The organism is Hymenobacter terrenus, assembly GCF_000972495.1.
Taxonomy (GTDB): Bacteria; Bacteroidota; Bacteroidia; order Cytophagales; family Hymenobacteraceae; genus Hymenobacter; species Hymenobacter terrenus.
The window spans coordinates 1-230,686 of the sequence record NZ_LATM01000002.1 but is presented as its reverse complement, the minus strand read 5'-3'; the positions used below and the strand labels follow the sequence as shown (position 1 = coordinate 230,686).

Genomic DNA, 230,686 nt, shown 5'->3' with positions numbered 1-230,686 from the left:
GCCCGCTGCGGGCTATCCCGAGCGACTTCAGGTACTGGTGCAGGGCACCGCGTTTCAGGTCAAAGTCTGGGAAGCGTTGGTTGACATTCCCTTCGGCAGCGTGCGTTCTTACCAGCAAGTGGCCGACGACATTGGTCAGCCCACCGCCACCCGGGCGGTGGGCATGGCGGCGGCGCGCAACCCGCTGCTGTACCTGATTCCCTGCCACCGCATCATTTGTCAAGATGGCACGGTAGGGAATTTTCATTGGGGACAGGCTCGCAAAAAGGCCATGATTGGCTACGAAATGAGCACCCGGGTCCGAGCGCAAGAATCGGGTTGCCGCTAGCCTGGGGGCGGGGGAATTTTGTCGCATCGGTTCGCCATCCAGCCGATGTTCACCTAACCCCTTCGTTTTTATGAAACCCCAAGGCCAGTTGATTACCCGCGAATTTTACCAGCGCGCCGAAAGCCCCGTGGTGCACCTGCCCGGCACGCTCGCGCACCATGACGTCGAGCAAGCCGACGCCGAATTCACCGCCGGGCGCCCCACCTTTTTCATCGTGGACGTACCGGCCAAGACCATGTGCATGACCATCGGCTCACTGCAGCCGGGCCAGCGCAGCGGCAGCCATCGCCACAGCTACGAGACCATCATGTACATCACCCACGGGCAGGGCTACACCATGATTGAGGACCAGCGCGTGGACTGGCAGGCCGGCGACGCGGTGTACGTGCCGGTCTGGGCCTGGCACCACAACGTGAACCTGAGCCCCGACACCGCGGCCCGCTACGTGAGCTGCGACAACGCCCCGCAACTGCACCACGCCGGCGTGGCCATGTTTGAGCCCGCCCAGTAGCGGCACGTGTTATGCCAGCCCGAACTAGGGCTGGTGAGAGCAGCCCCAGTCCGGGCCGGCACAATTCCGAGCGACTTCCGCTAGGAAAAGCTTTCGGCGAGGAAAACCAGAGCCAGCACGATGGTGAACACCGGCTGCAAGGCCCCGGCAGTGGCCGTCACCTTCGAGGCTTTGTTGCGCTACCTCGGTTGCCGCTCGGGCAGTATGACCTAACTCCACCTAGCGTTACCTGCAACCCACCCCTAGTTCCTTTCGGCGCTAAACGCTTGCCTCATAGAGATTTTATAGAGCAGACTGCCTTTCATAAGACAAGGTGAGGGCGCCCACAATTGCAAGTAGGATTCCGAGCGACTCCAACAGGGAAAAGCTTTCGGAAAGGAAAACCAGGGCCAGCACAATCGTGAATACGGGCTGCAAGGCCCCGGCAATGGTTGTCACCTTTGAGGCTTTGCCTTCGGCGCTGTAGGCGGCAAAGCTAGCCAGCACGCCCAGCCCGTTGAGCATGCCCGCTAACAAGCCGAGTCCCAGCGTTTGGGTGGGCAGGGCCAGGCTGGTCCAGCCCAAGCCGGCAAACACCAGCGCCACCAGCCCCGACGACACAATGAAGCTGACGTACGACCATTCGGCCGAAATGTAGTTGGTGGTTTCTTTCTGCGCGGCGCTGAAAACGCCCCAGAAAACTAAAGCCACCATGGAATACAACAGCCAGGAATTGGGCCCAATAGATTGAAAGAAAGCCATCGGATTTTCGAACAGCAACGACTCCCCCGACAGCATGATAACCGCCGGAACCGCCAGCAGAATGCCAATGCCATTAATCCAGTTTAGCTTTTCCTTGAACACCAGTAGTGCAATGACAATGGTGACGAGCGGATAAAGGTTGGTAACCGGAATAACGATGGCCGCCAGCCCGCCCGTGCTAAAGGCCTTGTACACGGCCACGTTGCCCGTCACGGCCAGCACGCCCGCCACCAAGCCCCAAAGCAAGCCCTTGCGGTTCGGCTTCTGCTTCTTGACGCGCCCCAGCACCAGCGGCAGCGTCAGCAGCATGCCCCCGCTAAATAAAAGATGGTTGGTGAACGGGTTGACATCTGCGGAAATAAACTTGGCCACCACGCCCCAAGTGCCCCAGAAAAAGGCGGCGGCTACAGAGTACAGTATCCAGGCTTCGGGTTTGCGGGTCATGCGAGTGAAGGTGTCTAACGGCGTTTGTGCTGAACCCCGGCTACTGCGCGCTCGATGTCGGGCTGGCCGCCCGCTGGCGCGAGCCAACCGGAGTTGGGCTAACTGATTTCAACAACTTAATTAAAGCTGCCCAGAAGCTTAAAGTATAAGTTTCTCTTTGGCAAAAAAGAATTAGCGAAGAAAAAACGAATCATGTAGCTACATCGTATACGGGTGTCTGGTTACTCATAAGCCGGGTTAATTCACAAAGACAAGCCCTGAGCCCAAATTTCCTCTAAGTTTAAGCGCTTCGCCGCCATTAAGGAGAGTCTTTTTTTCGTTTTATACGCTTCACTCTTCCACGGCCTTCCAGTTATTTCCTCTGCTTATGCCTATTCTCCACCTCTTCCCGACTCCGCAAAGAGGCTGCACCCAACAGTAAACTGGTCAACAGCACCGTTGAAAAATTGGGAGCGATGCACCCCGGCAGCTCAATTCCTGCTTGACGGCTCATGTCAAGCCGCTGGGCTTGTAGTAAGTAAGCAACGACCGAAGCACATTGCTTGTCTTCTTGGCCTACCGGTGAGCAAGCAGTAAATCTTCCCCCTTAACTCACTTTTTTAACTTACCACGCATGGACACGCAAAACAGAGAAACGCAAGGTTTGGGAATGGAATGGGAAGCGCAATACGGCTACGCCCAGGCCCTGAAGCAGGATGGAACCGTGTGGGTGGCCGGGCAATTCGGCCACGACGAGCAAGGCACCCTTGCCAGCGGCATGGAAGCCCAGATGCGCCAGACGTACCGCAACATCCAGTACCTGCTGGAAGGCTTTGGCATGACGATGGCCGACGTAGTAGACGAGGTTATCTACGTCCTCGATACCAAGGAAGCATTTGCTGCCCGGCAAAAGCTGGGAAAAGAGGTGTACCCGGACCCGATGCAAGTACCCAGCACCATGGTTGGCGTGTCTGGTTTGGCCCAACCAAAGCAGGTAGTGGAAATCAAGGTTGTAGCCAAAAAATCAAACGCTACATCGCAATAAAAGGTGTTTAGCGGGCACCTAGTAGAGGCAATTGCCGCAGGGCTCTATTTCATTTCCGCCTTACTCCGGCTCCGCTATTTGTCTGCCCCGCCTAGTCCGTTAGTCCTACTGCGAGAAGTAGCGGCACCAACCGCGGCCCGCCCTCCTCTCTGGTACTAGTAGCTTTCCAAGCTGTCTATTTCTGGGTGGCGGCCCGCTCAAGCGCGGTTCGGTCCCAGTGGGCCAGATTGGCCGCGGCCTCGTACGTGCTTTGCAGGAAATCCAACACCATACCGCGGGGGTCGGCGGCCAAGAGCACTTGGGCATAGGGCAACAAAAATTCGCCCCGCTCTGCGTCGAAACGAGCTGCCGCCGGCTGTACGTCCGCCTCCGCAAAGCCCGCCGGCGCCGGATAAGCGTAGGAATAAAATGCGGCTTCCGCGCCGTCGCCACCGGGCCACCAGCCGGCGCTGCTCAACTCGGCGGAGTACGATTCCCGGGTTACCCAATCGGCTAGATTGGGTATCCCGCCGGGGTGCTCGGGCGCGGGCCGTCCCGAAAAGCGCGTAACCGCTAAGTCGAAGCTTCCCCAGAAGAAATGCACCGGACTCGCTTTTCCCGCAAAGCGGCTTCGGAACTCCCGCAGCACTTGGTCGGCCAGCAGTAAGGCCTGCCAGAAGCGTCGCACGGCATCAGCATCGTAGGCCTTATGCTGGTGGTCCTCCGCAAACGGCGTCCTATCGTCGACCTCCACCGGCACCGGCCATAGCTTGACCTGAATGCCGGCTTCGCGCAGCAAGGCCTGGTAGCGGCCGTAGAACTCGGCCACCGATTGCGGCTCTAGCTTTAGCGTCCGGGCCTGCCCGTCGCTGGTGTAGAGGACCAGTTGGTGGGCGTGAAAGTCAAACAAGACCTCAAAGGCGCCATCGGGGTACGGAATGGAACGCGTAGACAACCCGCGAGGCGTGACGTAGAGGGGCACTTGCCACCAATGATTTAGCAGGGGGCTGAGCGCCAGCCGGGTTTTGCCTACAATTTGGGTCCAGCGGTGCAGGGTCTCGCGGGTAGCGGTCCAAGAATCGGCCGGCAAGGCGGGCCAGCGCATAGCGGGTGCGGGAATAGGCATTGCAGTCAAGTATAGGCGCCGCCCCATCAAAACGCAGTACAAGCCAGGGCGCTGGTAAAGTTATAGGATTGGAGAACATCCAAAAGGGTGGGGCAGCTTGAATTTTAGTTGAGCAGCTAGTTGCTCCGTTTCTGCGTAAGCCGAAGCCGATTGAGTAACCCGACGGCCCCACTCTGTTCGATACTCTTCCATTATTTAAAGATGGTGACGGCGCTAACGGCAGCACGGCCGTAGCTCAAAAGTCGCGGTTAGGGGGGCGTTTTGCAACTTCTTCGTTCAAGCATAAGTAACGCCCTAGCCTCGGCGGATGGGTCATTGGCCCGGCCAGACCGGCCTCAGTAGGGCCTGGTGGGCGCGGCGTGGGTGGCATTCCGCTGGCCGAGCGACTGACGGCAGTTCACCGCTGCCGAAGCCGCAGTTGCGTAAGGCGCTTTAGCCTCGGCCAGCTGCTTCGATGGGGTAATGAATGCTAGCAGCCCTTACAGGGGTTCTTCTTCCAAACGGGCGGATTTACATGCTAAGCCAGTTGCCAAACCAGAGCTAGGCGCGCAGTTCTTCGCCCTTGTGGCACGGCCTATAACTACGCCCAGAGGCTAAAAAGCGTGTGGCGAGTAATTCCGTTTTTGAGCAGCAGAATTTCCTTGTTCAATGCATACGCAGTAAAAAAACGTCAGGATAAACCTGCCGTTTTTTGCATTAACTACCTAAAGTACAACTTTTTGCGCCCTTAGCATTACACTACTGGTAGGGCGCCGCCATTAACGTGGAAGTTGGACCCAGTAAGGTAGTGGGCTTGCGCCGATACCAGAAATCCCACCAAGTCCGCCACTTCTTCTGGTTCGGCCATTCGGCCTAATGGAACAGTCCCTACTTTGGCCATCAGGGTAGTGAACGCCTCCTCTACGCTACTGTTGGCAGCAGCGGCCATCTGCTCAATAAATTCTTGCATCAACGGCGTTTTAACGGCGCCGGGAGAAACGGTATTCACCCGAACGCCTTGCGGGCCGACTTCGCTGGCCAACGCCTTGCTGTACGCATTCAAGGCCGCTTTAGCCGCCGAATACGCCATCGTAATATCCCAAATAGGCTGGACGGCCGCCCCCGTGGAGATATTAATGATGACCCCACTTTTTTGCGTCAGCATCGTGGGCAACAAGGCTTTATTGATACGTACGGCGGCTAGCAAATTCAATTGTAGCTCATGCAGCCAGTTTTCGTCCGTGAGCGTGCTGTAGCCCCCACTCGGACTGGTATTCGCGCCGGCATTGTTGACAATAATATCAATCCGGCCGTAGGTAGCCAGGATTTCACTAGCCACCGCTGCGGCACTGGTCGCCTGCACGAGGTCAGCGGCAATGAAGTGGTAGCCACTACTGTCTTGGGGTACTGTGCGAGCCGTTACGACCACCTGGGCCCCAGCCTCGAGTAGCTTGTTTACGATTGCTTTGCCGATGCCTTTCGTGCCACCGGTTACCAAGGCTACCTGCCCGGTCAGAGAGTTGTTCATATTGCGTGAAATGAGGGTAAAAAAGAAAACCGTTTCTAAAGCAGATGCTTTAGAATCGAGCAAAAAAATTATGCTTTCAGTTGCTGAAGCATGAAATCCGCGATGTCCTGAATTTTTTTCCGGTCGCCGTGCAGCAGGTAGGCATTATACCAGCCAGCAAATGCGCTATTGATATAATCCGCAATGGTCGCGGCATCCGTGTGACGAGCGATTTCCTGGTGGGCTTGCGCACGTTCTAGCAGCTTCTTTAAAAAATGATAAGCGAACTCGTCATACGCCGTGATAACCGCTTGTATTTCGGGGTCATCCCCTTCAATCTCAAAGGCTGTCCGAACGCACATACAGCTGTTGGGCTCCGTCGTAAGGGTATGAACGGCATCGTTGATAAAAGTGGCCAAGGTGCGAAAGGGCGACTCCGCTGTGGTATCATACCGCTCGAAAGCCTGCATCCGTAGGCGCGTATACTGCTGGAGGGCTTTAATAAAAAGCTGACGCTTGTCCCCCAGTGTATTGTAGAGACTGCTGATATTAATCTGCATGGCTTCCGTCAAGTCCCGCACCGACGTAGCCGTATAGCCCTTCTCCCAGAAAACGTGCATCGCTTTCTGGACGGCTTGTGCTTCATCAAATTCTACTGCTCTGGCCATTGCCCCACAAAGCTACGATAAAATCTAAAGCAATTGCTTTAGATAGGTGAAATCTTTCCGAGCTGCCTGCGTGGTCCGGCAGTAGGAAGCAGTGCTGTGCCCCGGTCGTATGCTACGGCACGGTGAAACCTCGCGCTTGGCAGCCAAACTACCTCGTTCAACGGTCACTAGCTGTAGGTTGGGAACTAGCCGGTCAAGGACACTCACTTTCAATACCTCTCATCCAGCCGCTACCAACCCCTTAACTGACTCAGCAATAGCTACTTCCTCACCCACCTTGACCTACTATACTACCGACCATTCCGTCAACCCAGCGACCAAATAGCTTAACGTGTAAATCCGCCCGTTTGGAAGAAGACCCCCTTGTACCATAATCACTGCCCCAAGGCGGCGCTGCCTAGAATGCCGGCGTGCTCGGCCAGTTCCGACACCACCACCCGCGTACGGTAGCTCTTGAACGGATTCAGCAAGGCCGGATTGTGGAGGTGAGGCGTTAGCTCCCGCAGCCCCTGCGCGATGCCCCCGCCCAGCACCACCAGGTCGGGGGCGTAGAGGTTGACGTAGTTGTCGATGCCGGTGCGCAGATAGCCCACGTACTCCTCCACCACAGATTCGGCCACCGGGTCGCCGGCTTGCTGGGCGCGGAAAATGGCTTCGGCTGTAAGCGGTTGGCCGGCGGGCGGCGTCCAGTGGCGGCGGGCTAGTTGCAGGACGCCGCCCGCCGACACCAACGATTCCAGGCAGCCGGTTTTGCCGCAGTAGCAAGCGGTGTCGTTGGTCGTGATGGTGAGGTGGCCGGCCATGTGGGCGTAGGGCAGCGCCCCTTCCAGACGGCCCGCCACGGTGAACCCCACGCCCAAGCCGGTGCCCAGCGTGAGGGTCAGCACCCGGCCATGGCCCCGGCCTTGCCCGTACAACGCCTCACCCAGCGCCACCGCCCGGGCGTCATTATCCAGCCAGCAAGGCAAGTGGTGCTCTTCTTGCAGCAGCGCGGCCAGCGGGTAGTCTTCCATGAATTCCAGGAAGCCGTAGGTGGTATCCACGCGGCCATCGGCCCACACAAAGCCCGACACGCCCACACCCACCCCCATCAATTCCGCCGACTGGTCGGCCGCCTGCGTTTTCAGCTCCCGTATGGCCTGGCCGATACCCTGCAAAAAGCGCGTGCCATCCTTGGTTTCGGTGGGCAAGATGCGCAGGTCTTCCACCTTTCCAGCGGCCAAATCCACTAGCCCCAACTTGGTGCGGGTGCCTCCAATATCAATGCCGATGGCGAGCTTTTTCACGAGACCGGAAGGTTAGAACTGCAACCGATACGTGTTGAGTTGATGGGGCGCAAACCGCACGCGCAATTGTTTAGCCGCGGGCTGCAACGGCCGCTCGTTGGTTTCGAGGTGGGTGGTTTGCCAGGCTCGCCGAATAGGCCGCACCAGGGTCAGCGTGGGCCGGGCCGATTGTGGGTTGAAGTTCCATAACCGGGCTACCAGCCCTTCTTTGATGCCGTCTTCGCTAGGTTTCAGGCTCCAGAGCAGCACGTTCGGGTCGTCGGTGGTGAGCAGCGAGAAAGTGGGGCTGGGGTGCTGGTCGCGGGTGCCGGTCACGGCGCCGGCCACAAGTGGGTTCTGGTGTTCCAGCGCAAACTTCATGGCCGCTACCGGGTTGAAAGCGGCTTGGTGCGTGGTGAGTGAATACGCGTAGCGAAAGTTGGTTTGGCCGTTTTGACCGAAGATGCCGAGCGCACCCTTGTCTTCCACCTTGCGGTCCACTTGCCCGCCCGCCAAGGCGTGGAGCTGCGGCGACTGCTCCCACAACGAATCGACGGTGCTTTGGCCGAGCTTGAAGAAGCTGCAATCCACGTTCGAGAGCGTCACGCCGTAGGTAGCCTCGCTTAGGTCGGCGAAGTGGTTGAAGGTTTGCCAGTCGAGGCGGGCATTCTGGGCGGCGTAGTGTCCGCCCCGCGTTTCCTTTTTGGCAGTCAGAATGGCGCCTAGCTCCTCGTGGTGGGTGGTGGGCCTGTTCAGATTAAACGAAAAAGCCCAGGTTTTCACATCCTTGAAATTGACTTGAATGCTGTCTTCGATATCAATCCGGGGACTGTTGGCAAACAAGGTCACTCGTACCGTATGGGGTACCGGCTCGTTGGAAACGGCTTTCAGCGTGACGGACACCGGTCCCGCATTTTCGAGCACGACTGGCTGACCGGCTTCCTTGTTTTTGCCTCCCAAGTCATTTATATACAATCCATTCAGTGGCTGTACCACTTGCCGATTGCCGGCCTGCTTGTCGTAAATTTCGGTGAGCACACCCGAGGCACTGAGGCGCAGGCGGTAGCGGGCATTGCTCAGGTAGTTGCTATCCAACGTGGCCGCAGCCGGCAACTGCGCCGGCGCGCCCGGTTGTAGCTCGAACACCTTGTACCCTACTGACGGAATGTTTTCAGCATAAATCCGCAGAAACTTGCCGCCCGCCTTCGTTATCAGCTGACTAGGCACTTCTTGCTTGGTAGTGAGGTCGAGCACGCGCACCGGATAAGGCCCAGCGTAGGCGAAATCAGCCACGTCGTTGCGGCTCCAACTTAGGGGGTTGAACACGTAGAAATGGGGCGCGGCGGCTCGCTTGAGTTGGCTGCCGAGGGTGCGAGCGGCCAGCGCGTGGAGCGAATCCACGTAGCTGCTGATGTTGCGCTGGATTTTGTCTTGCCACTGAGCCCGCACCGGCTGCTTCACCGGCCCGTCGCCGGTCCAGTTGTGTTCCCAATACATGCCGAAGCCTTCCCAGGCCAAGTCCCGCGCGGTGGTCAGCGGCTTGGCAAACGTGGGAGCCCGCAACGCCGCCACGGAAGCCAAGGCTTCGGCCGCCCGCAATTTCTCGGTCGAGCGCCGCACCCGGCCGGTGGTTTCGTTCATCGAGGCGCAGTAGATGTCCCACTCGTTGCCGTAGCTCACCGACTCCGTAGGCAGCTTCGGGTAGGTTTTGGCCACGTCCCGGAAAAAATCCTCCTCGTTGGAAACCCGCACCTTCCGGGTAGGAGTGCTACCATTGCGGGCCGCGTCAATGAACGGCGGCGAAAGGTAGGTGTCCAGGTCGTCGTGCCCGTAGCCAAAAGCACCGGCCACGTTGTACGGGTAAATCGACTGTGCCGAAACTGTATCGCAAAACGCATCCAGCATATTGATGACCTGTCCTATTTCTTTGGTAGGTTCCTTGGACTTTACCACCAAACGGCATTCGGCGTAGCCACCCAGTGGTGCGGTCTTTTTCTCTTTGTAAGCATACCATTTCATTAGCACGCTGCTCGAATCCAGGCCGGTGTAGTGATAGAGCTGATGGCGGCGGTGGTCCCGGCTCTCGTACGTCATCTGGCTGCCGTAGCCCCCAATGCCCTTCCAACTATAAAGGGCGCCTGAACCGGCCCACAATGAGCTAAGCCCCATCGGCAACGTATTGTTTTCCATAGCCTCAGCCAGCCGAAACCGCAGCTTGTGGGTCCGCTCCAATTGTCCAGCGTAGTACATGCCCCGCAGCACGGCCTCCGTCGGCTGGGCCCCATAGGTACTCACCAGCGTGTTCAACGGGCTACCAATGTGCCCCGACCGAATGGCCGCCATCAGCCGCTTGAATTGGGCTGGCGAGCGGGCCTGCTGGTAGGCCCGGAGCCAATAACTGCCATCACAATTGAAGCGGGCCTGAAAATCGTCGGGGTTTTTCCGGGTCGCATCAATCTGGTCGAGGTAGTAATCGAGCATGCGCACAAATGCACTGTCGTACTTCGCCTCGTTGGCCGTCCACATGTAGTCGGTATGGTCGTCGTTGGCGATGTAGAGGCGCTTGATGGGCTGAGCAGTTGCCGTGGGCAAGCCTAGTCCCATTACCAGGCCAAGGAGGAGGCAGAACTGTTTCATGAAGAGTTATTTCACCATTCGAGTGTATGACTCAACCCCAACGACTTGCCTGGCGAAAGAGGGCAAGCCGGTGGGTTCTATACATAGCCATGCTGAAACTTAGCGGCTATTTAGCCACCACCTCGTAAGCGTCAATTTATTATCAGGCAGTCAGCTTTAGCGCGTTCATGTCCTCGCGCACTGTTGACGATAATACCAATCCGCTCGTTGTACCCATGCGAAGACCAAAATCACAAGTAGGCACCATCATCATACAAAGACAGAAGTACTTGGATAATAATCAATGTAATCAGGCCTGTCACCAAGCAGAGCATCGAACCGGAACGAGGTGCTTTGGCGGCTCCTAGGCAGCCAACTGCTGGTTTATCTGCCTCGATGCTTGGCGCAGGGCTTGAATGATTTCTTTTTTACGCGTGGCTGAGCAGCGTATCTGCGGCAGAAAAACACTAAGACTGGCCACTACTTGGTCATTCTGCCAAATAGGCACGGCAAACCCAATAATGTGACTTTTAGAAACCGTGACCGATAGCTCATCGGCGCGCATTTGGGCCAACTCGGCCAACAGGCTCTCAGCCGTATCAGCTTCAGGCCATACCTCCGCCGAAGGAAGCCCCAGAGAAGCCACAAAATTGGCGTACTCCTTGGGATTCATGTAGGCCAGTAGTAGCCGTCCGGTGGCTGTTTCGTACACGCTACGCTCGGTGTGGCTACGAACCTGCAAATCCTGGTCGCTATTTACCAAGTGCACAATAAAGCGCTTTTGGTTGCGAATCACCCCCAGCAGCGACGTTTCGTTGAGGCTATGGGTTAGGTTTTCCATCACCGTTTTGGCAGCTGTTATCAGGTTCAAGCTGTACGACTGGTTGTTGGTTAGGCTAAAGGCCATCGGACCAAGCCGATAGCCTTTCTTACGCCCCAAATGTTCCAGGTAGCTTTTCTCCACCAGCGTCTGCAGGATGTTCACACAAGTAGCTTGATTCATATTCAAGCCTGCTGCAATTTCCGTGAGCGAGAAGGACCGCCCGGAATCCCGCGCAACATACTCCAGAATATCGAGCGCTTTGATAACTACTAGGACCATAGCATATTACTCAAAAAAAATTAACGCCCCATCCATCCCCCGTCGACGGTAACGATGGTGCCATGAACATAGCGGGATGCTTCAGATGCCAGAAATACGGTAATGCCCTTAAAATCCTCGGGCTCACCCCAGCGACCAGCCGGAATACGGGAAAGAATGCTTTGACTACGGTCGGCGTCCTGGCGGAGCGCGGAAGTGTTATCGGTGGCAATGTAGCCTGGCGCGATGGCGTTCACATTAACCCCTTTCGAGGCCCACTCATTAGCCAGCGCCTTTACCAGACTGCCGATGGCGCCTTTGCTGGCTGCGTAGCCTGGCACCGTAATGCCGCCCTGAAAAGTGAGTAGGGAAGCCGTAAAAATTACCTTGCCGTGCCCACGCTCAATCATGCCTTGCCCCAGTTCGCGCGCTAGGATAAAGGGCGCCGACAGATTGGTATCCAGCACTTCGTCCCAGTACTCATCTGGATGTTCGGCTGCGGGCTTGCGTAGGATAGTACCAGCGTTGTTAACCAAGATATCAATCACAGGGTTGTCCTGTTTAAGCTGAGTCAGGAAGGCGTAAATCGCCTCGCGCTTGCTCAAATCGCACTGGTAAGCCCGGAACGAGCGGCCGGTAGCAAGCACGTCCTGCTCTACGTCGCTGCCTGAAGTTTCGAGGGAGGCCGATACCCCGATGATATCTGCGCCGGCTTCGGCCAAAGCCACGGCCATGGCCCGGCCAATACCGCGTTTGCAGCCAGTTACGAGGGCCGTCCGGCCGGTAAGGTCAAATAAGGAGGTTTTCATGATACTGTATCAGTGCTGAATTTGAGACAATATTAGAGCATTACCACTGGAAATAAAAATGATAAATCGGCAACTCACAAACAAGTCATGTGCACTAAGTAAAAATATTTCAAAAGGTGAGTAAGCACAAACTTACCCTTAGATCAGAAGCAGCTATCACACGCAGTAGAGGCTAAAATACTCACGATCCTACTCTTAACAGCTTCATATTCACTGAAAATTGGTTTATCAACACAAATTTGGAGGAAGTTCTTGCAAGAGTATTCTCCGCAAAATGTAATGACTCACTGATAATCTACAAAAAAGCTTTGGCGTGATAAATTTACTGCGTACTATTGCAATACAAAACACTAATTCCACCATGCTAAACTTAAACTCCCACCCATATGAGCAGTACACTCAGCAGAGTCTGGATGATAGGCTTCCTATTTTGGAGCCTAATACTTCCATTCGCGTCAGTTATGGCGCAAACCCCACAAACGATTTCAGGGCGGGTTGTTGATGACAAGAATCAGCCGCTGCCCGGGGTTACAGTCCTGGTAAAAAGCACTACTAACGGCACCTCTACGGGCGTTGATGGCACGTTCAGCCTGACCATAACCACCGAAAATCCGGTGCTGGCTCTCTCCTACATCGGCTATAAAAGCCAGGAAGTCCCGGTGAATGGCCGCTCGCAAATCGAAGTGACTCTGGCTGGCGACCAGCAGGCCCTGAAAGAAGTAGTGGTAGTGGGCTATGGCACCCAGCAGAAAAAAGACCTAACGGGCGCCATTGCTACCGTTTCGGGCCAGGATGTGACTAAGGTACCAGTGTCTGGTTTCGACCAAGCTCTGCAAGGTCAGGTAGCCGGCCTCCAGATTTCCAGCTCTTCGGGCGCGCCCGGCGGCAACACTAACATCCTGATTCGGGGCGTGGGCTCGGCTTCAAGCGGCACCAGCAACGAGCCGCTATTCGTCATTGATGGCTTCCCGGTATCGGGCTCGGGGGTGGGCAACCCGCTGAACACCATCAACCCCAACGACATCGAAAGCATTGACGTGCTCAAGGACGCTTCGGCCACGGCCATCTACGGCTCGCGCGGCTCCAACGGGGTTATTATCGTAACCACCAAGCGCGGCAAGGCCAACAAGTCGCAGGTTGGGCTCGATGTGTACGCGGGTTACCAGGAAGTTGCCAAGAGAATAGACATGATGAACGCGCAGGAGTTTGCGCTGTTCACCATCGACGCGCGCAACAACGGCTACCTCGACAACGTGCCCACCGGTAAAATAACAGACCCGAACAGCGTACGGCCCACCAATTTTCGCATCCCAACGGCGCTGTTAGACCCGGCCTCGCTAGGCGAAGGCACTGACTGGCAGGACGCTATTTTTCGCAAGGCTCGAATTCAGAGCTACCAAGTGTCAGCCTCCGGCGGCAGCGACAACGTGCGCTATTCGGTGTCGGCGGGCTATTTCGACCAGGAAGGCATCATCCTCAATACGGGGCTGAAGCGCTACAGCTTCCGGGCCAACGTGGATGCCAAAGCCTCGAAGCGCCTGAACGTGGGCATCAGCCTGCTGCCGAGCTACACCACCCAAACCGACCTGCCCTACTCGGGCCACTACGGCTCCCTGGGCATCATTCAATCGGCGCTGGCGCAGCCGCCAAATGTGCCGGTGTACAACCCCGATGGCTCGTACGGCACCACCGTGCCGACGCCCGAACCGCAGGCCGTTTCGGTGCAAAACGCCGTGAAGATTGCTAACGAGTACAAGAGCCCGTCGTCGCAGTTCCGCCTGCTGGGCAACACCTACGCCGAATACGCCATTCTGTCGGACCTGAAATTCCGTGCTACCATCGGCGCCGACTTGAACTATTCTCGCAACGAGGTCTGGAACCCTTCGACCTTGAGCACCGCGGCGGCTACGGGCCCAGCATCGGCCTTTGCACGGCGCTTTGAAAGCATCAACTTACTGAACGAGAACACGCTTACTTATCAGAGAACGTTTGGCCGGCACGCCATCAATTTTGTAGGCGGCTTCACGGCCCAGCGCGAAACCAGCGACGTGATAGCCATCACGGCGAACGGTTTCACCGATGACCTGGTGCCCAACATCAACGGGGGTATCATCACGGGCGGGGTAAACGGAGGTACCGTGCCGGGCGCTACGGGATTCACCCAGCCCAACAGCATCCAGGAATACACCATCCTGTCGATACTGGCGCGGGCCAACTACGTGTTCAACGAAAAGTACTTGCTGACGGCCACCGTCCGCCGCGACGGCTCGTCGCGCTTTGGCGAAGACAACTTGTGGGGTACGTTCCCGTCGGCTTCGGTGGGCTGGCGCGTGTCCGACGAAGCCTTTATGAAAAGCCAGCGCGTGGTCAACGACCTCAAGCTGCGGGCCAGCTATGGCTTGACCGGCAACAACAACATCGGCAACTACCGGGCCATCGGGCAGTTGGGCGGCAGCAACTACATCCTCGGCGATGCACTTGCGCTGGGCCAGGTGCGCACCTCAATTGCAAACTCTAAGCTCGGCTGGGAAACCACGAAGCAGCTGGACCTGGGCCTGGACCTGTCGTTGTTTGACAGCCGCATCAGCCTCACGGCCGACGTGTATGACCGGCGCAACACCAACATGCTGCTCACCGTCCAGGTGGCGGGCGTCACGGGCATTGGCCCGAACGGCATAACCAACCCCACTGCCCTGGTGAACCTGGGCGAGGTGCAAAACAAGGGCCTGGAACTGGCCCTGACCACTCGCAACCTGGTGGGTGATTTTAAGTGGACGACTAATTCCAACATCACTTTCAACCGCAACGAAGTGCTGGCCCTGCAAAGCGACCGTGACCAAATTTTCGGCGCTAACACCAACGTGACGCAGGTGGGCCAGCCGATAGGCATGTTCTTCGGCCGGCGGCAGTTGGGCATTTTCCAGAGCGACGACGAAGCCCGTGCCTATCGCACGCTGCCCACCCAAGCCGCTCCGAACCAGCCGGCGGCCCGCGCCGGCGACGTGAAATGGAAGGATGTGAACAACGACGGCGTGGTCAACGACAACGACCGCGAAATCATCGGCAACCCCAATCCCAAGTATTTCTTTGGGTTCAACAACTCCTTTGCTTACAAGGCCTTCAGCCTCGACGTGCTGACCAACGGCATGGTGGGCTTCGACATCTACAACTCCTCGTTCTTCCTGAACAACTCCGGGGTGCAGAACGGCGCGAAGTACGTGTACGACAACCGCTGGATTTCGCCATCTCAGCCCGGCGACGGCCGCTTCGGTCGCAGCATCCGCGGGGGCGTCAACAACAACGGCCAGTATAGCTCGCAGTACCTCTTCGACGGCTCGTACCTGCGCATTCGCACCGTGACGCTGGCTTACACCGTGCCGCGCGAGGTGGCCCAGCGCATTGGCCTGCAGGGCGCCCGCATCTTCGCCACGGGCGCCAACCTGTACACCTTCACAAAGTACATCGGCTACGACCCGGAAGTGAGCAACGGCAGCGGCAGCCAAGGCGGCGACAACCAGCTGGCGCCGCGCACGGACTTCGGCACCTACCCCATTTCCCGCTCCTACACCGCTGGCGTGAGCGTTTCTTTCTAAATTCCACCCGCAACTCATCATGAAAAAAACGTTTTTAGGCCTGGCAGTCCTGACTCTTGGGCTGAGCTCCTGCAAAGATTTTCTGACGGTGGTGCCGAAGACCGAGCGGACCACGGCTAACTTTTACAACACCGCCGCCGACTTCAACACGGCCCTGGTGGGCGCCTATTCCACCTTCAAGCACGCTGGCCTGTACGGCAGCGGCGCGGGCTCGCTCATCTGGCTCGGCGAGGTGTCGACCGATAACACCGATTACGGCTTCCCGCGCACCGGCAGCTCGGTTAACCAGTTTCAGATAGAAGACCTCACGTACCAGGTGGGAAATGACCTCTTCCGGGATGCTTGGCTGGGACACTACCAGGGCATCAGCCGGACCAATGCCGTTCTCGACCGCTTGCCCGCGGTAAGCTTCGACGACGCCCTCAAAAGTCAGTACGAAGGCGAGGCTCGCTTCCTGCGGGCGATGTTCTACTTCAACCTGGTGCGCCTGTTCGGGCCCGTGCAGCTGAGCACGACCGAAATTAATGACCCCTTCGCGGGCAACACCCTAGGCCGCGCACCGGTGAACGAGGTATACACGCTCATTGAAAACGACCTGATAGTGGCCGAAAACATACTGCCGACTACCATCACGGCCGCCAACGCGGGCCGGGCTTCGAAATGGGCCGCGAAAGCTTTGCTGGGCAAAGTGTACCTGACCCAGAAAAAGTACGGCTTGGCCGCCGACAAGCTCAAGGAGATTATCGACGCCAACGTGAACAGCCTGATGCCGAATTATGCCGACGTCTTCCTGTCCACCACCACCTTCGCCAACAACCGGGAGGTGATGCTGGCCGCGCAGTACAAAGGCGGGCAAATTAGCCAAGGCGGCGGCTTCTACACGCAGTGGACGCCGTTTTCGGCCCTCTCGCCGGACTTTGGCTTCACAAACGGGGCCGGCGACGGCGTGAACCGCCCCACCCCCAATCTCATTGCGGCCTACCCCGCCGGCGACGTGCGGAAGACGGTTTCCATCGCCTTGTCGTATACGAGCACCACCGGCACGACGGTGAACGAGCCCTACCCCACCAAATTCCTCCAGAAGGGCATCATCCGGGGCGAGTCGGACGTAGAATTCCCCATCTTGCGCTACGCCGACGTATTGCTGATGTACGCCGAAGCCGTGAACGAGCAAAGTGGCCCCAATGCCGCGGCCCTCGACGCCGTGAACCGCATCATCCGCCGCTCGCGCAACCTGCCCGTTAACACCCCCAACGCTACCGTGGACTTGGCCGCTAGCACCAGCACGGCCACCCTGCGCACCCGCCTGGAATTGGAGCGCCGCCTGGAGTTGGCCTTCGAAAGCCAGCGCTGGTTTGACCTCGTGCGCACCGACCGTTTCGTGGACGTGATGAAGGCCCAGGGCAAGGCTGCCCAGCCGTTCCACGTGCTGTACCCCATTCCGCAACGGGAAACGACCTTGAACCCAAACCTCGGCCAGAATACTGGCTACTAAGCAACTTGTTTTACAGTAAGTGGTGTCGAAAGGCCGGCAAGATTCCTGCCGGCCTTTTTCGCATAGTCTTGTGAAACGAAGTGAGCTAGCAGTTTAATCAGCGGGCTTTTGCAGACCCTAATCGATTACTATTCAGCTTTTATTAATAACAGCCAAGAATTGGTGACGGTTGTAAAAGCCAGTTCAACTCACCACATGAGAAATCTACTACTATTGCTTGTGGCCTTTCCATTCAGCATTTATGCCCAAAAAATTGATACCACGCCGACCAACTTGGCGAGTGGTGCGCCGGCTTATCTTGCCAATCATCCATTATTAGATGAAGGCTCGCTTTTAAGAGAATATGACGTTCGGTTTGCGCAGGCAATGCTGAATAAACCGGTTCTTCTACCCTGGAAGGCAACCGATAAAGCGGAAATCGTAGCAACGGTAAAGCAAGCATTGGCCTTCAAGGAAGAGTGGGTGCCTGAAATTGTAACCAAGGTGAGCGGCTCGACAAAAAACGAGTTATTTACCGTGCAGTCGCTACAAGTAAGCTCATGGAAGAATTGCGCCGGCGCCGCTCACCTGTACCTGCCTAAGGAGGCTAAGCCGGGGGCCAAACTGCCCGTCACCTTACTCGCCTGCGGGCACGGAGACGGTGGCAAACTGTACCCTTCGTATCGGCTGATGGCCGAAAACCTCGCCTCCAATGGAATTGCCGTTTTAGTACCCGATAACATCGGTCAGGGCGAAAGAACCGCGATGGGGCACTGGAACCCCGTAGGGGTGTTTGGCAGTGGGCTCACTATGCAGGGCTTAATTGTGCTGGAAACCGTGGGCTGGCTTAACTGGATACATCAGCAGAAACAGTTTGATACCGCCCGGATTGCCGTCTGCGGCAACTCGGGCGGCGGCACGCTGGGTCTGTTTCTGAGTGCGGTGGCTTCCGATAAGTTTTCTCTACTGGTAAGCACGGGCTATCCCAGCTCTTTCGAATCAATAGCAAAAAAGGTGAAAACGCATTGCCGCTGCAACCTTATACCAGGCATCGTGGGCAAAGTCGAAATGTGGCAGGTATTGGGCTGCTTTGCACCGAAACCCACATTCCTCGCCCAAGGAAAATACGATGAGTTCTTCGCAGTCGATATTTTCCATGAGAATGCCCTGCGACTAGGGGAAGTTTACAGCCAGCTAAAGCACCCCGAAAACCTAAAGGCGGAAGTGTTCGAAGGATTGCACGGCTGGGATGAGGGACGGATAAAGAACATAACTAACTACGTCTGCAACACCTTCGGCTTGCCTTTTAACAGTTCACTGGTCATCGATGCGAAGCGCAACGTGCCGGCAGCTAGTTGCTATGCCGTATGGCCCAAGCAGGCGTTGAACGCGGACGAAGTGGCATCTGCTATTTCCGGGAAGAAGACCGAGGCTAAATCACTATGGGAAGTATTCCGACCCCAACCGGCCTCGGTGGAATGGTTGAATCATGACCACCCCACTCCCCGGGGTGACCTCAGGGATGTTTTCGCGCAATTTGAGCTGTTTCTCGGGGCACCCGCAAATAATAACGCCAAGGTTGCTAAATAAACAGAGTTTTCAAACGGGTCTCACCATTTTTCATGATAACGAACCGAATAACAGCATTAATTATCGCCGGGCTGGCATACTCAGCCAACATCCTGGCGCAGAAAGCTGCGCCAGCATCATTTCCAGCTTTCAATGGCCAGGCGCTAGTGCCTGTGGTGAAAGTGAGTTCGGGCGGGACCATTCACCGCTTTTTCGACACCTCGCCCCTAAGTCCCTCAGGACGCTACCTGGCCCTGTTTCGCTTCCCGGAGGAAACCCGCTCGCCCAAACCCGGTGAAGTGGGACAGGTCATTCTAGTAGATCGGCAGTCGGGCAAGGAACGGGTGGTGGCTCAGTCGCGGGGCTGGGAAATGCAACTGGGCGCCAATGTGCAATGGGGCCGCACCGACAAAGACTTGTACTTCAACGACGTGGATACCACTACTTGGCAAGCCTTCGCCGTGCGCCTGAACCCATTCACGGGCAAGTCACACCGCATGGGTGGCACTATCTTCATGGCGTCGAATGATGGGAAATACCTGGCTTCTTACAACCTAATTTCTTCGCGCTGGGCGCAGGTAGGCTATGGCGTAATAGTGCCAGAAGCTAAGGCGCCCCATAATATCGGCCCGGTAGCCACTGATGGCATCGACATTACCACTACCGCCACAGGAGCCAGCCGACGCATCGTGAGCATCCGCGACATGTACGAAAAAACGGTGCCCAGCATTGCGGTGCCTAACCCACAGGACTTCGAATACTACTGCTTCCAGGTGAAGTGGAACCCGCAGGGCACCCGTCTGCTTACCACCGTGCAGTGGTCGCCGCGGGGGGGCGGGCCGCGCCAACGGTCGGTGATTACGATGCGGCCCGACGGCTCGGACCTACGCACGGCTATCACTCCCGAGCAATGGGCTAAAGGCGGGCACCACGTCAACTGGACCCCCGACGGGGAACATCTTTCCATGAACTTGGAGGTCGACGGCAAGCCGGGCCTGGAAATCATCACCGTCCGCTATGATGGCACCAACTTGAAAACGGCATTCAGCCCCGGCTCGGGTCATCCCTCCTTCAACCCTACCAAGGTACCCCTTATGGTGACCGATGCCTATCCGGGTGAGCTTGGATATACCGAAGGCACGGTGCCGATTCGACTGATGAACATGCAGACGGGCCAGGAAGAACCCGTTGTTAAAATCTTTGTCTCGAACGCGGGAGGAGAGCTGCGCATCGACCCACACCCCGCCTGGGACCGCACCGGCCGCTACGTCATCTTTAACGGCTTTCAGGAGGGCACCCGGAATGTATTCATGGCCGACTTGACAGGCAAGCTAGAAGAGACGAAAAGGAAACCTTCGTCCGCCAAACCGGCAGCGCACTAGCTTTCAATTCTACGCCAGCAGTCACAAGCGACTCACGTTGCTTTATTCAATCTAACCGCCCAGTCTTGGACTGGTAACTAAGGCGGCCGGCATACTATTCATGGTGAACAACGGACAGCCCAGAAGCAGATTGCTTCTGGGCTGTCCGTTGCTGTTATTATGGACTACCGCAGCGTCCGTAACTAAGTAGCAGTTCCCTGGCGTAGCCTGTAGTCCGCTCGTATGCTCTTTGGCAACTCTTGCAGGGCCTACAGTTGCATAGGAGTTTTATGATACTATCTCAATACTGAATTTGAGCTTATAGCAAGAGGGCGAACTGACGATTAGACGGGAAATGCTCAATTGACAGCATTTATCTCTAGACTCCGTGGAAATATCTCAAAAAGTGAGTGAGTGCAGACTCAAGTAGGTCCTAATGGATATAGACAATCGACGAAAACCGCCTATTCAGGCAGTAGAAGCAGTTATTTAGCCCTTTAGAGATGATAATAGGTCTCTGAAATAAGTGACTGAATAAGCCTCCCGGAACCCTAACGAAGCGGTCAAACCTTGAGGAGTGTAATCGCTCACTAATAATCTCCAAAAAATAATTTGGCAAGGTAGATTTAATTCGTAGTATTGTAATGCCAAATACAAGTTTTACATTGTCAAACTAACATCCCACCTGAATGAGCATCCCACTTACCAAGGCTTGGAGAATAGCTCTCCTTCTATGGAGCCTAATGCTTCCATTTGCGCCGACGATGGCGCAGTCAACTCAAGCGGTATCGGGCCGCGTGGTTGATGAGAAGGGCCAAGCCTTGCCGGGCGTGACAGTGCTGGTAAAAAACACCAGCAACGGCACTACCACCGGTGCCGATGGTTCCTATACTTTGTCGATTACCAGTGGTAATCCCACATTAGTTATCTCGTATATCGGCTACTTGAGCCAGGAAATTCCAGTTAATGGCCGAACGGAAATCAACGTCAACCTAGCCGTGGGCGACCAGGCCCTGGAGGAAGTTGTGGTGGTGGGCTATGGCACCCAGCAACGTAAAGACCTGACGGGGGCGGTTTCATCAGTAAAAAGCGAGGAAATCGCCAGAGTGCCCGTCTCCAGTGCGGACCAAGCCTTGCAAGGCCAAGTAGCTGGGGTTCAAATTGCGAATACGTCGGGCGAGCCGGGTGGTAGCCCCAACATTCGCATTCGCGGGGTTAGCTCTATCAGTGGTGGTGTGCAGCCACTGGTAGTAATCGACGGATTTCCGGTGAACAACGCCGACGGCACCAATCCGCTGAATGCCATTGACCCGCGGGATATTGAGTCGATAGATGTGCTGAAGGATGCTTCGGCTACGGCAATTTACGGCTCTCGGGGGTCCAACGGGGTTATCATCGTGACTACTAAACGCGGTAAGCTCGGCAAGACCAAGGTGAACGTTGACGTGTACGGTGGCGTGCAGCAAGTGGCTAAAACCATCGACATGATGAACCCGGAGCAATTCGCGCAGTTTACCATCGATGCCCGCAACAATGGATATTTGGATAACTTCCCGACTGCGAATATCAACGACACCAATGCGATGCGTAGGACCCGGGCTGGCAACGACAACTACGCTATTCCACCGGTATACGCCAACCCATCAGCCTTGAGGGGGAGTGGTACTGACTGGCAGAAAGAAATCTTTCGGGTCGCCCCTATCACCAACTACAAGGTTACGCTGGGAGGTGGCACCGATGCCCTGAAATACAGCGTCAGTGCCGGCTACTTCGACCAGCAAGGAGTAGTGCTGAACACCTACCTGCGCCGCTTTAACTTCAAAGCCAACCTCGACTCCCGGGTCTCGGATAAGGTAAAAATTGGGATTAGCCTAATTCCTACGTATTCGGAACAAAAGCGCCTGAATACCGCCGACCACTACGCCAGCTACGGCATCATTCAGGCGGCTATGGCGTACTCGCCGGCAGCCGTGCCCCGCGACTCTGTGGGTAATTTCGGCTACAATATCGGCGACCTGGACGTGAAGAACCCGCTGCGGATTGCCGATGAATATAAGAATACCAACGATAACTTTCGGATACTGGCCAACTCGTACTTGGAATACGACATCACCAGCGACCTAAAGCTGCGTACCACTATTGGCGGCGATTATTTCAATAACCAATCCCGACTCTGGATTCCTTCATCGCTGGCCGGCGGCAGCAACTATACGGCGCCCGCTTCAGCTAGAGCCAACAACCAAATCAACACCAGCTGGCTGAACGAGAACACCCTTTCCTATCGCCGGGCATTCTCCGAAGATCACCGGATTGATGCAGTAATAGGGGCAACATTCCAAAGGTTCTATACCAACCAATTGTCGACTAGTGCTGCTAATTTTGCTAATGACCAAGTTCAAAACGTTAACGGCGGCAACGTTAACGCAGGCGGTGAAATTATCAACCGGGATGCACTCACGTCATTCCTAGCGCGTGTCAATTACACGCTGTTCCGCCGGTTCCTGTTCACTGGCACGGTACGCACCGATGGGTCGTCCAAATTCAGCCCAGAGGGAACATACCAGTGGGGTACGTTTCCGTCCGGGTCGTTTGCTTACCGTCTTACGGAAGAATCATTCATGAAAGCGCTGCCGGCTATTACCGACCTCAAATTTCGGGTAGGCTACGGCCTAACGGGGAATAACAGCATCGGGAACTACCGCTTCCTGGCACTGCTGGCGCCTAGCAACTACATCTTTGGAGAGGAAAATGTACGGGGTTTGAGTCCTAGCACCTTTCAGAACGACCGTCTGAGCTGGGAGTCCTTGGAGCAGGTCAATCTGGGGCTCGACGTGGCCTTATTTAAAAACCGGGTGACACTCACAGCCGATTATTATAATCGGGTGAACAAGGACATGCTGTTCAACATTCAAACGCCTGCGGCCACGGGGCTTACGACAGCAACCCTTAACTTGGGATCGGTGCGCAACCGCGGCGTAGAACTTACCGTGGCGACCCAGAATGTGGTCAGCAAAAGCTTCACCTGGAACTCAAACTTCAACATCTCCTACAACGAGAACAAGGTGCTCTCGATGAGCACCGACGCCGAAAAGATTTTTGCCAACGGCAGCCGGGGCATTACCAACGTGACGCAGGTAGGCGGGCCCGTTGGCGGGTTTTATGGCCGCCGGGCACTTGGAGTATTTCAGACGGATCAAGAAGCGGCCGAATACGGCAAGCAACCCTTTGCCCGCGCTGGTGACGTGAAATGGGCTGACGTAAACGAAAATGGCATCGTGGACGACGACGACCGGGTAGCGCTTGGCAATCCCCTGCCCAAATACACCCTGGGTATTAACAACACCTTTACTTATCAAGCTTTTTCGCTGGACATCTTCACCAACGCGGTGTTGGGCAATAAGCTGTACAACGGGTTATTTGCCTTTAACAACTCAGGTGTACAGAACAATGCCACTTACATAGAAGAGCGCCGGTGGCGTAGCCCCGAGGAGCCGGGCGACGGCCGCTGGGGCCGGGCTATCCGAGCTGGAAGAAACAACAATACGGCATTTAGCGACCTCTATCTTTTCGACGCTTCCTTCTGGCGTATCCGCAACGTGTCGCTGAACTATTCGGTGCCGAACAGCTTCGCCAAACGCTTCGGCATGCAGGCCGTACGCATTAACGTGACGGGCACCAACCTGTACACGTTTTCCGACTACCCCGGCTACGACCCCGAAGTGGGTGCTACCGGCAACAACCAGCGCGCCGCGGGCACTGACAATGGCACCTTCCCCATCGCCCGCACCGTCACCGTGGGCCTGAACGCCACCTTTTAATCTCTTCCACCCATGAATAAGAAATTATATCTCGCCTTTGCCCTGACGCTGGGACTAGGCCTGAATTCGTGCAAAAGCTTCCTGGACGAGACCCCTGAATCGGACCAGGCTGTCGTTAATTTTTATCAAACCCAACCTGATTTCTATAACGCCATTACCGGTGGCTATGCGGCTCTTAAGCTGGAAGGCGTGTACGCCAACGGGTCGGGTTCAATGATGACATTGATGGAACTGGCGTCGGATAATACGGCACCTACTGGCATACGCAGTAACACCACCTCTTTGTATGAAATTGAAGAGTTCACGTTTCCCAAAATCAACCAAGCTATTCAGTTTGCCTGGGTCGACCACTACCGCGGCATTGGGCGGGTAAACGAGATTATTGCTAGGCTGCCGGGCGCGTTGTCGGGCGCGACGTTTCCACAGGATGTAAAGAATCGGTTTGATGCTGAAGCTCGCTTCCTGCGCGCCTTGTATTACTTCAATCTGGTCCGGCTCTTCGGCGACCTGCAACTTATCACCGAGCCAGTGGCGGGTCCCTTTGCTACGGCCAACGTGGGCCGCTCACCGAAGGAGCAAATCTATGATCTTATTATCAGCGATTTAAACATAGCAGCCAATGGGCTCCCGGCCACTATTCCGGCCAGCGAAGCCGGCCGGGCGTCGCGGTGGGCGGCCCTCGCTCTGCTTGGGAAAGTGTACCTCACGCTGGGGAAGTTTGCCGACGCACTACCGATACTGAAAGATGTGAACGATAAGTCCGGGCGCTCCCTGATGAAGAGCTATGCTGACATCTTTTCGCCTACTACTTCCTACGCGGCTAATACCGAGTACATTTTTGCCGTGCAGTACAAGTCCGGCTTGCTACCTCAGGGGTCCAATACGGTGGGCAACCAAGGCGCCGTTGGCCAAACGCAGGGCAGTGACATGTGGTCGAACTGGGCTCCTCTAGGGGCCGGCTCGCTGCTGGGCCGTAATGGAGGCAATGGGGGCGGCTTCAATACGCCCACAGTCGACCTGATTAACGCCTATGAAGCTGGCGATGCCCGGAAAAATGCTTCCCTGCTTACTACTTTCATGTCTGGCCCAACAGTTGTCAACTCGGCCTATTGTGTGAAGTTTCGGCAACAAGGTGCTGTATCTGGCGACGCAGATTCCGACTTTCCAGTCCTTCGCTTTGGCGATGTAGTGCTCATGTACGCCGAGGCCCTTAACGAGCAGGGTCAGATTCCTGAAGCTGTTATCCAACTCAACCGCATCCGGACCCGAGCCGGACTGCCCAGCAAGTTTGTGGCACCGGCAGCGCCAGCTACGCAGGATGCCCTGCGCACAGCTATTGAACAGGAACGCCGGGTAGAACTAGCGTTTGAAAACCATCGCTGGCCGGACCTTATCCGCACCAACAAGTATGTGCCAGTGATGCAGGCCCGAGGAATTCCGGTGAAAGATTATCATCGGTATTACCCAATTCCGCAGCGCGAAACCGACTTGAATAGCAACCTTGGACAGAACCCCGGCTATTAAATCAAGCTGACAGCCAGGCCTACTCATCTGGACTGCGCTTGTCGAAGCATCTTTACCGCACGAGTAACTATTCGCTGCACCGAATAACGAGTTGGATGGTGCTGGCCTGTGGTGGGATAACCAGCATTGCCCAACCAAGCGGTAAGGGTGCTTCGACAAGCACAATCCAGATGAGCAGCTTGGTCTGATTACATAGCAGTTGGCCCAAACAGCCTGCTATTACATTCTTTCTCTCGCCCACCCTTCCAGCATCAAAATCATGGTCTATAAAGTGCTTTTGACGGGGCTAATAGCCGCAGCCTGTTCAGCTAACGCTCCAACGCCGCTGCCTGCCCCAGGCTGGAAGGAAGTAGGCCAGCTCAAAACGCACTCGGCGCTGGAAATCAAGTCGTCCAGTTGGTCGATTGGTGGAGAAACCCTGGACCGAGACTACACCGACTACCAATCCTATAAAACATATCTGGGGCCACTGGGAGCCAAGCGTATCCGTTTGCAGGGCGGCTGGTCAAAGTGCGAGAAGGTGAAAGGACAGTATGATTTTGCCTGGTTGGATGCCGTCATTCCCGATGCGGCAGCGCGCGGGGTGGCGCCCTGGGTGCAACTCTCCTATGGCAACCCGCTGTATCCAGGCGGTGGCGAGGCCAAGTTGGCGGGCCATATCCCGACCTCGCCGGAAGCCCTCGCAGCCTGGGACAATTGGGTGAGGGCGATAGTGACCCGCTATAAAAACCAAGTGCCCGAATGGGAAATTTGGAATGAGCCCGACCTCAACCCCGCGCATACGGGGGCAATGGTCGGGCAGTTCTACATTCGGACGGCCCGGATTGTAAAGTCGGTACAGCCTAACGCCCGACTCATTGCCCTGGGCATGGCCAGCGTGGGTGCCGTGGGGTTTGTTCGGGACTTTTATGAGGAGCTAAAGCGGGAAAACGCGCTGGACTTAGTAGACGTGCAGACCTACCACGGCTATGCTTACAACCCCGATGAGTCGTACCTAGGCATTGAAAACCTACGCAAGCTGGTGTGGGGCTACAATCCGAAAGTGGTGTTCATGCAGGGCGAAAACGGCGCGCCTTCCACACCCAAAGCTGTTACGATTGGGGCCTTGCGCGACCAGGACTGGTCGGAGCTGACCCAGGCCAAGTGGGACCTGCGCCGGATGCTCGGCGACCACGGCCGGGGCATTGCCACCAACCTATTTACCATCAGTGACATTCACTATGCCCCGGGCGACCACATGGTGGGGGTGAACACCAAAGGACTGCTCCAAACCAACCCAGACAAAACCATTAAGCGCCCCAAAATGGCGTATCGGGCTGCTCAACACGTATTCTCACTTTTTGATGAAAAGTTGGAGCTTACGGCAGATGCCAAACCCACGACGGATGTGCCAACTGTAGCAGCGTTTGCCTACCGCCACAAAGCGAGCGGCGGCAGCTTGGTCACCCTTTGGAGCGCCGAGGCCCGACCGGCCGAAGAATATCCCTCAAACCCCACTACGCTAACCGTCACCGGACAATTTACTCGGCCGGTTTTCGTAGACTTACTGACCGGGAAGGTCTACGACATCCCGAAAGAAAACTGGAAAAAAACAGGTACGGGCTACACGTTTACGGCCGTGCCGGTGCCAGATTATCCGGTGGTTATTGCTGAGAAAGCAGCCCTTGCTACGATACTGTAACACTTGATAAACACTGTATGGCTTTACTAGCTCTCTTCTAATGTTCGAACTGCTTTATCTAGTTGAAACCCGTCTGCCCCGAATGAAGAATACGTTGCCGAAAAGGAGCTTAGTGATGGTAGCAGCACTGTCAATCTGTGCTGCTAACTCGCTTGCGCAAAAAATTGACACTAGTCCGGACCGGGTGAAAACAGACTTCGAAGTTTCCTTTCCCCGGCTGGGTACGGTCATGCCGCGCAACACGGCCGAAATTACGGACTCGAACTGGCTGATTGGCTGTGAAACGCTGGACCGGGACTTCACCGACTACGAGCAGTATAAAACCTATATCGCCCCACTGGGCATTAAGCGTCTTCGGATGCAGGCCGGCTGGGACAAAACCGAAAAAATCAAGGGCCAATACGACTGGGCCTGGCTCGACCGAATTATCAACGATGCTACCAAGCGAGGTCTGAAGCCCTGGCTGCAGATATCCTACGGCAACCATAACTACCCCGGTGGCGGCGGCTCTAATCTGGGAGCCGGGGTCCCTGCATCGCCGGAGGCTCTAGCGGCCTGGGATAAATGGGTAGAGGCACTGGTGAAGCGCTACAAAACGAAGGTGACCGAGTGGGAAATCTGGAACGAGCCCAATTTCAGTGACAATCTTGAAAATACCCCTGAAAAAGCCGCGGCCCTGCATATCCGCACTATTGACATCCTCAAGCGCATTCAGCCCGAAGCCAAAGTTTCAGGTTTGGCCTTGGGCCATATTGGCTTGGAGTACGCCGATGCTTTTTTCAAAAGCCTGGCTGATAAAGGTAAGCTGAAGCTGTTCGACAACATCACCTACCACGACTACACCTACAATCCCGACTCACACTACCCCAAGGTGATGGAGTTGCAAGCTATTCTGCATAAGTACGCGCCCAACATGCCGCTGCGGCAGGGTGAGAATGGGGCGCCCTCGGGCAGTGGCGACGGGCGAGGGGCCTTGGGCGAGTACGAGTGGTCGGAGCTGACCCAAGCTAAGTGGGATACACGCCGTATGCTCGGCGACTTGGGCCACGACATCGAATCGAGCGTGTTCAGCATCATTGAAATGGCCTACACCAATGGTCCGATTAACCGACTCAACTACAAGGGCATCATCAAGTCGGACTCTACTAAAAAGATTATTCGGCCTAAAATCGCCTACTACTCCATTCAAAACGTAACCTCGATTTTTGACCGCTCCCTGGAACGAATCAAGCGAGTAGAGCCCACTCATAACCAGAACGCGGTGCCGAAGAACCCAACTGAAGTAGCCTATACCAAGGGTACCGACCGGAGCCTAGCCGTGTATGGCTACCAACATGCCACGACCAAAAAGCAGCTGTTCACCATCTGGTCTGACGACTACATTCCGGTCGAATCGAACAAGACTCGTAACCTGACTTTCACTTTCGCTAATTCCAATTTCGACCAGCCGGTCTACGTTGATATCATCAGTGGGCGAGTGTACGAAATCCCGGCTTCGCAATGGAAAAAGACTGGTAATGTATACACATTCACCGACATCCCGGTGTATGACGCTCCCATTCTAATTGCTGATAAAAGCCTGGTCAAGCTGATGTAGTTTGTGTAAACCTTGCATTTCAGTCAGCGTCCCTTCCCGTCGTCCTACCTTCCCTTTCTTCCTTCCACTCCTACTCCACCCGATGCAGACTCTCAAATTATTAGACTACTGGGCCATTGCCATTTACATGGCGCTGATGGCAGGCATTGGCTTGTTCCTGGGCAAGTTCATCAAGAATATCGGCGACTACTTCAAGGGCGGCAACGCCATTCCTTGGGTGTCGGGAGCCATCAGTAACTTCATGACGAAGTTCAGCACCTTTATGTTTGTGGCTTATGCAGGCATTGCTTATCAGCATGGTTTCGTGGCCCTCACACTCATCTGGAGCACGGTGCTGCCGGCCTTAGTGGGTGTAGCCATCTTTGCCAAGCGCTGGCGCCGAGCAGGCGTTATGACCCCAATGGAGCTGCTCGAAAAGCGCTTCAATGCGCCGGTACGGCAGGTATTCGCCTGGGGCGGCGTGTTTTTCAAGATTCTCGACAACATGGTGCGGCTCTACGCGCTCGGTTTATTTGTGAAAACGGCCGCTGGCTTGAGCCTAGAGCAAGCCATTCTGGGCTGCGGCATCATCGTGGCGCTCTACACCATCGCGGGCGGTCTGTGGGCAGTAGTCGTTACCGATGTGGTGCAGTTCATCATTCTGATGGTGGCGACCCTAATTCTGGTGCCGCTCACCATTCAGGCCTCGGGGGGACTAACCAAGCTAATGACCACAATTCCAGCCCACTTCGACCCCTTCAACGGACCCAAGGGCATGCCTTTCTACGTGGGCGTGTACTACCTCATGATATTGGTGAAGTACAGCGGCAACTGGACGTTTATTCAGCGCTTCTACAGCGTGCGCGACGAGCGGGCTAGCCAGAAGCAAGGCTTGTTAACAGCCGTGTTCTTCTTCCTGTTCCCGGTCATCTTCCTGTTCCCTTCCATCGCGGCGCGCGCCATTTTGCCAGACTTGGCTAACCCTGAGATGGCCTACGTCAGCGTGTGTCTCAAGCTACTGCCCGAAGGCATTATGGGCCTGATGGTGGCGGCCATGTTCGCGGCCACCATGTCGGTGCTCAGCGGCGAGTACAACGTGACGGCAGGCGTGCTGACGCGCGACATCTACCAGCGCCTTTTCAACCAAAATGCTACCGACAAGCAAACCCTATGGGTGGGCCGGCTGATGACTCTGGCGCTGGGCGGCGTGGTTACATTTGGGGCCCTCACCGTGGGCGGATTCGGCGGGGCTTTCGAAGCTAATAAGCTGTTTACCGGCCTCTTCGCCATCCCAATGACGCTACCCCTGGTACTGGGTGTCGTGCTGAAGCGGCCCCGGCCGGCTGGGGCGCTGGCCACGGTACTCATTGGGATGATTATTGGTCTGGTGCTGAATGCCACGCCTTCGGTTTCCTGGGAAATGGCGACATTCATCGAAATTGTAGTCTGCGTAGCTGTATTCCTGGGCTCGGGTTTGGTGGAGTCGTCAGACCCCGCCTACCGCGAGCGGGTCGACAAGTTCTTCCGGCGCATAGCCACTCCTCTCACCGAAGCTGAAAAGCCTGTGGAGGACCCCGTGTTCATGCGTTCCATGAATCGCCTCTACGCCGTAGCTCTCGCCGTGACGGGGGGCTTGTTCATGGTCATGAGCGGTCCTTCGCTGGGCCAGACCAGCGGCAAGTTCGCCTTCGGCGCGGGCGTCATATGCCTGGTTCTATCAGGTGTTCTGTGGTACTGGACGCGAAATTCCGCGTCCTCGCCCTCCCCTACTATTCCTCAAGTTCCGGAGGAAGCCATGGCTACGCACTAAGTGAGAGCTGCGCCCCTCTTGCAGAGAGGAGGACAAAAGTTCTTAAATAGTAAAGCATTAGAAATGAATTGTTTTGCCCCTTGCCTCCCGCTTCACTCAATTCTTATCCAAAATTTCCCCTTTTGGGCTTCGCGTTCCAAGCAGACTGGGGTCGGAGCGAGAGGACCTTTCCACATTCCCTAACTTACACCAAACTACCCGCTAACCAAAACACATGAGTAATTTAGAAAACAAGGTCATCTTCATCACCGGAGCTTCTTCGGGCATCGGGCGGGCTACGGCGCGCCAGCTGCTCGACCAGGGTGCCAAGGTATTCGACTTCAGCCGGAAGAACCGCTTGGTCGATGAGTTGCCTAATCCTGCCCTTACGTCTTTCCTCGGCGATGTCGGCAACGAAGCCGACGTGCAAGCTGCCTTCCGCCTCTGCGTGGAAACCTACGGCACCGTCGACGTCCTCATCAACAACGCCGGCCTGGGCCTGCCTACTCCCGACCTGGCCGAAACCGACCTCGAAACATATGAGCGCATGGTGAACACCAACATGCGCGGCGTATTCCTCTGCAACCGCGAAGCGCTGCGGCTGATGAAGCCCCGCCAGCAGGGCCATATTCTCTCCGTAGTATCGATGGCCGGGCAGCGCACCAATCCCGGCGCGCCGCTCTACTGCGCCTCTAAGTTCGGGGCCCGCGGCCTGAGCAGCGGCCTAGCCGACCAAGTGCTCAAGCACGGTATCAAAGTGACCGACGTGAACCCCGGCCCCACCGACAGCAATTACTGGGGCGACCGCCAGGTGGCTCGCGAAAAATTCTTACAAGCCGACGACGTAGCCCGCGTCATCACCTTCGTACTCAGTCAGCCCGAGTATGTAGTGATTCGGGAAATCAATTTTGACAACATGAAATTCTTAGCCGGATGATTACTACCCCTGCCCCCTCTATTCAGGCCAATGGCTTACACGAGCCCGCCTCCCTCTTCCCAATCTCGGTAGCCGAAATGCGGGAACGTTACCTCGCCCTTTACACGGGCGCGGTCAACGATGTGCTGCGTTTCAATTACAACATGCACGCTACCAGCTTGCCCTCTGAATTTGCGCCCCTGCGCGAAGAGATGAAGATGGCGGGCTTGGCCTTCACCGTCAAAGGTGGGCCGGACATCACCACCGAAGGCGAGTTTGAGATGCGCGCGCAGATGCTCGAAGACTTGCACCCCGATTCGGTGGTGGTATGGGACTGCAGCGGCGACACCGTGACCTCGCAGTGGGGTGAGGTGATGACGCTGGCTGCCCTCAAACTCAAATGCCGCGGCGCCATCGTCAACGGTATCCGCGACACCATGGCGATTCTGGAGCTGGGCTTCCCGGTGTTCCACAAGTACAAGGCTAACACCGGCATGCTGGGCCGATTCCGCATGTATCACTACCAAAAGCCTGTGCTCATGGGCGAGGTGAAAGTGCAACCCGGCGACTGGATTTTTGGTGATGTTGACGGCGTCATTTCCATCCCACAGGCCATTGCCTACGACGTGCTGATTGCCGCCGAAAGCATTCTGCACAAGGAGGAAGACATCCGGCAGATGGTCGAGAGCGGCATGAAGCCGACGGACGTCGTGAAAAACGGCGGCTACTTCTAATGGAGGCCGTTCAAACCCGCCGCATCTTCCTGACCGAAACCGAGAAGGAAGCCATTTTGAATAGCTCTGATGCGGTTGTTGGTCAGTTTCGGGAGGCCCTGGCGCAGCGCGTGGCCTCCCGACTAGCCGCGCCCGCCCTGGCCACCGAGCCCGACGGCACCGACCGGGGCCGGCTGGGCTGGTGGTATCCGGCCGCCGAATACCTGTCGGATGCGGCAATGGAACATGCCTTGGCCCCCACCGAGGAGCTAGGGCAGTGGCTACGCGAGGAAACAATGCGTACTGCCCGGCGGCCCGTCGCCGACTGGGTTGGCCCGTGGTTTCGCAGCCACACCGAGCCGTTCACAGGTCACCTTGAAACCGCTCACCTCTGCTGGGGGGTCGCGGCCGTGCTGGACTTGGCTCCCGAGGTGCTGAGTGAGGATGAGCAAGAGGAAGCAAAGCAGGCGCTCTACGAAAAGGGCATCGTGCTGTGCCGCCGCTGGCTCCAGCAAAACACCCACTTGGCCAACTGGCGCGGCATCATGACTTCGGGCGCTACCGTGGCCGCCGCCGCCCTGGGCGACGAAGAGCTGTTGGACGAACTGCTGCCTGACTTGGCCCGCATGGCCCAGGCCTTCCAGCCCGACGGTTCCTACGGGGAGTCGCTGCAATACGGTAACTACCTGGCCAACGCGCTGATGCTGGCCCACGAGGCCCTGATTCGCAAGTACCCAACGCGGGCCGAGGCTCTGGATGTGGCCGCTTACGGGCGCGGCATGGGCTGGATGGCCCAGAGCATGCTCTACCGCCGCCCCTTGAGCGGCTGGGGACCCGACGACCGCGCCCGGGCCGTCAATTTCAACGACTCCGCCGCCCTGTTCCGCCCTTCTGGCGACTTGCTACTGCACGTGGCGGCCCGCTACGACGACCCCGTGCAGGCCGGCCTGGCCCGGGGTTTATTCCAGACCTACTACGAGCCCTGCCCCACACAGGGGCCGCACTTCCTGGCCACCTTCGGCATGGTCAACGATTGGGGCTTTCTGACCCTGCCACTGCTGACTCGCCAACCGGCGGCACTCTTTCCAGATGAAGCCAAACTGCCCCTGACAGCTGCCTACGCCAACGGCAACACCTTCGTACGGGACGGCTGGGATGGCAAATCTGTGGTGGCCATTCAGGGCGGCATGAACGAGGGCTGCTTCGCGCCTGGTCACTTGCAGGGCGATTTGAATAGCTTCCTGCTGGCATATGGCCGTGAGCGGCTCCTAGCCGACCCTGGCCACAGCTGCTATCGCAACCTGATTCATGGGGTGGAAAGCGCTACCCAAACGCACAACTCCTGCACGTTTCTCATCGAACAGGACGGGCTGGGCTTGCAGGAGGATTTAGCTAAAATCAAGCTCCTCGAACAACGCAATGTCCTTTCCCGACGAGTAATTAAAGCCGATGGCACCGTAGGCCCACCCGTGGAGCGGGGCGGGCGGTTACGGGCCACGCAGCGCGTGGGCAATGTTTCCCTGGTGGTGTCGGAAGTAGCCGCTTCGTATGACCGCCCGATAGAGGAATTCACCCGGCTCTGGCTGCAATGCGGTTCGAATGTCACCTTTGTACTCGACCGAATCAGGGCTGCGGAGCCCGTTACTACGGTCTGGAACTGGCTGATTAATAACCGGGACGACGCAACGCAGATATACGCCACGCCCGGCGAGGTGCAGGCCACCCGGCACGGCGTCGGGCTGCGACTCTGGCACACCGGCACCCCAACGGGGAAGCTAGCAGCCCCGGCCGGGCCAGTGTACGCATACATGCACGACGCGTATCATCCCGAACCGGCGCAATTGGGCGAGGGACTGCCCGGCAGCGGGCTGCTGTTCCGTTTCACCGACACAGCCCCGGCGCGTGCCACCCACCGCCTTCACATCATTGTTGCTGATGAAGCAGCCGAGCTAGCCAACTGGCAGTTGGAAAGCAGTCCGGAATCCTGGACCATTCGCAACGCCGACCAAGCTTTCACGTTATTCCTACCTCAACTAACGCCCCTGCGCCTGCAATTGCAAACCACGCAAGGCGAGTGGCAGGTAGAGGAGACCAACGAAACTGATTACCACCTTACCACTAGTGGTGGCTCGCGCCTCACCTCATAACCACCTTAGGAATGAATGAACTGACTTTTACGGGGGTGGACCACCCCGGCCTGGCAGCGGAGGACGTCGAAGCGCTGACCGAGTGGTACTGCACCGTGTTGGGCTACACCCGCTGGTTTCGGCACCAAACTGCCGGCTCACCCAAAGTGGTGTGGATGCTGCGGGCTCCCGATAATACGCTCCTTGAAATCATGCCCCGCGACGAAACAGTGCGGCCCGAGCGCACGACTTGGACGCCCGGCTGGTCGCACGTAGCCCTCCGGATTATCGACCTCGAGCAGGCCATCCGTCACCTCGACCAACACGGCGTGCGCTGGGGCGGCGAGCCAACCAACGCCATCGGCGGCGGGCGTGTCCGCAATTTCTACGACCCCGAAGGCAATATGCTGCAACTTCTCGAGCGCGGCCCTCTCTCCGCCTGATCTACTTTTCCCGGCTTATTTGCTAACTCACTATTTTTCATGAACGCGCTTCATTTTACTGGTAATCAATCTTTCAGCCTAGAGCCTGCTGTTGCCGTAGCACCCCAGCCGGGCGAGGTCCAGCTGCAGGTGGCCTACTGTGGCGTCTGCGGCACGGATGTTCACATCTACCACGGGGCCATGCCGCACCGCTTGTCGTTGCCGCAAGTCATTGGCCACGAAGTATCGGCCGAAATCACTGCCTTGGGCGAGGGCGTGACCGGCTGGCAAGTGGGCGACCGGGTGACCGTGCGGCCCTTGCAGCCTGGCACCGAGGACCCGTCCGACAACGGACAGCACCACATCGGCAAAAACCTAAAATTTATTGGCATCGATACGCCTGGTGGTATGCAGACGCATTGGAATGTGCCAGCTCACACCCTGCACCGCCTCCCCGACAACCTGCCCCTGACCTTGGGCGCCATGATTGAGCCCTTGGCCGTAGCCTGCCACGACGTTCGCCTGGGCCAGGTGCAGGCCGAGGAGCACGTCGTCGTCATCGGCGGCGGCCCCATCGGGATACTCATCGCGCTGGTAGCCCGGCAGAAGGGCGCTCATGTCCTCATTTCAGAAGTAAATGCCGCCCGTTTGGAGATGGCCGAATCCTTGGGTTTGGCGGTGGTTAATCCGAGCACGACGGACTTGCTGGCGGAGGTGGAGCGCTTCACCAAAGGAGCCATGGCCGACGTGGTGTTCGAGGTTTCGGGTGTGGCCGCCGGCGTGGCCGCCATGACGCAGCTGCCCCGCGCACGGGGCCGAATGGTGATGGTAGCTATTCACGCCGACCCCAAGCCGCTGGACTTATTCCGGGTATTCTGGCGCGAGCTGCAGCTCATCGGCGTGCGCGTATACGAGCCGCAGGATTTTGAAGAAGCCATTGCCTTAGCCGAAAGCGGCACCCTGCCGCTGGAAAAACTCATCACGCAAATTGCGCCCCTGGCCGATGCGCAGTCGATTTTCACGGCCATCGACAACAACCCGGCGGGCATGAAATACTTACTGCAATGCTCGTAACAGTTGTCTGCTGAAGCAAACTTCTAAACGAGGTAGAAACGCGAACTATCTTCGCGTCTCGGCGTCCACATCGCCGGGAGCGTTCGGCTTTCACCGTTCAATGACAAGACACGGAGTATCGCGTCTCTACACCCCACGGATTCTTTTCATGAAACCCACCCCTTTCATCACTTTCCTCCTGCTCCTCACCCAAACAGCTTTTGCCGAAACGTGGTATGTGACCGGAACCGGCAACGATGCTAACAACGGCAAAACGCTGAAAACGGCCTTCCGTAGCCTGCAAAAGGCTGCCAACTTGGTGAATCCCGGCGACGTGGTGCTGGTGGGCAAGGGCATTTATACCAACGACAATACCGGCGACGGCGGCGCCGTAGTGTCCGTCGAGCGCTCGGGCAAGCCCAATGCCTGGATTACCTGGAAAGCTCTGCCCGGTCAGCGTCCCGAGATTCATCCTATCGGCTGGACTGGCATTCAAATTCGGGCCTCCTACCAAGTGTTTGAAGGCCTGACCGTACTGGGCAACAACGATTCCATTAAGCTAGAGGATGCCATCGCCGACTCTAAAATCGCCAAGGCCAACCCCTACTTCAATACCAATGGCATCTGCTTCGACGGCCGTAAAGCAAAGCCCGACGCCAAGCCCCACCACGTCGTCATTCGCAAGTGCGTGGTGGGCAAATGCGCCGGCGGCGGCATTACGGGCCTGCAGATTGACTACCTCACGGTGGAAGACTGTCAGGTCTTCAACAACGCCTGGTTCATGCGCTACGCCGGCTCGGGCATCACTTTGCTCGACAACTGGGCCTTCGACGATGCTCCTGGCTACCACGTCGTCATCCAGCGCAACCTGGTGTGGAACAACAAGACGCAGGTGCCGTGGGACCGCACCGGCAAGCTTAGCGACGGCAACGGCATCCTGCTTGATGTAACTGACCAGCCCACGGCCACCCCTGGCGCCACCAACCCCAACGGTGACCCTGTAGTGACCCCTGGTGCCACCAATCCCAACGGTGATCCTATCGTGACCCCTCCCGCCGCCCCGAAGCCGGAAGAGTTGAAACGGCCGGAGTGGAAAGGCCGGGCCCTGATTGCCAACAATGTGAGCGCCTACAACGGCGGCTCAGGCATCCACACCTTCCGTACCAAGCACGTCGACATCATCAACAACACTACGTACTGGAACGGACAGGTGGTGGGCTATGAAGAGTTGTTTGCCAACCGCTCCGAGGATGTGGTTATCCTTAACAATATCATGGTGCCCAAGCCCGGCGGCAAAGTGACCAGCAACAACCGCAACACCAACGTGCGCTGGGACTACAACCTCTACCCCGAAGCCCAGCAAGTAGTGACGGGCCCCCACGACTTGGTGGCCGACCCACAGTTTGTGGCGGCGCAAACCGACCTAAGCAAGGGCAATTTTCGGTTAGCCAAAGGCAGCAAGGCCCGTGATTCGGGCTGTGATGAAATACCCCAGCCGACGGATATCGTCGGCAAAACCCGGCCGCAGCAAGGGGCACGCGACCGGGGTGCTTTTGAGCAATAAACAGCCCTGATTCAGATACAGCCAAGGCAAAGAGTGAGCCTTGGCTGGGCGGCCGCTTTTCGGATGAAAGGCGGCCGCTGTTGTACCTAATATTTCTCTTTTTTAATTTTTCATCTTGAAAGCACTTCTCCTAACTGCGTTCCTAGGCATTGGCGTCTCAGCCAAGGTTGCCGCCACCACTTACTATGTCTCCTCGGGAGCAAACTCGCTCGTCACGGGCGTCAACGCCACGGGCGGTGGCCGGGGGCTGAGCCCAGGCCGGCCTTTTGCAACCATTCAGTACGCAGCCGACCGGACCAATCCCGGTGACACCGTCTTCGTGCGCCAAGGCACTTACGTCAACCAATATTCCTACAGCCCCGGCGTTGAAATCACGCGCTCAGGAGCACCCGGACAGTGGATAGTGTACCACAATTACCCCGGCGACACCCAGAAGCCCCTGCTCCAATTCAACACCTGGGAGGGCTTCAAGCTCGTTGGCAACATCTCCTACATCGAAATCAACGGTTTCCGCGTTCAGGGCAACAACCGCAATGTGAACTTGGCTGATGCCACTAACCAGCCCCGGAGCTGCGCCCTAAACGGCGCGGGCACGCCCGAGGGCCGCTACAACGGCAACGGGATTCTGTCCCGCGGCACCACCACCGTGGGTTCGCAAAATCCGCATCACCTGCGCTTCCTCAACAACGAGATATTTGAGTGTGGAGGCGCAGGCATTGGGGTCTTGCAGTCGGATTATGTGACTGTCGAGAACAACCTCATCTACGACACTTCCTGGTACACTATCTACGCCACCAGCGGCATCTCCATCTACCAAGCCTGGAACTACGATACCGCTCCCGGCTACCACATCATTGTGCGCAACAACCGCTGCTTTGGCAACCGCCTGTTTGTGCCGTGGTGGCGCGGGGGCACGTTCGGCTGCATGGGCATCACCGACGGCAACGGCATCATCATCGACGACAGCAAGAATACGCAGAATAGCTCCAAGCTCGGCGCCTACACCAGCCGCACTCTGGTCGCTAATAACTTGGTGGTGAACAACGGCGGTACGGGCATGCACTCCTTCATCAGCGAGCACGTCGATTTCATCAATAACACGTCCTACCACAACTCGCAGAGCCCAGAAATCAATGATGGCGAGATGTACGCCAACCGGTCGAACGACGTGCTGTTTCAAAACAACATCCTCTCGGCCGACGCCGGGCAAGTCGTTAACAGCAACGGCAGCAGCAACACCAATATCCGGTTCGTCAACAACCTGTACTTCGGCGGCACCACTGTAGCTGTCGCGGGCACCAACACCGTACGGGCCAACCCGCAGTTCGTGAACCCAACCACCAACTGGGCCACGGCCGATTTCCGCCTCGCCTCCACTAGCCCGGCCATCAATGCGGGTGTCAACAACCTGCTCTCAACCGTTGATTTGGCTGGTAACCCCCGCTTGGTGGGCGCTAACGTCGATTTAGGCGCTTATGAAAGTACCCTGCCCTTGTCCACGGCTGCTGCCCGCGCCAGCATGCCGCTGCAGATTTTTCCCAACCCGACCCACGGCACCGTGGAACTGTCGTTGCCGCGAATCGCGCTGGGTAGCAGCATACGAGTATTCGATGCAGTAGGGCGGCTTTGCCTCAGCCAGCCGGTGGCCGGCGAAAAGATGACTTTGTCGGTAGCAAACCTCCCTGCCGGGGTCTACAGTGTCCAAGTACAAACTCCAACCGGCCGCCTCACCCAGCGCCTGTCCGTCGACTAAAACCGGGCATTATTGCTCATCACAGCTCACTCGCTACTATCACCTCCTGCTTCTCTAAAAACAGCTGTCACTGAATGGATTTTTCGTTTTCTTTTTTTTCATCAAACCCTATCCATCCCAAAAACCCACCATGAAGAAATCACTTTTACTCCTTCTCCTAGCCATGGGCGGCTTCTCCAGCGCCCGAGCTACGAACTACTACGTGTCCAGCGGCGCCAACGCCCTGGTAGCGGGCGTCGACGACAACGCCGCTGGGCGCGGGCTCAGCCCCGGTATGCCCTTCGCCACCATCCAGTTCGCGGCCGACAAGACCTTGCCCGGCGACACGGTGTTCGTGCGCCAGGGCACTTACCAGGGCATATTCTCCACCAGTCAAACCCTCAACGTGACCCGGCCCGGCGCTGCCGGCGCCTGGATAGTGTATCGCAACTACCCGGCCGACGCGCAAAGGCCCTTGCTGCGAATCCGCAACAACGTCTTCCAAGGCATTCGCGTCGCCAACGCGGCGGCGTACATCGAAATCAACGGCCTACGCGTGCAGGGTAATAACCGCAGCGTGAAGCTGGCCGACGCCCTCAACCAGCCCAACAGCTGCGCCAATCCCAGTCCCACGGGCGGCACCCAGGGCATCTTCAACGCCAACGGCATCTCGACCGAAGGCAGTGCCGCCAACGGCTACCCCCACCACCTACGCTTCGTCAACAACGAGGTGTTTGAGTGCGGCGGGGCGGGCATCGGCACGGGCAGTTCCGACTATGTGACCATCGATAACAACTTGGTCTACAACAACTGCTGGTACACCAAGTTTGGCACCAGCGGAATCTCGATGAACGCCAGCGTGGCCTTCGACAACGCGCCGGGCTACCACATGGTCATTACCCGCAACCGCAGCTTCGGCAACCGCCTCTATGTGCCTTGGCGCAGCGGCACTAATTGCCGGGGCATCACCGACGGCAACGGCATCATCCTCGACGTGAACCTCGGCTACACTGGCCGGTTTTTGGTGGCCAACAACCTAGTCGCCAACAACGGCGGCAGCGGTTTTCAGTCCCTGCGCACGTCGAACATCGACCTCATCAACAACACATTTTACCAGAACTCGCGCAGCCCCGACCGCGCCAGCCCCGGCGACCGGACCGAAGTATTCACCAACCAGTCCAGCAACGTGCTGGTGCAAAACAACATTCTGGTCACCGACAACGAAACCAGGATTAACGCCAACTTCTCCACGCCGGGCCTGGTATACAACAACAACCTCTTTTTTGGCGGCATCGGCACCGGGGTGGCCGGCAACAACACGGTGACGGCCGACCCGCAGTTCATCAACGCCAGCGTGGACCCTTTCACGGCCGACTTCCGCCTCTTGCCCGGCAGCCCGGCCATCGACGCGGGCGTCAACAATCTGCTTTCCGCCACCGATTTGGCCGGTAACCCGCGCGTGGTAGGCGCCACCGTGGACATTGGCACTTACGAGTACGACGCGGCGCTCAGCCCGGTCTTTACGACCTGGGTAGGTGGCGGCACTGCCGACTGGAACACGGCGGCCAACTGGTCGGCGGGCGTGCCGTCGAGCACCCTGAACGGCTACATTCCGGCCAACGCGGCGCCCTACCCGGTCATCATCGCCAACACCACCATTCGGGACCTGGCCATCGGCAGCGGCGCTTCGCTAACCCTCAACGGCGGCGTGCTCGACGTGAAAGGCACACTCAACAACGGCGGCACCTTCACTGCCGCCCCCAGCGCCGCCATTGCCCTGACGGGCACTGCGCCGCAGGGCTTGGGCGGCTCCGGCACCATTGAGGTGTCGACGCTCACGTTGAACAACACGGCCGGAGCCGGCCTGGGCGGCCGGGTGCGCGTGCGCGGGGTGCTGACGCTGACGACGGGCACGCTCACGGCCAACGACCGGCTGACGCTGGTTTCGGACGCCGCGGGCACGGCGTTGATTGACAACGCGGGCGGCGTCGTGAATGGCAACGCCACCGTGCAGCGCTACGTCGACCCGAGCCAGAACCCCGGTTTGGGCTACCGCCACTACAGCTCGCCGGTGGCGGGCACCACCGTCGCGGACTTGACCACTGCCGGCTTTGTCCCCAACGTGAGCCAGGCCGCAGCTTACAACACGTCGGCCACGCCCGGCACCGTCACGCCCTTCCCCAACGTGTTTGGCTACGACCAAAGCCGGGTAACGCTCGCCAACAGCTACACGCCGTTTGACCGCGGTTTTGAGGTGCCGGCTAGCCTCACCACGGTCCTGGCCGTGGGCCGTGGCTACGCCGTGAACATCGACGCCGGACAGCGTGTGGACTTCGTGGGCGTGCCCACCACCGGCGACCAAACGGTGGCCCTGGCGCGCAATGCCGTAGGCACGGCCAACGAAGCTGACGCTGGCTGGCAATTGCTGGGCAATCCCTACCCCGCGCCCCTGGATTACAGCTTGGTGGCCCCCGTCGACCGCGCCAACCTCGACGCGGCCATCTACGTGAACGTGAGCACCAGCCAGTACAGCGGCACCTACCGCAGCTACGTCAACGGCATCGGCAACCCCGTGCTGCCGCTGGGCCAAGGCTTCTTTGCTCGCGTGGCCAGTGGCCAGACCAGCGCTTCGCTCACTTTCCGCAACAGCCAGCGCCTGACCGCGCCCAACAGCACCACCTTCCAGCGTGCCGCTGCCGATACACGGCCTTTGGTACACTTGGAGCTCCAAGGCGCGACGGGTGCTGCCGACGCCTTCTACACCTACGCCGAAACCGGCACGACCACGGACTTCGACGCCCAATACGACGCCCGCAAGCTGCCCAACTCCAGTGGTCTGAACCTGGCCTCGCAGGCCGGCAGCGGTGAGTCGCTCTCCATTGACGGCCGCCCGGTTTTCACCACCAGCACGGTGCTGGCGCTGACGGTGAGTGTGCCCGCCGCTGGCCCCTATACTCTGACGGCCGCGGCGCTCAACAACGTGCCCGCCACGCTCGACGCCCTGCTTACCGACGCCCTAACGGGCCAGACCGTGAACCTGCGCCAGCAGCCGGCCTACGCCTTCAGCGTGAGTCCAGCCGAAGCCACTGCCCTCATCAGCGGCCGCTTCCGCCTACGTTTCGCCGCACGTACGCCTCTGGCTAGCAAAGGCGCCCTGACGGCCGCTGCCGTAACCCTGTACCCCAACCCAGCTTACAGCACCTTCACAGTGGTGGTGCCTGCCGTAGCCGGCACCACGCAGCTGCGCGCCGATCTGCTCAACGCCCTGGGCCAGGTAGTGCGCCACCAAGAAGCAGCCCTGCCCGCCACCGGCGCCCGCCTCGCGGTAGATGCCAATGGCCTCGCCGCCGGCATCTATACTTTACGCCTGCAAGTGGGCGCTACTACGCTAGCCAAGCGCGTGGTCCTACAATAAGTGAAAGGCCCGCTTCAAAATGGAGCGGGCCATTTTCTCCATTAAGCCTCTTTGATTTTATGAAAAATATCTATTCTTCAGGTACGCTGCTCGTGGCCGTTTGGGCCCTCACCAGCATTTCGGCCTTGGCCCAACCGAGTTCAACTGGCCCCGGTCCCACAGTAACCACGGCCACCGAAACGCCGCTCGACGGCGGTGCTTCGCTACTTCTGGCGGGTGGTGTGGCCTACGGCCTGCGCAAGCTGCGGGCCCGTCGGCAAACACGCCCGTCTGACCTAAGTCGCTAAGTAATCAGCTACGTCCGCCTTGCTGCAGGAGGCACTTCCTTAGCTAAGGCGGACGTAGTTTTGATTAGCAATACTTTCTTCCTAAATACTATGAATTTCAAAACGATAGCCATCACAGTATTTTCTCAGCTACTACTTCTCAGTCATTCGGCTTATAGTCAAAAGACGCCGCCGCTCCCCGCTGCTTTAGCGCAGCTGAAACCCGTGAACATTTTTCCGGCCAACGCTGCTACCCAGTATACCTTCAGCGACGGCAACAAGGACAGCACGCCCAGCTCGTTTAGTGTAAAAACGCTCAATGATTCCCCGGTCTTCACTACGGAAGTACTAACCGCCAAACCCAGCCACTACAATGTGCAGTCAAGCTGGAAAAGCAGCTTGCCAGTGAAAAAAGGCGATGTGATGCTGGCCCGGCTGGCCATACACGCTGTTTACGCCAAGCAGGAGTCGGGCGAAGCGGTGGTGAATTTCTTTGTGCAGCAGGCCCAGCCACCGCACGATAAAAGCGTCATTATCGAGCTTAGCATCGGCCCCGAGTGGAAAACCATCGAGATTCCGTTTGTAGCCGCTGGCGATATGCCGGCCGGGGAGTCCGCCATTTGTATCTCCTATGGTTCCCTGGCTCAAAAAGTAGAAGTAGCCGACCTCCAGGTGCTGGATTTTGGCCAAAGCATTCCGCTGGCTCAACTGCCCACCACCCGCTTCAGCTACATGGGCCGCGAAGCCAACGCCGAATGGCGCACCAAAGCGCTGAAGCGAATAGCGGAAATTCGAACCGCCCCGCTCAACATTCAGGTAACCGATGCCAAGGGCCGGCCCGTGCCGGGCGCCAAAGTGAGCGCCCGTCTCGTGCAGCCCGATTTTGTATTCGGCACAGCCGTTTCGGTTAGAGAAATTAACGGCACTGGCCCGAGCGCGGAAACCTATAGAAAGACTTTACTGGAGCTGTTCAACACAGTCACCATCGACAATAATTTGAAATGGCAACCTTGGATAGATACCGCCAGCCGGCGCAAAACCAAGCTCGCTATGGGCTGGATTAGCGGCCACGGCTTGCGCCTGCGGGGCCACAACCTAATCTGGCCCAGTAAGAAATTTTCGCCCGATTTTGTCAAGCGGCAGCCCACCTTCGGCCTCGGATTGACCGATTCTATCCATAACCACATCCAGAACATAGTCTCCTACACCAAAGGAAAAGTCATTGCCTGGGATGTCATCAATGAGATGATGCACGAAAACGACTATTTTCAGGTGATGCCGCGTACGCAGGCTGCAGAGTGGTTTAAGGAAGCGAAGCAGCTTGACCCCAAGGCCCAGCTGTTTCTCAACGAGTATGGCATGCTCAACAGCGTGGCCAGCCCGCAGAACATCAAGTCCTTTCTCGCACTGGTGGAGGAATTGCGCGGCTACGGCGCGCCAATAGATGCCCTTGGCGTTCAGGGCCACGTGGGCCGACAGCCTCGCAACCCGGCGCAGGTCATTACCGATTTGGATATGTTTAAGGCCACTGGGCTGCCCGTTCAAATTACGGAGTTCGACATCAATATGCCCGATGAGCAGTTGCAGGCCGACTACACCCGCGACTTTTTAATTGCTTGCTACAGCCACCCGCTCGTGACGGGTTTTACCATGTGGGGCTTTTGGGAGGGCGCCCATTGGAAACCCGACGCGGCCATGTTCCGCAAAGACTGGACCCCGAAACCCAATGCCGCAGTTTGGCAGGATTTAGTAAAAAAACAGTGGAGCACTTCCATCAGCCAGACCACCGCACAGAGCGGCCAGGTAAAAGCCCGTGGGCATTTGGGCCGCTACGAAATAACAGTTACAAAAGGCGGCTCCGTCGTTAAAATATCCCATCAGCTTACCAAAGCGGGACTACCAGCTAAAATAAAAATTTAGCTTATTCAACTCCGGCTGTAGTCTACTGATTGACTACCTGAGTGTAGTTGTTCACCGGCTTGCAGCTCGGGTGTTTTAATTAAACCCAACATGATAAAAAGAAGAGATTTCCTGAGGAATACGGGAGTGCTGTGCGCTGGCTTATCACTTAGCCCTTTTGCAAGCTACGCTCAGCTTCTGAGTGACGACCCGAAATTTGTGTCGCAACGTCCGGCGCTAAAAGACCGGCGATTTACCAGCAAGGCAATTGAAGAGCAAATAATTAAGGTCAAGAAGAAAATAAAAGACCCGGAACTGGCCTGGATGTTTGAGAATTGCTTTCCAAATACTCTGGACACCACCGTGACGGTGGGTGAGCTGAATGGCAAGCCCGATACATATGTAATAACCGGCGACATCGACGCCATGTGGCTGCGCGATTCGTCGGCACAAGTCTGGCCGTATCTGCCCTTTATGAAGAAGGATAAGGCGCTGGAAAAATTAATTACTGGGGTAATTAATCGCCATGCGCGTTATGTGATGATTGACCCGTATGCGAATGCTTTTTATCAGGATGCGAGCCGTACCGCAGAGTGGCGGAAAGAGGAAACGGAAATGAAGCCGGGTGTGCACGAACGGAAGTGGGAAGTAGACTCGCTTTGCTATGTAATACGGCTGGCGCACGGGTATTGGAAAGCGGGCGGCACGCCTTCTTGCTTCGACCAGGAGTGGCTGGCCGCGATGAAGGTGATTGTGAAAACGTTTAAAGAGCAGCAGCGCAAGGACAATATTGGTCCGTATCGTTTTAGAAGGAAAACTGACCGGCCCACCGATACTGCTGCTGCTTCCGGCTACGGCAATCTGAGTAAGCCTAATGGATTAATCTGTTCGGTTTTCCGGCCTTCGGATGACGGCACGGTGTTTCCGTACTTGATACCCTCTAATTTTTTCGCGGTTAAGTCTTTGCGACAGTTAGCCGAAATGGCAGAGGCTATTTTGCAACAGAAAGAATTTGCTGCAGAATGCACAAACTTGGCCGATGAGGTACATACTGCTTTAAAAGAATACGCGGTAGTTGACCACAAAAAATTCGGCAAAATGCTGGCCTATGAGATTGATGGCTTTGGCTCCTTTTATTTGATTGATGACGCCAATGTTCCCAGCCTGCTGTCACTGCCCTATTTAGATGCTATCGGGGCCGACGACCAGACGCTGTATCAGAATACCCGCAAGTTCTTACTGTCTTACGGCGACAATCCATATTATGCCAAGGGCAAAATTGCCGAAGGAATATCTGGGCCCCACGCTGGAAAAGATAATATCTGGCCCATGAGCATTATCATCCGGGCGATGACTTCCAATCAGGATGAAGACATTTTAAATAGTCTGAAAACGCTTAAAGCCACTCACGCTAATACTGGCTTTATGCACGAGTCATTCTATAAGGATGATGCCAGCCGCTTTACGCGCAAATGGTTTGCCTGGGCTAACACGCTTTTTGGTGAATTCATCGTTAAGGTAGCAGACGAAAAACCTTATTTATTAAGCAAACCGGTTTAGTGAATTGTGGTCCGCAATTATTGAAGCTTAATTAGCGTGGCCCTGTTTGCCTCCCCCGGCCCCTTTCTCGCGGAAAGAGGGGCCGGGGGAGGCAAACAGGGCCACGCGTTATCCGGTGCGGTACTTTTTGCTTGGGGCGGCGGATACCGTACCATTGCGAAGGGAAGACTTGCGGACAACAAGGGCAGGAGACAGTACGACCTGCTGCATAGAGAGCGGCGTCACCTTGCCCCGGGGTTTCAGCTCTTCCAGTAAAATGTCGATGACGTGCTGAGCGATGCGCTCAACAGGCTGCGCAATCACGGTAATAGCTGGTTCATAGAGTCGGAACAGGTCATGGTCGTCGTAGGATATGACGCCCAAAGCGGTAGGAATGGACAATTCCAAACGAGAAATGGCTTCCAGACCGTAAATCCCTAAGTAATTGGTGGAAAAAATGATGGCATCGCACTGCCGGTTGGCTTGGATAAACGCGGTAATATCGGCAATGGCTTTAGCGGCATCCTTCGTCTCGGCCACTCGCTTCACAGTTTGCAGAAGGCTATGTTCTTCCAATACCCGGGCATAACCGTGCAGACGCTCCTCCATCTGGGTTTGGGTAGAGTCGGTGGTAACGAAGGCGATATTCGTAAATCCTTCGTCCAGCAGGTGTTGGGTAGCGGCGGAGGTTCCCGCGGCCCCATCTACTACAACGTAGTTGGTGAGCAGTTCCGGCAGAAAACGGTCGAACAGCACGGTAGGAATTTGCTCGCGCAAGATGGTGCGCAGATCTTCCTCGATGCCTTTGGCCGGCACGATGATGTAGCCATCCACATGCCGTTCCTGAAACATGGAAATGAGTTCTTTGGTCTTTTCAGTGTTATTATCGGTGCTACAATAAATAATTCGATATCCGCGCTCAAAGGCTTGCTTCTCAATAAGCCAAGCTACCATAGCAAAGAACGGATTGGAAATATCCTCCACGACCAAGCCGATGACCTGCGTTTTACCCGTTCGCAGGCTTTTGGCCAGTTGGTTGGGCTTGTAGCCCACCTCATCCACGTATGCCCGCACCCGCTGCGCTACGGCGTCGCTGATGCGGCTCTGCTTGGCTTTGCCATTCAGAACGAGCGATACCGTCGCGGTAGATACTTTCAGGTGCTTGGCAATGTCGCTTATCAGCGTCCGCTTTTTCAATTTATGGCTCCTCTCGGATTTGCAGTTGTGAATTCTCTTAAACAGTGTTGAATTGCCGCCTTACTTTCAAGTGAGGTTTGGATCATTCAAAATCTGCTAAAACGTATTTGCAAGCGGAATATGGGACTTTTTATTGAATTGACTTTTGATACGGGCTCGTCTTGAAAAATCGTATAGAATCCTCCAGACCTCCCGAACTGTTCTATGCCTTGCTTTATACCTAATTGAAAGCCTCAGACAAACAACACGTTATGCACCAACAATATCGTTGTTAGTATGCCAACCTACTTTATAACAAAGCTTTAGACACGTCGAAACGAATTGCTACAAATGTTCGAAATTGCTAAAACCTTTTAGCTTTGCATGAGGGCTCTACGCACTCTTGTTAGTACTTCTCTAAGAAGACCATGAGGGTGCTGCAATCCTTACTTTAGCAGCCGCTCGTGCTACCCTACTGCGCTGCCTAAGACTAGTTTATTTTCCATGCTTCCACCTGCTTACCATTACTCCGTGGTAGCTATGTTTCACTGCTCACCAACCCAATACTTGCTCACGGCTCCACAATGAGTAACAAACTCATGAGGCTTTTGACATCCGGTTGGCGGGTGCAGCAATTGAACAAAAACCATTGGTAACAAGACGGTGAGGCCTCTGCCCGCTAGTCATCAAACAAATCCAGCTTCCACTCTACCACAACACCAAAAACAAGCTGCCCTAAGCTGCAAAGCCACTTGGTAATATGGAGGGGGTTTATCCGTTTACTTTGACCAGATACTTAATACTTGCTTAACATACGTCCATTTATTAGGCCATTTGCCCGCTTCATAGCTGAGCACTAGCCACCTGTCTGGTCTCATCTTCTCGTCCATCTTTTTACAAACTTCCTTTCTCATGGCGTCCATCTCTCCTACTCTAACCAATGCACCTGCTGGCACTGATACGCAGCAGCGCTACACCACAGCGCTGAGCGCAGTTACCACCTTGTTTTTCCTATGGGGCTTCATCACCTGTCTCAACGACATTCTGATACCCTACCTGAAGGCCATTTTTCAGCTAAGTTTCGCGCAGGCCAACCTGATTAACCTGTGCTTTTTTGGGGCCTATTTTATGGTCAGCATTCCGGCTGGCCGGCTGGTGGCACAGGTAGGCTATAAGCGCGGCATGCTCATCGGGTTTGCAGTGGCCGCACTGGGTGCCTACCTGTTTTACCCAGCGGCTGCGCAGCGGGTGTATGGGTTGTTTCTGGGCGCGCTGTTTGTGCTGGCGTCTGGCATCACCATCCTGCAGGTAGCGGCCAATCCCTACGTGTCCATTCTGGGGCCAGCGAAGTCGGCCGCGGCGCGGCTCACGCTCACGCAGGCGTTCAATTCCTTGGGTACCTTCTTGGCGCCGCTGTTGGGCAGCGCCCTTATCCTGAGTCGCCTACCCAAGCTCAACACCGCCGACAGTGCTGCCACCATCGACGTGACGGCCGTGCAAATTCCCTACCTGGTTATTGGCACGGTGCTGCTGCTCATCAGCCTGATGCTGAGCCGGGTTAGCCTGCCGCAGATTGAACAGGCCACCGAAGAAGTAAATGCCGTTGACGCGGGCTCGACCCGGGCCTGGCACTACCGGCATCTGGTGCTCGGGGTAGTGGGAATTTTCGCCTACGTAGGGGCTGAAGTAGCTATTGGCTCCCACCTTGTCAACTACCTAGCCTTGCCCGACGTGATGGCGCTTGACCCTGAGGCAGCGGGTAAGCGAGTTTCCCTATATTGGGGCGCGGCCATGGTTGGCCGCTTCATGGGTGCGTACTTGCTCAACAAATTTTCACCGGCCAAGCTGTTAGCTTTCAACGCCGTATGCGCAGCGGCTCTGGTACTTATCTCCATCAATACTTCGGGCGAAATAGCCATGTGGAGCCTACTGGCCGTGGGTCTGATGAATTCCATTATGTGGCCCGTGATTTTCCCGCTGGCTCTGGCCGGGCTGGGGCGGCACACCGAAGCAGGCTCGGGCCTACTGTGCACAGCCGTGGTAGGCGGGGCGCTCGTCCCAATGCTGTTTGGGGTGGTGGCCGACAATAGCGGGCTGCGCATTGCCCTGCTGCTGCCGGTGCTGTGCTACCTCTACATTATGTGGTATGGCTTGCGCGGCAGCCGCCATACTGCGCCGGTCACTGCCACTGCGCACGCCTAAGCTAAAAAATAGGTAAGCCCGAGCGGAGTTCTGACCGGCTTAACACCAGTGTTGCGCAAAGCTTCAACTTCTAGCGAAACATCTCGCGTGTTGTCACTAACCCTTTTTTGATGATTGGATTAGGGACAGCACGCGAGATGTTTCAACTCCGCTCAGCCTGACGGGCTTTTCAAAAGGACGTCCCGGTTAGGTGGATAAGCTTCCTAGTCGCTGATTTTGTCTTTTACTTTTCGGGCGCCGCGCAGGGTGTGAAACTCGCCCTGGAAGGAGCGGATGCGCAGCCGTTCTTCGAGGGGCAGCTCGGTGCGCACTTGCTCGTAGCGCTCGTTGAGACGGGCGAGCACCTGCCCGGCATTGTCCCAGTCTTGGTAGCTCCATTTGCGGCGCTCGTCACGGGTCGTTGTCATGAAGCGGTCGTAGAGGTCGGGGAGCTGGCTGGCGCTGGCCTGGGCCAGGTTTATATCGGTTTGCAGCAGGTGCTGCTGTACCGGTTCGGAGGCGGTGGTGCGCTGGGTGGCGGCGCGGGCCCGGGGCTTGGCCAGCAGGTCGCCGGAGGGGCGCGCTCCGGTTAGCTCGCCGCGCCGACGCAGGCTATCGGTGGTGGATTGGGCGCGGAGACTGCCAGACAGGCCGGTCAGCAGCAGAAAAAAGAAGGTTGCAGATTTCATGAGAACGCAAAAAGAAAACGATAATGGGGCCTTTAACGCAATCAGCGGGCCAAGCGTATTTAACTGGGTGGCCTAGTTTCAGTTTTTTCGCCGCAATTTCGTGTTTTGCCGCTTATGACTTCTGACGCCCCTGCCGCGCCGCCGCGCATTGAGCCTGCTACGCTCAAAGACATTCCGACCATTATTCAACTCGCCGAGGCTACTTGGGAGCCCACGTACCGATTCATTATTTCGGGCGACCAACTAGAGTACATGTACCGGGTCATTTATTCGCCGGCGTCGCTCAAGCGGCAGATGGTGGAGCAGCACCACTCGTTTTTGCTGGCGTACGTGGCCGGCGAGCCCGCCGGATTTGCGTCCTTTAGCCCGCTGCCGGCCGAAACAGAAGGCGGCGGGGCGGGCCATAAGCTGCACAAGATTTACGTGCTACCCACCCGGCAGGGCCAGGGCCTGGGCGTATACCTGATTGAGGCTGTAGAAAACGCTGCCCGCCAGGCCGGGGGCCGCTTCCTCGACCTCAACGTGAACCGCTACAACCCCGCCATTGCCTTCTACGAGCGGCGAGGCTTTGTGCGGCAGCGCGAAATCGACGTGCCCATCGGGCCATATTTTATGAACGACTACATTATGCGGAAACGCCTCGCTTGATGAGCGCTGAAGTATGAGAAACCTTTGCTCTTCCTGCTTCTACCTTACCAAATGCCGTTCGTAAACGCTTCATTCCTCACTCTCCATTCTCCACTAAGCAAAACATCTCATGGCCACCAAACTCACCGTTCTTTCCAATGGCTCCCTCCGCGTAGAGGGCGAAGACATCGAGCTAGTTGACGCCCAGGGCCAGCCGTACGGGCTGGGCGGTCGCCAGCGCATCAGCATCTGTCGCTGCGGACTCTCGAAGCAAAAACCATTCTGCGACGGCTCGCACAAAGGGCATTTCGAACATGACGCTACGGCGTTTGACCTGCCCGCTCCGAAACCGGCCGTGTAACTCTCGTACTACAGCGAAAAAGCCCGCTGACCGTTGGTCAGCGGGCTTTTTCGCTTCAGAAAGCTGGCTCCTACTCCACCAAGCGCTGAGTAAGCTGGCCGCAACGCACTACATAGGTGCCAGCGGGCAGGCCGCTTAGCAGCCTCGGCAGTGGCTGGGGCGGAGTAGCGGCGTACGGTACGGCCCACAACTCGGGTGATTTACACGTACGGCTGATGGCACTGAATTTTGACCCCCCCGAAAATGTGTGCCAAGAGGATGGCACACATTTTCAGGGGGGGTCAAAATTCAGTGCCATGTTTGGCGCGTACCTTACCGAACTAGTAGGCACGACGCATTCCCCCCCAGCCGGCCTCCATACGAAACCCAAGGCGAAGAGAAGAGTGCTCGAGATGACCCGCTAGATCCAGGCCGAAGCCAACGCCCTAGTCACTTCTATTGGAGCCCACTAGGCTATGCTGCCCAACTAGTGTCCCCTCGTAACGGACGAAAACGCCTCCGTTGTTGCTACGCCGGAGGCGTTTTCGTTCGGCAGAGCAGAGCATTTTACATAGCAGAACGGGCTAAGTCGACCCGGATTGCGTGGGTGTAACTATCGAGGAAGGCTGTGAAAGATGGTGCTACATAGGCCGTGGGCCCACCCAACTGCCAGTTCCAGCCGTCAGAGCGGAGTCAGAGAGGGTGAGGTGGCACACGTAGGAACCCAGGTGTGTCGCCCGACTCGAACACTTCGTCGTAGCTCATGCAGTAAGCGGCTGTGCAGGCTAGCGTCTCATCGGCCGTCAGTTGAGCGGAATATAGGACACTTTTGCCAGGACCCAACCTCGCTCATTGGTGGCCTACCCCACCCTGTAGGTGGGGAGCGGAATGGAATCACGTGGCCCGCCACGTGGAGGTCGGCATAGATAGACGCCATAGAGACAGTGGGTAGCAGTGGAAACGCCGGCAAGCTAACTACTCGGACATCAACTCGGCACGCAGCTGACAGGCCGGGCTGAGAGGCTGCTTCTTGGAAGGTTAGAACCATTATGGGGCATCTTCCCAGTAGGGCGTGGTGCGGGCCGCCAGCTGCGGGCCCATTTTCTCGAACGTACTGCGTTTGAGATAGTGCACCAGCGGCTGGTATTGTTTGAGCAGCCCGCTTTGGTTGTTACGGCCCACCAGGTTCTGGTTCCAGCGGGTAGAGAGCCACGACGCCTCGCCGTAGGAGATATTGCTGGCATCGGGCACCAAAGCGGCATCGCGCCACTCGCTGTGCACGCTCAGCCACCGCACCACCAGACCACCCGAGCCGGTAGGTCCTGAATTCTGCCAGGAAATACCGGCGGCGTTCCAGTTAGCGGGGCGCGTGGCCTCGTCGCTGTACACCAGCGTGTAGTACCCTTGCTGGTTAAGACGCATCTCCTCGTCCATGATGGAAGCATGCGGAATGCCCGCGTCGTCGGCCTTGAAAATATCCAGCGCGGGGTAGAATGTGAATGACAGGTAACGTACCTGCCCGCCTGCCATCACGGGCTCGCCCTGAATCGTTTTGGGGTATTTCGGCAACTTCCCAGTAATCACCAGCACGTGGTCCTTGTCCATGTTCAAGCCCCTGGACAAATACGAGATGTACGGCACCCGGCTGTTGGAGCTCATGGCGTTGCCGGGCGCGGGCACGTCCTCGCCAGTGGAAGTGATGCCCTTGACCAGGGCCCGGCCCTCGGCCTTTTCCGCCGCCGTGGTTTTGCCCACCAGCTGGTAAATACTGCCAATCAGGCCGTGGTAGATGTCCAGATCCCGCATCCAACCAAAGTCGCTGGTAGTAGAGAATGCTTTGGGCGGCACAAAAGCGCCGGCCTTGGCGGGAAAGGTCTTGTTGAACTGCGCATCTTCGGCGGCGCGGTTTTTAGAAACGACATAGTATTTGTCACCGGCCGGGGTTTGGTAATAGAGCCTGGGCAGGGCCACGCCGCCGAGCGAACCTTTGGCTTTATCCGGGGCGTAGTAGCGCAGCCACAGCGTGCCATCGTCCCACTTCCCGCGCTTGTGCGACAGCAATATGTCCTGGTAGCCCAGCGGGCCTTGGTACTGGATGGCGCTGGCGTAGCGCAGGTTGCCTTTTTTGCGATACAACGGCTCGCGGTAGGCAGGCTCCAGTGCCACGCCGTTGCCGAGCTTCATCTCGAATGTTACCCGGTAGCTGCGCTTGCTGGCATTGCGGTTGGCACCGACCAGAAACGGGTTGGTGTGGCCGGGCAGCGGCTCGATGTCGGCGTCGACGAGGGGCACTTCGGACACGCCAAACTTTTTGTCGACGTAGTAGAAGTTCGGGTCCAGGGGAGGCGACATTTGCAGGTCGAAAAACCGGGCGTGGGGGAACTCGCCTTCTACGATTAGCTTGTGTCCGAAAGGCAGAATAACGGCCGCTGGCACGATGTACGTGCAGTGCGGGTCGGGGTACAAGCCACTCAGGGCGTTAAAATTCAGTTGATAAGTGGCTTTACGAATTAGCCACTGCTCTTCCGGCCGTACGTTTTCGGCCCGCACCAACTCAAAAGGGGCGTCGAGCAGGCTCATGCCTTTGGGCAACAGCTCCGCAGGAATTTCGGCGGACGCCTTTCCACTCAGCCAGGCGCTGATATGTTTTTCCAACCCATCGGAAATAGCCTGCGCTTCGGCTACAATTGCCTGTTTATCGGTAAAATCGGGGTAAGCAGGCGCTTTGGGCAGCACGAAGTTGGCAATTGCTTTGGGCGAGCAACCGGCGAGGGCTGAGCAAAGCAGCAGCGATAAAAAGGTCCATTGCTTACTCATAAATCGAGGTTTAGAAGGGTGGCCGGATAGTGCTTAAATCAGAACAGGACGGTATTTGACATCCAGCAATGCGCGGACGAGTAGCCAAGCCCAATGGCCGCATCGAAAAACCGGTCATGCTGAGCGGCTTATACGTCTCATCACAGATTTCGATGGTGCTGCTAGCCAGCCGCCCGAAAAGCGCCGCCCGCCCCGAGCATGAGCCAGAGGTTCTGGCGCACGATGTCGCCCATCGAGTCGCAGCGGTTGAAGGCTTCGGTGTGGTGGTAGCGGTTGAGCTCGGTTTTGAGTTGTTCCACTTTATCGGCCGGGGCCAAGTCGTGCTCGCGCATCACATCGAGCAGGGCTTTGAGGCGGTGGCGCTCGGCGCGGGCGCGGCCGGCCATGAGGGCGCGCTCCTCGGTTTGGTACTGGCGCACGGTTTCGGGCTTGAGGAGACGGGCGCACATCTCGACCACGACGGCGTTGTCTTTGAAAGCGCGGGGCAGGTACATGCTGCGGCGGCCCTCGTAGCTCTGCTGGTCGAAGTCGATGGCCCGCACGCGATACTGCTCGTCCTCAAAATCAGGCGTCACGGCTACCACGTAGTTGTAGGCGCGCATGTCGCCGAGCAGCCGCACGAAGCAGCGCTCATTAAACTTGACGAACTCCTTGGCAATGCGCACCTGGTTGAGGTGCGGCTGGCTGAGGTGCTTCCGAATGAAATCATCGCCCGGAATGCCCACGATGTGCTCCTCCACCAGGGTGTCGCCGCTCACCAGGAAGTTGATGGAATTGGGCGACAGCAGGTGCTCCAGCTCCAGGCCGTAGAGGCGCGAGGCGTCGGCCTGCTTCACGTAGAAGTAGTCGTAGTTGTCGTTGAACTGGTTGACGATGCGCACCCGAAACGGCTGGGAATTGCCGAACTCGCAGTAGTCGATGCGGTCGGCCACCAGGTGCTGGGTGAAGGATAAGTCGCCGGCCGTTTTCAGCTGGGCGTACACTTCGGTGAGGCCGGCGCTCAGCTCCAGCATCTCGGGGCCTTCGAAATACACGGTTTGCCAGAGCGTGTCCTTGCCGGTACGGTCGAGCAGCGGGAATGACTTGCTGAAACGCCGCAAATCGGCGTAGGTCACGGGCAGGGCCACGTCGCGGTCATAGTCGCGCAGGTACTCACGCAGGGCGGACGTGAGCGGGTACGAGGGCTTTTTGCGGGAGATGTCCATGAAAGCAATGAGTGAATGAGTGCCGGAGCGACGAAGTAAATGATTTACGGTTGAGCACTCTCTCAGTCGCTCCGGCACTCGTTCACTCATCGAATCAACCGGCCAGGCTGGTTACCAGCTCTACGTACTGCTGGCGGGCGGCGTCTTTACTGGTGCCGCGCAGCTGGGTCCAGGCGTCGTACTTGGCAATGGCTTTGAAGTCGAAGCCGCCGGGGCGGTCGCCGGCTACGTCGCCTTCGGTGGCTTGCTTGTAGAGGGCATAAAGCTGAAGCAGCACCGTGTTGGAGGGCTTGCTGGGTAGTTGCTGGGCGCGCTGGGCGGCTTGTTCAAATTCTTCTTGGGTTGTCATAAACAAAAAAGCAAGTGGGCCCGCAACATACGCGCAAAACCGGGCTCCTACCGCTGCCGCCTAGCGAATGATAACCGCGGGGGCTTTAAAACGGCAGATAACGTCCTTGGTGTAGAATAGACTTTCAGCTGGTTATGCAAGAAGGGCGTCGTAGCAAATCGCAGCATGCGGCATTACCGAAACCGGTAAACTTGCCGACATCATTGCCCTTGATGACGACCCGCTCCGGGACGGCTTGGCTCTCATGCACTCTAGTTGTATGATGCAGGGCGGGGTGGCTCATCGGCCGGCGCAGGCCGCCGACGGGCGCATGGTGAAGGCAATTAAGCTAAGCTCGGCCGCAACCCGGCAGCTGGGCAATGGCGTATGCAATAGCCCAGCTTAGCTATTCTACTCCATGAAAACGCCCGACCTAGACGCGCTTGTTCAGCAATTTCTCGAGCACAAGCTCACCCTGGCGTTGGCCGAAAGCTGCACGTGCGGGCTAGTGGCGGCGCAGCTGGCACCCGCCACGGGGGTGAGTGAAGTGCTGCTGGGCTCGGTGGTGACCTACCACGTGGAGGCCAAACAGAAGCTGCTGGGCGTGAAGAAAGAAACCCTGGCCACCTACTCAGCCGAAAGCCAGCAAACCACCAACGAAATGGCCCAGGGCCTGCACCGGCACCTGCCCGCCGCCGACGTGTGCGTAGCCGTCACCGGCCTATGTGGTCCCGGCGGCGCCGAAACGCCCGACAAGCCTGTGGGTACGGTGTTCGTCACCATTCTGATAGAGGGCCATGCCTACGAGTACCGCGAACAGTTCAGCGGCACCGGCGACAAGCTGCGCACCCAGGCGGCCCAGTTTATTTACGACAAGCTGGCCGAACTGCTTGACCGCCGCAAAGAGCTGGCTGGTGCCGTGCAGCCCAGCACCAAGCACTTGGCCGACCAGAACCGCACCCGCGCCGCCTAGGGTGTGGCCGTTTTCCGGTAGATGGTGGTGACGCGGTAGAGCCCGGTTTTGCGGTCGAAGTCGGCCAGGCTTTGGTCGAAGCGCAACTCGCCCAGGGCAGCCGCGAAAGCCGGGTTGCTGGCCGCGTAGGCTTCGCGCAGGTAGCGCGTGGTAAGCGGAAAAATCAGGCCCGCAAGGCCCCGGCTGAAAAAGTAGCGCGGGGCACTCAGGGGCTGGCTGACCCGCTGACCATCAACCACCATAGTGGTACTGGAGTACACGCAGAGCGTATCGGCGAATTCGAGACGGTACTCCTCGCCGCGGTGGAGCCGATACGTGCGGTCCTTCCCCGTGACATAGCCCCACACGCTGTCGGGGGCCACGCGTAGCTTCAGGTTTTGCGAGCCCCGCCGCACCACTACCACCACCTGGCCCCGCTTGTCGGGATAAAAGGCGTCGGTACCAGCGGGCTGAGGCTGGCGCCGGTGGTAGGCCGCCCCGGTACGGTAGGCCCCCGGTGGGATGCTGTACAGTTGGGCCATGGCCGTCCCGGCCACTAGCAGCAGGCAGCCCGCGAATAAGGTTCGAACAGCAGTCATAATAATGCAGTGCCAATAGTAGTTTCGAGGTCAGGGTACTGTAGCGTGAACCGTACACGAAGGCCGAAGCCGTGTTGAGAAGGCGGAAAACTCACGAACAGTACCCCAAAGAAAAGGCAGCTCTCGCTTTAGCGCGTTTCGGCATCCGTGTACGGCGAGCCGTAGCGCAAACGCTGTAGTCCGCGTGCCTGAACGAGACACGAACGGCGCAAGGATGCGAACTACGGAGTTTGCGCTACGGAGGACAGAACCGCGCTAGGAACCTCCCCACCTAGTCGGGATGCCTACTCGAACGACCGAGTGCCTATCCCGACTAGGTGGGGATGCTTACTCGAACAACCGAGTGCCCATCCCGACTAGGTGGGGATGGGCACTCGGTTGTTCGAGTAAGCATCCCGACTAGGTGGGGGTACCTACTTGGCCAGCCGAGTGCCTATCCCGACTAGGTGGGGATGCCTACTCGAATGACCGAGTGCCCATCCCACGGTGGGGCTGCTGCCCAAACAGCTTCCGGAGAATAAGCTGCCGCTAACCAGGCCGAGGACCCGAACCGCGGTTCATGGTAGACGGGCGAAAGGCCAAGCCTACGAATGTGGCAGCCATTGCCGAACTTTGGGCTGGGCAACTATTCTTTTCCCGGTAATCATTCCCGCACTCATGAAAAAAAAAGTGTTGCCGCTGCTGCTCGCGGCTCTCATCCTGGCTCATGGCACTGCTGGTGCCTGGGGCTTCTTCGGCCATCGCATCATCACGCAAGTAGCGGTGTATGAGCTGCCTGCTTCGATGCAGGCCTTTTATTATCGCAACATGGCCGAGCTCGTGCGGTTGAGCACCGCCCCCGACGAGCGCCGCAACGACGACCCCACCGAAGCGCCCAAGCACTTCATCGACATGGACCACTACTCCGAAACCGACCCCTTCGGCAAGGTGCCCCAGCAGTACGACAAGGCGGTGCAGAAATTCACGGCCGACACGCTCAAGAAGTACGGCACCGTGCCGTGGGTCATCCTGGAAGTGAAAAACAACCTGACCGAAGCCTTCCGGCAGCGCGACACCATCAACATCGTCAAGCTCTCGGCCGAGCTGAGCCACTACGTGGGCGATGCGTTCGTGCCGCTGCATACCACCATCAACTACGACGGCCAGCTCACCGACCAGAAGGGCTTGCACAGCCTCTGGGAAAGCCAGTTGCCCGAGCGCTTCATCAACGATTATAAGCTGGATGGCGAGCCGGCCAAGTACCTGAAAGACCCGCTGGCGGCCGTGTGGGGCGAGGTTCAGCGGAGCTACGGCTTTCTGGGCGAAACCTTCGACCGGGCCAGCAAGATTGAAAAGGTGATGAAACCCGATGTGCGCTACACCTTCTCGCACAAGTACGGCAAGACCACGCGCCGCTACTCCGACGCCTTTGCCGATGCCTACGAAAAATCGGTGGGCGGCATGGTCGACTACCGCCTCAAAGGCGCCCCGACCATGGTGTCGTCGCTCTGGCTCACGGCCTGGCAGGATGCGGGCAAGCCCGACCTCAACGCCATGATGCACCCCAGCAAACCTACCAAGGAGGAAAAAGAAAAGCTCAACACCGAGCTGGCCTCCTGGAAGAAGAATACCCTGCCCCAGGACCAGCTGCTACTAGCCCAGCAAAAGGCGAAAAAGGTGGAAGTCGCCGACGAAATCAAGTCGGCCAAGGACATGGAAATGCCGCCCGCCGAATCGACCGAAGCCGCCCCGGCCGCCCCCGCACCCGACCCAGCCGCGCCCGCCGAACCCGCTATCGACAAACTCAAGGTGAAAACCAAAGGCAAGAACGGCACCGAAAAAGTTAAGCAGAAGGGCGACGCGCCGCAGTAAGCAATTAACGTGAGCATTAGGCAGTAAAGCGCCTTTATCTACGGCTGAGGCAACATATTTGGTAATGGTCGCGGTTAGTAAACGACCGTATAGAAAGCCGGCTCCGCTCGTCGTGGGGTCGGCTTTCTTTTTCCACTTCATTCCTTTCCGCTTATGATACTGCGCCTCGACGAGCTGGCCCTCGACCTACCCAAGCCCAAAAACCCTTCTGCCAACGATGCCGCCGCCATACAGGAACTGCTGGGCGGCAAGTATGGAGAGATGAGTACGCTGATGAACTACACGTTCCAGTCGTTCAACTTCCGGGGTCGCGACCGGCTCCGGCCCTTCTACTCCCTCACGGCGGCCATCGCGGCCGAGGAATACTCTCATATCGAAGCCGTCAGCTACGCCATCAACCTGCTGCTGACCGGCGTGAGCAAGCGCGGCACCGACCCCGTGCCCGGCCCGCTGGCCGGCGCCGCCGACGCCCGCAACACCCACCACTTCATTGCCAGCGGCCAGGCCGCACTGCCGCAGGACTCGATGGGCCGCCCCTGGACCGGCGACAACGTGTTCAGCTCCGGCAACCTGCGACTCGACCTGCTGCACAATTTCTTCCTGGAGTGCGGCGCCCGCGCCAACAAAATGCGGGTGTATCAAATGGTGACCGACCCCTGCGCTCGCACCATGGTGGGCTACCTGCTGGTGCGCGGCGGCCTGCACGTATACGCCTACGCCTTGGCCCTGGAAAAACTTACCGGCGTAGATGTGAAAAAGCTCATGCCCGTGCCCAACCTCTCGAATAAGATGTTCCCCGAGGCCCGCGAGTTTATGAAGCACGGCCTGCACCGCGAGCTCTACACCTTCTCGCCCAACGCCTATAAGGAAGCCGGCTTCATCTGGAACGGCAAGCACCCCGAAGACGGCTCGGAATTGGTAGTAATTGAGGGGGCCAAAAAAGGCGTCCCCTACCCCGTGCTCGAAGAAGAACCCCAGCTCAACTCGCCCGGCGAGGACGATTTCGACCCCGAGATGTTCGCCGACATCGCCAAGAAACTGGGTTTGAGCAAGGACCTACAATCGTACCGGCCCAGCTAGCCCGCTGCCAAGCGCAATGCAATAGCCCGGCTCCGCTAAAGTGCGGGGCCGGGTTTATTTTGTGACATGAACCGCTTCCTATTCGCCGGGCTGGTACTGCTGGCCGCCTGCAACCAGACGCCTCCCCCCACGGCCGGGCCCGCCAAGCCAGCCGCCATCCCCGGCCCCGACCTCGCCACCCTCACCGACAGCGCCGCCCCTAGTGCCCTGCTAGCCTACGGCCACCAATATCCCGGCTCCGAAGTGCTGGTGAAAACCCGCCTGGGCAACATCCGGGTGAAGCTGTACGACGACACGCCCATTCACAAGGCCAACTTCCTACTGCTGGCCCGCAAAGGCGTGTTCGATGAGACGATGTTCAACCGCGTCGTGAAGGACTTTGCCGTGCAGGGCGGCCAAACCTACAACGCCCGCACCATCCGGCTGAAGCGCTACCGCCTACCACCCGAAATCCGGCCCGCGCATTTTCACCGGAAAGGCGCCTTGGGCATGGCCCGCTACGACGACGAGCAAAACCCCGGCCGCTTGTCGTCCAACACGGATTTCTACTTCGTGGTGGGCGAAAAGCTGGCACCCAACCAATCGCAGGCCATGGCCGGCCGCAAGCTGACGCCCGCCCAGGTGCGCGCCTACGCCACGGTGGGTGGCGTGCCCTCGCTCGACGGCCAGTACACCGTTTTCGGCGAAGTAATCGAAGGCCAAGACGTGGTTGATAAAATTGCCAACGAGCCCGTGGAGTCCGACAAATGGCCCGTCAAGGACATTACCATAAAAGTAGAAGTGGTGAAGTAGGCCCGCCAATCTCGCAAATCATTAGTCATGATTCTTTTACACCAGGCAAGTTATCAGACAAAGACGCCGGATTGTGGTGGTGGTCAGAAGCGAAGACAGGCGGGACAGGTCACCGAAAATCGCTCGTCTCCACGCTGCGAAATCGCAAAGGCGCGACAGACTTGGGTGTCGGGCATCCGCCGCAATGATACATATAAACGGCGCTAGTGGAGCCTTTCTTAGCTCTCAAGCAGCAAAAAGGCCCGCCTCCAGCGGAGACGAGCCTCTTCATATCGGGCGGGAGAATTGTTTCTCACGTTCGATTCACAGAGTCCTATGCAAATAGCTTACCAAATTTTGGAGCGTTCGGCAGCGGCACGCATCATTTTATCACCTTCCTGGCAGCCGAAGGCTTTGTAGAACTCCGGCATATTCATCAGCGGGCCGTTGGTGCGGAACTGGGCCGGTGAGTGTGGGTCGGTTTGTACCTGCTGGCGCAGGTATTCGGGCCGCGCATTGGTACGCCAGATTTGGGCGTAGGCCAGGAAGAAGCGCTGCTCAGGCGTGAAACCGTCAATTTTTGCCTTGGCTTTGGCCTGCGGCGTTTTCTGAAATGCCTGATAGGCGATAGTGAGGCCGCCGAGGTCGGCGAGGTTTTCGCCCATGGTCAGTTTGCCATTCACGTGCATCGAATCGAGCGGGGTGAAAGCGTCATACTGCTTGCCAACTACCGCGGCTTTAGCGTTGAATTTGTCGGCGTCTTCCTTCGTCCACCAGTCTTTCAGGTTGCCTTCGGAGTTGTACTGACGGCCCTGGTCGTCGAAGCCGTGGGTCATTTCGTGGCCAATCACGGCACCAATGCCGCCGTAGTTCACCGCGTCATCCGCCTTGGGGTCGTAGAACGGCGGCTGCAAAATGCCGGCCGGGAATACAATCTCGTTCATCGGCGGGTTGTAGTAGGCGTTCACCGTGGGCGGAGTCATGCCCCACTCATTGCGGTCAATTGGCTTGCCAAAATGTTTGATTTCCTCATTGTTGGCCCAAATGCGGGCGGCCAGCACGTTGTTGAGGTACGATTCGCGGGTGATGGTCAGGTCGGAATAGTCTTTCCACTTGTCAGGATACCCGATTTTAACCGTGAAAGCGTTCAGTTTCTTCAGGGCTTCGGTCTTGGTGGCGGCGCTCATCCAATCAGTCGCCTTAATGCGCTCGGCGTAGGCTATGCGCAGGTTTTCAATCATTTGCTTGGCACGAGCCTTAGCAGCGGGCGAGAAAGCCTTATCAACGTAGAGCTGGCCGAAGGCCTCGCCCAGGGCGCGGTCGGTAGAGCCCAGCATGCGCTTCCAACGCGGCTGCTGCTTCTTAGCGCCGGTCAGCGTTTGCGCAAACCGGAAGGCTTCATCACCAAAGGCTTTGGGCAGAGCGGCCGTCACGCTGGCCACCAGGTGAAAGCGCAGGTACTGTTTCTGGTCGGCAATGGGTTCTTCCTTCAGCATGGCACTCACCTCCTTGAGGAAATCAGGCTGGCCCACAATGACCTCCTTGGCCGCACCCAGCCCAGTCTCCTTGAGCATAAGCGGCAGGGCCATGTTCGGGAAAGCGGCATCAGCCTCAGCTACGGTCATCTTATTATAGTTGGCGTAGGGGTCGCGCAGGTCTACGCGGGATTTGCTGGCTTTGGCCAACCGAGTCTCAATACGCTGCACGGTAGCGGCATTGGCTTTGGCCGTAGCCTCGTTATCGCCGAGCAGCTTGAAAGTGCTTACCAAATAAGTTTCGTAAGCGGTGCGAATTGCTTTCGAGCGGGCATCATCCTTCAGATAATAGTCCCGGTCGGGCAGCGAAAGGCCGCCCTGGCCAAATTGCACGGCGTATTGAGTGCTGATTTTTTCGTCGGGCTGCACCCCAAAACCATACCATACGCTACCAGCATGGGCCTTGGGGTCGGCCAGGAAGCGTTGCATCTCGCCGAGGTCCTTGATGGCAGTGATGCGGTTCAGGTGCGGCTGGAGATATTTCAGGCCGGCTGCCTCAATAGCAGCCGAGTCCATGGCGGCGGCGTAGAAGTCGCCCACTTTCTGCGCATTCGAGCCCTTGGGGGCTTTAGCGGCGTTTTTAGCGGCATCGTTCAGGATGGCGCGCAGGGTGGCATTGTTGTGGTCGGCAAGCTCATTGAAAGAGCCCCAACGGGATTCGGCGGGTGGAATGGGATTGTTCTTGAGCCAGTTGCCCGAGGCATAGTGGAAGAAATCTTCGCAAGGCTTCACCGAGGGGTCGATGTTGGCAATATTAATGCCGACACCTTTCTGAGGGGGCGTCGGCGTCGGCTTGGAGGTGGACTGACCAGCCGCTACGGTGGCCGCTAGGCTACTCAGGCCGAGCACGGCCAAGCTGAGCCGCCGTGCAATAGAAGTTGCAATCATGTAATTAAATGTTGTTTGGGAAATGATGCCGTGAACTTACAGACAGGCTGCCGGCACAACGGTTGCACGAACCTAGTACATATTAGTGATTCAGACAGATGACTGCGCCCCTGGAGTGCTACCAGCTTCGCGATGTTCGACACGTCGGCAGAACGATTTTGAGGTAAGCACAAGTTCAGGTAACGCCTGAGGTTCAGCAGCACACCACCACCCGGCCCCAGCTACCGCTCAACCGCGTAAGGCACCCGCCGTAACTTGCATCAATGCCGCTCTACAACCGCCGTCCCGAGCTTCCCCCGATTCTGGCCCCCGCGCCGCTCGGCCTGACCGAACTACTCAGCCGCATTCGCCAAGCTTTGCAGCAGCAGCTTGCCGATGCCTACTGGGTAGTGGCCGAAGTGGCAGAAATCACCCTCCCCCGCTTTGCCGGCGCGCACTGCTACCTCGCCCTCACCGAGCAAACCACTGATGGCCGCGGCACACCTTTAAAAGCACAGGCCCGGGCCACGCTCTGGAGCCAGCGCTACCAGCAGCTGGCGCCGGCCTTCGAGCGGCAAACCGGCCAGCCCCTGCGCCCCGGCCTGAAGCTGCTGCTGCGGGTGCAAGTGCGTTTCCACGAGCAGTACGGCCTGAGCCTCGACGTGGTGGCCATCGACCCGAGCTATACTGTGGGCGAGCTGGCCTTGCTACGGCTGCGTACCCTGCGCCTGCTGGAAGAAAAAGGCCTGTTGGAACGCCAAAAGCTGCTCACGCTGCCGCTGGCCCCGCAACGACTGGCCATTATTTCGTCGCCCACGGCGGCGGGATTCCAGGACTTCGTGCAGCAGCTCGACGAAGCGCCGTACGATTTCGCGCTTACCCTTTTCCCGGCCATGATGCAGGGCGATGAATCCCCGGCCAGCATTCGGGCGGCGCTGGATGGGGTGCGAGCCCGGCGGGCGCAGTTCGATGCCGTGGTGATTATTCGGGGTGGGGGCAGCCGCACCGACTTGCTGGCGTTTGATGAATATGGCTTGGCAGCGGCGGTGGGGGCCTTTCCGCTGCCCGTCCTAACAGGTATTGGTCACGAGCGCGACGAAGCGGTGGTCGACCTCACTGCCCACCGCGCCCTGAAAACTCCCACTGCCGTAGCCGCTTTCCTGGTTGAGCGCCTGGCCCGGCTCGAAGCGACGCTGCTGGGCTACGGCGAACAGGTAGCCGTACTGGCCCGGCGCCAACTCAGCCAGCGCCACGCCCGCCTCGACCAGCTGAGCGGCCGCAGCCGCTATGCCGCCCACCGCCAGCTCGACGCCGCCCGCGACGCCCTGCGCGAGCGTACCCGCCAAGCAGCCCAGGGCCCACGCGAGCAGCTGCGACAGCTGGCTCAGGGACTCCTTCGGTTTCGGCACCAGCTGCCAAGAGCCGCGCGCCGCACCCTGGCGCGGGAGCAGCGCGGCCTGCGCCAGCGCGGTCGGGCGCTGCTCAGTCGTTTTATTCGCCACCACCGGCGGCGGCGCGAAGACGTGCTGCGTCGCCGTTTCCGCCTGCAGCTGGCACTAGAACGCCACCTGCACCGTAAGGAATTGCAACTGGCAGCGCTCCACCATAAGCTGGCCATCAGGAGCTAGCAGCGTGCTAGCAGCTTTCCCTAGTTGGCCTATTACAGCTAACCGCCCGGAACTACATCATTAGAAATCAACCATTAGTATGACCTACCGCGAAGCCATTGAGGAGTTAGAAACAATTCTCCGCGCGCTAGAAACCGATGCTGTGGACGTGGACGACCTCACAACCCGCGTCGAGCGCTCAGCGGAGTTAATCCGCCTGTGCCGACACAAGCTGCGCCATGCCGAAGCCTCCCTCGACCGGGTATTTGATACCCTGGACAATGAAGACGAAGCCGACGAAGAAGAGGAAGATGGCGAAGCCGACGAGGAACACGATGACCTGCCCGGTGGCCCTGGCCGGGCCTGGTAGATAATTTAATAGACTAATTATTAATTTTTGCTTAAATTACTATATTTTCCAGCTCTATCCTATGCAAACTTATTTTTTAACTATTCATGGCATTTAATGGTACCGAAGGTCGTCCTATTGACCAACTTAAAGCTGGAGAATGGACAAAAAGATACCGCAAATCAGAGCAACCTGTTCTATGTCATTTTTTGGCCGTGATACTTTGCTCAAGCTTTTAAGTCAGGCAGACTACCAAGGGATTCATTTTTATTACGGCTTTGATGGTGAGGCGCAACAACTAGTTGCAGTAGGCGCTGACGCAAGGAAAATGACCAATTGGGCAAAGATTTTCATGTAGCCGATGATACTATAGTGGGCCAACCGCATTGCGGGGAGGCGAATATTCTGAATAGTTAGGTAGCCCTCCCCTTTATGCAGCTATCACTCGACAATCTAAACAGTATCATGCTCCTGATCTTGACCATCATGCAGGTAAGCATGATGGTGCCGATGGTAGTAATGTGGTGGCGAAAGCGGCATTTCTCCAAGCCGGTACAGCTACTTAGCTGGTATGGGTATCTGTCGGCTGGCTCGGTAGCCCTGGCGGGGCTCTACCCGATGTATCTACCTAATAATTACGGCGTCATTGTCGGGTTTAACCTAGGTAAAATTGCGCTATTTGGACTAGTCTATTATTATGGCATCGGCGCGCGCTGGGCCCGCCGCCTAGTGTTGGTAGCCTCGGTTATTACAGTAGCTGGTGCAATTGGCGTTATTGGCTACGATATAAAAACGACGATAAGCATCAGCCGGGTTGCGCAATGTGCCGTGCTGGCGGGCGTCGCGCTCCTTTATTTGGAGCAGACGCTGGGGCGCTCCGGGGTTGCTCCTATTTCTATAAGCCGCGACCCTCTTTCGCTGCTGAGTGTGGGGCAATTGTTGTACTCAGCAAGCTCTGTCACAGCTTTCAGCCTAGAACATTTATCCAAGACCATCTACGACCAGACGTTTAAGTAGATGGTCGTGGCCGTAGCCGGTCTTATATTTAACTACTTTCTAACCCTGACTTTTTTACGAGCCCAACCTATTCCGCCTCTAACCACGCCACTATCTCAGTTGGTGTGACCATTGCAAGGTCACCTTACTCACTATTGATTAGCTGATTTTACGGCGTCAGCACTTCATTGCGAACGCATTTTATCGATTCCTTACCTGGTCCGAAAACTTAATCCTCGGGCCAGTGCTACTAGTCTTATCTGTTAAATTGCTGAACCGATTGCCTGGGCGGTTCTTTTTCTCCTTTTTTGCGCTGCCTTCCCGTCAGGAGCCTTCATGTGACCGATATTTTACCATTGATACTGCTCACTCCTACCTTACTCGTGCTCGTGCTCGGGCTGGTATGGTTTGTAGTGCGCTACCAACGGATACAGATGCGGCAACAGCAGGAGCTGGCACAGTTGCAGGATGCTGCCCAGCAGCAAGCGCTGGCCGCGGCGCTGGTGGCCCAGGAAGACGAGCGGCAGCGCATTGCCGGGGAGTTGCATGACGGGGTCGGTACCATTCTGGCCCTGGCCAAGCTGCACTTGTATGCGCCGGGCAGCACCGCCTCACCCGAAGCCAGCGCCCTGATTGACCAGGCGGTAGCGGAAGTCCGCCGGATTTCGCGCAACCTGCAGCCCGCCACGCTCCAGCAGCTCGGTCTGACCCAGGCCCTGCGCGCCCTGATACAAGCCGTGCCCATTGATGTGGGTCCGGAAGTGCGCCTGGAGCAAGAGGGCTCGCTCGGGCGGCTCATTCCGCCGCACGAGCTAATGGTGTACCGCATTGCCCAGGAGTTGCTTACTAATGGCTTGGTACACGCCGCGGCACCGCACATTGTGTTGCGGGTGAGTGCCGTACCTGGCCTACTCACCCTTACATACTCCGATGACGGCCAGGGTTTTGACTTAGCCGCGCTGGAAGAGTTGCCCCCACCCGGCCCGCACGGGCAACCCGTGGGGATGGGCCTCATCAACTTGCGCAGCCGCGTGGCCGTGCTCGGGGGCCAGCTACACTATCACTCCGAGCCCGGCGTTGGAACCCGCGTCGAGGCCATCTTACCTGTTACACTGCTGCCCTCTGGCACGCCAAACCCAACTTTTTCGCTTAACTCATGACTCTTAACTCCGCTTCCGCGGCCGTGCCAGTGCGCCTGGCCATCGTCGATGACCATATATTATTCCGCAAAGGGTTGCGCGCGCTGCTCAGCGGCTACGAGGGCATTGAAGTAGTATGCGAAGCTGGCAATGGCCAGGAACTCCTCGAGCTACTAGACCAAGGCATCAGCCCAAACGTGATACTCATGGATATGCAAATGCCCATCCTCGACGGCCTCCAGACTACCCGGCTGCTACGCACGCAGTTTCCCGGAGTGCGCGTAGTCATCATTTCCATGCACGACGACCCCTCCTTGGTGAGCACCGTGCTGGCCGAAGGCGCCCATAGCTACTTGGTCAAGAACACGTCGCCGGAGGAAATGCGCAGTGCCGTGCTAGCCGCGGCCGCGGCTGGAAGGCAATAACAGGCTCTGCCCAATCTTGTACCCGTTGCATAGCAACTGTGCAACAGGGCAGCGGCGTAGCCCCCTATTTCAATAGAACAAGTAAGCCCGTTTTCTGACCAGGAAACGGGCTTACTTGTTTGGATAAACCAATTTTAATGAGCCAGCCAGCCGGATTTATATGGCTTCGATTGGATAGGCATTGAGACGAACGCACATAATGTGCGGCCTTGTTAACATTTCATTTCTAAATCTTAGCGAAAACGCGCATATTAGCATTTTGTTCCTATCAGCTTATATGACGCATTCTTTACTTAATTACATCAACTTATCACGTTTGTTGCCGGGGCTACTATTTGCTTTCGCAAGCATGAAACCGGCTGAGGCCCAGGTGAGCCTCCAGATGGGCAAACCGTATTACCTGGACCTAAGCAAACAGAGGCTGAACGTGCCGGACCGCAACGTGTATGTGGAGCAGGTTGTCGACGGTCGGCTGGGCCAGCCGACCATCGGTATCGTCCACCGGGGCTTACAAAACCAGCAAGTGCCCATGCTTTTCCAGCAAGGCCTGGTGCCTGAACTCACCGCTTTCCTGCAGCAGAAGCTGCCCCAGCGAACCAACAATCACTCAGTGGCGCTGTGTGTGCGGCAGTTGCGCGTGAATGAAACGCTGAGCGGCTTCTCTGAGTTGGCCAGTGCCGATTTGGCCGCCGATGTATACCTGCACTTGTCTGACGGCTACCACTTCGTGCACAGCGTGGCCGCCCACGTCGACGACCGCGCCCTGGAAACCACCCTCCTGCACGCGCCCCACGTGGCGCTGTTGCTGCAAAACTGCCTGCTACAATTAACCAACGCCAATTGGGAACTGCCTCTACGGCGGCCCGCCCGCACCCTGGCCCAACTAGCTACCGACCGACCGCCGACGCCAAGCCGGCCCGCCGTACTACGGGCGGCCGCGCCGCGCCGCGGTGCATACTACAGCTTTGAACAATTTTTGACCAACCGGCCCGACACCACGGCCCGGGTGCGGCCCGATACGTTGCGCTCCAACACGCTGGGCTGGGAAGGCACCCTAGTGCTTCACGCGCGGGTGCGCACCGCCGACGGCGCCCGGGTGCCAACGCGTAAAATATGGGGCTTTTCAGATGGTCGTCAGGCCTACGTGCGCCAGCGTAACACCTACCGGCCCCTGACCCGACAGGGCGATTTTTACACCTTTGTTGGGTCAGCACCCCTCGATATAGCTGCCGCCAACCAACGGGCCTGGGGCTACGGTGTGCGGCGCGGCGGGGCGGCCGGTGCACCCATTACCGGGTACCCCTTTGATGGTCCGGAAGACAATACGGGTCAACCCATGGTTTTTAGTCTCGATACGCGGACTGGCCAGGTGGCACCGTATCCGCCGCTTGGCCAGCCCCAGCAGGCCGATACCGCCTTTGTTTACGTTTACCGGCCCATTGGTAGCGCGCCGGGGGCCCAGCGCCTGCTGCTCAACGACCGCGAAGTTGGACGGCTACAGCCGGGGCAGTACCTGGAACTGGCCTGGCCTCATTTTGGGCAAGCCATGCGCCTGAGTATTGAGTCGGCCAGTGGCCCTACCCTGCTAATGGTCCCCAATGCTTCGACCGCCAACTACGTGAAAGTGCGGTCCTGTTCCGGCTACACGCCCTGGCAGTGGATGCCCGTCCGCCAAGGCGAGGCAGAAGTGGATGCGCTCGAAAAGCAACAGTAATAACTTGGCACCGGAACGTGCGTCACCCCAGCTCCACGCTCGGGTCCCAGAACAGCTCACTGAAGGCTACCACCCGGTCCTCCACCACGCGGATGCCTTCGGCTTCGAGGGCCTCCTGCATGGCGAAGGGCGTGGCATAGTGCAACCGGCCGGTGAGGTGGCCAAGACGATTGAGCACGCGGTGGGCGGGCACGTACTGGTCAGCGGTGTGGGCGGCCATCATGGCGTAGCCCACGGTGCGGGCGCCGTGCCGGGCGCCGAGATAGTGCGCAATGGCGCCATAAGTGGTGACGCGGCCAGCCGGAACTAGGCGCACGACTTCGTGCACATCCTGAAAAAAGTTGCGTGGTTCGGGAGCAGGAGCGGTGATTGGCTTCATCGGGGCGAAGATAGTTTCGGTCAGCTTGATACCCGTCTACGTCTATTTTTCGCCTAATCGCGCAACCTTTCAAGCGAAATTTGCACTATACGGGCTCTATACCCAACCATTCTGCTACTGTATTTCCCTAGCGATGAGCTGGGTGCCGAACATCCGCCGCCGCTCGTGCGTTCTTGCCAGCTATGTCATTGGAAACCCCCACCACTGCTGCTCCCAAAAACTGGGATACCACCACGACACCCGCGCCTACGGCTGCCCCGCCCCCGGCCGACCCAACCCCGGGCACGCCCCCAAAGCGCAAGCGTGGCTGGCTGGGCTGGCTGATTGCGGCAGTAGTAATAGCTGGCATGACATGGGCCAAAATAACATATTTCCCCAGCAACACCGCCGGCAAAGAAGGTGGCGGCAAGGGCGGAGCCAGCACCGGCAGAGGCGGTAAAGGCGGCCCGGGGGCCAAGGTGCCCGTGCAGGTGTACGTGGTAGCGGCCACCAAACTCTCTGATGAAGTATCCTCGACTGGTTCGATTATCGCCGACGAATCGGTGACTATCCAGAGTGAGATTGCGGGTAAGATTACCAGCCTTAATATCCGGGAAGGCCAGCCAGTGCGCAAGGGGCAGTTGCTGTTTACCATCAACGCGGCCGACGTGCAGGCTCAGCTTCGCAAGCAGGAATACAACATCAAGCTCTACCAGGACCAGGAACGTCGCGAGCGCACACTGCTCGAAAAGGAGTACATCAGTCGCCAGGAATATGAGCAGAGCAATAACGCGCTGCTCACCGCCCAGGCCGATTTGCAGGCCCTGCGCGTGAATTTGGCCAAGGCCTACGTACGAGCGCCATTCGATGGCATTCTGGGGCTGCGCAATACGTCGGTAGGTGCGTACGTGTCGCCGGGTACCACCATCACGACCCTGTCGCGGGTGAAGCCGGTGAAGATTGATTTCAACGTTCCGAGCCGGTTCGCCCAATCGGTGCGCGTGGGCGACGTAGTGCTGGTGACCGATGAGGCCACGACCCGAAAAATCAAGGCCAAAGTCTACGCCATCAATCCGCAGATTGACCCGGTTTCGCGCACATTACCGGTGCGGGCTATTTATGCCAACAAGAACATGGAACTGCGCCCCGGCGGCTTTGCGAAAGTAAACCTGGAATTGGGCGAACCTGCTGAGGCGCTGCAAATTCCTACCGAAGCGGTGGTGCCGGTGGCCAGTGGCTACACGGTTTACACGGTTAAGAAGGGCAAAGCGACGATGCAGCCCGTGAACATTGGGGTTCGGTCGAACCAAGTCATTCAAATCACTAAGGGCCTAGCCGTGGGTGATACGGTTATCCGCACGGGCATTTTGCAGGTGAAGCCCGGCGACCGGGTAACCATTCAGAAATAAGCAGTAATGAGTGTTCCAGAGCATCAGGTCGAGCGCAGCCGAAGCAACTCGCGGGTAGTTTGTAATTCAACCGTGAGTACGATTGACGCCAGATGCCTCGGCTGCGCTTAGCCTGACGTTCCATTAGCCCCAACCAAGACATGAGTTTATCATCCGTAAGCATCAATCGTCCGGTGCTGGCTATTGTGATGAGCTTGCTCATCGTGATTTTCGGCGCCATCGGGTTTCAGTCGCTCGCCATCCGGGAGTATCCGAGCGTGGACCCACCCATCATCACGGTGCAAACCAGCTACACGGGCGCCTCGGCCGACGTTATTCAGTCGCAAATTACCGAGCCGCTTGAGGAAGGCATCAACGGCATTGCGGGCATCCGCAACCTGTCGTCGACGAGCCGCGACGGCGCCTCCACCATTACCGTCGAGTTTGACCTGGCCGTGGACCTGGAAGCAGCAGCCAACGACGTACGCGACAAAGTTTCGAGCGCGCAGGGTCGCCTCCCGCGCGACGTGGACCCGCCCATCGTGAGCAAGGCTAATGCCGACTCCTCTCCTATCATTCTGAGCTACTTAAGCAGCTCGTCGCGCACGTTGCTGGAATTGACTGACTACGCTAACAACGTGCTCAAGGAACGCCTCCAGACCATTCCTGGCGTGAGCGAAATTCGGGTGTGGGGCGAGCGGAAATACTCAATGCGCCTCTGGCTCGACCCCGCGAAGATGGCGGCGCTTGGCATTTCGCCGGTGGACGTGCAACAGGCCCTGGCCCGCGAAAACGTGGAGCTACCCAGCGGCGCCGTGCAGGGCCAAAGCACCCAGCTCTCGCTACGGACCATGGGCCGCCTGGCCACCGTAGAGGATTTTAATAACCTGATTCTGCGCGACGACCCGGCTTCGCTGGTGCGGCTAACTGATGTGGGCTACGCTGAGCTGTACCCCGAGAACGATCAAACCATCCTGCGCCGAAACGGCATTCCAATGGTGGGCGTGATGGCCATTCCGCAGCCGGGCTCCAACCAGATTGCCATTACCGATGAGTTCAACAAGCGCATCAAGCAATATGCCAACGACCTACCCAAGGACCTGACCCTGAGCACGGGCTTTGACAACTCGGTGTTTATTCGGGCTTCTATTTCGGAGGTGGAGCACACCATCATTGAGGCATTCGTGCTGGTGGTAGTGGTGATTTTTCTGTTCCTGCGCGACTGGCGCTCTACGCTCATCCCAGTGGTAGCTATTCCGGTGTCGCTGATTGGTATTTTCTTCGTGATGTACCTGATGAACTTCACCATCAATGTGCTGACACTGCTAGCCATCGTACTGGCCATCAGCCTCGTGGTTGATGACGCGATTGTGGTACTGGAGAATATTTACAGCCGGATTGAGGAAGGCGAAACGCCGCTTGAGGCCGCCAAAAATGGCTCCCAGGAAATCCTGATGGCGGTGGTATCGACTACGGTGGTGCTGGCGGCGGTATTTCTGCCGGTGGTGTTCCTATCGGGGATTACGGGCCGGCTATTTCGCGAATTTGGGATTGTGCTGGCCGGCTCGGTGCTGATTTCGGCCTTTGTATCGCTCACGCTGACGCCGATGATGTGCGCGCGGCTGCTGAAAAAGGAGGAGACGCACAACTGGTTTTACCGCAAAACCGAGCCCTTCTTTGAGAAGATGACTAGCGGCTACCGCAGCGCCTTGGAGGGCTTCCTGCAAAACCGCATCTGGGCCTGGGGCATGGTGCTGGCCACGGGCGTTAGCATCTGGTTTTTCATGAAAAGCCTGCCGTCAGAGCTGGCGCCAATTGAGGACCGCAACCGCATCAGCATCAATGCCACAGCCCCGGAAGGTGCCTCGTTTGAGTACATGGACGACTACATGAATCAGCTTATCAAGGTGTTGCAGGATAGTACCACCCGCGACGCTGACAACATCCTGACCGTAACTTCGCCCAGCGGCGGCAGCAGTGGCGGCGCGGTCAACTCTGCCATCGCACGCGTGCTGCTGAAAGACTCTGAGCAGCGCCCGCACTCGCAGCAAGAGCTAGCCGATATCCTGACGACCACCGTGAAAAAATATACCGGCGCGCGGGTATCGGTGGCACAGGACCAGAGCATCAGTTCGGGCGGGCGTGGGGGCGGCCTGCCGGTGCAGTTTGTGGTGCAAACCCAGGACTTTGAGAAGCTCACGGCCGCCGTGCCCAAGTTTCTGGATGCTGCTCAGGCCGACAAAACCTTCAGCTTTGTTGACGTGAACCTGAAGTTCAACAAGCCCGAGCTACGCGTGGTAATTGACCGCGAGAAAGCCCAAAGCTTGGGCGTGAGCGTGCAGGACATTTCGCAGACGCTGCAGGCCGGCCTCAGCGGGCAGCGTTACGGCTACTTCATCCGCAACGGCAAGCAGTACCAGATTATCGGCCAGGTAGCCCGCGAAGACCGCAACCAGCCGCTCGACGTGCGCACGCTCAACGTGAAGAGCCGCGACGGCAAGCTCGTGCAGCTCGACAACGTCATTACCCTGGTCGAGAAAAGCACCCCGCCCCAGCTCTACCGCTTCAACCGGTACAACGCGGCTACCTTCTCGGCGGCGCTGGCCAAGGGCAAAACCCTGGGCGACGGCATCGCGGCCATGCAGGCCATTGCTGATAAAACTTTGGACGAGTCGTTCTCCACGGCGCTTTCGGGCCAATCGCGCGACTTCGCCGAAAGCTCTTCGTCCATCTTCTTCGCCTTCGGCCTAGCCCTGGTGCTGATTTACCTGATTCTGGCCGCGCAGTTTGAGAGCTTCCGCGACCCCGGCATCATCATGGTGACGGTGCCACTGGCTTTGTCGGGCGCCTTATTCAGTCTCTGGTACTTCAACCAAACCCTCAACCTGTTCTCGCAAATCGGCATCATCATGCTGGTCGGGTTGGTGACGAAAAATGGTATCCTCATCGTAGAATTCGCCAACCAGAGCGTGGAAAAAGGCGCTGATTACATGACAGGACTAATTGAGGGCGCTACGGCCCGCTTCCGCCCCATTTTGATGACCAGCCTATGCGCCGTGCTCGGCATTCTGCCCATTGCCATGGCGCAAGGGGCGGGCGCGCTGGGGCGGCGGGCCATGGGCATTGGCGTGGTGGGCGGCCTGCTGTTTGCCACCGGTCTCACGCTGTTTGTAGTACCAGTCATGTATTCCTACTTCGCCTCAGCCAAGAACCACAAGCCGAAAGTAGCCGCTGAGAAGCAGCCCGTGACGGCGTAAGCCAAGGCTGAATGAACAACCAACTCCCCTCCTTACCAAGGAGGGGATATTTCAGCAAAGCTGAGATTGGGGTGGTTGAGTCGTTGCACGATGAACGAACGATGTCCGAATGACTGGTGAGGTTTCGCTCGCTCATCCTCCACTACCGGGCAACGCCCGCAAACGAAGTTCAGCGAAGCTAACCACCCCCGTTCAGCCTGACGGCTGAACATCCCCTCCTTGGTAAGGAGGGGAGTTTATCGACCTGATTTTCCTACATGAAATTCTTCCGCTTTCTTCTTTTCTTCCTTCTCCCGCTCACCAACCTTGCACAGGTGCCCACGGCGCGGCCCAGGCAGTTGGCGCGACCGGCGTCGGTGGCGACGGCGCCGGCGCTCTCACTTCAACAGGCCATTGCAGAAGCGTTGCAGCACAACTATGGCATCCTGATTTCACGGAAGGATGAACAGGTTGCCGCCAATAACGTGACCCGCGGCAATGCCGGCCAGCTACCGGTTGTGAATGGCAACTTCACTCGCACTTTCACTATCAACAACGTGCGGCAGGAATCATCTGCCCGGCCCGAGCCTAGCACGGCCACCGCGGCGCGGTCTAACCTTCTGAACACGAACGTGGCGGCGACGTGGACGATTTTCGACGGCTTCGGTATGTTCATCGCATACGACCGGCTGAAAACCCTGCGCAGCCAACAGCAGGCCATCACCCGGACCGCCCTGGAAGAAACCGTCGAAGCCGTCACCAACGCTTATTATGACGTGGTGCGGCAGGCCGGAAAAATCACTTCCCTCGAAGAAGCCCTTAAAATTGGCCAAGCCCGCATCGACCTGACCCAGGCGCAAGTGAAGGTGGGCGTGAGTGCCAAAGTAGAAGTGCTGACAGCGCAGGTGGATTACAATGCCGACCGCAGCCTCTTCCTACAACAGCAGCAAGCACTTTCGGCAGCCAAAATCACTCTGAATAACTTATTAGGCCGGGCCCCGCGCATTGATTTTGAGCCTTCTGATAGCTTGACGGTGACGCGCGACCTGCGCGAGGACGCCATCACGGCGGGCATTAAGACTAATAACCCCCGCCTGCTCCAGGCCAAGCTAGGCGTCGACGTAGCCAGCTATGACCGCCGGCTGGTGCGGGCGTCGCGCTTCCCGCAGGTGGGACTGACGACCGGCTACGGCCTCAATCGCAACGTGAACGGCGCGGCATTCTTCGGTAGCCAGCTTGTGACCAACACCGGCCGCACCTATGGGTTGAACTATGGCATCACCGCGACGGTACCCATTTTCGACGGCTTCAACATCCGCCGCCAGGAGCAAAACGCCCGCGTGGTGGAAGAGCAAAGCAAGCTTAGCCTGGATCAAACCAACCTGCAGCTCGACGCCAATGCAGCCACCGCCTTTGCCCAATATCAGAATTTCCTCCAGCTGCTCGACCTTGAAGAAGCCAACATCCGCCTGGCCCGTCAGAACGTGGACATTGCCCTGGAGCGCTACCGCCTGGGCCTGCTCACGCCCCTGGCCCTGCGTGAAGCCCAGCGCAACCAGCTCGACGCCGAGACGCGCCTGCTGGATATTCGCTACTCGGCTAAGCAGGCAGAAATTGCGCTGCGCCGGCTCAGCGGCGGCCTGGTACAGGAATAGAACTTTTCAATAATGACTTGCGGCATGGTATCCGGGGGCGCGTCACAACTAAAATTTCCTTGTGCTTCATTCATTCCGAAGGTTAATCGTTCACAAACGAATTCGCACCCGCGCTTCGTGGTGATTTTATAGAAATACCCGCCCGGTGGCAGGTTGCGTAAAGCAAGCTGTCGGGCGCCCGCCTTTTTTCTCATCAGAGACTGCCGCACGAGCCGAGTTTCGGCTACCGCTGCGCCTTAGCGCAGAGCGCGTAACTGCTCCACGGCCACTTGCGTTTCGTACTGCTTGTTGCCTTCTTTTTCTTCTTCCGAGGCCGTGCCTTTGGGCTGGGTGGCGTAGAAAGCCAGGATGTTCTGACGAGCCTTGGGGCTGAGATTCTGAAACTTCTTAGCGGCCAGTTTGCGCACCCATTCGCCGTAGGTTTCATCGGCCAGGGCATACTCCCCGGCGCGGGTAATATGGCCGGTGTCGAAGTCGGAATTAACCAAGCTAAGGGGCGCGGCGGCCGTGTCGGCGGGCTGGCGGGCAATACTGGCGCAGTAGCTGGCCATCACCTTCTGGAAACTGCTGTGAAATAGCCGTTGGGCCTCGGGTGTGGGCAGCTTGAAAGCAAACGGCTTCAGCGGCCCAATCTTGGGCAGCACCCGAATGAAGTAGGAGATGATGCGCGCTCCGAAGCCGGGTCTCTGGTATTCGTTGCCATACTCTTTCCGAAATTTCTTGGGCTTGTTGCGCTGCAGGTAGTCGCGCCGCCGGGCGCCGGGGCTCATCTTCATAATGTCTTTGCGCTTGTAGTGCCAGGCAGCACGCGCGGCCGTCGGAATCAACTCGCTCACGGCGAAGCGGAAGCTAGCAATGCTCAGGTCCACGTTGGCAATCACCTGCCCCAGCTCCAGGCCGTAGGTTTGGTAGAAGGCGCGCTCCAGCATCGCCTTGCTCACTTTGAAACCAATGTTTTTGTGGTAGTCCTGCGAGTGGTATTTGCCGCTAGCCAGTTGCATCACGTCGAAGGCAAACTCGATTTGGCTGTGCTGTTTGGGGGCTTCTTCGTAGGTGATGATGGGGCCGAACTTGGCAGCCAGTTCAGGGTACACACTAGCCATGGCCCGATTGGTACCCTCGGAGTGCCCGTTGATGTCGGCAACGTAATGGGCCAGGGCCCCCAGCGCGAAGGCGTAGTCGCTGCGGTTACGCGCCTGGCTTATCAGGCTCCGCACGAAGTCGCCTGAGCGCACGTAGTGAGTCAGGTTGGTGAACAGTACGTTGCCGAACGGGTAATAGCCCATGTCCTGGATAATGGCTCCGCCGTAGGCGTACGCTTTGGCATCGAGCAGTTCCTGGGGCGTCGAGCCGGGGTAGCGCTTCAGAATAGCGGGCACCAGGCACCGCTCCCAAGTCGAGTCGATGTTGGCCTGGTGGCTGAGCACGGCGTAGCCTGCCGCCGGGCGAGCTGCGAAGGCTAAGAAAACGGTCAGCAGCAAAGAGTAAAAGCGAAGCATGGGCATGGATAAGCACGACTTTAAGTGCCTGCAACGCTAAACAACACGCCACCGTTGTCATCGGCCTGACAGCCGCCCTCGTCGATGCAAAAATCACGCTTGCTGAGCCACTTATGCTACCGTAAAAAAACCCTTGCTACCCCGTAGCAGCCGCCAATAGGCAACCAATAGAGGCTGCGAAATAATGACACTCACTAAGGTGGTCGCGGCTTCAAAAGAGCATGAAATACCCTCGGCCCGCCACCCGGTCACACGGCTCGGAAGCGTTACAATTCGGAGACGCTACCCGACTTCGGCACCACACCACCACGATGGTCGTGCAACTGAACACTGGCCCGCTCGCCGATGCGGAAGGGGGCGCCCGCCGCCAACACAATTTCCAGAGGCGCATCAGCCGGAGCACCTGCGGCCACCGACCCGACCACCGCACTTACGACACGGGCAGGACGAGACGCCACCCAGACGCGCACCGAATCGCCGGGCCGCATGCTGTCGCGGGAACGCGATGCCAGCGTCACCACTAAATGACCGAGGGCGGAAATAGTCGTGACCGGCGTGCGCACGGGCAGGTACTGGCCGATGGTCACCAGATTAGCCCCCAGAAAGCCGTCGTGGGGCGCGGTCACATAGTCTTGGCTGGAGAGCTTCACCAGCAGCTGCCCGCGATGCACATATTCACCGCTCATGAAAAATACGTCCAACACCCGGCCGGCGGCGGGTGTAGTCAGGGGCTGGCTGGGCCCAGCCCCAATCAGCCCCGTCGCAGTTCCAATAGTGGAGTCTAGCGGCGCGGTGAACCCGACGCGTGTTATGGGTAATTTATCGGCAGTGGCCGGGGCATTAGTGGTAGATTTCAACCATATCCCGCTCACTGTCAACAGCACCGACAGGCCCAAGACAACCCTAGTAAGTAGTTTTTTCATCACTAGCTAATTCTTTTAATCGTTGAGCGAAAGCCGCTTTTATAACATTTTGGGTTGGTCATCGCCGCTCGGCTGATGACCCGGCCTTTAGACGGTTATCAGAGAAGTTTACCTTATTGAACGGTCGGCACGCCTCGCCCTTCACCCCCTGTACCGCCCCGGCCACGCCGCCCGCGTGTACGGCCGCTTGGTGGTGGGCGAGCACCGCCGCGACATGGCACCGCTGGTTGCCCCAGACGCACGTCAATGGCGCCCATTCGGCTACTCGCCACCATATACGCCCCGGTGCCGCTAAGGTACGGCCGCCGGGGATGCTAACGTTTTAAAATAAAAATCAAAACGTTAGCATCCCCGGCTCGCCCAACCCAAAAAAGCCCGCCAGCCCTGACGGGTGGTCAGCTCTGGGGCCATTTGAGCAGGGGCGCGTTACGCTACCAACAGGCGCAGGTCCGGGCTGGGCCCGCGCAGCAAGTAGAGGCCGGCGAGCAGGCCCCGCAGACCGAGGGCGATGAGAGGGGTAGTCCATTAGTGAATCGGAAGTGAAATTCAGGCATGGATAGCCCGGCGAGAATAGCGGCCAAGCGCTAAGAAGCAGGTTGCCCTACTACAGACGGTCCTGCTTCGACCAGCTTCAGCAGGACCATTTCAAATGAATTCCCAACTAACTCCAACAGTTTTTAACCCAAGTTGATGGGACTTCGCCGCAACCGGACGAGCCCATCAGGCGGCGCAAAAAGCCCGGTCACTGCATGGCCGTAACCCGGAACTCGACCCGGCGGTTGAGCTGGCGCGTCGCTTCCTGGTTGTTGCTAGCAATGGGTTGAGCACCACCGAACCCGATGCCAGCGATGCGGGCGCGAGCCAGCCCGCGGCTCACCAGGTAGGCCCGGACTGCTTCGACCCGCTGCTCGCTGAGCACGACGTTTTTCTCGGGTGGCCCCACGTTGTCGGTATGGCCGCGCAGCTCGATGGTCATGCGCGGATTTTCAAGCATGAGGCTTACCAGCTTGTCGAGGGCCGGGAAGGAGGTAGGAAGCAGCACCGCCTGGCCCTGCTCAAACTGCACGTTGGATAGTGGCAGCGTGGTGCCCACCGTGAGGGGCTGGAGCAGAATATCGCGCATAGCGGAACCGGGCGCGGCCGTCCAGGCGCTGTCGCTGGTGACGTAGCCGGACAGATAGGCCCGATAGGCATAGGTGCGGCCAGGCACGGTGGTGTAAGAAAAGCTGCCCTGCGCCGTGAGCAGCACGGCCGTGCCAGCTTGGGCCTGCTCAAGGCGCAGGTTGGCCTGAGGCAGGGGCTGATACGTGACGGCATCGAGCACGCGCCCGCGCCAGGTGGCGGTGGTGGGCGGCGGCGGCACGGGCACCGGCGTCGGCGGGGGCACCACATTAAACAGGTTGCAGCCGGCCAGGTCGGTGTAGGTGCCCCGGCGCACGAGGCGGGCCTGGTGCCGGGCCAGGTCTACTTTATACAGCGAGTGCGGCCCGGCCAAGTAGAGCCGCCGCCGACCAGCTTCGTCGTTCTGCATAAGCAAGTCGCTGTAGCCGCCGCGGGCCGGCAGGCCGGTGAGGGGAATTCGCTCCGGAGCCGCTTTGCCGGTGGTGAGGTTCACTTTCAGAATAGAGCCGTCGGTGCTGTACACGAGGTACATGGTGTTGGCATCATCGAGGCAGAAATTGCCGTGGGTGCCCGCGCCCGGAAACGCGACAATGGGGTAGTAAGGTGCCTGGCGCACGGGGTCAGCGGCCCAGATGACCGTTACGCGGCCGTCGCGAGGACTCACTTTCACCAGTTGGTTGGCGTCGGAAGTGAGGAAGTGAAGGTCGCCATGGTCGTCAGTGGCGGCTGAAATCCAGACATTTTCGGGGCCCTGGGCCGGCAGCTGCCACGGCATGTAGCGGCCCTGGCGCGTGGCGGGGTCGTAGCGATACACGAATTCGGGCGCATCGGTAGGCGCCTTGGTCACCGAATACAAGCAGTTATCGAAGCCCTTGGCCAGCGCGTACGACTGGAAGGGCAGCGCCTGCCGGTGAATGATGGGGGCGGCCTTCAGGTTGTTGCTTGAGAATTCGTGAATTGTACGGCAATCGTCTTCCCACTGCCCGTTGCGGAGGCGCATGGCCGAGATACCATACATTTTATTGTCGCACGTTTGCTCGGCGTAGCGGTTGCGGAGAAATGCCGTCTTGGTAAAAGCAAACGACCCGACCAGCTGCTGGGCCTCGGCCAGGTACTGACCGTCCTGGCTGGCATCGCCCCGGTACTCGGTGCGAAACTCGAACCCACCGCGCCACACCCGCCGCCCAACTACGTGGGTGCGGGCCGGGGCCGTGAGCGAGGGCGCGTAGGTATAGTCGTAGCGAATTTCCTCGTAGCTGCCAGCATCCCGCTGGTCGAAGCGGAGTACCTGAATGCGGGGCAGCCGCTGCACGCCGCGCCACACCGAATCGAGCACGCCGCGCTCCAGTAGCTTGACTTCCTTTTGCTTATCGAGCATCGGCATCACAGTCAACGTTGCCAGGGCGGGCGGGGCGCCGGGGGGGCTGCCGGCGGTAAAGGTTGCCTCCACCGGACCCGCGTTTTTGCGCATCTGCCACGTGCGTGGGTACGTGAGCTGGTAGCGGGCCTGGGCATCGGTGTAGATGGCGGGGGCCGGGCTTTCCTGCGCACACAGCGGCACCTGGGCCAGCAGCAACAGCAAAAAAACCTTTATAAACAACGAAGGCAGACGCATTAGATATTCGGGCACATCGGATAATTCTATCAAATGTAAAGAAGCCCGCCGCGCCTTCAATTTATCGCGTCCGGTAAAAAAGTCGCCCGTTGAGTCCGCTCTCACGTTCATTCTCCTGCTTTCCCCATGAAGCAAACTCGCTCCTACCGGTTTCCGGACCGGCTGGCCGCTCCCGAAGCTTACGGAAACCCCTGATTTTTTGGCCGCGCTTTTTCCCCCCCTATCTTGGGTAAAGATACTCTGACTAAAGATACTGACTTGCCGCTTTGCCATGCCCCCGCCCGATAACGCCCCCGTCCTGAAAAAAGCGCTGACGCCGCTACACCTGTGGGCTATTGCCGTGGGCTTGGTCATTTCGGGCGAATACTTCGGCTGGAACTACGGCTGGGCCGTGGCCGGGCCGGTGGGTTTTCTGATGGCCACGCTCCTGATTACGGTGCTGTACGTCACGTTCATTTTTAGCTTCACAGAGCTGACAACGGCCATTCCGCAGGCGGGCGGGCCTTTCGCCTACTCTTACCGGGCATTGGGGCCAGTGGGCGGGTTCGTGGCTGGCTATGCCACGCTGGTAGAGTTTCTGTTTGCGCCCCCGGCCATTGCCTTTGCGCTGGGCAGCTACGTGCATTTTCTGTGGCCGGCCGTGCCGGTACTCTACACGGCGCTGGGGTGCTACGTCCTTTTCACTCTCATCAATCTATTGGGCATCAAAGAATCGGCTAATTTCTCGTTGGTGGTCACGGTGCTGGCGGTGGGAGAACTGCTACTGTTTATGGGTCTGGTGGCGCCGCATTTCAAAGTCGATAACTTCCTGGCCCACCCGGTGCCGGTGAGCGCGGCGGGCATTTTCGCCGCGCTGCCGTTTGCCATCTGGTTTTATCTGGCCATTGAGGGCGTGGCCATGGTGGCCGAAGAAGTTGAGAACCCACGGCGGACCATTCCCAAAGGCTACGGCTACGGACTGCTCACGCTGGTGCTGCTGGCCCTGGGTGTGATGGTGCTCACCGGCGGCGTGGGCGACTGGCGGCAGCTCAGCCACCTCGACTATCCTCTACCCGAAGCCCTGAGCGTAGTGCTCGGCAAAGACAGTCGCTGGACCAGCTTTTTTGCCAGTATTGGCTTATTCGGACTGGTCGCGTCGTTTCATGGCACCATCATCGGCTACTCCCGGCAGCTGTTTGCCCTGGCCCGGGGCGGCTACCTGCCTGGCTTCCTGGCGAAATTAAATCGGCACCAAACGCCTCACTGGGCCCTGGTGGCGGGCGGCGCGGTGGGCTGCCTGGCACTTTGCACCGGCACTACCGACCAAGTCATTATCCTGTCGGTGCTAGGGGCGGTGGTTATGTACATCATGAGTCTGCTCAGCCTCTTTGTCCTGCGCCGCAAGGAGCCGGAGCTGGCGCGGCCGTTTGCCGTGCCGGGCTATCCGTATGTCCCCTTGGTGGCGCTGGGGCTGTCGCTCGTGAGCCTGGGAGCCATGGTGTATTACAATCTGTTATTAAGCGTACTCTTTTTCGCGGGCATGCTGGTGCTGCTAAGCTTGTATTTGCTGCTCGCAGGAAAATCTCACCCCCTAGCCCCCTCTCCAAAAAGAGGAGAAGCCAGCTCTGGCATCCATCCATAACGAGCTAGGCTTTAGATGTTTTTTAGATTTAAAACTAGTTCCCCCGCATTTTTGGAGAGGGGGCTAGAGGTGAGGTTCCTCCGTCCGAAGCAATACCATTATGCCCTACCGCCACGTCATCCGCCACCAGACGTACACGTTTGCCGACCTGAAAACGCTACTGGCGCGGGCCTCACCCCTGCGCTCCGGCGACGTGCTGGCCGGTGTAGCCGCCACTACCTACGAAGAGCGGGTGGCCGCCCAACTGGCCCTGGCCGATGTGCCCCTGCGCGACTTCCTCAACGAGGCGCTCATTCCCTACGAGCAGGACGAAGTAACCCGCCTGATTCTGGATACCCACGATGCGGCGGCCTTCACTCACATCGGCCATTTCACCGTTGGGCAGTTGCGCGACTGGCTCCTCTCCGACGCCGCTGATACGGCAATGCTGCAAGCCGTAGCGCCCAGCCTGACGCCCGAAATGGCCGCCGCCGTGTCGAAGCTGATGCGCAACCAGGAATTGATTGCCGTAGCGCGCCGCTGCGAGGTTATCACCCGCTTCCGCAATACGCTGGGGCTACGCGGGCACCTGGCCACCCGCTTGCAACCCAACCATCCCACCGACGACCTGCGCGGCATCGCCGCCAGCCTCGTCGACGGCCTGCTCTATGGTAGCGGCGATGCCGTCATTGGTATCAACCCGGCCACCGACAACCCGCAGGCGGTGCACCAGCTGCTGCAAATGCTGGACGCAGTGCGCGAGCAATACGCCATCCCAACGCAGTCCTGCGTGCTCTGCCACGTCACGACTACGCTGGAGCTCATTGAGCGGGGCGCGCCCGTAGACCTCACCTTTCAATCCATCGGCGGCACCGAGGCTACCAATACCAGCTTTGGCATCAGTCTGGCCTTGTTGCAGGAAGCCTGGGAGGCCACGAGCGCGCTGCGGCGGGGCACCGTGGGCCAGAACAATATGTATTTCGAAACCGGCCAGGGCAGTGCTTTATCGGCCAATGCTCATCATGGCCTCGACCAGCAAACCTGCGAGGCCCGTGCCTACGCCGTGGCGCGGCAGTTCAAGCCCCTGCTGGTGAATTCGGTGGTCGGATTTATTGGCCCCGAATACCTCTACGACGGCAAGCAAATTATCCGGGCGGCCCTGGAAGACCATTTCTGCGGCAAGCTCCTGGGCCTGCCCATGGGTATGGATGTGTGCTACACCAACCACGCCGAAGCCGACCAGGACGATATGGATACCTTGCTCACTGTGCTGGGTGTGGCCGGCTGCAACTTCATTATGGGTGTACCCGGAGCCGACGACATCATGCTCAATTACCAGTCCACCTCCTTCCACGATGCGCTGTATGTGCGGCAGGTATTGGGCCTGCGCCCGGCACCCGAATTTGCAGCCTGGCTGCATCAGCAGGGCATTTTCGACGCGCAGGGACAGTTGCTGGCCGGCGCGGCCGCGTCGCAACTATTGGGGAAGTGGCTGCACAAGCTGGGGTAAGACCGGAGTGGATTAGAGCCTTCCGGCAAGTCCCCATACGGCTTCGATAAAAATAGAATCCCTATTCAAGTAAAGCATTTGGTGTTTCCATTTCCGTCATTATTTTTGTGTAAGTGCTTACATAAATTCAAGATGGACTTTTTGCAACAACTGGGTCCCGCCGCTTTAGGGAGCCGCCTGCGCCGTTTGAGCGAACAATTGACCGGCGAAGCCGTGGCTATCTATGGCCAATATGGCCTGGATTTTCAACCCCGGTGGTTCCCGGTATTTTACCTGGTTGCCAACCGCCCAAATATCTCCAGCAACGAAATCGCCGAACAAATTGGCCATACGCATGCTTCCGTCAGTCAGATTGTCAAAGAGTTAATCCGGCACGGGCTGCTTACGATGACGACCGACCCGCAGGACCAGCGGCGGCGCCTGATGACCCTCACGCCGCGGGGCCAAGAGGTGCTGCCCCAGCTGCGAATGCAGACCGAAGACGTGCGCCAAAGCATGCAGACCCTGCTGGCCGACATCGACTCCAATCTGTGGCTGGCGCTGGAGGAGTTCGAGCATCAGCTGCGGCAGCAGAGCCTTCGGAGTCGGGTAACCATGGCCCGGCAGCAGCGCGAAGCGGCACCTGTCCGCATTCGCGACTTCCGGCCCGAAGACCAGCCCGCATTCCGGCAGTTGAACGTGGAATGGATAACCCGTTACTTCACGCTCGAACCATCCGACTTAAAAGCTCTCGACAAGCCCCTGGAATATATTCTAGCACCCGGCGGCTGCATCCTGCTCGCTGAAGTGGCCCAGGAATTAGTGGGCACCTGCGCCCTCATAAAAATGGCCGATGGTGGCTATGAGCTGGCTAAGATGGCTGTCTCACCAGCACACCAGGGGAAAAATATCGGTTACCTGCTGGGCCAGGCCGCCGTGCAGCGCGTGCGCGACCTGGGCGGCCAGCGGGTCTATCTGGAAAGCAACTCGGTGCTAAAGGCGGCCCTTGGCCTGTACCACAAACTAGGGTTCCGCTCACTGGCGCAGCCCGTCCCCTCGCCCTACGTCCGGGCCGACGTACAGTTGGAATTACTTCTGTGAGCCCCAGCAGCTACGTAGCAGACAACAACCTCCGTCATGTAGAAACCTATCATACTTGAAACCCGAGTCGGAGGCTGATTGGGCTTACCCTATATAATCCGTGTATTTGGCTCAAGGTTTCCAGCAAAAATCACTCAGCAAGCTCGCGAATGCCCATGACCAACCTGCCCGACTCCTCCACTGGCGCCCCCGACCCTTGGGCTTCGCTCAAAGCCTTCACTGCCGCACGCATCGCGCTGGGTCGCACCGGCATCAGCGTACCGCTGCGGGAGTCACTAGCGCTTAAGCTGGCCCATGCTCACGCCCGCGATGCCGTGTACTCGACCCTGGCAACGGAGCAGCTGCTGGGCGACCTGGCCACCCTACAACTGCCCGTGTGCCAGGTGCGCAGCCGGGCCCAAAATCGCCAAGAATACCTCCAGCGCCCCGATTGGGGCCGGCAACTGGCTGATGAATCCAAGGCGCTGCTGGCCGAACACGTTGGTGAAGAATCCGATATTATCATCATTCTGGCCGATGGGTTGTCGGCCACGGCCATCAACGAGCACGCTGGGCCGCTACTGCGCCTGCTGCTGCCGCAGTTGCAGCTGGCTGGCTTTCGCCTGGGTCCACTGGTGCTGGCCGAACAGGCCCGGGTGGCCCTCGGCGACGAGATTGGCCAGCTGCTCCGGGCCCGGCTCGTCCTGTTGCTGATTGGCGAGCGGCCGGGCCTTAGCTCACCCAATAGCTTGGGCGCCTACTTCACCTACGGCCCTCGGCCCGGCCTCACCGATGAGGCGCGCAACTGCGTTTCCAACATCCGGCCGGAAGGGCTGGCATACCCGGCAGCGGCCGCTAAGCTGTTTTTTCTGCTGCAAGAAGCCCTACGGCGGCAGCTTTCCGGAGTCGGCCTGAAAGACCAGTCCGATTTGCTTTCGGCGTGAGGCGGTGACTATAGCACCTTCGTAGAGAAAGCCTATCTAATTCATTTCAAACATTTTCAGCCGGACTAGCGAGGGCCAGCTACGGCCTTACTTACTTTTTGGCTGGCGTACCCGCGCTCCCTCACGTCGACGCACCGCGGGAGTAGTACGAGTCGATTTACGCCCCGCCGCTGGAGCCCGGCCAACAGAACTGCCTGACGAGCCCCCGCGCTGGTAGGTAAATTCAATAATGCAGCCCTTGCAGCTGGTACCCTTTGGGTCTTCCTTCGACGGACCCGAGGTGACGGAGGCGCTATCCGTAGCCAGATACAGGTGCCTGCCATCGGGCGCAAGCGCCAGGTCGCGGTAGCGAACGGGGGCTTTAAAATAGGTGAGTGTATCCCCCGTGATGCCCGTGCCGGCCGCGTTCAACTGGAGGCGGATGAGCTTGCCGTGTTTGAGCGTGGGTATCAGCAGGGAATTTCGCCAGTGCGGGATGGCTGCAGAGGTGTAAACGGCCAGACTGCTGGGGGCCTCCGAGGGCCACTCGGGCTCTTCGGAACCAGGGCTGGCAACTTGGGCGAAAACATTGGCCAAAAGGCGCTTGGAATTGGGATACAGGGTTTTGATGGGGTCCCGATACAGCGGCCCGATGGCCGCGGCATTGGCAGCCTCGCTTTCAATGAATGGGTAGGTTGAGTGCCAGCGGCCGGGCAGACTGGCGTGGTCGGTTGCGCCCGCCGCCAAGCCGTTGTAATTGTTATCGTTGTAGCCAATTACCAACGGGTGACCGTAGTTCTGACCCCGCTCCAGCACGTTGATTTCATCGTCGGAATACGGCCCGTGCTCGGTCTCGTACAAGTGGCCAGCGGCCCCCACTACAGCGTAGGCCAAGCCTTGTGGATTGCGGTGGCCGTAGCTCCATACGGCACTTTGGCGGCCGCTCGTGGCAAATGGATTATCGTTGGGCAGCCACTGGTCGGCGGGACGGGCATCGGCATCAGGCTCCAGGTTGAAGCGGAGGATTTTGCCCTCGTACCGGGTCGGAGCCTGCGCGTGGTTGGGCCGACCAGCATTATCAAACTGGCCGGCCCCCAAGTCACCAACACTGTAAAAAAGGTAGTCCTGCTCCCCGACGGGCGCAATGAGCAGGCGGCCCCCATTGTGGTCGCTGCTTCCGGGAATGGTGTCGCACAGCGTGACCGGATTCGTGAGGCGTTGCGTCTGTGGCTGATATTCGTAGCGCACCAGGCGCGTCGTGAAGAAGTTGCCGCCGTAGTTCACAGTCCCACCTTTGCCCGGCTGCCCGACGCCAGCAAAGCGGTAGATGTAAGCTAGATAGACGTAGGACTTACCATGCAAAAGCTGCGGGTGCAAGGCCAGCCCCATCAGGCCGCCCTGCGGCCAGGGCTTGCCACCGTCCACTTGGTCGGGTGTCTTGTCGTAGCGCGGAAACTTCCGTTCCTGGCTGAGGTCCAACACCACCGCTTTCACTCCCGTGGCGGGGCTGAGGCGGCTGACCCGGTAGCCTTTGGCCTCCGTCACCCACAAGTAGTTATCCGGCCCGTAAGTCACTGCCCAAGGGTCGCTGAGCTGCCGGGCTACCACGCGCCTGGCAAAGACTTCGCCCCGCGGCCCGATGACCGTTTGAGCAGCGGCAGAGCGTAAAAACAATGGGAGCAAAATGCCGCCCAGCATACCAATTAGACGCATAATGAAAGGAGCCGGGCCGTACGAGTGACTACCCCAATAGCTTGTGAGCTCCGAGGTTTACCCCAAACTTGCCAGGCATGTTACTACACTCCCGCTTGGGGTCAGCTACCAAACAACGACTATGAGAGGCAACCACCTGTCATCAAATTGTTTACACCTCGGCATCAAACAAAATCCTGCCTGAATGACGCGAATGACGAGGTACAACTGGGATTAGAACTCCAACCGAAAAATCGTCCCCTCCTCATCCGCTGATTCCACCCTGATGCTGCCCTGATGCAAGTGCATTATCTGCTTGGCCAAACTCAGGCCAATGCCGGTGCCACCTTTTCGGGTGGTGAAAAAGGGAATAAAGATGCTGTCCAGCACGTCGGCGGGGATGCCGTTGCCGTTGTCAATTACTTCAATTACCACACCTCCCGTTTCCGGCTGGTAGGCCCGCAGCTCAATGCGGGGCTGCGCACTCAGGCGCACGGCGTAGGCGGCGTTGAGGACCAAGTTGATGAGCACCTGCTCCATCAAGCGACAATCGGCTTGCAGGCATAAGCTGAGAGGCTCCACCAAAGTTTGCAGTTCGATTCCGGCTTCGGCCAGCTGTGCGGTCATTAGGCCGCGGATGCTATTGAAAAGTTCCTGCACGTACACGGTGGTGAGCACCGGGGCGCTGATGGTACTAAAGTCGCGGTATACCTGCGCAAAGCGGAGCAGGCCCTCGCTGCGGTGCTGGATGATGCCGATGCCCTCGGCCACGTCGGCGAGCAAACTGTGGGCGGGCGGGGATAGCGCCGCGACCTGCTCGAGCTCCCGATGTAAGTCGCGGCGCAGCGTATCGGCCAGCGAGGCGATGGGCGCCACTGAGTTCATAATTTCGTGAGTCATCACGCGCAGCAATTTCTGCCAGGCCTCGGTTTCGGTTTCGTCCAGCGTGTGGCTCACGTTTTTAAAGGCTACCAACGTGAACGCGCGACCTTGCAGCCGAAAGGTGGTGGCTGAGAGCAGCAGTTGCATGTTTTTGCGACTTACGGTTAGCTTCACCACTGTGGAAGTACCGGGCTGCAACTGGCTGATGGCCTCGTAGAGCACCGGGAGGCGTTTTTGCAGCGTGGTCATGCTTTTCAAATAGGGCAGCCCCAGCGTCCGCTTAAATGACTCGTTGATGGATTCGACTTGCCCAGCAGCATCGTAGGAAATAATGCCCGTGTCAATAAGTTGCAGCACCGTTTGCAGGTACACGAATTGCGCTTCCCGCTCAGCTCCCAATTGCCGAAAAGTGGCACTGAGTTGGTTGAACGCCACGTGCAACGGCCGCAGCGCCCGGTTGGGGTGGGCCTCGTTGTAGTGCTGCGAAAAGTCGCGGTACTGCACGGCTAGCAGGAAATCGGCCAGGGCCCGGGTGCCGCGCGTGACGTGCCGGCCCAGCTCCCACACCGCCAGCCCGAGCAGCAGCACCGCCAAGCTCAGCAGCCCGTAGGTGCCGTGCTCGAAGGCCCGCTCGGCCGCCAACAGCAGCCCCAGCAGGACGAGCAGCCGCAGCACCACGCCAAATTCCAGCCGACTAAAGGTCATGTTTTTCGAGGCGGCGGTAGAGGGCGGTGCGGGTGAGGCCGAGCTCCTTGGCGGCCTTGGTGATGTTGCCGTTGTGGCGCTCAATCACGCGCAAAATGGTGTTTTTTTCCACTTCGCTCAGCTGCAACGGGCCCTCGTCGGGCACGGCGTTTGGCACCGGCGCTTCCATGGCCGAGAAGTGAAAATCCTGCGGGCGCAGCGTGTCGCTCTCGGCCAGAATAACGGCTCGCTCGACGGTGTGCTGCAATTCGCGCACGTTGCCCGGCCAGCTGTGTTGGCGGAGCTTTTGTAAGGTATCCGGAGCAAAATCGGGCGTGGGCTTGCGGTTGCGAGCGGCGTATATATCGGCAAAGTGGCGGGCCAGGAGCAGCACGTCGTCGCCACGCGCCCGCAGGGGTGGCAGCGTGATTTCAACTGTATTGAGGCGGTAGATAAGGTCTTTGCGAAACCGCTGCTGAGCGGCGAGCTCGTACAGCGGCGCGTTGGTGGCCGAAATCAGCCGAATATCGATGGCAACCGGCGCGTTACTGCCCACCGGAATCACCTGCCGGTTTTGCAAGGCCGTGAGCAGCTTGGCCTGCTGCGCCAGCGAGATGTTGCCGATTTCGTCCAGAAACAAGGTGCCGCCCGAGGCCGCCGCAAATCGGCCCACCCGGTCCTCGCGGGCATCAGTGAAGGCGCCTTTCTTGTGGCCGAACAGCTCGCTTTCGAAGATGCCTTCGCTCATGGCAGCCAAGTCGGCCGTGACAAAGGGCTTGGCCGCGCGGAAGGAGCGTTGGTGCAGGGCTTTCGCTACCAATTCCTTGCCCGTGCCGTTCTCGCCGAGCAGCAGAATGTTGGCTTCGGTGGGCGCTACTTTTTCGATTTTGTGGAAGACTTCCTGCATGGCTTCGGACTCGCCGAGCAACGAAAACTCGGCGAACGAGGCCGGGCGGCGGGGCGCGGCGGGCGTCGCGGCCGTTTTGCCGGCTTCCTTGGGCTCTAGGGCGGCGGCCAGGGTTTCGAGCAGCTGCGCGTTGTGCCAGGGCTTCACAATGAAGTCGGTGGCGCCGGCTTTGAGCGAGCGCACGGCCGTGCTGATTTCGCCGTGGGCGGTAATCATAATGACGGTGGCGCTCGGGTCTTTTTCGCGGATTTTCCCGAGCCAGTAAAGGCCTTCGTTGCCGGTGCCGAGGGTGCTCTTGTAGTTCATGTCCAGGAAGATGGCGTCGAAGCGCTGCTTGCTCAGGAGCGAGAGCAGCAACTCGGGGTTTTTCTCGGTCACCACCTCCTGCACCTCGGGTTTGAGCAGCATGCGCACGGCAAACAACACGTCCGTGTCGTCGTCGACCACCAAAATGCGGGCTTTCTTTAAAATCATGAACGCAGTAAAACTAATCGAGTGAAAGCTTGCTGCCCGGCGCAGCACGAACTTTACAGTTCGCGTTCCCGCGCCGTTTAAGCCGTTTGGATATCGTTCCGGGACGCGAACTACAAAGTTCGCGCTACTTCCAACGGCGCTAGCCACAATTGTACTGGTTTCTAAAAACCGCTTCTGCGGCTTCTACTGGCTGCTTTTGGCTCAGGGACCGTTGCGGCGCTGTATCGAAAGCGGACGGGTGGTGTATCAAAAACGTACGGTTTTGGTGCGTTCTGGAATGAGGTTGAAATTAATGCGCTACAAAACAATGGGTTACTAAAATGGCATCGTTCTTCGTGGGTTTTGGCAGGGGCCGTTCTATTAGGCCCCGCAAACGCAGGCAAGGACATGGACATACTCATTGAAAAGAAGACCTGGACCCCGGCTCGGCTGATGCTGTTGGGCGCCTTGCTGCTGCTGGTAGTGGCGGCAGTGGCCGCCCTGCTGACGTCGGCCAGTCCAGCCAAGCTGAATGTGGACCCCGAGCGGCTCACCATCAGCCCGGTCACCCGCGGGCCGTTTCAGGAATTTGTGCCGGTTGACGGCATCGTGATGCCCATCAAAACCATCTACCTCGACGCGCCGGAAGGCGGCACGGTGCAGCACATTCTGGTGGAAGACGGCGCGGCGCTCGCCCCCGGCCAACCCATCATTCAGCTGGCCAACACCGACTTGCAGCTGGAAATGGTGAACCGCGAAACGGCGGTGTTCGACCTGATGAACAACCTGCAAAACACGCGCAACCTGCTCCAGCAAAACCGCATTCAGCAGCTCAACCAGCAGGCCGAAATCGAGAATCAGCTGCGCGAGGCCAAGCGGCTGTTCGACCTCAACAAAAACCTCTACGACCAGAAGGTCATTGCCCGGCAGGAATACCAACAAACCAAGAATGCCTACGATTACCAATTGCGCCGCAAGCAGCTGAGCAAGCAGGCTTTGCGACAGGATTCGACGGCCATGCGCGCGCAAATCAACCAGATGCAGCAGTCCGTGGACCGCATGCAGAACAACCTGGCCCTGATGCGCCGCAAGCTCGATGACCTCACCATCAAGGCGCCCGCGGCGGGCCGCATCACCTCGCTCAATGCCGAAATTGGGGAGCTGAAAACCCGGGGCCAGCGCATCGGCCAGCTCGACATGCTGACCGGCCTGAAAGTGCGCGCCACGCTGGACCAATACTACATCTCGCGCATTTTCCCCGGCCAGAAAGGACAAATTGCGGTGAACGGCAAGCCTTACGAGCTGAGCGTGAAGAAGATTTTTACGCAGGTGACGCAGGGCGTGCAAGTCGACCTGGAGTTCACCGGGGCCGTGCCCTCTGACCTGCGCCGCGGCCAGACCGTGCCCGTCCGCCTGGCCCTGAGCGACCAAACCACGGCCCTGCGCGTGCCCAAAGGCGGCTTCAACCAGAAAACCGGCGGCAACTGGATTTTCAAGGTGAGCGCTGACGGGTCCAGGGCCTACAAAACCGACATCCGCCTCGGCCGCCAAAATCCCGATTACTACGAAGTGCTCGAAGGCCTCAAGCCTGGCGACCAGGTGATTACCTCCAGCTACGAAGGCTACGAGAAGATGGGCGAGCTGGAATTGCGCGCCAAGAAAGAGTAGTTCAAAAAATGAAATAAAGCCAAATGGCGCGGCCGGGGAACCTCACCCCCGGCCCCTCTCCAAAAGAGAGGGGAGCCGGACGCCAACGCATTTCCGGTGCCCCCTCTCTTTTGGAGAGGGGCCGTGCCCGGCAGGGGTCAGGGGGTGAGATTCCCCGGCCGCGCAACACACCGTTTTTCTCACTCCCTTTTTCTGCAAAAAAGTACCTCCCATTCTCAACCCGCTCACACCTTACGCCATGATTAAAATCGAAAACCTGGAAAAGATTTACCGCACGGAAGAAGTGCAGACCAAGGCCCTGAACAACGTGTCGCTGGCCGTGAAGGAAGGCGAGTTTGTGGCCATCATGGGGCCGTCGGGTTGCGGCAAATCCACGCTGCTCAACATCCTCGGGCTGCTTGATGAGCCCGATGGCGGCAGCTTCGCCTTCGCTGGCACCGAAGTGGCCCACGCGCCGGAGCGCCGCCGCGCCGAGCTGCGCAAAAAGCACATCGGCTTCGTGTTCCAGAGCTTCAACCTGATTGAGGAATTGACGGTGGCCGAAAACGTGGAACTGCCGCTGATTTACCTGGGCGTGGGCGCAACCGAGCGCAAGGAGAAAGTGGCCAAGGTGCTAGAGAAAATGCAGATTATGCACCGCCGTAACCACTTCCCGCAGCAGCTCTCGGGCGGGCAGCAGCAGCGCGTGGCCGTGGCCCGCGCCGTGGTCAACAGCCCGAGTTTGATACTGGCAGACGAACCCACCGGCAACCTCGATTCCAGCAACGGCAACGAGGTGATGGAGCTGCTCACGGAGCTGAATGAAGCCGGCACCACCATCATCATGGTAACGCACTCGGAGCACGACGCCCGCTACGCCCACCGCGTCATCCGCCTGCTCGATGGGCAGGTAGTGCTCGAACACGCGCACGTGTAGCGCTGCTTGCCTCGACTTTTTCTGATGCACTCACGCCTAATTCACCGGACCCATGCTTCAGCATTCCCTCCTTCTGATTTACCGGAACTTCAAGCGGTTCAAAACAACCTTTTTCATCAATTTGGTGGGTTTGTCCGTGGGCTTGGCGGGGGCGCTCACCATTTATCTGTGGGTGCACGATGAATGGAGTTTCGACCGATACCACGCCACTACCGGGCGGCTGTTTCAGGTGCTGGAAAACCAGCGCACGGCCGAGGGCATCAATACTAAGTATGGCACCGCACCGCTGCTAGCCGAGGCGCTGGCCGAGGAAATGCCGGAAATCAAGTACGCGGCCGCGGCCACCCCGCCCAAGTTCTTCCCCAAGTTCCTGCTGGTGGCCAAGGAAAAAATTGTGCGGGCCGATGCCAAATTTGCCGGCAAAGACTTCTTCCACATCTTTTCCTACAACCTGCTGCAGGGCGACGCCAGCCAGGTTTTGGCCAACAAAACGGCCGTGGTGCTCTCGCAGGAAATGGCCGCGGCGTTGTTCGGCACGGCAGCCAATGCCGTGGGCAAAACGGTGGAATGGCAAATGGGGATGGCTGACCTCAAGCAAACCTGCATCGTGACGGGCGTGTTCGGGCCCATCCCCGCCAATTCCACCGAGCAATTCGACTTTGTGCTCAGCTTCGATGCCTTCAAGGACATCATGAAGATGGGCGAGTCGATGAACTGGGCCGAAGACGGGCCTTTCAACACCTTCGTGGTGCTGCACGAGGGCGCCGAGGAAGCGCAGTTTCGAACCAAGATTTCGGGCCTGCTCCAGCGCAAGCTCACCACGAACAAGGAGCGCGCCCTGCTCGTGCAGCCCTACGCCGACAAGTACCTCCACGGCGAGTACACCAACGGCGTGCCGTCGGGCGGGCGAATTGAGTACGTGCAGCTGTTTTCGGCCATTGCGGTGTTCATTCTGGTCATTGCCTGCATCAACTTCATGAACCTGGCCACGGCCAAAGCCTCGCGCCGGCTGAAGGAAATCGGGGTGAAGAAAACGCTGGGCGCCGGCCGCTTTTCGCTGGTTGCGCAATACCTGGCCGAATCGGTGCTCATGAGCTTCATCGCGCTGCTCATTGCACTGGCGCTGGTGGAGTTGCTGCTGCCTCAGTTCAACGCCATCACCGGCAAGCAGCTTGCGCTGGCTTTCAAGCCGCACTTGGTGCTTTCGGCGCTCGGCATTACGTTGATTACGGGATTGTTGGCAGGCAGCTATCCGGCCTTTTACCTGTCGGGATTGCGGCCGGTGGAGGTGCTCAAAGGCCGGCTCGCCGGCTCGGTTGCCGACCTGTGGACGCGCAAAGGCTTGGTGGTTTTCCAGTTCATGCTCTCCGTCCTGTTCATCGTTTGCGTGTGGGTCGTTCAGCGGCAGATTGCCTTCGTGCAAAGCAAAGACTTGGGGTACGACCGCAACGGCATCGTCTACTTCGAAGCGGCGGGCAATGCGGCGCAGCAGCCCAAAACATTTCTGGCCGAGCTGAAGCGGCTGCCGGGCGTGGTGAACGCCTCCGGCATGTGGGGCTCATTTGTGGCCACGAACGCCTCGGGGGTTCCGATGGAGTGGCAAGGCCGAAAGATTCCCGTCAACCATCTGGGCGTGAACTACGACATGCTCGAAACCCTGGGCATTACGCTGAAAGAAGGCCGCAACTTTTCCCCGCAGTTCCGCACCGACAGCGTGCAGATTATCGTCAACGAAGCCTTCGTAGCCAGCTTGGGCCTGCAAAACCCCGTGGGCCAGCTGCTCGAAAATCGGCGAATTGTGGGCGTGGCCAAAGACTTTCACTACGAGTCGCTGCACGAGAAGGTGAAGCCCTTCATTTTCCGGCTGGAGCCGCTGGCGGCCGGCACCATCCTGGTGCGGCTGGCGCCGGGCCGGGAACAGGAGACCATCGGCCGGCTTCAACGATTCTACTCTGCTTTCAACCCCGGCCAGACGCTCACCTACCACTTTCTCGACGAGGACTACCAGGCTCAATACGCCGCCGAGCGGCGTGTCGGGGTGCTGGCGCAGTACTTCGCCGGCTTGGCCATTCTGATTTCGTGCCTCGGCCTGTTCGGCCTGACGGCCTTCACCGCCGAACGGCGGCGCAAGGAAATCGGCATCCGCAAGGTGCTAGGAGCTAGCGAATTCAGCATCGTTTACCTGCTCTCGAGCGACCTCACCAAGCTCGTCGGCGTAGCCATTCTGCTCGCCTTGCCGGTCAGCTACGTGGTGGTGAAGCGGTGGCTGGAAAGCTTCGAGTACCGCATCGCCCTGGAGGCTTGGTATTTTCTGGGGGCTGGCCTCGTGGCCGTGTCCGTGGCCTGGCTCACCATCGGCGCGCAGGCCTGGAAAGCCTCCCGAGCTAACCCCACGCTTTCCTTACGCGACGAATAACCGGCTCTCTCCTCGGCCGCGAGCCTTTGGCTGAAGGGCATCAACACTCTTTTTTCTGCAGGCCGCCAACCGGCCACCCCAACCTTTTTCCGCCATGTTCAAGAATTATCTCCTCGTTGCCTACCGGAACCTCATCCGGCACAAAGGTTTTTCCTTTCTCAACATCGCCGGCCTGGCCCTGGGCCTCACGGCCTGCTTGCTGATTGGCCTGTTCGTGTACGACGAACTGCAGTTCGACAAATTCGTGCCCGAAGGCGACCGGGTGTACCGCGTCTACACCGAGCAGACGGATAAGGAAGCGCCCGAAACCATCACCCCGGTGTCGCCCATGTACGGCACCACGCTCAAGCAGGAGTTTCCGGAAGTGGAGCAAACCATGCGCATTCTGATGCAATCGGCTACCAACTTATTGGAAGTGGGCGAGAAGAAAATTTACGTCGAAGACGGCTTGATTGCGGACTCTACTTTCTTCGCGGTTTTCCCGCTGGAGTTCAAGTACGGCGCGGCAGCTCAGGCGCTGGACGCGCCCACTTCGATTGTCTTGACGGAAGACGTAGCCAAGAATTTTTTCGGCGCCGAAAATCCCGTGGGCAAGGAAATCAAGGTGAACAAGTCGAGCATGGTGGTGAAAGGCGTGCTGCGCAATGGCTTGTCGAAATTCCACCTAAAAGTCAATTACGTCATTCCGCTGTCGGCGGCGCAGCTGCCCCCGGCCCGCATGAAACGCTGGGGCTGGCACCAGTTCTTCACCTACGTGAAGCTGAAACCCGGTGCCGACCACCAGCAAACCGAAACCAAGCTGCAGAACTACATCGTGCAAAAGGTGGCGCCAGCGCAGGTGGAGGAAAAGATAACCGACAAGCCGTTTTTGCAGCCTTTGCAAGCCATTCACCTGTATTCGTCCACTTTCAAGTACGACTTATCGGTCAAGGGCAACATCACCTACGTGAAGGCCCTGAGCTTTATCGCGGCGTTCATTCTGCTCATTGCGGGCTTCAACTTCGTGAACCTGGCCACGGCCAAATCCATGCAGCGGGCCAAGGAAGTGGGCATCCGCAAAACCATCGGAGCCAGCCGCCAGCAACTGATGCTGCAGTTCCTAAGCGAAACCGTGCTGCTCACGCTGGTGAGCGTGGTGCTGGCGGTGCTGCTCACGGCGCTGCTATTGCCGTCGCTGAATGCCTTCACGGGCAAAACCATGACGTTTGATTTGCTGCGGAACCCGGCGCTGCTGGGCTTGCTGGCGGCGCTCACGGTGGTGGTGGGGCTGGTGGCGGGCTTCTACCCGGCGCTGGTGCTGTCGAGTTTCCAGCCGGTGAAAGTGCTGAAAAGCGCCGTGGTCACGGACGGCATTTTTGGCCGAGTGCAGTGGCTGCGCCACGGGTTGATTGTGGTGCAGTTTGCGCTGTCGGTGTTCCTGATTATCTGCGCCATCGTGGTGTTCCGGCAGGTGAGCTACCTGCACAACAAGGACTTGGGATTCAACCGCGACCAAATCATGTTCTTTCCCATGCGCGGCCAAAACATGAACACACACTACGACACTTTTAAAAACGAGTTGGCGCAAGTGCCCGGCGTGGTATCGGCCAGCATCGGCTACGGCTTCCCCGGCGACCAAGTGGCCGGCGACGGCCTCATCGTGCCCACCAACGGCGAGCAGAAGCGCTACAGCGCCACGCAGCTGATGGTGGACTACGACTACATCAAAACTCTGGGCCTGGAGCTAGTGGCAGGCCGCGACTTCTCCAAAGACCGGAAAACCGACAAAGACCAAGCCTTCATCATCAACGAAACGGCTGTGAAAGAATACGGCTTCGGCACGCCGGAAAAAGCCTTGGGCCAAACCGTGCAGTGGCAGGTGTGGAGCGACCAAAACCCCGATTCCCTGAAAACCGGCAAGATTATCGGCGTGGTGAAGGACTTCCACTACAAGAGTCTTTACGACAAGCTGGAGCCCGCCGTACTGCAAATTTTCCCCGGCGCCTACTGGAAAGTGGCCGTGAAACTCAAGGGCGAAAACATCGGCAGTTCCGTGGACGGCGTGAAGCAAGTGTGGGCTAAGTTCAGCCCCGAAAGCCCCATTGAGTACAAATTTCTGGACCAGAATTTTGACGACATGTACAAGTCGGAGGACAAACTGAAGTCCCTGCTCTGGATTTTTACCGGCATTGCCATTTTTGTGGGCTGCCTGGGGCTGTTTGGCCTGGCTACCTACGCGGCCGAGCGCCGCAAAAAGGAAATTGGCATCCGGAAGGTGTTGGGTGCCAGCGTGAGTAACATCGTGGCGCTCTTATCAAAAGAGTTTCTGGTGCTGGTGCTGGTGGCGGCCGTCATTGCCTTCCCCGCCGCCTGGCTGGCCATGAGTACCTGGCTGCAAGACTTCGCCTACCGCATCGATATGCCGCTGTGGGCGTTCCTGGCCGCGGGGTTGACGGCGGCCGTGGTGGCCTTCCTCACGGTGGGCTACCAGGCGGTGCGCGCCGCTACAGCCAACCCGGTGAACAACCTGCGGGCTAATTAAGGTCTGCCGTAACCTATCCCCGGAAAAGTAAAAGCCCCGTTTCCAGGCTGGAAACGGGGCTTTTGTAGAGAGCGAGGGATTCGAACCCCCGGAGGTTTAACCCTCAACGGTTTTCAAGACCGCCGCAATCGACCACTCTGCCAGCTCTCTGGGTCATTTGACAATTACATATCACCACTTAACAAACTGTTTTATTACGCTCTTGCGTCGTTAATCAGCAGGTTAAATAATGAATTACTAACTGTCAAATGAAACGTAGAGAAGGGGGGATTCGAACCCCCGATACCGTTGCCGGTATAACGGTTTTCGAAACCGTCGCATTCGACCACTCTGCCACCTCTCTAACTGTTTCCCCGAGTGATTGGGGAGTGCAAAAGTAGAAAAAAATGAGGAATGAAGAATGAGGAACGAGAAATTTCTAGCAAAATTTCTTCTAACAACCTATAAATCAATCATCCATTCCTTATGGAGCGAAGCGTCTCCTGCATCATCTGCCGGCGGCGGCCCGTGATGGCATCCATGCTTACGTTCACTTCAAACCCGATAATCAGCGTCATACACACAAATTCGAGCCAGACCATGAAGCCCACCAGCGCGCCAATAGAGCCATAAAAGTGGTTATACGAGTCGAATATCCGGACGTAGAGCGTGAACAGGAACGATACCAGAAAGATGAGCAGCGTAGCCACCACGGCCCCGGCCGACAGCAGCGGCCACTTGTCGTGCACGGGGGGCACGAAGTAATAAATAACGCAAGTCGTGCTCAAAAATAGGCCTACAAGCGACCCATAGCGAATGAGGGTGAGTACCAAATCGGTAAATCGCTCGGGCACGATTTCATAGAATACTAATCCATCAATCAGGTACGTGCCGAAGAAAATGCCGGCAATAGCCAATACCAGAATCAACGACAACACAAAGGTTAGCGCCGTAGCAATGAGGCGCTTGCGGATATAGCTCCGATGCTTGAACCACGGATACTTCTTCTCAAAAGCGTCGAGGAGAGCCATGATGCCATTGGAACTGAGCACCAGTGCAGTACCGAAACCGAAGGAGAGCAGGCCCCCGTGCGGAATGTTCACAATGTCCTCGATGGTGGAGGCGGTGGCCGCGTACAGTTCCCGCGGCATGAAGTCGCTCAAAAACTGCAAAATATCCACGTTCAGATTCGGCACGGGGATGTACGGAATGAGCGTGAACAGGAAGATAATGGTTGGGAATAGGGCCACCGTGAGGTTAAAGGCCATGTAGGCGGCTCGCTTTTCCAGGCTGTCGAGGCGCAGCTCGTGCAGGATGCGGTCGAGTACGTCGTAGACCGAAGCGTAGCCACCGGGCAGGCGTAGGCGCTTTAGCCCGACAATCAGCCGCCGGTAGGGCCGCTGCTGGCGCACATCGGGGAAGCGGGCACGACGGATAGCGGGAGCTTTCAAGAAGATTTGACTTTTAAGGGTTAAGTCTTAAAATGAAGTTTTTGATTTCAAAACTCAATGCTCAACATTTAAAACTCAAAATTCCTTCACTTCCGAAATGCGGCTGGCGCGGGCGCATCTGGTGGAATGGCGCCGGGTGCGGGGAGCACCGGACTGTCATACTCGTCGTCGCTAAAATACGAGGCTAATCGTTCCTGAATGCTGCCCGGCATCGGTACGGGCCGGCCCGTGCTGGTTTTCACAAATACCATCAGCGTGTGTCCTTCTGTCAGTAGTTGGCCGACCTCATTATAAATCTCATACTCAAACAGCACCCTCGCGCCTTCCGGCGGCTGGCGCAGCAAGAGCCGCACCGTTAGCAGGTCGTCATAGCGGGCAGGACGGCGGAACCGGGTGCGAATCTCCCCCACTGGCATACCTACTCCATCGGCCTCCATTTCCTTGTAGCTAATGCCCAGCTTCCGAAAGGCCTCGGTGCGGGCTACCTCAAAATACGCCGCGTAATTGCCATGATAAACGTAGCCCATCTGGTCGGTTTCGGCATATCGCACGCGGATTTGAATATCGGAAATATACATAGATATCTGTGAATAGCCGACTTTGCTGCGCGGGTCGTCGCTTAGCGGCGAATGAAGTGCTTCATACTATTTGGTGCCCCGCACCGATACGCACAGCGAAGGCGGCGCACCACACAGAACAACGACTACCGGATGCCAGCCCGGTTCAGCGCGGCCTGGTAGCGCCGCGCATTCAGGATGTGCTCCGTCTCATTGGTAGCGAAGGCATGGTAGCCGCTAAAATCCTCCTTAGCGCAAAAATACAGGTAGTTATTGCTTTCCGGTTTCAGCACAGCGTCGATGCTGGCGATGCTGGGCAGGTTGATGGGGCCGGGCGGCAGGCCGGCGTACTTGTAGGTGTTGTAGGGCGAGTCTTTTTGCAAGTGTACGTTGAGCACACGCTTGATGCTGAAGTCGCGGTTGGCGTAAACCACGGTGGGGTCGGCTTGTAGCTTCATCCCTTTTTTCAATCGGTTCAGGTATACGCCCGCGATGCGGGGGCGCTCATCGGCGTGCTGCTGCTGCTCGGCTTCCACAATACTGGCCAGGGTACTCACCTGGGCGCGGGTGAGGCGCAGCTTTTCGCGCTCGGCGTCGCGGGCCGGGGTCCAAAACTTTTCATACTCCTTCTTCATCCGCTGCATCAGATTGGTAGCGGACGTATTCCAATACAGCTCGTAGGTATTGGGAATGAACATACTGAGCACGGTAGTGGTATCGAACCCCAGGCTGCGGGTATAGCTGGAGCTACTCAGCAACGAGTCGATTTCAGTGGGTTGGGCGTCAATCTGAGTCGAGAGCTTGTCGGCCAGCTCGCGCCGCAGCCGCACGTTGGTGAACGTGAGCTTGAGCGGCGACTGAGTTCCGGCCTTCAACACGTTGATGAGCTGCCGGTTGGTGTAGCCCTCTTTTAGCTCGTAGCGGCCGGGCTTCACGTGCTCCGGGTACTTCATGAGCTTAGCCACGAAGTGCAGTGAGAGCTTATCAACCACCACACCAGTAGCGTCGATAGTGCTCAATGCCTTTTTCCAATCATCGCCACGGTGCACGATGACGAAGGTCGGCTTCCCTTTGGTTTCGATATTGGCCGTGAAAAAAACCTGGTAGAAATAATAGGAGAAGCAAACCAGCATGAGCGTGAAGATGACGCTGACAGTGGCCCAGCGCCGGCGGCGCTTCAGAGCTTGGTCACGGTATTCAATGGCCGACTTTTTGGCAGGCTGGGACATGAGAAGTAGTAAGGAAATCGAGAGGGCGACATCAAAAGTACGAAGGACCGCAACCGCGAAGCGCAAGCCATGCCGTAGTTGTTTCATTTCGGCTGGGCGTAGTACCTTGCCCGCGCCTTCGGCCCGGCCGGCAACCCAATGCCCCTGCCAGCCGTCAATAGCCGGCCCTCGCACGCCGTCACTTATTTATTTCTCACCTCTTCGTATGCCCGCCACGCTTCTCCGCATTCACCCCGAAAACCCGCCTCATAGCCGTATCCAGCAAGCTGTTGACGTATTGCGCAAAGGCGGGGTCATCATTTATCCCACCGATACCGTCTATGGTATCGGCTGCGACGTGACCAATGCTAAAGCTGTAGAAAAAGTATGCCGCATCAAAGGCATTCACCCTGATAAAGCCAACCTCAGCTTTATTTGCTCCGACCTTTCGCATATCTCCGACTATGCCCACGGTATCACCACGGCTACTTATAAGGTCATTAAAAAAGCTCTGCCGGGCCCCTTTACTTTCCTATTCGAAGCTAGCCCCAAGGCTCCGCGCTTCGGTGGCGTGAAGCGCAAAACCGTCGGCATCCGGGTGCCCGACAACCAGATTATCCTGCAACTGGTGAAAGAACTCGGTAACCCCATCGTGAGTACCTCGGTGCGCGAGGACGAGAATACCTTGGAGGAATACGTAACTGACCCTGACCTGATTTTCGAAAAATACCGCCTGCTGGTCGACCTTGTCATCGATGGCGGTTTTGGCGGCAACACCCCCAGCACCATCGTTGACTGTACCAATGACGATTTTGAACTCATTCGCCAAGGCGCTGGCGACATCGAGCAATACCTGTAAGAAGCCGTCCGCTTTATTCAAATTAAGCAGCGCATCTTGCCCCATAAAAAAAGAACGTCCTGCTTTGCTCAGCAGGACGTTCTTTTTTATGGGGCACCTGACTGTCAGCAATTAGGTTCTCTTATGCTTCCAGCGGCGATGCGTCCACAGGTATTGCTCGGGGGCCCGTCGAATATCCTGCTCCAAATGCCGTACAAAAGCATCCGTAATCGGAAACTCTTCCGCTGGCAGCGGCGAATCGCCGTCGTAGAGCTGCGTGAGCACCATTTCGTAGTAGCCGCGGCGTAAGCGCCGGATGCTTACGTATACCACTGGGCACTTGAACTTAGCTGCCAGCCGGTCGGCGCTGGTGTAAAACCCTGAGTCCTGGTTCATGAAGGTGGTCCAGTAGGGCCGGTCTTCCGGCCCGGCCGCCTGATCCGAGAGCAGGCTCACCACCCGTTTCTGGCCACGGCTTTGCACCATGTGCCGCAGGGTATCGCGCATTGGGACCAGACTGGCGCCGGTCCGGGTGCGCAGATAAGTCATGAAATACTCAAAAAAGGGGTTACTAAGCGGCTTATACACACCACTTACTTCCGCCGAGAGCCACAGCTTGCCAGCCGTGAGCACCCATTCCCAATTGCCAGCGTGCGAGGAAAGGCCCAAAGCTAAACGGCCCGCCTGAAAGTGACGCTCCAACACCTCTGGGTTGCGGACAATAACGCGCTGCCTCAACTCGGCATTGGGCATCACGGCCAACTTGAGAGTTTCCACCATCACCTGCGCGAAATGCCGGTAGAAGGCTTTGCCAATGCGCTCAATTTCGTCCGGCGACTTTTCAGGAAACGATTTGCTCAGGTTGGTGACAACCACTTTCCAGCGGTAGCGCACCACGTAAGCCAGCAGAAAATAAATGCACTCTGACACCACATATAATAGCGGCATCGGCAGACAGGCCATACCCATCAACAGCCAGCGCAGTGGCTCATAATACCAAGGATACATGCGGGAGGCCACGGGTGCTCTGCCTGCTTCGGTTATGGAACTGCTCATCGGGGCACTACGGCGCCAGCGGGCGCATATTCACTCTGAGTGTGCTGGCCAATGGCGCGGTGCCCGGCCAGCAGCGTTTTATTACCCAGCCCACCATACACCTCAATAAATAGGGTGAACGGCCCCTCCGGCAGCGGCCCCATCGGAAGTTGGCCTACTACGGTTGTGGGCCGGCCGCTCTCGGGCGTGAGGTCCGCATCAGCATCAGCGGCCGAGCCGTCGGGAGTAGTCAGATGGTAGTGGACGCGCAAGGCTTGGCCCATCGGGGCATTGTGCAGCTCAGTATAAAAGAACACATTGTCAGCCCCCCGGCCATAATTTCCGCCGGGCGTGCGGGTGAGCCGGTAGCCCCCACGAGAGAAATTATCCGCACCCCCACTACGAACGGCGGGCCCGGAGAGGAGGACTACATCCGTCAGAAAAGGACCGGTGGGCGCTTCCAAAACCAAGGGCTTCTCCACTGTAGTTTCGCCGCCAGTACTGCGGTATTGGTCGCGCACGGTGCCGCGCAGGGTGTATTTACCGTCGGGCAGCAAAATCCTTTTCAGGAAGCTCTGCGGGTTCTTGATGGCAATGGTAGTATCATTCAGCACCGGGGGCTTCAGCGTGACTACCTCATGATAGGCAGCTTGGCCGTCTGCCTTCAGAATATCCAGCGTGACGGTAGCTGCCGACTGAAACGCCTTGGGTGCCCGCTGCCGGTAGATGAGCGACTGGGTGGGCACCGTGACGTAGATTTCCACCTCCGCCCCTTTCTGCACCTTATTCAGGTTGCGGAAGCGGGCCACGTCCAGCAGAAGTTGAGGAGGACCAGCCTGGGCCGCCGAAGCAAAAGCCAGCGAAAGAGCCGAAGCAGCAAAGAGCAGAAAGAAACGCATAATACAAAAGTAGACAAAGTAGCGGCGGGCCCTGAACGAACCCCGTTATTTACCTAAAATCCGTGCCATCCGCCCCATTCGCTTATATCCGTGATACTGTTAACTGAGTTGCACTACCACCCCCCCGCTGCCCTATTCGCCGAGTTGCTGCGCGCCGATGGCATCCTGATCGAAGCCCACGAGCACTACCGCAAGCAAACTTACCGCAACCGCTGCCTCATTCGCACGGCGCAAGGGGTGCAGCCGCTCACAGTGCCTGTTATCGACGGTAACCGGGCAGAAAAGGTCAGTATTTCGGCCATCGAAATTGACTACCGCCAGAATTGGATTCATCGCCACTGGCGCACTTTACAAACTGCCTATGGAAACAGCCCATATTTTGAGTATTATGCCGACTACTTGCACGATATTTACGTACGTAAGCCTATCTTGCTGTTCGACCTGAATCTGCAATTTCTCCGGTTATTGCTGCGCTGTTTTCGACTGACTCTGCCTCTCCACCTCACCGCCGAATACCTTCCTACCTACTCCGCGCAACCTTCTTCCGAAAAATCTGGTCTTCCTGATACCCAGTTGCCCATCACCGACCGACGCGACTGGCTGACACCCAAAACCGTTTCCAAATCGTCAGAACCTGACAGTCCGGCAGCCTACACCCTGGTGCGGCCCTATCCGCAGGTATTTGGCCCAGGTTTTGAGCCGGGCTTGAGTGTTCTGGACCTGTTGTTTTCGCAAGGCCCCGCGGCTGGCGCTTATTTGCAGTAATACTGTAGCTTTTGCAGTAAGTAACCTGTAATTTTTCGCCGACGTTAGAATAACTGCTTACGGACTCGTTCCGGCCCGAACCTTCGCCCGAACCAGCTTGTTTTCAAGCTACCTCGGCCCAACCCGTCATTCGTGTATTCGCCCGACGCGGGGCTATCTGATTTTTCACTACGTTTATTGGCATGGAAGCTAAATTCTCAAACCGCGTCAAAGAGGTTATTTCCCTCAGTCGGGAAGAGGCCATTCGTCTCGGCCACGACTACATCGGCACCGAGCACCTGCTGCTTGGTATGATTCGGGAGGCCGAAGGCACTGCACTTGGCCTCTTGCGTAAGCTGGGCGTCTCCATTGATGAGCTGAAGTTCTCGCTGGAGCAGGCTACTCGCAACACCGCTACCCAGGGCACCAGCATCACCGGCTCGATTCCGCTCACCAAGCAGACCGAGAAGGTGTTGAAAATAACCTATTTGGAAGCCAAAATTTTCAAGTCCGAAATCATCGGCACCGAACACCTGCTGTTGTCCATCCTGCGGGATGAAGACAATATTTCCTCCCAAATTCTCAGCAAATTCAACGTGAACTACGAAACTGTGCGCGACTCGCTGGACTACCACGGCAACGCCTCGCCGAGCCCCAAAGCCGGCCCTGATACCGACGACGACGATAACGATAAGCTGTTCGGCTCGTCGGGCCCCGGTGGCCGCGGCAGCTCCGGCAGCACGGCAGCTAAGAAGCCTGGCGAAAAGTCCCGCACTCCGGTGCTCGACAATTTCGGCCGCGACCTCACCAAACTGGCCGAAGAAGATAAGCTCGACCCCATAGTAGGTCGTGAAAAAGAAATTGAGCGTGTGGCCCAAATCCTGAGCCGCCGCAAAAAGAACAACCCGATTCTCATCGGTGAGCCCGGCGTGGGTAAAACCGCCATCGCCGAAGGTCTGGCCCTGCGCATCATCCAGAAAAAGGTAAGCCGCGTGCTCTTCAACAAGCGCGTCGTGACCCTCGACCTGGCTTCGCTGGTGGCCGGTACCAAGTACCGCGGCCAGTTCGAAGAGCGCATGAAGGCCGTGATGAACGAGCTGGAGAAGTCGCCCGACGTGATTCTGTTCATCGACGAGCTGCACACCATCGTGGGCGCCGGCGGTGCTTCGGGCTCGCTCGACGCTTCCAACATGTTCAAGCCGGCTTTGGCCCGCGGCGAGATTCAATGCATCGGCGCTACTACGCTGGACGAGTACCGTCAGTACATCGAGAAGGACGGCGCCTTGGCCCGTCGTTTCCAGATGGTGATGGTGGACCCCACCACACCCGAGGAAACCATCGAAATCCTGCACAACATCAAGGACAAGTATCAGGACCACCATCACGTGGTGTACACCGACAAGGCCATTGAGCAGTGCGTGATGCTGTCGGACCGCTACATGAGCGACCGTTTCCTGCCGGACAAGGCCATCGACATTCTCGATGAGGCCGGTGCTCGCGTGCATATCAATAACATCGTGGTGCCTGAAGACATTCTCACGCTCGAAGAGCAGATTGAGAACATCAAAGGCGAGAAAAACCGCGTGGTGAAATCGCAGAAGTACGAGGAAGCCGCCAAGCTTCGCGACACCGAGAAGAAACTGCTAGACCAACTCGAAACCGCTAAAAAGAGCTGGGAAGAGGAGACCAAAAAGAAGCGTTATACGGTAAAAGAGGAAAACGTGGCCGAGGTTATCGCCATGATGACCGGCATCCCCGTTTCGCGCGTGGCTCAGAACGAAAGCCAGAAACTCCTCAACATGAACGAGGAGCTCCAAGGCAAAGTAATCGGTCAGGACAAAGCCATCAAGCAGTTGGTGAAAGCTATCCAGCGCACCCGCGTGGGCTTGAAGGACCCCAAAAAGCCCATTGGTTCGTTCGTATTCCTCGGCCCGACGGGCGTGGGTAAGACGGAACTGGCCAAGGTACTGGCTACCTACCTGTTCGACAAGGAAGATGCACTAGTACGCGTCGATATGTCGGAGTACATGGAGAAGTTCAGCGTATCGCGCCTGGTGGGCGCACCTCCCGGCTACGTGGGCTACGAAGAGGGTGGCCAGCTGACGGAGAAAATCCGCCGCAAGCCGTACTCTGTGATTCTGCTTGACGAGATTGAGAAGGCGCACCCGGACGTATACAACTTGCTCCTACAAGTGCTGGACGACGGTATTCTGACCGATGGCCTGGGCCGTAAGGTGGACTTCCGGAACACCATCATCATCATGACCTCGAACATCGGGGCGCGTGACTTGCAGGACTTCGGCGCCGGCATCGGCTTTGGCACTAAGGCCCGCCAAGAGAACATGGACGAGATTACGAAGGGCACCATCACTAACGCCCTGAAGAAAACCTTCTCGCCCGAGTTTCTGAACCGTTTGGATGATGTCATTGTCTTCAACTCCCTAGAGAAGAAAGACATTCACAAAATCATCGACATCAGCCTTAGCAAGCTCCTCTCGCGGGTACAAGCTCTGGGCTACCGTGTCGAGCTGACCGAGAAGGCAAAGGATTTTGTGGCAGAGAAAGGCTACGACCCGAAATACGGTGCTCGCCCACTGAACCGTGCCATTCAGAAGTACATCGAAGACCCGATTGCCGAGGAAATCCTCAAAGCCCAAGTGGTGCACGGCGACGTCATCACAGCTGACTACGAGGACGGCAAGGACGAGTTGATTTTTGCCGTGAGCAAGAGCGGCGAAGACCAGAACCTTGCGAGCGACGAGCGCCCGGCTGAAACTCCGGAAGCCCCCGACGCGGATGCGAAGAAGTAATAAGCAGCAGGTAACACTGCAACTATGATTAGAAAGTCGGCTTCAGCAATGGAGCCGGCTTTTTTGTTGCTTACCTATTACCTTGTCGATTGATTTTGACCAACATTACCGAATTTAAAATAATAGTAACCTTCTCCCATGAATTTTCTGCAGAGAGCAGCCCTTGCGGGGGCTGGCGCGGCCATCGCCAGCAGTGCCATGGCGCAAGCTCCAGTGGCCCCCATCAAGCCCAAGGTATTTACCGATTTTGGTATTACTCGTACAGATAATTACTACTGGCTGAATCAGCCCACCGAACCAGAGGTGCTTAGCTACCTCAACGCCGAAAATGCTTACTATGACAAGCAGATGACCGCTGCGAAAGCCACACAGCAGAAGCTGGTGGCTGAAATTAAAAGCCGCATCAAGCAAGACGATGCTTCAGTACCGTACCGCGACAACGGATACTATTATTATTCCCGCTTCGAGGTCGGAGGTGAATATCCAATTTATTGCCGCAAAAAGGGCAGCACTATTTCGCCGGAGGAGGTGCTGATTGATGCCAATCAGCTAGGTGCTGGCCAAGCCTATTTTCAGATTGGCGACTGGGCTGTGAGCGACAACAACCAGTTGCTGGCCTACTCTGCTGATACCGTAAGCCGGCGCCTCTACACGTTGCGTTTCGTGAACCTGGCCACTGGCACCCCCTACCCGGAGCGCATTGCCAATACCGGTGGTGAAGTGGTGTGGGCCGCCGACAATAAGAGTGTGTTTTACACCAAGAAAGATGTTACAACCCTTCTCCCCTACCAAGTGTACCGGCACACGCTGGGCACCGACCCCAAGGGCGACGCGCTGGTGTATGAGGAGCGCGACAATACTTTTCACGTCGGAGTGAACCGCTCCAAGTCGAAGAAGTTTGTTGGTATTGTGCTCGAAAGCTCCCTCTCATCAGAATACCGCTACCTCGACGCAAGCACGCCCACAGGGCAATTTAAGTTGTTTGCCCGCCGCGAGAAGGACCACCTCTACGAAGTAGAGCACTTGGGCGATAAGTTCTACATCCGCACCAACTGGCAGGCGCCCAACTACCGCCTGATGGTGACGCCCGCAACCAATACAGCCAAAGCTACTTGGCAGGACGCCCTAACCCGTCACCCCGAGATTTTCCTCGACAAGGTTGAGTTGTTCCGCGAGTACTTCGTGCTGAATGAGCGCAAAGGCGGCCTCCGTCAGTTGCGCGTGGTGAGCGTGAAAGACAAGCAGGAACACTACCTCAAGTTCGACGAAGCGGCTTATACGGCCACTATTGGCATCAACGCGGACTTGGACACGCCTTTGCTGCGCTACAATTACACCTCACTGGCCACGCCGCCCTCGGTCTTTGAATATGACATGAGCACGCGCACCGAAACGTTGTTGAAGGAGCAGCCGGTGCAAGGTGGCTTCAACAAGCATGACTATGTGACGGAGCGGATATTCGTTAAGTCGCGCGACCAGAAATTTATTCCCATGTCCATCGTGTATAAAAAAGGCACGAAGCTGGACGGCAGCGCCCCACTACTGCAATACGCCTACGGCTCCTACGGCTTTTCGCAGGACCCTACCTTTAGCGCGGCCCGGTTGAGCTTGCTCAACCGCGGCTTCATTTATGCGCTGTGCAACATTCGCGGCGGCCAGGAAATGGGGCGGCAATGGTTTGAAGATGGCCGAATGATGCATAAAATCAATAGCTTTAATGATTTTATCGACTGTTCAGAATATCTCACCAAACCGCACGATTCGCAGGTGGCCGGCGATAAAAGCAAGCCGCAATACACGGCCCCCGACAAGCTGTTTGCGATGGGTGGCAGCGCCGGTGGCTTGCTCATGGGCGCCGTGCTCAACATGCGCCCCGAGCTATACAAAGGAGTAATTGCTGCCGTGCCCTTTGTCGACGTTGTTACTACGATGTCGGACCCCAGCATTCCGCTTACCACCAGCGAGTACGACCAATGGGGCAATCCCGCTGATGAGGAGTCTTTTAAATACATGCTGTCTTACTCGCCCTACGACAACGTGAAGCGCCAGGCCTACCCCAATATTCTCGTCACCACCGGCCTACACGATTCGCAGGTGCAGTATTACGAACCTGCCAAATGGGTAGCCAAGCTGCGCGCTTTGAAAACCGACAAAAACCTACTCCTGCTGCACACCGATATGAGCGCGGGGCACGGTGGGGCTTCCGGCCGTTTTAAGTCTATTGAGGATACTGCGCGGCAATATGCTTTTATGATGCAGTTGCTTGGCAAGAATTTGTAGGGTTCAGCACCCGTTCCCAAACAGCTATAAATATCCTGCTGCGCGTGGCGTGGCAGGATATTTTGCTTTTTCCGGCCTTCTCTCTCATCAATTCTTAGACTGGTAACGCTGCCATAATTCGCCTGTAACCTACCTTTGGCATCCCACTCGCGCGCCCCGTTTCTGGCGGCGCCTCACCATTGCCCATGCCCGACCCGCACGCCCACGCTCACCTATCCAAAACCGAACTGCTGGCCCGCAAAAACGAAGAAGCTCTCCTCGGAGGTGGCCAGGCCCGCATCGACGCCCAACACCAAAAAAGCAAGCTCACCGCCCGCGAACGAATTGACTTGCTGATGGATGAAGGTTCCTTTGAGGAAATTGGCAAATTTGTGATGCACCGAGCCAAGGACTTTGGCCTCGACAAAGAATATTATCTCGGCGACGGCGTAGTGACGGGCTACGGCACCATCAACGGCCGTTTGGTATATGTTTTCTCGCAGGATTTCACGGTTTTCGGCGGCTCCCTGAGCGAAACGCACGCCGAGAAAATCGTCAAAATCATGGACCTCGCCATGAAAAACGGAGCCCCGGTTATTGGGCTAAACGACTCCGGCGGCGCCCGCATTCAGGAAGGCGTGGTGAGCCTCGGTGGCTACGCTGACATTTTCTATAAGAATACGCTGGCCTCGGGCGTGGTGCCGCAACTGTCGGCCATTATGGGGCCGTGTGCGGGGGGTGCGGTATACTCGCCGGCCATCACCGACTTCATCCTGATGGTCGAAAACACGAGTTATATGTTCGTGACTGGTCCGAATGTGGTGAAAACCGTGACCCATGAGGAAGTAACCAGTGAAGAGCTTGGCGGCGCCAGCACGCACTCGGCCAAAAGCGGTGTCACGCACTTCAGCTGTGCCAATGAGGTAGCCTGCATCACGCATCTTAAGCAGTTACTGAGCTACATGCCACAAAACTGCGAAGAAACCGCGCCCGCACAGCCCTATGAGCCCAGCGGCGACGAAAGCCGACCCGTCCTCGACCAGCTAATCCCTGACAACGCGAACCAGCCTTACGACATGCGCGAGGTGATTGAGGGCATCATCGACACTAATTCATTTCTCGAAGTCCATCAGAATTTCGCAGAGAATATTGTCGTTGGCTTTGCCCGCTTGGCGGGCCGCAGCATCGGCATTGTGGGCAACCAGCCGGCCGTGCTGGCCGGCGTGCTCGACATCAACGCCAGTACCAAAGCCGCCCGCTTCGTGCGCTTCTGCAACTCATTCAACATTCCGCTGCTGGTGCTCGAAGACGTGCCCGGCTTCCTGCCCGGCACCGACCAGGAATGGCGCGGTATCATCACCAACGGCGCCAAACTGCTCTACGCTTTCTGCGAAGCTACCGTGCCGCGCATCACCGTCATCACCCGCAAGGCGTATGGCGGAGCCTACGATGTGATGAATTCCAAGCACATCGGGGCCGACATGAATTACGCCTGGCCCACCGCCGAAATCGCGGTGATGGGTGCCAAGGGGGCCGCCGAAATCATCTTCAAGCGGGAAATTGCCGCCGCCGCCGACCCCGCCGCCAAGCTACAGGAAAAGGTGGACGAGTATCAGGAGAAATTCGCCACTCCCTACCGTGCCGCACACCGCGGCTTCGTCGATGAAGTGATTTTGCCCTCACAAACCCGGCAAAAGCTCATTCGGGCGTTCAAGATGCTGGAGAATAAAGTGGCCGTGCTGCCGCGTAAGAAGCACGGCAATATTCCGTTGTAATGTCGGCTGCTTCGTTTATCAACATCCGGCCATCCTCGCCACAAGATGCCTTAGCGGTGCGCGCCCTTTATCAGCGGGTGGCAGCCGAAAGCGGCGGCCTGGCTCGACAAGCCGATGAAGTAAGCGAAGAGTATGTGCGGCACTTTCTGAGCCGAAGCCACACGCAGGGAGTAGGATTGGTTGCGGAGCAGGACGAGCAGATAGTAGCCGAAATACATGCCTATGCTGCGGGCTTACGAATTTTCGCTCATGTCCTCGGCGACCTCACGGTGGTCGTTGATGCCTCCGTACAGGGCCTGGGCCTGGGGCGACGGCTATTTGAGGCGCTGCTAACGGAGGTGCGGGCGCGGTTTCCGCAAGTGCGCCGGGTGGAACTGTTGGTACGCGAGAGCAACGCCCGCGCCATTATCTTATACGAGAAGTTGGGGTTTCGACCGGAGGGTCGGTTCGAAGGCCGGGTGGCGAGTGAGCACGGTTTCGAGGCCGATATTCCGATGGCTTGGCACGTGCCGTAGCCAACGGAAATGGTTCAAACATCGTAGCTTATCAATTACATTTTCTTTCTTGCACTAGCTGTTCCAATGCGTCCCGAATCATTCAAATTCCTCCAAACCTACCTCAATAATCCGTCTCCTACGGGATTCGAGAAAGAAGGCCAAAAGTTGTGGCTGGAGTACATCAAGCCGTATATCGACGAGTATTTCGTGGATACGTACGGCACGGTGGTAGGCGTAATCAACCCCGAGGCGAAATACAAAGTCGTCATCGAAGCCCATGCCGATGAGATTTCCTACTTCGTGAACTACATCACCAAAGAGGGCTACATCTACCTGCGCCGCAATGGTGGTTCCGACCCTTTAGTGGCACCTAGCAAACGTGTGAACATCTTCGGCGAAAAAGGCATTGTGAAAGCCGTGTTTGGCTGGCCTGCCATCCACGTGCGCAAGACGGAGCAGGATAAGGCTCCCACCATCGAAACCGTGTTTCTGGACTGCGGCGCGAGCAGCGCCGAAGAAGTGGAGGAAATGGGCGTGCACGTGGGCTCCGTTGTCACGTTCGAGGACGAGTTTACGGTGCTGAACGACAAGTTCTACGTGGGCCGCGCCCTCGACAACCGTGTGGGCGGCTTCATGATTGCCGAGGTGGCCCGCCTGCTGAAGGAGAACGACAAAAAGCTGCCCTTTGGCCTCTACATCGTAAATGCGGTACAGGAGGAAATCGGCCTGCGCGGCGCCGAAATGGTGGCCCACCGCATCAATCCCGATGTGGCCATCATCACCGACGTGACGCACGACAGTCAGTCACCGATGTATGAAAAAAAGACCTCGGGCGACATTTCCTGCGGCAAAGGCCCGGTCATTACCTACGGCCCCGCCGTGCAAAACAACCTGCGCGACTTGATTATTGATACGGCCAAGCAGCACAATATTGCCTTCCAGCGCGCGGCTGCCACCCGCGCTACCGGCACCGATACCGATGCCTTCGCTTACTCGGGCTCAGGTGTGGCCTCGGCCCTGATTTCCTTACCGTTAAAGTACATGCACACCACCGTGGAAACTGTACATAAGGACGACGTGGACAGCGTGACCCGCCTGATTTACGAAACGCTGCTCCGCATCGAAGACGGCCACGATTTCCGATATTTCACCTAAATCACGGATTTGTAATTGATTGGCTTGCTTAAAAATGGCCGCTCAGACAGAGCGGCCATTTTAGTTGTTTTTTGATTACAACATACACTTGTTGGCCAATGGAAATCTTTCCGCAAAATCCGCGACATTCGTCAAGTCCGCTCGAATCCACCGTCCCACTAAACTTCACCGACCAGATGGGCCGGCGGGTGGCGGTGCCGTTTCCGCCCCGGCGCATTATTTCCCTGGTTCCGTCCCAAACTGAGTTGCTGTTTGATTTGGGACTTGCGGACAAGGTCGTCGGCGTTACGAAATTTTGCATTCACCCGGCCACGGCCCGCACGAACGCCGCCGTGATTGGCGGCACCAAGAAGTTCGATTTTGAAAAAATTGAGAGGTTGAAACCCGATTTAATAATTGGCAATAAGGAGGAAAACTACCAGTCGTGCATCGACCAATTGGCTGCTAAATACCCCGTGTGGCTGAGCGACATTAGCACCTTGCCGGAAGCACTGGACATGATTCGGCGCATAGGCTTTATTGCCGGGGCCAAAGACCCAGCCCAGGTACTGGCCGATGAAATTGCTGCCTCATTCGCAACACTGCCCGGCACTCAGCCACTAATACCAGCCGCTTACCTCATCTGGCGAAAGCCTTACATGGTAGCCGCCAGCGGCACTTTTATCAATGACATGATGCACCGGGCCGGCTTCACCAACGTCTTTGCCGACCGAAACCGCTATCCGGAAATAAGTGCTGAGCAATTGGCGGCTGCCGTACCTCAACGCATTTTATTATCCTCCGAGCCTTACCCCTTCGGCGCAAAGCACGTAGGTGAATTTCAAGCAATATGCCCCGCGGCAACCATCGACATCGTCGATGGTGAGTTGTTCAGCTGGTACGGCAGCCGGTTGCAGAAGTCGGCGGCGTATTTCACTCAGCTTCGCTAATGATGAAACCACTTTGGGCTAATTCTTTCCAGAATTGCGGGTAGGATTTCTTCACCACTGTTGGGCCTTCAATAACCAAGGGGCCGCGCAGGGCGAGTGGCGCAAAAGCCATGGCCATGCGGTGGTCGTGGTAAGTAGCCACCGACTGATTAGCCACAGCAAATCCGGTTGACTCGGCCCGAAAGCGGCCGTCGGCCACTTCCCGCAGGTTGCCGCCGCATTTCGCGAGTTCGGTTTGCAGAGCCGCAATCCGGTCGGTTTCTTTAATGCGCAGGCTTTCCAGCCCCGTCATTTCAACCGGAATGTTTAGCGCGGCCGCCACTACGGCCACCGTTTGCGCCAAGTCTGGGCAATCTGTAAAATCCAACCACAAGGGCTCCGCCGATGCAGCGACAGGCTGTTGCCGAAGGTGAATACCGTGGGGCAAAAAAGTGGTTTCTACTCCAAAACGCGTCATCATGCCCGCAATGGCTTGGTCACCTTGCAATGACTCCTGCCACAGTCCGGTCAATGTAATTTCCGAACCCACTGGCCCTAATGCCACCAGCGAATACCAGTAGCTGGCGGCCGACCAGTCGGCTTCCACGGTGTAATCGGTGGGTTGGTATTGGCCGGGGCGCACCAGCAGCGTGTCATCTTGGGCGGAGTACTCGGCCCCGAATAGCTGCATGAGCGCGACCGTCATGTTGATGTAGGGGCGCGAGCCGATGTGGCCGGTGAGTTGCAGCCGCAAGCCACCGGGCAGATGCGGGCCTACCATCAGCAGTGCCGAAATGTACTGACTGCTGATGTCGCCACGCACCGTCAGGGTAGTGGGCTCTGTGGCAGCACCAGCTGCAAAACCGGCCAGTTCCAGGGGCGGAAACCCTTCGTTACTCAGGTAAGTAATGTTGGCCCCAGCTTGCCGGAGGGCATCAACAAGCACGGCAATGGGCCGCTCCTGCATCCGGGCGGTGCCGGTCAGGCGGCCACGCCAGCCCGTCACGGCCAGATAGGCAGTGAGGAAGCGCATGACGGTGCCGGCGTCTTCCGCATCGAGTACATCGGTGCTCGACGCGGTAGTCAGCAGGCGGCGCATGAGCTGCGTATCGTGGGCATCTGACAGGTTACCTATCGTGCCGCCGCCAGCTAGGGCTTGCAGGATGAGCGTGCGGTTGGCTTCGCTTTTGGAAGCTGGAAGTTGGGCAGTGCCGCGGAGCGGGCCACCAGGCCAGGATAAATGCATGGTTATTACGACGCCCGCTTCAGCGCGCGCCTGAATTATTTGGCGTTTAGGAAAGTCGCAAGGCTACAGCGCACGCTAGAGCCGGTGGTAATAACGCAACGATTCGGCGATTTCGGTTAAGGTCACAGCTTGGTCGAATACGCCATTACCAATACCCTGAAGTAAAGTGCAGTTGATGGTGGCGCCCACATTTTTCTTGTCTTGCAGCGCGAAGTCGGCAATGGCCGCTGTTTCCAGCAGCACGAAAGACAATTTATCGAACACCGAAAACACGAAGGTTTCTATTTTATCTAATTCTTCGGGGCTCAGAAGGCCGCGCTGCACCGAAAGCCAACTTTCGCACACCAACCCAGCGGCGACGGCCTCGCCGTGCAGCGCCTCGCGACCGGGCTGCGTGAGCAGGTAGCTTTCGATGGCGTGACCCACGGTATGGCCAAAATTAAGCAGCTTGCGCAGACCGCTTTCCAGCGGGTCCTGAACTACGATGCGTTGCTTCAGCGCAACTGATTCCCGAATGATGGGCGTCCAATCGTCGGTGAGCCAACCCAGGCGGCGGTGTTGGTTGAAGGCGGCCCCATCGGCAATGAGCCAGTGCTTCAGCACTTCGGCGTAGCCGGACTTTAGCTGGCGGACGTCGAGCGTCTGTAAAAACTGTGGGTCGACAAACACCGCTGCCGGAGCCTGGAATACCCCCAAATGATTTTTAAAGCCCTGAAAATCGACCCCGGTCTTGCCGCCCACGCTGGCATCGACCTGCGCCAGCAGCGTGGTGGGCACTTGCGCAAATCGAATGCCCCGCTTGTATAGTGCCGCCACGAAGCCACCCAAATCCGTAACGACGCCCCCGCCCAGATTCACGAGTACCGCAAACCGGTCGGCGCGCTGCTCGGTGAGCTGGCTCCACACCGCTTCGCAACTGGCCAGGGTTTTGTATTCCTCACCCGCAGGAATTTCAATCAATTGATAATTGGTGGGAAGGTGCTTTTCCAGCAGCGGCAGGCACAGACGGGCCGTGTTGCTATCGGTCAGCACAAACACCCGGCTCACGGCGGGCCGGTGCAGCAATTCGGCCAGAGCCGGTAGGGCCTCGGGCCCAATGAAAACGGAACTATCCATGGCGCAAAAGTCAGCACAAAAAATGGCTGGCCGGCTATCGCACCACGCAACCCTTGGGCGAGGGCACTGGTCAGGCAAGTATGAATCATACTTTCATTATCTCACTCCCATAACTCATGCTCCAAATAACTCGCTCATTCCTAACTGGCTGCTCTCTCATCACCCTCGTAAGCGTGACGGGCTGCAAGAAAGAATCTGTTTCCCCGGAAGCTGCCGCCACTACCACAACACTTCTGCTCGGCCGCTGGGAACTCACGAAGTCGTCGGGTGGAATTGCTGGCGGCACGTATCCGGCCGACTCGGCCCGCAAACAGGAAATCATTTTCACCACTAATGGACAAACCCAGTCTCTGCTGAATGGCGTCGTCACCAATACGGCTTCCTATTCCTTAATCAAGGCTCCTTCCTATGCTACGGGTAAGACGGAAAGATTTTTATTTGTAAACCAGGGTTCTAATAACATTTCAAGCCAGCTTATTGAGCAGGTTTCCGCCACAGACCTCGTACTCGCTGATGACTATGCTGATGGAATGGCCCGACACTACACCAAACGTTAGTTAACCAGTCCCCCAGTTCGTCTAATGATTTCTTAACTATCAGCTTGAGTACTTCTTTTCCAATGAAACATCTTCGCCCCACCCTATTCTTACTGTTTGTAGCTGCCCTTAGCCTGACTAACTGCAAAAAAGACGCGGAACCGACCGCCCAGACTGACGGCCTAATCGGCACCTGGGAACTTGTGGACCGTCAGTACTCCTGTCTCCCTGGGCCTACACCCAACGAAACAGCCGTATTTACCGCCACGGGCTTTAGTTTTTACGAAAATGGCCAGCTAAAATCCAGTGGTACGTACACTTTTGGTACGGCTACGCCATGCCAGTCCACTCCAGTTCCGGGCTTACGGTTTGTGTATACCAGTGGCAGCATAGAGCCGCTCAATGTTGCCTATACGCTCACAGAAGATGAGTTAGTCCTAGATCAGGGCATTCCCTGCGATGCTCCGCGCACTACTTATCAGCGGCTACCATAGTACCGTGCCTACAGCTATAGCCCCGGCCCCAGATTCACCACGCCATCAAACGGCCGGCCATTCAGCACCTCTGTCTGCTTGCGGATGCTTTCGATGTGAATCAGCTTGTAGAGTTCGGCTACAAATTTGTCATTCACCTTCAATTTGGTCGCCCAATCGGTGCGGGTGTTGAAGATTTCCTGCCAGCGGTCGAACTGCAGGATTTTGACGTTGTTTTCCTTTTTGTACTCAGCCAGTTCCTCCACCAAGGCCATGCGGCGAGCCAGCGCCTCCACGATTTCGCGGTCGGCCACATCCATTTTCTGGCGCAACTCCTCGGCTTTGTTGAGGTAGTCGGCGTTGTTGGAGGAGCGGTAGCGGTACTGTAGCTCATTCAGGATTTCGCCCAGGCGCTCGGGTGTCACTTGCTGTTCGGCGTCGCTCAAGGCGTGGTCCGGGTCGGGATGGGTTTCGATAATTAGGCCATCATAATCCAAATCCAAGGCTTTCTGGGCGATGGGTAGCAGCAGGTCGCGGCGCCCGCCAATGTGGCTGGGGTCGCAGATGAGGGGAATATGCGGGAAGCGTGTTTTTAGCTCAATGGGCAGTATCCAGGTGGGCGCGTTGCGGTAACGACTAGGCGCAAACGTACTGAATCCCCGGTGAATAGCCGCCAAATCGGTGATACCGGCTCGTTCCAGACGCTCCAGCGCGCCGGCCCAGAGGGCCACGTCCGGATTCACCGGGTTTTTCACCATGACAGGTACGCCGGTGCCAGCCAGAGCATCGGCCAATTCCTGCACCGCAAAGGGGTTCACAGTGGTCCGGGCACCAATCCACAGCACATCAATGCTGTGGCGTAAGGCATCTTCCACGTGCCGCGGCGTGGCCACCTCAATGGCGGTCGGGATGCCGGTTTCGGCTTTCACCCGTTGCAGCCAGGGCAGCGCCACCGCGCCCATACCCTCAAAAGAGCCCGGTCGGGTGCGGGGCTTCCAGATGCCCGCCCGAAACAAATCAATTTTCCCTAATGTCTTCAAGCCGTGGGCCGTGGCCATTACCTGCGCCTCGGTTTCGGCTGAGCAAGGACCGGCAATGAGCAAGGGCTGGCCTTTTTGGGCTAGTATTCGGGTGAAGAAAGTAATGGTGGGGGGTAGCATTATAATAGCAGGCAAATGAATATATTGTCCCGGCCAACGCCGATAAAGCTCAACAAACGTAACTCGTTTCCGTGGAACGTTGTTTACCGGTTACCTTCGTTTGCTTTCTGCTCTCTACCCTCATTCCCACCCCTTAGTAGCTGATTATGTCCATCTCCGCCCCCACCCAGGCCCCGCCGATTTCCTTCGAGGACACTCGTGTGGCCTTTGCATCCAAGTCCGACGCCCAATTGCGCAAAGTCTACGCCTTGTTCGCGGCCATGAACAGTGGCAGCTTGGTAAAAACCGGTAGCGGACTCATGAAAACCGCGCTGAAATTGGGCCTACCTGGTACGAAATATCTCATCAAACATTCCATTTTTGAGCAATTCTGCGGCGGCGAAACCATTGCCGAATGCCGTTCTGTAACATCGGAATTAGGTAAATACAACATTGGTACTATCCTCGATTATTCGGTAGAAGGCGAAGGCAACGACCGGAGCTACGACCACACCCGCGACGAAATCCTGGCCACCATTGACGAGGCCCACCGCTCGGCGCACATCCCTTTTTCAGTTTTTAAAGTAACGGGCGTGGCCAACGTGGCCATTCTGGAGAAAATTCAGGCCGGGCATTTGCTTACCGGTGCCGAAGAAGCCGCCCACGCCCGTGCCGTAGCCCGTGTGGAAGCACTCTGCGCTCGCGCGCACCAACACGGCGTGCGGCTGTTTGTCGATGCCGAAGAAAGCTGGTTTCAGCACACCATCGACCTGTTGGCCTACGACATGATGGCTAAGTATAACCGCGAAACCGCCATTGTCTGGAACACTTATCAACTCTACCGTCACGACCGGCTAGATGCCCTGGAAGCCGCCCACGACACCGCCGCCGAAGCTGGCTACTACGTAGGAGCCAAGCTAGTCCGGGGTGCTTACATGGAAAAGGAGGCCCGCGTGGCCAAACAGCGCGGCTACCCCAACCCTATTAACCCCACCAAGCAGGAAACCGACGCCCTCTACGATGAGGCCCTGCGCTACTGCGTGCAGCACATCGACCGCATCAGCATCTGCGCCGGCACGCACAACGAGGCTAGTTCATTGCTGCTCACCCAACTCATGCAGGAAGCCGGCCTGGCTCCCAACGACCCACGCGTGTGGTTCGCGCAGCTCTACGGCATGAGCGACAACCTCACCTATAACCTCGCCAATGCCGGCTATAACACGGCCAAGTACCTCCCCTACGGCCCCGTAGCTGCCGTGATGCCCTATCTGCTACGTCGGGCTGACGAAAACACGGCCATCGCGGGCCAAAGCAGCCGCGAATTTTTGCTTGTTCAGAAAGAAATTCGGCGCCGTCAGCGGCGGTCTTAGTCAGCCGAAAGAGCGTGATTGATCGAGCAGAAAGGTCCGTTTCTGCTCAATCAACCACGCCCCATTGAGCTATAGCATGGGGTTGTTTTAGAATTTAGGAACAATTGTGGTAATGGATGAGCCCCAACAGGCTGAAAATATTATCTACGAGGCAAGAAATTAGCAGCGCCGCGCAGCCAAAATTCACTAATTTTCAGCCCCCAAAACGGTTTTTCGTTCATTTGAAGCCCTGCCATGATTGGTCGTATTCGCACTTACTTAATTCAATATTCCCGGCTACAAACTGGCACCGTAAGCTACCTCACTCTAGTGCAGGAAGCTGAATTGGGGCTAAATCTGGAAATTTCTCACGAAAAATCCCGGCTCAACGAAATGCTGGCCGAGATTTCCATGAGTGAACATGAGAGTGGCCGCCCGCCTCTCAGCTGCCTCGTGAAGGTGCAAGGCTCGAAGGGACAAGGAGACAATTTTTACAAGCTGTGCGAGAAGATGGGTTTGGGCGAATGGCGCAGCTTAAAGCAGAACGAGGACTTTTTGAAAGACCTCGTCCGCGACTGTCGGGATTTCTGGCGCAATGAAGCCAACTTTCAGCAGTTTGCTTGAAAACACCACACCAACGAAGTAAGATCAGTAGTAGTCTGATAGGGACAGATGGTGCAGCAGCGGGAAAAGATGGAAAATTAACGGGATGTAACCTCTACCGAGGTGGTACCGTTAAAATCTCAGGCAGCCACTGAGCTAGTCATCTTTTCCACATTTCCACTCCCTTCATCATGAATACTAACGATTCGAACAACCCGCAGAATATGGGTACTGGCTCAGGTGCTAACTACGGCACCACTAACACCGGTACTGGCGTAGGCAACAGCACTGGCTTGAGCAACGAAAGCACCAGCTACAATGCTGGCACGGGTGCCAACAGCGGTACCGGCGTTACATCGAACTCAGGTGCTTCTCTAGGCAACTCCGGCCACGTAACTGATGGCGACGACTATAGCGCAACTGCCAAGGGTGGCGCTCTGGCTGGCACCGCTGGCGCAGCAGTAGGCCGCGGCATTGATGCCGTACAAAATACCGCCGACCGCACTGCACATTCCGTGACGGGCGAACCTTACCGTGCCGGTGGCAGCATGACCGGGATATTCCGCGACCGGAATAGCGCCGAGCAAGCTTACCAGTCGCTCTCCTCGCGTGGCTATGGCAAAGAAGATGTCAACCTATTGATGTCGGACGAAACCCGCAAAACCCACTTTGGTAGTGAGACGGCTCATACCGACCTCGGCGATAAAGCCATGGAAGGTGCAGGCGTAGGCTCGGCCATTGGTGGCACGGCTGGTGCAGTTATCGGCGCCATTGCGGCTATCGGTACTTCGGTAGCACTGCCGGGCTTGGGGCTGATTATTGCTGGTCCGCTGGCCGCAGCTTTAGCCGGTGCGGGTGCCGGTGGCCTCACGGGTGGCTTGGTAGGCGCCTTGGTCGGCTCGGGCATTCCCGAAGAGCACGCTGCTGAGTACGAGCACGGCATCAAGAATGGCGGCATCGTGATGGGTGTGAAACCCCGCAATGAAGAAGACGCCCGCTACTTCGAAGAGGAGTTCCGCCGCAACAACGGCGATAAGATTTATAAGTACTAATCTTACCCCTAGGCTTCAGTCCTAGTTTGGCAAAAAAGCCTTTCCCTAGCTGGAAAGGCTTTTTTGTTGCAACCTCTGGCTTGTCCGGCTGTTCTGTGGAATAGCCCATGGGCAGGCTCCCCCAATCAGGCACTTATTTCACCTGCGGAGGCGTTTTCGACGTAAGCAACGGGGCTCAATAGAGCCTCGTGCTCTACGTACATTTGATTTTCATCTCCGCTTTATTTTTCCGCTAATGTCTTTCCCTCGCTTGAAGGTCGGGCTGTACGCCTTTTTGGTGGCAGCCGTATTTGTTTTGGCCTCTTATCGGTTGTTCCGTCGGGCCGACTCGGCGGTGCCGAGCAAGGACCAGGTGCTGATTGGCATCATGTTGCAAGGCCTTACCTCGGCCCACTACCAGCCCGAAAAAGTTGACGACGCCTTCTCCAAGCGCGTGTTTGACCTTTATTTGAAGAATCTCGACTATCGCAAGCAATTCTTGCTCGCTTCGGATGTGGAGCAGTTGCGTCGCTATCAGACTCAGATTGACGACGAAGTGAAACGAGGCTCACATGAATTCTTGGACCTCAGTACTAAGTTGATAACTGAGCGCACGAAGGAAATGCAGGGCCTCTATCGCGAGATTCTGGCTAAGCCTTTCGACTTCACGGTTGAAGAATACTTCCAGACAGACTTTGAAAAAGCAGCTTTCCCGGCTGATAAGGCTGCCCAACGAGAAATGTGGCGCAAACTATTGAAGTACGAGACCCTGAGCCGGGTATCGGAAATGATGGAGGCCCAGGAGAAAATGAAAGCTGCCAAGACCACTGCTGCTACCGCTCCGGCTGCCACCACGCCGGCTACGGCTAGTACTACGGCCCCTTCATCCGCCCCGGCTGTCCCCACTGCTCCACCGGTGGCAGCTAACCCCGCTGCTCCTACCGCCGCCGAGCCTATCCGCACACCTGCCCAGATGGAGAGCGAAGCCCGCAAGCGCGTGCTGAAGTATTACGACGAGCAGTTTTCGGAAATCAACGAAACCGACACTAACGAGCGACTGGCCACTTATGCCAACACCATCGCCAACACCTACGACCCGCACACCGAGTACTTCGCCCCCAAAGCCAAAGAGGATTTCGACTATGAAATGACAGGTCGGTTCGAGGGAATTGGAGCAACGCTGCGGGAGAAGGAAGGCCTGATTTACGTAGACGACATCATGCCCGGCTCGGCTTCGGCCCGGCAGGGTGATTTGAAGAAAGGAGATGCTATCCTGCGAGTAGCCCAAGGCGCGGCCGAGCCGGTAAGCATCGAAGGCTGGCGTACGGCCAAGGCTGTGACACTGATTCGGGGCAAGAAAGGCTCGGAAGTACGGCTCACGGTGCGGAAGCCCGATGGTAGCACCAAAATCATCCCCATCATCCGCGATGTAGTGGTGGTAGAAGAGAAGTACGCGCAATCATCCATCATCACCGATAAAGGTCAAAAGATTGGCTACTTGCGCCTGCCCGGTTTCTACGCCGACTTCACTGATAACGGCGGGCGCAGTTCTTCAGACGATGTGAAGAAGGAACTGGCCAAGCTCAATGCTGAGGGTGCCAAAGGCCTGATTATGGACCTGCGCTTCAACGGGGGCGGCTCGCTTACCGATGCGGTATCAATGGCTGGCCTGTTTATGGAAAGCGGCCCCATGGTGCAGGTGCGCGACGGCCAGGGCCACACGCAAGTTCTCACCGACAACGACCCCCGGGTGCAGTACAGCGGCCCACTAGTGATACTGGTAAATAAATACAGCGCCTCGGCTTCGGAAATTCTGGCTGCTGCTGTTCAGGACTATCGCCGCGGCGTGGTCATGGGCTCGACCAGCACCTATGGCAAGGGTACGGTACAGCGCATCTTCGACCTCGATGAAGCCCTCCCAGCTGAGTTGAATAGCGTTAAGCCCATCGGCTCGCTGAAACTTACGACCCAAAAATTCTACCGCGTAAATGGTGGCTCGACCCAGTTTAAGGGCGTGGCTTCGGATATTGTGGTGCCCGACTTATATTCTTACCTCGACGAAGGCGAGAAAGAGTCGGACTACCCGCTGAAGTGGGACGAAATCCAACCAGCCCGCTATCGCCCCTGGAACGCGGCTCCGGCCCTCGACAAGCTACGGGCCAACAGCAAAGTCCGCATAGCAAGCAATCCAAGCTTTAAGGTAATGGATGAGATGGTGAAGAGCATGCGGAAGCGCAAGGATGAAACTATGGTTCCCCTTAAACTCAGTGCTTACCGGGCTGAGCAGCAGGAATCGAAGGCGATTTCTGACCGTTATGAGGCGGCACAGAAAACGACTACTGCCTTGGTGTTTTCGCCTCTGACGGCCGATGTGCGGGCCTTAGGGGGCGACACGGTGAAAGTTAACCGCGCCGCCCGTTTCACCAAGAACCTGAAGAAGGACATCACCATCGGAGAGGCTGTCGCGGTGATTCAGGATGAGATTGATAAGAAGTAAGCTCTCTTTGCGCTAAAGAAAAGCCCCGGTGCCAGTAGGCGTCGGGGCTTTTCTTTTAGTAATCGGAGTCATGACAAATCCATTAGTAAATAGCCAGCTGAAAATTATTTCCAATAGATTTTCTACATTGGTACTAAATTTCTGATTTACAGACAAATGATTCAGTAAAAATTAGACAATAAAATTAGCAATCAGGCAACTAAAATGGTCTCGATAGCTGTTTATCCAGCATGAAGACTATAGAGGACACCCGCATTATTCCGCTCAACCCGCAGGTGGAAGCCATCAGCGACGAGCAACAGCAGAAGCTAGCCGACGAAACCTGGCGCAAATCCATTCCGGCGCAGGTTTTCCTCAACTACTTCTTCGCTATCAACTATCACATCCAAGAGAACGACGACCTACTCGGCGGTCTGCAGAATCTCCCCTTTTTCCGCAGCCACTCGGCTGAGTTGAATGATGCCGACGTGGCAACGCTCACTAAGCTGCTGCACACGAGCTGGAGCACGGAGTATGCACTGAGGGCCACGGCCGAGTTGGGCGATGACAATTTCCTGCGTAACGCCCTACACTGGACGTTCCCGCAGGCCTATCACGCCATCCTGTCGGGCTTGCAGGCATTCCTATACACCACCGGCGTGCGCAGCAACAACGGCCAGCTTATCCGCCGCGAGGTAGGCCGGCTGGTGGTGAAGAATGCCTATCCGCGCCCGGTGTCGTTCTACGCGGCCGGCGCTTACGGCGACTTCAGCATTCACCGCTTGCCGCTAGCCGGCTACAAGGCTGGGCTGCACATTGCCAGCAAGGAAATTGACGCCCAAGCTCAGATTGGCCAGTTTTTGCGTACTACGCGCAAAATGAAGGCGCAGTGGACCCGCGCGCAAGTGCAAGCCAACCCCAACACGGCCATCCGCAGCCAGAAAACGGGGCGCCCACTCGATAAGTGGACGGCTGCGCACTGGCAGCAAATTACCTGGCGCCTGGGCTACACCACCATCTTCGATCTGCTGGGCCGCCTGCGCATCTCGCAGACCAGCCGCGAGATTGAGCGCTACGTGGAAGCCGACATCGACTTCCGCCTGTTTCACGCCTCCCTGCTGAACATCGTGAGCTACCTCAATGGCATTCACGAGACGTATGTGGCTAAGGCATTGGGACTGGAACGCTACCGCCATTTGGTAGCCGAGTTGCCAGCGCACCTGCAAGCTGGGTTCGTGCAGGAGCGGTTGCGTACCCGCGTCGAGCCGGTGCTGGCACCCACGCCGCCTACGGCCCCGGCCATTGCCGCTGAGGCACCGCAATACCGCATGGCCGCCTAGACCACAGATTTCAACGGATGAAACGGGTTTTTGTGGTTTCGCCTTCACTATTCAGCCGTTAATTTAGATACAAAGCCGCTTCGGTTTCGGAGCGGCTTTTTTCATGCCGTACTTTTGCGCAGTCAGCAAGCTTTACTTGCTGCCTTTTGGTTCTAAGGAGCAACGCTCAACACCGCCACTTAAGGGCGCGGAACCACAAAAATCAGTTTCATCCGTTAAAATCCGTTAAATCTGTGGTCCATTTAAGCGAACAGGAACAACAGCGCCGTAATAAACTCGAAGAGCTGGAAAAGCTGGGCATTGAAGCATATCCGTCGGAGTTGTTCGATGTGACGTTTTACGCCAAGGAAATTCACGATAACTACCACCCGGAGCTTAATAACTTCCAAGAGGTTTCGCTGGCTGGCCGGTTGATGTCGTCGCGGGTGATGGGCAAGGCTTCCTTTGCGGAGCTGATGGATATGTCGGGCCGCATTCAGCTCTATGTGAACCGCGATGAAATATGCCCTGGCGAAGACAAGACCCTATATAATGTGCTGTTTAAGAAGTTGCTTGACCTGGGCGACTTTATTGGTGTGAAAGGCCACGTGTTCAAAACGCAGGTGGGCGAAACGTCCATTCACGTCACGGAATTGAAGTTGCTGGCTAAGGCATTACGTCCGCTACCGGTGGTAAAGGAAAAAGTAGACGAGGTCACCGGCGAGAAAACCACTTATGATGCCTTCACCGACCCTGAGCAGCGCTACCGCCAGCGCTACGTAGACCTAGCTGTGAATCCGCAGGTACGCGACACGTTCATCAAGCGCACGCAGCTGGTGCAGTCGATGCGGAATTTCCTCAACGACAAAGGCTACCTAGAGGTGGAGACGCCCATTCTGCAGCCACTGTACGGCGGCGCGGCAGCGCGCCCCTTCACCACGCACCACAATACGCTGGACATGACGCTGTACCTGCGCATTGCCAACGAATTGTACCTGAAGCGCCTCATTGTGGGCGGTTTCGATGGCGTGTATGAGTTCAGCAAGGACTTCCGCAACGAGGGCATGTCGCGCTTTCACAACCCGGAGTTTACTCAGATGGAGCTCTACGTGGCCTACAAGGACTACGCGTGGATGATGGACCTGGTAGAAGAAATGGTGGAGCGCGTGGCCATGACGCTGCATGGCCAAACTGAGGTGCAAGTGGGCAACAACCTCATCAACTTCCAGCGGCCCTGGCAGCGCTACACCATGTTCGAAGCCATTGAGAAGTACACCGGCAAGGCCATTGGGGAAATGGATGAGGCGGCCTTGCGCGAAACTGCCCATGAACTGAATGTGCATCTGGACCCAAGCATGGGCAAGGCTAAAATTATCGACGAGATTTTCGGGGAACACGTGGAGCCCAAGCTCATCCAGCCCACGTTCATTACCGACTACCCGGTAGAAATGTCGCCGCTGGCCAAAAAGCACCGCGACCGTCCCGGCCTGGTGGAGCGGTTCGAAGCCATCTGTAACGGCAAGGAAATCTGCAATGCCTTCTCGGAACTCAACGACCCCATCGACCAGCGCAAGCGCTTCGAAGACCAGCTGGAACTGGGCAAGCGAGGCGACACCGAGGCCATGGTGCTCGACGATGACTTCCTGCGGGCCCTGGAGTATGGCATGCCACCCACAGCGGGCTTGGGCATTGGCATCGACCGCCTGAGCATGATTATGACCAACTCGCACTCCATTCAGGACGTGCTGTTCTTCCCGCAGATGAAGCCGGAGAACGTGCAGAAAGAGAAGGCCGAGAAAGAGGAGAAGTAAATTTCTTCTTTTGTCATCCTGAGCGCAGCGAAGGACCTTATCACGCCAGAGCCTGGTGTTCAGCGGTGATAACGTCCTTCACTACGCTCAGGATGACAGGCGGATGGCTAAAAATCGAAAAGCCCCACACGAAATGTCGTGCGGGGCTTTTCTTTTTTACAACCTTCTTACCCTTCAAACCGCTGTTCTTATTAGAAGCTTGCGATGAACCGTCTGATTTTACTACTGAGCTGTTTGACCAATTTCAGTAGAAGCTCCTACGGCCAGCAATTTTACTAATAATACGTTTCGGCCTTCTTTCAAGTCGGTTGTGAGGTGTTTTACGGGACGAATAAACAAGAGGTTACAATTCTGTTAAAAAATTTCTTGCAGCACACCGGCGACGAAGCTGTTTAGCAGCTCAAGCATCTTCACTTAATCAACCCAGCTTTCCACAACGGTTTGCCGGGCGCAAAAGCGCCATAATAAGTAATTGCTTCGGGATTGGCTTCTGTATTGATCAAGCGCGGCAAGGACTTCGGTGTAAGGCGGTAATCGCCCGCAATTTCATCTATAAACTCAGGACGCGCAACGATTTCATCTTTCCCTACGGCGTCGCCAAGCATGGTAGGAATGTCGCCGTTTGGACTGAAATACAGATTCTTTTGACGGCGCACGGGCTTGATGCCAAGCTTGTGTTCTTCGCTTTTATAGAGACGCTGTAAACCATCAAGATAAAACACGTTGCCAGAAACAATAAACTCGTCTGTACCCTTGCTATTAAATGTCCAGAATACGGTACCTAACGGGAAAAAGTCTGATTTGGGGAAACTGGGCAAACGCATACGCAGCACAGTATTATTCAAAATCTTAACACCTTTAACGTTGGTGCCACCGACAAATTTATCCACATCGTCGCTGACATTATGGTCGATTAATACATCTTGAGATGCGCCGGCGATTTCTAAAAATCCGCCTTTTACATTACGTGAAACGTTGTGATGAACATGAATATCGTGGGCGCTGTAGGCCGCGTCTTCCCCATCGAGTTCTACCGCAGCACCATCGTTGACATAAATACCACCATAAAAGCCATAGTTTTCTACCAAGTTGTAGGCAACTTCATTATACGGCCCAACAATCGCGACTGCCACTGCACCCCATTGCTCCGTGATTTTGGCAGCGTCGTGCAAATAATTATTCGTCACTAAAGAATGGCTGCCCCGTACGCGCACGCCCACGACAGCATTGACGAATTCGTTGTTGCGCACGGTTACATGCGATGCGCCTTTATCGACAAAAATTGCAGCGAGATTGGTTACGTTTTTATGCTGCTGGCTATCCTGCCAGCGCACCGGTGGGTTATCCGGCGGTGGCGTTGGGATGTCGTGCAAAAACAGGTTTTCAACAACGACGTAATTGCCAACTATCTCAATAATATGCCCCATCGAAATAGAAAAGAAGGGGTTTGATAATTGAGGTGCTGCGCCTTTGCCGTAGGCGCTCACGGTAATCGGTGCAGTCTCGGTGCCGGATTGCGAAATTTTCAGCGAGCCAACATAACGAGTGCCACGGGCAAAATTCAAACGGTCTCCGGGCTGAAATTCCTGCTGGTTCGCCCGCTCCAATGTTTTCCAGGGTTTAGCTTCCGTACCTGGGTTTGCATCAGCGCCGCTTGTGGAATTCAAAAAATACTGCTGCGCCGCAGATGCGGATAGTGCGGTCAGGCAGGATACGCCGAGCACTACTGCAGCGACTAGGTAAGGTGTCTTCGGTGGGGTAAACATTACAATGCTTCTCTTGCTGTGGATGAGATTGATAGTGAATCGCACAGGCATTTGAGCGATATGCTAATCAATCTTGGGAGTAATTACTGAAGCTGTCTGGAAACTCAAAAGAACTCCTGAAAGCGAGCGGAATTCAGGTGCCTCACCTTTCCCCTCCCCAATAGAAGTTCTGATCAAAGATATAGCTCGCGAATGGATGCTGCTCTCGCATCTCATCTACTACCTACTAGAGCCGACCAACAGCGGCCTCATACCTGTGCGCCGCCTGCTTATCAAAACCAACTTTGACCGGCCCTCACAGCACGCGTTGGCGCATTCGATGACGGCGGCGTTGTATCGCCGCCGTCATCGAATGCGCCAACGCGTGGTTAGACAGCTTCACCTCTTTGCTCAAAACAGCGTGGAAAACCCGGAGCTTTTCATGGCCTTCTGTTTTGACGAAAACTGGCTTCTCCCTTAAATACTCAATTACAAGGAGCCACGATGACGAGCGTCATCGCCGAAACCATCGTAATCGGGGTTGTCGTCATGGTAGTGCGTGTGGGCCGTCGACACGGTGCCGTTAAGGCCTTGCAGAAGGCGGTCGGCGGCTTCTTTGTCTTCGCTCACGGCGGCGTCGGGGTTGGTATGACCGTGAGCGTCGCCCTGCACTTTGGCCAAGGTACCTTTTACCAGCTTGCTGAAGTCGTCGCTCCACTTTGAAGCGGAGCGGCGCAGGTTAGAACGGGCTTCGTCGCCGGTTTCGGGGGCTAGTAGTAGGCCAGCCACGATGCCAACGGTAGCGCCGGCCAGCAGTGAGAGAATGACTTTGCCTTTGTCGTCTTTCATGATATGAAGAAATAGGAGAGAATTAGTATCTAAGTAACCAACGAAAAATAGCGGCGGTTGTTAGTCCAAGGCACAAAAAGCTATTGCCAATCACCCGCTAAACCGTGATAAATAAAGCCCCGCACCTTGCGGCACGGGGCTTTAGTAAAAGCGGCAGAGGGCTAACTTACAAGTCGTTCAGGATTTTGGTAACTTCACCTTTGTCTTTGCCGAGCTTGTCTTGCAGACGACCTACCAGCTCGTCGCCTTTGCCTTCGGTATAGACCAAGTCTTCGTCGGTGAGCTGGGCATATTGCTGCTTCAGCTTACCTTTCAGCTCGTCCCAGTTGCCTTTGAGCTTGAGGCTGCCACCGGCACCAGTCAGGCCGAGGTCTTCCAGTTTACCAGCGTACTCTTTAAATTTGGCTTCGAGGTCGGAACCAAGCTTGGTAGCCTGCTCACCGAGCTGGCCGCTATATTTGGAGGCAACGCCTTTCCAGCTTTCGCGGGTGGTCGAGCCCTTGTCGGGGGCTAACAGCATACCGGCAATGATGCCAGCGCCGGCACCGGCGAGGGCAGCTAATAGAATTTTACCGGCGTTGTTGTCTTCTTCGTGGTACGACATGGTAATGGTAATGAAGGGTGAATGAGGGTACAAAGGTATCTAAGAGGAAGCGCGGAGCCGAATATAGAGCTTATGTTTTGCTTTGCGGCAGCGTTTGGTCTGGCTGCCTATACGAAGGGCGAGGCTCGGGGTTGAGCTTATTTGTAAAATTTCCTGTGGAACTAAGGCCGTAGTATTTGCTGAGTTTTAGATGGACCCGAATCCCGATGCTCCGGCGTAGATTCGCCCCTGCCTCCACTGCCTTATGAAAATATCCCGGGTTTTATTTGCAGCCCTCCTGCTCGCCACAGGCTGCCAACACAGGGCCGTGCCTACCGCGGCGACAGCGTGCATCGACCCTAGCAAGGTAAACCCACAGGGCATCTGCACGATGGAATATACCCCCGTGTGCGGCTGCGACGGTAAAACCTACTCTAACCCCTGTGCCGCCCGCAACGCGGGTGTCCGCAGTTTCACGGCTGGCTCCTGCGCGGAGCCGGCAGCTAAATAAACTTTTCGCGTTGATGTCCGCCAAAGCACAGTACCGTGACTTCTGCCAGACGGCACCCGATGTGCCCGTGTTTGCCCAAGCGTGGTACCTGGACGCGTGCAGCGAGGGCGGCGACTGGGACGTAGCGCTGGCGTATGAGGCCGACCGCCTAGTGGCCACGCTGCCGTATTTCCACAAGCAGAAGGGGCCTTTTCGCTACGCTACGATGCCGCCTTTTGTGAAGTGGCTAGGCCCCTACGTATTGCCAGAGTTTCGGGGCGTATTGAAAAAGGAGCACGGACTGCTGGAGGAATTAATCGGGCAGCTGCCCGTTTTTGCCGCCTTCAAGCAGAACTTTTATCCTACCGCAGCCAACTGGCTGCCGTTTTACTGGCGGCAATTTCGCCAAAGTACTTACTATACCTACCGCCTCAACGGCCTGCACCAATTGCCCCTGGTTGAAGCTGGCATAAACCGCAACATTCGGCGCAATATTCAGAAGGCGCGACAGCAGGTGCGGGTAGTGCACCACTTCTCGCCCAAGCAATTTTACGAGGTCAACAAAAAGAGTTTTGACCGCCAGGGCCTGGCCATGCCGTATTCGTGGGCGCAGTTTGAGCGACACGATGCGGCACTGGCTGCCAATGGGGCCCGCCAGATGTTCTTCGCCGTGGATGCGCAGGAGCAGGTTCATTCGGCGGCGTACCTGATTTGGGATAAGCAGGCGGCCTATTATCACCTCTCCGGCGACGACCCGGCACTGCGAGACAGCGGGGCAGGCATTCTGCTCATCTGGGAAGCTATTAAGTACGCCAGCGAGGTACTGGGGCTGGCCTGCTTCGATTTCGAAGGCAGCATGTTGCCAGCCGTGGAACGCATTCGGGTGCAGTTTGGAGCAGTCCAAACGCCGTACTTCTTTGTCTGGAAATACAATTCCCGCGCCTTCGAGTTACTAGAGAAGCTGAGGAGCTAACCGAACGACCAACTCCCCTCCTTGCCAAGGAGGGGATGTTCGAGCCATTGGCTCAAACGGGGGTGGTTGACATCGTTGAACGATACCCGAACATCACGACGAGACGTGGCAAACGCATGTTGTTCAACGATTCAACCACCCCAGCCGCCGCTGTAGCGGCGGCGTCCCCTCCTTGGTAAGGAGGGGAGTTTTTGTTCTTGCGTTCCTAAATTCCCCGGTCTTTCATTACTTCATCATCCGCAACATGTCTAAAAAACGCTACGTTCTCAACCCCTCCCCTTTCGTTGTTCCTACTACTGATGGCAAGCTCATTGAGGAGCACGTGGGCGGGGCCAGTACTGGCACTTCGGCCTATAGCTTGGCGCACATGGTGGCGCCGCCCTACTGGAGTGAGCCGCACCAAACGCCCACTTTCGATGAAATCACCATCGTGGTGCGGGGCCGCAAGCGGTTTGAAATTGATGGCGACGTGGTAGAGCTACAGGCCGGGCAGGCCCTGCTGATTAAGGGTGGGGCTCGGGTGCGATATTCCAACCCGTTTGATGCCGAGTGCGAGTACTGGTCGATTTGCGTGCCGGCATTCAGCCCTGATACCGCAAACCGGGAAGCAGAATAGCGGCTATGGCGGGCGAAACCAACCTAACGCGCCTCCTGGGCAGCATGCAGCCAGCGCTTAACCCTGGCGAATACGTCTTTTGCACTGTTGCTTCGGCCACGGCGGTTCCGGCGGAGCTGGTGCTAGGCTCGTTTCGAGAGCCCGAAGGCCTCACCCTGATTATGGCCCGCGAAACGGCCGATGCCTACGGGTTGGCTTACCAGTACGTATCGGCTTGGCTGACCCTGACTGTGCATTCTTCGCTAGCCGCCGTGGGGTTGACAGCGGCCGTGGCGGCGGCCCTCAGCCGAGAAAACATCAGCTGCAATGTCGTGGCGGCCTATTACCACGACCATCTATTCGTAGCGCAGGCTGATGCCGAGCGGGCCCTGGCGACGTTGCGCGGTTTGTCGGCAGCAGCGGCAAGCACAACCGACTAAGAACAATGCGCTGGGCAGAGGCGGCTGGCCCTATTTAGCGCCTGACTACTACATTTAGCCCCATGGACCAGCGCATCATCAACCTTTTTGACGAATACACCCACGCCCCGCTCACGCGCAAAGAGTTTATGGAGCGGCTGGTGAAGCTGGCGGGCGGCACCGCCCTGGCCATAGCCGCGCTTTCGGTGCTGGAACCTGGCTACGCGGCAGCTGCTACGGTAGCCCCCACGGCCGACGACCTGCAAACCGAAGACGTGAGCTGGCCCGGCGATGGTGCTACCGTCAAGGGCTACCTCGTGCATCCAAAGGGCAAGAAAAAGCGCGGGGCCGTAGTGGTAATTCATGAAAACCGCGGCCTCACGCCGCATATTAAGGACGTGACGCGGCGGGTGACGCAGGCGGGCTACCTGGCGTTGGGCGTGGATGCGCTGTCGGTATTGGGTGGCACGCCGGCTGATGAAGACAAGGGCCGGGAGCTTATTGGCCAGCTCGACGCTACCAAAAACCTCAATAACTACCTGGCCGCATTCGCCTACCTGCGCGCCCGCCCCGATTGCAATGGCCACATTGGTGCCGTGGGCTTCTGCTGGGGCGGCGGGCTGGTCAACCAGTTAGCAGTGCACGACCCTAAGCTGGATGCCGCCGTGGCGTATTATGGCCAACAGGCTAAGGCCGAAGACGTGCCGCAAATAAAAGCGACCTTGATGCTGCACTACGGCGGCCTCGACCAGCGCATTAATGCCGGCATTCCAGCCTACGAAGCGGCCCTGAAAGCGGCCGGCACCAAGCACGAGCTATACGTGTATGAGGGCGTGAACCACGCCTTCAACAATGATACTTCTTCCGCCCGCTACAACCCCGAAGCTGCCAAGCTGGCTTGGGAGCGCACGCTGCGGCTTTTTAAGGAAAAACTAAACTAGGTGGGCAACTCAGGGGCAACAGTAAGCATCTTGGTAGCATCATCCGCTGTTTATGTCGCGTAAGAAGCTCGCCGGTTTGCTAGGTGCATTGCTGCTCAACGCCTCCAGTGGCTTGGCGCAGAGCCAGCCAGCGCCACCAGCAGCCGACCCTAACTATCAGCAGGTGAGTATTCCGGTACCCCGGGCCGTATCGCTCATCGCGGATGTGGCCAAGGTGTTGTTTTCGCGGGATGAAGCGGGCAAGGACAAAATCCAGGCGCTGATAGACCGACGGCGGGCACGGTCGGCGAAAGGTGACCAGAACCTCAACCTTAGTATTCCGAAGAATAAAGTCACCCGAACGCTGGGGCTAGTAGAGGGTACTGCCAAGGAGGCAGATTGATGAGTGGTACCGTTGCTCTGAATGGCGTAGTGCGTGGTAGGGCAACGGGGCTACCTAGGCCGGGCTCCCCAACTTAATCGGCAACTTTCCAATCTGGTGGCTACTGCAGCTAACCTATATACCGAGCCGCGCTCTTGAGCGGGAGGAATGATGATGAATTTTTGAGCGACGCTTGAAAAGCGTAAAGGTGCCGTTTTTCCGGCTGCTGTGGTTGCGGTATAGTTTGTAAACCGGGCGGTAATTGCCCGCCATTGGCTTGCGCCGGTGAAGCGGGCCAGTGGCGGCTTCGGCGTGTACTTCGGAGGCCAGGAACCCCAGCATGCAGAAAAACAACAGGGCGATACGCAACATAAAAAGAGGAATGGTGGCACTTACAAATGGCATTTTCTGCCATCGGTAGCGTTTGCTACTGGGGTAGTAACTCTGTAAACAGCCAGATTATTGCGCGCTGGCCTCTTTTCGGCGGCTCAACTCTCGTGATAAACCCAGTTTAGGGCAGCAATCCATAAAAATAGGTTAGTCATGAGATGGCCTGGAAACATTCGAAAAAGCTGCGTCTACGTCCTACTTTTGAGATAAGCGCTGCTTTCTGAAGCTTGACGGCGCATGTTTTTTTACCTCCTGCCATGGCTGCCCTTTCAGAAACTCAACTCCTTATCAATGAGCACCTGCGGCGACGGCTGGAAACGGCAGGCTGCGTGCGTGGCCGCTTCGCGGTTAATGGCCCTTCAGCCCAATTTACCCTCACGGGTGAGAAAGCCAATGGCCAATCGGTTCTCTTCTGGGATTTCGACGACCGTGCCTTTAACCGCTTGGTGGGCGACTACCTCGATGTTCATTACTCCGACGGTAGCGCTCGCCTCACCATCGACTTAGAAGTAGCCACTGGTCGGGGCACTTATGCGCGTACCACCCAGACCCAACAGGCAGCCGCCGCCCGCGCCGAGAAGCAGCAGGAAGTTGCCAACAAAAAACAGCAGCTCCGTGACCGCACAGCCTACGGCCCCGCCCTCGCCGAAAAAGTAGCCATTACCCTCAGTCGGGGCCAGACGCTGGGCTATAGTCACCGCGACTACTGCGGCATGGGCTTCGACTACTACCAGGGCCACTTCCGCTATGGTGAAGTGTGGGAATACGAATTGAAGCCATTGCGCTCTTTCGCCCGCCGTCCGGAATTTGAGGCTTGGCTGGCCAACCAATCGGATGCGTCGCTGGCGCGCACGGAGGAAAAGGACCCTTTTTATTGGGATAACCAGACCATTACCCGACAGCGGCTGGAGGAATTTATACAGCAATAAGTAGCTGGAACCTTCAAGCTCGAATTGAAGAAGCGGAGGGCCAAGTTAGAAAAAAGAGCAACGTTCTTTCGGACTACAACTCCGAAAGCGCAACCAACTAAGCCTACTGAAAAGAACGGCCCGTCGCGCTGAGCACGACGGGCCGTTCTTTTCAAGAATCCGAGGCGGCCTCTGGAATCCTATCTTACTTCACGAGGATTACCTTTTTAGAGGAGGCCCCGCTTTCGTCCTGAATGCGGAGGAAATAAAGGCCACTGCCGAAGCGCTCCAGATTGATGTCAGCGCTGTTCGGGTTGGCCACCGATTGGTCTAACACGATGGTGCCATGGGCGTTCTGGACGGTGATGTGGGTAGGCTGATGAGCCGGGGCCCAATCGAGGTGAACAACGCCCTGGGTCGGGTTCGGATAGGCCGTTACTTCCTCCTCGGCGGCCTGCGATACGGCTGCTACTCTGCTTGCGGTGCCCGTAAACTCCCAGCGTCCAATGTCGGGCAGGCCTACGAAGGGCGTGCCTACGTCGACGCCTTTGTTGACCACTAGGCTACTGGCCGTGGCGGGCTGGTAGTAGGTTCCCCACCGGGTACCAGTGTTGGTGAAGCCCGGGCTGCCGAGGATGTTGGTGGCGGCCACGGTGCCCCCGGTGCGGAAACCGGCCTGCGCGGAATTGGTGTGATACTTCAGGTTATTGGCAAATGTGACGCTGCTACCGCCCTCGACATCGGCGCCGGCCGTGTTTAGGAACGCGTTGTTCTTGACATCGACCCCGTTGGCGGCGGTTAGCTGTAAGGCGTTGCCCAGCCGGTCAAACACGTTGTTGTAGATTTTGAGGTTGTAGGCGGCGTCGGGCACAAACACGGCGGCACTGCTCCCAAAACCGAAAGCGGGCGTCCGGGCAACGTTGGCGAAGATGTTGTTGTGAATGAACACGTCGTGGTTGGCCACGCTGCCGCCCCAGGCGGTGCCGCCCCACACGGCGATGCCGAACCCTTTGTCCTGGAAGTAGCACTCGGAAATTTCCACTCCGCTCAGCGCCGACTCAACCGCTTCTTTGCCGCTGCTGCCGTCCAGGTCCACCATCCTCACGTTGCGCACTTTCAAGTTGCTCGGGCGAGCCGTGGTGGGTTGGTAGTCGTTAAAGCCAACGTGATTCACCAGCGAAAGCCAAGTGTTGCAATCGATGTTATAGATTTCGTTGCCGTAGCTAAAATTCCACAGCTCAATGGAAATGTCCTCGCCCCACGATGGGTCATACTCGGGCACGCGGATAAAACAGTCGTGAATCTTCACGTTGCGGAAGTGGCCGACGTGGATGAATTTGATGCCGTAGCCCTGATTCTCATTCACGGTGATGTTGTAGATAGACGCGCCATCGAGGCCGCCTAAGCAGAGGTTGCCCAGGCTCTCGCCGCTGATATCGGCCCCGGAATTGGTGAACGTACAGTTATAGATTGTCGTGTTTTTCATCCACTTGCCCTCGGGCAGCGGCACCTGCCACCACATGTCGCCGCGGGTGAAGACGGCGCCACGCTGCTGGAAATTCTTGAACGTGACGTGGTGCATCGTCACGTTGTTGCGGTTGAGCACCCAAACGCCTGCCTTGATGGTTTTGTTGTTGCCATCGAGGGTGAATCCACTCAGCGTCTGGTTACCGTTGGCGGCGGCAATCATGTCGGCGGGGGCCCCGTAGGCCGGGCTGCTGCCCGAGTAAATCGGCGAAACCAATTGAATCAGGCTGCCATCGTGCCGGAGCTTCCAGTCGCTGGCGGTCTGGTTAACGCCGGGAGCCGGAATGGCGCCGGCCGATGTGATGAAGGTGCTGGCCTCGCCCGCCCCCTGAATGTTGACCCCCAGCGGCAGGACGGTCGCGACCGTTTCCCGGTACGTTCCGGGATTGAGGTAGATGGTGTTGTTCTGCCCCGCCGGTACGCGGGTCGCGGCATACGCCAGCGTTTGGTACGGGTTGTCCGACGTCCCTCGTCCCGGCGCGTCGGAGCCGGAAGGAGATACATAGTACGTGGTTCCGGTCGTCGCGGCCCCCGCCGTGCTAAACGACAGCCCGGCGTTGGTAGCCACCGTTGAGCCTCCAGCGTTGGTGGCCGTCACTTTCCAGTAGTAAGTAGTGTTGGCGGCCAGGGCCACGGCAGGCGAATAGCTGGCCGTGGTCAGGTTACTCACATTGATAACGGGGTTGGCGTAGCTGCTGCTGGTCGAAACAACCAGGGCGTAGCTGCTGGCATTGGCCGCCGCGCCCCAGGTGAACGCGGGCGTCAGCGAAACGCCCGTTGCGGCCGAGGTGGGCGCGGTCTGCGCAAAGGTGCCCGGTGCCGAAACCGAAGCGGGCAGTACCGACGAAAGAGCGCTGCCGGGAATCACCTCGCGGCTACCACCCGGCACTTGCCAGGCCACCGAAAGGTTGTCGCCCCCGTCATTTTCCTTGTGCAGTGCTTCGATGTAATACCATTTGCCTGCTTCCAGGCTGATGCCAGTTGAGGCCTGCGACCCGTATTTGTTCCATTCCAGGGGATTGGTCCATCCATTGACGGAAGCAATTTTTACCCTGCCCGCCCTAGTCCCGTTGGTACTCAGCCACAGCTCGCTGCCATCGTCGCTGGCAATCCAGAATTGGTAGGTTCCGGTGGCGGGGGCTTTTAAGTAGCCCCGCAGCCGCTGCCCGTAGTTGTCGGCCACATCCCGGGGAGCGTCGAAATTCGTCAGGACGCCGGTCGAGGTTGGAGCATTGGGGTAGCTGGCGCTGTTCGTCAGCACGCTGACGGCCGTGCCTGGCAAGCCTGCCCAGTACTCGCGGATAATCTTGCCATCGCCCGCCGCCGTCACCGCGGACGTAGCCGTAGTTCTCAGCGGCGATTTGGCCTTTATTGTGGCGGCTGCCTTCGCGCCGAAGCTGTTACTGGCGTGCGCCGGCGGCCCTCCCATCAAACCGGCCAGGGCAATAACCGCTGGGGCAAGGAGCTTACTCAATTGGGTTCTTGTGTTCATAGCTTTTCTGTGGGTAAATGGATTTGTCGCCCGCATGAGCCGTTATACTTTTTACCTAAATCGTTACGTCTCAAACAGTACTTATACCAAATATAAGCCCGTCAACGACCACATAATGCTCCACAGCCCCAAGACTCACGGCTGTTTCAGAATTGCACCCCGAAAGACCATCAGACAGCATTGGAATTCTACCTTACCAACCCAGAGAAATGAAAAAAAACGGCCAGTGGTGGCGCTAAAAACACCCAGGGGCAACACCTGAGCATTTTTACCGCCGCCACTGGCCATTGGCTGGAGACTTACCTGTGGGTTAGTCTATGGCAAGCATATGCGTCCCAGATTCCCCATTGGCCTGCACGCGCAATTGATAGGGGCCCGATACCAAACCCGCCAGGGATAATTGTGCCGTCGTGGGCTCAGTGGCCGACAACTTTACGTTCTGGACACGAACCACCCGGCCCATTGCATTGGTCAGAACGAGTCTGGCTTGCGAGCCGGCTGGCAGCGTCACTGCGGTAGCACCCTGCGCCGGATTCGGGTGCGGGGCCACGTCCACCAGCAGCGCGGTGGTAGCCTGAGTAGACGCTACGTCGGTGAGCGCCGCCAAAAAGCCCGACCCATCGGTGGAGGAGGCACTGGTTTTGGTCAGAACGGTGCTGCCGAAGGCAATTTTAGAACCGGCAAAGCTGCCTGTTACATATACAGTACCCCCGCTCAAAGTCAAGGCCTCGGCCGCGTCGGCACCGGCATCACCAGCACGCTGGGCCCAGGCGAAGCTGCCGCTCGCGCCCGCATCCGTTAGCTTGGCCACGAACACATCGTCACCACCGAAGATGGACGTGTTACCGCCGAAGCTCGCCAGTTTGGTACGGCCGAAGTCCGCCGCGCTGCCGGAGAAAGCCCCGGCCACGTACACGTCGGCACCCCGCACGGCCAGCGCACGGGCTACGTTAGCGCCCGCACCGCCCGCGCGCTGCGCCCAGGTGAAGTTGCCGCTCGCGCCCACATCGGTGAGCTTGGCCACAAATGCATTCGAGCTGCCGGTGCTGATCAGGGAAGTGCCCCCAAAGGCAGCAGTCGGGCTCGCAATTTCGCCGGCGATGTAGACGTTCGTACCGCTCACGGCCAACGCCTTAGCGGCGTCGTACCCCGTGCCGCCAGCCCGCTGGGCCCAGGCGAAGCTGCCGCTGGCCCCAGCGTCCGTCAGCTTGGCCACGAACACGTCGTTGTTGGTGTTGGCGCTGGCCAGAATAGTGCCGCCGAAGCCGGCCTCATTCCCGTTGAACTGACCAGCCACGTAAATGCTCGTTCCGTTCACCGCCAGGGCGGCGGGGGTATCGGGGCCGGTGCCGCCGGCGCGCTGGGCCCAGGCGAAACTCGCGCTGGTGCCCGCATCCGTCAGCTTGGCGATAAATACATCATTGAGCAAGTTGCGGTTGCTGTTGGGGCCACTGTTAGCCAGCGTGGTGCTGCCGAAGTCAGCGGCAATGCTTGAAAATCCGCCCGTCACGTACACATTCGTTCCGTTCACCGCTACTGCGGTGGCATTGTCGATGCTGCTGCCACCGGCCCGCTGGGCCCAGGCAAAGCTCGCGCTGCTACCGGCGTCCGTCAGCTTGAACACGAATGCATCGCTGATGCCCAAGCTGGCCAGGCGCGTGGTGCCAAACTCGGTCGTGCCGAAGAAAGTACCCGCCACATACACGCTGGCCCCGCTCACAGCCACCGCATTGGCCGATGCGCCGCTGATGCTCTTAGCCCACAGGAAGCCGTTGGCGGGGCTCCATTTAGCCACGAATGAGTTGCCGGTGCTGCTGGTGCTGGTCACGGTGATATTGCCGAAAGTGGCCGTACCGCTGAAACTACCCACCAGGTACACGTTGCCGCTGGCATCAGCCGCCGTGGCGGTCACGCCCTCAGTACCAGCGTAAAAATTGTTGTTAACGGCCACCGAAACAGCCTTTTGCCAAGCCGGAGCCTGGGCTTGCACCGCCAGCGGCGCTAGCGGCAAGGCCACTAGTAGAGCGAGGGTGCGTTTCCCCTTGCGAGTAGAGCGCAAGCAGGATTTTAGTGTGTAAGCTTTCATAAAAAAGGAAAGGGGTTTTAGATAGCCGCCCAATTATCAGGACGACTTAATTAGAGATACAGAACCATACTCGGCCGGGTATTGCGAAAGGTTGTTTTGCCTGATTAGGAAAATCTATGGCACTCGGCAATAATTATGTCAACCCATTGACAACAAGGGTAAATTATTTATAAAAAATAATTTCAACCATTTCCATGGCTAATTATTAAATTGTCGGTTTCATTATTTATTAATGAAAAATTATACCCTAACTGAATCAAGAAAATAAATTCTATCTCTTTATTTTAATCGACTTTCAGAAATATAAGATTGATTTTTACTTATTCCCTCGTAATCCTCAAGTCAAGGAGCATGCTAGCAGATAATTTATAGGCTAAACTCTGTCTAAATATTTTTCCAAAGAGTAGTAATAAGAGCAAATTCATATTCACAATAGCGTGAACAAGACTACTAGAGCGGTTTCGGAATGGGTGTACCGTAGCGTGAACTTTTAGTCCGCGCGTCAGCTGGTCCGGCGAACTCGCGGACTAAAGGGCGGCGTCGGGCAAGCAGTTTTTATAGCAACTATTCCATTCGAGGCACAGCTTCGCCCGAAAGCAGGGCACGAGTTACGCTGCGCTAAACTCGCGCCAGGGGCAGAACTATGGGAAAGTCTATTGGAACCTGCACGCACTCTCCCGACCACCGCGATTTCGAGGCCTGACCGGCCTAGCAGTCGGAATTCAGTCCAGCAGCCCTATTGGAGAAGACGCCACGCCCTGGCACAGCTAAACCGTGCCCCGTGCCAGGCTCTTGGAACCGCTGTCCCAACCAGCTGGGGTCCAGCCAGCCGGCTCAACTCGGCTTATGCAGGTAGACATTTTCAGCAAAATTAAAAATATATACTATATTGTATACTTATTTTCAATTCTGTTGAAAATGTCTACCTCATTTTGTCTTGCTTATGGCTCGCCGATTTATTTCCACCGATACCCCCATTGGGGCCGTGCGCCGCTATTTCGGGCTTAAGCAGCACGAGCTGTCCCTGTTTCTGGATGTGGGCAAGGCCATTATTGGCCACATTGAGGCCGGCCGCCGCGACCTCAGCTTCACTTTGCGTCATCGGCTGTGGCCCCTGACCCGGCACTTGCCCGCCACGCCGATCCTCCCTCCCGATGACGAGCCGCTGCCCGCCACGGCCCCCGCACCGGAGGCCGCACCGCTGGCAGCGCGCCGCAACTACTGCCGGGCCAAAGCCACTGTGCTGCGCTTCGAGCTTGGCAAACTCACGGCCCGGGCGGTGTACGCCAGCCGCTGGCAGCAGGTCATGCCGGCGGTGGTGGCCGACCTAGCTGCCCCCGCCAGCCCGGAAGACGAGGATATGAACGCCGCCATCAGTCGCTGGGTGCAAACCTTGGCCCGCCGGTTCAAGCCCAGCCACGCCGCCCGCTACCACCTGCTCCGCCTCCAAGCCGAAGCCTACGAAACGGAGGCTGCCGCGCTGGATGCGCTGCTGTTTTCGACGCCTCGGCACGGAGTTTAGATATTGAGAAGCTGGCGAAGACGATGGCCGACGATGGAGATGAGGTGCTGGATACAGCTTCGTAAAAATTTTAAACTAACTCCCACAAGTATGCTCTGTCTCTTTTGTAACCTAAGTAACCAGTTCAATACGATTGAGCATATAATACCTGAATCACTCGGCAATAATGATTTAATTCTGCGCAAAGAAGTGTGTGACAGTTGCCAAAAGCACTTCAGCCATGTTGAGAACTATGTATTGAGCAAGACTCCTATAGGCTTTTGGAGAACAATACTTGGCATAAAGTCAAAGCATCACAAACTGCCTAAAATAGACTTCGCAAAGCCGACCAAGAACAAGGGAAGATTTCCAGATAGCCACGCGGCTAACGATAATATCAGTTTTGAATCCCAGGAAGACTTCTCAACAGCAATTTTTATTCCTGATGATAAAACAATCTCTGATTATAAAGGCAGATTCAAGTATGTGCTGACCCCCAGAGTTCTGAACGAGTTGGGACGGTTTTTAGGCAAGATAGGCGTAGAGCTTATATGTCTACATGATGCGCAAATGGCTAGAAGTGGATTGTTCGATGAAATCAGGAAATATGCTCGTTATGGTTCTTTAAAAGAAATTTGGCCGATTTTCCACTTCTCAAGAGGCAGTATCGAAGACTTAATTAGTTATGATGCGTCAGGTAATGAAGTCAAGGAAAAAGTGAATTGCTACTCCTACTCTATCAATCAAATTTCCTCATATACTATATTGAGGCTTACTGTAGGCACAGACAATTGGTGCATCTGCTTGAATGATATGTTCCCTACCCCAGAAATTAGAAACTTATTTTTACCTCACAACTTGAATTTGATATGGTATTTCGAAAGAAGAATGGCAAGCAGAACAAGGTAAATAATTTTGGCGCCATGCATATTATATAACTCTCTGAATGACCATCGCAGCCCTCCAAGCCCGGCCCCGCACAATAGGAGCGCTACCTCCGGCATACTACGCAACCGTGGTAGCCAAGCTGCCGCGCAAAGTAGCGCGAACTTTGTAGTTCGCGTGGCAGAACGATTTGGGCGAACGGCGCGGGGATGGTCGTGCTGGCACGCGAACTACAAAGTTCGCGCTACTGCGAGCTACACCTCCGGCCAATAAGTGTACGGCCATTCTTCCCAACTTTCTACCAGGCCTGCTTTCACTGGATTATTTACTACGTAGGCGATGATGCGTGTCATCTCTTCCGCGCTGCGGATGATGTGGTCGTAGGTTTCACGCTGCCAGAATTGCCCGGTGCGAGCGAGCAGTTTATTGGCTTGCAAGGCCGTGTAGCCCTTCAGACGTTGCAAAGTTTCGGCCAAGGGCGCGGCTTCCTCAAGCAACAAAACTACCGCGTGGACGTGGTTAGGCATGAGGCAGTAACACACCAGTTGGTAGGCGCTAGCGTGAAAGTAGCGCAGGGATGCGCCTACCAGTTCCGCCACCAACGGCTGTTGGAGCCACGTCGGGCCGTGGGCAGCCCCGTCCAGCAGCTCATCGAAACGGCCGAAATAGCGACGTTGCTGAGCATAACCGCTTTCGGCGTTTTCGGTCTCTTTGACGCTGAATTGCATCTGCAAACGCGTCAATACATGGCCCGGCAGGGAGCCGGCTAATCGAAACGTGAGGAAAATAGCCGCCCCTGCCGGCAGGCGATGCGGCAGGTTGCGCTCGTAGTAAATCAGGTTTCCCATGCCGGAAAGTAGCACGATAGTAGCGCGAACTTTGTAGTTCGCGTCCCCGCGCCGCTTCTAACGATAGTCGTGCTGCCACGCGAACTACAAAGTTCGCGCTACTACCCAGCTACTTTCCGAACCCCCAATAATCCTGGCCCACCTGCTTCACCAGCGTCTCCAGCACCTGCCGGGTGCGGGCCAGCGTGGTGGTCGCCGCCTGCTGCACGCGGGCGCGGTCGGTGTGGCAGGCCGTGTGCACCTTGCCGTCTTCGTCGCCTTCCACGAAATACACCTTGTCGGCCGTGGCGTAGGCGCCGCCGGTCCAGCCCTGGTCCATGTCGCTGTAAAGGAGCCCCTCGGGCTTCGGGTCGAGCAGACTCTTGAGCAAAGAGGCGTTTTCGGGAAACGTGTCGTACCACGGAAACGAGAGCTGCACCTCGCCGCGGCTCAGCAGCACGGGCCGCATCCAGAAGTAGTGGGCTTGCTCGCGAAGCTGCTTGCGGTGCTTGGCAGCGGCCTGCACCACCGAGGTATAGTAGCGCGCCAACTCGCTTTCGTGGCCCTGCGCGGCGGCGCTGAGCACCATCTGCCCGCTGCGCGTCTGCCGGGGCTGGTACAGCTTCTCCACTTTGTTGCGCAGGTCGTTGGGCTCCGGCTTATTGAACGAGCCGTAGAAAAAATCCGGCTTTATCAGAAACGCCACCTCGGGCGCCAAATCGGGCAGGTACTTGGACGCCCGGGCAAACTCGGCCAGGTTCTCGAACAGCATAAGGACTGAGCCGCCGGCCGCGAGTGGCCGACCACACGACCAATATAGTCCTCAGCCACACGTAGTGCGAACCTTGTACTCCGCGTCCCCGCGCCATGTGGCCGTCATTCGGCTATCCGGCGGGGACACGGACTACAACGTTCGCGCTACGCTCGTGCTACACCTCGCAAACCCGTTCCTGCATCCCACAAATCCCTTCCTGCACCCCGCGAAACCCCAATCGGACCCCGCAAATCACCGCATGGCACCCGCAAACCTGCTCGTGGCACCCGCAAATCCCTTCATGCACCCTGCAAATCGGCACATGTAAGCCGCGAACCCACTCAGGGAGGCCGCAAATCCCTTCATGGGCCCCGCAAATCGGCGCATGCACCCCGCAAACCGCCGCAAGTGCCCTGTTTCTACCAAAACACCCTGCATGGACCAAAACACGATGTTTTACTCAAACACGATGTTTCTGCTTAAACACGATGTTTTGGTCCGCACTGCCCCGCCCGGCCCCTAATGATGAAACGGGCACCCGGCCACCGCCGCAACCGGCGCTTCCCGCTCCGGCGCCAGCAACTGCACGTTCCGCATGATGAAGCCGCTCTGGGGCAGCGTGGGCATCCGCGTCAGGTCGTAGCTGAGGTCCTGCGGAGGCACCTCGTAGCGCAGGCGGCGGGCCAGAAAATTCATGGCTTGCTTAATGACCGACAGCGTAATCCATTCCCCCGCGCAGCGGTGGCCGCTCAGGTAGTCGCCGCCCCCCTGGGGCAGCATGTCGAAGGGCGTGGGCTCACGGTTGGCAAACCGCTCGGGCCAGAACGTGTCCGGGTCCTCCCACAGGCGCGGGTCGTGGTTGGTGCCGTAAATGTCAATCAGCGTGAGCGTGCCTTTGGGAAAGCGGTAGCCCTGCCAGGTAAAATCCTCCTTCACCCGCGCCCCCGTGAAGGGCCCGAAGGGAAAATCGCGGCGCACCTCCTGGGCAAACAGGTGGGCGTAGTGGTCGTCGCGTTGCAGCAGTTGCCGGTACGGCGGGTGCTCGGCCAGCGCCTTGGCCCCGAACGTGATGTAGGTGGCAATGGCCACGATAGGCCGAAGCAGGTTAATCAGCTCCACGGCCACCATCTGGGGGCTGAGCAGCTCATCCTCCCCGTCTTCAAACCAGATAAAAGCCTCCGCCGGCGACCCGGCCGGCACCTCGGCCCGGCCGCTGCGCACGTCTTTCACGTGGGCGCGCACCCAGGCCTCCGCGCGCCGCCGGGCGCGTTTGCCCCGGTTGTGCCGGGCCCCCACGCCCCCAAAAGCATCCACCATACGGCCAAAATCGCGGGCCCGCTCGCGCACCTCGTCCTCCCCCAGCGGCATGCCAACCCAGGCACACGCCGCCCGGCACAGCATGTCCTGCGCGGCCGGGAACAGCTCCACTTCCTCCTGCTGCTCCCACTCGCGGGCCGACAGCTCCCAGTCCTCGGCCAGCAGGTCGAGCAGGTAGCCCACCCGCTCGGGCGTCATCAGGTCCATAAACAGGCGCTTGCGGCGCTGGTGCTGGCCCTCATCGAGCGTCTGAATGGCATCCTGCCCCATAAGCGTGGTTTGAATGCGGCGCGGCACGGCCCCGGCGCGGATGAAGCGGTCGGGGTCGTAGAAAAGCCGGGCCGCTTCGGTGCCGTGCAGGCAAATGGTTTTCTGGCCCATCAGGCGGGTCTGAAAGACGTCGCTCTGGTGGCGCTGGCAGCGGTTCCAGATGAAGGGAAAGCCTTCGCGCAGCACCGCCAAAGTGCTGTCGAAACCAGGCTCGCGGGGAATAGTCGGCATGGGTAATTGGTAACAGTGAGGCCGTTTCTACGCAAGCTAACGCCCTGGGATACTACCGTCCAGCCACAGAAATCATCAACCCCAACCATAACCAGCCCCCGATAGCCTACGTTAGAAAACGTTCATCCTTCCTAAACATTTCCATCGTTATGGCAACCCAAACCGCCCTCATCACCGGCGCTACCAACGGCATTGGCCGCGAGCTGGCCAACTGCTTCGCCCAGGACAAGTACAACCTCGTCATCGTCGCCCGCGACGAGCAGGAGCTCGAACAAACTGCCGCCGAGCTGCGGCAGCAATACGGCATCGACGTGCTCCCCATTTCCGCCGACTTATTCCAGCGCGAAGCCCCTTTCCAGGTCTACGACCAGGTGAAAGCCCAGGGCATCCAGATTGATGCGCTGGTGAATAACGCCGGCCAGGGCCAATACGGCCTGTTCACCACCACCGACCTCAACCGCGAGCTCGACATCATCCAGCTCAACATCGGAACCTACGTCATTTTCACCAAGCTCTACCTCCAGGAAATGGTGGCCCGCAACGAAGGCAAAATCCTGCAAGTATCCAGCATCGGCGGCGAGCTGCCCGGCCCGCTCCAGGCCGTCTACCACGGCACCAAGGCGTTTGTCACCTCCTTCACCGAAGCCATCCGCGAAGAAGTCAAAGGCAGCAACATCCTTATAACCGCCCTGGAACCCGGCGTAACCGACACCGATTTCTTCAATAAAGCCGACATGGAGCGCTCCAAACTCGTGCAGGGCAGCAGAGCCGACCCCGCCCAAGTGGCCAAAGACGGCTACGAAGCCCTGCTCGCCGGCAAAGACAAAGTCATCTCCGGCTTTATGAACAAGGTGCAAGTGGAACTAAGCAACGTCGTGCCCGACTCCCTGGTGGCCGCCGGCATGCACAAGATGGGCGAGCCCGTCGACGGCGACGAAAGCGCCCACCAGTCGCGCTAAGCCCCCTCCCGAATGCCTACTCCAAAGCCCGGCCCCGCAATGGCCGGGCTTTTTGCGTAGCGCAACGCCTTACTTTGCGCCATGATGCGCCGTTGGCTTGCCTTGTTTACGACCCGCCGGGTTTGCGTTTACGGCTTTTTTGGGTTGCTGCTCCTGCTGGGGCTGGGCATTTATCCGGACTACGGCATTTCCTGGGACGAAGACCTCAGCCGCGCCACGGGCATGGTATCGCTCCGGTACGTCGCCGAAAAGATTTTCCCAGCGCTCGTGGCCCATCACCAGGATGGCACCTACCCACCTCTGTCCGACTGGGCCAACCGTGATTACGGCGTCGTTTTCGAAATGCCGGCTTGCCTGCTCGAGCGGGTGCTGCGCATCGACGACCTGGGCGCCCGCTACCGGCTGCGGCACCTGCTCACGTTCCTTGTCTGCTTCGGCGGCGTTATTGCCGTGTATCAGCTCGGTCGGCAACGCTTTAGCGACTGGCGCCTGGGGTTGCTGGGGGCCGCCTGGCTGGTGCTCAGCCCGCGCCTGTTTGCCGAGTCTTTTTATAATAGCAAAGATGCCGTCTTCATGGCCCTCATGGCCATTGCCACCGTTACAGCGGTCCGGCTAGTGCTACGGCCCACGACCGGCCGGGCCATTTGGCATGCCCTCGCGTGCGCCGCCGCAATCGATGTCCGGGTGATGGGAATAGTGCTGCCCGGCGCCACGCTCGGGCTGCTGGTGGTGCGGGCCCTGGGTGGTCGGGTCGCGTGGCGCACCCTTGGTAGGGTGGCGGGGCTTTATGCTGTGCTGCTGGCGGTATTCGTAGTGGCCGGCTGGCCCTACCTCTGGGCAGCCCCCTGGACCAACCTGAAATCGGCATTCCAGCACATGAGCGTATACTATTGGGACAACACCGTGCTCTACCGTGGGGAGTTGGTGCGGGCCCTGGCGCTGCCCTGGCACTACGCCCCGGTCTGGATTGGCATCACCACACCGGTCTTTTACCTGGTTTGGCTGCTGGTGGGGCTGGTGGCGGTTGGGGGCTCGTTTCGGCCCGTGCGGTGGCGGCTTTGGGCCGATGATGACCACGTGCAGGACTTGCTTTTTGCCCTGCTGCTGCTCGGCCCGCTACTCGCCGTCATCGTGCTACACTCGGCGCTGTACGACGGCTGGCGGCATCTCTACTTCGTGTATCCGGCCTTGTTGCTACTGGCCTTGCGCGGCTGGGCGCTCGCATGGCACTGGCTGTCGTCGCGCCAGCACTGGCGCCTGGCTGCCCCCGCCCTACTCGCAGTCACCGGCCTGAGCATGCTGCACCTGACCATATTCATAGTAAAAGCTCACCCCAACCAACAAGTGTATTTCAACCCGTTGGCTGGCCAGCAGGTGGCCACCTCCTATGAGCTTGACTACTGGGGCCTGAGTTTCCGCCAAGGCCTGAACTATATTGTATCGCACGACGCTCGGCCCCGCATCATCATCCAGGCCAATGCCGAGGTGGCGCCCGTGGCCAGGCTCAACCTCTGCATGCTGCCCGCGGCCGACCGCCAGCGCGTAGTCTTCACCGAATCGAAACAGGCGGCGGACTACTTCATCACCAACTACCGCTGGCACCCGCGGCCCTACCCCTACCCGCACGAAGTACACCGCGTAATGGCCGGCGAAGTGCGCATTTTATCAGTTTTCAAGCTGAAATAGCCCCCAGTGCAATTCTTAGGTCCAGGCCGTGGCCTTACAGCAGCTTCTGCACCCAGCGCAGCGGCAGCCACTTCATGGCGCGGGCCAGCAGCCCCCACGGCCAGCCGGGCACGAACGCCTGCACGGGCTCCCGCTCATCCCGTTGAACGGTTTCCAGCAAGGCGCGAACGCGACGCAGCAAAGGCTGCGCCCTACAATCATCAAACGATTTTCGGAACAGTGCGAACGACACGCAGCAAAGGCTGCGCTCTACGAAATCACGCCGCTGTCAATCACCAGCTGAGTGCCGTTGGTGTAACTCGAATCATCCGATGCGAGGTAGATAAATGCTTTGGCTACTTCCTCCGCCCTACCAAGGCGCTTCATGGGGCTCGCCGCAATCATCTGTTGGCGCTGGTCAGGGTGAGCATCCTTGATGAGCGGGGTATCGATGTAATACGGACAAATGGCATTCACGCGCACGTTGCGGCGGGCAAATTCCAGTGCTGCCGTTTTGGTGAGGCCCAGCACGCCATGCTTGGAGGCCACGTAGGCACTCAGGCCCGCCGCGCCCCGCACACCAGCCAGCGACGACATATTCACAATCACGCCGCCACCTTGCTGCACGAACTGCGCCAGCTCGTATTTCATGCAGGTAAACACGCCCGTCAGGTTCACGCCGATGATGCGTTGAAACGACTCCTCACTGGTCTCTAGGAAGCTGGCAAAACCCTCCCCTATTCCGGCGTTATTCAAGGCAACATCAAGCCGGCCAAACTTCTGCACGGTAGCAGCAATAGCTTCCTGCACATTAGCGGAGTTGGTAACGTCGAGCGGAACAAACAAGGACTCCCCACCCACCGCACCGACTTCCGCCAGCGCAGCCTGATGGTCGGAGTTGGACAGGTCGGCGATGACGACTTTGGCACCTTCTTCAGCGGCAGCCAGCGCAGCGGCCCGACCCAGCCCCGAAGCTCCACCAGTTATAAAGACAACCTTATTTTCAAGTTTTTTCATTGGTAGAAATTATTGTGATGCCATCTCATCCCTCACCTTCCGTTTGAGAGGAGCGCGGGAGCCTGAAGATTAGGACAGCGAAGTGTAAAGCGAAAGTAAGTATTTGCCTCCCTCCCCTTACAAACCAGCAGGCCCACGTTGGCCTGAATACCGTATAAATACCTCTCGTTAATCGTTTGCTGCCTTGCCAGCGGGCCCCTTATGCGTCTTTTCGTTTATTCTCCCTTGAGTGCGCCGGCTCGCTTACACTTGCAGCGGCAACTACCAGCCGGGCTAACGGTCACCTTCAGCCAGGATGTGCCAGCGGAACAGCAACAGGCTGCTATTCAAGCTGCCGAGGTCTTGCTGGGCAACCCGCCGCCCGCGTGGCTGACTGACGGCCCACTGCGCAACCTGCGCTTTTGGCAGATCGACTCGGCCGGCTTTGAGCGCTACCGCGATGTCCATATGGCCATTCCGGTGGCTAACATGGGCGACTTTTTCGCCTGGCCCTGCGCCGAAACTATGGTAGCCGGCCTGCTCGCGCTCTATCGCCACATTCCAGCGCTGGCAGTACTCCAAACACAGCGGAAATGGGTCGGCGGGGCCTTCGTGCGCAATCGCGCTCAACTGCTGCGGGGCCGGCATGTCGTTATCCTCGGGGCCGGGGCCATTGCGCTGGCATTACGGCAGCAGCTCACCGGGTTCGAGTGCGAGGTGCAACTCCTGGCCCGCACCGACCCACAGGCCCAATTACATTCCAAAGCAGAGCTACAAGCTGCCTTGCCCACCACCGACATCGTCGTAAACTGCCTTCCCGGCAGTGCCGAGGGCTTTTTCTCCGCCGAGCTAGTGGCAGCCATGCGCCCCGGTAGCATCTACGCCAGCGTGGGCCGCGGCAATACCACCGACGAACCGGCTCTCCTCGCAGCCCTGCAAACAAACCACCTCGGCGGCGCCGTGCTCGATGTAACCGCCACCGAGCCCCTACCCGCCGGCCACCCGCTGTGGACCCTGCCCAACGTGCTCCTCACTCAGCACACCGGCGGCGACCAGCCCTTCGAAGACGAAGCCAAAGTTGACATGATGCTCCACAACTTGGAGCTGCTTCGCACCGGCCAACCATTGAAGAATCTGGTAGACCTTAGTCGTGGGTATTGAGTGCTTTTTTTGGCGAGAGCCAGAGGCACCACCGCTTTCGCCTGCCTGCGCGCGCCCTTAGCTCCCACCCGCTGAACCGCAAACCAGAGGAGTCGGCCCGGCTTGTCTGGGCTCAATTCTCGAACTTGCGCCCCCATGAAACAGCTAATTGACTTTGCTACCTGGCCCCGCCATGAGCACTTCACGTTTTTTTCGGCATTTGATGAGCCATTTTTCGGGCTGGTAGCAGAAGTAGATTGTACCCGGGCTTATGCGGAAGCCCAGCAGTTGGGCGTTTCATTCTTTTTGTATTACCTCCACTGTTCGCTGCAAGCTGCGCACGAAGTGGAGGAGTTTCGGTGTCGCATCGAACAGGGACAGGTGTACCGCTACGACCGGATTCACGCGTCAGCCACCATCGGCCGCCCCGACCGCACGTTTGGCTTTTCTTTTATCGAACAGCATAATAATCTAGCTGATTTCATCGTCGCCGCTAATGCGGAAATCGACGCGGTGCAGCACAGCACCGGCCTGCGCCTCAACGAGAGTACGGCCCGCCCCGATGTCATCCATTATTCAGCCGTGCCATGGGTGCGGTTCACGGGCCTGAGCCACGCCCGCAGCTTTCACCGCCCCGATAGTGCCCCAAAAATCTCGTTTGGCCAGACCTATCAGGAAGGCGGTACCATGCGGATGGCAGTGTCCGTAAATGTGCACCACGCCTTAGCCGATGGTTATCATGTGGGATTGTTTTTAGAGGCCTTCCAACGCCGCCTTGATGGTGTTGGTGGTGCTTAGAAAAGGTTTGTGGTAGTCTTTTGAGCCACCAGCGTGCCCCTCATACCACAAAAAAGCCCGGCCAATTGGCCGGGCTTTGGTACGATATAAAAAGCAGCGCCTACTCGCCAGCTGCCTTCGTCAGCAATTCTACTACTTCGGCCGAGATGCCGGTGGTGCTGAAGCCACCGTCATGCATCAGGTTTTGCATGGTCACGTAGCGGGTCAGGTCCGAAAACAGCGAAATACAGTAGTCGGCACAGGCTTCGGCGGGGGCGTTGCCGAGGGGCGACATCATATCCGCAAAGTTGAAAAAGGCATCAAAGCCGCTAATGCCGGTGCCGGCGGTAGTCTTGGTGGGCGACTGCGAGATGGTATTCACCCTCACTTTTTTCAGCTTGCCGAGGCGCTGGCCGTAGCTGCGGGCAATGCTTTCGAGCATGGCTTTGGCCTGGGTCATGTCGGTGTAGTCGAGGAAAGCGCGCTGCGAGGCAATGTAGCTCAGCGCCACGATGCTGCCCCACTCGTTGAGGGCATCCTGCTTCTCAGCCACAGCTAGCATCTTGTGCAGCGACAGGGCCGAGACGTCAATCGTCTGCTGGAAGAACTTGTAGTCCAGCTCACCGTAGTGCTTTTTCTTACGAATGTTGGCGCTCATGCCAATGCTATGTAGCACGAAATCGAGCTTACCGCCCAGCTTCTCCTGCGCCCCGGCAAACAGCGCTTCCAGCTCCTCCGTCGACGTAGCATCGGCCGGAATGATGGGCGCGTTACATTCCTCGCTCAGCTTGTTGATTTCGCCCATGCGCATGGCCAGCGGCGCGTTGGTGAGCACGAAGCGGGCGCCTTCGGCATGTGCTTTCTGCGCTACTTTCCAGGCGATGGATTGGTCATTGAGCGCGCCGGAAATGATGCCGACTTTGCCGGCGAGAAGGTTATTAGGCATGGTGGGTTAGTGGAGTAAGTAGTAATGAAAATAGCCCGTCATTGCCAGTGGAATGCCGCGGAATGCGGCAAACGAAGTTCAGCATAGCAAGGCTGTTCTTCCCGAGCGACACCGGATAAAGTGACAAGCCAAACCATTTGGTTTAGGTCGGCAAGTTAGCGGGCTTAGCCGAATTGGCTTGTCGTTAGCCCAGCATAGTCGCCAAGAAAGGCTAGGTTGCGTGGCCTTCACTTGGTGATGACCGATAACTATGCCGCCACTTCCCCCCGCAACGCCAAGAGCTCACGTGCACTTTGAAAAGCATTCTCACTCGGCTTAGCCCCCGCAATCATGTGAGCAATTTCCTTAATACGGTCATCCTGGTTCAGCTCGCGGATACGGCTCACCGTGCGGTCGGCACGGTCCTCCTTATACACAAAGTAGTGTGCGTCGCCGGCCGCGGCCATTTGGGGCAAGTGAGAAATAGCCACCAGTTGGTGTTTCTGGGCCATTTGCTGCATCATGCGGCCCACTTTCACGGCAATCTCGCCGGAAATACCGGTGTCAATTTCGTCGAACACTATCGTGGGCAGCGCCGTTTTATCGGCCAACATATACTTGATACAGAGCATCAGGCGCGAGAATTCCCCGCCCGACGCGGCCTTGCTCAAGGTCTGGGGCTGGGCACCTTTGTTGGCAGTGAAAAGGATGTTCACCACATCAATACCGCTGGTGGCAGGCGCCCCGGTATTATGCTGCACCACAATGCGGGCGTGCGGCATACCGAGGTCAGCCAGCAGCAACCCCAGCTGCTTCTCAAACGTGGGAAACGACTTGCGACGGCTCTCCGAAAGCTTGGTACCCTGCTTGGTTACGGCAGCCAGCGCCGCGCCCGAGTCCTTGCGCAAGCGGCTTATTTCCTTATCCAGATTCAGCACCGAACTTACTTTCTGCCGCAGGCCATCACGAACGGCAATTAGGGCGGGCAGGTCGCGGGCTTGGTGCTTGCGCTGCAGCGTATAGAGCACATTGAGGCGGTCTTGCAGCTCCTCGGCGCGCGCGGGGTCGCCCTCGGTGCGGCGCTCGGCCGTTTCCACTTCATCGGCGATGTCGTGCAGCTCAATCAAGCAGCTGTCGAGACGCTGGCGCAGTTCCTTGAAATTATCGGCATAGCTGGCCACCTGGCCCAGCAGCGTCACGGCTTCTTTCATGCTGCCGGTGGCGCAGATTTCGCTGTCGCGCAGCCCGTGCAGGGCCTGACTCAGCTTGTACTTGATTTCCTCAGCGTGCTCCAGCTGCTTTACCTCCTGCTCCAGGGCGTCTTGGTCTTCAGTGTCGAGGCGGGCTTCTTCCAGTTCATTCAGCAAGAAGCTATTGTAATCCAGTTCCTTACTGGCCTGGGCCGCTTGACTTTCCAGGGTTTGCAAGTCGGTTTCCAGCTTGCGGTACTGGCGGAAGGCGTTGCTGTACTGCGTGCGCTGCGGCACCAGTCCGGCAAATAAGTCCAGTAGGTTGAGTTGAAAAACAGCATCGCCCAGCAGCAGCGTATCGTGCTGGGAGTGAATATCCATCAGATTGGCGCCAATTTTCCGCAGCGCTTCCAGTGTTACAGGTGTGTCGTTCACGAAAGCGCGCGACTTGCCGTTGGGACTGATTTCGCGCCGCAGAATGCAGTGCGTGTCATAGTCTAAATCTTCCGCCTCGAAAATATCTTGCAACTGGTAGTTAGCAATGTTAAACTGTCCTTCAATCACGCATTTGCGCTCGGTATCAAACAGCATCCGCGAATCGGCACGGTTGCCCAGCAACAGGCCAATGGCACCCAGCATAATGGACTTGCCAGCCCCCGTTTCCCCCGTAATAATATTCAGCAGCGGCGACGGGCGCAGCTCCAGTTGCTCGATAAGAGCGTAATTTTTAATACGTAAATCGACTAACATTATGAGAATTATGAGTTTTGAATTATGAGTTATGAGTTATTAAAATAGGAACAGCCGTAGTAGCCTGTTGCTAATTCATAACTCATAACCCATAACCCATAATTTATTTAAGTATAGTCTGGTACTTGGCCGAATTTGTCGGGTCCACTTCCGTGAGCATGCTCACTACTTGCTGCTTCTGTTGCTGATTTTGACTGGTCCGAAAAATATTAGATATTTCGTCAGCTTTCGCGTCAAAAAAAGCACGGGCAAACAAGGTTCCCGGGCGCGTAACGGCCACTTTTTGTATCCCCGTCAAAGCCGCCATTACTGAAGTACGAGCTTCCTCCGGCTTCTCTATGAAGACGTCCATTCCCTGCCGATAATAGCCGTACAAACCCGTGCGGAAAGCTTCGAGCTGCGGGTCCGTAATATTATCGAGCAGCCAGTGGCGTTCGCGGGACCCGCTGCCACGCCATCCTTCGTCGGGCTCGTTGGTCGAGGTTTGATTGGCTGTATAGTTGACCACGTTACGGGCCAGCTCATAATACGGCGTGCCACCGAGCCGGCCAAACGTGTCGCGGTCGACGCCAATGACGAGGTAAGCATAGTACCCCAGCAGCGACGAGAGGTTAGACACGAAGCTGTTGGGCGAGAAATCCAACGGATTTTGAGGCGAGTAGTTAAAGTTAAAGCTCCGGTCGTTAATGCTGATGACGTTGGTGTCGTAGCCACTGCCGTACACCGGGCGCGTCGAAATCAGGCGCATGGTGGAATTGTAAGTTCCATTTTGCGGGATGGCTGTGATGCCGATAAATATTCTCAGCCGAATCCGCTCCTCGGGCCGGTAGGCCTGAGTGGTCCAGGCGCGGTTGTTGAGGAACGTCCGGATGTCGTTCTGCATCTGCGTGACAATGGTGGGGTCGGTGATAGTGACGTTTTGAGTCGTCACCTGAACTTCGGCCAGCAGTTCCTGGGCGCGGGCGGCGGGGCTTGTCACGAGGAGCAGCCCGAACATGGAGAGGGCTGCGAGAAACTTTTGCATCATAGAGGTAAGGTCAGGCGGGCCAGAATCAGGCTTACCAGTCCGCGGGCCACGTCGGCTTTGGACTGCAGTTCAAAATTAACGATTTGGCCGGCGCCATCCAGCACGGTCACCTTGTTGGTATCGTGGCCGAAGCCCGCGCCCGCATCGCGCAGGGAATTCAGCACAATGAGGTCGAAATGCTTACGGCGGAGCTTGTCCTGGGCGTGCGCCAACTCGTTCTCTGTCTCCAACGCAAAACCCACCGCAAATTGTTCAGGCCGCTTACTTTGGCCGAGGGTGGCGGCGATATCCACGTTCTTCACCAGCTCTAGGGTAAGCGTTTCGCCCGTTTTTTTTATTTTTTCCGCCGCTACATGTGCCGGCCGATAGTCAGCCACGGCCGCCGCAAACACCCAGACATCGGCCTCAACAGCAGCTTCGGCTGCCGCTGCAAACATCTGCTCCGCGGTTTCGACCCGCACGGTCCGAATGCGCGAACTGGCCGGATCAGGCAGATGGCTGGGGCCGCTCACCAGCGTTACCTCCGTCCCTTGGGCCGCGAAGGCCTCAGCCAAGGCGTACCCCATTTTGCCCGTCGAGCGGTTGCCGAGGAAACGAACGGGGTCAAGAGGCTCGTAAGTAGGACCAGCGGTGAGGAGAACACGCATCTAATTTGATTTAAGTGCCGACTAGCCGCCATAAGGTTAGCTCACCACTCGGATTGGTTCACTAAAACGTCATAGTCTAATACGTTAAGCATGACGCAGCTTCTGGCATTATGGATTGAAAAACTGCTCCAGCTTTGCCACAATATCCTCGGGCTCCAGCATGCGCCCGTGCCCGCTCAACCCGCTGGCCAACTCACCGCTGGGCGAATCGAAAACATGGTTGCCGAATGAGCGGAGCCGCACTAAGTTTTGCGTCACGGCGGGGTGAGCAAACATGTCGACATCCATAGCAGGAGCCAAAAATATTGGGCAGCGAGCCGACAGATACACTGCACAGAGCAAATTAGGACACAAGCCGTTGGCCAGTTGCCCAATGGTATTGGCACTGGCGGGCGCAATCAGCAACGCATCGGCCCAAAGGCCTAGCTCCACGTGATTGTGCCATTCACCAGCGGCCGCATTACGCAAAAAGCCCGTTAAAACGGGCTTTTTTGAGAGCGTGCCCAGCGTGAGGGGCGTAACAAAAGCAACAGCCGCTTCGGTGAGAATGACTTGTACTTCGGCACCGGCTTTGATGAGCAAACGCGTGAGCGGGGCGGCTTTGTAGGCCGCGATGCTGCCGCTCACCCCTAGCAAAATGCGCCGGCCATACAGGACTCCTGATTGCGGGTTACTAGGCTCTGGCATCACCTTTTATCGTTAGCTGTCAGTTATTATTAAGCAATAAAAGAACGTCACGGTGTACTGGCCGAAATATCTCTACGGTGTATCGATAGAGATGCTTTGACCAACACACCGTGACGTTCTCATGTAAAAGCTGACAACGACCAACGGTCAGTTAAAACAACTCGCGGGGCACCGGAATTTCTTCGGGCTCGGGCGTGATGTACTGGATTTTGCCTTGCAGAAACTCCTCGATGGCGAGGCTGGTAGGCTTGGGCATGCGTTCGTACTGCTTGGAAACCTCGATTTGCTCGCGGTTTTCGAACACTTCTTCCAGGTTATCAACCGTAGAGGCGAACTCGGCCAGACGGTCGTTCAGCTCTTCTTTCAGTTTCACCGACAGTTGGTTGGCGCGCTTCGAAATCACGGCAATGGCCTCGTACACGTTGCCGTTTTCGCCGGTGATATCGGCCACGTTGCGCGTGATAATGGAGCTCGACGGGGTGTTGGGATTAGGTTTCATGGGCTGAATTTAAATATAAATTAGTTGGATGCCGCCGCCGCTGGCGCCGCCTTTAGCTTAGCAATCTGGGCCTGACTGACGTCGTACATATTCTGAGCGGCTTTCAGGTTTTTGCTCTGCGGATACGTGTCAATAAATTGCTGATAGAAGTTCACAGCTTCCTGAAACCGCTCGCGCTGCTTCGATTCGATACTTTCCTGGGCCCAGTCATACTGGGCGGTCAGGCGCAGAAACGCCGCCTGCTCGGCATAGGCCGAGGCCGGGTATTGCAGCTGAAAGTTAGTGAGCGCTACGACGGCCGCCTGGTTGTAACGGAGCTGATAATACAGCTTGGCGCTTTCGAAGGCTTTGTTCTCCAGCTTTTTCTGCAGCTCCTGGGCCATGCTCTCGGTCTCGCTCTTGAACTTGCTTTCAGGGTAGCGGTTCAGGAAATCCTGGATGGATTCGAGCGCGGATACCGTGTTGGTCTGGTCCAGCTCAAAACCCGGCGAATCGAGAAACAATGATTTGGAGTGCAGGAAAGAAGCTTCCTCAGCGTACTGCGAGTTGGGGTACGTATCGGTGAACGACTTGAAATAGAAGGCGCTCAGCACATAGTTGCGCTGCTTGTAGTTCGTATTGGCAAAGTAGAACTGGGCTTTTTCGGCCTCGGGCCGGCCTTTTAACAGCGGAATCAGGTCTTCGAGCAACGTGCCTGCCCGGAAGAAGTCGCCCTTGTCGTAATATTTAACGGCGGCTTCGTACTTTTTATTAACATCGGTGCTTTTCAGCAGGCGCTGGTAACCACTGGCGCAGGAGCCCAGAATGAGCGTACTAACGAGCAGAAACAGAACCGTAAGGCGGGAAATCGGCATAAGGGGTGCAAAGGTAACGATTTGAGCCGGCGAAGGCAAACGGGACGCCGCATCAGGCTAGTCCATCGGGAGCAAGAGTGCCTAACGAGGCCCAAAGGTTGCAGCTAGCGCCGCGTACTCGGCGCTCCGGCTGACGGCTTAGGAGAAATTACAGAAGCAGCCGGCTTGGTAGTTTGGGGTGCCGTTTTGGGCTTCGGCACCGGCTGAGGCGTGGTTTTAGTGGGTGTTTTTTTAGGAGTAGCTTTCGCCTTGATAGTGCGTTTGGATGTCGGTTTGGCTTTTTTCTTGGGCGCGGGGCGCTTTCTAGGCCGGTCGTCGAACTGCTTGCCTAACACCTGCCGACGAGTGGGCCGTTCCTTGGCTCGCCACGCAAAGCCCTTGAGGCGCTCGTCGTCGGGCTTGAGCTCGTGGGGCGGAATAAACTTGGCCTCGGGATTGGCCAGAACGGTTATTTTGTTGAGTTTGCTCTCGACAAAAAGCAGCCGCATGTTGGCCGACAGCACGCGGTTCATCCCGGTGGTGGCCGTGTCGCCATCCAAGGCGTAGAAGATGCTTTCCGCGTTGCCAAGCACATCTACGCGCCGCATTTTATTGTCGCGGAAATAGGCCATCATGTTGCGGCCTTTGGTCTGGTTGAAGTTGAGCAACGTATCCTGGCTGACGGCGAATGCATTGGCATAGAGACGCATCTCGTCTACTTTGCCCCGCTTCGAGCGAATCTGCATTGAGTCGGCGGTGAGCTGGTTTTTGGCCTGCCACAGTACCGGGTCCTGGTTCAGGTAGATGATGCTGTCCTGCCGGTCGTAGGTCAGCGAGTCGCAGATACCCTGCATATTACCCCGGAAAATCTGCACCTTCGGGTAGGCGTAGATTACAGTTCGCGTGGTGGTTTGGCCGGGGCGTGCTTCCAGACTTATTAGCGTATCGGCGGCCATGTACAAGGTGTCCTTCTGGCTGATGTTGCGCACTACCGGCCGGCCACCGTATAATTTGGTACGGCCGAGGCCGCGCCAGTACCTACCAGCGTCGCCGCGCAGGGTCAGGTTATCTTTTTTGGAAATCAACGACACGTGGCCGTTGGCCACGCCGTAGAGCTTCACCTCGTCGTACACCAGCCGGTCGCCACCCAACAGGTAATTGGGCGTGTCGATTTTGGCATTTTTCTGAAAGTCCGAAACCCGGGTGCGAGTATTGTAATTGCCCGCCTCGGCATACAGGTTTCCCTGCTTGCCCTTGATGCGCGTGGGGCCGTTGAAGTAGGCAATTTTGCTGACGGTATTGTAGCGCAGCGTGTCATTGTTTAACTCGGAATCGGGCGTCACCAAGTGGACATCACGCTTGAAAACGAAGACTTTGGAAACGGTGTCGTAAAAGCCTTGTTGACTGTCGAGGGTGTTTTGCGGGTCGGTGAGGTGGCCGGTTTCGGTGTAGGCGGCCGTTTTGCGGTTCAGGTCGTAGTCCAGCGAGGGCGTGGTCAGGGTCATGCGTGGGTCGCGCATCACCACGTTGCCAATCATGCGGGCCGTGCGCTTGTCGCCATCGTAATACCCCCGGTCGCCGGTAATGGTCACGGTATCATTCTGGAGCACGCGCACATTGCTGAAGGCCTCCACCTGGTTCCGGTCGAGGTATTGATAGGCTGAGTCGCAGTACAGAAAGGTGTCTTCCTGCTGGAAGCTGACGTTGCCGAGCAGCTTCCGGATTTTTACGCCGTTAAAATCGCCACCTACTAATTCACCCGCGGTCAACAGTTTAATTGGAGAACCTTTGCCTGCAAGCGGCGGCGGGGCCTCTGGAGGCGAGCTGGCCGTAGCGGAGCGCCGGGGCGGGGCGGGCGACGCCGCAGCCGGCACGCCCGGCCTCGGTGGCGGCGTTGAGCGTTGGGCCTGCCCGAGCAGCGGGAGCAGAAATGACAGAAGAAAAAAAACGCGGGAGAGGGACATTCGGTGGTCAAAGGTACGGACGGGGGCCGGGGCTAACGCGCATCTTTGCGTGGTAGTACCCATCCGGGGCACCTCACCCCCGGCCCTTCTCCCAGGAGAGGGGAGCCTGATGGCAACTATGAGGTTATTAGTGAAGAGTTGAAAGGCAGACTGTTTTATCTTTTACCGCTCCACTTTTACCCTCTTCAATTCTGTTCGTTACGCTCTTCGCTTTTAGGTGAGGTGCCTGATACCCCCTTTTATTATGCTCGATACTGTTCGCCAATTTATCGAAGAACATTCCCTATTCTCCATTGAAAACGACCCATTGCTGGTGGCCGTCAGCGGCGGGCTTGATTCGGTGGTATTGTTAGACATTTTGCACCGCCTGGGGGTTCAAGTGGCGGTGGCGCACTGCCATTTTGGGCTGCGCGGCGAAGATGCCGATGCCGATGAGCAGTTTGTGCGCAAGCTGGCTAAGCAGTACGGCCGCCCCTATTTCGCCGAGTTTTTCCAGACCAACGCCTTTGCGGAGCAGGAAGGCATTTCGACCCAAATGGCTGCCCGCCTCCTGCGCTACCGGTGGTTTGAGCAGGTGCGGGCGGCGCAGGACCTGGCCTACATTGCCACGGCTCATCACCAGCGCGACGAGGCCGAAACAATGATTCTGAACCTCACCCACGGCACTGGGCTGGCCGGCCTGCACGGCATTCAGGTGAAAAATGGCTACGTGGTGCGCCCGCTGCTGGGCCTGGGCCGCGACGACCTGCACGACTACCTGGTAGAGCGCGGCCTGAAGTGGCGCGAAGACGACAGCAACGATAGCCCCGTGTACCAACGCAACCTGCTGCGCCACGAGGTGCTGCCGGTGCTGCGCGAAATCAATCCTAACCTCGACCAGACCATGCACGGCACCGCCGAGCGGGTGGGCGGCGCCGAGGAAATTGTGCGCCGCTACGTGGCCGACACTGCCGTCCAGGCTCGCCGCGACGAAGCCGAAGTAACCTACCTCAACATTGCCACCCTGCAAAAAACGACGGCCACCGCCCTGGTGCTGCACGAAATCCTGCGCCCGTTCGGCTTTTCCTGGCTGGTGGTAAAGGACATCGTGGCCGCTTTCCCCGGCGAGTCGGGCCGGCGCTTTGACTCGCCCACGCACCGCTTGGTGAAGGACCGGGAGAACTTGGTTATCACGCCGCGGCGGCTCACGCAGTTCGGTACGTTTCAGCTGGCGGCGGGCCAGACTGATTTGCTGGCCGATGGGATGCGCCTCAAAGCTGAGCTGCACGATGATGCCCGGCACTTCATCATTCCGCGCTCGAAGAGCACGGCCGCACTCGATGCCGACAAGCTGAAATTTCCGCTCACGCTGCGCCGCTGGCAGGAAGGCGACTGGTTTATGCCGCTGGGCATGAAGGGTAAAAAGCTGCTCAGCGACTTCCTCATCGATCAGAAAGTGCCGCTCAACCTCAAAGACGATGTGCGCGTGCTGACCTCGGCCGACGGCAAGATTTGCTGGGTGGTGGGCTGGCGGGTGGACGACCGGTTTAAGGTGAGCGAGGAAACCGTGCGGGTGCTGACCGTGCAGCGGCTCTGATGCCCGGCCGACGGCAGGAAGATTAGGCGCTAAATTCTCCAATCAGAGAGGTTGGAGTTACGGCGTGGGCGTTACTTTTGCGGCCATCCCTACTCCATTTTAACCCCATCCCAATGAAAGTTACCGTAGTCGGAGCCGGCAACGTAGGCGCAACCTGTGCCGACGTGCTCGCCACTCGTGAAATTGCCAACGAAATTGTTCTGGTTGACATCAAGGAAGGTATTGCTGAAGGCAAATCGCTCGATATTTGGCAGAAAGCCCCGATTATTGGCTACGATTCGCGCACCGTGGGCGTCACCAACGACTACGCCCGCACGGCGGGCTCCGATGTAGTGGTCATCACCTCGGGCCTGCCCCGCAAGCCCGGCATGAGCCGCGACGACCTGATTTCGGTGAACGCCGGCATCGTGAAATCGGTGACGGAGCAAGTGGTGGCCCACTCCCCCAACGCCATCATCATCGTGGTGAGCAACCCGCTCGATGTGATGACTTACCAAGCTCACCTTACCGCCAAGCTGCCCCGCGAAAAGGTGTTCGGCATGGCCGGCATTCTGGACACGGCCCGCTACCGCGCCTTCCTGGCCGAGGCGTTGAACGTGAGCCCCAAAGACATTCAGGCCGTGCTGATGGGCGGCCACGGCGACACTATGGTGCCGCTGCCCCGCTACACTACCGTAGGCGGCATTCCCGTTACCGAGCTTATTGGCAAAGCTGAGCTGGACGCCATTGTGCAGCGCACCGCCCAGGGTGGCGGCGAGCTGGTGAAGCTCATGGGTACCTCGGCTTGGTACGCGCCGGGCGCGGCGGCGGCCCAAATGGTGGAGGCCATCGTGCGCGACCAGCGCCGCGTGTTCCCCGTGTGCATCGAGCTGCAAGGGGAGTATGGCATCAACGGTGTGTACCTCGGCGCCCCGGTTATACTGGGCAAAAACGGCGTGGAGCGCGTGATTGAGCTGCAGCTCAACGACGAGGAGAAAGCCTTGCTGGAAACCTCGCGCGGCCACGTGAAAGAGGTGATGGATGCGCTGGATAAACTGGGCCAGACGGCGTAAGCGCTTGGTTTAGTAGTTGAAGCAGCCTTAGAGGCTGCGGCGTGAGGGCCGTTCCGCAGTGGCGGGGCGGCCCTTTTGCATGGGGATGGGCCGGGGTGGGGCTACGCAGCGTGTTTTGGCAGAAACATGGTGTTTCGGCTGAAACATCGTGTTTGGGTCTGTGCAGCGTGTATGAGCCTGTGCAGCCTACATGAAGCGGTTCGCGGGTACCATGTGGCGATTTGCTGCCTACATGAAACGATTTGCGGGTACCATGTGGCGATTTGCTGCCCACGTGAAGCAGTTTGCGGTCTACACGGGCGGATTTGCGGAGTCCATGCAGCAGTTTACGGGGTGCATGTGCGGGTTCGCAGGCCCCATAGGTAAGTTCGCGGGGTGTTACAATGGGTTTGCGGGGTGCATAGGGAAGTAGCGGGTCGCCTCGTTCCTGGCCTCCTCTCCGAGAGAGAGGCCGGCGGCTGCTAAACCGGCTCTCCTCATCAGTAGCTCGTTCTGGCACGCGAACTATAACGTTCGCGCTACTGATGCGCGGTGCGATAGGCTGTAAGAGGGAGAGTACTTACTGCTGGCTAGCGCGGAAGAGCTTCTGTTTTTCTTCCTTGGAAAGGCTCTCGTAGCCCGAGCGCGAGATTTTGTCGAGGATGTTGTCGATTTCGTCTTGCAGCGGCTGGTTGGCCATGGCTGGTTTTTTGCCGCTGCTCGAAGACGTGGCGGCTACCGGCTCGGGGCGGCGGCTGGTGCTGCTTACGCGCATGGCCGGCCGGCTGCTGAACAGGTTGCTGAACCAATTGCCCACGGCTTGTATGGGGCGGCCGAGGTCGCGGCCAGCTTGCAGCTGCTTGATGAACACGAAACCGAGCAGGGCGCCACCCAGGTGAGCAATTTCACCGCCGGGATTGCCACCGTTGACGCCGGCCAGGGAAATAAGCACTACCACGGCCGCAATCCACTTGATTTTGACGGGACCGATGAGAATGAGCATGAACGTGTAGTCGGGCAGCAGCGTGGCGCCGGCCACGATGATGGCCGTGACGGCGGCCGACGCCCCAATCATTGGCGAACCCACGGCGGGCTGAAACACGGGCACCAGGTTGTAGCTCAGGAGGAAAACTGTGGCCCCGGCCAGCGCACCCAGTATGTAGATGCTCACGAGGCGACGGTCGCCCAGGTACTCACGTACCAACTGCCCGAACCAATAAAGATTCAGCAGGTTGAATAGGATATGAAAGAAGCCTTCGTGGGTGAAGGCGTAGGTCAGCACCGTCCAGGGATGCCGGAGGAGGACGGGCAGGGCCGAGGACAACTCGAACTGCCGCAGCACGGGCGGGTAATAGCCACTGGCGCTGCTGATGGTGAGAATGGCGCGCAAGACAATGAGGCCTGCGAATACCAGCACATTCAGCAAGATGAGCTGAATGAGGGCATTATCGCGGCGACTGAAAGCAGTGCGGATATCTTGAACAATGCTCATAGCAGGGATTAAACGGATTCAGCGAATTTTCCGGACCAGCCGGTGAATTAATGATTCATTATTACTTAGTAAAACCTTTCCCGGCCGCTCTCCCAGAACTTGAGCACGATAAACCCAATCAGCAGCCCACCGAGGTGGGCGAAGTGGGCCACGTTGTCGCCGGGCGTGCGGTGAACGCCTGAATAGAGTTCATAGGCCGCATAGAGAAACACAAAATACTTGGCTTTGATTGGAAACGGGAAAAATAACAACATGAGTTCGGTGTTCGGGAACAGATAGGCGAAGGCGAAGAGGATGCCGAACAAAGCCCCGGACGCCCCCAACATGCCGTTACGTGCGTTGTGCACTTCGCTCACTACGCCATCCACGGCGCTGGTAGCGGCGTTGATGTACTCCTGGTTTTGCGGATTGCGCTGCAAGGCGCCAGCCAGCGTCTCATAGCCCGTTGCTTCGGGGAAATAATCACGGAAGAAATTAGCAAAATCCGCCCCGCTGGGCGAGCGGTGAAACTCTTGCCGGGCCTGCTCCATCTTGTTCATCTCATAGGCCCGCACCCCTTCATAGAGCAGCCCGGCCCCGACCCCGCAAATCAGCCAAAACGTGAGAAACCGCGAGGCTCCCCACCGCTGCTCCAGCAGCGGCCCAAATGAAATCAGGCCAAACATATTGGAGATAAGGTGCCCCCAGCCACCGTGCAGAAACATGTAGGTGAAGAACTGCCACGGGTAGAAATACGGCGAACCAATCGGGTAAAGACTACCGACTTGCGTAATGAGGGGAAGCAGGCTGGTTTGGGCCAAAAAAAACACAACGTTCACAATAAGCAGGTTGCGAACGGTAGGGGTGAGATTAAACATGAAGCGAATTTAGAGCGCCGCGGGAGCTTCGCGGCCAAGGCTTACTTACGGAAGAAATCGGCCAGTTGCTGGCCGTCGAGCAGCACCAGGGTTTTGCGGCCATCGGGGGTGTAGCCGGGGGTTTGGCAGGCGAAGAGACGGTCGGCCAGGGCGTTGAGCTCGGCTTCGGGCAGGCGGGTAGCGGACGTGCTCGCGGCTACGCGGCGGGCCAGGGCGCGGGCCAGGCTTTCGCTTTGGTCGAGCTTAAGGGGGCCGGCCGTGGTCCGGAATTGCTCAATCAGGCTTTCCAGAAGGTCCTTTTCGTCCTGCGGGGGCATGCCGGCCGGGATGGCTTCGACGGCAATGGTATTGGGGCCGAACTCGGTGAAGATGAACCCCAGCGCGTGCAGCGGCTCGGTAAGTTCGCGCAGCACGGCGAAATCCTTGGGATTGAACGTGACGGTGCGGGGAAAAAGCAGGGTTTGCGAGCTCCCCACGGCCCGGCTCAACTCCTGCCGATACTGCTCATACAGAATCCGCTCGCGGGCCGCTTCCTGGTCGATGAGCAGCACGCCCGACTTCACGGGCACCAGCACGAAGCGCTGCTGCACCTGCACGGCCCGGCTAACTCCCCCGCCACTCTCCCGGGCCGATGCGGGCCGGGCCGCCTGAGGCTCGGGGCTGGCCAAACCCAAAGAGAAATCGCCGGAGCCGGTGGTCGGGCTGCCGGAGCGAGCCATCTCCGGCTCGCCAATGGCTGGGGCGGCGGAGCGGCGGGCTGGGTCATTGTCAAGCGTCGATTCATCGCGCACGGGCTGGCCCAGCTCGCGGTAAAATGCCTCCAGCTCACGGCGGGCCTGCTCGGTTGGGCGGGGCGGGAGCTGGCGCTCGTAGCCATCGCGGCGGGTGTCGGCGTTAAAATTGGGGAAGCCTGACGGACCCGCGGGCACCCGCGCAGCCGCCGCTAAGGCATCGGGGCGGTGGCCATCGGAGTCGGCCGCCCGGGCAGCCGAGGTGGCGGCGGGCAGGTGGTCGTTGGCCTCCGTGGGTACCCCGCCGGTGCCCTTACCGGCCCGCAGCGGACGGATGGGCGCAAAGTTCACATCGCCGTCGAAATCCAACGACGGCGCGATATTGTGGATACCCAGACTTTGCTTTACAGCCGCGCGCACCACGGCGTAGACGGTTTTCTCGTCCTCAAACTTTATTTCCGTCTTGGTGGGGTGCACATTGATGTCGATGGCCTTCGGGTCCAGTTCCAAAAACAGCACGTAGAACGGGTGAGTGTCGCGCGCCAGAAGGCCCTCGTAGGCCGCCAGCACGGCGTGGTTGAGGTAGGCCGAGCGAATGAAGCGGTTGTTGACAAAGAAGAACTGGTCGCCCCGGCTTTTCTTGGAAGACTCGGGCTTGCCCACGAAGCCGCGCACCGAAATGGAGTGCGTTACTTCCTCGCAGGCGGCCAGCTGTTCCTTGTAGCCATTGCCTAGCAGCGCCACGATGCGCTGGCTCAGCTTGCCGGCCGGCAGGCCGAATACTTCCAGCTCGTTTTGGTACAGCGAAAAGGCAATCTGCGGATTGGCCAGCGCCACGTGCTGAAACTCGTCGAGGATGTGCCGCATTTCCACGGCATTGCTCTTGAGAAAGTTGCGCCGCGCCGGCACGTTGAAGAACAGGTTCTTGACCGAAATACTGGTGCCGTCGGGGCAGGCGGTGGGCTGCTGGCTGGTTACCTGCGAGCCTTCCACGAGCAGCAAGGTGCCGGTATCGTGTTCGCGCTGCTTGGTGCGAATTTCAACCTGAGCCACGGCCGCGATGCTGGCCAGCGCCTCGCCCCGGAAGCCGAGGGTGCGAATGCGGAACAGGTCTTCGGTCGAGCGGATTTTGCTGGTAGCGTGACGCTCCAAGCTCATGCGGGCATCGGTGGGCGACATGCCGGCGCCGTTGTCCACTACCTGCACGAGCTGCTTGCCGGCCTCTTTTACAATAAGTTGAACCTGGGTAGCTCCGGCATCGACGGCGTTTTCCAGCAGCTCTTTCACCACCGAGGCAGGACGCTGCACCACTTCGCCGGCCGCAATTTGGTTGGCGAGGTATTCGGGAAGCAGTTGAATGATATCAGGCATAGAAAGTAACGCATGCTTGAGCTTGCGCCAAGGAAATCGGGTGAGCTAACCGGCACGGCTACAAGTGGAAGCGTGCGCTACAATAACCGTAACCCAGTCGCGTTGTAAACCCGTGACAGGGTTTTTTGCGTACCTTCGCGGCTAAATAGCGGAATTCCAGCATGAAATTTTATGGCAATTACCATAATCATTTCGCGCCGCAACCGGCTTGTATTTGGAACCTCCAAACCTAGCCGGCGGGTTCCGCTGCTACCCACGACAAAAGTACGGCCCCCGCGGTCCGTTTGCCTCTTGAACCAACCCACCAACCCGACGGGGCTGATGCGCATCCCTTTCCAGCTTAGCATTGCGGCATTGTTGCTAGCAGCGGGATTGTTGCTGTCGTTTTCCGAAATAAAAAAACTGCCCGCCGACCCGCTGCCCGCCTCTCCTACCGAGATGGCCTGGGTCGATAGCGTCTTCAATTCGCTCACGCCTCAACAGCGCCTGGGCCAGCTGTTTATGGTGGCTGCATATTCCAATAAAGACCGCAGCCACGTCGACCGCATCGAGCGGCTAGTGCGCAACCAGAGCATCGGCGGGGTCATGTTTTTGCAGGGCGGCCCCAAGCGGCAAGCTCTGATGACCAACCGCTTGCAGGCTGCCGCCAAAGTACCGCTGCTCATTGCCATGGACGCCGAGTGGGGCCTCGACATGCGCCTCGACTCCTCGGCCCACTTCGCCAAGCAGATGACGCTGGGCGCCATGGACGACCCCAAATATGTGTACCAGATGGCGCGCGACATTGCCCGCAAAATGCGGGCCCTGGGCGTACACATCGACTTTGCGCCGGTAATCGACGTGAACTCCAACCCCGGCAACCCGGTGATTGGTAACCGCTCGTTTGGTGAAGACCAGGAGCGGGTGGGCAGGCTCGGCGTACAGTATATCAAGGGCTTGCAGGATAACAATATCATGGCCGTGGCTAAGCACTTTCCCGGCCATGGTGACACGGATACTGATTCGCACGTGGCCCTGCCGGTTATCAATACCGACCTGGCCCGCCTCACAAAAGTGGATTTGGTGCCCTTCCAACAGTCGTTTGAAGCTGGGGTGATGGGCGTAATGGTGGCCCACCTCTACATGCCACTCTTCGACACGACCGATGCCAAAACCACGACCCTGTCGCGTGCGCTGGTAACGGACCTGCTGAAGGATAAGATGGGCTTCAAAGGCCTGGTATTCACCGATGCACTCAATATGAAGAGCGTGAGCAAGCTTTACAAGGATGGTGAACTCGATGCTATGGCGCTGGCCGCCGGCAACGATGTGCTACTGTTCTCGGAGGACGTACCGGCCGCGCTGCTGCGCATTCAGGAAGCCGTGACGGCGGGCAAGCTCAAGCAGGAAGATTTGGACCTGCGCGTCAAGAAGATTTTGCGGGCCAAGTACTGGGCCGGGCTGGCGAAATACCGGCCTACCAACCTTGCTACGCTGCACGACAGCCTAAACTTACCTGGCTCCAAACTGCTGGCTCAGAACATTTTTGAGCACGCCGTGACGGTAGTTAAAAACGACGACAAGCTCCTCCCCTTTCAGCGGCTTGATACGCTCCGGATTGCGGCCATCACCATTGGTACGCAGGCGGAGGGACCGTACGCCACTATTTTCAATAAGTATCAGCCCGGCCCGGTGTACGCCGTGCCCAACCGCTACGCCGACGACAGCACGTTTGCCCGCATTGCCACCCGCCTGCAAGGCTACAACGTGGTGGTAGTGAGCTTGCACAACATGAACAATACCCCCAGCCACAACTATGGCATCGGCGATGGGGCGCTGAAATTCATCAAGCAGCTTCAGGCAAACAGCAGCTTCAAAACGGTGGTGGTAGCCATGGGCAACGCCTACGGCATGAAATACCTGGAAGCCGCCCGCACGCTGGTGTGCGGCTACGAGGACCACTACGCGGCACAGCTGGTGGTACCGCAGGTACTATTTGGAGCTCTACCGGCGCGGGGGAAACTGCCCGTCACGGTATCGCCTACCCTGAAAATTAATACCGGCATTGCCACGGCCGACCTACGCCGCCTGCACTATGCCACGCCCGAAAGCCAGGGGCTAAACTCCCGCGTGCTGGCTCAGATTGACAACATTGCCCTCGAAAGCCAGACCTACGCTGCCGCGCCCGGGTGCCAGGTTTTGGTGGCTAAAAATGGGACCGTGGTATTCGACCAAAGCTACGGCTACTGCACCTATGACCAGTCGCAACCCGTGACGAGCAGCACGTTATACGACCTGGCCTCCGTGACGAAAGTGGCGGGCACGCTGCAAGCCGTAATGTACCTCAAGGACCAGGGCAAGCTTAACCTCGAAGCGAAAGTTGCCACCTACCTGCCCGAACTGGCCCGTACCAACAAGCGCGACATGACCATCCGGGACGTGCTCTTGCACCAGGCCGGCCTCAAGCCAGGCATCCCGACCTGGGAGCGCACCATTAATAGCAACGGCCTCAAACCGACCTTTTACGCCAGCATCCGCTCCGATGCTTTCCCCAACGAGGTGGCGCCCGGCGAGTACAGCACCAAGGCTGCTGATGACTCGGTGTGGGCCTGGACCATGCGCTCCAGCTTGCTCCCAAAAATCAAGGGCAAGTACCCCACTGAGTATTCCGACCTGAGCTTCATTGTGATGAAGCGGGTTTGCGAAAAGATTCTCAAGCAGCCGATTGAGGGCTTTTTGCAGGCTACTTTCTACGGCCCGCTCGGGCTGGGCAGCATGACCTACAATCCCTTGCAGCGCTTTCCTAAAAGCTGCATCGCGCCCACCGAAAAGGATACTTACTACCGCCGCGAGCAGCTGCAAGGCACCGTACACGACCAAACCGCCGCCCTCGTCGGTGGCGTCGGTGGCCACGCCGGCCTATTCGCCACGGCCAACGACCTGGCCGTGCTGATGCAGATGAACCTGCAAAACGGCAACTACGGCGGCACCCGTTACTTCCAGTCGCCGGTAGTTACGGAATTTGCCCGGCCCCAAACGGTTGGCAGCCGCCGCGGCCTGGGCTGGGACCACGGCGACCCCAGCAAGCCCGAAGGCCCCACCAGCAACCTCGCGCCGGCCAGCACCTTCGGCCACACGGGCTTCACCGGCACCTGCGTGTGGATGGACCCTGATAATCAGATTCTCTACATCTTCCTCTCCAACCGCGTGTACCCCGATGCCGGGAACAATAAGCTGCGGCAATACAACATCCGCACCCGGATTCAGGAGGTGATTTATAAGTCGCTGGCGGCGCGAAAGTAGCAAAGCATCCTTCTGTACTAAACCGACTGCCATCTACACAACTCTTTGAGCAGTCGTTGGGGTTAGCTAAAACAGGGTATTTCTCCACTGTTCCAAAGACTTTTTGCTACCGCAAACAGCTTCTTAGACTGTGGCACACCCTAGCAACCTTCTAAAAAGGCAAGGTGAGTCTGTTCAAATCCATCACTTTTGGCGACACTGGCCAAGTCCGGAAGAAGCCATGATCAGCCTGCTCACAGTGGAAATCAAAGCTCTTTATCCCGCTCATGAGGTAATTAGGAACTACGTCGCCTATTACTATTTGTTTAATCCGGATAAGTACTGCCTGAACGAATTCTATTTGGCCTATCCCCACATCAACACCCCGCTCTTCTTTTACAGCAAAACAAGTATCCGAGCTAGTGGGCGCCATATTCGCTACACCGATACCACGGATTCGGAAATACAAGTCGGTATCATTGGCCGGTCTCTTCAGCCCTACCACTGTACCGTAGACGGCTGCTTTAGTAACGTTACCATTGTCTTCAAGCCCCTAGGGATAAGTCAGTTTGTCAACGTCCCGTTCGGCACGATGGCCAAGCGCCCCTTCCAACGTTTTTTCGGTTGGGAGCAGTTTTCCGGTCTCCTCCAGAACTTGCTAGGAGAACAGGATGACGAACTGCTCGTCAGTAAGCTCGACCAATTTTTACTGTCTCGCTATTCTCCTGTTCAGGAGCCGCTGGTCGAACGGGCAGTGGCGTTGCTGACTGCCGAGGAAGCCTCCCATGACGTGGGCGAACTAGAGCACCTGTTAGGGTGCAACCGAAAGACCCTTTTTCGACTGTTTCAGAAGCATTTGGGGTGCTCCCCAACCGGATTCAAGCGGATTGCCCGGTTTCGCAACGCTTTAGAGAAACTTCAAGATAGAAGCCTAACCCTGACGCAAGCTGCCTACGAAGCTCACTTTTACGACCAAGCCCACTTCAGCAAAGAAGTGAAAAAGCTTACCGGAGACGCTCCTCAACACCTGTTGAGTAAAGCGGCTTACGCTAGCAACAGCCCTTTCTTTATACACGTAAAAAAAGGTAGTCATGTCCCCGATGTACAAGGGCAAACCTGCAATAATGCCTAGGTTTGTGGCATGACTTTATTAATCAACACTCCTGACAGCCACCCGGATTTCCCCTCCCGGAAGAGGTGGGTGCCCACAAGGAATGTTTCTCGGCCGGGTCGCTATCTGAAGCCCCTTCTGCTACTGCTGCTGCTGGTAAGCCTTATCGGTGGCACTGCTCCGGTAGCACTAGGGCAAAAAGTTATTGAGAGAAAAGAACCACTCGCGCCCGGCCAACGGGTCGTACTTAACTTGCGGCCGGCCAGCAACATTACGATTCGTCCGGGACGGGGACAGGAAATAACGCTTCGCGCGACGGTTCAAATCAACCAAGGCAAGCTCAACGAGGCGCTGCAAGTCCTGGTAGAACACACGGCCGAGGAGGTTCGACTAACGACGCGTTACGACGAGAACTTGATTCGCAACGGCCAAGCTGCCGATTGTCCGGCCGGGACTCCGGCTACCACGCTGTGTTGCGGCGGGACTGAAAAGGAAGTAAGCTACACGCTGTGCAGCGATATCAACTACGAAATAACGGTGCCTGCTACGGCCGCCTTGCAAGTGCGCACTATCAGGGGTAATATCACGGCGACCGGGCTGACGGGTTCGGTGCAGGCCAAGTCTATCCAAGGTTTTGTTAGCGTGGATTGGGCCCCGGCACAAGCGGCCACCGTCACGCTACGCACTTTCAAAGGGCAGGTGCACAACGACCACGCCCTGGCGGAGGTAGTGCCGCGTAAACCAGCCTCTTCGTCTGCTTTCATTTTGCGGGGCACCCTGCAAGGTGGCGGTCCCGCCGTGCGCCTGGAGTCGAACGAGGGCGACGTGTTTTTTCGCCGACGGAAGTAACTCTCAAAGCAATCAGATAGCCCGAACCAACAGCCACTGCCAGTCGCTGCGAAGCGGCTGATTTTCTTCTCATACCCTTCCATGAAGCTCTCATCACGCACTACAGGGCTCCTTGGGCTCCTGCTGTTTCTGAGCCTGTCGCTACAGGCACAAGACACCACTGCGGTGGTCAACTGGCTGAAGAAGCAAGCCAAGCCTTTGCGCACAGTGGAACCCGGCACGGCCAACCAAGACTTGGCACCCGTCGGCAAGGCGATTGGGCAGTGCCGCATTGTGGCTATGGGAGAAGCTACGCATGGCACGCGCGACTTCTTTCGCATGAAGCACCGCGTGTTCGAATACTTAGTTCAACACAAAGGTTTCACGGTGTTTGGGATGGAAGCACCGTTCACGGAGGGAGTGAAACTAAATGAGTACATCCGCAACGGCACCGGCGACCCGGTGGCTATCATACATACCATGTATTGGTGCTGGGAGACGGAGGAGGTGTTGGACCTGGTGCAGTGGATGCGGGCCTACAACCTAGATTCCAAACACCAGCATAAGCTCTCGTTCTTGGGCTTCGACCCACAGGGGGCAATATCGGAGGGCTTCCCCGAGTTACAAACGTATTTCCGCCGGGTGAACCCCGCTTACGTAGCCTATTGCCAGCAACTGGATACGCTGGTTAATAGTCAGGTTAAGAAACTGCGCAGCGAGCAGGAGCAGCAGAAGCAGGAAGCCCGGCGTAACCGCGACGTGGTGCAACCGCGCCTACAGGCGGTGCTTGATACCTTGCAGCGCAACCGAGTTTCTTACACGGCGCGCTCCTCACGGGAGGAGTGGGAAATCGCCGAGCAAACGATGAAAGGCATCTTGCGGGCTTATACGAACGCCTTCCTGCCCAATCAGGGAGCGCAGGAGCAAGCGCGGGACCTGGGCATGCTCGAGAATGTGCGCTGGATGCTCGAGCAACAGGGGCCGCGCAGCAAAGCTTTGTTATGGGCGCACAACAGCCACGTAAACAGCGACAGTACGTACCGTCCTCCTTTCATACCCGAAGGGTCACCCACTCCCAGACGGCTCGGGACGAACCTGCGAAAAGCGTACCCCAAGGACTGTTACATCATTGGTTTCGAGTTCAACCAGGGGGATTTCCAGATAAATTTTCTCACTCCAGGAAACCGGCCTAGCCTACAAAAACTTACGCTGAATGCGGCTCCGGCGGGCACTTTAGCCCATACGTTGGCCCAGGTGCGCATACCACTCTATTTTGTAGTCTTAGACCAACGGAACAAGCAGCCCGAAGCGGTACGACAATGGCTGACCAGCCCTCAAAAGGCCCATCAGTACGGCGGCGGCATGTCCCCTTCCGCTCCTCGCAGCTTTGAGCAAATTAGACTGACAAACAGCTATGATGCGCTAATTTTTGTGGACACAACTCACCGGGCAGTTCCGTTGCCCGTAACGTCGGCCCGCTGACTAACCATCTAGCAAGCGCCTCTGATTCCTATCCTATCTTGGTAGGTATAACTGATAGCAAGCGGTAAAAACAAATAATCTTTTCTCGTCGATCCAAAGGGGGGCAGTAGCAGTGGAGAGCATCAAAAAGTGTGGGGCAGTAGGGAGGAAACCATCTTACGAGTTAACTTGGTAAGGCGTACTTGTCGGTGAAGGCCATGACCCAACCACTGCTCGTAGAGGTCCGCACCAAGGTGCTCAACGAGGACTGGAAAGATTGTTTTCGCCAGCAGTACCCTGGCTTTCGGCCAGTGCCAGCGGAGTTGTGAGAACCCGACAAGCATACATCGACTTCGTGGAGCACCTGGTGCCCACGGTAGACGCGCTGAATGACTGGCTGCCTACCCTGCGCGACGTGGCCCCGGCCCACCTCGAAAAGCTGCGGGCGCTGGGGCCTCGGGCCAACTGGTCGGCCGAACCCTACGCCGGTGTCTTTCGGCACTACGTCACCGAGCGCCGCCGCGTACTGCTGGAAGACTACATGGCCGAACACCTCTCCGCCGCCGACTTCGCCGAATGGGTGGGCTCCTTTAGTAGGGAGATGCTGCATAGCATGACCAGAAAAACCTAGTTCCCTCCCCCATCGGCGCGGGGCTACTGGCCGAACACCCGCCGCCAACACCCCCTTTTGGCCTCCCCGGCTCAAGCAGGCGCTTTTGCAGCTCACCCAACTGCTCGTTTAAGCTCCGTACCAGTTCCGCAATGCGGCCGAAGCCCGGGAAGAATGGCGCTGCCCCTGGTCCCTGGCCTCACTGGATTCCGCGCCTTGAGGGGCGAAGCGTAGGGTGGGCAGAGCCGCCGAGGGTCGGCTTGTGCATAACGTGGCCTGCATAACAGTACATTATGCAGGCCACGTTATGCACAAGCCGACCCTCGGCGCCTTACTTTTGGCCCCATGCCTGCCTTTGCCCCGCGCCCCCGCCACGGCCTCACCGAAACCGTCCGCGCCCACTTCGGCCTTAGCCAGCAGGCGCTGGCCCGGCTGCTGGGCTGCCACCAAGCCACCGTAGCCCGCGACGAGGCTGGCCAGCTGCCGCTACGGGGCGGGGCGGCGGCCCGGCTCGACGCGTTGGCCGCCCTCGTGCCCGAAGCTCCTGAGCCCGCCCCGCCGCCCGTCCCCGACCCCGGCCCGTTGCGGACCCGGCTGGCCGCCTGCCGCCACGCGCTGGCTGCACTGGCCCGGCCCGTGCCCCCCGGGCGGCAGCGGGCGGCCGCGCAGCCGGCCGCCGCCGCCCGCCGCCTGGCTGCCGCCGCCGCCGTGCCCGCCAGTCTGGCCGCCGCCGCCGTCCGCTACCCACTGCCGCCGGGCCGCGCGGCGCTACAGGCCGGGCAATGGGCCCTGCTGCTGAGCGAGGCCCGCCTAGCACCCAGCGGCCCGGCAGCGGCCGCTGCCGTCCTCCGCGATGCCCGCCACGCCGGCCTGCTGGCCGAAGTCGCGGTTCTGGAAGCGGCCCTGGAAACGGCGGGCAGCGGGTAGCTGCCGGCTACAAGCGCCTAGGGGCAACGCGCCCTGGGAAGTTTGGCGCCCGGGCCCTACATTAGCCTCGGGGCTTCACCATTGGCCCCGCTCTTATCGCATGCCTACTACCTACGAAGAAATTGTGGCCGAGCTGGCTACCCCTGCCGAGTGTGACGACCTGACCGCCTACTTGACTGCCGACCGGGCGGCGGCCATCTTCCTGCAAAGCAGCGCCACGCAGTCGCTCAACAACTACGCCCCGGCCCCGGCCCGCGCCACCGAAATCGCGGACCTAACGACGAGCATCGCCGCCGACCAGGCCGCGCTTCCCAGCATTGCCGACGTCAAGCGCCGCCTGCGGGCCGAGCGCGACATCAACGACCAGGAGTCACGCCTGCTCACCCTGCGCCAGCAGGCCCTTACCCAGGGTGGTGATGACCGCGCCCGCCGCCTCATCGAACGCAACCAGGCCGAGCGCCGCATTGCCGACGCCGACGCCCTGCTGCCCCTCATCGCCGCCCGCAAACCCACCCTGTAGCCGTGCGTCGGTTCACCGCTATTCCAACACGTTCGGCCCCCACGGGCCGAACGTTTTTTTGGGCGCCGGTACGCCCTATTTTGCCTCCGGCGACGGGAAAGGCGAAGGAGTAGCTAGCGTCGCCGGGGCAGCGCCGCCAGTTCAACGTGCAGGTAGGCAACGCATACAAGACCAACCGCTTCTGTCATATTGACTGATAGTCTGCTGCCTGTATCAGCAGTGGCCGATTGGACCTATTACCTCTCAGACGATGACAACCGACCCAACCCAGACGCAAAAAACCGGCTTCGTTTTAGGCGGCCGCTTTTCTATCGCCGCCTTCCCAGCAGGTATTCGGAAGTCTGAGTAAATGCTCCTTTTAATGGCTTTACCAGTTAAGTATATCAACGACTCGCCTTTGGGCGTAGGTGACAATTGTGCTGGGCTTGGGCGTGGCTGCTCTAAATGCGAGCAGCACACGTATGACGGACCCTGAGTGGCATGATGTCTTCGGCCGGAATGCCTGAAGCTACGCGCCGTGCACCATTTGGCCGGCTCATCCGTCATTGCAACAAACCTACGGCTTTGCGGTTGGCTAAGCGCAAACGCATTTCTCTATGAACATTGGTATCGTCTGTTATCCCACTTTTGGCGGCTCGGGCGTAGTAGCCACGGAGTTGGGCAAAGCCCTGGCCCAGCGCGGCCACCGCGTGCACTTCATTACCTACAGCCAGCCGGTGCGGCTTGATTTTTTCAACGAAAATCTCTTCTACCACGAGGTTTACGTGCCAGCGTACCCGCTTTTCCAATTTCCGCCCTACGAGCTGGCGCTGACCAGCAAGATGGTCGACATCGTGCAAAACGAGAAACTGGACGTGTTGCACGTGCACTATGCCATCCCGCACGCCTCGGCTGCCTTCATGGCCAAGCAGATTCTGCGGACGCGTGGCATCCATATTCCGGTGGTAACCACCTTGCACGGCACGGACATCACCCTCGTGGGCAAGGACGCCAGCTTTGAGCCAGTCGTCACGTTCAGCATCAATCAGAGCGACGGTGTGACGTCGGTTTCGGCGGATTTGCGGCGCGAAACCTACGAGTATTTCGCTGTAGAGAAGGATATTACAGTCATCCCCAACTTCATCGATTTGCAGCGCTTTAAGAAGCAGCAAAAGAGCCATTTCCGCGCGGCCATTGCCCCCGATGGCGAAAAATTGCTGGTGCACACCAGCAACTTCCGCACCGTGAAGCGCGTGGAAGACGTGTTGCGCATTTTCGTGGGCGTCCGGGAGCAGATTCCGGCCAAGCTACTGCTGGTGGGCGACGGCCCCGACCGGAACCGCATGGAAAAGCTGGCCCGCGACCTCGACGTGCACCGCGACCTGCGCTTCCTGGGCAAGCTCGAAGCTGTGGAGGAAGTACTCAGCGTGAGTGACTTGTTCCTGATGCCTTCCGAAAATGAAAGCTTCGGCCTCGCCGCGCTCGAAGCCATGGCCTGCGAGGTGCCCGTGATAAGTACTAACGCCGGGGGCATCCCGGAATTGAACGTGCACGGCGTGACGGGCACCATCAGCGAAATCGGCGACGTGCCCGATATGGTCAAAAATGCCCTCTACGTGCTGGCAGACGAGAACCTACCGCGCTTCAAAGCAGCCGCTCGGACGCGCGCCGAGGAGTTTGCCATTGAGAAGATTGTACCACTGTACGAAGAGTGTTACCAGCGGGCAATTGATGCGGTGAGAGTAACAGTATAACCTACACAGCGTTAGCACCACCTCAATTCGCACCAAATACAGTTTACAGTAGGATATCCGCTACTTCGCGCCAGTTGTGTACCCGGCGGAAGCGGGTTTCGTGCACATTGTGGGGTGCGTCGAATAACAACCCTTCGCCCCGAAAACCATCAAAATTGTAAGCGTTGTCGTCGATGAGGTAATCGGCGTTCAGAATGCTTTTGTCGCCGCAAAACACGAAGTTGCGCCACGAGATAAACGGGAAATGCTGCTGTAGCCAGTTGTATTTGTCGAGAAAAGAACCGGGAAACTCCATCGCGGCGGTGGTGATGAACAGCTCGTAGCGCTGCGCCAATTCTGCTAGCACCTCTTGACTGTCCTTGATGACGGGCAAGTCGCGAAAAAAACCTTCTGTGCTTGGGTAAGCGCGCAGGGCGGCTTGGTGCTCCGGCGCTACCGCGTCGACCAAGCGCTTTCCATGCATAGCTTCCCGGGTCAGCTCTAGTTGAAAATCACGGCCATACCATTCCTGAAACCGGGAGATGGCGTCGGCAATTACCTCATCCATATCCACAGCCAGACGTTTCTTATTCACAACATCCATAACTAACCTGTTATTTCCGGTTTGCGGCTGAGCGTTAAAACAGTCCGGCGGCCTCATTTTTCACCACGGCCAACGCCTGCGCCGTCGGCTCGGCCCCGTCCATCATCAGGCCTTCCAGAATGCGCTTGGCTAGCTCGGTGCCGCGCGACTGGGCGGGGTTCGGCAGGCCGTGGAAAGCACGGTTGACCATCGTCAGCACGTTTTCCTTGGCTTCTTTAACCGTCGTCCAGGCATCGGCGGAGATGTAGAGCTGCTGCGAGAGGTTGTGCTCATATTCAGCCCGGATTTCCTGTTGGAGCAGGCGGTGAAACTCGGGCGCGGTGGAGCCCGCGCTGCTCAGGCGGACAAGAATATTATTGGGCGAAATGCGCTCCAGAAATAGAACGATGCGTTCGTAGGCTTGCAAACGCAGGGGCAGCGTGGACTTATTGCTTTCCAAGCGTAGCTCGATGAGGCGGCGCTGCTGCTCCTTTTCCAGAAACTGGCGGAATAAGAGGAAAATGGCGCCGGCGACGATGAGGGCCGGCAGAATAATCTTGAGCAGGTCGAAGAAATAGGTGGTCGAATCCATAATTTAGAATACCAGGCGGCTTGGCGAATTATCATACTACCAGCTGACGACGTCGCGGGTTGCGAGAAATCCAACGATGCCGGTGGAGAAGAATTATAAGCACTGTACTTACCAAGGCGGTGCCTGGTGGGAGCGGCGCAAACTTACGCCGTGAACCGCCGGCCCCCAACTGCTGTTTCTCTCCCAGTGCGACGATGCGGCTACTCCGCCTGCGGCCGTATCTTTGTAATCCACCTGTCTTTAAATCATCTTTCGTTATGGCTGCTGTTGCCACCCTCGCTCCCATTAGCCTCACCGACCGTGCTCTGGTTGAGGTGAAAAATATTATTCAGGAAAAAAACGTGCCCGCTGATTACGGCCTGCGGATTGGCGTGCAGGGCGGCGGCTGCTCGGGGATGAGCTACCTGCTCGGCTTCGATAAGGCCAAGGATGCTGATGAAACCTACGACCTCGACGGCCTAAAGCTCATCATGGATAAGAAGCACGCCATGTACGTGCTCGGCATGGAAGTCGACTTCCAGGATGGTCTCAATGCCCGCGGCTTTGTTTTCAACAACCCCCAGGCCAAGAGCACCTGCGGCTGCGGTTCCTCGTTCTCAGCCTAATAATCAGCTGTTTTCGCGAAGCAGACGTACAGCTTGCTGAGACCTGATTCTGTTATTGAGTGAAGCCCTGGCCAGCTGGCCGGGGCTTTTTCGTTTACTTTCGCGCCGTCGGTTTCACGTATTTTCTGCTCAATGCGCCCATTATTTTTACTACTTGTATTGCTGATGGCCGTCACGGCCCAGGCGCAAAAATTCAGCTCCGCGGAGTTGAGCCGCTGGCAGCAGCAGGCCAAACAAGTTACCATCGTGCGAGATACCTGGGGCGTGCCGCACATCTATGGCAAGACCGATGCCGACGCGGTATTCGGCCTGCTCTACACGCAGTGCGAGGATGATTTCGACCGCGTCGAAATGAACTACCTCGACGCCATCGGCCGCCTGGCCGAAGTACAGGGCGAAACCGCCCTCTACCACGACCTGCGGGCCCGCCTCTTTATGGATAGCACGCAGGCGCTGAGCATCTACAAAAAGAGCCCGCCCGACCTCAAGAAGCTGCTTAACGCCTTCGCTGATGGCACCAACTACTACCTCGCCACCCACCCCACGGTGAAGCCCCGACTGCTGCGCCGCTTCCGACCCTGGATGCCGCTGATGTTCAGCGAAGGCAGTATTGGCGGCAATATCAACGGGGTTTCGATAGAGCGGCTGAAGGCGTTTTACAGTCAGAAGAAGTCCAGCTCGTGGATAGACACGGACATCGAGAAGAAAGACCGCGAACCCGTTGGCTCCAACGGCTTTGCCATTGCGCCCGCCAAAAGCAGCAGCGGCCACGCCCTACTGCTCATCAACCCGCACACCTCGTTCTATTTCCGTTCCGAAGTGCAGATGGTGAGCCAGCAGGGGCTGAATGCCTACGGCGCCGTCACCTGGGGTCAGTTTTTTGTATACCAAGGCTTTAATGAGAATTGCGGCTGGATGCACACTTCCAGTAATGCCGACTCGATGGACGAGTACCTCGAAACCATTGAGCAGAAAGGCAGCAACTTTTACTACAAGTACGGCTCGAAGCTGCGGCCTGTACAGAAGCAAAAAGTGCTGCTGCCTTACAAAGTCAACAATAAGATTCTGCGCAAGGAATTCACGATTTACCGTACGCATCACGGCCCCATCGTGGGGCAGAAGGCGGACCGGCAGTGGGTGGCCGTGCGCATGATGAACGACCCGCTTCACGCGCTGCAGCAGTCTTACCTCCGCACCAAGGCGGCCGACTACGCCAGCTTTCAGGAGGTGATGAAGCTGAACGGCAATGCCAGTAATAACACGGTTTTTGCCGATACCAAGGGCAGTATCGCCTACTGGCATGGCAATTTCATGCCGAAGCGTGACGCCAAATTTGACTGGAGCCAGCCCGTGGACGGCAGCGACCCAGCCACCGAATGGCAGGGCTTCCATCCAGTGAGTGAGCTGGTGCAGGTGTACAACCCCGCCAGCGGCTTCATTCAGAACTGCAATTCCACGCCGTTCACCGCGGCGGGCGCCAGCAGCCCGGAGCCCGCCAAATACCCCAAATACATGGCGCCTGATGCCGAAAACTACCGGGGCCTCAACGCTGTGCGCGTGCTGAACAGCAAATCCATATTCACGCTCGATACCCTGATTGCGGCCGCTAATGACCCGCACCTCACCGCATTCGATGAGTTGATTCCGGCACTGCTGAGCGCCTACAGCACCTATTCCGCGAAAAAGACCAACCCGCAGACGCCCGCTATGACCGAGGCCATTGAGCTGCTCCGCACTTGGAACCGCGGCTACAGCAAAACCTCCGTGGCCCAAACCGTGGCCATATACTGGGCCGAGCGCCTGCTGGCCAAAGCCCGGGCCCGTATTCCATCGGCCCAGCCGCAGCTCGACTACATCAGCTTCACCCAGTATGCTATCAAGCAAGCAACTACTCAGGAACGCATAATCACCCTTACCGAAGCTCTCGACGACCTCACCCGTGACTTTGGCACTTGGAAAATGCCCTGGGGCGAAATAAATCGCTACCAGCGCCTGACCGGCAAAATAGAGGAAGCCTACGACGACCAGCAACCCAGCCTGCCGGTGGCCTTCACGTCTTCGTCCTGGGGTTCGTTGGCGGCCTTTGGAGCCCGAAACTACCCAGGCACCAAAAAGCGCTACGGCAGCGTGGGCAACAGTTTTGTGGCCGTGGTAGAGTTTGGGCCGCGCATCACGGCCCGCTCCGTGGTCACTGGCGGCCAGAGTAGCCAGCCCGGCACCCCGCACTTCACCGATCAAGCTGATTTATTTTGCAATGGCCGCTTCAAGGAGGTCCGTTTTTACCCCGAGGATGTAAAGGCGCACGCCGAAAAGACGTACCATCCGGGCGAATAATCATCCCACCTCACCCCTTCTTCTCCCACATGGACATCAAATATCTCTCCGACGCCAAAGGCAATATCACCGGTGTATTCATTGAAATTGAAGAGTGGAAGCGCCTGCAAAAGCAGTACAATATCAGCGAGCAAACACCCGCCGATTCTGGCGCCCAACTGCAGCAGGAACTAGCCGAAGCATTGAAAAAGGTGAAGCCAGAGGACACCGGCAACTGATTTGCTGGCGAAGCTCCGTTAGAGCTTCGCCCCCTGATTCTGAAGCTATTTAAGTAAAAGAAAAGCCTGCTTTTGAGCAGGCTTTTCTTTTTCACTATCTATATAAAACCGGGGCCTTTTTAGAGACCAATCAAGAGATTAGCGCCCGAAATCATCCTGCACACGCACAATGTCGTCCTCATCCGAAGGCTGGTTGGCATCGGTGTGCTGCCAGATTTCGGCTAGCACGCCCCAGTCTTTCAGGCCCACTAAGCGGTGCCGTTCGCCCTGCTTGAGCACGATACGCTCGCCAACCTGGTAGCTTTTTACCTCGCCCTGCTCATCGGTGTCGCTGGTGGCTACACCCACGGGGCCTTGCACTACTTGCCAGATTTCGGCGCGGCGGTGGTGGTACTGCCACGACAGCCGCTGATGCGGCGCTACAAGCAACACCTTAGGGCTCAGCTTACCGGAAATCCGCAACTGGTCCACTGGCAGGCCATTGAAGTAGGTGTCGGCAAATTGCTGGGCCTGGTCTTCATCGATAACGAAAAAGCCGCCCCAAGGCCGCGTCGGGTCTTCCTTGGCAATAGTAAAGCCTTGCTCCTTGAGCTGCGTGGCCACTTGTTGAAAGAGGGCTTGTTTTTGAGAATTATTGTCTGGCATGAATTCGCGGTAAGAGGTTTGTTCAGTAAGCTTGAGGCTGCAATTTAGCAAGCCGCCCAATGCCAGCTCTGAATGGCAGCTCACCGCATAGTAGAGTGCTTGCTACAACTACATATGATGGATGAGTTACGCCGAAATTTCGAGTTTCTCTAGCTGCATAAAGCTGCTTCTATCTCGAACTTTCGAGTCTCCCATTCAGTCACAATTCCACGTTCTGCTACTCGGAATTGCGGTAAAACTTCTCAGCTTACTTGGTGGGCGCGGCACTCAGCCACATTGTTGCTTCTGCTTGACTGAAATACCAAGCCAATTGATTAGTCAAGCACTGCCGACAGTCAGCCGAAATTGTAGGAATAACCGATAGCCTGTAAGTCTTCCTCCAACTGCGACCAGTCTTCCAGCTCATCCACGATGGCTAAAACCATAGTCTTGGTCAGTGGCTCGCCCCGGTAGATTTGAGCGACGGCACCTACATTGATGGGCGACCGGTCGGTATCCTCCCCATAATACTCATCGGCCCACTCCGCGTAGGTTTCGGGCTGGCCATCAAAAATATAAAGTAGTTCCTCCGAGCCGTCGTCCTCACTTTCCACCACGCCGGTTTGCCAGCCGTGCTCGGCAGTATACCACAGGCAGAACGTGGTGCCAATAGAATTGACAGGCTCCCCAAACATGAAGTCATCAAAATACGCTGGTAGCCCGCGCGTTACCTGCCCTTTGGCGGGCTGGTCATATTCGTGGAGGAAACCATTTATCACGCAGCCTTCGGGGCGGAACAAAATCAGCATTTCGTCCCCTTCACCGTCGCGCATTGTGAGCACTTCTTCGCCTTCGGCCCACTCCGCGTTGTAGGAATAGTAGCGGTATTCCCAGTCCTGCGAATTAATGGCGTCGAGCACGGCCAACGCCTTGCAAAGACTTTTCAAAGCGGCTGCGTCGGGTAGGGCGCTGTAGTCTTGAGTAGAAATCATGAGAAGAATGGTTCAGGATTCGATGCGAGCACGGCTAGGTGTAACGTAAGGACTAAAAGGAAAGATGGCGTAGCGGGCTTCGCTCCCAACCTTTTCTTTGGCCCATCCTCTAATACGACTTGCTCGCATCGGCTGGCACCACTACCACGAAATCAGCCAGGTTCACCTGCTCCTTATCGAGTTGCTGAAGCTGGTCCTGGGTTACCACACTGATGGTTTTGACGCGGAGCTTGGGCGCGTACTGGCGCAGGTAAGCCACAATGCCGTCGTGGTGGTCGGAATGGTAGCTGCCGTTCAGGTGAAGCAGGGTTTGGCCCTCCTGACGGCTCTTGCCGATGAAATGGGCCATCGTGGCATCCTTCAATGCTTGGGCCTGAATAATGTTCTGGGCGCCTCCGCCGTGGGTTTTGCTGTCGCCGCCGAACATAGCGGCCATTTTTTTGTAGCCGGGCAGCTCATAATCCACTTTCAGGGGTAGCGGGGCCAGTAGGGCACGGTCGTTGGCCGGCAGCTTATCGAGTGCCTTGAGGCTGCCCCGCGCTACGGCCTGCGCAAACGGACGCGGGGCATTGGTGCCAACGACGGGAATTTTATTTTCGCGGGCAAACAGCAGCAGCGGGCGGTAGTCGGTGGCGTAGTTGGGCCACGGGCGGCCTTGGCGCTCGAGGGCCGTATCGGCGAGAGTACCGGCGGCATACTGTGCCACCAGCGGCTGCACATCGCGCTCAAACATTTCCATGCCTAGCACGAATTGGCCGGGCTTTTTCAGCTTCTGCAGGTCCTTGGCTACTTGCAGTTCCAGCCAATGGGCCATCACGTCGTTGTGCTGCTCGCCGAAGAGCACCACGTCGGCCTGCGCCAGCTCACTCAGCATCTGGTCATAATCCGCGGGCTGGCCGGCGGCGGTGAAGAGGCGGTAAGCGGGCCGGTCGCCAACGAAGGCGGAACTGGTTAGCGCGAGGCAAAAAATAAGGAGTGCGCGGAATGCTGGAATTTTCATGCTAAAAAGGCGTCCTGCGAAGCTTATCAAAGCACCTTTACTGCAGCAGTAATTACTGTACGCAGTGAAGACACCTTGACAAGCTCAGCATGACGTTTTATGTTCCTTTTTCTATCCTTTATAAAACATCCATTTCGACAATTCTTTATATGATACTTTTTTGCCATACATCAAAATACCAACCCGGTAGATGCGGGCCGCCACCCAGGTTACCCCCACAAAACCGGCAATCAGCAGCGCCCCTGATAGTAGCAACTGCCACCCGGGCACGCCGAAAGGCAACCGCATTACCATGGCGATGGGCGAAGTGAAGGGAATCATCGACAGCCAGAAAGCCAGTGGACCGTTGGGGTCGCCATTGATGATGACGTTGATGCTGACCACATAGCTCAGGATGAGTGGCACGGTGACGGGGAACATGAACTGCTGCGCGTCGGTCTGGTCGTCCACCGCCGAGCCGATGGCGGCAAACAAGGCTGAGTACAGCAAGTACCCGCCTAGGAAAAAGAACAGGAACCCGCCGATGATGCTGCCAATGGGCAGGCCTTCCAGCACGCTCCACAAGCTAAACTGACCGGGCCGGGGGGCGACCGCCTCCGCGGTAGCCGGCGCAGCCGCTGCAGGGGCCTGAGCGGACGGGGCCGAAGCGGGCGCCGTCGACGTAACACCATGGCCGCTAGGGGCAGCGGTGCTTATGGACGGTTTGTCGGATTTGAGCAGCATTGGCACGACTACCGTGCTGATGCTCCACGACAGCGCCATCCACAGCCCGAATTGGGTGAGCACGACGCCGGCAATGCCCAAAATCTTGCCCATCATGAGCTGAAATGGCTTCACCGACGAAATCATTACCTCCATAATACGGCTCGATTTTTCCTCACTCACTCCGCGCATTACCTGCACGCCGTAGATGAAGATGAACATGTACACCAAGATGGAGAGGATGTAAGCCATGGCGGTAGTCACGCCCACATCGTTGCGCTTGCCGCCCAATTCGTCCAAGTTGATGGCCGTGAGCTCTACTCGGGCCTGCAGGTTGCTAATGGTTTCCTGCTTGAGGCCAGAGCGGGCCATTTTCAACTCACTCACGGCCTTGTTCACGGCCTTGCGAATGTTGTTCTGGCGGTTGAGCGACACGTTGCCTTTGCTCAGCACCTGAATGCCCTTGGTGCTATCGAGAGCAAACCCCGCTGGGAAGTTCAGCAGGGCTGCCTGCTTGGGCTTTGCTTTTTCGAACGCGGCCTGGGCCGTGGCCAGCGAACCCGCAGCGGCCGGTACAAAGTGCACGTCTTCGTTGTCCTGCAACTGCCCAAGCAGATTCAGGCCGCTTTCATCGTGCACGGCCACGGTATCGGGGCCGGAGGCAGAATTGAGCTTGCCAATGGCGATGCCCGAACCCACCATCAACAACGGGGCCAGGAGCGAAATGACTAGAAAGCTTTTTTTACGGACGCGGGTGAGGTACTCGCGTTGGATGATAAGCCAGATTTTATCCATGGTTTTGCAAAAGAAAGGATGAGGGGGAAAGCAGAATTCAGCGCGTACCGCGTTACGAAGCTATTTCGACCAGCGACTCCGGCATCGTTTCCCCGACCCGCCGAATGAAAATCTCATTGATGCTCGGAATGCGCTCGCGAAAGGCTTGTATTTCAAGCTGCGTCATAGCGAAGCGCAACAAGTCGTTGGGCGTGGCCCCGGCGTGGATTTGGATGCGGGCGTACACGTACCCGTTTTCACGCTCCTTCTGCTCCAGCACTTCAAAATCGGGGTGCGTGAGCATGAAGCGGCCCCGGCCTTCTAGCTCGTAGGTATTGGTTTTGAATTGGTTTTTGATATCGGTCACCGAGCCATCCAATACCTTTCGCGATTTATTTATCAGGGCAATGCTGTCGCAGAGTTCTTCCACCGATTCCATGCGGTGCGTGGAGAAAATAATGGTCGAGCCTTGGTCGCGCAAGGCCAGAATCTCGTCCTTAATCAGGTTGGCGTTAATCGGGTCGAAGCCTGAGAACGGTTCGTCCAGGATAATCAGGCTGGGCTGGTGCAGCACCGTGGCAATGAACTGCACCTTCTGCTGCATGCCCTTGCTCAGGTCTTCCACGTTCTTGCCCGCCCATTCCTTTATCTCGAACCGCGCCAGCCACTGCTTGATGCGCGCTGTAGCATCGGTCCGGCTCAGGCCGCGCAGCTGGGCCAGGTAGAGCAGCTGCTCGCCCACTTTCATCTTCTTATAAAGCCCCCGCTCTTCGGGCAAGTAGCCGATTTGGGCAATGTGCGAAGGGTTGAGTCGCTCGCCACGAAACCGGATTTCGCCGGAATCAGCCCCCGTAATCTGGGTGATGATGCGGATGAGCGAGGTTTTGCCGGCGCCGTTGGGGCCAAGTAAACCGAAAATGCTGCCCTCCGGAATGACGAGGCTCACACCAGACAGGGCGACGTGGTTGGCGTAAGCCTTGCGCACGTCGATGGCTTCGAGAATGGGGTTCACAGAAAAAGGGGTTAGGTGAGGAATTAAATGTAGAGGAAGGGAACTGAAGTCAGGCGGCAAAGAAATTTAGGCGCTGGGTTCATCATCCAGCTCGCGTAAGGAGCGCTCCAGTTGGTCGAGGTGCTGGCCATAAAGGCGCTGAATGTACCACCGCGTAAACCGGCCCATAATAAAGTAGTTGAACAGCCCTAGTATTCCATAAACGACGAACATAATAGCAATGGCTATTAATAGCTTAGACCTTGACACAGTATGCACGACGTCTGTGCCAGTAAAGAACAACCCTATAACTAGCCCCATATACGAGGACCACATAGTGGCTTGGTAGTATAACTTCACTAGCCCACGCAGGCTACTTAACTGTCGTACCACGTGCTCACGCAAGGCTCCGTTGGCGTCACCCAGGCTATGCAGCACTGCCAACTTACGGCGGTAATAGAACCCGCTGAGCAGGCATATAATAATCATACCCCCAAGCAGCGTTCGTATATGTATATGGGTGTCTCGCGCATAAAGCAACCCTATACTGGTCAGAATCATAATCACCGCCGCAAAGCTGATTTCCAGCCAAACGTTGCGGCGCATCTTGCTTACCGGGCTACGTGAGCCGCGGGCCAGCAACTTGGTCAATGCCACGGCATCGAAGGCCGCTGGTGCTTCGGCCGGCGCGGGCTGCTGCCACTGGCGCCGGAGGTCATCGAGTTCCATCAGACGGCGTGAAGTAAAAAGGAGCGAAGTTTTTCCTGCACGCGGTGCATTTTCACGCGCACATTGTTTTGGGTGATGCCTAGAATTTCGGCCATTTCATCATAAGGCCGGTCTTCGAGGTAGAGCAGAATAAAGGCCTTGTCGATTTCCGACAACCTGCCGATGGCCCGGTAGAGGGCAGCGTGGTCGTCGGCATCGAAACCAGATTCGGGCGCCTGGGCCACGGCCAAGGCTTCGGCATCCAGTTCGCTCGGCGCGGGGCGGCGGGTGCGCTGGCGCAGGTTCGAGATGGCCACGTTCAGCGCAATGCGGTAGAGCCAGGTGCTGAGCTTGGTATTGGGCTGCGGCACGTAGCGCGGCCACGCCCGCCACAGCTGCAACACAATTTCCTGGAACAAGTCCTGGCGGTCGTCGGCATCCTGGCAGTACAGCCGGGCCACCCGCCGCAGCAACGGCTGGTACTCGTTCAGCGCGGCAACAAAATCGGCGGACGGCGCGGCGGGCATTACTAGGTGATGGTTTTGGGGAATGAATCGCCAAAGCTGAGCGGGCATTACAGCCACCGTAAAAAAATCAACAGTAAAAAACGCTAGGTGCTGTAATGCTTGCCTGCCGTGCACGATTAAGCAATCAAATTAAAGGGTTCAAACTATTTCGCCATGAAAAAGCTCAATGTCATCACCGGCCTCATCTTTGGCTTACTGAGTCTTGTTCACACGGTATCCGGCACCTGGCTGGCCGCAGCCACCAGTGGTACTCTGGCTATTGGCTTCGCTCTTTCCGACTTGGCCTACGCTCCGACGCTAGCCTATGGGGCTGCCACCAGCACGCCGTTACCCACTTGGCGTCGCTACGGCTCGATGCTGCTGGTAGGAGCCGCTCTGCTGCTTTTCAGCTTTCAAGTCGGCCACGATTTGAAAGCCAAGGTAGGACGGACCAACACCGAAAGCCCAAGCATCCGCTAATTATTTGCCAGCGCCAAATCAGGGCTCCTCGTCTCATCTGTGTGGCAACGTATTTCCCGGCGCCGACCAGCTGGCACAAGAAAGGTCGGTCCACAATGGAATCTTGTCTATTCAGCTTCCTCACCGGTCCTAATCCGCGGTAGGCTGAGGATTACGAGCTTGCCTGTCGCACTTATTATCATTTCACTCTCACCTTTTTTCTGTAAAAATGCGTTTTCCTCACCTTTTACTAGCCGGTACCTTGCTGCTGGCTTCCCCCCTGGCCCATGCTCAAAAGACGGCCAAAAACACCAGCGCAGTCCCTGCCCAGCCCGTTACGAAGTCGTTGCTCTGGGAAATTTCGGGCAATAAGCTCGCCAAGCCTTCCTATGTATTTGGCACTATTCACCTGCTGTGCGCCGACGACCTGAAAATCAGTCCAACTATTCAGCAGGCCATCGACAACTCGCAGCAAGTGGCCCTTGAGTTAGATATGGATAGCCCTACCATGGCCGAAGAAATGCGCGGCCTCATGACAATGCCGGCCGGCCAAACCGTGCAAGGCTGCATGAGCAAGGAGGACTACACCGCCGTGAGCGACTACTACACCACCCAGCTCAAAATGCCCTTCGCCCAAATGACCACGATGAAACCCTTCATTTTGGCCTCCCTGCTCTACCCCAAAATACTGGGCTGTCCGGTGGGAAGCTATGAAGGGACGCTGGTGGAAATGGCCAAAGCCAAGAAGATGGAAGTCATTGGCCTGGAAACCGTGGCCGAGCAGATGGGTATTTTTGACAACATTCCGTGTGAAAAACAAGCCCACATGCTGTCCGATATCGTGAACAAGCATGCTGAAGCCGAACAGGAATTTCGCAACATGCTCAATCTCTATCAGGCCCAAGATGTCGAAGGCCTCCTGAAAGTAGCTCTGAACAGCAAATTTGGCATGAAGGAATACGAGAACCAAATGCTCAATGACCGCAACAAGCGCTGGATTCCGCTTATAGCACAACAGGCTGCCAGCAAGCCCACCTTTTTCGCGGTGGGAGCTGCCCACCTCGGCGGCCCCAATGGTGTGCTGGCCCTGCTCCGGCAGCAAGGCTATCAGGTAAAACCGCTGCTATAAGTGTTCGAGACAAGCGTTTCACAACTAACCAAGCAGCGCAGCTTTAGCAGCGGCAGCAAATAAAAAGAGCCCGCCTTTCAAATGAGAAAGGCGGGCTCTTTGCGAGAAACCCCTATTAGATTGCTACTGGAAGTACTCCTTCACTTTCTCGAAGAAGCCCTTTTCATTCTTGCCGGGGTGCGGCGTGAAGTTATCCGAGTCGCGGAGCTTTTCCAGCAGCTCTCGCTCCTGGTTGCTCACGTGCTTGGGCGTCCACACATTGAGGTGGATGAGCTGGTCGCCGCGGCCGTAGCCGTTAAGGTCCTTGATACCCTTGCCGCGCAGGCGCAGGATTTTGCCGGGCTGAGTGCCGGGGTCCACCTTGATTTTCACCTTGCCTTCGATAGTTGGTACTTCCAGGCTCGCGCCCAGAGCCGCATCCACGAAGGAGATGTATTGCTCGAACATGATGTTGTTGCCGTCGCGCTTCAGGAATTCGTGCGGCTCCTCCTCAATTTGAATAAGCAGGTCGCCGGGCACACCACCGCGCTCCGGGAAGTTGCCTTTGCCACTCATGCTCAGCTGCATGTCGTTGGCCACGCCGGCAGGAATGTTGATGGGAATCACTTCCTCGTGCAGCTGTCGGCCTTCGCCCTTGCACACGTCGCAGGTAGCAGTCACCGTTTTGCCTTCGCCGTTGCAGGTGGGGCAGGTGCTGCTGCTCACCATTTGGCCGAGCATGGTATTCACCACGCGCTTGGTCTGGCCGGAGCCCTGGCAGGTGGCGCAGGTTTTCAAATCGGTACCGTTTTTGGCGCCGGTGCCGCTGCACGGCTGGCAAGCCACGTAGCGCTTCACCTTGATTTTCTTCTCAACGCCGTTGGCGATTTCCTCCAGGTCGAGCTTCAGCTTGATGCGCAGGTTCGAGCCCTTGCGCTGGCGCCGACCGCCGCCCTGACGGCCGCCGAAGAAGCCTTCGAAGCCGCCCCCGCCGCCAAAAATATCGCCGAACTGCGAGAAGATATCCTCCATGTTGGGCCCGCCGCCGTTGCCGCCGCCCACTCCCTGGTGGCCGTAACGGTCGTAGCGCGCGCGCTTATCGGCGTTGCTAAGCACCTCATAAGCCTCAGCCGCCTCCTTGAACTTATCTTCGGCCGTCGGGTCGTCCGGGTTCTTGTCCGGGTGGTATTTGATGGCCATCTTGCGGTAAGCCGACTTGATTTCGTCGCCCGCCGCATTCTTGGCGATACCTAGTATTTCGTAATAATCGCGCTTGGTTGCCATCTGAGTGGGTGTATCTGAACATCAGTCAACGCCGTCATGCAGAGCGCAGCGAAGCATCTTGCCCGCCACCACTAAGTAGTTGAAGCACGCGAGATGCTTCGCTGCGCTCTGCATGACAGCCTTTGCTGACCGTTTTGCTATTCTATCAAACCTTAAAATTACTGCCCAAGCACCACTTTAGCGTGGCGAATTACTTTATCGCCCAAATAATAGCCCTTTTCCACTTCGTCCACGACTTTTCCCTTTAGGTCGTCGCTGGGCGCGGGGATTTGGGTGATGGCCTCGTGCAGCTCCGCATCAAAGTCGCCGCCCTTGGTTTCCATAGCGGTCAAACCCTTTTGCTGGAGTGTTTTGTTCAGCTTGCTCTGAATAATATCAATGCTTTCGCGCACGGCATTGGCATCGGTCGTTTCGCGGGTGGCGTTGCGGGCGCGCTCAAAGTCGTCGAGCACGGGCAGCAAGGCCGTCATCAGCTCCTGGTTGGCGGTTTTGAACAATTCAATTCGCTCTTTGGTGGTGCGGCGCTTGTAGTTCTCAAACTCGGCAGCCAGGCGCAGGTACTTGTCCTTGAGGTCGGCCAGCTCGGCATCGGTACGAGTGCCTTCGCCCTGGGGCGCACCGGTAGCAGTCATGTTGGGGTCGGTGATTTCACCGTCAACATCGGCCATTTCGCCAGCTACGTTGGTGGGGTCAGCAGTCAGGTTGTCGTCCTGGGGCAGTTTATTATCGTCAGCCATTTTGGGAAAGATTCGTCGGAATGGGTTTTTCACGGGGTTAGCCGGTTAGTCACCCTGCGGGCGCAAGGAACTTGCCAAAGGGACACAGGCTGACAGAGTGACACCCGCGCTAGCTCGTAGCAGCACGCGGTGTTTTCGAAAGAGCGTGAATTCCCGCCAAAATACCAGACTCCCCCTGCTAAGCACAACGATTAGCTGTTTCTAAGGCTTCGGGGACACTTTCTGAGGCTTCGGTGAGGCTTGCCGGAGCTTCGGGAGGGATGGCGGGAGCTTGGGGGTGGGCCGGAGGAAGTTGGTAGACAGGCGGGCCGGTATCGGGAGCCCTGGATGGGGCGTAGCAGGCTCTTTCCAAGGAATAGAGTCCGTTTTGGCATTCGCTTTTCGGGCCGGTCTGCGTCATCGGGTGGCAGTCCGGAGAAGAAGGGTAGATGCTTTTTCTGAATTCCGGCGCCCCCTCCCCTACTCGTGCAGGGCCTTCCAAATCAGGTCCTTCAGTGGCTGAATGTTCTTGTTTGTCAGGCTGGAAATGAAGAGGGACGGCACTTCCGCCGGGAGCGCCTGCCGAATTTCCGCTTCCAACTCCTCGTCAATCATATCGGACTTGGTGATGGCGAGCAGGCGCTTCTTATCCAGTAGTTCGGGGTTGAACTGCTCCAACTCATTAATCAATACCTGGTACTCGGCCGCGATGTCGGGGCTGTCGCAGCTTATCATGAAGAGCAGAATGGAATTGCGCTCGATATGGCGCAGGAAGCGCGTTCCCAGGCCTTTGCCTTCGGCCGCGCCCTCGATGATGCCGGGAATATCGGCCATCACGAAGGACTTGTAGTCACGGTAGGCCACCACGCCCAGGTTGGGCACGAGAGTAGTGAAGGCATAGTCGGCAATTTTGGGCTTGGCCGCCGATACCACCGAGAGCAGCGTGCTCTTGCCCGCGTTGGGGAAGCCCACGAGGCCTACGTCGGCCAGCAGCTTCAGCTCCAGAATGACAATGGCTTCCACGGCGGGCTCGCCGGGCTGGGCGTATTCGGGCGCCTGGTTGATGGAGTTTTTGAAATGGTCGTTGCCCCAGCCGCCGCGTCCGCCGGGCACGAGAATGGCCCGCTGGCCGTGCTCCGTAATTTCAAGCATCTTCTCCCCGGTTTCGGCATCGCGGGCCACCGTGCCGAGGGGCACTTGGAGCACCACGTCGTCGCCTTGGGCGCCGGTACGCAGGTTTTCGCCCCCCCCCTCGCCGTCTTTGGCAAACACGTGCTTCTGGTACTGCAGGTGCAACAGCGTCCAGAGCTGCGAGTTGCCTTCGAGAATGATGTGGCCGCCGCGGCCGCCGTCGCCGCCGTCGGGGCCGCCATTGGGCAGGCCCTTGGCCCGGAAGTAGTGGCGCGAGCCCGCGCCGCCTTTGCCCGAGCGGCAGATGAGCTTGACGTAATCGATGAAGTTATTGGAAGCCACTTTCTTTAATTATGAGTTTTGAATTATGGATTACGAGTTGGCTTAGAGTAACAGCAAAAAGTATGAGTTATGAATTCCCGGCTATGCGCCCGAAACTCATAACTCATACTTTGTAACTCATAATTAACCGCGCTTTGCGCAGCCTAGGCTTTTACCTCGCTCGTGGCCGCCGCTGGGTTTTCGGGAACCGCGGGCTTCTGCTGGTCAATTATCCCGCAGATTTGGGTGAAGATGGTATCGATGGGGCCGATGCCGTTGAGGGAGTGAAATTTCTTCTGGGCGGCATAGTAGCCGGCCACCTGGGCCGTTTCGGTATTGTACACCGTTACGCGGCGGCGGATTTTGCTTTCGTCCTGGTCGTCGGGGCGGCCGCTGGTTTTGCCGCGCTCCAGCAGGCGCGTCACCAACTCTTCTTCCGCTACTTCCAGCGCAATCATGCAATTGATGCCGCTATCATGCTGCGCCAGCAGCTGGTCAAGCCGCTCGGCCTGGGGCACGGTGCGCGGAAAGCCGTCGAAGATGAAGCCGCCAGCGGTTTGTTTGTTGGCCTGCAAGGCGTGGTCTATCATGCCGATTACGACTTCGTCAGGCACGAGCAGGCCCTCGTCCATGAGCTTTTTGGCGGTAAGCCCCAGCTCCGTGCCCTGGGCTATCTGGGCACGCAGGAGGTCGCCGGTGCTCAGGTGCACGAGGTTGTATTGAGCAATGAGTTTTTGGCTCTGGGTTCCTTTACCGGCACCGGGCGGGCCGAACAGCACGATATTCAGCATGTAATAAGCAGCGTTTCGCTAGGGGGAAGGTTAAGTGGTTCGGGCAAGTTAATCAATCCGTAATAAAGGAACGGTTACACGGCCACGTACACATCGGGCAGATTGCGGCCCAGACCGTCGTAGTCAAGGCCGTAGCCGACCACAAAGTCGTTGGGAATTTCCATGGCTACGTAGCGGAGGTCGACCTCATGCTTCAGGCTTTCGGGCTTGAAGAACAGGGTAGCTATTTCGACCGAGGCCGGGCCTTTGGCTAGCAAGGTGGGCAGTAAGTGGTGCATGGTCGTGCCCGTATCAACGATGTCTTCGATGACGATGAGGTGGCGGCCTTGTACGTCTTCACGCAGCCCCAGGATTTCCTGAACCACGCCCGTGCTCCCCGTTCCCTCATACGAAGCCACCCGAATAAAGACGATTTCGCAGAGCCCGGTGAAGTGCTTGAGCAGGTCCGAAGCAAACATGAAGCCGCCCGTGAGCACGACCACGAACAAGGGCTGACGCCCGGCATAATCGGCACTGAGGCGAGCGGCTAGGCCCGTCACGGCCTCATCCAGTTGGGCGGCCGAGAGGTACGGCCGGAAAGCTTTGTTGTGGATGGTAATGTGGGAGTGCCCCATGCGACGCGGAGAGAATTGAGCAGCAAAGCTAATCACGGATTTAGTCGGATTGGCCGGATTTCACGGATTGGGCCCGGTATGGTTGCGCAATGGTTTGCCGCAGAAGCTTGCAAGGTGCTGCTGGAACTTGGGCCTTTTGAACCAATAAAAAGGCCGTTACCTGAGCGGCAACGGCCTTTTGCAATCTTCAGCGACTCATTGGTAATACGGCACACTCCGTAAAATCCGGCTGAATCCGGGTTCCTATTTTACTTCGCGCAGAGCCGTGTAAATAACCCAGGCCGCAGCTGGCGCCAGGGCTTGAGCATAGCGCACGTGGGGCCGGGCCGTGACTTCGGTGTGCTCATTTTGCAGCTGTACCGGGGCCATGCCACGCTCGCCACCTTTTTCGGCAATATGAGGGGCAATAACCAACGATACGATGCTCATCAGCTTGATGAGGATGTTCATGCTCGGGCCGGAAGTGTCCTTAAACGGGTCGCCTACGGTGTCGCCAGTCACAGAGGCTTTGTGAGCATCAGAGCCTTTGTATTCCATCTTGCCATTCACCATTACGCCTTTTTCAAAGGACTTCTTGGCGTTGTCCCAGGCGCCCCCGGCATTGCTCTGGAACATAGCCATGAGCACGCCGCTCACCGTGACGCCGGCCAGCAGGCCGCCCAGCACTTTGGGGCCGAACAGAAAGCCGATGATGATGGGCGTAAGTAGCGCAATTGCGCCGGGCAAAATCATTTCCCGAATGGCGGCCTGCGTGGAAATAGCCACGCACTTCTCATACTCCGGCCGGCCCGTGCCCTCCATAATCCCCGGAATCTCGCGGAACTGCCGGCGGACTTCCTGCACCATAGCCATGGCCGCCCGGCCCACGGCCGCAATGGCCAGGGCCGAGAAGATGAACGGAATCATCGCTCCGACGAAGAGGCCCGCCAATACTTCGGCGTTCGAAATATCAATGGTATCGATGTGGGCTGTGCCCATGAAGGCCGCGAACAAGGCCAGCGAAGTAAGCGCGGCCGAGGCGATGGCAAAGCCCTTGCCCGTAGCCGCCGTGGTGTTGCCCACGGCGTCGAGAATATCGGTCCGCTCGCGCACTTCCTTGGGCAATTCGCTCATCTCGGCAATGCCACCGGCATTGTCCGCAATGGGCCCGAACGCGTCGATGGCCAGCTGCATGGCAGTGGTGGCCATCATGCCCGCAGCCGCTATGGCCACGCCGTAAAGCCCGGCTGCCTTAAAGCTCAGCACGATACCAGCCGCTAAGACCAGAATGGGCAGCACCGTAGATTCCATACCAACGGCCAAGCCACCGATGACGGTAGTGGCGTGACCGGTGCTGCTTTGCTGCACGATGCTGTTCACCGGCCGCTTGCCCATGGCGGTGTAATACTCGGTGATGATGCTCATCAGCGTGCCCACGACCAGGCCTACCAGCACCGCATAAAAGACGTGCATGGCATCGAAGCTGATACCGCGGATGGTAAAGGTTCCGGCAGGCAAAATCCACATAATTAAGCCATAGGAAGCCATCGCTGAAACAATGACAGAAATATAATTGCCCAGGTTGAGGGCTGCCTGCACGTTGCCGCCTTCCTTCACCCGCACGCACAGAATGCCGATGAGCGAGGCGATAATGCCCATGCCCGCAATGGCCATCGGCAGGAAGATGGGCGAAAGGCCACCGAACTGGTCGCCGGTCACGGTTACTTCGCGCCCCAGCACCATGGTAGCCAAAATAGTAGCCACGTAGGAGCCAAACAAGTCGGCGCCCATGCCCGCCACGTCGCCCACGTTGTCGCCCACGTTGTCGGCAATGGTGGCGGGGTTGCGGGGGTCGTCTTCCGGGATACCAGCTTCGACCTTGCCCACGAGGTCGGCTCCCACATCGGCCGCTTTGGTGTAGATGCCGCCCCCTACGCGGGCAAAAAGGGCAATACTTTCAGCCCCGAGCGAAAAGCCAGTAAGGACTTCCAGAGCTTTTTCCATTTCCTGCCCGGTGGCAAGGCCACTGGGCACGAACATCTTATAAAAAACAATAAACAGGGCGCCCAAGCCCAGCACGGCGAGGCCCGCTACCCCCATGCCCATCACCGAGCCACCCGAGAAAGAGACATTCAGGGCAGTGCTGAGACTGGTTTTGGCGGCCTGCGCGGTGCGCACGTTGGCTTTGGTGGCAATTTTCATCCCGATGAAGCCGGCCAAAGCCGAAAACACGGCACCAATCAGAAAGGCAATGACAATAACTGGGCTGGAATTGCCGCTGGTACTGCCCAGATAGAACAGGAAGGCTCCCGCAATCAACCCAAATAGAGCCAACACTTTGTACTCGGCTTTGAGGAAGGCTATGGCCCCATCAGCGATGTAGCCGGCAATGGTAGTCATGCGGGCATCACCAGCGTCTTGCCTGGCTACCCAGCCGGCACGCACCCAGGTGTAGAGCAACGCGAAAAGGCCCAACGCGGGCACAGCGTAGAGGTATGGCGTCATAGGAAGGAAGAATAGTAAGAGAATGAGTGGGTTTTGTTCTGCAAAATAGCTGAATTTGCTAGGTAAACAACCCTTATACTCAATTCATACGAAAAGTAGCCCATGGCCAACGCGGTTGGCACTACCCGACACTAATAATGAAATTGAGAACTCAGTTAGAATGAATACTCAAGCGCATTTTCTTACTATGCCATCCATTCTTGGGATGCCTCCGCATTAATAACACGCTAATCTCAACACTTAGAGCGTGTTAGGAAATTAGACAATCACCATGCGGTTGAGACACATGGTCCTGTTGGCGATTAGCAGCCAGGTTTCGTGCGAACGCGGGGTGAATTCGTAGTCGATGGCCAAGCGCCGGAAGCCCGTCAGCCAGGCAAAGGTTCGCTCCACCACCCAGCGTTTGGCCACGGGCACAAAGCCGCGGGCGCTCGGGGGCCGGCTACCGACTTGATGCGCGAGGCCGAGCCGGCGCACGTGCCCGGCAAAGCGCCCGCGATACCCCTTGTCGGTCACGACCGTGACGAGCCGCTGGCCCCACCCGGGCCGAGCGGGTAGCAACGCCACGGCTTCGGCCCCATCGTGGCCGTTGGCCGCGTGGACCCGGCAGGCCAGGATTCGGCCTTGCACGTCGGTTATAATCTGGCGTTTGCGCCCGTTCACATGCTTGCCTCCGTCCAGTCCCCGGTGTTCGAAAATACGGGGCGCCAACCGCACGCTTTGGCTGTCGAGGCAGACGAGCGTGGGCGTTGCGTGCCAGCCGGCGGCCAGGCGGTCAGCTTGATTGACGAGGTCGGTCAGCCGCTGCCACAGGCCCGTGAGTTGCCAGCGCCGGAAGTAGTACTACACGGCGGACCAAGGCGGAAAGCAACCCGGCAAACTGCGCCACTGGCAGCCGGTGCGGCAGCGGTAGCGCAGGGCATCGAGCACGCGGCGCAAGTAATGGCGACGTTTGCGTTGTACAGGTAAGAGCAGGGCCATAACTTGCCACTGCGAGTCAGTAAGGGGTTGATAGCCGTCAACCATAAGGCGAAGCGGAGCCTAGGAACTCCTCCCGCAACTTACTGGCTCGTTTTCTTTTACACCACTTCTATTTCCTAACACTCTCTTAGTTGCTGAATCTACAACTCCTTAAGTATGACTTGGTAGAGAGCCAGCATGCTAGCGATGTCGCGCTTATCGACTAACTCATCGGGTGAGTGCACATGGTCTTCGGGCGCACCTATAAAACACCAGTCCCAAGGAGCGGCAGCATGCTGCAACTCTTTCGCATCGGAGCCACCGCTACCCTCCACCTCAAGCTGGTGCGGGATGCCCGAGGTAGCGGCAATGGTCCGAATACGGTCGACATATGCCCGGCGTGGAATAAGCGAATCACGCAGCGAGATGGCACAGCCCTGGCCCGCGTGTACGCCTTCGGTTACCCAGGTGATGTCAGAAATCAGGGCCTGGCGCACGTTGTATGTTTCATAAATAAACTTGGCTAGGTAGGCTACGGAACCACCGCCGTGCTCCTCCCAGCATGAAAAGGCAATAATGCCGTGTTCCAGTGTCTCGCACAGACGGAGGGCGTTCCACACGCCGAGGCGATTATCGAGATAGCAGCTTTGGACGGTGGTATCAGTTTCGCGGAAATCGCAGTAGAACGTAAGCTCCGTGCCACGGTCAATATCGCGGTGGAACGCATAGCCTAGTTCACCGGTTTCTTCGTCGATGGTCAGCGTGCAGTCTATTTCCCCTTGCGAATCGTGTCCTACCAAGCGGTAACCGGCTTCAGCTTGGGGCCCGCCAATACGCACCAGCTGCCGCCCGTAACGCACCATGAAGCCGATGCTGTCGAGGTGGGCAAACACGGCCGTACGCGGCTGCCCAAACACCAGCAGTACGCAGTCTTGGAACCGCTCATCGGCGATAATTTGGGGTTGGTACTGCCAGGTAGCCTGCTGCTGGCTCACATAGTCAAGTATAAATCGAGTAAGAGCGGCTTCGTTGCCAGCGGGGGCCGCGATGCGGCAAAGGGAGTGGAGCAACTGCATGGGCAAGGGGAATTCTGGTCAAAGCTAGGCCAAAGTCCGTACTTTAGCAGGCGCGTTGGCCCGGCCCAAACTTTGGTTGGGAAGTGGCTTAGGCTCGCTTTCGACTCTCTTCTTATGCCGCGTTCGCTGTTTTGTATCTGCTTGGGGTTGCTTTTGCTGTCGCTGCCAAGCAGAGCACAAACCCCTGATACAATCCGTCGTCCGCCGCCCATCGAAACAGTAGCCCTCGACAGCGTGGGCGTATTGCCATCGGCCATTGATACCAAAGGCTGGCTGCTGCTTGATAAAGATATTCAATTGGAGCTGGACGGTGCGGTGCATAACCTCTACAATTTTAAGTATGACCGGGCGGAGAAACAGTTCCGCTCCTTGCGGCGGCGGTATCCCAACCATCCCATGTCGTACTTCCTGCTCGGGCTGAGCACTTGGTGGAAAATCATGCCCACCAACTTCCAATCCATGCAGTACGACAAGCCCTTCTTCGCGTACATGGACACGGCCATCACCAAAGCCCAGGCGCTGTACGAGACCGACAACAACAACTACGAAGCCTGCTTTTTTCTCTCGGCATCCTATGGATTTGATGCCCGACTGCACGCTGAGCGCCACGATTGGCGCAAAGCCACGGTAGGAGCCCGGCGCGCGCTGAACTTTCTGAAAAAGAGCCAGCAAGCAAATGGGCTGAGCCCAGAATTCCAGTTCGGGCAAGCCTTATTCAACTATTACGCCGTCTGGATTCCAGATAACTACCCCCTACTGAAACCCGTGTTGTTGTTTTTCCCCAAGGGCGACAAGAAATTGGGTATGCAACAGTTGCGGAATGTAGCCACCAACGGCTTCTATACCGCTACGGAGGCTCGCGTTTTCCTCATGCGCATCCTTAAAAACGAGGAAAATAACGCTGAGGAAGCCATGCCGGTAGCGCGCTACCTAGCTACTAACTTTCCCGACAATGGTTATTTTCAGCGCTTTTACGCCTTACTCGCCTACGACCAAGGCGAATTTGCCGATTGTGAACGGGTGAGCCGGGAAATCCTCGACAAGATAAATAAAGGCATGCCTGGCTACGAGGGCATCAGCGGGCGCTACGCCAGCTACTTTCTGGGCTACCTCATGCAGAACCGCTACCGTGACTTGGCCAAAGCCAAGGACTATTACCAGCGGTGCATCGTATTTGCCGAGAGCACTGGTGACACTTTCGGCGGCTTCTATTTGTTCGCGAATGTGAGTCTTGCTCGCCTAGCAGTGAAAGAGAAGGATATGGCCGCCGCCAAACGGTACTACGACGTAGTACAGGATAAGGCAGACCGAAAATCGGAGCAGTATAAGGAGGCGAAAGCTTGGCTGAAAAAGAACGGGAAAATTTAACAGCCATGGTAATTTCAGATTTTTTCCTTACTCCCCTTTTCCTGGCCATATTTTATGGATTGGCATATCTGATACGACCGGCTGTTACCAACCAGTTTACCAAGCCATATTTTATACGTGCTCTGTCATTCAAATTCCTTGGATGCATTGCATTGGGGTTAATCTATCAGTTTTACTACAAAGGCGGCGATACGTTCAATTACTTTCATCACGCCACCCTGATTCATTCGGCTTTCGACCACTCCTTTACTACCGGTTGGAAGCTGCTGATGGATAATGGTGGTTCTAAGGACCCAGTCATTGCGCCTTATGTAGCGGGCATGTTCTGGCATGAACCCAATTCTGCTGAGTTTCTGGTGTCGCGCATCGCAGCCTTTTTTGGGCTTTTGTGTTTCAACAGCTATGCCGTTATCTCTTTGTTTTTTACGGTTGCCAGCTTCAGTGGCGTGTGGGCGATGTACATTGCCTTCGCTAAGATCCGGCCGCACGTGTACAAACAGTTAGCCTGGACTTTATTCTATATTCCATCATTGTTCTTCTGGGGGTCCGGGCTGCTTAAGGACTCTCTATGCCTTGGGGCCTTGGGCTGGCTGTTCTATGCACTATACCGCGGGGCCATCCAACGGCAGGTATTACTCAAATGCTCATTAATTGGAATTATAGCGGCTTATACTCTTATATCAATTAAAGTTTATATTCTGCTGTGCTTCCTACCGGCAGCCTTGCTGTGGGTATTCAACGAGACCCACGCTCAGATTAAAAATAAGACGGCCAGGCTGCTAGCCAAGCCTTTATTTATAGGGCTTGGTGCAGTTATCGGATTCTACGCCGCGTTGAATATCACCAAAGGCGACGCCAAGTACGACGTAGACAGAATAGGAGAGCGCAGCAAAATCACAGCTGACTACATCTATCAGCAGAGCGTGCAACAGGAAGGCTCCGCTTATCATTTGGGAGAGTTGGATGGTACCATTGGAGGCATGATTAAGCTTGCTCCCATGGCAATTGTCACCTCGCTCTACCGACCCTTCTTATGGGAAGCCAAAAACCCAGTAATGGTATTATCGGCCTTAGAGGCATTCTTTTTTCTGGTTTTCACTCTCCGAATATTCTATCGGGTAGGTGTGTTCAGAACACTGTCTATTATCACTAGCACCCCTATTCTTTTGCTCTGCTTTATTTTCTCACTGACTTTTGCAGCCTCAGTTGGAGTGTCTACCTCTAATTTCGGTACTCTGGTCCGTTATAAGATACCGCTAATTCCCTTCTATTTGTCAGCGCTTTATATTCTGGACGATATCACCAAGGCTAATGTACGAATGCGCAAAGCGGTTCAGCGGTCCCTCCAACCGGCGTAGCAGCAGGCCGCTTGTTTACCGAGTGCCGGTAAGCCGCCGATTCGCTCGATATTCAGCCAAGGTAGGATGCGACCACAGCCGCGATATCCCTTCTGGAGCGGGACGAAGCTGGATGCTTGCAGTAAGAGCTGCACGTACCGCATCTTTTAGCAACGGCAGCCCGGCAATGAGCTGTAATAGCGGATAGGTGGCGAACGTGTCTTCCGGGCTGGGATGAATCAGCGCCTGGGCAATGATACCGCCCGTATCGATACCGGCATCGACTAAGTGTACAGATACGCCGCAGTGAGCCGCGTCGTTGTTAGCTAAGGCCCAGTAGCCGCCATGTACGCCCCGATACAAAGGTGTAATACCCGCGTGAGTGTTGATGAATGGGCAAGGCACGCTGGTGAGCACCCGCTTAGCGATGATGCGGGTACCATTTACTACCACTACGTCGGGGGTGAGAGTTTGCAGAGTGGCAATGCACTCGGGGTCGTTCACGGAAGCTACCCGAATGGTCCGGTCGGACGGCAAAGGCTGGTCGTTGAGGCGATAGGTTTGTTTGAGGGCTTGCAAACGCGGCTGTGCGGCACGGCCTAGTGGTCCGGCTACCAGCAGCTTAAATGCAATCTGGCCCAGTACGGTACGCCAACCCAGTTTCTCGGCGCGGCGCTTTAGTAGCTGCTTCTGACTCACGGGTGTTTCAACGATGATGCGGTGTACGCCGAACTCAGCATCGAGGGCGTGAAACAGAATATCCGTCGATTCGCCGGGACCGGCTAGCATTACGATTTTCTTACCAGCAAACTCAAAGGCAGCACTCATATAACAGAGGGAACAGACAGGTTTTCAAGACGCGTGGCTACTTCAGCCATGCTGAGGCTCTGCATGCCGTAGCGGGCCTGGAGGTGCCGAAAATGCTCAGCAATCTGGCGCAGAACAGCCATGTTTTCGGCTAGGTTTGCGCCAAAATTATGTGGGTGCCACCATAAGTGAAACACTTCCCTATGGCGCGCGGCATGCTCCATACCGTTGAGAATGCGACGCAGCCGCAGGCCCTCTAAAACACTAAGCCGCCTCGACCAAGGCCGCAAAAACCGGCTAGCGGGGACGTTGTAGGGAAAGCTGCGGGCCATGTCGGTCCAGCGGGCCGTGTGCTGTCCCGAGAGGTTCAGGTAGGCATCCAACAGGCGTGCTCCACGCTTATAAAGTGCTTGTTGCTCCTCACTACGCTCCTTGTATATCCACGACTGCTCGTTGCCACGGTAGCTGCTGATACCGACCTCTCGGCAGGTAACCAGATAGTCAGCATTATACTGATTTCGAGGAAATACGAGGCTTCTGAGCGTCATCCCTTGTTCAGCGGCTACCCGCACGGCAGCTTGCAGGTCGTGCCGAAAGGTCTCGACGGTTTGTCCGCGCTCCAGGCAGTAGTAGTGGCAGAACGTGTGAGACGCCATTTCCTGCCCCGGCGTAGCACGGATTTGCTTGATCAGCGAAAGGCCGAAATGGTAGGGGTCGCGGACTTCGTCTTCACCTACCTGGTCGAGCGCGAGATAGGGCGAGAGGTTGGGGTCGGCATATTGCGGGCGCACGGTGGGCAGGTGGGCTAACATCTCGGCTTTGGTTTCGAAAAACAGTAGCCCAACGGTGGCCCACGTCACATGCAGATTATACTCGGCAAAGAGGGACAGCATGGCCGGAATGGCCTGGCGCACGCCCAGCAGGTTAGAGCCATACTGCGCGAGCGTCTGCTGGTCACGCACCCCCCAGTTAATCTCAAAATCCAGCGAAATAACCAGAGCGCCGGGCAAAGCGGCTGCCGTATCGGAAGGGTTGGACATGGCGCGGGCAAAGCAATACCGAGGCAGCCGTAACTGCATCAACAGCTTGTTCTATTGAAATAAACGCAAAAAATTATCAGTATTAGAAGCCACAGAATAGCGCTCCACAATGGTGCGGCGGGCGGCTGCACCCTGCCGGGCTCGCTCCTGCTGGTTGGCCAGCAACTGGCGCAGGGCGCGGTACCACTCATCGTCGGTGGCGCACACAAAGCCATTGGTTCCATCCTGCACCACCTCCGTATTCATGCCCACTGGCGACACCAAGGCGGGCATACCCAAGGCCATGTATTGCAAGGCTTTGAAGGCACACTTGCCCCGCGCCCACGGGTCGTCGACCAACGGCATCAGGCCGAGGTTGAACTGAAGCAGATCCGGAATTTCGGTTTGCTTATGCCATAGAGAGTAGCGCAGGCTGCGCAGACCGGTATAAATGGGCGGCTCGTTGGAAATGACATGAAATACAAACTGCTGGCCTTCTTGTTCTAAGCGCTCTAGCACCGGCCATACCAAGTCTAGGTGACGCAGGGTGGTATGGGTACCGGTCCAGCCAATCACGGGCGGGCCGTCCTGATTCTGGTCGCGCACTTGGTTGTGGAGCAGGTCAGTATCGAGGGTCGTTGGATTAACGACAACGTTGCGGTTGAACTGGCGGGCATAGTCGGCCAAGTATTCGTTGCCGCAGCTCACCTTGTAGGCCCAGCGGCAGATAGAGCCTACTTTCTGCTGCCATTTCAGGCGTCCAATGATGCCTGGCTCCCCGGCGGGGTCCTTCATCCAAATTGCATCATCAAAGTCGTAAACAATCTTCTTGCGCAGTACCTTGGTAATAAGCCACTCGAATACCGGCGGCCCGATGGGCGCGGCCTCGCGATGAATGAACACAAAATCATAAGCTGACATGCTGAACAACAGCGCCAACCGACGGAGGAAGCCACCCAGGATGCCCAGAATCTTAGCTACCGTCTGGCCAGGCTTGTAGAGAATGTCCCAGGTTGCGACCGATAGAAAGGGAGCTAGGCGGTACTGGTGCCCGTGGGCCGCCAGGGCATCGAGGTACTGCTCGAAGCGGAACCGCTGCGATGGGGCGCGGCCGGGCGGATAGGGGATAAGGAATAAAATGCGCACAATCAAAAATCAATAAGTCCGGTAAAAGCCCAGCACCGCGTCGGTAATGCGGGCCTGGTCGTTGGGAGTCAGCTCGTAGAACAGTGGCAAGCGCACGAGGTGGTCGGCGTAATGATCGGTCCACGGCAGGTCGCGGCCGTCGTGCTGAGCGGCGTAGTACGGGCTTTTGTGTAATGATAGGTAATGAAATACCGCCCAGATGCCTAATTGCTTGAGGTGCGCAATGAGGGCCGTACGCTCAGCTAAGCTGCGGCACACGAGGTAAAATAGGTGGCCGTTGTTGGTGGCATATTCCGGCAGCATAGGCAGCCCGAGCCCCAACTGAGCCAACGACTCCAGGGCAGAATAGTAGCGCTGCCAAATTGCCCGGCGCTGGCGCTGGATATCATCAAGGTTCTCAATCTGAGCCCACAAGTACGCCGCAATGATATCCGATGGTAAGAATGAAGAGCCGACGTCCACCCAACCATACTTATCTACTTCGCCGCGAAAAAAAGCTGAACGGGTTGTGCCTTTTTCCCGGATGACTTCGGCACGGGGACCGAAGCGTAGGTCGTTGATGGCCAGCATGCCACCCTCACCTGAGATAATATTCTTGGTTTCGTGAAATGAAAAAGCCGCCAGTGTGCCCAAACTGCCCAGTGCCCGGCCGCGGTGGTAACTGTCGATGGCATGGGCCGCGTCTTCCACCACGGCCAAACCGTGCCGGTCAGCTACGGCTTGGATAGTATCCATGTCGCAGGCAATGCCAGCGTAGTGTACCGGCACAATAGCGCGAGTTCGGGGCGTAATCAGGCTTTCGAGGGCAGCCGCGTCGATGTTGGGATTAAGGGCGGTGCTGTCGACAAATACTACCTTGGCACCGCGCAGCACGAAAGCATTGGCGGCACTCACGAAAGTGAAGGATGGCATCAGCACTTCATCACCCGGCTGAATGTTGAGCAGCAGCGCGGCCATTTCCAAGGCATCGGTGCACGACGTGGTCAGCAGTACTTTTTGAAAACCCAGCTGCTGCTCAAAAAACCCATGTACCCGTTGGGTAAACAGCCCATCGCCGGAAATTTTGCCGCAGCGCACCGCTTGCTCGATGTAGCGGGTTTCGTTGCCGGAGAAATACGGTTTATTGAAGGGAATGAGGGGGTACATGCGCGGGGAGAAAGCCCGCAAAGGTACGGCTGGGGTTCCAAGGGTCAGTTACTCCCGCACCGGGGTCTTAAAGCCAAACGTGGTAAATGCGCTCTTCCCTGCTAAGCTCAAAGCCACAGCGGGTATAAAAATGGCAAGCGGCCTCATTGTCGCGCTGCGTAACGACTTGTAGCCGGGTACAGCCCCACGCCCGCGCTTGCAACTGCGCGGTTTCTACCAATTGATGTGCAATACCATGCCCGCGAGCTTCAGCAGCCACCGCCAGCAGCCCAATAGTGGCATCGTTTCCTTGCTGATCGAGCGTGAGTAAGCCTGTTTCCCGGCCTTCGGGCGTTAAGGATGCGAAAACGACCCGCGCCATTTCTCCTGCCAGAGATGCCCGCAGCCATTGGCTATACAAGTCGGTAAAAACGTGGCGCTCAAATCTCGCATCGCGCCGAAAGCGGGAAAATTCACCGCTCTGCCACGCAAGGCATTCGAGTTGCGGAGTGAATACGGAAACAGGAACTATCTGCGCGGCATGCAACCCAATTGGGTGGGCAACGGGCAATGCGGCAATTTCTTGGGTGAAGGTCATCTTCCGGTCCGCCAGCCAGCCCCCCGCTTGCCGAGCGACAACTGCTGTTTCAGCAGCAGCTGGATCCGCTATCAGGTAGATGAGGCGGATCCCGGCGGCGCGGCTTTGGTGTAGCAGGGCGGTCAAGGCAGCCGCACTCAACTCCTGGGCCACAAGCCGAGCCACGGGGAAGCCCAGGAAGCCGCTATCCCAGGCTAATCGCTGCAACGGACTCATAGAGCGGAGCTGGTTTGCTCATCTACCAGGTAAAGGGGCCGATTTTTCACCTGCTCAAAGGTCTTACCGATGTACAGCCCCACCATGCCCAGCACGGCCAGCAGCAAGCCAGAGAAAAACCAGATGGAAATTATCAGGCTGGTGTAGCCGGGCTGCGAAATCTGGCCAATCCAGTAGCGCAATAATGTAATAGGCACGAGCAAAAACGCTCCTCCCGATAGGAATAGGCCAAACTTTATGGTGAGGCGCAAAGGCTTATCGGAATTAGCCAGCAAGATGTCGAGCCCCAAGTTGAGCCGCTGGCTGAAGCCGTAACTGCTGGAACCTACGGTGCGCTCGGCGTGCATCACATCGAGATAGCTAGTCCGGAAACCTACCCAGCGTACCATGGTTGGGAAATAGCGAATGCTTTCCCGCATGGCCAGCACTGCCGCAATTACTTTGCGGTGGTAAATGCCAAAATTGGCCACTGCGGGGTCCTGTGGTGTTTCAGTAAGGTACGAAAGCACTCGATAGAACAGTCGCGACATCAATTTCTGGCTGCGCGAATCCTGCCGGTTGGCTCGGCGGGCCAGTACCAGGTCAAAGCCTTGCTGGGCTTTGGCAAATAGGGCGGGTATTTCCTCGGGCCGATCTTGCAGGTCGCAATCCAGCACCACCACCCATTGGCCCCGGCAGCGGTCGAGGCCTGCAGTGATGGCGCGGTGCTGGCCAAAATTGCGGCTCAATAGCAGCCCCTGCACGCGCGGGTCTCGCGCCGCGTGGACCTGAATGCGCGCCCATGAGCCGTCGGGGCTACGGTCATCAACCAAGATGATTTCGTAATCTTCCGTAATTGATGCCAAGCTGATCTGAATGCGGCGCATCAACTCGTCCACCAGCGTCTCGGCCCGGTACACCGGACTGACAACAGAAAAAAGCGGACGATAAACTCCTGACACCACGTAAGAACTAAGGCAGCGTTGCCACCGGAACGCGGCTAAATTACGCAGCCGCCGCGCTCTTTTTTCTCTCTCCTACTGGTAATAAGGCATCATAAGCCATGCGCGTGCGGTCGAGGCTACGGTGACGCAACGCTAGTTGATGAATACGAGTCCGATAATTGGGCTCCTGCATGAGGGCAGCTAAACGAGCTAATGCCGCAGGCACGCTGCCCAGCTGGGTCAGGTCAAACACTGCGCCGCCTCTTTCGGCTTCCATAATGGCCGAGTCGTCGCCTACGCCGGGGGTCACCAGCACGGGTAGGCCGCTGGCCCAATATTCACCGATCTTTATCGCCGAGCAAAACAACCGGCAGGGCGCGGGCCGGATGGGCGAGAACGCAAAATCAGCGGCCGAGAGGTAGTCTGGCACTTCCGCGTGTGGGGCCTTGGTCACGAAGGCTCGGTCAGGGCCGAGCCCCACGGCGGCCAGCTTGCGGCGTACATCGGTCTCGGCATTAGGAGAGAGGATAATGAGGCGAAAGTCGGATCCAAAATAATCGGCAGCGGCTCGGAACAACTCAAACGCCTCTTGGTCATAGTAGATGTCGCCGAACTTACCTACGTAGATGCCTACTGTAGCGGTAGTGATAAAGCCCAGGCGTTGCCGCACGCGCTGTCCCGCTGCCACGTCAGGGGCAAAAGCCGCAGCGTCGACCGAACACGGCACCGTAACGATGCGACTGGCCGGCACCCCTTCGCGGATGAGTTGCTGGCGGTAGTTTTCGGCCACGGGCATCAGGCCTATGGCCAGCTGCTTCTGGCGCTTTTCCCAATGCCGCTGAAACAGGTAGCGAGGGTCATAAGCCCGCCACACGCCTGATTCGAGCATATAGTCGGCATGAGGCTCAAAGGATTCGACGTAAAATGGCAGCTTAGTTTTTTGCCAGACCAAATAAGCCAGGGCCCCAGCCGGGGCACCTCGCGCCAAAATAAAATCGGGCTTAAATGTCTCAACTTGCCTGAGCAATTCCTTCGGGAAGCGGGTAAAATCCTCAATTTTGTTGAGGATGACATTCCGGCCGGGGCGGGAGCGCAGGGGCTCAAAGGAAATTTTACCGGCCCGAAAATCGGTTTTAAATGTCAGCTCTGCTTGGGCATCAGGGCCGCGCTCAATCGTGACGAGGCGCACGGCTGCTACATCGGGCCGCTCCTGTAACAAGCGCAAGTGTGGGAATACTGTGGAAGTCGTCAGGCCGTCGTTCAGCCCCCAGTAACTTAGGAATAGGATGCGCATAAAAAGTTAGAGCAAGTTGGTTGCACTTGGGCCCATTATTAGAGGCAGCCCTAACCAACTATTGTTTTCATATGGCAGTTATCCTCGTTTTGAGAGAAGGAAGATGCTCAGTTTACGGCAAAGACAGTGGCCTTTACGGGAAAAATTAGTCAAATCAAAAGCCTCTTAGCCTTGATTAATCATAATATCGGCGGGTGAGTAGCCGAATTTGGCAAACTCCTGAGCCCAAAAATCGTTCCGATGCCGGTCCCAGGCATGAAAGCCCATTGGCAAACGGCCTTCATTTAGCTTCAGCATGATGCTAGGGTGATGATCGAAACCAAACATGAGTGCTTCAGTAGCTGAGGGCACCGTGTACCATCCAAACCGGTCTTGACAAATAATGCTCCAGAAAACATCTTCCTGTGAGGGGTAGTCATTGAGCCGGTGGTGAGTATTATTGCCTAATAGCATCCGCTTGGCATACGTTGGTAGCTGAACCAGCCCAGCGACAAACCCCTTGGAAAAACATTCCCTAACCAAGGTAGTCCAATCAAAGACAAAGCGAAATGAATGGAGTACCCGAAGGCTATCTGCTACCTTCCGGAGGGAAAATCCGCCGTTACCCACTCGCCACAATTCGGCTTGGTCAGGCTCAGGAATAAAGCCCTTAAACCAAGGCGGGCCAACGTAAGAATAGTTTTTAGCGCACCACTCTGGCAATGCATTATAAAACACGAATACATCCAGTTGACACACCAACATGAATTCGTATGCCGCAAACCGCTGAAAGAAATCCAGCGAGAGCATCAGCTTATTATAAGAACTGGTACTAGTGAAATATGAATCCGCAAACCGCTCTATTTGCACGGGCCGAGCCAATGACTCGCTTACATACCCACTAGTATTCAGCGACATTGGGCACGCCAGCACAAAGTCATACTGATGGTAAACCTTCGTTGATTGCCACCAGGAAATTTGCTCGCTTTCGGTCAGATTGGCAAATTCCTTATAAGCCGGCACAACTATCGCTACCCTCTTCTCCATTGCTATCCTAAATAAAGCCCAATCTGACGCATAAAACCCACTATCTGGCACTATTAACTAAGCGGCACTCATCGTTTCAGAATACCTACTATCCTGGGGCCGACTAAGCTTCGCAACAGTAATACCAACGTTGTTTTGATGCTCAAGCCGGAAGCGGCACGTCGGGCAAAGCGCAATGCTTGGCTACGATGACCATCAGCATAAGCATGAATGGCACAAAGGTAATAGACTCGTCCCAAGAGACGGCGGCGCTGGTCAGCAGTCAGAGTCAGATGCCGCCCCATCCAATCACCAGCCAAGTCAAGTCGACAAATAAGACCTTGGTTGTCAGACCGCATAGAGCGTTGGTCGTGGTCGTTCATAGTGAGCGTCACGGCATCCACGAGTTGCACCACTGCTCCATATTGGGTGTTTTGGAGCATAAACATCCAGTCCTCAACAGCGGCGTAGCGGCGGTCTTCCTCAAACTGATGGAGCGCAGGATTTTCGCGGCGTACACAGATATTGCAGGCCAATGCATTACCTCCGATAAAAGACTCAAAGTCCAGTGCCCCGGCAGGCAGCGAAGCCAAGTCGCTAGGCCGACGTTGTCCGTCGCGGTCAAAGTCGTACTTGGTTGCGATGAACTCGGGCCGTTGAGGCGCAGCCCCAATCGCAGCGTGCAGTGTGGCTAGGTGATTGGTGTGCAGCAAGTCGTCCGAATCCAGAAACAACACGTACTCGCCACGGGCCCGAGCAAGGCCATAGTTACGGGCGGCCCCACGCTCGGCATTTTCTTTGGGCAGATATTGCAGGCGCGGGTCCTGATAGCGGCCAACGACTTCGGCGGTGTTGTCGCGGCTACCGTCGTCCACCACTAATAACTCAAAATTAGTGAACTCCTGCGCCATTATCGACTCCAGAGTCAAGCCAATGAGGTCGGCTCGGTTATAGGTTGGAACAATGATGCTGAAGAACGGAGAAGCCATTGATAGTAGCGTTACGGCAATAATTTGTAACGGAGCTTAAGGTAATTCTTGCGCAATTTGTTTGGAAAGATCTGGTCATCAATAATCTTCAATAGATTGGGATGGCGGTCATACTGGTGAATGATGTTAGCACGACGATTGCGTCCATCTAGCAAATAGCCCTCCGCATCGTGCTGAAACGCAAACTCATGTCCCACGGTCAGAATAGGAGTATCATCGTTGAACAACTGTCGCACTGGTTGGATTGCCCCCGCATACAACAATTTATTATGAACTGCCTGGTCGGCACAATCGTAGGCATCATTCAGTGTGATGATGTCAGTGAGCAGAGTGTGTAGATAGCGTTTGATATGCGCTATCGGTCCTAAGGTTGTGCCGGCGCAACTTACGATTTTATCACCTAGTTCATCAAGTTTGGGCTGACCATAGCCGTTTCTCATCCAAGTGCTGTTGTAATGGCATTGGCCGATGATCTTTTCACGACTTTCCATTGCCACGTGCAACGCATCGGTAATGGGGAAATCGAAGGGGTCTTTCTGAAACACGACGTCGCGTGTGTCTGTCAGCAGCACATTGACAAACTTTGCTTCTTCCTTCAGAATGTAATCGTAATACAGAAAGTGGCGAAAGTTGTAGATATGTATCGGATTCGGCAGGGCTTTAAAGTTGTCTGGATGCGGGTCTGAGATATATGTGAATTGGTTTTGGTAGCGAATAACCTCTATCCCGAGGCTGCGCAGTTTGCTTAGCGTATTCGGGCCGGTATTGGGCCCCGCAAATAATACAACTTTACCGGTAAAGGGAGTTTTGAATAACGATTCAAAAAAACGCGCTAAATGGAAATAATTGTAGTTGTCGCTAATACCCAGAATTAAATTAGGTTTCATTAAGGTAGATTAAAAAGGTGTGATCAGACGGTGCAGCAACTGCCGTAACGCTTCGGGGTCAATTACCAAGTCAAGGTCATTAGAATCGTAGAGACCGGGCTTGACGATTCGTTGGCAAGGCAGGTTATAATAGGCTAAGTTAAGCGCTGAAGCTAAACAGTAGTAGCAATCATTAAGCACAAGCGTATTTTCATTCATCAACTCCACTACAACTGTTTGGGGAGTCATGAATAGCATATTAGTCAAATTGGCACCGTGTACTCCTACCAGCACAGCGGCATCCTGCATAGTACGCACTTGGTCCTCAAAGGACATGCCTTCGAAACTTACACTTTCGAAGCCGTATTGCCGCAGTATGGGCTCAATAGCTTCTTCGTTGGACAAGCGACGAATAGGCTGCTGGTTACGCGAAACGAAAATGCGCCGGTGGCTCTTTGATGGCATCAGATTCAAGGAATTCAGTATCGTTTCCCGAACCTCCTTGACCAGAGCGGGGTCTTGGCTGCCAGGTTCGGACACGTAATCTGGCATTGCAAGCTGCGAAACGGCGGCTACAACCCCTCTATCTAGTGGCAACAAACGGTCAAATCCAAACATCAGTGCTGTTTGCTTCACGTATGCTGGTACTGGAGCGGGCACCAACAACGGACAAGCGGGGTAGTGTCGCTGTAATACAAGCAGGCGGGGTAATGAATCTATCAACCAATGGTAATAATTCCCCACCGCGTAGTTTACGTGGGCCAATCCCACTACTTCATCAGCAGTGATTGGCAATGATGCTCGTGGGCCACTCCACTGCCGCAGCAAAAAACTCCCGCTAAATTCTTTGATCAAACCAGGTAATACGCTGGGAATGAAAAGCCTCAGATTACGGAATACTACGCCATGCCACGATACGTATACATTACGTAGTAGATAGAGCCGACGCTCCTTGCGGATAACCGCTCTGCGCAGTTGGGCTAAGTAAGGGCCCGGTAAATCATCAGCGTTGCGAGGCTGCAGAAATTGGAGCGGTGGCTCTGGCGGTAGCACTGACTGACCAAGATTCCGAGTCCAATCGGAGGTCAACGGACGCAAGATCCGTATCCACCAGTCTGAGCTACCCTTTAATAATGTATACAGCGTGGCTTTCATATTTTATTCCACCAACGGCTAGCGTCAACATCGTCATTAACTGTATTCCGAAAAGGCAGTCTGCTTGTATTAAAATTTGTTAAACATTTTATTATGGTGCATACAAGAAGAAAATAGGTATATTTTCTTCTTGCAATGAGTAGATTGTAGAAATGGGCAAATGAAGAAAGATAAGTCTTTAACCATTTGGCAACCATGCATTCTACAAGACCCACCCATCCGCTTGCTTAACTCAATACCCATTCTATGCCGAATCTAATAGACCTCAATACTACTAGTGTAGCGCTTACGAAGGCAATCGTTCTTAGCCCTATTCGCACCACTGGTAACTTCAATAATGATAAAACCTGCATGTCGATCAAGAAGGTTGCCAGCAAGCTTCCCAAGCCAAAAAGCAGAAGCGCTAGGTTCAGATTGTGAAATAGTAAACCAATTCCCAACCCTATCCCTCGAATTATTAATAGAGCAATGTTACTCCACAAGACGTATCGCTGTTTGCCCATTAAATTATAAATAGACGAGGTGGCTAGCGACATAAGCTTGAACACATAATAATAACCAAGATAACTGGTATATACCCCGGCCATTTCCCAGCGAATACCGAAGACCAATTTGAATATTATGTCGCCGTATACGGTTATGACGCCAAACGGCAACAAGCCCAGGTATAATAGCTTATTGTAAAGATTGAGTGTTAATCCAGGAAGTCTTTCTGGCTCATTATGATGTATTTCCGCAGCTTTTTGCCAGAATACTGGTAATATGGCACTGCCAATTAAGTTGATAGGAATTTCAAGCAAACTGACAGAAAATGAATACAGACCCACCGGCGTTGCCCCGAACCCCGAGCTTAGCACGTAAATTGGCAATTGTGTCGAAATGGTACCAACAAACCCTGCCGGTAGTACATACAACGGAAAATCTTTGTATTCTAAAGCGACGGCCCGTATACCAGCCCACGAAAATGTGCGCCATATTACACCATAAGCTCCTTGAATACGACCAACAGACAAACCAACGAAAGCAACAAGACGCGAAAAAAACTCTCCAATAAACAAGCCAGCTACATCACCACTAGACCACCAACCATAACCAACTGTAGCACCTCGTCCTATTAGAATAGTTGTTATATCCACCCCAACACGCTTTACAAATTGCTTTTCCCGCAAATACCAACCACCCGCTATAGTGGCTAGGTTGAAAAGCAATAGAAAAATGGGCAACGTATAAATGAGATTACCGATTGCTTCTACGTTCAACCACACCAGTAATTGGTGTCCTCCTAACAGCATGGCCAGTATAGTGAAGAGACAGGCCGCCAAAGTGAGGACTACCGTCAACTGCATCAAAGCATAAAACTTCTCCTGCGTTTTGGGAAGAAGGTAAGCACCGGTATAGGCAAAGGTAGATATCATTGCTAGGTTGCTAGCAATAGAGTTGAACACCGCAAACTCGCCATAAGCAGCCGGAGGATATATGCGAGACATCACCGGCGAGAACAAAAAACCTAAAGCAGTAGCAGCCGCAGTACCCGATAAGGTAACAGCAAAATTTTGTGCAAAAGAACCTTTTTGTCGTAAAGACTGCAGATTCTGTTGTACAAATTGCTGGACTCGTTTCTTCAAAACAAAAGGATATAAGTGAATGCTCTCAGCCTGGTTTGCTAAGGTACAGCCACAATGACTTGCTCGTATAATCCACTGGTTTTATGGCCATTCAGGCACTAGCCAGCAATTTATTAAGACAGGTGTTTATAACTAATAGCGCACTTTGCTACCCTGACAATTTTAATGCAGCGCTACAATTGCTGGGGTAATAAAGCGCGCCGTTATTGGTGCTGCTCGTGCTGATAATTCACCTTATGGCCACCTTTTAGCAGGAAGGCGTCGCGTTTAAATAGCTCCATATCGGCCTGCATCATATTCTGCACCAAGGCGGCCAGGTCATATTTCGGCTCCCAGCCCAACTTGGCTTTGCACTTAGCCGGGTCACCGATGAGCAGTTCTACTTCGGTGGGACGGAAGTACGCCTCGTCTACGCGGCATACCACGCGGCCGGCTTCCACTTGGTAATCCGCGTTGTGGCAAGCCACTACTTTACCAACTTCCTCAATTCCTTCTCCCGTAAACGCTACCTCAATGCCAACTTCCTCGAAGGCCATGCGCACGAACTCACGCACCGTGGTGGTAACTCCCGTGGCGATGACGAAATCTTCGGGGGTTTCCTGCTGAAGGATGAGCCACATTGCCTGTACGTAATCCTTGGCATGACCCCAGTCGCGCTTAGCGTCCAGGTTACCCAGCAAAATATCGTCGCGCATTCCCTGCGCAATCTGGGCCACGCCGCGGGTGATTTTGCGGGTCACGAAGGTTTCGCCGCGCAAGGGGCTTTCGTGGTTGAACAGAATGCCGTTGCAAGCGTACATGCCGTAGGCTTCGCGGTAATTGACCGTAATCCAGTAGCCGTAGAGCTTGGCCACAGCGTAGGGTGAGCGCGGGTAAAAGGGCGTGGTTTCGCGCTGGGGCACCTCCTGCACCAGGCCGTAGAGCTCGGACGTGCTGGCTTGGTAAATCCGGGTCTTTTTGGTGAGCCCCAGCAGGCGCACGGCTTCCAGGATGCGCAGGGTGCCCACGCCATCCACGTCGGCCACGTACTCGGGCGCGTCGAAGCTCACTTTTACGTGCGACATGGCTCCCAGATTATAAATCTCGTCGGGTTGCACTTCCTGAATGATGCGAATCAGGTTCGTGGAGTCGGAAAGGTCGCCGTAATGATTGGTGAGGCGCGGGTTTTTACGGCCATGCTCGTCCGCCATCAGGTGGTCGATACGGTCGGTGTTGAATAGCGACGAGCGCCGCTTTATGCCATGAACATCATAGCCTTTCTCCAACAGAAATTCGGTGAGGTACGCACCGTCCTGGCCCGTGATGCCGGTGATGAGGGCAACTTTCATAAGAAAACTGGTAACGGAAGCCGTAAGCTGGCCTCAATGAAAAGATGTAAAGTCGGGTTATGCCAAGACTTTGGTGAGCTGATTGGCTTGAAAAAGGAATTCCGTCGGGTGAGCCGCGTTGTAGTCGGCCATAAATCGGTCGGCCACCGCGAAGGCCGTGGCCAGGTCGGCGGCCGGGCCCGTTGCCGCTGCCACATGGCCGGTGAGCAGGGGGGTGTTACCCTTGTACTGGGGCCAGTTCAGCAGGCCAAAAAGGGCGCGCTTGAACGGGCGCAGGGGCCGCTTCAGCCACTCGGCATAAGGCACGCGCTGGCGCAGCAAGCTGCCCAGGTCGTTCCCAAAGCGCTTGTCGTAGTAATAGCGCATCCGCTCCGCTTCCTCGGTGCTGGCGCTACGGCCCTTGCCCTGATTCATCACCCGGAAGTTGCTCTGGGGGTTTTCGAGGCGCACGCTGAGCACGGCCGTGCTCCAGGCCAAGCTCACATTCAGGCCGGTGATGCGGTAGGTAAATTCGGTATCGACCTGCACCACGCCGGTATGAAACAGCCCCGTAAGCGCCAGCGACGTGCGCCGGATGAGCAGCGGCAGCCCAATCAGCCACACAACTTCCCGGTGGGCCAGCCACCGGCGAAAATTATCGGCCACATCGTCGTAGAGGGTCGCCGTATCCAGCTTTTCGAGGTGAATGAGGCCGGTGTTGCCCGTTAGCACGTCCACTTCGGGATGGGCCAGCATAAAGGCTTTGGCTTCGCCGATGGCCGGGTAGCAAAAGGCGTCGTCGTCAGTTATCACCTTCAGCAGGTCGCCCCGGGCGCGCAGCATGGCCTTGTTGAACCCGTGCGCCTCGCCCTTGTCGCGCTCCGATACATACTGCTGAATCAGGCCGGCCTCGAACAGCCCTTGCAAGTACTCGGGCGTGCCGTCCTTGCTCCCGCCGTCGGCCACCACAATTTCCTCGTCCGGCTGCCGGGCGGCAACGAGCCGCTCCACTACCTGTTTCAGATAAGGCAGCTTATTGTAAGTGGTGAGAACGTAAGAAAGGCTGTAATCCGGCACTTCTGGCTTGAAATTTAAATGAATCCGTGACAATAATTGCTCGTGCGTTTCTCGCGCTAGTACCCCAACTGTCTGGCGTAATCCTCCATTTTGGCGCGGGGCCGGATTTTGACCGGCTTGGCAGGAATCCCAATATAGATGGTCCACGGCTCGGTACTCTTGGTAATCATCGAGCAAGCACCCACTACGCTCCCTTCGGCCAGTGTCACCCCAGGCATTACCACCACGTTGGTACCAACGCTGGCAAAACGCTCGAATATTACCGGAGCATGGGTTATTTCATCTTGAAATTCGGCGGGGATGGTGGGGCCCACCAGCCCCACTCCCATGTGGCCGTCGCTGCCGCAGATGATACGTGAACCTGCGGCGATGGTAGCAAAATCGGCCATTTGCAACAGCCCTTTTGCCCCACCTATAATTGTAACGTAAGGCGCGATGTGAATATAATCACCAATTTCAGCTTGGGTAGTCAAATAAAAACCGGTGTCAATAGCGACATGCTGACCAACGGAAACCAACTGAGGCCGTCGGATTTCAACGTTGGCGCTAATGAAAACATCATTACCGCAACTACGCAGCAACGTTTTATCGTACTGTTCTGAAAGCGTTGACATGGTGACTGTTCTTGGATTTAAGGTTGAAATTAGTATGGATACACCGATTCGTAGTACTTCACCGTTTCAGCGATTCCGTCTTTGAAATCGGTAAATTGAAATTCGGGGAAGACGGTGCGAAATTTGGTATCGTCCATCACCTTGCGGGGAGCCCCATCGGGCTTGGTAGGGTCCCAGGCTAACCGGCCGTGGTAGCTGAACTGGGTCTGAATCAGGTCCACGAGGTCTTTCACGCTCAGGCCATCGTTCTGGGCCAGGTTGGTGGGCTGGTCGAGGCCCGGGCGGTCAGGGTTTTGCAGCACTTCCCACACCAGGCGGCCAAAGTCGGGGGCGTACAGCCACTCGCGCACCGGCTGACCGGTGCCCCAAATGGACAGTTCGGGCTGATGGGCACGTTCGGCCTTGACAAACTTCGAAATCAGCGCGTTTAGGGCGTGGGCCTTGTTTGGGTCGGTCGAGTCGTAGGGCCCGTACATGTTGGGCGTGAGCAGATGAATGCTGCGCACGCCGTCCTGCATGGCGAAGCATTCGGCTACGGCCCACAGCAACCGACGGCTCGTGCCATAACTCAGTACCGAGCGGTGCAAATGGCCATTCCACCACTCCTCTTCCCGAAATACGGTTGCAGTAGCCGGATAGGCGCAGTTGGCAATGGGGTTGATAACAATTGCCTTCGGGCAGGCTTGCGTTACGGCCTCGTACATCCCGAGTATCATGCGCGAATTATCGGCTACCACGGTGGCTGCCTGCTCCGTCACATAGTTCAGCGAGCCCACGTGAGCGGCGCAGTTCACGATAAAGTCGGGCTGGTGCCGGGTAAGAAAAGCCGTGGTGGCGGCCGTATCGCGCAGGTCCAACGGTCCCGACGCACGCGACGCGCCCACGACGGCCACGCCGTGCTGGCGTAGTGCCGCTGCCACGTTACGACCGGCAAAGCCAGTATCGCCGAATAAAACGACTTTCATGTCGGCCGGTGTATCTACCATCCTTGTTTGATTGTGTCAATTACATACTCCGCTTGCTCGGCCGTAAGGTCATCGTGCAGGGGAATATGAATCTGAGTTTTGTCGAAGCGACGCTGGCGAGTCAGTTCCGGGCGCTTGCCACCAAAAAGGGTATTGTGGTCAATACCATCATGCACTACCGAAGACGCTATTCCCTTGCTTTTCAAGGCCCGGATGAAGGACAGGCGGTTTTCGACGTGAAAGCCAAACAGCCAGTGGGCACTTTCACGGTCGGCCTGATGAGTGAAATGAGTGAGACCAGGCACATTCTGCAAACCGCTGTGATACTGCGCCACTCGGGCACGACGCACGCTCATGCGTTCAGCGAAGCCATCAAGGTTCGCCAAGCCGAGCGCGGCCGCGTAGTCGCTGAGATGGTACTTGTAGCCCACATCGGTGAGGTCGTATTCGCGCTCGCCTACTTCATTTATTGGCGAATGGGCCCGGTCGATGCCAAACCAGCGCCGACGGAAAACTTCACGGGCCCGCTCTGGGTCGCGGGCACAGAGGGCGCCGCCATCACCAGTGGTCAGGTGCTTGATGGCCTGGAACGAAAAGCAGGTAAAGTCCGAAATAGAGCCGATGGGTTGGCCCTGATAGGTAGCCCCCGGCGAGTGAGCCGCGTCTTCAATCACCACAAGACCGTGGCGGTTAGCAATGGTCTGAATCTCGGCCATATCGCAGGGATAACCGCCCCAATGCACAGCCATTATGGCTTTGGTACGCTCGGTAATACGGTGTTCGATGTCAGTAGGGTCAACATTGCCCGTTTCGTACTGGATGTCGGCAAAAACAGGTTTGGCACCTACCTGCACAACGGTAATGGCCGAGGCAATGAACGTTTGCGGAGCCAAAATTACCTCGTCGCCAGCGCCGACGCCGGCTACTTCCAAGGCTAGGTGCAGAGCACTAGTACCCGAGTTGAGCGCGGCCGGATGCAGCATACCCAGCTCGGCGGCCAAGCGGGTTTCAAATTCTTTTACCAGCTTGCCTTCACTTAAAAAGGTGCTTTGCAGCACGGCCGCAACGCGCTGTTGCGCGGCCGGGTGCACGAAGGTGCTGAACAGCGGCAGAAGTTGTCCGCCGGGAGGGGCCGGCGTACCAGTCAATAGCGATACTGGAGCTATATCAGCCATAATGGGAGAGCGTTGTGTTCGGGGAGGAAAAAGCAGTAGCGGCTATTGCAGCCGGCAAAGCGCCTAGTAACGCGTCGGCCAACAGGCGGGTATTATAGGCTGTCGACAAAACACCCTGCGGAGCCTGCCGCATAAATTCCTCAATCGCGGCTACGTATTCGGCGTAGCGAGCATAAGGCATTTCGGCCAAGTAGCGGTACAGTTCCTCGTGGGTGGCAAATTGCCGCCGGTCAATGTAGCAGGTCGGCGGTACGAGGTCGGCTGGCAGGTGGTCGCCCAAGTACACGGGCACGTTGGCGGCCGCTAGGCAGTCGAATAGTTTTTCCGTGAGGTAGCCGTTCAGCCCTTCGGTATTTTCGTAGGCAATGGCAAACTTGTAGCGACGCACGTACTCAATTTTTTCAAGGGGCGGAATGCTGCCCCGATACACGCGGTCGAAAATGCGTTGCCGACGTCGGGCAATGGCTCGCAGCACCACGCCCGGCAGCCAGCGCTTAAGCAAGCCCGCTCCACGGAAACTGGTGTACGTGTCGGGGTTCACGCCGCGGCTGAAAAAATCAAACTCGTCGGGGTGATGCGCGGCAAACCAGCGCAACGTGCTGAACCGCTCGTAAAGCAAGGAAGGCGAACCAGCGGGCGGCGGCATCACACCAAAGGAAGCTGCCGCCAAAATGCAAAGCTTGCGCTGAGAGAATTCTGCTTCGCTAACCGCCTGGGAAATTGGGTACGACTCAAAGTCGATAGCGTAGTGGTAACGAAAATACCGCACGTTATCGACCATGCGGGCATCATAAGTCAGGATGCGGTCGAAAACCGAGTGCCGGGCCGGCTGCCAGTTGGTAGGGAAATAAGTGGGCGGCTCCGAGAGCATTAGGCACAGCACCTGGCCCGCCGAGCGCTGGTAATCCTGAAAAAAATCGACCTGGTCCAGCGACAGCACCAGCACCGATTCCTGAGGCGGATGAATGTCCTGCGTTGCCAGCTCTACCCCATGCCGCCGCAGCTCATGGCGCAGGGCTATGAACTGGTACATGTCGCTTTTCATGCCCCCAATGGGTGCTCCCGAGAATATTGCATTGCCTAAAAGGGCCGCGTCGGGGCGAACAAACAACGTAGCTTTTAAAGGAAGGGTCATGGTAAACAGGCCTTATATTAAAATAGCGGGCTGCCGGTTGAGGCTACGCTAAATGAAGGTTTTTGCCCGCGCCGGCCAGGAAGTCCTGATAGACCGTTTGCAATCCAGTGGCCAGGTTGGTGCTGGCCCGCCAGCCCAGGTTCGCCAGCTTGCTGCTGTCCATCAGCTTGCGGGGGGTACCATCAGGCATGTCAGCATTAAAGCAAATACTTCCTTGATAACCAACTACATCAGCCACTAAATGGGCCAACTCGCCGATGCTGATATCGGTACCAATGCCCACGTTGATGGGGCCGGGCTCGTTGTAGTTCTCAAGCAGGAAATAGCAGGCATCGGCCAAATCGTCGACATGCATGAACTCGCGCCGGGGGGTACCAGTGCCCCACACCTCTACTTCGGGCAACTGCTGCAGATGCGCGTCGTGGAACTTGCGAATCAAAGCCGGCAGCACGTGGGAATTGTTCAGGTCGTAATTATCATTGGGCCCGTAGAGGTTGGTAGGCATGACCGAGATGAAGTTCGAGCCAAACTGCGAGCGGTAGGCGTCGCACATTTTCACCCCCGCGATTTTGGCGATGGCGTAGGGCTCGTTGGTTGGTTCGAGCAAGCCCGTCAGCAGGTATTCCTCACGAATGGGCTGGGGCGCCATTTTAGGATAGATGCACGACGAACCCAACAGCAGCAGCTTCTTCACCCTCGATTCGTGCGCCTGCTGAATGACGTTGCACTGAATCATCAGGTTAGAATAGATGAAATCGGCGCGATAGGTATTATTGGCATGAATACCGCCAACCAAGGCGGCAGCCAGCACAACGCAATCGGGCTGGTTTTCCTCAAAGAAAGCCCGCACGGCGGCCTGGTCGCGCAGGTCCAGCTCGGCCGACGTACGCACGAGCAAATTGGTGAAACCAGCCTGCTCCAGCCGGCGCATCATGGCCGAACCGACCATGCCGCGATGCCCGGCAATGTATATTTTATCGTTCAGATTCATTTAATAAAACTACTTAGAAAGCTCTGCAGACCACAAAGGTAGGTTGGCACCGACTAATTTTGCAGTTGGGGCCTGCGATACCGCGCCCATATATCGCCCAAACAGTAAGCCGTGTACCGCTGCTCAAGACAATGGTGACAGCGTGGAGTCGCTGGGATACTTGTTCTGCAGTCGCATCCGCCACCAGTACAATTTATTACGCGAGCCCACCAGCCCAGCACGGTAAAACAATAGCAAGTTCAGCCAGTCTAGCAGTATAAAGTATTTCTGCACAAAATAGTGGGTACATTCCCTATCGGCGGCCTTATCCAACGCTGTAATGACGTTCACGAAACCATCACGGTCAGTTGTCAAATCATTGTTCCGCCACTGGTCAAGAAAGGCCATTCTCAATTGTTAATTTGGATTTGACTTGCAACAACTCATTAGTTTTCACCTATCATACATACCAGTCGCTGGCGGAGTACGACTGTCTCGATTCCCGTACGAAAGCAATTTGTTACTTAGCTAAATAAACTGGCTAGTTTTGCAAATACATCCCACATAACGTAGGCATACAGACTATTCTGCTAAACAATCATCTACTTCGGCCTCGTTGGCGACGCGCCGGAACCCCACGCCGCCCATGCGGCGTAAATCTTGCGAATAGCGGAGGTGCGCGTCGGCCCCAGCGCAGCCAACACCTTAGTCCGCACTTGCTGGATTAGTGCTGGCTGTTTCCACAATCCCTGCCCGGTTGGCTCCGGCAGCATCCTAATATCAATACTAAATTCTCCTCGCGATTTTTTTTGCAATAGTAAATAATCTTCCTTCTCGCAAATATCGCACAGCTTTTAGCATAAATTCCTTATTCTTTTTCCTGCGCAAAATATCATATCCATCGAACCATGCAGCCTTGTCTAATTGGTGAAAATTCATTTTAATATCGGTTTCTATAATTTCTTTATCATGAGCATCAGCATGTTTATACAAATTATTGATTCCTTCAGCCACGTCTATACCCTGTCTTTTTGCTAATTCCATTAATTTCAAAGAGCCGTTTTGGCGCTCCGCTTCCCATTCAACGCTACCATATGTGTGCGAATCTTGTCCACTATGAATAAGAATAATTGCTGTAGTAAGAGGATTAAATACAATAGTGCCATAGCATGAAATCACCGGATACAAAAGTCTATCTGATTGAGTTGGGTGAACCTCATCAAGAATACCAACTGACTTCTGAAGAACGCTCCCTTCACACACCAAAGAAGAATAGTGAAACAGCGTAAACAATACACTTAAATTAAAAACATCGCTAGTATTATAGGTATTTAGCCCTGAATTCTTGAACCCGACCTTACCAAGGCTCATCGCTTTCGCTCGATAATTCTCCATCCCTCTTAATGAAGAAATTCCATACGATGCCATGTAATTACTAAAATATGCTATACTCTCTGGATATGCAGATAATGCATTTTGAGCCATTTCTAAATGATGCATATCCCACCAATCGTCATCGCATAGCATGGCCACATATCCCTTGTGCGTCTGGCTTAGTATCCATTTCAAATGCTTAAGTACTGGCAATTGTACATCTTGAAATACATACTCCACAGGCAATTCAGGAAATTCTTGGCATACGGCCTCGGAATTACGATTCAGGCCGTTTTCTGAAACCAATATTCGCGTAATTAAATCAGTACGAGTTTGAGCAGCTACGCTAGTTAGTGCGTTACGCAACAACTCTGGACGATTGAAAGCAGGAATAACAACAGTGAACATAGCGGCAACAAATAGTACACTACCTTAGTAGAGCAATGCGGCCAGATAATTTTGCAGCACCTCCACGATATAGTCGTAGTGTTCCTCATGTAGGCCTGGCCACACGCCTAACCAGAACGAGCGGTTCATCACTGTGTCCGTGTTGGTGAGGTCGCCTACCACGCGGTGTTCAATGCCGACGTAGGCAGGCTGCCGTAACAAGTTGCCAGCAAACAGCAGCCGGGTACCGATTTTGTTCGCTTCTAGGTGCTCTACCAACTCGGCGCGGTTAATAGGGCTGTCGTCGCGCAATGTAATTAGAAAGCCGAACCAGCTCGGGTCGGCGCCGGGAGTGGCCTCGGGCAGGATAAAGTGCTCCTCGAAGCGCTTCAGCTTCTGGTAGAGCAGGGCGTGATTTTCGCGCCGACGCTGCACAAAGAAATCTGCTTTATTGAGTTGGCTAAGGCCAATAGCTGCTTGCATATCGGTTACCTTTAGGTTGAAACCGATGTGTGAATAGGTATACTTATGGTCGTAACCATAGGGTAGTTCGCCTAGTTGCCAGCAGAAACGCTTGTTGCATGTATTGTCTTTACCGGGCTCACAGTAACAGTCTCGCCCCCAATCGCGGAAGCTCTCCGCAATCATTTTCAGACGGATATTATTGATGAGTACAGCGCCGCCCTCTCCCATTGTGATATGATGAGCAGGGTAGAAGGAGAGGGTGGCGAGGTCACCAAATGTACCGGTTTTCTGTCCGTTAAATGTAGCTCCCAACGAGTCACAATCGTCTTCAATTACCCAAAGATTATACTTTTTAGCCACCCGCATTACCTCTTCAACATTGAAAGGATTACCCAAAGTATGAGCCATCATAATGGCTTTTGTTTTGGGTGTTATGGCCTCTTCAAGTAGCTCAGCCTTTATGTTATAGGTGGGAATGTCCACATCGATAAACACTGGCACGCACCCAAACTGAATCATGGGGTTGACCGTGGTTGGGAAGCCAGCAGCTACAGTTATTACCTCATCGCCGGGTTTGATAGCACGGTCGCCAAGTTTGGGCGAGGTGAGGGTATAAAAAGCAACCAGATTAGCTGACGAGCCAGAATTAACCACAATAGATGACTTGCATCCAAACCACTTAGCTAATTTCTGTTCGAATTTAGGACCGAAGCGGCCAGTGGTGAGCCAGCCATCTATAGTAGCATCGACACCAAACATGAGGTCATCTGTGTCGATTACCTTACCAGTCACCGGGATATAATCTTGTCCTGGGATAATGGTTTTGCTAACATTAGGCAGGATGGCTTTTTCGAGATGAGCCTCTAATTCCTGATTGATATTCTTGTACTTCTGGTCGATTTTATACATAAGAGGGCTGCATAGGCAGCGACAAAGGTATGGTGGACTTTAGGAACCTGAAAACTGGTTGGTTTATGTTCCCTCCATTTCAAGGGGCTTGGCGAATGGCTCCATTTCGGTGATAGGCCGACCAAACGCAAGTTTTGGATAACAGTTGGTATGCGAATCGACCATCACCTGAAGCAAAGCTGGTTGTTCAGGGTCTTGCCAGAGCCAAGCAACTGCCTCATCCAAGCCATCAGATTCACTCACTGTTAAAGCCGGAATACCATAGGCAGCGGCAATTTCAACGAAGTCGGGGGCACTATATCCCCAAAATGTGCTCTGATAACGACCCTCAAAATAGGAATCTTGAAATTGACGAATCATGCCCAGGCAATTATTATTCAGCACGACTAGCTTAATGGGCAACTTATGATGGGCAATTGTTTGTAACTCCTGTATATTCATCTGAAAGCCACCATCACCCGCAATCATTACTACTGGCTGACGTCCCGAACCAAAGCACATTCCTATCGCAGCCGGCAAAGCATAACCCATACTGCCCAGCCCTGCCGAGGTCAAAAACAATTGCTTCGGTCCCAACTCTGCACTTTGGGCAGCCCACTGTTGGTGGTTACCTACATCAGCTACATAACCTATGGCTTTCTGACCAATACCTTTCGTAAGGCTATGCATAAATTTATTAGGGTTGATACCTACCACATCAGGTTGTTCTTTGGTATCGGCCCATTCAATTTGCAAGTCCCGCAATGTAGCTTGCCACTCAGTACGGGGGCTAAAATCATCGACATTATAATAGCAGCTAGCTAACTTAAAAAAGTCAGCTAGGTCGGCTACCACAGGCCGGCAACCTTTCACACGGTTATTTATTTCACCTGGATCACAATCAACATGGTATATAGTACGCCCTTCCTGAAAATATACTGTATCAGCCCCAGTTTGGCGAATGTCAAGGCGGGCTCCCAAGACCAAAATAAAATCGGATTTACCAAGTGCCATATTGGCCCAGCGGTTGCCATAAGACCCAATATATCCCACTCGCAATGGGTCGTTGTAGGCCATAGCATCAACAGCTAGTAGTGAGGCAACCACGGGAACCTGTACTAGATGGGTAAAACACCGAAATTCTTCTACTACAAAGGCAGCGCGGACTCCACGCCCAACCAAGATAAGAGGGCGGTGGGCAGCAGAGAGTGCTTGTGCCAACTCCTTAAATAAAGCCGCAGTAAGCTCGTGCGCAATGCGCTGGCGTGGTACTCTGATAATGGCTTCTGGCGTAGGAATGTCGCCTCGTTGCACATTCATCGGAATATCAATCAACACTGGACCTTGGCGACCTTCCAAAGCAATGCGAAAAGCATCTTCCAGTACTTGGGGTAATTCCAAGGAATCACGCACCTCAAAGCAGGCCTTGCAAACTGGCCGCGCCATGCTGACAATATCAGTTTCTTGAAAGCCAAGCTGGCGAATGGACCGGTCGCCCTTTAATTCAAATGTATTGACCTGACCTGTAATAAAAATACCTGGAGTAGTATCAAAATAGCATGAGGCAATTCCTGTGAGCAGGTTGGTAGCACCTGGGCCACTGGTGGCCATGGCGACACCCGGTACACCTGTTACCCTACCATAAGCATCGGCAGCAAAAGCAGCCGACTGCTCATGGTGCATACTGACAATATCAATAGAAGTAAGCTGATGTAGTGAGTCGAGCATGTGAGTAATCATGCCCCCCGACATTTCAAATACAGTAGTGACGCCCTGCGCCTCTAAAAATTGTGCAATATAATCGGATGCTTTCATAAATTTAAATGGGAGGCATGATAGCCAGCTTAACCTGCTTGTTTAACAAAGGTAAGACAAGCTGCCAGTGCGAGAGGTAGCGGCGTTTGTTCGATAGAACCAAACACGCTCTCAAACTTTCTAGAATCGCCCTCCATATGCATTACCTGGCCTGGCCGATAAGGAATAGCACCGAAATCTGCCGTAGTGGACACACCAGCTAGTTTTTGCAAGGTTTCCACGATTTGCTTGAGTGTAGTGGAGCGATTAGCGCTAATATTGTAGACACCACTCAAACCCTGGGTGGCAGGAAGCGTTTGTATAATAGCTCGTGCTAGGTCACTGGCAAATAGATAGTCGTATCGCTGCTCGCACTTAGTTAGAGCGGGGGACTCGTGCTTGAGAAAGCTACTTGCTACGAATGAAACGAACCAATTGGGGTCTTCACGCGGCCCAAAGACTGCAAAAACCCGGAGCCAGTACCAGTCAATCTCCTTTGCTTGACAAAATGCGCGCACTACTGCTAGTGTTGCCAGTTTTACCGCGCCATAAGCCATAGTCGGGTTAGCAGGGTAGTTTTCGTCAATCCGACCTTCAAAGCTGCCATATTCAGCTTGTGAACCTAATACTATTACTTTCTTCAATGGCCCACCGGCCATTATCTGTATTAGTTGCTGAGTAAATATAAGGTTGCTGAGTTGGCTTTGCCAATCATCGCGCTGACCAAAACCGACTCCTAACCAAGCAGAATGCACTAAGCATTCTGCTTGGTAATCCGCTAGCTGTTGCTCCCAGCCTGGATTCTCAGTATCAATCCACTGCAATTGCTCTGCAGTAGACACCACTCGCCACAGGTCGGAATTTTTCCGTCGCAAAGCCACTACCTCGTAGCCCTTTGCTATCAATTCCTCAGCCAGGTAAGAGCCAATAAAGCCGGTAGCACCTGTTAGGACAACGCGCTTTGGCTTCATGCTCCCGGCGAACAATATGCCTCAATGTCTGCCCTTACCAGTTCGGCTGCATTCTGGCCACTGCCTAAAGCCCTATACCATGATATTGTACTATTAATAGAATCTACTGCGCTGTAGCGAGGAACCCATCCTAGCTCATTGATGGATTTACTAATATCAAGCTTCAATAAGCCAGCCTCGTGCGGTTGGCTTACTAAGGTGGGGATTTCGTAGCTGCCGCCTCCCCAAGCTTGCAAAGCAGTATCAGCCAAGTCTCTTACAGGTAATGTGTCCTGTAAGTGCGGGCCAAAATTCCAGGCACCACTATAGTGGACAGGGTCAGCTGCGAGACGGGCTCCTAGCAGCAAGTATCCTCCTAATGGTTCCAGCACGTGCTGCCAGGGGCGCACGGCAGCAGGGTTGCGCACCTGCACAGGTTTTCCAGCATTAAGCGCTCGTACAATATCCGGAATGATGCGGTCCTTTGCCCAATCGCCGCCACCTATCACATTGCCAGCCCGACCAACAGCTACGCCTTTCTGGTGTTGTGAATAGTCACGCGGATTAAAAAATGATTGTGTATAACAGTTAATTACCAATTCTGCGCAGGCCTTGCTTGCGCTATAAGGGTCGTAACCACCTAGGCGGTCCGTTTCACGATAGGGATAGACCCACTCCTGGTTTTCATATACTTTATCAGTTGTAACTAACACTACAGTACAGGGCTTAGCTAACCGACGCAGCGCATCAAGGAGATTGGCCGTGCCAATGGCATTCGTAGCAAAAGTTTCAACTGGAATGTTGTACGACAGGCGCACCAAGGGTTGTGCTGCAAGGTGAAAAATAAAATCAGGCTGAAAGCCTAACAGTACTTCTTCAAGTCGAGTGCGTTCATTCAGGTCTCCAATGACCGATTCGCATAGCTTGTCGCCGTTCAATAGCTGATATAAGTTAGGGTCACCGTCTGGAGCTAAGGCATATCCCTTAACATCAGCTTCTAAAGAGTGCAACCAATAAAGCAACCAAGAGCCTTTAAAACCAGTATGGCCCGTTAGAAAAACTTTTTTTCCGGCGTAAGTTTCACGCAATAAAGCCCCGGTCAATCCAGTGGCCGGGAAAGCCGAGGGCGCTACCATATTTTCCAAAGTGCTTGATTAGAAGTCCAACTCTGATCTAGCTCTACTTTGTCGCGTAAAGTATCCATTGGCTTCCAAAAGCCGTGGTGTTTGAAAGCTTGCATCTGACCATCGCGAGCGATGCCCTCCATCGGGCCACGCTCCCAAATCGTGGAGTCACCTTCCTTTATATAATCAAGAACACCGGGCTCGCACACAAAAAAGCCACCGTTAATCCAAGCACCATCGCCCTTCGGTTTTTCAGCAAACGAATGAATTGTATCATCAGGACCAAGGTCGAGCGCTCCGAAACGCCCACTAGGTTGCACAGCTGTAACGGTACATAAGCGGCCATGCCGTTTGTGAAAAGCTACTTCAGTTGTGATGTTAATGTCTGATACCCCATCGCCATAAGTGAGGAGAAACGGCTCATTGTTCAAATGTGGCTGGACTCGTTTGATACGGCCGCCGGTCATTGTTTCTAAGCCAGTATCGACGAGTGTGATTGTCCAGGGTTCGGCGTAGCTATCGTGGACTTGCAAGGAGTTCTCCTTTAAGTTGATAGTAACGTCGGATTTATGTAAGAAGTAGTTAGCAAAATACTCCTTGATTACATAACCCTTATAGCCGAGGCAGACAACAAAGTCATTAAATCCGTGAGCCGAGTATATCTTCATAATATGCCACAAAATAGGCATATCACCAATTTCTACCATTGGCTTAGGCTTGAGTACGGTTTCTTCTGAAAGGCGGGTACCAAGCCCACCCGCGAGAATGACAACTTTCACAATTTTTTTACTAAAATGTAAGCCAAGCTTTACCGCGACAGACATGCTGCAGCCAAACCTTGGGTAGGCAAAGATAGGGCTGATTCGTAACCAACACGCGCAAATTAGTGGTATTGCTTATGTAAACTCTTCTTAGCACTCTACGATGCTTCTGGCCCTTTACTACTTCAATTTTCCTCGCCAACTATGCGTAGCCAAGGCAGAGTCAATTTAAGCAATACCTGCCAAGAAGCCTGTTTTGTTCCAGTGTGTGTCGCTAGACTGATAGACGTTGACTGATTGCAACTGTAAGTGCCGTAGCGTCTGACCTCCTCCCATTTACCAGGCCGACCAGAAGTAGAGCATCAG

At 56.8% G+C, this 230,686-nt stretch carries 189 protein-coding genes, 2 tRNA genes and 1 pseudogene (1 of these 192 cut by a window edge); 95 read left to right on the top strand and 97 right to left on the bottom strand.

Translation table 11 applies throughout. The features are described from left to right. Positions 1-328, top strand: partial view of a bifunctional transcriptional activator/DNA repair enzyme AdaA gene (locus tag WX88_RS05495; protein WP_046243326.1) — the 3' end only. It extends 536 nt beyond the left edge of the window; 328 of the gene's 864 nt are visible here — the last part of the coding sequence; its start codon lies off the left edge, out of view; its stop codon occupies positions 326-328. A 70-nt stretch (positions 329-398) separates the two neighbouring features. Further along, positions 399-839: a cupin domain-containing protein gene (locus WX88_RS05490; protein WP_046243325.1), complete on the top strand. Its 441-nt coding sequence runs from the start codon at positions 399-401 to the stop codon at positions 837-839. A gap of 282 nt (positions 840-1,121) precedes the next feature. Here the strand turns inward: WX88_RS05490 and WX88_RS05485 are convergent, their stop codons facing one another. Next, positions 1,122-2,024: a DMT family transporter gene (locus tag WX88_RS05485; RefSeq protein ID WP_046243324.1), complete on the bottom strand. Its 903-nt coding sequence runs from the start codon at positions 2,022-2,024 to the stop codon at positions 1,122-1,124. Positions 2,025-2,637: 613 nt separating this feature from the next. On the opposite strand from WX88_RS05485, the gene WX88_RS05480 reads away from it, so the two are divergent. Next, the gene (locus WX88_RS05480; RefSeq protein WP_046243323.1) at positions 2,638-3,048 is read left to right on the top strand and encodes a Rid family hydrolase; all 411 of its coding nucleotides are present in this window, start codon (positions 2,638-2,640) and stop codon (positions 3,046-3,048) included. A gap of 175 nt (positions 3,049-3,223) precedes the next feature. Here WX88_RS05480 and WX88_RS05475 read toward each other — a convergent pair whose 3' ends face one another. The 7 genes from WX88_RS05475 to WX88_RS05445 all read right to left on the bottom strand — a co-directional run bounded on the left by WX88_RS05475 (position 3,224) and on the right by WX88_RS05445 (position 12,078). Next, positions 3,224-4,153 carry a DUF5996 family protein gene (locus WX88_RS05475; protein ID WP_046243529.1) on the bottom strand — a complete coding sequence of 310 codons (930 nt, stop codon included), beginning with the start codon at positions 4,151-4,153 and terminating at the stop codon, positions 3,224-3,226. 733 nt (positions 4,154-4,886) lie between these two features. Next, the gene (locus WX88_RS05470) at positions 4,887-5,660 is read right to left on the bottom strand and encodes an SDR family oxidoreductase (RefSeq protein WP_046243528.1); all 774 of its coding nucleotides are present in this window, start codon (positions 5,658-5,660) and stop codon (positions 4,887-4,889) included. A 68-nt stretch (positions 5,661-5,728) separates the two neighbouring features. Then, positions 5,729-6,307, bottom strand: a complete 579-nt coding sequence (locus tag WX88_RS05465) for a TetR/AcrR family transcriptional regulator (protein ID WP_046243322.1) — start codon at positions 6,305-6,307, stop codon at positions 5,729-5,731. A gap of 374 nt (positions 6,308-6,681) precedes the next feature. Next, on the bottom strand, positions 6,682-7,593 hold the full coding sequence (locus tag WX88_RS05460) for an ROK family protein (RefSeq protein WP_046243321.1): 912 nt from the start codon (positions 7,591-7,593) through the stop codon (positions 6,682-6,684). 12 nt (positions 7,594-7,605) lie between these two features. After that, a complete protein-coding gene (locus WX88_RS05455) occupies positions 7,606-10,209 on the bottom strand; it encodes a glycosyl hydrolase-related protein (RefSeq protein ID WP_046243320.1) in 2,604 nt (867 codons plus the stop codon). 343 nt (positions 10,210-10,552) lie between these two features. Beyond that, entirely contained in the window at positions 10,553-11,290 is a 738-nt protein-coding gene (locus tag WX88_RS05450) for an IclR family transcriptional regulator (protein WP_046243319.1), read from the bottom strand. Positions 11,291-11,310: 20 nt separating this feature from the next. Continuing rightward, positions 11,311-12,078, bottom strand: a complete 768-nt coding sequence (locus WX88_RS05445) for an SDR family oxidoreductase (protein ID WP_046243318.1) — start codon at positions 12,076-12,078, stop codon at positions 11,311-11,313. A 461-nt stretch (positions 12,079-12,539) separates the two neighbouring features. Here WX88_RS05445 and WX88_RS05440 point away from each other — a divergent pair, with 461 nt between their 5' ends. The 20 genes from WX88_RS05440 to WX88_RS05345 all read left to right on the top strand — a co-directional run bounded on the left by WX88_RS05440 (position 12,540) and on the right by WX88_RS05345 (position 46,129). Further along, a complete protein-coding gene (locus WX88_RS05440) occupies positions 12,540-15,671 on the top strand; it encodes a SusC/RagA family TonB-linked outer membrane protein (protein ID WP_231590638.1) in 3,132 nt (1,043 codons plus the stop codon). A 19-nt stretch (positions 15,672-15,690) separates the two neighbouring features. Then, entirely contained in the window at positions 15,691-17,166 is a 1,476-nt protein-coding gene (locus WX88_RS05435; protein WP_046243316.1) for a RagB/SusD family nutrient uptake outer membrane protein, read from the top strand. A 108-nt stretch (positions 17,167-17,274) separates the two neighbouring features. Beyond that, entirely contained in the window at positions 17,275-18,735 is a 1,461-nt protein-coding gene (locus WX88_RS05430; protein WP_156175953.1) for an alpha/beta hydrolase family protein, read from the top strand. 32 nt (positions 18,736-18,767) lie between these two features. Continuing rightward, on the top strand, positions 18,768-20,096 hold the full coding sequence (locus tag WX88_RS05425; RefSeq protein ID WP_052732373.1) for a TolB-like translocation protein: 1,329 nt from the start codon (positions 18,768-18,770) through the stop codon (positions 20,094-20,096). Between the two features lie 743 nt (positions 20,097-20,839). After that, entirely contained in the window at positions 20,840-23,893 is a 3,054-nt protein-coding gene (locus WX88_RS05420; protein ID WP_052732372.1) for a SusC/RagA family TonB-linked outer membrane protein, read from the top strand. Positions 23,894-23,905: 12 nt separating this feature from the next. After that, positions 23,906-25,417 (top strand): RagB/SusD family nutrient uptake outer membrane protein, encoded by a 1,512-nt coding sequence (locus WX88_RS05415; protein WP_046243313.1) that lies wholly within the window; start codon positions 23,906-23,908, stop codon positions 25,415-25,417. Positions 25,418-25,676: 259 nt separating this feature from the next. Further along, positions 25,677-27,098: a GH39 family glycosyl hydrolase gene (locus WX88_RS05410; RefSeq protein WP_046243312.1), complete on the top strand. Its 1,422-nt coding sequence runs from the start codon at positions 25,677-25,679 to the stop codon at positions 27,096-27,098. A 184-nt stretch (positions 27,099-27,282) separates the two neighbouring features. Further along, complete coding sequence (locus WX88_RS05405; RefSeq protein WP_316932308.1) at positions 27,283-28,695, top strand: GH39 family glycosyl hydrolase; 1,413 nt, start codon at positions 27,283-27,285, stop codon at positions 28,693-28,695. 82 nt (positions 28,696-28,777) lie between these two features. Beyond that, the gene (locus tag WX88_RS05400) at positions 28,778-30,484 is read left to right on the top strand and encodes a sodium:solute symporter family protein (protein ID WP_046243311.1); all 1,707 of its coding nucleotides are present in this window, start codon (positions 28,778-28,780) and stop codon (positions 30,482-30,484) included. 214 nt (positions 30,485-30,698) lie between these two features. Continuing rightward, positions 30,699-31,400, top strand: a complete 702-nt coding sequence (locus tag WX88_RS05395; protein WP_046243310.1) for an SDR family oxidoreductase — start codon at positions 30,699-30,701, stop codon at positions 31,398-31,400. After that, positions 31,397-32,113 (top strand): RraA family protein, encoded by a 717-nt coding sequence (locus WX88_RS05390; RefSeq protein ID WP_046243309.1) that lies wholly within the window; start codon positions 31,397-31,399, stop codon positions 32,111-32,113. Before WX88_RS05395 ends, WX88_RS05390 begins: the two co-directional genes overlap by 4 nt. After that, a complete protein-coding gene (locus tag WX88_RS05385) occupies positions 32,113-34,239 on the top strand; it encodes a hypothetical protein (protein WP_046243308.1) in 2,127 nt (708 codons plus the stop codon). Before WX88_RS05390 ends, WX88_RS05385 begins: the two co-directional genes overlap by 1 nt. 11 nt (positions 34,240-34,250) lie before the next feature. Continuing rightward, entirely contained in the window at positions 34,251-34,661 is a 411-nt protein-coding gene (locus tag WX88_RS05380) for a VOC family protein (protein ID WP_046243307.1), read from the top strand. 39 nt (positions 34,662-34,700) lie between these two features. Continuing rightward, positions 34,701-35,714, top strand: a complete 1,014-nt coding sequence (locus WX88_RS05375) for a (R,R)-butanediol dehydrogenase (RefSeq protein ID WP_046243306.1) — start codon at positions 34,701-34,703, stop codon at positions 35,712-35,714. 148 nt (positions 35,715-35,862) lie between these two features. After that, entirely contained in the window at positions 35,863-37,257 is a 1,395-nt protein-coding gene (locus WX88_RS05370) for a right-handed parallel beta-helix repeat-containing protein (protein WP_046243305.1), read from the top strand. 115 nt (positions 37,258-37,372) lie between these two features. Beyond that, on the top strand, positions 37,373-39,010 hold the full coding sequence (locus WX88_RS05365) for a choice-of-anchor Q domain-containing protein (protein WP_052732370.1): 1,638 nt from the start codon (positions 37,373-37,375) through the stop codon (positions 39,008-39,010). 130 nt (positions 39,011-39,140) lie between these two features. Further along, complete coding sequence (locus tag WX88_RS27250; RefSeq protein ID WP_082115860.1) at positions 39,141-42,404, top strand: choice-of-anchor Q domain-containing protein; 3,264 nt, start codon at positions 39,141-39,143, stop codon at positions 42,402-42,404. Between the two features lie 59 nt (positions 42,405-42,463). Further along, positions 42,464-42,691 carry a PID-CTERM protein-sorting domain-containing protein gene (locus WX88_RS05355; RefSeq protein WP_046243304.1) on the top strand — a complete coding sequence of 76 codons (228 nt, stop codon included), beginning with the start codon at positions 42,464-42,466 and terminating at the stop codon, positions 42,689-42,691. A 204-nt stretch (positions 42,692-42,895) separates the two neighbouring features. Then, a complete protein-coding gene (locus WX88_RS05350) occupies positions 42,896-44,590 on the top strand; it encodes an endo-1,4-beta-xylanase (RefSeq protein WP_197076680.1) in 1,695 nt (564 codons plus the stop codon). A 90-nt stretch (positions 44,591-44,680) separates the two neighbouring features. Then, positions 44,681-46,129 carry a glycoside hydrolase family 125 protein gene (locus WX88_RS05345; protein ID WP_156175952.1) on the top strand — a complete coding sequence of 483 codons (1,449 nt, stop codon included), beginning with the start codon at positions 44,681-44,683 and terminating at the stop codon, positions 46,127-46,129. Positions 46,130-46,237: 108 nt separating this feature from the next. On the opposite strand, the gene WX88_RS05340 is transcribed toward WX88_RS05345, so the two are convergent. Further along, on the bottom strand, positions 46,238-47,305 hold the full coding sequence (locus WX88_RS05340) for a LacI family DNA-binding transcriptional regulator (protein WP_046243302.1): 1,068 nt from the start codon (positions 47,303-47,305) through the stop codon (positions 46,238-46,240). Between the two features lie 891 nt (positions 47,306-48,196). Between WX88_RS05340 and WX88_RS05335 the strand changes: the two genes are divergently transcribed. After that, entirely contained in the window at positions 48,197-49,486 is a 1,290-nt protein-coding gene (locus tag WX88_RS05335) for a sugar MFS transporter (protein WP_046243301.1), read from the top strand. A gap of 203 nt (positions 49,487-49,689) precedes the next feature. Here WX88_RS05335 and WX88_RS05330 read toward each other — a convergent pair whose 3' ends face one another. Continuing rightward, positions 49,690-50,154 (bottom strand): hypothetical protein, encoded by a 465-nt coding sequence (locus WX88_RS05330; protein WP_046243300.1) that lies wholly within the window; start codon positions 50,152-50,154, stop codon positions 49,690-49,692. A gap of 114 nt (positions 50,155-50,268) precedes the next feature. On the opposite strand from WX88_RS05330, the gene WX88_RS05325 reads away from it, so the two are divergent. Together WX88_RS05325 and WX88_RS05320 are read left to right on the top strand one after the other, a co-directional pair. After that, positions 50,269-50,802, top strand: a complete 534-nt coding sequence (locus WX88_RS05325; RefSeq protein ID WP_046243299.1) for a GNAT family N-acetyltransferase — start codon at positions 50,269-50,271, stop codon at positions 50,800-50,802. A 109-nt stretch (positions 50,803-50,911) separates the two neighbouring features. Continuing rightward, a complete protein-coding gene (locus tag WX88_RS05320; RefSeq protein ID WP_046243298.1) occupies positions 50,912-51,142 on the top strand; it encodes a CDGSH iron-sulfur domain-containing protein in 231 nt (76 codons plus the stop codon). Positions 51,143-52,168: 1,026 nt separating this feature from the next. Here the strand turns inward: WX88_RS05320 and WX88_RS05310 are convergent. From WX88_RS05310 to WX88_RS05300, 3 genes are all read right to left on the bottom strand, one after another. Continuing rightward, positions 52,169-53,938 carry a hypothetical protein gene (locus WX88_RS05310; protein WP_046243296.1) on the bottom strand — a complete coding sequence of 590 codons (1,770 nt, stop codon included), beginning with the start codon at positions 53,936-53,938 and terminating at the stop codon, positions 52,169-52,171. Positions 53,939-54,099: 161 nt separating this feature from the next. Next, positions 54,100-55,143 carry a hypothetical protein gene (locus WX88_RS05305; protein ID WP_046243295.1) on the bottom strand — a complete coding sequence of 348 codons (1,044 nt, stop codon included), beginning with the start codon at positions 55,141-55,143 and terminating at the stop codon, positions 54,100-54,102. 94 nt (positions 55,144-55,237) lie between these two features. Continuing rightward, positions 55,238-55,492: an acyl-CoA-binding protein gene (locus WX88_RS05300; protein ID WP_046243294.1), complete on the bottom strand. Its 255-nt coding sequence runs from the start codon at positions 55,490-55,492 to the stop codon at positions 55,238-55,240. 397 nt (positions 55,493-55,889) lie between these two features. On the opposite strand from WX88_RS05300, the gene WX88_RS05295 reads away from it, so the two are divergent. Next, entirely contained in the window at positions 55,890-56,444 is a 555-nt protein-coding gene (locus tag WX88_RS05295) for a CinA family protein (RefSeq protein WP_046243293.1), read from the top strand. Here the strand turns inward: WX88_RS05295 and WX88_RS05290 are convergent. Continuing rightward, complete coding sequence (locus tag WX88_RS05290) at positions 56,441-57,022, bottom strand: hypothetical protein (RefSeq protein WP_046243292.1); 582 nt, start codon at positions 57,020-57,022, stop codon at positions 56,441-56,443. The genes WX88_RS05295 and WX88_RS05290 overlap by 4 nt on opposite strands. Before the next feature lie 657 nt (positions 57,023-57,679). Here WX88_RS05290 and WX88_RS05285 point away from each other — a divergent pair. The 3 genes from WX88_RS05285 to WX88_RS05275 all read left to right on the top strand — a co-directional run bounded on the left by WX88_RS05285 (position 57,680) and on the right by WX88_RS05275 (position 60,745). After that, entirely contained in the window at positions 57,680-58,873 is a 1,194-nt protein-coding gene (locus WX88_RS05285; RefSeq protein ID WP_052732368.1) for a zinc dependent phospholipase C family protein, read from the top strand. A 153-nt stretch (positions 58,874-59,026) separates the two neighbouring features. Continuing rightward, complete coding sequence (locus tag WX88_RS05280; protein ID WP_046243291.1) at positions 59,027-59,953, top strand: manganese catalase family protein; 927 nt, start codon at positions 59,027-59,029, stop codon at positions 59,951-59,953. 66 nt (positions 59,954-60,019) lie between these two features. Further along, positions 60,020-60,745, top strand: a complete 726-nt coding sequence (locus WX88_RS05275) for a peptidylprolyl isomerase (protein ID WP_052732367.1) — start codon at positions 60,020-60,022, stop codon at positions 60,743-60,745. 326 nt (positions 60,746-61,071) lie between these two features. Here WX88_RS05275 and WX88_RS05270 read toward each other — a convergent pair whose 3' ends face one another. Then, positions 61,072-63,147, bottom strand: a complete 2,076-nt coding sequence (locus tag WX88_RS05270; RefSeq protein ID WP_046243290.1) for a M13 family metallopeptidase — start codon at positions 63,145-63,147, stop codon at positions 61,072-61,074. 263 nt (positions 63,148-63,410) lie between these two features. Between WX88_RS05270 and xseA the strand changes: the two genes are divergently transcribed. The 7 genes from xseA to WX88_RS05240 all read left to right on the top strand — a co-directional run bounded on the left by xseA (position 63,411) and on the right by WX88_RS05240 (position 69,356). After that, on the top strand, positions 63,411-64,754 hold the full coding sequence (gene xseA, locus WX88_RS05265; RefSeq protein WP_052732366.1) for an exodeoxyribonuclease VII large subunit: 1,344 nt from the start codon (positions 63,411-63,413) through the stop codon (positions 64,752-64,754). 79 nt (positions 64,755-64,833) lie between these two features. Continuing rightward, complete coding sequence (xseB, locus tag WX88_RS05260; protein WP_046243289.1) at positions 64,834-65,103, top strand: exodeoxyribonuclease VII small subunit; 270 nt, start codon at positions 64,834-64,836, stop codon at positions 65,101-65,103. 139 nt (positions 65,104-65,242) lie between these two features. Further along, positions 65,243-65,440: a hypothetical protein gene (locus tag WX88_RS29865; RefSeq protein WP_156175951.1), complete on the top strand. Its 198-nt coding sequence runs from the start codon at positions 65,243-65,245 to the stop codon at positions 65,438-65,440. A gap of 74 nt (positions 65,441-65,514) precedes the next feature. Continuing rightward, the gene (locus WX88_RS05255) at positions 65,515-66,099 is read left to right on the top strand and encodes a hypothetical protein (protein ID WP_046243288.1); all 585 of its coding nucleotides are present in this window, start codon (positions 65,515-65,517) and stop codon (positions 66,097-66,099) included. Positions 66,100-66,416: 317 nt separating this feature from the next. Next, a complete protein-coding gene (locus WX88_RS05250; RefSeq protein ID WP_046243287.1) occupies positions 66,417-67,238 on the top strand; it encodes a sensor histidine kinase in 822 nt (273 codons plus the stop codon). Continuing rightward, complete coding sequence (locus WX88_RS05245; protein WP_046243286.1) at positions 67,235-67,642, top strand: response regulator; 408 nt, start codon at positions 67,235-67,237, stop codon at positions 67,640-67,642. The genes WX88_RS05250 and WX88_RS05245 overlap by 4 nt, the downstream gene beginning before the upstream one ends. A gap of 349 nt (positions 67,643-67,991) precedes the next feature. Further along, on the top strand, positions 67,992-69,356 hold the full coding sequence (locus WX88_RS05240) for a hypothetical protein (protein WP_046243285.1): 1,365 nt from the start codon (positions 67,992-67,994) through the stop codon (positions 69,354-69,356). 22 nt (positions 69,357-69,378) lie between these two features. Here the strand turns inward: WX88_RS05240 and WX88_RS05235 are convergent, their stop codons facing one another. Beyond that, complete coding sequence (locus WX88_RS05235) at positions 69,379-69,735, bottom strand: MGMT family protein (protein WP_046243284.1); 357 nt, start codon at positions 69,733-69,735, stop codon at positions 69,379-69,381. 182 nt (positions 69,736-69,917) lie between these two features. Here WX88_RS05235 and WX88_RS05230 point away from each other — a divergent pair, with 182 nt between their 5' ends. From WX88_RS05230 to WX88_RS05220, 3 genes are all read left to right on the top strand, one after another. Next, positions 69,918-71,123 (top strand): efflux RND transporter periplasmic adaptor subunit, encoded by a 1,206-nt coding sequence (locus tag WX88_RS05230; RefSeq protein WP_052732365.1) that lies wholly within the window; start codon positions 69,918-69,920, stop codon positions 71,121-71,123. A 140-nt stretch (positions 71,124-71,263) separates the two neighbouring features. Further along, a complete protein-coding gene (locus WX88_RS05225) occupies positions 71,264-74,359 on the top strand; it encodes an efflux RND transporter permease subunit (protein ID WP_046243283.1) in 3,096 nt (1,031 codons plus the stop codon). 257 nt (positions 74,360-74,616) lie between these two features. Beyond that, complete coding sequence (locus WX88_RS05220; protein ID WP_052732364.1) at positions 74,617-75,993, top strand: TolC family protein; 1,377 nt, start codon at positions 74,617-74,619, stop codon at positions 75,991-75,993. Positions 75,994-76,229: 236 nt separating this feature from the next. Here WX88_RS05220 and WX88_RS05215 read toward each other — a convergent pair whose 3' ends face one another. The 3 genes from WX88_RS05215 to WX88_RS05205 all read right to left on the bottom strand — a co-directional run bounded on the left by WX88_RS05215 (position 76,230) and on the right by WX88_RS05205 (position 81,185). Further along, positions 76,230-77,492, bottom strand: coding sequence for a zinc dependent phospholipase C family protein (locus WX88_RS05215; protein WP_197076679.1), 1,263 nt, complete (start codon positions 77,490-77,492; stop codon positions 76,230-76,232). Between the two features lie 266 nt (positions 77,493-77,758). After that, entirely contained in the window at positions 77,759-78,415 is a 657-nt protein-coding gene (locus tag WX88_RS05210) for an efflux RND transporter periplasmic adaptor subunit (RefSeq protein WP_156175949.1), read from the bottom strand. Between the two features lie 742 nt (positions 78,416-79,157). Next, on the bottom strand, positions 79,158-81,185 hold the full coding sequence (locus WX88_RS05205; RefSeq protein ID WP_197076678.1) for an OmpA family protein: 2,028 nt from the start codon (positions 81,183-81,185) through the stop codon (positions 79,158-79,160). Between the two features lie 238 nt (positions 81,186-81,423). Here WX88_RS05205 and eat point away from each other — a divergent pair, with 238 nt between their 5' ends. The 4 genes from eat (at position 81,424) to eutC (ending at position 86,265) form a co-directional block, all read left to right on the top strand. Beyond that, positions 81,424-82,773 (top strand): ethanolamine permease, encoded by a 1,350-nt coding sequence (gene eat / locus WX88_RS05200; protein WP_046243279.1) that lies wholly within the window; start codon positions 81,424-81,426, stop codon positions 82,771-82,773. A gap of 100 nt (positions 82,774-82,873) precedes the next feature. Continuing rightward, positions 82,874-84,262, top strand: a complete 1,389-nt coding sequence (locus WX88_RS05195; protein ID WP_046243278.1) for an ethanolamine ammonia-lyase subunit EutB — start codon at positions 82,874-82,876, stop codon at positions 84,260-84,262. A gap of 132 nt (positions 84,263-84,394) precedes the next feature. Beyond that, the gene (locus tag WX88_RS05190; protein ID WP_046243277.1) at positions 84,395-85,342 is read left to right on the top strand and encodes a bifunctional helix-turn-helix transcriptional regulator/GNAT family N-acetyltransferase; all 948 of its coding nucleotides are present in this window, start codon (positions 84,395-84,397) and stop codon (positions 85,340-85,342) included. A 155-nt stretch (positions 85,343-85,497) separates the two neighbouring features. Continuing rightward, positions 85,498-86,265, top strand: a complete 768-nt coding sequence (gene eutC / locus WX88_RS05185) for an ethanolamine ammonia-lyase subunit EutC (protein WP_046243276.1) — start codon at positions 85,498-85,500, stop codon at positions 86,263-86,265. An 87-nt stretch (positions 86,266-86,352) separates the two neighbouring features. Here the strand turns inward: eutC and WX88_RS05180 are convergent, their stop codons facing one another. From WX88_RS05180 to WX88_RS05170, 3 genes are all read right to left on the bottom strand, one after another. After that, entirely contained in the window at positions 86,353-87,957 is a 1,605-nt protein-coding gene (locus WX88_RS05180; protein ID WP_082115858.1) for a PQQ-dependent sugar dehydrogenase, read from the bottom strand. Positions 87,958-88,170: 213 nt separating this feature from the next. Further along, positions 88,171-89,523 (bottom strand): sensor histidine kinase, encoded by a 1,353-nt coding sequence (locus WX88_RS05175; RefSeq protein WP_046243274.1) that lies wholly within the window; start codon positions 89,521-89,523, stop codon positions 88,171-88,173. Continuing rightward, on the bottom strand, positions 89,513-90,883 hold the full coding sequence (locus WX88_RS05170; protein WP_046243273.1) for a sigma-54-dependent transcriptional regulator: 1,371 nt from the start codon (positions 90,881-90,883) through the stop codon (positions 89,513-89,515). Before WX88_RS05170 ends, WX88_RS05175 begins: the two co-directional genes overlap by 11 nt. Positions 90,884-91,270: 387 nt before the next feature. Between WX88_RS05170 and WX88_RS05165 the strand changes: the two genes are divergently transcribed. The 4 genes from WX88_RS05165 to WX88_RS05150 all read left to right on the top strand — a co-directional run bounded on the left by WX88_RS05165 (position 91,271) and on the right by WX88_RS05150 (position 98,383). Then, complete coding sequence (locus WX88_RS05165; RefSeq protein ID WP_046243272.1) at positions 91,271-92,530, top strand: efflux RND transporter periplasmic adaptor subunit; 1,260 nt, start codon at positions 91,271-91,273, stop codon at positions 92,528-92,530. Positions 92,531-92,768: 238 nt separating this feature from the next. Continuing rightward, positions 92,769-93,446: an ABC transporter ATP-binding protein gene (locus WX88_RS05160; protein WP_046243271.1), complete on the top strand. Its 678-nt coding sequence runs from the start codon at positions 92,769-92,771 to the stop codon at positions 93,444-93,446. 52 nt (positions 93,447-93,498) lie between these two features. Beyond that, positions 93,499-95,862 carry an ABC transporter permease gene (locus WX88_RS05155; protein ID WP_046243270.1) on the top strand — a complete coding sequence of 788 codons (2,364 nt, stop codon included), beginning with the start codon at positions 93,499-93,501 and terminating at the stop codon, positions 95,860-95,862. A 94-nt stretch (positions 95,863-95,956) separates the two neighbouring features. Further along, entirely contained in the window at positions 95,957-98,383 is a 2,427-nt protein-coding gene (locus WX88_RS05150) for an ABC transporter permease (protein ID WP_046243269.1), read from the top strand. A gap of 65 nt (positions 98,384-98,448) precedes the next feature. Here WX88_RS05150 and WX88_RS05145 read toward each other — a convergent pair. The 5 genes from WX88_RS05145 to mltG all read right to left on the bottom strand — a co-directional run bounded on the left by WX88_RS05145 (position 98,449) and on the right by mltG (position 101,599). Further along, positions 98,449-98,533: transfer RNA gene (locus WX88_RS05145), tRNA-Ser, on the bottom strand. A gap of 106 nt (positions 98,534-98,639) precedes the next feature. After that, positions 98,640-98,726, bottom strand: a tRNA-Ser gene (locus tag WX88_RS05140). 109 nt (positions 98,727-98,835) lie between these two features. Beyond that, complete coding sequence (locus WX88_RS05135; protein WP_046243268.1) at positions 98,836-99,813, bottom strand: YihY/virulence factor BrkB family protein; 978 nt, start codon at positions 99,811-99,813, stop codon at positions 98,836-98,838. Positions 99,814-99,899: 86 nt separating this feature from the next. Beyond that, entirely contained in the window at positions 99,900-100,391 is a 492-nt protein-coding gene (locus WX88_RS05130) for an acyl-CoA thioesterase (RefSeq protein ID WP_046243267.1), read from the bottom strand. A gap of 125 nt (positions 100,392-100,516) precedes the next feature. Next, positions 100,517-101,599, bottom strand: a complete 1,083-nt coding sequence (gene mltG, locus WX88_RS05125; RefSeq protein ID WP_046243266.1) for an endolytic transglycosylase MltG — start codon at positions 101,597-101,599, stop codon at positions 100,517-100,519. Between the two features lie 205 nt (positions 101,600-101,804). On the opposite strand from mltG, the gene WX88_RS05120 reads away from it, so the two are divergent. Continuing rightward, positions 101,805-102,437 carry an L-threonylcarbamoyladenylate synthase gene (locus tag WX88_RS05120; protein WP_046243265.1) on the top strand — a complete coding sequence of 211 codons (633 nt, stop codon included), beginning with the start codon at positions 101,805-101,807 and terminating at the stop codon, positions 102,435-102,437. A gap of 111 nt (positions 102,438-102,548) precedes the next feature. Here the strand turns inward: WX88_RS05120 and WX88_RS05115 are convergent, their stop codons facing one another. Next, positions 102,549-103,472 carry a lysophospholipid acyltransferase family protein gene (locus WX88_RS05115; protein ID WP_231590637.1) on the bottom strand — a complete coding sequence of 308 codons (924 nt, stop codon included), beginning with the start codon at positions 103,470-103,472 and terminating at the stop codon, positions 102,549-102,551. After that, on the bottom strand, positions 103,469-104,350 hold the full coding sequence (locus WX88_RS05110; protein WP_046243263.1) for a hypothetical protein: 882 nt from the start codon (positions 104,348-104,350) through the stop codon (positions 103,469-103,471). The genes WX88_RS05115 and WX88_RS05110 overlap by 4 nt, the downstream gene beginning before the upstream one ends. 90 nt (positions 104,351-104,440) lie before the next feature. Here WX88_RS05110 and WX88_RS05105 point away from each other — a divergent pair, with 90 nt between their 5' ends. The 7 genes from WX88_RS05105 (at position 104,441) to WX88_RS05075 (ending at position 114,519) form a co-directional block, all read left to right on the top strand. Continuing rightward, positions 104,441-105,115, top strand: a complete 675-nt coding sequence (locus WX88_RS05105; protein ID WP_046243262.1) for a WbqC family protein — start codon at positions 104,441-104,443, stop codon at positions 105,113-105,115. 182 nt (positions 105,116-105,297) lie between these two features. Further along, positions 105,298-107,904, top strand: coding sequence for an ATP-dependent Clp protease ATP-binding subunit (locus WX88_RS05100; RefSeq protein WP_046243261.1), 2,607 nt, complete (start codon positions 105,298-105,300; stop codon positions 107,902-107,904). A 138-nt stretch (positions 107,905-108,042) separates the two neighbouring features. Further along, a complete protein-coding gene (locus WX88_RS05095; protein WP_231590636.1) occupies positions 108,043-110,184 on the top strand; it encodes a S9 family peptidase in 2,142 nt (713 codons plus the stop codon). A gap of 185 nt (positions 110,185-110,369) precedes the next feature. After that, positions 110,370-111,938 carry an acyl-CoA carboxylase subunit beta gene (locus WX88_RS05090; protein ID WP_046243260.1) on the top strand — a complete coding sequence of 523 codons (1,569 nt, stop codon included), beginning with the start codon at positions 110,370-110,372 and terminating at the stop codon, positions 111,936-111,938. Then, positions 111,938-112,453 (top strand): GNAT family N-acetyltransferase, encoded by a 516-nt coding sequence (locus WX88_RS05085; RefSeq protein ID WP_046243259.1) that lies wholly within the window; start codon positions 111,938-111,940, stop codon positions 112,451-112,453. Before WX88_RS05090 ends, WX88_RS05085 begins: the two co-directional genes overlap by 1 nt. Before the next feature lie 66 nt (positions 112,454-112,519). Further along, positions 112,520-113,590: a M42 family metallopeptidase gene (locus tag WX88_RS05080; protein WP_046243258.1), complete on the top strand. Its 1,071-nt coding sequence runs from the start codon at positions 112,520-112,522 to the stop codon at positions 113,588-113,590. Between the two features lie 98 nt (positions 113,591-113,688). Then, positions 113,689-114,519, top strand: a complete 831-nt coding sequence (locus WX88_RS05075) for a helical backbone metal receptor (RefSeq protein ID WP_231590635.1) — start codon at positions 113,689-113,691, stop codon at positions 114,517-114,519. Here the strand turns inward: WX88_RS05075 and WX88_RS05070 are convergent. Beyond that, entirely contained in the window at positions 114,503-115,744 is a 1,242-nt protein-coding gene (locus tag WX88_RS05070) for a 3-phosphoshikimate 1-carboxyvinyltransferase (protein WP_046243256.1), read from the bottom strand. The two genes, WX88_RS05075 and WX88_RS05070, sit on opposite strands and share 17 nt — an antisense overlap. 75 nt (positions 115,745-115,819) lie before the next feature. Beyond that, entirely contained in the window at positions 115,820-116,860 is a 1,041-nt protein-coding gene (aroB, locus tag WX88_RS05065; protein ID WP_052732362.1) for a 3-dehydroquinate synthase, read from the bottom strand. A 116-nt stretch (positions 116,861-116,976) separates the two neighbouring features. Between aroB and WX88_RS05060 the strand changes: the two genes are divergently transcribed. Both WX88_RS05060 and WX88_RS30730 read left to right on the top strand, forming a co-directional pair. Beyond that, positions 116,977-117,417 carry a hypothetical protein gene (locus tag WX88_RS05060; protein WP_046243255.1) on the top strand — a complete coding sequence of 147 codons (441 nt, stop codon included), beginning with the start codon at positions 116,977-116,979 and terminating at the stop codon, positions 117,415-117,417. 62 nt (positions 117,418-117,479) lie between these two features. Continuing rightward, complete coding sequence (locus tag WX88_RS30730) at positions 117,480-117,890, top strand: hypothetical protein (RefSeq protein WP_046243254.1); 411 nt, start codon at positions 117,480-117,482, stop codon at positions 117,888-117,890. A gap of 14 nt (positions 117,891-117,904) precedes the next feature. On the opposite strand, the gene WX88_RS05050 is transcribed toward WX88_RS30730, so the two are convergent. After that, entirely contained in the window at positions 117,905-119,029 is a 1,125-nt protein-coding gene (locus WX88_RS05050) for a chorismate mutase (RefSeq protein ID WP_046243253.1), read from the bottom strand. Between the two features lie 146 nt (positions 119,030-119,175). On the opposite strand from WX88_RS05050, the gene WX88_RS05045 reads away from it, so the two are divergent. The 6 genes from WX88_RS05045 to lysS all read left to right on the top strand — a co-directional run bounded on the left by WX88_RS05045 (position 119,176) and on the right by lysS (position 127,597). Next, positions 119,176-120,378: a proline dehydrogenase family protein gene (locus WX88_RS05045; protein ID WP_046243252.1), complete on the top strand. Its 1,203-nt coding sequence runs from the start codon at positions 119,176-119,178 to the stop codon at positions 120,376-120,378. A 234-nt stretch (positions 120,379-120,612) separates the two neighbouring features. Beyond that, entirely contained in the window at positions 120,613-120,981 is a 369-nt protein-coding gene (locus tag WX88_RS05040) for a hypothetical protein (protein WP_046243251.1), read from the top strand. Positions 120,982-121,151: 170 nt separating this feature from the next. Continuing rightward, on the top strand, positions 121,152-122,012 hold the full coding sequence (locus tag WX88_RS31945) for a hypothetical protein (protein ID WP_316932307.1): 861 nt from the start codon (positions 121,152-121,154) through the stop codon (positions 122,010-122,012). Positions 122,013-122,247: 235 nt separating this feature from the next. Continuing rightward, positions 122,248-124,488, top strand: coding sequence for a carboxy terminal-processing peptidase (locus tag WX88_RS05030; protein ID WP_046243250.1), 2,241 nt, complete (start codon positions 122,248-122,250; stop codon positions 124,486-124,488). 230 nt (positions 124,489-124,718) lie between these two features. Beyond that, positions 124,719-125,807, top strand: a complete 1,089-nt coding sequence (locus WX88_RS05025) for a hypothetical protein (RefSeq protein ID WP_231590634.1) — start codon at positions 124,719-124,721, stop codon at positions 125,805-125,807. A 233-nt stretch (positions 125,808-126,040) separates the two neighbouring features. After that, entirely contained in the window at positions 126,041-127,597 is a 1,557-nt protein-coding gene (gene lysS, locus WX88_RS05020; protein ID WP_046243249.1) for a lysine--tRNA ligase, read from the top strand. Positions 127,598-128,007: 410 nt separating this feature from the next. On the opposite strand, the gene WX88_RS05015 is transcribed toward lysS, so the two are convergent. Beyond that, positions 128,008-129,408, bottom strand: coding sequence for a right-handed parallel beta-helix repeat-containing protein (locus tag WX88_RS05015; protein WP_231590633.1), 1,401 nt, complete (start codon positions 129,406-129,408; stop codon positions 128,008-128,010). A gap of 28 nt (positions 129,409-129,436) precedes the next feature. Here WX88_RS05015 and WX88_RS05010 point away from each other — a divergent pair, with 28 nt between their 5' ends. Continuing rightward, the gene (locus WX88_RS05010; RefSeq protein ID WP_156175948.1) at positions 129,437-129,823 is read left to right on the top strand and encodes a hypothetical protein; all 387 of its coding nucleotides are present in this window, start codon (positions 129,437-129,439) and stop codon (positions 129,821-129,823) included. 8 nt (positions 129,824-129,831) lie between these two features. Here WX88_RS05010 and WX88_RS27245 read toward each other — a convergent pair whose 3' ends face one another. After that, positions 129,832-130,191, bottom strand: coding sequence for a YtxH domain-containing protein (locus tag WX88_RS27245; protein ID WP_052732361.1), 360 nt, complete (start codon positions 130,189-130,191; stop codon positions 129,832-129,834). A gap of 166 nt (positions 130,192-130,357) precedes the next feature. Next, positions 130,358-130,795, bottom strand: coding sequence for a CsbD family protein (locus tag WX88_RS31940; protein WP_072052943.1), 438 nt, complete (start codon positions 130,793-130,795; stop codon positions 130,358-130,360). Positions 130,796-131,039: 244 nt separating this feature from the next. Here WX88_RS31940 and WX88_RS28575 point away from each other — a divergent pair, with 244 nt between their 5' ends. The 6 genes from WX88_RS28575 to WX88_RS04975 all read left to right on the top strand — a co-directional run bounded on the left by WX88_RS28575 (position 131,040) and on the right by WX88_RS04975 (position 134,574). Continuing rightward, positions 131,040-131,285, top strand: coding sequence for a Kazal-type serine protease inhibitor domain-containing protein (locus WX88_RS28575; protein WP_072052942.1), 246 nt, complete (start codon positions 131,040-131,042; stop codon positions 131,283-131,285). Between the two features lie 13 nt (positions 131,286-131,298). Next, positions 131,299-132,237 (top strand): GNAT family N-acetyltransferase, encoded by a 939-nt coding sequence (locus WX88_RS04995; RefSeq protein ID WP_046243246.1) that lies wholly within the window; start codon positions 131,299-131,301, stop codon positions 132,235-132,237. 244 nt (positions 132,238-132,481) lie between these two features. Continuing rightward, positions 132,482-132,853, top strand: a complete 372-nt coding sequence (locus WX88_RS04990; RefSeq protein WP_046243245.1) for a cupin domain-containing protein — start codon at positions 132,482-132,484, stop codon at positions 132,851-132,853. Between the two features lie 5 nt (positions 132,854-132,858). Next, complete coding sequence (locus WX88_RS04985) at positions 132,859-133,272, top strand: ACT domain-containing protein (protein WP_046243244.1); 414 nt, start codon at positions 132,859-132,861, stop codon at positions 133,270-133,272. Between the two features lie 62 nt (positions 133,273-133,334). Beyond that, the gene (locus WX88_RS04980; RefSeq protein WP_046243243.1) at positions 133,335-134,192 is read left to right on the top strand and encodes a dienelactone hydrolase family protein; all 858 of its coding nucleotides are present in this window, start codon (positions 133,335-133,337) and stop codon (positions 134,190-134,192) included. Between the two features lie 52 nt (positions 134,193-134,244). After that, positions 134,245-134,574, top strand: coding sequence for a hypothetical protein (locus WX88_RS04975; RefSeq protein ID WP_046243242.1), 330 nt, complete (start codon positions 134,245-134,247; stop codon positions 134,572-134,574). A gap of 114 nt (positions 134,575-134,688) precedes the next feature. Here WX88_RS04975 and WX88_RS30725 read toward each other — a convergent pair whose 3' ends face one another. Beyond that, positions 134,689-134,925, bottom strand: a complete 237-nt coding sequence (locus WX88_RS30725) for a hypothetical protein (RefSeq protein WP_046243241.1) — start codon at positions 134,923-134,925, stop codon at positions 134,689-134,691. A gap of 275 nt (positions 134,926-135,200) precedes the next feature. On the opposite strand from WX88_RS30725, the gene WX88_RS04965 reads away from it, so the two are divergent. Next, entirely contained in the window at positions 135,201-135,872 is a 672-nt protein-coding gene (locus WX88_RS04965; RefSeq protein WP_046243240.1) for a hypothetical protein, read from the top strand. A gap of 184 nt (positions 135,873-136,056) precedes the next feature. Here WX88_RS04965 and WX88_RS04960 read toward each other — a convergent pair whose 3' ends face one another. Continuing rightward, a complete protein-coding gene (locus WX88_RS04960) occupies positions 136,057-138,870 on the bottom strand; it encodes a T9SS type A sorting domain-containing protein (protein WP_197076676.1) in 2,814 nt (937 codons plus the stop codon). A gap of 310 nt (positions 138,871-139,180) precedes the next feature. Then, a complete protein-coding gene (locus WX88_RS04955; protein WP_046243238.1) occupies positions 139,181-140,956 on the bottom strand; it encodes a hypothetical protein in 1,776 nt (591 codons plus the stop codon). Positions 140,957-141,899: 943 nt separating this feature from the next. Here WX88_RS04955 and WX88_RS04950 point away from each other — a divergent pair. Continuing rightward, complete coding sequence (locus WX88_RS04950; protein WP_046243237.1) at positions 141,900-142,478, top strand: hypothetical protein; 579 nt, start codon at positions 141,900-141,902, stop codon at positions 142,476-142,478. A gap of 90 nt (positions 142,479-142,568) precedes the next feature. Beyond that, on the top strand, positions 142,569-143,366 hold the full coding sequence (locus WX88_RS04945; RefSeq protein ID WP_046243236.1) for an HNH endonuclease: 798 nt from the start codon (positions 142,569-142,571) through the stop codon (positions 143,364-143,366). A gap of 230 nt (positions 143,367-143,596) precedes the next feature. Here WX88_RS04945 and WX88_RS04940 read toward each other — a convergent pair whose 3' ends face one another. From WX88_RS04940 to WX88_RS04930, 3 genes are all read right to left on the bottom strand, one after another. Continuing rightward, on the bottom strand, positions 143,597-144,190 hold the full coding sequence (locus tag WX88_RS04940) for an REP-associated tyrosine transposase (protein WP_046243235.1): 594 nt from the start codon (positions 144,188-144,190) through the stop codon (positions 143,597-143,599). Between the two features lie 109 nt (positions 144,191-144,299). Next, a complete protein-coding gene (locus WX88_RS27240; RefSeq protein WP_052732360.1) occupies positions 144,300-144,941 on the bottom strand; it encodes a hypothetical protein in 642 nt (213 codons plus the stop codon). Between the two features lie 501 nt (positions 144,942-145,442). Continuing rightward, entirely contained in the window at positions 145,443-146,741 is a 1,299-nt protein-coding gene (locus WX88_RS04930; RefSeq protein WP_046243234.1) for a cytochrome P450, read from the bottom strand. A 149-nt stretch (positions 146,742-146,890) separates the two neighbouring features. Between WX88_RS04930 and WX88_RS04925 the strand changes: the two genes are divergently transcribed. Next, entirely contained in the window at positions 146,891-147,700 is an 810-nt protein-coding gene (locus WX88_RS04925) for an SDR family NAD(P)-dependent oxidoreductase (RefSeq protein WP_046243233.1), read from the top strand. Positions 147,701-147,781: 81 nt separating this feature from the next. Next, the gene (locus tag WX88_RS04920; RefSeq protein WP_046243232.1) at positions 147,782-149,386 is read left to right on the top strand and encodes a hypothetical protein; all 1,605 of its coding nucleotides are present in this window, start codon (positions 147,782-147,784) and stop codon (positions 149,384-149,386) included. Between the two features lie 34 nt (positions 149,387-149,420). On the opposite strand, the gene WX88_RS29860 is transcribed toward WX88_RS04920, so the two are convergent. Then, a complete protein-coding gene (locus WX88_RS29860) occupies positions 149,421-149,567 on the bottom strand; it encodes a hypothetical protein (RefSeq protein WP_156175947.1) in 147 nt (48 codons plus the stop codon). 68 nt (positions 149,568-149,635) lie between these two features. After that, positions 149,636-150,382 (bottom strand): SDR family NAD(P)-dependent oxidoreductase, encoded by a 747-nt coding sequence (locus tag WX88_RS04915; RefSeq protein WP_046243231.1) that lies wholly within the window; start codon positions 150,380-150,382, stop codon positions 149,636-149,638. A gap of 201 nt (positions 150,383-150,583) precedes the next feature. Between WX88_RS04915 and WX88_RS04910 the strand changes: the two genes are divergently transcribed. Together WX88_RS04910 and WX88_RS04905 are read left to right on the top strand one after the other, a co-directional pair. Next, positions 150,584-151,522: a D-2-hydroxyacid dehydrogenase gene (locus WX88_RS04910; protein WP_046243230.1), complete on the top strand. Its 939-nt coding sequence runs from the start codon at positions 150,584-150,586 to the stop codon at positions 151,520-151,522. A gap of 135 nt (positions 151,523-151,657) precedes the next feature. Next, positions 151,658-152,299: a chloramphenicol acetyltransferase gene (locus WX88_RS04905; protein WP_046243229.1), complete on the top strand. Its 642-nt coding sequence runs from the start codon at positions 151,658-151,660 to the stop codon at positions 152,297-152,299. Positions 152,300-152,399: 100 nt separating this feature from the next. Here the strand turns inward: WX88_RS04905 and WX88_RS04900 are convergent, their stop codons facing one another. From WX88_RS04900 to WX88_RS04865, 8 genes are all read right to left on the bottom strand, one after another. After that, positions 152,400-153,224, bottom strand: a complete 825-nt coding sequence (locus WX88_RS04900) for an enoyl-ACP reductase FabI (RefSeq protein WP_046243228.1) — start codon at positions 153,222-153,224, stop codon at positions 152,400-152,402. A gap of 248 nt (positions 153,225-153,472) precedes the next feature. Further along, entirely contained in the window at positions 153,473-155,143 is a 1,671-nt protein-coding gene (gene recN / locus WX88_RS04895) for a DNA repair protein RecN (protein ID WP_046243227.1), read from the bottom strand. 103 nt (positions 155,144-155,246) lie between these two features. Beyond that, entirely contained in the window at positions 155,247-156,170 is a 924-nt protein-coding gene (gene porD, locus WX88_RS04890; protein ID WP_082115855.1) for a type IX secretion system protein PorD, read from the bottom strand. Then, the gene (locus WX88_RS31935) at positions 156,167-156,817 is read right to left on the bottom strand and encodes a phosphopantothenoylcysteine decarboxylase domain-containing protein (RefSeq protein ID WP_046243225.1); all 651 of its coding nucleotides are present in this window, start codon (positions 156,815-156,817) and stop codon (positions 156,167-156,169) included. The genes porD and WX88_RS31935 overlap by 4 nt, the downstream gene beginning before the upstream one ends. Before the next feature lie 108 nt (positions 156,818-156,925). Next, entirely contained in the window at positions 156,926-157,504 is a 579-nt protein-coding gene (locus WX88_RS31930; RefSeq protein WP_072052941.1) for a flavoprotein, read from the bottom strand. 151 nt (positions 157,505-157,655) lie between these two features. Further along, the gene (locus WX88_RS04875; protein WP_046243223.1) at positions 157,656-158,003 is read right to left on the bottom strand and encodes a DNA-directed RNA polymerase subunit omega; all 348 of its coding nucleotides are present in this window, start codon (positions 158,001-158,003) and stop codon (positions 157,656-157,658) included. Between the two features lie 20 nt (positions 158,004-158,023). After that, positions 158,024-158,857, bottom strand: coding sequence for an outer membrane protein assembly factor BamD (locus WX88_RS04870; RefSeq protein WP_046243222.1), 834 nt, complete (start codon positions 158,855-158,857; stop codon positions 158,024-158,026). Positions 158,858-158,961: 104 nt separating this feature from the next. Next, positions 158,962-160,800 carry an OstA-like protein gene (locus tag WX88_RS04865; RefSeq protein ID WP_052732359.1) on the bottom strand — a complete coding sequence of 613 codons (1,839 nt, stop codon included), beginning with the start codon at positions 160,798-160,800 and terminating at the stop codon, positions 158,962-158,964. Between the two features lie 244 nt (positions 160,801-161,044). On the opposite strand from WX88_RS04865, the gene tilS reads away from it, so the two are divergent. Together tilS and mdh are read left to right on the top strand one after the other, a co-directional pair. Continuing rightward, the gene (gene tilS / locus WX88_RS04860; protein ID WP_046243221.1) at positions 161,045-162,376 is read left to right on the top strand and encodes a tRNA lysidine(34) synthetase TilS; all 1,332 of its coding nucleotides are present in this window, start codon (positions 161,045-161,047) and stop codon (positions 162,374-162,376) included. A 113-nt stretch (positions 162,377-162,489) separates the two neighbouring features. Then, positions 162,490-163,428, top strand: coding sequence for a malate dehydrogenase (gene mdh, locus WX88_RS04855; protein ID WP_046243220.1), 939 nt, complete (start codon positions 162,490-162,492; stop codon positions 163,426-163,428). Between the two features lie 559 nt (positions 163,429-163,987). On the opposite strand, the gene WX88_RS04845 is transcribed toward mdh, so the two are convergent. The 3 genes from WX88_RS04845 to mutL all read right to left on the bottom strand — a co-directional run bounded on the left by WX88_RS04845 (position 163,988) and on the right by mutL (position 167,858). Beyond that, positions 163,988-164,899 carry a rhomboid family intramembrane serine protease gene (locus WX88_RS04845; RefSeq protein ID WP_046243218.1) on the bottom strand — a complete coding sequence of 304 codons (912 nt, stop codon included), beginning with the start codon at positions 164,897-164,899 and terminating at the stop codon, positions 163,988-163,990. A gap of 65 nt (positions 164,900-164,964) precedes the next feature. After that, complete coding sequence (locus WX88_RS04840; RefSeq protein WP_046243217.1) at positions 164,965-165,756, bottom strand: rhomboid family intramembrane serine protease; 792 nt, start codon at positions 165,754-165,756, stop codon at positions 164,965-164,967. Positions 165,757-165,797: 41 nt separating this feature from the next. Further along, positions 165,798-167,858: a DNA mismatch repair endonuclease MutL gene (gene mutL, locus WX88_RS04835; RefSeq protein WP_046243216.1), complete on the bottom strand. Its 2,061-nt coding sequence runs from the start codon at positions 167,856-167,858 to the stop codon at positions 165,798-165,800. Positions 167,859-168,149: 291 nt separating this feature from the next. Between mutL and WX88_RS04830 the strand changes: the two genes are divergently transcribed. The 8 genes from WX88_RS04830 to bshA all read left to right on the top strand — a co-directional run bounded on the left by WX88_RS04830 (position 168,150) and on the right by bshA (position 178,309). Next, the gene (locus WX88_RS04830; protein ID WP_231590632.1) at positions 168,150-171,140 is read left to right on the top strand and encodes a glycoside hydrolase family 3 N-terminal domain-containing protein; all 2,991 of its coding nucleotides are present in this window, start codon (positions 168,150-168,152) and stop codon (positions 171,138-171,140) included. 220 nt (positions 171,141-171,360) lie between these two features. Then, entirely contained in the window at positions 171,361-172,251 is an 891-nt protein-coding gene (locus tag WX88_RS04825) for a helix-turn-helix domain-containing protein (protein ID WP_046243215.1), read from the top strand. 9 nt (positions 172,252-172,260) lie between these two features. After that, the gene (locus WX88_RS04820; protein ID WP_156175946.1) at positions 172,261-173,079 is read left to right on the top strand and encodes a DUF4097 family beta strand repeat-containing protein; all 819 of its coding nucleotides are present in this window, start codon (positions 172,261-172,263) and stop codon (positions 173,077-173,079) included. 81 nt (positions 173,080-173,160) lie between these two features. Beyond that, on the top strand, positions 173,161-174,540 hold the full coding sequence (locus WX88_RS27235) for an erythromycin esterase family protein (RefSeq protein WP_052732357.1): 1,380 nt from the start codon (positions 173,161-173,163) through the stop codon (positions 174,538-174,540). Positions 174,541-174,844: 304 nt separating this feature from the next. Next, positions 174,845-175,150 carry a hypothetical protein gene (locus WX88_RS04810; protein WP_046243214.1) on the top strand — a complete coding sequence of 102 codons (306 nt, stop codon included), beginning with the start codon at positions 174,845-174,847 and terminating at the stop codon, positions 175,148-175,150. Between the two features lie 324 nt (positions 175,151-175,474). After that, on the top strand, positions 175,475-176,056 hold the full coding sequence (locus tag WX88_RS04805) for a helix-turn-helix domain-containing protein (RefSeq protein ID WP_046243213.1): 582 nt from the start codon (positions 175,475-175,477) through the stop codon (positions 176,054-176,056). Positions 176,057-176,156: 100 nt separating this feature from the next. After that, positions 176,157-176,576 (top strand): hypothetical protein, encoded by a 420-nt coding sequence (locus WX88_RS04800; RefSeq protein WP_046243212.1) that lies wholly within the window; start codon positions 176,157-176,159, stop codon positions 176,574-176,576. A 596-nt stretch (positions 176,577-177,172) separates the two neighbouring features. Beyond that, positions 177,173-178,309, top strand: coding sequence for an N-acetyl-alpha-D-glucosaminyl L-malate synthase BshA (gene bshA / locus WX88_RS04795; protein WP_046243211.1), 1,137 nt, complete (start codon positions 177,173-177,175; stop codon positions 178,307-178,309). Between the two features lie 43 nt (positions 178,310-178,352). On the opposite strand, the gene WX88_RS04790 is transcribed toward bshA, so the two are convergent. Both WX88_RS04790 and WX88_RS04785 read right to left on the bottom strand, forming a co-directional pair. Then, positions 178,353-178,883, bottom strand: a complete 531-nt coding sequence (locus tag WX88_RS04790) for a 5' nucleotidase, NT5C type (protein ID WP_197076675.1) — start codon at positions 178,881-178,883, stop codon at positions 178,353-178,355. A gap of 43 nt (positions 178,884-178,926) precedes the next feature. Further along, a complete protein-coding gene (locus WX88_RS04785; RefSeq protein WP_046243209.1) occupies positions 178,927-179,463 on the bottom strand; it encodes a DUF7935 family protein in 537 nt (178 codons plus the stop codon). Between the two features lie 257 nt (positions 179,464-179,720). Here WX88_RS04785 and WX88_RS04780 point away from each other — a divergent pair, with 257 nt between their 5' ends. From WX88_RS04780 to WX88_RS04770, 3 genes are all read left to right on the top strand, one after another. Further along, positions 179,721-180,068, top strand: a complete 348-nt coding sequence (locus WX88_RS04780) for a HesB/IscA family protein (RefSeq protein WP_046243208.1) — start codon at positions 179,721-179,723, stop codon at positions 180,066-180,068. 132 nt (positions 180,069-180,200) lie between these two features. Next, on the top strand, positions 180,201-182,402 hold the full coding sequence (locus WX88_RS04775) for a penicillin acylase family protein (protein ID WP_046243207.1): 2,202 nt from the start codon (positions 180,201-180,203) through the stop codon (positions 182,400-182,402). Positions 182,403-182,431: 29 nt separating this feature from the next. After that, the gene (locus tag WX88_RS04770) at positions 182,432-182,620 is read left to right on the top strand and encodes a hypothetical protein (RefSeq protein ID WP_046243206.1); all 189 of its coding nucleotides are present in this window, start codon (positions 182,432-182,434) and stop codon (positions 182,618-182,620) included. A gap of 138 nt (positions 182,621-182,758) precedes the next feature. Here the strand turns inward: WX88_RS04770 and WX88_RS04765 are convergent, their stop codons facing one another. The 7 genes from WX88_RS04765 to WX88_RS04735 form a co-directional block, all read right to left on the bottom strand. Further along, positions 182,759-183,265: a cupin domain-containing protein gene (locus tag WX88_RS04765; protein ID WP_046243506.1), complete on the bottom strand. Its 507-nt coding sequence runs from the start codon at positions 183,263-183,265 to the stop codon at positions 182,759-182,761. A gap of 335 nt (positions 183,266-183,600) precedes the next feature. Further along, on the bottom strand, positions 183,601-184,236 hold the full coding sequence (locus WX88_RS04760; protein ID WP_046243205.1) for a hypothetical protein: 636 nt from the start codon (positions 184,234-184,236) through the stop codon (positions 183,601-183,603). 109 nt (positions 184,237-184,345) lie between these two features. Then, positions 184,346-185,236, bottom strand: a complete 891-nt coding sequence (locus WX88_RS04755) for a ChaN family lipoprotein (protein WP_046243204.1) — start codon at positions 185,234-185,236, stop codon at positions 184,346-184,348. A gap of 111 nt (positions 185,237-185,347) precedes the next feature. After that, entirely contained in the window at positions 185,348-186,733 is a 1,386-nt protein-coding gene (locus WX88_RS04750) for an ABC transporter permease (protein ID WP_046243203.1), read from the bottom strand. Positions 186,734-186,785: 52 nt separating this feature from the next. Beyond that, complete coding sequence (locus WX88_RS04745; protein WP_046243202.1) at positions 186,786-187,724, bottom strand: ABC transporter ATP-binding protein; 939 nt, start codon at positions 187,722-187,724, stop codon at positions 186,786-186,788. A 66-nt stretch (positions 187,725-187,790) separates the two neighbouring features. Continuing rightward, positions 187,791-188,432 (bottom strand): hypothetical protein, encoded by a 642-nt coding sequence (locus tag WX88_RS04740; RefSeq protein WP_046243201.1) that lies wholly within the window; start codon positions 188,430-188,432, stop codon positions 187,791-187,793. Continuing rightward, positions 188,432-188,938 (bottom strand): RNA polymerase sigma factor, encoded by a 507-nt coding sequence (locus WX88_RS04735; RefSeq protein WP_046243200.1) that lies wholly within the window; start codon positions 188,936-188,938, stop codon positions 188,432-188,434. Before WX88_RS04735 ends, WX88_RS04740 begins: the two co-directional genes overlap by 1 nt. Before the next feature lie 153 nt (positions 188,939-189,091). Here WX88_RS04735 and WX88_RS04730 point away from each other — a divergent pair, with 153 nt between their 5' ends. Then, positions 189,092-189,397 carry a hypothetical protein gene (locus WX88_RS04730; protein ID WP_046243199.1) on the top strand — a complete coding sequence of 102 codons (306 nt, stop codon included), beginning with the start codon at positions 189,092-189,094 and terminating at the stop codon, positions 189,395-189,397. Between the two features lie 208 nt (positions 189,398-189,605). Then, positions 189,606-190,505: a TraB/GumN family protein gene (locus WX88_RS04725; protein ID WP_052732356.1), complete on the top strand. Its 900-nt coding sequence runs from the start codon at positions 189,606-189,608 to the stop codon at positions 190,503-190,505. 123 nt (positions 190,506-190,628) lie between these two features. Here the strand turns inward: WX88_RS04725 and dnaJ are convergent, their stop codons facing one another. From dnaJ to WX88_RS04685, 9 genes and pseudogenes are all read right to left on the bottom strand, one after another. Then, entirely contained in the window at positions 190,629-191,768 is a 1,140-nt protein-coding gene (dnaJ, locus tag WX88_RS04720) for a molecular chaperone DnaJ (protein ID WP_046243198.1), read from the bottom strand. Between the two features lie 158 nt (positions 191,769-191,926). Continuing rightward, the gene (locus tag WX88_RS04715) at positions 191,927-192,505 is read right to left on the bottom strand and encodes a nucleotide exchange factor GrpE (protein ID WP_052732355.1); all 579 of its coding nucleotides are present in this window, start codon (positions 192,503-192,505) and stop codon (positions 191,927-191,929) included. A gap of 459 nt (positions 192,506-192,964) precedes the next feature. Next, positions 192,965-193,957, bottom strand: coding sequence for a GTPase ObgE (gene obgE, locus WX88_RS04710; protein ID WP_046243197.1), 993 nt, complete (start codon positions 193,955-193,957; stop codon positions 192,965-192,967). Positions 193,958-194,100: 143 nt separating this feature from the next. Beyond that, positions 194,101-194,727 carry an adenylate kinase gene (locus tag WX88_RS04705; protein ID WP_046243196.1) on the bottom strand — a complete coding sequence of 209 codons (627 nt, stop codon included), beginning with the start codon at positions 194,725-194,727 and terminating at the stop codon, positions 194,101-194,103. 74 nt (positions 194,728-194,801) lie between these two features. Next, positions 194,802-195,377 (bottom strand): phosphoribosyltransferase, encoded by a 576-nt coding sequence (locus WX88_RS04700; protein ID WP_316932306.1) that lies wholly within the window; start codon positions 195,375-195,377, stop codon positions 194,802-194,804. Positions 195,378-195,584: 207 nt separating this feature from the next. Next, a complete protein-coding gene (locus WX88_RS04695) occupies positions 195,585-197,825 on the bottom strand; it encodes a sodium-translocating pyrophosphatase (protein WP_046243194.1) in 2,241 nt (746 codons plus the stop codon). A 258-nt stretch (positions 197,826-198,083) separates the two neighbouring features. After that, positions 198,084-198,653 (bottom strand): annotated as a pseudogene (locus tag WX88_RS28570) (transposase); the annotation flags it as partial. A 15-nt stretch (positions 198,654-198,668) separates the two neighbouring features. Further along, entirely contained in the window at positions 198,669-198,851 is a 183-nt protein-coding gene (locus WX88_RS29385) for a transposase (RefSeq protein WP_082115851.1), read from the bottom strand. Between the two features lie 95 nt (positions 198,852-198,946). Next, on the bottom strand, positions 198,947-199,861 hold the full coding sequence (locus WX88_RS04685; RefSeq protein WP_046243193.1) for a M20/M25/M40 family metallo-hydrolase: 915 nt from the start codon (positions 199,859-199,861) through the stop codon (positions 198,947-198,949). A 114-nt stretch (positions 199,862-199,975) separates the two neighbouring features. On the opposite strand from WX88_RS04685, the gene WX88_RS04680 reads away from it, so the two are divergent. Together WX88_RS04680 and WX88_RS04675 are read left to right on the top strand one after the other, a co-directional pair. Then, positions 199,976-201,229 (top strand): tetratricopeptide repeat protein, encoded by a 1,254-nt coding sequence (locus WX88_RS04680; protein WP_046243192.1) that lies wholly within the window; start codon positions 199,976-199,978, stop codon positions 201,227-201,229. Continuing rightward, entirely contained in the window at positions 201,202-202,587 is a 1,386-nt protein-coding gene (locus tag WX88_RS04675; RefSeq protein WP_156175945.1) for a hypothetical protein, read from the top strand. Before WX88_RS04680 ends, WX88_RS04675 begins: the two co-directional genes overlap by 28 nt. A 15-nt stretch (positions 202,588-202,602) precedes the next feature. Here the strand turns inward: WX88_RS04675 and WX88_RS04670 are convergent, their stop codons facing one another. The 25 genes from WX88_RS04670 to rfbF all read right to left on the bottom strand — a co-directional run bounded on the left by WX88_RS04670 (position 202,603) and on the right by rfbF (position 230,338). Next, positions 202,603-203,394 carry a formyl transferase gene (locus WX88_RS04670; RefSeq protein ID WP_046243190.1) on the bottom strand — a complete coding sequence of 264 codons (792 nt, stop codon included), beginning with the start codon at positions 203,392-203,394 and terminating at the stop codon, positions 202,603-202,605. Then, complete coding sequence (locus WX88_RS04665) at positions 203,391-204,413, bottom strand: polysaccharide deacetylase family protein (RefSeq protein WP_046243189.1); 1,023 nt, start codon at positions 204,411-204,413, stop codon at positions 203,391-203,393. The genes WX88_RS04670 and WX88_RS04665 overlap by 4 nt, the downstream gene beginning before the upstream one ends. Positions 204,414-204,464: 51 nt before the next feature. After that, positions 204,465-205,538: a glycosyltransferase family 4 protein gene (locus tag WX88_RS04660; protein WP_046243503.1), complete on the bottom strand. Its 1,074-nt coding sequence runs from the start codon at positions 205,536-205,538 to the stop codon at positions 204,465-204,467. 9 nt (positions 205,539-205,547) lie between these two features. Continuing rightward, complete coding sequence (gene rffA, locus WX88_RS04655; RefSeq protein WP_046243188.1) at positions 205,548-206,684, bottom strand: dTDP-4-amino-4,6-dideoxygalactose transaminase; 1,137 nt, start codon at positions 206,682-206,684, stop codon at positions 205,548-205,550. Between the two features lie 67 nt (positions 206,685-206,751). Further along, positions 206,752-207,414: a GNAT family N-acetyltransferase gene (locus tag WX88_RS27220; protein WP_197076674.1), complete on the bottom strand. Its 663-nt coding sequence runs from the start codon at positions 207,412-207,414 to the stop codon at positions 206,752-206,754. Positions 207,415-207,473: 59 nt separating this feature from the next. Then, positions 207,474-208,418, bottom strand: coding sequence for a glycosyltransferase family 2 protein (locus WX88_RS04645; protein WP_072052940.1), 945 nt, complete (start codon positions 208,416-208,418; stop codon positions 207,474-207,476). A gap of 43 nt (positions 208,419-208,461) precedes the next feature. Further along, complete coding sequence (locus WX88_RS04640; RefSeq protein WP_052732351.1) at positions 208,462-209,694, bottom strand: glycosyltransferase; 1,233 nt, start codon at positions 209,692-209,694, stop codon at positions 208,462-208,464. Positions 209,695-209,859: 165 nt separating this feature from the next. Continuing rightward, positions 209,860-210,696, bottom strand: coding sequence for a DUF5672 family protein (locus WX88_RS04635; protein WP_231590631.1), 837 nt, complete (start codon positions 210,694-210,696; stop codon positions 209,860-209,862). A 92-nt stretch (positions 210,697-210,788) separates the two neighbouring features. Then, positions 210,789-211,688, bottom strand: coding sequence for a glycosyltransferase family 2 protein (locus WX88_RS27215; protein WP_052732350.1), 900 nt, complete (start codon positions 211,686-211,688; stop codon positions 210,789-210,791). A gap of 11 nt (positions 211,689-211,699) precedes the next feature. Then, positions 211,700-212,575 (bottom strand): hypothetical protein, encoded by an 876-nt coding sequence (locus WX88_RS04625; RefSeq protein ID WP_046243185.1) that lies wholly within the window; start codon positions 212,573-212,575, stop codon positions 211,700-211,702. A gap of 9 nt (positions 212,576-212,584) precedes the next feature. After that, entirely contained in the window at positions 212,585-213,409 is an 825-nt protein-coding gene (locus WX88_RS04620; protein WP_197076673.1) for a glycosyltransferase family 61 protein, read from the bottom strand. Between the two features lie 527 nt (positions 213,410-213,936). Next, positions 213,937-215,334: a lipopolysaccharide biosynthesis protein gene (locus tag WX88_RS04615; RefSeq protein WP_072052938.1), complete on the bottom strand. Its 1,398-nt coding sequence runs from the start codon at positions 215,332-215,334 to the stop codon at positions 213,937-213,939. A 203-nt stretch (positions 215,335-215,537) separates the two neighbouring features. Next, on the bottom strand, positions 215,538-216,662 hold the full coding sequence (gene gmd / locus WX88_RS04610) for a GDP-mannose 4,6-dehydratase (RefSeq protein ID WP_046243182.1): 1,125 nt from the start codon (positions 216,660-216,662) through the stop codon (positions 215,538-215,540). Between the two features lie 57 nt (positions 216,663-216,719). Then, positions 216,720-217,718 (bottom strand): glycosyltransferase family A protein, encoded by a 999-nt coding sequence (locus WX88_RS04605; protein ID WP_046243181.1) that lies wholly within the window; start codon positions 217,716-217,718, stop codon positions 216,720-216,722. A 56-nt stretch (positions 217,719-217,774) separates the two neighbouring features. After that, the gene (locus tag WX88_RS29855) at positions 217,775-218,332 is read right to left on the bottom strand and encodes an acyltransferase (RefSeq protein ID WP_046243180.1); all 558 of its coding nucleotides are present in this window, start codon (positions 218,330-218,332) and stop codon (positions 217,775-217,777) included. Positions 218,333-218,361: 29 nt separating this feature from the next. Further along, positions 218,362-219,297 carry an NAD-dependent epimerase/dehydratase family protein gene (locus tag WX88_RS04595; protein WP_046243499.1) on the bottom strand — a complete coding sequence of 312 codons (936 nt, stop codon included), beginning with the start codon at positions 219,295-219,297 and terminating at the stop codon, positions 218,362-218,364. 14 nt (positions 219,298-219,311) lie between these two features. Next, positions 219,312-220,472: a DegT/DnrJ/EryC1/StrS family aminotransferase gene (locus WX88_RS04590; RefSeq protein ID WP_052732348.1), complete on the bottom strand. Its 1,161-nt coding sequence runs from the start codon at positions 220,470-220,472 to the stop codon at positions 219,312-219,314. Further along, entirely contained in the window at positions 220,465-221,607 is a 1,143-nt protein-coding gene (locus tag WX88_RS04585) for a glycosyltransferase family 10 domain-containing protein (RefSeq protein WP_082115847.1), read from the bottom strand. Before WX88_RS04585 ends, WX88_RS04590 begins: the two co-directional genes overlap by 8 nt. 43 nt (positions 221,608-221,650) lie before the next feature. Beyond that, a complete protein-coding gene (locus WX88_RS04580) occupies positions 221,651-222,598 on the bottom strand; it encodes a GDP-L-fucose synthase family protein (RefSeq protein WP_046243178.1) in 948 nt (315 codons plus the stop codon). A 765-nt stretch (positions 222,599-223,363) separates the two neighbouring features. After that, a complete protein-coding gene (locus tag WX88_RS28565) occupies positions 223,364-224,359 on the bottom strand; it encodes a glycosyltransferase family A protein (protein ID WP_072052937.1) in 996 nt (331 codons plus the stop codon). Between the two features lie 24 nt (positions 224,360-224,383). Then, positions 224,384-225,712 (bottom strand): lipopolysaccharide biosynthesis protein RfbH, encoded by a 1,329-nt coding sequence (gene rfbH, locus WX88_RS04565; RefSeq protein WP_046243175.1) that lies wholly within the window; start codon positions 225,710-225,712, stop codon positions 224,384-224,386. Between the two features lie 63 nt (positions 225,713-225,775). Beyond that, the gene (locus WX88_RS04560) at positions 225,776-227,506 is read right to left on the bottom strand and encodes a thiamine pyrophosphate-binding protein (RefSeq protein ID WP_046243174.1); all 1,731 of its coding nucleotides are present in this window, start codon (positions 227,504-227,506) and stop codon (positions 225,776-225,778) included. A 29-nt stretch (positions 227,507-227,535) separates the two neighbouring features. Beyond that, complete coding sequence (locus tag WX88_RS04555) at positions 227,536-228,456, bottom strand: NAD-dependent epimerase/dehydratase family protein (protein WP_046243173.1); 921 nt, start codon at positions 228,454-228,456, stop codon at positions 227,536-227,538. After that, positions 228,453-229,571 carry a CDP-glucose 4,6-dehydratase gene (rfbG, locus tag WX88_RS04550; RefSeq protein ID WP_046243172.1) on the bottom strand — a complete coding sequence of 373 codons (1,119 nt, stop codon included), beginning with the start codon at positions 229,569-229,571 and terminating at the stop codon, positions 228,453-228,455. Before rfbG ends, WX88_RS04555 begins: the two co-directional genes overlap by 4 nt. Then, complete coding sequence (rfbF, locus tag WX88_RS04545; protein ID WP_046243497.1) at positions 229,565-230,338, bottom strand: glucose-1-phosphate cytidylyltransferase; 774 nt, start codon at positions 230,336-230,338, stop codon at positions 229,565-229,567. The genes rfbG and rfbF overlap by 7 nt, the downstream gene beginning before the upstream one ends. Positions 230,339-230,686 lie beyond the last annotated feature (348 nt).

What these genes read in the sequence shown, in the direction of transcription:
- WX88_RS04905 (WP_046243229.1), top strand. Translation starts at nt 151,658, where the DNA reads ATGAAACAGCTAATTGACTTTGCTACCTGGCCCCGCCATGAGCACTTC.
- WX88_RS05490 (WP_046243325.1), top strand. Translation starts at nt 399, where the DNA reads ATGAAACCCCAAGGCCAGTTGATTACCCGCGAATTTTACCAGCGCGCC.
- WX88_RS04670 (WP_046243190.1), bottom strand. Translation starts at nt 203,394, where the DNA reads ATGAGTGCTGCCTTTGAGTTTGCTGGTAAGAAAATCGTAATGCTAGCC.
- WX88_RS05440 (WP_231590638.1), top strand. Translation starts at nt 12,540, where the DNA reads ATGGCGCAAACCCCACAAACGATTTCAGGGCGGGTTGTTGATGACAAG.
- WX88_RS04875 (WP_046243223.1), bottom strand. Translation starts at nt 158,003, where the DNA reads ATGAAACCTAATCCCAACACCCCGTCGAGCTCCATTATCACGCGCAAC.
- WX88_RS04585 (WP_082115847.1), bottom strand. Translation starts at nt 221,607, where the DNA reads ATGACCCTTCCTTTAAAAGCTACGTTGTTTGTTCGCCCCGACGCGGCC.
- WX88_RS05235 (WP_046243284.1), bottom strand. Translation starts at nt 69,735, where the DNA reads ATGAAGCCAATCACCGCTCCTGCTCCCGAACCACGCAACTTTTTTCAG.
- WX88_RS04945 (WP_046243236.1), top strand. Translation starts at nt 142,569, where the DNA reads ATGCTCTGTCTCTTTTGTAACCTAAGTAACCAGTTCAATACGATTGAG.
- WX88_RS05210 (WP_156175949.1), bottom strand. Translation starts at nt 78,415, where the DNA reads ATGAAAAAACTACTTACTAGGGTTGTCTTGGGCCTGTCGGTGCTGTTG.
- WX88_RS05425 (WP_052732373.1), top strand. Translation starts at nt 18,768, where the DNA reads ATGATAACGAACCGAATAACAGCATTAATTATCGCCGGGCTGGCATAC.
- WX88_RS04965 (WP_046243240.1), top strand. Translation starts at nt 135,201, where the DNA reads ATGGCTGCCCTTTCAGAAACTCAACTCCTTATCAATGAGCACCTGCGG.
- WX88_RS04940 (WP_046243235.1), bottom strand. Translation starts at nt 144,190, where the DNA reads ATGGGAAACCTGATTTACTACGAGCGCAACCTGCCGCATCGCCTGCCG.
- tilS (WP_046243221.1), top strand. Translation starts at nt 161,045, where the DNA reads ATGCTCGATACTGTTCGCCAATTTATCGAAGAACATTCCCTATTCTCC.
- WX88_RS05245 (WP_046243286.1), top strand. Translation starts at nt 67,235, where the DNA reads ATGACTCTTAACTCCGCTTCCGCGGCCGTGCCAGTGCGCCTGGCCATC.
- WX88_RS05370 (WP_046243305.1), top strand. Translation starts at nt 35,863, where the DNA reads ATGAAACCCACCCCTTTCATCACTTTCCTCCTGCTCCTCACCCAAACA.
- WX88_RS05400 (WP_046243311.1), top strand. Translation starts at nt 28,778, where the DNA reads ATGCAGACTCTCAAATTATTAGACTACTGGGCCATTGCCATTTACATG.
- WX88_RS04990 (WP_046243245.1), top strand. Translation starts at nt 132,482, where the DNA reads ATGTCTAAAAAACGCTACGTTCTCAACCCCTCCCCTTTCGTTGTTCCT.
- WX88_RS05155 (WP_046243270.1), top strand. Translation starts at nt 93,499, where the DNA reads ATGCTTCAGCATTCCCTCCTTCTGATTTACCGGAACTTCAAGCGGTTC.
- WX88_RS04920 (WP_046243232.1), top strand. Translation starts at nt 147,782, where the DNA reads ATGATGCGCCGTTGGCTTGCCTTGTTTACGACCCGCCGGGTTTGCGTT.
- WX88_RS04930 (WP_046243234.1), bottom strand. Translation starts at nt 146,741, where the DNA reads ATGCCGACTATTCCCCGCGAGCCTGGTTTCGACAGCACTTTGGCGGTG.
- WX88_RS05415 (WP_046243313.1), top strand. Translation starts at nt 23,906, where the DNA reads ATGAATAAGAAATTATATCTCGCCTTTGCCCTGACGCTGGGACTAGGC.
- WX88_RS04685 (WP_046243193.1), bottom strand. Translation starts at nt 199,861, where the DNA reads ATGCAGTTGCTCCACTCCCTTTGCCGCATCGCGGCCCCCGCTGGCAAC.
- WX88_RS05075 (WP_231590635.1), top strand. Translation starts at nt 113,689, where the DNA reads ATGGAAATCTTTCCGCAAAATCCGCGACATTCGTCAAGTCCGCTCGAA.
- WX88_RS04705 (WP_046243196.1), bottom strand. Translation starts at nt 194,727, where the DNA reads ATGCTGAATATCGTGCTGTTCGGCCCGCCCGGTGCCGGTAAAGGAACC.
- WX88_RS04640 (WP_052732351.1), bottom strand. Translation starts at nt 209,694, where the DNA reads ATGCGCATCCTATTCCTAAGTTACTGGGGGCTGAACGACGGCCTGACG.
- WX88_RS04725 (WP_052732356.1), top strand. Translation starts at nt 189,606, where the DNA reads ATGCGTTTTCCTCACCTTTTACTAGCCGGTACCTTGCTGCTGGCTTCC.
- WX88_RS05225 (WP_046243283.1), top strand. Translation starts at nt 71,264, where the DNA reads ATGAGTTTATCATCCGTAAGCATCAATCGTCCGGTGCTGGCTATTGTG.
- WX88_RS04955 (WP_046243238.1), bottom strand. Translation starts at nt 140,956, where the DNA reads ATGAAAGCTTACACACTAAAATCCTGCTTGCGCTCTACTCGCAAGGGG.
- WX88_RS04915 (WP_046243231.1), bottom strand. Translation starts at nt 150,382, where the DNA reads ATGAAAAAACTTGAAAATAAGGTTGTCTTTATAACTGGTGGAGCTTCG.
- WX88_RS05255 (WP_046243288.1), top strand. Translation starts at nt 65,515, where the DNA reads ATGCAGCTATCACTCGACAATCTAAACAGTATCATGCTCCTGATCTTG.
- WX88_RS05050 (WP_046243253.1), bottom strand. Translation starts at nt 119,029, where the DNA reads ATGCTACCCCCCACCATTACTTTCTTCACCCGAATACTAGCCCAAAAA.
- WX88_RS31945 (WP_316932307.1), top strand. Translation starts at nt 121,152, where the DNA reads ATGAATACTAACGATTCGAACAACCCGCAGAATATGGGTACTGGCTCA.
- WX88_RS05475 (WP_046243529.1), bottom strand. Translation starts at nt 4,153, where the DNA reads ATGCCTATTCCCGCACCCGCTATGCGCTGGCCCGCCTTGCCGGCCGAT.
- WX88_RS05385 (WP_046243308.1), top strand. Translation starts at nt 32,113, where the DNA reads ATGGAGGCCGTTCAAACCCGCCGCATCTTCCTGACCGAAACCGAGAAG.
- WX88_RS04665 (WP_046243189.1), bottom strand. Translation starts at nt 204,413, where the DNA reads ATGTCCAACCCTTCCGATACGGCAGCCGCTTTGCCCGGCGCTCTGGTT.
- WX88_RS05060 (WP_046243255.1), top strand. Translation starts at nt 116,977, where the DNA reads ATGCTCCAAATAACTCGCTCATTCCTAACTGGCTGCTCTCTCATCACC.
- WX88_RS05380 (WP_046243307.1), top strand. Translation starts at nt 34,251, where the DNA reads ATGAATGAACTGACTTTTACGGGGGTGGACCACCCCGGCCTGGCAGCG.
- WX88_RS05305 (WP_046243295.1), bottom strand. Translation starts at nt 55,143, where the DNA reads ATGGACATCTCCCGCAAAAAGCCCTCGTACCCGCTCACGTCCGCCCTG.
- WX88_RS05110 (WP_046243263.1), bottom strand. Translation starts at nt 104,350, where the DNA reads ATGCGTTTCTTTCTGCTCTTTGCTGCTTCGGCTCTTTCGCTGGCTTTT.
- WX88_RS05115 (WP_231590637.1), bottom strand. Translation starts at nt 103,472, where the DNA reads ATGAGCAGTTCCATAACCGAAGCAGGCAGAGCACCCGTGGCCTCCCGC.
- WX88_RS05170 (WP_046243273.1), bottom strand. Translation starts at nt 90,883, where the DNA reads ATGATTTTAAAGAAAGCCCGCATTTTGGTGGTCGACGACGACACGGAC.
- WX88_RS04735 (WP_046243200.1), bottom strand. Translation starts at nt 188,938, where the DNA reads ATGCCCGCCGCGCCGTCCGCCGATTTTGTTGCCGCGCTGAACGAGTAC.
- WX88_RS05030 (WP_046243250.1), top strand. Translation starts at nt 122,248, where the DNA reads ATGTCTTTCCCTCGCTTGAAGGTCGGGCTGTACGCCTTTTTGGTGGCA.
- WX88_RS04925 (WP_046243233.1), top strand. Translation starts at nt 146,891, where the DNA reads ATGGCAACCCAAACCGCCCTCATCACCGGCGCTACCAACGGCATTGGC.
- WX88_RS31935 (WP_046243225.1), bottom strand. Translation starts at nt 156,817, where the DNA reads ATGCGTGTTCTCCTCACCGCTGGTCCTACTTACGAGCCTCTTGACCCC.
- WX88_RS04960 (WP_197076676.1), bottom strand. Translation starts at nt 138,870, where the DNA reads ATGAACACAAGAACCCAATTGAGTAAGCTCCTTGCCCCAGCGGTTATT.
- WX88_RS05240 (WP_046243285.1), top strand. Translation starts at nt 67,992, where the DNA reads ATGAAACCGGCTGAGGCCCAGGTGAGCCTCCAGATGGGCAAACCGTAT.
- WX88_RS27215 (WP_052732350.1), bottom strand. Translation starts at nt 211,688, where the DNA reads ATGGCTTCTCCGTTCTTCAGCATCATTGTTCCAACCTATAACCGAGCC.
- WX88_RS04695 (WP_046243194.1), bottom strand. Translation starts at nt 197,825, where the DNA reads ATGACGCCATACCTCTACGCTGTGCCCGCGTTGGGCCTTTTCGCGTTG.
- mutL (WP_046243216.1), bottom strand. Translation starts at nt 167,858, where the DNA reads ATGCCTGATATCATTCAACTGCTTCCCGAATACCTCGCCAACCAAATT.
- WX88_RS29865 (WP_156175951.1), top strand. Translation starts at nt 65,243, where the DNA reads ATGGACAAAAAGATACCGCAAATCAGAGCAACCTGTTCTATGTCATTT.
- gmd (WP_046243182.1), bottom strand. Translation starts at nt 216,662, where the DNA reads ATGAAAGTTGCCCTCATCACCGGCATCACGGGCCAGGACGGTGCGTAC.
- WX88_RS05310 (WP_046243296.1), bottom strand. Translation starts at nt 53,938, where the DNA reads ATGAGTAAGCAATGGACCTTTTTATCGCTGCTGCTTTGCTCAGCCCTC.
- WX88_RS04995 (WP_046243246.1), top strand. Translation starts at nt 131,299, where the DNA reads ATGTCCGCCAAAGCACAGTACCGTGACTTCTGCCAGACGGCACCCGAT.
- WX88_RS05025 (WP_231590634.1), top strand. Translation starts at nt 124,719, where the DNA reads ATGAAGACTATAGAGGACACCCGCATTATTCCGCTCAACCCGCAGGTG.
- WX88_RS29385 (WP_082115851.1), bottom strand. Translation starts at nt 198,851, where the DNA reads ATGGTTGACGGCTATCAACCCCTTACTGACTCGCAGTGGCAAGTTATG.
- WX88_RS05450 (WP_046243319.1), bottom strand. Translation starts at nt 11,290, where the DNA reads ATGGTCCTAGTAGTTATCAAAGCGCTCGATATTCTGGAGTATGTTGCG.
- aroB (WP_052732362.1), bottom strand. Translation starts at nt 116,860, where the DNA reads ATGGATAGTTCCGTTTTCATTGGGCCCGAGGCCCTACCGGCTCTGGCC.
- porD (WP_082115855.1), bottom strand. Translation starts at nt 156,170, where the DNA reads ATGATGCAAAAGTTTCTCGCAGCCCTCTCCATGTTCGGGCTGCTCCTC.
- WX88_RS05420 (WP_052732372.1), top strand. Translation starts at nt 20,840, where the DNA reads ATGGCGCAGTCAACTCAAGCGGTATCGGGCCGCGTGGTTGATGAGAAG.
- WX88_RS05320 (WP_046243298.1), top strand. Translation starts at nt 50,912, where the DNA reads ATGGCCACCAAACTCACCGTTCTTTCCAATGGCTCCCTCCGCGTAGAG.
- WX88_RS05195 (WP_046243278.1), top strand. Translation starts at nt 82,874, where the DNA reads ATGCCCTACCGCCACGTCATCCGCCACCAGACGTACACGTTTGCCGAC.
- WX88_RS04845 (WP_046243218.1), bottom strand. Translation starts at nt 164,899, where the DNA reads ATGAGCATTGTTCAAGATATCCGCACTGCTTTCAGTCGCCGCGATAAT.
- WX88_RS04560 (WP_046243174.1), bottom strand. Translation starts at nt 227,506, where the DNA reads ATGAAAGCATCCGATTATATTGCACAATTTTTAGAGGCGCAGGGCGTC.
- WX88_RS27235 (WP_052732357.1), top strand. Translation starts at nt 173,161, where the DNA reads ATGAAGCTCTCATCACGCACTACAGGGCTCCTTGGGCTCCTGCTGTTT.
- WX88_RS04910 (WP_046243230.1), top strand. Translation starts at nt 150,584, where the DNA reads ATGCGTCTTTTCGTTTATTCTCCCTTGAGTGCGCCGGCTCGCTTACAC.
- WX88_RS05395 (WP_046243310.1), top strand. Translation starts at nt 30,699, where the DNA reads ATGAGTAATTTAGAAAACAAGGTCATCTTCATCACCGGAGCTTCTTCG.
- WX88_RS04870 (WP_046243222.1), bottom strand. Translation starts at nt 158,857, where the DNA reads ATGCCGATTTCCCGCCTTACGGTTCTGTTTCTGCTCGTTAGTACGCTC.
- WX88_RS05230 (WP_052732365.1), top strand. Translation starts at nt 69,918, where the DNA reads ATGTCATTGGAAACCCCCACCACTGCTGCTCCCAAAAACTGGGATACC.
- WX88_RS04760 (WP_046243205.1), bottom strand. Translation starts at nt 184,236, where the DNA reads ATGATTTCTACTCAAGACTACAGCGCCCTACCCGACGCAGCCGCTTTG.
- WX88_RS04780 (WP_046243208.1), top strand. Translation starts at nt 179,721, where the DNA reads ATGGCTGCTGTTGCCACCCTCGCTCCCATTAGCCTCACCGACCGTGCT.
- WX88_RS05040 (WP_046243251.1), top strand. Translation starts at nt 120,613, where the DNA reads ATGATTGGTCGTATTCGCACTTACTTAATTCAATATTCCCGGCTACAA.
- WX88_RS29855 (WP_046243180.1), bottom strand. Translation starts at nt 218,332, where the DNA reads ATGTCAACGCTTTCAGAACAGTACGATAAAACGTTGCTGCGTAGTTGC.
- WX88_RS04590 (WP_052732348.1), bottom strand. Translation starts at nt 220,472, where the DNA reads ATGGCTGATATAGCTCCAGTATCGCTATTGACTGGTACGCCGGCCCCT.
- WX88_RS05045 (WP_046243252.1), top strand. Translation starts at nt 119,176, where the DNA reads ATGTCCATCTCCGCCCCCACCCAGGCCCCGCCGATTTCCTTCGAGGAC.
- WX88_RS05080 (WP_046243258.1), top strand. Translation starts at nt 112,520, where the DNA reads ATGCGTCCCGAATCATTCAAATTCCTCCAAACCTACCTCAATAATCCG.
- WX88_RS30730 (WP_046243254.1), top strand. Translation starts at nt 117,480, where the DNA reads ATGAAACATCTTCGCCCCACCCTATTCTTACTGTTTGTAGCTGCCCTT.
- WX88_RS04555 (WP_046243173.1), bottom strand. Translation starts at nt 228,456, where the DNA reads ATGAAGCCAAAGCGCGTTGTCCTAACAGGTGCTACCGGCTTTATTGGC.
- WX88_RS04680 (WP_046243192.1), top strand. Translation starts at nt 199,976, where the DNA reads ATGCCGCGTTCGCTGTTTTGTATCTGCTTGGGGTTGCTTTTGCTGTCG.
- WX88_RS27245 (WP_052732361.1), bottom strand. Translation starts at nt 130,191, where the DNA reads ATGAAAGACGACAAAGGCAAAGTCATTCTCTCACTGCTGGCCGGCGCT.
- WX88_RS05375 (WP_046243306.1), top strand. Translation starts at nt 34,701, where the DNA reads ATGAACGCGCTTCATTTTACTGGTAATCAATCTTTCAGCCTAGAGCCT.
- WX88_RS05090 (WP_046243260.1), top strand. Translation starts at nt 110,370, where the DNA reads ATGCCCGACCCGCACGCCCACGCTCACCTATCCAAAACCGAACTGCTG.
- WX88_RS05485 (WP_046243324.1), bottom strand. Translation starts at nt 2,024, where the DNA reads ATGACCCGCAAACCCGAAGCCTGGATACTGTACTCTGTAGCCGCCGCC.
- WX88_RS28565 (WP_072052937.1), bottom strand. Translation starts at nt 224,359, where the DNA reads ATGTTCACTGTTGTTATTCCTGCTTTCAATCGTCCAGAGTTGTTGCGT.
- WX88_RS04980 (WP_046243243.1), top strand. Translation starts at nt 133,335, where the DNA reads ATGGACCAGCGCATCATCAACCTTTTTGACGAATACACCCACGCCCCG.
- WX88_RS05130 (WP_046243267.1), bottom strand. Translation starts at nt 100,391, where the DNA reads ATGTATATTTCCGATATTCAAATCCGCGTGCGATATGCCGAAACCGAC.
- WX88_RS04580 (WP_046243178.1), bottom strand. Translation starts at nt 222,598, where the DNA reads ATGAATCTGAACGATAAAATATACATTGCCGGGCATCGCGGCATGGTC.
- bshA (WP_046243211.1), top strand. Translation starts at nt 177,173, where the DNA reads ATGAACATTGGTATCGTCTGTTATCCCACTTTTGGCGGCTCGGGCGTA.
- WX88_RS05435 (WP_046243316.1), top strand. Translation starts at nt 15,691, where the DNA reads ATGAAAAAAACGTTTTTAGGCCTGGCAGTCCTGACTCTTGGGCTGAGC.
- WX88_RS04865 (WP_052732359.1), bottom strand. Translation starts at nt 160,800, where the DNA reads ATGTCCCTCTCCCGCGTTTTTTTTCTTCTGTCATTTCTGCTCCCGCTG.
- WX88_RS05330 (WP_046243300.1), bottom strand. Translation starts at nt 50,154, where the DNA reads ATGAAATCTGCAACCTTCTTTTTTCTGCTGCTGACCGGCCTGTCTGGC.
- WX88_RS04985 (WP_046243244.1), top strand. Translation starts at nt 132,859, where the DNA reads ATGGCGGGCGAAACCAACCTAACGCGCCTCCTGGGCAGCATGCAGCCA.
- WX88_RS04800 (WP_046243212.1), top strand. Translation starts at nt 176,157, where the DNA reads ATGCCTACTACCTACGAAGAAATTGTGGCCGAGCTGGCTACCCCTGCC.
- eutC (WP_046243276.1), top strand. Translation starts at nt 85,498, where the DNA reads ATGACCAACCTGCCCGACTCCTCCACTGGCGCCCCCGACCCTTGGGCT.
- WX88_RS04755 (WP_046243204.1), bottom strand. Translation starts at nt 185,236, where the DNA reads ATGAAAATTCCAGCATTCCGCGCACTCCTTATTTTTTGCCTCGCGCTA.
- WX88_RS05355 (WP_046243304.1), top strand. Translation starts at nt 42,464, where the DNA reads ATGAAAAATATCTATTCTTCAGGTACGCTGCTCGTGGCCGTTTGGGCC.
- WX88_RS05165 (WP_046243272.1), top strand. Translation starts at nt 91,271, where the DNA reads ATGGACATACTCATTGAAAAGAAGACCTGGACCCCGGCTCGGCTGATG.
- WX88_RS04765 (WP_046243506.1), bottom strand. Translation starts at nt 183,265, where the DNA reads ATGCCAGACAATAATTCTCAAAAACAAGCCCTCTTTCAACAAGTGGCC.
- WX88_RS05100 (WP_046243261.1), top strand. Translation starts at nt 105,298, where the DNA reads ATGGAAGCTAAATTCTCAAACCGCGTCAAAGAGGTTATTTCCCTCAGT.
- rfbG (WP_046243172.1), bottom strand. Translation starts at nt 229,571, where the DNA reads ATGGTAGCGCCCTCGGCTTTCCCGGCCACTGGATTGACCGGGGCTTTA.
- WX88_RS05160 (WP_046243271.1), top strand. Translation starts at nt 92,769, where the DNA reads ATGATTAAAATCGAAAACCTGGAAAAGATTTACCGCACGGAAGAAGTG.
- WX88_RS04805 (WP_046243213.1), top strand. Translation starts at nt 175,475, where the DNA reads ATGCCTGCCTTTGCCCCGCGCCCCCGCCACGGCCTCACCGAAACCGTC.
- WX88_RS28575 (WP_072052942.1), top strand. Translation starts at nt 131,040, where the DNA reads ATGAAAATATCCCGGGTTTTATTTGCAGCCCTCCTGCTCGCCACAGGC.
- WX88_RS04740 (WP_046243201.1), bottom strand. Translation starts at nt 188,432, where the DNA reads ATGGAACTCGATGACCTCCGGCGCCAGTGGCAGCAGCCCGCGCCGGCC.
- WX88_RS05455 (WP_046243320.1), bottom strand. Translation starts at nt 10,209, where the DNA reads ATGAAACAGTTCTGCCTCCTCCTTGGCCTGGTAATGGGACTAGGCTTG.
- WX88_RS04820 (WP_156175946.1), top strand. Translation starts at nt 172,261, where the DNA reads ATGACTTTATTAATCAACACTCCTGACAGCCACCCGGATTTCCCCTCC.
- WX88_RS04750 (WP_046243203.1), bottom strand. Translation starts at nt 186,733, where the DNA reads ATGGATAAAATCTGGCTTATCATCCAACGCGAGTACCTCACCCGCGTC.
- mdh (WP_046243220.1), top strand. Translation starts at nt 162,490, where the DNA reads ATGAAAGTTACCGTAGTCGGAGCCGGCAACGTAGGCGCAACCTGTGCC.
- WX88_RS04785 (WP_046243209.1), bottom strand. Translation starts at nt 179,463, where the DNA reads ATGGATTCGACCACCTATTTCTTCGACCTGCTCAAGATTATTCTGCCG.
- WX88_RS04730 (WP_046243199.1), top strand. Translation starts at nt 189,092, where the DNA reads ATGAAAAAGCTCAATGTCATCACCGGCCTCATCTTTGGCTTACTGAGT.
- WX88_RS04975 (WP_046243242.1), top strand. Translation starts at nt 134,245, where the DNA reads ATGTCGCGTAAGAAGCTCGCCGGTTTGCTAGGTGCATTGCTGCTCAAC.
- recN (WP_046243227.1), bottom strand. Translation starts at nt 155,143, where the DNA reads ATGTTAGTCGATTTACGTATTAAAAATTACGCTCTTATCGAGCAACTG.
- WX88_RS05285 (WP_052732368.1), top strand. Translation starts at nt 57,680, where the DNA reads ATGAAAAAAAAAGTGTTGCCGCTGCTGCTCGCGGCTCTCATCCTGGCT.
- WX88_RS04775 (WP_046243207.1), top strand. Translation starts at nt 180,201, where the DNA reads ATGCGCCCATTATTTTTACTACTTGTATTGCTGATGGCCGTCACGGCC.
- WX88_RS31940 (WP_072052943.1), bottom strand. Translation starts at nt 130,795, where the DNA reads ATGTCGTACCACGAAGAAGACAACAACGCCGGTAAAATTCTATTAGCT.
- WX88_RS05095 (WP_231590636.1), top strand. Translation starts at nt 108,043, where the DNA reads ATGAATTTTCTGCAGAGAGCAGCCCTTGCGGGGGCTGGCGCGGCCATC.
- xseA (WP_052732366.1), top strand. Translation starts at nt 63,411, where the DNA reads ATGCCGCTCTACAACCGCCGTCCCGAGCTTCCCCCGATTCTGGCCCCC.
- WX88_RS04825 (WP_046243215.1), top strand. Translation starts at nt 171,361, where the DNA reads ATGATCAGCCTGCTCACAGTGGAAATCAAAGCTCTTTATCCCGCTCAT.
- WX88_RS05190 (WP_046243277.1), top strand. Translation starts at nt 84,395, where the DNA reads ATGGACTTTTTGCAACAACTGGGTCCCGCCGCTTTAGGGAGCCGCCTG.
- WX88_RS04900 (WP_046243228.1), bottom strand. Translation starts at nt 153,224, where the DNA reads ATGCCTAATAACCTTCTCGCCGGCAAAGTCGGCATCATTTCCGGCGCG.
- WX88_RS04625 (WP_046243185.1), bottom strand. Translation starts at nt 212,575, where the DNA reads ATGAAACCTAATTTAATTCTGGGTATTAGCGACAACTACAATTATTTC.
- WX88_RS04950 (WP_046243237.1), top strand. Translation starts at nt 141,900, where the DNA reads ATGGCTCGCCGATTTATTTCCACCGATACCCCCATTGGGGCCGTGCGC.
- eat (WP_046243279.1), top strand. Translation starts at nt 81,424, where the DNA reads ATGCCCCCGCCCGATAACGCCCCCGTCCTGAAAAAAGCGCTGACGCCG.
- dnaJ (WP_046243198.1), bottom strand. Translation starts at nt 191,768, where the DNA reads ATGGCAACCAAGCGCGATTATTACGAAATACTAGGTATCGCCAAGAAT.
- rfbH (WP_046243175.1), bottom strand. Translation starts at nt 225,712, where the DNA reads ATGTATAAAATCGACCAGAAGTACAAGAATATCAATCAGGAATTAGAG.
- WX88_RS05410 (WP_046243312.1), top strand. Translation starts at nt 25,677, where the DNA reads ATGGTCTATAAAGTGCTTTTGACGGGGCTAATAGCCGCAGCCTGTTCA.
- WX88_RS05345 (WP_156175952.1), top strand. Translation starts at nt 44,681, where the DNA reads ATGATAAAAAGAAGAGATTTCCTGAGGAATACGGGAGTGCTGTGCGCT.
- WX88_RS05180 (WP_082115858.1), bottom strand. Translation starts at nt 87,957, where the DNA reads ATGCGTCTAATTGGTATGCTGGGCGGCATTTTGCTCCCATTGTTTTTA.
- WX88_RS05295 (WP_046243293.1), top strand. Translation starts at nt 55,890, where the DNA reads ATGAAAACGCCCGACCTAGACGCGCTTGTTCAGCAATTTCTCGAGCAC.
- WX88_RS31930 (WP_072052941.1), bottom strand. Translation starts at nt 157,504, where the DNA reads ATGCCAGAGCCTAGTAACCCGCAATCAGGAGTCCTGTATGGCCGGCGC.
- WX88_RS05445 (WP_046243318.1), bottom strand. Translation starts at nt 12,078, where the DNA reads ATGAAAACCTCCTTATTTGACCTTACCGGCCGGACGGCCCTCGTAACT.
- WX88_RS05480 (WP_046243323.1), top strand. Translation starts at nt 2,638, where the DNA reads ATGGACACGCAAAACAGAGAAACGCAAGGTTTGGGAATGGAATGGGAA.
- WX88_RS05335 (WP_046243301.1), top strand. Translation starts at nt 48,197, where the DNA reads ATGGCGTCCATCTCTCCTACTCTAACCAATGCACCTGCTGGCACTGAT.
- WX88_RS27250 (WP_082115860.1), top strand. Translation starts at nt 39,141, where the DNA reads ATGAAGAAATCACTTTTACTCCTTCTCCTAGCCATGGGCGGCTTCTCC.
- WX88_RS05150 (WP_046243269.1), top strand. Translation starts at nt 95,957, where the DNA reads ATGTTCAAGAATTATCTCCTCGTTGCCTACCGGAACCTCATCCGGCAC.
- WX88_RS05300 (WP_046243294.1), bottom strand. Translation starts at nt 55,492, where the DNA reads ATGACAACCCAAGAAGAATTTGAACAAGCCGCCCAGCGCGCCCAGCAA.
- WX88_RS05280 (WP_046243291.1), top strand. Translation starts at nt 59,027, where the DNA reads ATGATACTGCGCCTCGACGAGCTGGCCCTCGACCTACCCAAGCCCAAA.
- mltG (WP_046243266.1), bottom strand. Translation starts at nt 101,599, where the DNA reads ATGTCCCAGCCTGCCAAAAAGTCGGCCATTGAATACCGTGACCAAGCT.
- xseB (WP_046243289.1), top strand. Translation starts at nt 64,834, where the DNA reads ATGACCTACCGCGAAGCCATTGAGGAGTTAGAAACAATTCTCCGCGCG.
- WX88_RS04715 (WP_052732355.1), bottom strand. Translation starts at nt 192,505, where the DNA reads ATGGCTGACGATAATAAACTGCCCCAGGACGACAACCTGACTGCTGAC.
- WX88_RS05120 (WP_046243265.1), top strand. Translation starts at nt 101,805, where the DNA reads ATGCCCGCCACGCTTCTCCGCATTCACCCCGAAAACCCGCCTCATAGC.
- rffA (WP_046243188.1), bottom strand. Translation starts at nt 206,684, where the DNA reads ATGTACCCCCTCATTCCCTTCAATAAACCGTATTTCTCCGGCAACGAA.
- WX88_RS04595 (WP_046243499.1), bottom strand. Translation starts at nt 219,297, where the DNA reads ATGAAAGTCGTTTTATTCGGCGATACTGGCTTTGCCGGTCGTAACGTG.
- WX88_RS05325 (WP_046243299.1), top strand. Translation starts at nt 50,269, where the DNA reads ATGACTTCTGACGCCCCTGCCGCGCCGCCGCGCATTGAGCCTGCTACG.
- WX88_RS05290 (WP_046243292.1), bottom strand. Translation starts at nt 57,022, where the DNA reads ATGACTGCTGTTCGAACCTTATTCGCGGGCTGCCTGCTGCTAGTGGCC.
- WX88_RS05215 (WP_197076679.1), bottom strand. Translation starts at nt 77,492, where the DNA reads ATGCTTCGCTTTTACTCTTTGCTGCTGACCGTTTTCTTAGCCTTCGCA.
- WX88_RS05085 (WP_046243259.1), top strand. Translation starts at nt 111,938, where the DNA reads ATGTCGGCTGCTTCGTTTATCAACATCCGGCCATCCTCGCCACAAGAT.
- WX88_RS27240 (WP_052732360.1), bottom strand. Translation starts at nt 144,941, where the DNA reads ATGCTGTTCGAGAACCTGGCCGAGTTTGCCCGGGCGTCCAAGTACCTG.
- WX88_RS05390 (WP_046243309.1), top strand. Translation starts at nt 31,397, where the DNA reads ATGATTACTACCCCTGCCCCCTCTATTCAGGCCAATGGCTTACACGAG.
- WX88_RS05275 (WP_052732367.1), top strand. Translation starts at nt 60,020, where the DNA reads ATGAACCGCTTCCTATTCGCCGGGCTGGTACTGCTGGCCGCCTGCAAC.
- WX88_RS05070 (WP_046243256.1), bottom strand. Translation starts at nt 115,744, where the DNA reads ATGCATTTATCCTGGCCTGGTGGCCCGCTCCGCGGCACTGCCCAACTT.
- WX88_RS04840 (WP_046243217.1), bottom strand. Translation starts at nt 165,756, where the DNA reads ATGTTTAATCTCACCCCTACCGTTCGCAACCTGCTTATTGTGAACGTT.
- WX88_RS05270 (WP_046243290.1), bottom strand. Translation starts at nt 63,147, where the DNA reads ATGATTGCAACTTCTATTGCACGGCGGCTCAGCTTGGCCGTGCTCGGC.
- WX88_RS30725 (WP_046243241.1), bottom strand. Translation starts at nt 134,925, where the DNA reads ATGTTGCGTATCGCCCTGTTGTTTTTCTGCATGCTGGGGTTCCTGGCC.
- WX88_RS05465 (WP_046243322.1), bottom strand. Translation starts at nt 6,307, where the DNA reads ATGGCCAGAGCAGTAGAATTTGATGAAGCACAAGCCGTCCAGAAAGCG.
- WX88_RS05470 (WP_046243528.1), bottom strand. Translation starts at nt 5,660, where the DNA reads ATGAACAACTCTCTGACCGGGCAGGTAGCCTTGGTAACCGGTGGCACG.
- WX88_RS04770 (WP_046243206.1), top strand. Translation starts at nt 182,432, where the DNA reads ATGGACATCAAATATCTCTCCGACGCCAAAGGCAATATCACCGGTGTA.
- WX88_RS05175 (WP_046243274.1), bottom strand. Translation starts at nt 89,523, where the DNA reads ATGACCTTTAGTCGGCTGGAATTTGGCGTGGTGCTGCGGCTGCTCGTC.
- WX88_RS05220 (WP_052732364.1), top strand. Translation starts at nt 74,617, where the DNA reads ATGAAATTCTTCCGCTTTCTTCTTTTCTTCCTTCTCCCGCTCACCAAC.